The following is a 230,686-nucleotide window of genomic DNA, read 5'->3' as shown; positions in this document are numbered from 1 at the left end:
ATTGCAAGTGCTGGTTCCATCACTTCCAGAAATTTATCTATCGGTTTGAGGATTGGATTGATAAGCTTTTGATTCATCGTATACATTTTCTTTTTGAATGTATTTGGTTTAATGTCTTGCTGGGTACTTGAAGAGCAATTCGCACTTAGCTGTTCATGCAGGTCATCATTCTTATCAACCCTCAGGATATCCATATCGACCAATGATTTGAAGAAATATCCAATCTGCTCTGCATTCCATTTATGAAAATGAAATTTCCATTTGTTTTTGAATGTGTTAAGGGCGGACTCTTCTGCAAAGCTGTCCTGATAATGTAAACGGAATTCCTTTTCTTCTGTTAGCCAGTTTTGCAAACTAGTATTGCAATCCTGGGCGTAGGGATAGAAGGGTTCGATGCTGATTTTGGATAGCTGTGCGATTTTCTTGGAGAGTTTGGCAATCATATAAACTTGTTCTTCTCTTGTATCGAAACTGCCGAGGTATTCTTTGAAGAGCTGTATACAGTAGCCATTGAAGCTGAGCATATTAAAATCCATCTGGATTAATAGCTCTGCTAGCGGCAACTCTGGGATTTTATGCTCTTTGCTTTCAGAGAAGTCCAATTTTCTTAAATACTGTAGATATCGCTTTATCCAACTAAAGTGATACCAGCTTAGCTCATCTGCACTTTCATAAAATTCATTAAGTGGTGCCTCTGCCATGTAGTATGCTTTTTCTGAAAGCTTATGGGATTTCCAGCTATCGCGGATTTGGGCGAATTCGATTTTGTAATGCTTTCCATAAATTTTACGGAGTGCTACCGGAAACCTGGTATCGGCATCGACAAGGGTTTTATAGGTTTGGCGCAGGTTAGTTAAGATTTCTAGGAGCAGCAGCACGTTTTTATTTTCACTATCTTCTTCGAAATAGTTGAATAACGAGTCACACATGATGGTTAGCTCTTGCATACTAAAATCAAAGAATGCTTTTATCTGCGTGCTATTAGTGATGGAGAGCACGTGAAAACTGATTTTCTTTTGAATGGCTATCGCTTCAATCTGAAAATCTTTATCAAAATTTGAATACTCATCTTTAGATGATCGTATCCTGTTGTTACACAACTCTTGGAGCTGGTTAAATACTGTGTTCATTTGAGAGAATGGGTTTTAAATTAGAAATTTATCGAAAGAGTCCATAGGCGGATTTTCAGTTATCTGCCAGCTTACCTTTAAAAATTTAGAGACACTAATTTGGGTAGCGCATTCAAAAAATGAAACAGATTTTAGATTTTATTTTCTATCTGAGGTTTAAGTCTTCACTGGAGGTATTAAAACAGTAATCTTCATTAGCCTGAATGTTACCACTATCCTCTTCGCTATATAAAGATGGGTGAATGATAGGCCGGATATGTTCGCAGTACCCAATCAAATACTGGTTCTCGAATTTTTCATAAAAGCTATTCAGCGCTGCCTCAGTCCCCATCTTTTGAATAAGAATACTATCTGCTGTACATTCAATGATAACTCCACCCTGCTGAAGAATTTCTTGAATAAGTTCTCCTTTTATAATCTCTGGATGGAAAGCATAATATCCTAAACGGATAAAGTCTCCAAAGCTGATGCTTATCTCTGCTACACCGATTATCTTTCGGATACGCTTAGTATATAACTCGGCCTTTTCAGCAGGTATCTCAACCTCTATCGACAAGATTGACATATCGTTTATATCTGTCTGAGACTGGATAAGTGTTGCTATCTCGTATCCCGATTTTTCGAACAATGCTATCGCTCTCTGGCTTATCCTGTAGCTGTTATAGTAAAGGATGGTAAATGTCTTTGTTGTGAGTTTTTGTTTTTTCATATTGTTTGGAAATAAAAAAAGCCTTCTGGAATCCAGAAGGCTTATACACTTAACTAAATAAATAAATATTATCAGCTATCATAATCCCTCCGACGAAGAGTGATAATGACAATGACAAATACAACAATAGCAGATACTGGCAAAAGTACCTTGCAATTGATTAATCTCGATTGATTTGTATTGGTCATGACACTAACTTGGGACTTAATCTCTTGAAATGAAAAAAATAACTTATTTTTTTTCATTTTTCTATTCTCCCTACCAATTTAGGCTAAGGGATTAGAGCCCCCTGAAAATTAAATATTGTTTTTAGGGTAAGTATGCAAATGTATGCTTACCCTTTATCATAAGTAAGCAAAGATTGGGGCAAATTATGATCAAAGCTTTATCTTCCACAATAATATCCTCTAGTTTATTTATAGTTAAAATTATATTACAAAACCTCAAACCAAAATAATGGAACTGAATACAGAAGAAGTGCAAAAAATAAGGGCTGAAACTACCGGATGCTCAAAAATTATTCATTTTAATAATGCTGGTGCTTCCCTTCCGGCAGATGTGGTAAACCGCACTGTTATAGATTATCTTTTGGAAGAAGCTAGTTTTGGTGGCTATGAAACCGAAGCTAAACATGCAGCCTGCTTAAGTGCCGTGTATACCTCGGTTGCGAAGCTATTAAATGCATCTCAAGAAGAGATTGCTTTATTTGAAAATGCAAGCGCGGCATGGGCAACGGCCTTTAATGGAATTGAATTCAGCCCCGGCGATGAAGTACTGATCTCTGAAATGGAATATGTAACCAATTTAATTGGCTTTTCGAGTCTCAAGGAAAAAGGCGTGCTATTAAAAGTTATTCCAAATGATAAAGATGGCAATTTCTCGGTATCAGAGCTGAAAGCTGCGATCAACGAAAAAACCAAACTAATAGCAGTTACCCATATCTCATCTTCTGGTGGGGCTGTAGTGCCAATTGAGGCTATTGGGAATATCGCTGAAGAACATAACATCATGTATCTCGTGGACGCCTGCCAGAGTGCAGGGCAAATGCCGCTGGACGTAAAGAAAATCAAGTGTAATATTTTATCTGCTACGGGTAGAAAATATCTTAGGGCTCCAAGGGGAACAGGTTTTCTATTCGTTAAGAAAGATTCGCTGAATAAAATCAAGCCTTACTTGCTGGATTTCTTAGCTGCAGGGAACGTAAGCATGTCTGGATTTACGCTTAGAGAAGATGCGAGACGGTTTGAGCTATACGAAAAAAGCAGGGCATTGACTCTAGGTCTTGGCAAGGCAGTGGATTATGCGCTGGAAATTGGGCTTGAAAATATCTGGGCTCGGATAAGCACACTCTCAAAGTATTTGAGGGTAGAGTTGATTAAAATTCCTGGTTTAATACTTCACGATAAAGGAGAGGATTTAAGTGGAATTGTGACTTTTTTTATTGCTGGGGAGGATAGTCTTCAGATTAAGTCCTTATTGCTGGAAAAGAACATGAATGTTTCCACCGGTGGCCAGCAGGCTACTCCTTTGTACATGAATAACCAGAACTTAAAAGTGATACTTAGGGCATCTGTTCATTACTATAACACAAAAAAGGAGATTGAAGAATTTTGTATGGCTTTGTCGAGGATTGTGAAGGACATTTGATCAAGGTGTTATAAGAATAAATCTATCGGAGTCTTAACAGACGAATAAGCCCGGCTCGCGTTTTGCAAGCTGGGCTTATTTTATCTTTTTTGCCTTATTGTTATTTGTTGTTGCTGTATTCTAAAGCTAACTTAACTGCAGCATCTGCATTTACGATTCCACCCGTAACGCAAAGGCTGCTAAAATCGATACTTTCCTTTTTATCTCCATGGGCTGGAGACACTTTATGATCGACCTTCGTTGCAGATTTGAGTAGAATATCTTTTACTTCTACCGCTGTAAGCTTTGGAAAATATGAGCGGATTAAAGCTGCTACACCTGCAACTACTGGAGCCGCCATACTTGTGCCATTGAACTTTTCATATTTTGAGCCTGGGGTTGAAGAATAAATCTGTACACCAGGTGCGAAAATATCAACGCTCGTTTTTCCGAAGTTGGAAAAGTTTGCGGTTAAGCTTTCGTCGTCACTTGGTCCGGATGCGCCAACAACAATCCAATTTTGGGCGATATTTCCGTCTTCAAATTTTCTGGTTGGAAAGTTTGGAACCTCGTCAATATTCTCGCCGCTATTCCCTGCAGCTTGGATGAGTAATACATCTTTGGATGCTGCATATTCTACTGCTTCATCGACCGCTGTTTTGTCCCAGCTGTAAGCTTTTCCAAAACTCATATTAATAACTTTGGCGCCGTTGTCAACTGCATAACGAATTCCGTTTGCGATATCTTTATCTCTTTCATCTCCATCAGGCACTGCTCGTATTGCCATTATTTTTACGTTGTCGGCTATACCTTCCAGGCCAAGGTTATTGCCTCTCTTAGCGGCTACGATTCCTGCAACATATGTTCCATGCCCTGCATGCTCGCCTGTTACATTGGCATTTCCGTAACCTTTTTCTCTGCTATTACTGTAATCATCTCCGACGATATTTCTAGGATCGAAGTTTAAGTTGTAATTAAAATCAAGCTGTTCTTTAAAATAATTTAGCGGACCGTTTACTCTTCCTTCTGTGAAGTCTTTGATATTAGTGTTGACTAGGCTTTGGGAAAGGACATCCTTGACCCTTTTCTGTAATGGGCTTTTGGCTTCGAAGCTATTGATGTCGGCTACGTTGATATCTGACTTTCCAATTGCTTTGATAACGGTATCTAAAGTATTTTTGAATGCTAAGGTGCCATTATAATTAGCTTCCAATCTGCCTTTTTCTTTATCAAACTTTACTTGAAGCTCTAGGTTGGTTTTTCCATCTCCCCTTCTGATAAGGCGGGTGATTTCGAGGTTGTCTTTATTGACGTTCCCTGACTTGCCCCCTATGAAACCCCAGCCATGAATATCGTCTATGTAGCCATTTTTATCATCATCTTTTCCGTTACCTTTTTTCTCTTTCTTATTCACCCAAAGCACCTCTTTAAGGTCTTCATGATCTGTATCTACACCGGAATCAAGGATGGCAACTGTTACCGGTTTTGATTTTTTTCCTTTTAACTGCTGATAAGCACCATCAAGGCTGATTCCGAAAATACCATCTTTTTTTAAATCCTTTAACTGCCAGTTTATCTCCTGGGATTTGAGGCTTGACGATGCGGTAAATAAAAGTGTGATGGCTAATATCTTAGCCAGGTAATTTTGATTTTTCATTCTTGTATTTAGTATTCGATAAATTATAATTCAATTTCTATTTCGATAAATAAAGATGATACCCAAAGAGCGGACGCTATTTCTGCTATTCTATCCGTTTTTTGCTTGTAAAAGTTTAAGGAGCATAAAAATTAAAAGGGAAAAACGCATCCACGTCTTTCCCCCTAATGCTTATTATCTCTTAAAGTCACATACTATTTGTAAAAATGCTAAGGAGCTAATAGGAAGACTAAGCTTTAGGAAATAATAGTTAAAATAACTGAAAGGGGCTTCGTGAGAGAAATAATATTTTGTGGCCAACTTACTTCATCTACTAGCGGTTTGTACCTAGAACCATTTACACCTGAATTGTGACTGCCTAATTACCAAATTTTATTTTTCTCTTATCGCCTATTGGAGCTTAATTAACTGAAATCCGCTGAAGCTTCTAAGCTGCATTCTTTTTTTAAGATTTTTGGATCTGATGAACTTTCCATGTTCAAAAATTTCTAGTCATGCTTTAGCACAGCCTATGGATATGGGCTGCTGCTTAAAGCAAAAAGATTAATCCATGATAACGAACACAACCGGCATATCGGTACATAAATTTTCTTCTCTTAGTGAAAAACTCAAAGTCAGGGGTTTTTACTGTGATGTAATGCTTTTGATTGTTGAACGCGGTACCGCGGTGGTGACTTTAGAAGATAGCCTTTTCAAATGTAATTCCTCAATTATTCTGATAGATGCTTTTCAGACTTTTAGCGTTATGGGGGATATTAAAGGCTGGTGTATCCGCTTTCCATTGAAGCTTTTAGAGGATTTTAAATTGCTTCACCCGGAACTATCTGCTTCCGGTATACTTCAATTTAAGGATTTGCCGTTTTGTGAAATCTCGAGCTGTCTTTTATCCAAAATAAGACAGTTGAAGTTTTATGTGATGGATGATAAAAATATGGTCGAAGAATTCGCGATTAGCAACACCATTACTTTTTTACTGTTGCACGGCTGTAGTGATGCAGGTTTTTCGAAAGACGAAAGTTATAGCAAGAAAGCCAAGGCCACTACTAAACAATTTAAAATTGTTGTGGCAAGGGATGGTAAATATCCGAGATCCCTTAATTCTTATTGCGCTGAACTTAAAATAAAGCTTAAGTATTTGAATTATGCCTGTAGGCTGGTTGCTAATAAAAATGCCAGGCACTTTATGCAGGATATTCAAATGGAACATATTGACTCTTTGATTTTGAATCCTAAACTAAGTATTTATGAGGTTATGAGGGAATGTGGTTTTTCCCAGACTCAGGCCTTTAGCACTCATTTTAAAAGATTAAAAGGTTGCACGCCCGCAGCTTTTCGCAAGTCCGTTGGACTGGAGCCATTTCGGGGCCGCAGGAGGTTTATTTAATTTTTTCTTTAAAGGGAAAAAACGCAGGGTAGAACGCTACCCTGCTGGTTTTTTGAGCGCAGATTAAATCTGAATTTCTTTCATGCTTTCTGTAAATAACTCGATTATCTTTCCGATATGCTCGAGCTCGTATAATAAATGATTATGCTCATTTCGTGTTTTATGTATCCCGATGATTTTTAAGCTTGCCTCCTTTTGTTCTGTAAGCAGCGAGATGATTTTGTCTATCTGGTCGCCATTTGACAGTGGTTTTAATGGGCCGTTCACATTGCAGGTATTTGCCCAGGCGCCTGTTCCTCCTGCTGTCCAGAGTTCTCTCGAGCAGAATAGGAACATAAAATTATCGAATGCATTGATGAGGGCTACCTCTCTAATGAAGTAGGTATGGTGGGCAGATTGCCTTCTAGTTGGTTCAGTTTTCCAGAATCGATCGAATACCATCCTTAATGAACGCGCTTTATATGCACGTTCAAGTAATTCAGCATGTATATTTTCACTTGTCTTCATATCTCTCCCTGAAAATTTAGAGTTATGACGAAGTTGGGGAAATTGAGAAAAATATGAAGCTTTATTATGCAGTTCCTATCATTTGCTATACAAAGTGGCAACTTTTGGGGAAATAGTTTTGAAAAAAGTACATCATCCGGCTTGTTCGTTATGCAAGCCGGATGCAGTTTGTAAAGCTGAGCGGGGAATGCTTATCCTTGTGTGGAATACTTCACCATCTGAATTAAATGTGCATTCAGCCTGATTTTCATAGGCGAAATTCAAGCGTTCTCTGACATTTTTTAATCCTGCCCTAGATGAATCTTTTCTTGGGTTACTATTTAGTGCATTTAAAGTTTCGATGATAAGCTTATCTGATTCTAACCCAACAAATACCTGTATGCCGATATCAGCATTTGCTATATTGCCATGTTTGAAAATATTTTCAACAAGCGTCATGAGCACCAGTGGTACAAAACGTAAATCTGCGGCCTCTGGGTCAAAATCTAAAATGATATTCAACGTTTCATTTTTTCTAAGCTGGTATAAATGGATGAGTTTCTCGACTTGTTCCATCTCTTCTCTTAAGACAATGAATTCTTCCTGTTCACTGGAGTCGACTGCATATCGCATCATATCTGAGAGTGTCATGACGGCATCTGCGGCTTCTGGTGAATGCTCGCTAATGTTATGGTAGACAAAGTCTAGGGTATTGAATAGGAAGTGTGGGTTTATCTGTGCTTTGAGGAAGTCGTTATGGGCTTTGGATAAGGCGCGTTTGGTCCGCTCTTCTTCGACCATCATCTGAAGTTTTTGCTTTTCGAGCTCCAGGCTTATGTTTTTCTGTTTGATGAAGTTCTTAACGAAGTAATAGGCCATTGCTATGCCCAACAGGTTTATAAAGCGGAAAGATATTCTGTATACGTAATTCTCGTTTAAGGCCACCTCCGTTTTCCTCCCAAGTAAATCAAAGTATACCAGAAGGTAGTCCACTCCAAAATTCAATAGGGTAAAAACTGTAAATAACAAAGCTAAGGCTACAGGGAATTTCCAAATGGAGGAGACCAGATTTGAAAATGCCCATTTGAGGATGGTATTACCTGCAAAGTAGAACCAAAGGATTATAATAACATAGTGGGAGAAATAATTGCTAAAACTACTAAGGGTGCCTTGCAAGACGAATACAAGCAACATTTCATAGCCAATGAAGATAGACCAGCATATGATATGCACCCAATAAGCCTTAAACCATGCTGAAATACTTTTATTCATAAAAATCAAATCTTCTATATAGAAAACATAAAGCACTGTATAACAAACTTTTAAGCGGCAATAGGCACGGCTAATTTTCATAAAAAAACAATTATGAAACAGCCATTATTATCACTAAAAAAGAAAACAGTATTTATCTACAAATCAATTAAAAATACTGAAAACCGTCTTACTACCGATCCAACTGATCCAGTTACTACACTAGCTACAATGACTGTAAGCAGTACCGTATGTATTGGAGTCGGAAGACATTAATTAATCATTAAAGCCGGGCATGCTTATTTGCGCCTGGCTTTAATTAATTTTGAATCTACGAAATCATTGAAATACTTCTTATAGTAATCGCCGACGGTAATTCTTGTTCCATTCTGCATCTTGATAGCATTTCCTTCTATATACTCGATATATTCTGGTGCGATGATAAAACTTCTTTGAAACTGCATGAACCAATCAAACTGAGCGAGTTTCTTTGACATCTCAGATAATGACATATATGTGGTTACGCTTTTATCCAGGGTATGTACCTGGACGTAATTCAGCCTGCTCTCCACTGCTACAATATCTTTGTATCTTATCTTGATGAGGCGCAGGTTATCTTCTTTGCTTTTAATGAACATATAGTCATCGCTATCCACGCTCTCTGAGAGTTCCTGTTTCTGTGGAAATAGCTTATGAACAGTTTTAAGAAATTTCGCCAATGAATAGGGTTTCAAAAGAAAATCGTCTGCGTCTATCTGAAATGCCTCATAGGCGTACTTGCTATGGGCTGTGGTAAAAACCAGCTTGCCTGCCTTGGAGCGCAGGGACTCGCCTAACTCTATTCCTGTAATACCGGGCATATCCACATCTAGTAAAACTAAATCCACGCCTTCCCCTGTTGAAATTTCCATCATGGCTTTGACCGGGTCTGTATAGCTGCTTATAATCTCTATCGCTGGTATAGATGCAATATATCGTTTTAAGCCTTCAATGGCATGAGGCTCATCATCAACAATTATGCAACTTATCTTCTTTTCCTTTTTCATCACCGTTAAATATAGTAGCTTTCTTTTTCAGTCAATAGTTTTTAAGCATGATTTCCCGAAAATGCTGTTTTTCAAATAGAAAAAATATAGGCTCATCCCGAAATCCTTAGTATCTGTTAACTAATTTCGTCAAGAACAGGCTAATTTGAAAAATATTTTTTTTTAGCGTCTTCTAGCTTATTTCTTTTTTAGGTTCATTTTGTTTCAAATTTTTGCTTGTGTACTTAAATTAGATATCTAATATTTCCATGATGAAAAAATTACTTTTAGGGTTACTTGCCTTTTTGAGCCTTTCGGGCTTTGCACAAAACAAGACTGTGGTATTAACTTTTGATGATTCGCCTTCGAGCCATTATAGCTTTGTAGCTCCACTTCTGAAACAGTATGGCTTCGGTGCAACTTTTTATGTTTGCGAATTTCCGGGTATCTACCCTGATACCTCACTATCTTTAAGCTGGGGGCAGGTGAAGGCTATTTCTAAAATGGGTTTTGAAATTGGAAACCATACCTGGCACCACACGGGTGTTAAGGGTATAACTGAAGCGAAGCTGAATGCTGAACTTGCTTACGTGGAAGCTAAATGTGATTCTCTGGGCATTCCGAAGATGACTAGTTTCTGTTATCCGGGATATACTACTGATAGCCTGGCAACTATTGTTCTAAAAAAACGGGGTTACCTGAATGGCAGGACTGGAGGGGAACGCGCTTATGTCAAAGGAAAAGATGATCCTTTTTATATCCCGAGCTACACCATTTCTGATGGCAATAAAAATACATTTTATGATGCTTTGAAGCAGCCTAAAGATTCTGAAATTGTTGTGTTTTGTTTTCATGGCGTTCCTGATAGGCCTCATCCTTGGGTGAGCGTAAATGAAACCGATTTTAAGGCTTATATGGACTATCTGAAAGCTAACAATTACAGGGTAATTGCGATGAAGGACTTAAAGATTAAGTAAGTCTTGAAAATAAAATTGGCTTCAGCTAATAAATTGTTAATACAGAATACCTATTTTTAAGTATTGTCCGATGTAATTAGCTTACATACATTCGTTTAAACTTTAAGATGCTATATCCCTAAATTTTTAAAACAGAAATTTTCACTCTAAATATTCCTGCATTATTCATTATCAAATTACGCTCAAAATGAATGAATATCTTAAAATCTTTGATGATTTTCCAGGCTGGTTTTATCTACATGATGATATACCGGATTATGAGAAAATCTTTGACTCCCTGATCTCTTTTGAATATAGAAACAGATTAGCCCAGCATCCGGAGAAGCTCTTACCCATTGTTTATGTTTTCGATTTAAAGAAATTGGACTTTGTATTCCGGGACATCTCGCGTTTAAGCTTAATTCAATGGGAGGCTTTGAGAAAACTTGAATCGAGCTCAATTTCTATGCGTATGGCTAGCACCAGGCATATGGATAGCTGTTTTTCTCAAGTTGTATTCTTTTATAAAACGATTCTGGAGAACCCAGATGGCCTTCCTCATATGTTTTTGCATAAAGCAGGGCTCTGGGGTGAAAAAGGCAAACATCCTAGGCTCTGTTTTGGGATTCTTTTCCAGAAAGGCCAGACCCTTCCGATGGAATCTTCGATATCGCTTATCAAAACCAGTTTTTTTGATAAAGTGTTTCATCCGGAAAAGCCCTGTCTGTTTTCGCCCAGAGAGGCTGAAATATTATATTATATGTCAGAAGGCTTCAGCAGTAAGCAGATTGCGAGCATATTAAACTTAAGTGAATTCACGATTGTCAATCACCGGAAGAATATGCTCGAGAAATCTGGCAAGCCTAATGCGACCTCATTGGTGTCTCATGCGATTAGGGAAAAAATAATTTAATGTTTTTTGCTTTCATGTCAAACCTTTACATAAATACCAATTGCTCCTGAGATAAAATCACGCCTTTAGTCGTTTTAAGGATTAACATTACTACCGCATCTGCTGGCAAGTTTGCCGGCATCTGGTAACTAAATGTTATTTTAGTTGGGGTGACCATCATATCCACCGGCTGGTCGCCAATGGTTAAGATTAAATTCTCTTTGGCAAAATTTTCTCCGGTGATGGTCATTGATGTTGGTGCATTTGCATTCCTCAAAACAACCAATGGATTCACCCCAGTAACTTTTGGGTCACCGACTAGCTTATCTGACCTATCCTCCTTAGGTCTCAGTAGTACCTCGAATACCTCTTTAAGTTTTAAGGTCGTTCTATCTGCGAAAAGCCCGGATAGAATTGAAATTATCATCACGCCCACAATATTGATGTTGTTTGCGCTATTATTGATACTGAGAAAACCTCCGCATAAGGCGAAGTATACTGCAAGGGCTAAACCTGAAGCTACAAATGGTTTTGCGATGTACCAGAACCACCAGCTGCGTTTAAATTGGCCCGAGCCGATGTAGTTGGTTAAAGAGCTCGTAATATGAATTAGGTTTCCCAGGAATCCACCAAGAACAACGAGGGTTAAAAACAATAGGTTCAAGCTGCTTAAACGCTCAAACTCTTTCGGGTCAATAAGACCTGGTATAAACACCTTTTCATCTGCTTGAATAGTTGTAGCTCCGGCAGCTGTGGACTGATTGCAGCAGCAACAGTCTTTTTTAGCTGTGTTTGTACCTTGGGCTTTCATAGCAGCTTCAGCTTTAGCAACTGTTTCTGCTAACTCTTTAACTATTTGCTCTTTTGTTTTTTTGGATGCTGCACTGTCTTTCTGATTTTCTTTCTTTACGCTATCAGATTTCTTTTGAGCCTGGGTTTGTTTAACTTTAGCTGTATCTACCTGTTTGAGGTAAAGGGAAGATTGATTAACCTTATCGATGGCTGCATTTGGGATGGAGATAACCCGGACTTTGAATAACTCTATCTTGCAATAGCTCTGGTAATTTTCATTTGATGGCGGGATCCTATCGGGCCATAGGGCAATGATTAAAGTTATACATGCGCATATGAGTGGGATTAAAATCAATCCTGCGATTATCTTATGGCGGGACCGGATCTGGTTTCCATCCAAATCGGTATATTGCTCTTCTTTCTCTATCATAAACTGTATTTTTTATTGAGGTATACCGCCAAGCCATCTAGTCCCGGGAAAAGGGTGTAATAATTTATACCTGCCTGTTCCAGAAAACGATGCGCCATTGGGATGGCCTCTTTCGGTATATTTATTTTTTTTAGGAGTTTATCACTGGCCAACTGTTCTAAAGGCCTTGTGTCGTTTCCATGTATAGTGAAATACCCACCCTGGTTGCTTAATCTATCTCCTCTTCGCTGTGGATAAAGCGCTACCGGTAAGTCCCACTCAAAAGGATCAACATTTGAGATCTGTAGTAGAATTTCTGAATAGCTGCTCTGATTTTTAAGATTATAGCAGTCCAAATTCTCCGGACTCCACAGGTCTTCGCCATGGTCAAATTCTTCGTTGAGCTTATACGGATTGGTCATCCAGATACAAGGTTCATATTTTGCTCCCGGGCATTTGATGGTGTAGGTATCCAAGGCAAAAAAGAGTGCAACTCCAAATATTTCCGTCCAATCCAGCAGACGGGTTTTTACGCCATGATGCTGCATGTAAAATAGCACGTCCCAATCATTAAGCTTTTGCACATGGAGGTCACGGGCTCTTGATTGGAATTCATAGAACATATCCTGTTCCGCTTCCCAGGTTTTCTGGGATAACTCTGCGTTTTTTTCGTTACGCAATAAGCCTGGGGATAATTTATAATCACAATTGCTATGTCCACGGTAAAAGATTTCGGTCTGCCCATCATAACCGAGTGCAGTTTTAGCATCTTCGATTTCCTGCATGAAATCTATCCATGCCTCCAGTTCTAAAGACCTTACCATTACCTTGCTGTACCTAAGCCAAACACTACAGTAAGTGCTGCGATGAGATTGCCATCTTTGGTGACCGTCCCATCATAGTTTCTTCCGAATGTAAAAATGAGTTTCTGATTGGCAGCTATTTCATAATCTGCGTTTATAGCTAACCTCCAGGATGGTTTTACGGTTGAAGAGGATAATATACTTCTATAAATGGCTTCGGCTCCTGCGCCAAATTTACCTTTTAACAGTACATACTTTAAACCTGCATCAAAGGTTGAGATATCGCCCATAGTATTTGGCACGCCATTCAAAGCAAAGATTTCATCTGGATTGTAAAGATATCTTGCCAGTCCCAGTATTGAACTTCCATCTTTCCAGTTGTAGCCGAATGTCGCCCATACTCCAGAGTTGAATATTTTCGAGTTGTCGAAACGCTTTTGCCTGAACTCAGAACTTAGACCTCCGGCTATATCAACTGATAGTCCTTGTCTATTACCATCGAAGGACTTAGCCAAGTCTTCCAAATCTGCATAGAATTTGGGTTTATTATTCTCTATTTCCTTTTTCAACTCCTCTGGAAATTTATTTAACATGTCTTGCCTAGCTTTTATTGTTTGATAAAGCTCTGATTTCTTGTCGGCTTGCATAACCGATATGATTCCAACTTTATCTAATTCCGACAGGCTTTCGATCTTACGTATCGAGTCGAGAATTGTTTTCTCTCTTGCTTCTAACTTTTTGTAACGATCAGATTCTTCTACTCGCTTCTTAACTTCTTCACTATAAATACCTATAAGCATCTCTTGCTTGTCTCTTATTTTCTGAAGCTTCTTTTTAGAGTCTTCTGAATACTTAGGCCTTACAATTGAAAACTTAACACCTAATGCTCCATAAGTGCTTGTTGACTTGAAATTGTTGAAGCTAGAATCTGGGTTACGAAGACCTAATGAGACTACAAAACTTTGTCTAAAAACATCCCATGGATCTTCAGACTGCAAACCCTTTTTTCCTGTGGTGCTAAAGTCCGCTCCTTTTTTTCTGAATAGATAAAAGGGGGCTAAATCAACTGCATAATTAGATGGAAGTTTTGTATAAGATGAGCTTGCTGACTGAAGGGAGACCATAAAATCACTGACATCCGTTGGCTTTTCAATATCGGAAACCGCAAAACCCAACAAACTTGAGGCTGGTGAGCTCTGGGCTCTTAGCACATTTAGTTTTTCCTGTTTTAATTCACTATTATTCTCTTCTTTAGATTTTTCTTCCTTCTTCTCCTGGGCTTGGATGGAAAATACAGATATTGATAGTGCGAGGGTTAAATATAGATATTTCATGAGCAGTTAGAATTGATAAAAACTTATTATCACTGTATAGATTACAGTCTCTCCATCACGTTCTGTAGTTTTTTCCAGTTTGTAACCATTGGTTACAAAGCCTCCCTCCAACAACACCATCAAATCCGTATCATTGTGATTTGGAGAGGTATCTGTAACTGCTGTTATTACACGTAATTTTTTTCCGCCCAGGTTATTATTTTGTCCAATAACCTCGTGCATTAAATTTCCAGGATATGCTTTATATATGGATACATCATCAAGGGTTATCAGGCTTAAACCTGTCTGTTCAATTCCCCCGATGATTAGACTCAATTTCACATCTTCAGCGCTCCTGTTTAAAACATATGTCCTAACTAAGGATGTGCCTTCTTCTATTTCTTCTGGCATGATTAATTCACATTTATTTTTAACTGTCCATCAGCTAAAATTTAATGCAATTTATGCCGCCATATTTCATCTATAAATAGCTATTTCTAGTCATTTTAAGGACATGACAAAATTGGCTTACAATTATTTCGTTAGAAAAAATGTTGAACTTCTTAATCAGAAAAGGACTGTACTTATAGAATAGCAATTGCCCCTCTCCCGTTTTGAGCTTTTGTCTGAATTTAAGCGGAAGGATTTAGCAATTTTTGGGCATAAAAAAAGGAGATATTCCTATCTCCCTTTACCCCAAATCAGATTATTGATTATTTTGTGCTATTCTTTTTTTCTGTTACTTCTGCACGAACTTCTTGTGCTAAAGTTTTTAACTCTTGCATTGCCTTACGAACTCTGGTTCCAGCTGCACTATTGTTAGCATTATAAAACTTCTCGATATCTGCTTCGATAGCAGATACGGTTTCTTTGATTTTTGCAAATTTTTCCATTCTATTTTTTGTTTTAGTAAAGCGGGCAGAAATGCCCGTCTAAACAAAACTATAAATTTCTTTTAGATTCTCTTTACCAATTATTTATTCATTATCTGGGATTCCATTTTGAAAGGGATTTCAAGAATGAATAGGCTATCCGCCACAGTGCCAGTAAAAGGAACCTTCAGGTTATCCCATATTTTGTGGATTGCTAAATGCAAGATCACTCCATTCGTTATGAATTCCTTGATCTCAAGCACAGATGCTACTTCTTTGGGACTGATACTTATATTCCCGCCAAGTTCCTCGTATAGTAATATATTGAAACAGTACTCTCCTTTAGCGTCTTTGGTAAGTTCCACACCGCAGCTATAGTTTTTATGGTATTCTTCGAGGCTGTAGGCTAGCGTATGAATTTGTGCTATTGCTTTTTTGGCATAATCCAAAATCAATAGGTTTTTCCAAATTCATTATCAAGGGATAGGGATAATTTTGTAGGCTGGTAAAGACAGCTTTGGATTTGTAATCTTTTCATAGCCTGGGCATTGGGGTTGATGCCCTGCCCTGGCACGTAAGGCAATCGAAAGTATTATCGGGGAATGATTTAGGTAGGCTTGGGAATTGTTCTTATAAACCGTCAAAGGCTCAGGTGAAGAAAGTTATGAGGCATCCGGTGGCGTAGATGATTTTGAGTAATGAGTTGCTGGATTCTCATTCGAAGATGCTGGAGTATCATCATCTGGCGAAGGGTTGGATTGAAGAAGATAAGGTAGAGGATGCGTTGGCGCTGGTGTTTGTGGGGTGATATTGGGATAAAATTGGTTTAGGCTGAACTTATCTTAGGATTATCGCTAGTTATAAAAACTATGTAAATAATAAAGGGCGGTTATTATCTTTTTAATATTTGCATTCGTTATGAATAATCATATTTACAGTATCCGTAAGGTTGTCTGGATAAATGAGTCCTGCCTTATGATTAAATAAATAATTGAACTGTATGTCTCAAGATCGCACATGTGTATAGTGATTCGCTGTTATTGCATATTTTCAAAATACATTAACACAGATACTCTACCAGATCTGGCCTTGCTGCTTTTTGCAAACGACTAATGGCTTGCCTATTGAGCTGTCTTGCCCAGGTTGGGGTCTTCCCATATTTGGGTCCGATTTGCTCGAAATCCAGTGGGTATTCTTCTCCCAGTCCATATGTGGCTTTTACCACTTCGCGTTCTTTTCGGGGCAAGGTGGAAAGTAACCTGTTGATTTCAAGCTTTAGGTTTTCGATATTGATATCCTGTTCTGGGTCTTTGGCATTTTCATCCTTTGTGATGCTCCAAAGAGCTGCCTGGTATTCTTCGTTTATACAGGCATCTATGGAACTTACGGGCTTATCATAGCGGTTGCTTAATATGAGGGTTTCTAGCTTTATGTTTGCAAGTTCTGCGATTTCTTCTAATGTTGGCTCGCGGTGGAGGTTTTGCATGAGGATGTCTTCTTTTGATTTGAGCTCGGCTATGGCTTTGATCTGGTTCATGGGAATCCTTATCATTCTAAGCTGTTCTCCAAAGGCTGTAAATATTGCGGCTCTTATGTACCATACAGCATAGGATATAAACTTAAATCCTTTGGTCTCATCATATGAACGGGCGGCTTTGATGAGGCCTATATTTCCTTCATTGATCAGGTCGTTGAGTGGGAGTCCGATATGGGCGTATTTTTTGGCTACTGATACTACGAATTTTAGGTTTGCTCGTATGAGCCTATCTAATGCGCGTTCATCGCCTTCGCGGATTTGCTTTGCGAGCAGTACTTCTTCCTCTGGTTTTAGGGGTGGAGAAGTTGATAACTCATTTAAATACCGATATAGGGAGTCCTCTTTGCGCTGGGTGTGGCGCATTTCTATTTTTAAATCCCGCATGTCTTTTTTTATTTAAGATTGGCGGATATGGAATAATGGATTGGTGTGAGGGCTGTAGCTACGGCTAGCGCTTCTGATCGTGTGATTCTCATAATCTGGTTCAATTTTCTTATGTGGTTTACAAAGGCTAATTTCCAGGATTTGAGGGCTATGAGGGAATAATTGGATAAATTCAGTTAAAATAACTGTTTTTATAACGTTTAACTTGATTTATATTCTGTTAAGGTATTTTTAAGTGTGGGCTTTTGGTGTTTTATTGGGATGGATGTTGTGTGCTGTTCTGGATTTTTGGTATTGTGGTTTGGAGGATTGGTGATTTAAAAAAGCCAGGCTCCTTCGCGGAACCTGACTGATAAACCAAATACGAGAAAGTTTATCTACCCTTCTCTAAGAAATAATTTGAATCCAGACTATCTCTATGCCTAAGTTGGGTAAGGCGCGAGGGATATGAAAATTATTTTTGATTTTTTTTATTTAGGATGCTGGTGGTGCTTCTGGGCTGGATGGCTTTGCTTTGTTTTTTCATGTGCTCTCTATGGAAGCTTTTCATGGCTTTAAGGGATTCCATATCTATCTGCCAGACGCGGGCGGTGGTGAGGCCGACTTTGCTGGCGATATCTTCTATGCTCATTGGGAATTTGCGGCCTAGGCCGCGTAGCTCGATTATCACCTGGCGGTATTTTGGTTTGAGCTGGCTGAGGTAATACTGGAGTTCTTGTGTTTGCTCTTTTTGGGTGATTTGCTCTTCGATGTTTTGTTCTTCTGTTTCTAAGATATCAATGAATGTATCTGCCTCTCCTATGGATTGCGGCGCATCAAGATGGACTATTGGGGTCTGGGATTCTTTGTAGAGCTGGAGTATGGTTGCTGAGAATTCTCCTGTTTCGAGTATTTCCTGGTCTGTGGGTGTTCGCTCGAGTTTATGTTCGAGGTGTTGTATTGTTTTGCGGATGGCTGGTGCCTGGCGGTATTGCTGTCCTGAACGTCTGACTGTTTTTATGTTTTCGGATAGGTAGTCTAGCATGGCATTTCTTATCCAGAATACTGCATAGGAGATAAAGCGGAATCCTTTGCTCGGGTCGTGTCTTTTGGCTGCTGTGATAAGGCCTATGTTTCCTTCGTTGATGAGGTCTGATAGTGCTGCGCCGAGGTGGCTGTAGTGTTTGGCGCAGGTGATGACGAATTTTAGGTTGCATTGGACGAGCTTGTTTAGGGCTTGCTGGTCTCCTATCTGGATTCGTTTGCTAAGGAAGGCTTCTTCTTCCTTTTCTAGGGGTTTGTATCTATTGAGTTCTTTGAGGTATATACCCAGGCTATCTATATCTCTATGTGTTATAGATTTATCGAAATGGATTCCTTTCATCATGGCAGCTCCGAAGTTGGGAATTTTTGGGCTATTGGTTTGGATAGTGGTTGGGCTTCAGTTAAAATAACTGTTTGGGGCGCTTTTGGCGGATGAATATTTTATGGTGCTGGGGTGAATGTCGAACTGGCAGGTTAAGATTCCTAATTCTAATGCTGTAGATTTAAATTGCTTTTGAATCTATAATTTCCGGTTGTTAATTTTCGCGTACTGGTTTCTCCTGGAATCAGTACCTCTGCCTCTACCCCTTTTGGAATTTCGATATCTAAAATAATCTGCTTGGCTTTTAATCGCCAAGAAGAAACTATTTTACCGTTTGGAGTCAGATAATGTCCTTTCGCCCAGGTTAAGCCACCACCGATTTTGGGTTTATTGATATCTTTTTATAGCCTTGAAACGATTAGTTAATGGCTTATTTCTTTTGGTTTCTGAATTTACCTTCTTTTATCCAGTTGATGCAATCGTCTATCCATTGTTTTTCTGCGCCCTGGTTATGCACGCCATAACCATGCTCTCCTTTCTGGTAAAGAAAGAGTTCAGCAGGTACTCCTTTCTGGCGCAGGGCGGCAGCGAAGTGGAGGCTGTTTTCAACTTTAACTAGACTATCGTCGAGGCCTGAGGTGATGTAGGCTGGTGGGGTGTTCTCGCTAACTTGTTTCTCTAGGGAAAAGCGCTCGATTTTTGCTTTATCTAGCTCCGGTCCAATTAGGTTTTCGCGGGATCCTTCATGGGTAAGGCCGTCCTGAAAGCTGATGACTGGGTAAACGAGTACCATGAAATCCGGGCGAAGGGGTGTGTTCTTAGGATTGGATAATAGGGTGTTACTGAAGGCTGTTCCTGCTGTTGCGGCGAGGTGGCCGCCTGCGGAAAAGCCCATGATGCCAATTTGATTGGGGTCTATATTGTATTTTGATGCATTTTCTCTGGCGAATTGGATGGCGCGCTGGGCGTCCATTAATGGCACTTCCCATTTCTGCTCCATAAACTCTGCTTTTGGCACTCTGTAGTCTAATAGAAATGCTGTAATGCCGGCTTCATTTAATTTTTTGACTGCAGGGTCTCCTTCCCAGCCATTTGCCCTGCCGCCATAGGCACCGCCGGAGCAAACGATGACTGCAGCCCTGCTGGCCTGCTTTGTCGGCCTGTGCATGGTTATCGCTGGCTGCTCTCCTTTATTGTTTTTAGCTAGCGGTATGGGGCTTTCGCTGTACAGCGGTAGGCGCTGCGCAGATGCGTAATTTATTGTGGTTGCAATTAGGGCTAATGTGAATAGGTATTTTAGGGGACTAGCTTTCATGTAATGTTGTTTTTCTATGGCACAAGTTGTGCATATTGAAAAAATCTCTGGCTATAATGGTTTCTAATCCGTTAAAATAACGGATATAGAGGTGTTTAACCAATCTTAATTTTGTGTTTCTTTATTGTTTGGGTTTCCTTCTGATTGGTTGTTGTTTGTTGATGCCGATGTTTGGGATTGATTTTGGTTGCTGTTTTTGGATGTTAAACCGGAACCGCTGTTTCGTTCTTTGCCTGGGCAATCACTACAGAACTATTTACTGCACCCACATTTTGAAGCGTTCCGAGCTTGTGCCATAGGAAATGGTTATAGGTTTGCATATTATGGGTTACGATTTTTAAAAGGAAGTCGTAACCGCCTGTGGTATGGCTGCATTCCATCACTTCTTCGAAATCGCATACGCCCTGCTGGAATTCACTTAATGAATTTACCGAATGGTCTTTGAGCTGTACCTGTATGAAGGCCATCAGGCAGTCGCGCATTTTGCTATAATCTATGATTGCAACATAGGAGCGGATATAGCCGAGTTTCTCTAGTCTTTTAACACGGTCCTGTATTGGGCTTTGTGATCTATTGAGCTTATGGGCGAGTTCCTTAAAGGTCATTCTCGCGTCCTGCTGAAGATATTTTAAGATACCGTAATCGGTACTGTCGAGGATATATGTTTCCATTACAACTTTATTAGTTATTTAAAAAATACTCAGAACCGTTATAATGAAGACCAAATATAAATTACCTTTTTTAATTTCCAAAATCTGAAATGTTAAATTTTTCTTAAAAAAACAGATTATTGTATGGGTATTGGTTTTTTGGATTTGGTTTTCAAAATATTATTCTGTTCCGATGTTTGCTTTTAGGTTATTTATCTATAATTCTGGATGCCTGCTCTTCTTGTTAGAAAAGGTTTGATATTCGCATCACCAAACCTTAAACCCCTTTTCTTTTGTTAAATGGATATTTGCAATGTTTAGGAAACCTCCAATGGAGTAGAAGCTATTGGAATTAGGTTGTTTGATAAGTTAATTATTTAAAAGCCGGCTCGCCGGCTTTTTTTTTTTGGCGGTAGTTCATGGTTCTCTTGTTGCTATCCTTTCTATTTATTATGGTTTTTTATTATTGATTGAGCTCTAGCCTTGTTCTTCTGATTTTAACTGCTGATAATAAAGCAAGGCTAGTAAAAATAGCCATGGCGATATAGTCTGCTATCTCTGTGTATGGATTATACATATTCGACGAAGTCTGGGTTGGCTATTGATCTCATTTTTTTTATGGCTTCAAAGGATATCTGGCGTACCCTGTCGCGGCTGATGCTTAGGCGGCTGGAGAGTACTTCGGGGCTTTCTTCATGGGGGCTGTTTAGGCCGTATAAAGATTTGACGATTTGCTGCTCTCGGGGTGAAAGCTTGGCCAGAAGCCGCGAGAGGATGAAGGCCCGGTCTTCTGCTTTTAAGGCTTCGTCGGGTTTTTCGGTTTGCTTATCTTCGCAGGTTGCCCAGAGGCAGTCGTTTTCATCTTTCCCGACGAGTTTATCGAGCTGTGCTAGCGGTGGGTCGAGTGAGAGCTGTTCGCGCACGACTTTGACTGTTAGCTTGGTGTCTTTTGCGATTTCTTCGAGGGTTGGCGCTCGCTCCAGGGATTGCTCTAGCCTTGCGATTGATTTGCGCATTTCCCGGATATTACCTATCTGGTTCATAGGCAAGCGGATGGGCCTCATATGCTCGCCCAGGGCGGTTAGGATAGATTGCCATATCCACCATACGGCGAAGGAGATGAATTTAAAGCCTTTGGTCTCATCGAATGTTTTAGCGGCTTTGATTAGGCCTATGTTTCCCTCGGCGATGATATCGGAAAATGGGAGGCCCATGTTCTGGTATTTTTTGGCGACGGAGGCTACAAAACGCAGGTTGGAGCGCACGAGCTTATCCAGGGCTGCTTTATCGCCTTTTTTTATGGCGCGGGCGAGGCGGACTTCTTCTTCTGCGCTCAGGACTTCCTCCCGTCCGAGTTCACATAGGTATTTATTCAGGGAGTCTGCATCCCTATTGGTATAGGATGCTTCTATTTTTAGGGCACGAAGTCTCATTTGATTACGTCTTTGTATTGCTCTGATTTGAACTGCTCACTAAACACCTTTTCTGGAAATGCGGGCAGGAATTTAAACCATTCGCTGTTTATCTCTCGTCCTGCGCTAGCTGCTGCCATTATCTGGTATCTATCTGGGGCGGAAAAGCTAAAGGCGATATCCTGTTCGTTTTTGGCTAAATCAGAGAGCAGGGCTATCCATTGGTTATCGAAATATGTTGTGGCTTTCTCTGTTCTGCAATTTAGTTTGCTTAAGATTTGCTGCTGGTCGGGTATGCTGGTGGGATGGTTCTGCCAGTCTTTAGAGACCAGCTCGAACCATAGGCCGTCCATGCTAAACCCGATGTGCCCTTCTTTTATGGGGCGGTATGGGCCGCTCATCTGTCCGAAGCTGTATTGCTGGGATAGGCTTTCGAGTAGCTCGTCTCTTTGCTCTTCTGGACTGAAGCTTAGGCGGATGTGGCAACTCTGCATCTCGAGATCATAATAAGGTACGCACATGGCGGGTAGAAATCCTTTCTGGTTGTATGCTGTGGTGTCGATTTCTGAAAGGATGTAGGCGTAACCTATCCGGGAGAATGCCTGGCTTAGGTCTGCGATTTGGTTTTCGTCCTGTATTCTCCAGAGCCGCTGGCGGCCCTGGTAGTTATCAAAGCTTTGGATGTCTTCTTTTGTTAGTTTGATGCTCCCTAGCTGTGAGATGATTTCTGTGCTTGGGTAAAAGGCGCAAAGTGCTGGGCTGCTGCCGTTATGGCTTTGCTTTTGGTTGGGATTGCTAGATGGTGCATGAATGGCTTTCAGGAGGCTTTTGTTTTCCATGTCCTCTAGGTTTAGCACGCCGATAATAGCGGTTTGTGAGCTATCGGGCGCGCCGTATTCATAAACCCAGATGGTAGCTTTGTTTTCTGGGTTTTCTGCCTGGGTATTGATGCCGGGTATAAAGGGGTAGATATTAGCCATTCTGGATGCTTTCTATTTGCTTATTTGTTGCTTCTTTTTTTGCTGGAATGCACTCATGCAGTGGATGAGCTCCATTACAGATGATAAGGGCAGGGCATTGTATAGGGATACCCGGAACCCGCCCTGAGTTGGGAAGCATTTTATGCCGACCATGCCTTTATTTTCTGCATAGTCCAGGAATTCTTTTTCGAGTTCTTCGGTTTCCATTTTGAAGGTAACGTTCATATTGGAGCGGTGGGCGATATTGGCTGTTCCCTGGAATAGTGGATTTCTATCTATCTCTTCGTAGAGCATTTTAGCTTTCCTGGTATTTCTTTTTTCCATCTCTTCTACCCCGCCCTGTCCTTTTATCCAGGTAAGGTTTAACATGGTGGCGTATATGGAGAATACTGCTGGGGTATTGTATAGGCTTTTATGGTCTCTGTATATGCGGTAGTCCCACATGGCGGGTATATTCTGGCTTTGGTTATTTAGTAAGGCTTCGCTGATGATAACGATGGTAAGGCCTGCTGGGCCTAAGTTTTTCTGTGCGCCGGCGTATATTAAATCAAAATCCCTGATGTTTATTTTTCTTGAGCCTATATCTGATGACATGTCGCAGCATATGGGTATGGGGCTTTTGGGAAATTCTTTCATCTGTGTGCCTTCAATGGTGTTATTGGAGGTGCAGTGGAAGTAGGCGGCATCTTCTGGGATGCTGTAATGGTCTGGTATATACCGGTAGGATTTATCTTCGGATGTGGCGATGATCTCGACTTCTCCGAAATGCCTGGCTTCTTTGATGGCTTTCTGGGCGAAGAATCCGCTGTTTAGGTATATGGCGGGTTTATTCCATGCTAGGAAGTTTAGGGGTATCATGGAGAACTGTGTACTGGCTCCGCCTTGCATGAATAAGATATGGTAGTCTTTTGGTACCTGGAGTAGTTCTTTGATTAGGGTGCGGGTTTTATCCATGACCTTTTCAAATTCTTTGCTGCGATGTGAGACTTCTAGAATGGACAGGCCTGAGCCGTTCCAATTGATGACTGCTTCTGCAGCCTGGCGGGTGACCTCAACTGGCAGGATGCATGGGCCAGCTCCGAAGTTATGTTTTTTCTCCATTAGGTAAATAGGATTTAATCTGTAAAATTCTGTATTGTGTGATGGAGATTTAGCCTAGTGCTCTGCTTTTAGTTAATTTAACTAAAAGGGCTGTTTTGGGCAGTTATTTTAGCTGATGGTTTTGGTTTCTTTGGGCTGCTTCAGAATTATGTTGGCTGCCGGTTTATCTGGGCTCTGTTGCCTGTTCTGTTTCTGGAATTATATTTTTCAGAATGCGTTTTTTCTGCCCAATTTCGTGGGGACGATGTTCTGGGGCTGGTACATGCATCTCTGGGTTGATGGATTAAATAATTGCAGTTATTGGAATTTTCTTTTACTTAAAAGGGTCTGACCTTAAAATCAATGCCTTTTTAAAGTCAAAATATAGCATGTATTGAGCTTAGGTATATTTCAGCTAGATGATCTGCCTGCTTTTTATGGTTTTATCTGTATGTTTAATGATGATGCAAGATTGCTTTGCTTAACATATCATAAAACTTAAAGTAATTTCTGAGTTGATGCTTTGCTGCATGAGCTAATGGAAAATAATCTGGGCTGAAATCCTCAAATAAAATTTGATATTATTTTATGGTGAATTTTGTCTTTTCAAGATTACATCTTCATCGATTTTTATTATTTTAGACACGTAAAAAGCTCTTATCTAAAAACTTATGATGCGCTCTCGTCTTCTATCGCTTTTCATGGCATTTTGTTTCTTGCTGGGTCAAGCATTTGCACAAAGTCCGTCTAAAGAAATTTCGTCTCGGGAATTTAATGAGGCTACTAATCTGGCGAAAAAGGCTAAATCTGAATTTGATTCTGGAAATTTTAGCGGTGCGGATTTGCTGATAAATGAATCTATTAAAACTTATCCAACTCCTGAGGTGCTGCTATATGCCAGGGCTGTCGGGGAGCATGATGATATTAGCGGTGCAAATAGAATTATGGATTTGCTAATAGATGCGGTGAGGGTATCGCCTGGTTATAAAAAAGATATTATGGGTACGACTGTATTTTATGGCAAGCCGGGGAATCTAAAATTTAAAACCATCGATTATAGCCGGGAAAGATGTTTGTTTAACTTCATGTATGAGGCTTATAAGATTAATAATGTTTTAGGTGAGGTGAAGTGGATTCGCAGAAGTATGCAGCGTATGGCGGAGCCTAAGTTAGTCTCTTATAATGGTGAAAACGGTTATCTGGATGGGGAGCTGGAAAATCAGCTTGCGATGGCTATACAGCTGGAGATGTTCAATAATAATTTTGATAAAGCCCTTGCCATGGCTCAAGCCAAGCAGGTTAATAATACTTTTACGCAGGTCTTTAAAGATAAGCTTATCGGTAATATTGAACTCAGTAGATGTTATTATGAAAATACGCAGGAGAGCTATGCTAGGGCGATGGAGCTGTTGGCTAATCGGGAACCTAGGGATTTTGCCATTTTTGCGCTTCAGGCAATGACTGGTAAAAACGAAGAGGCCCGAAGGACTTTCAGCAGGATTCCGGTGGCTATATCTGCAAAGGCACCCTCTGAATTTTACTTTGCTCTAATAGATATAAATGAGGGAAGGCATAAAGATGCTATTGCTAAACTAAACAGTTTTAGAGAAAAAATAAAAAGTATTGATTCTAGGGAGGACTTTCTTGTCATTTCAAGAAATCTAATTTATAAGGCTTTAGGGGATGCTTATCTTGGTTTAAAGGATATGGAACGTGCGAGAGATTATTATAATTTATCTCTGTTATATTTCCCGGATTATAAACCAACAATTGAAGCACTTGGTAATCTTGAGCGTTTATCAAATAAGGCCTTTCTGACCGATAAGCAAGGACCACAGATTGTTATTAATGAGCCAACGAATATAAAAGCGGATGAAATTAAAACGAGCCTTGCTAGTATACAATTAAAGGGTGTAGCTCGGGATGTTTCCGGATTAAAGGAGATGCGGATTAATGGGCAGTTAGTCTATTCGCAAAAAGGCGGTGATTTCTGAGCGGAAATTCCATTGAAGCCCGGACTGAATAAGTTAACGCTTATAGCTGAAGATTTCGCTGGTAATAAAGGGAATCGGGTAATCAATATTACACGCAGTGTTTCGGCTGAATCTGATGGTGAAATTCTTGCGGTTGGTGAAAATAAGGGTAAGAACTATTGCCTGTTGATAGCTGCTCAGAACTATCAGGATCCGAAAATCAGTAGTCTTGATGGACCGATATCCGACGCGATAAAGCTTAAGCTGATACTCAAAAACGATTATAGTTTTTCGCAGGAAAACATTATATCCTTGTTCAACCCGGAGCTGGATGATTTTAAAAAAACATTGCTTGAAATTAGGAACAGTTTAAATCCAGAAGACAATCTGGTTATTTTTTATGCCGGCCATGGTATCTGGTCTGAAAAGGATAAGACTGGGTACTGGTTCATGACCGATTCGAGGTATACTGATAAAACAACCTGGCTCAACAATAAGGAGGTCTTGGAAATGATTGCTAAAATCCCGGCGAGGCACACGTTGCTTATCAGCGATGCCTGCTTTTCCGGATCTGTATTTAAAAGCCGTGCGGTAAGCTCCAAGGCACTTAACTATAAAAACTTTGAGAACAAGATGACTAGAGTAGCCATCACTTCAGGAAACGACTCGGAGGTTCCGGATAAGAGCGTGTTCATGAAGTATCTGGTTAAGGCATTGAAAGAAAACTCGGATAGTTCCATTACTGCGCAGAAAATATTTGTTAATAAAATAATGGAACTGGTGATGAGCGAAAGCAACACCGAGCCGCGTTATGGAACCCTTGAACTAGCTGGGCACATTGGGGGAGATTTTATATTCAGCAAAAAATAAATTTATAATTCCTCGAAATATGATTTACAAAATATTTGGTAAGGTTACTTTCTTTTTTTTCCTGTTTGTGTTCTGTTTTCTAGGAACCCGGTTAAATGCGCAGGTTACCATTTATCCAAACACGGTTGATGAAAATAGTAGAATTGGTATTGAACATCTTAAAAACAATGAATTAGATAAGGCGATAAATTACTTTTCGGCTGGATTGAAGATTAACGATAGAGTCTCTATGCTATGGAATAATCTCGGCTATGCCTATTATAGGAAGGGGGATAAACCTGAGGCCTTGAAGTGTTATGATAAAGCTGCAAGCCTTGATAGCCAAAACTTAAACGCATATGTGAATAGAGGGGATTTAAATTTTGATATTAAAAATTTTGATGCTGCTGTAAATGATTATTCTCAAGGCATTAGCATCACTCCAAAATCCCCTGATTTATATTACTACCGTGCCAATGCTCATGTTCAAAACAAAAATATGAAAGCTGCTTTGAGTGACTTTGATAAAGCGATAGGTCTAGATTATGCCCATGTCAATGCCCTCGTATCGAGGGCGGGGATTAAAGCCTTTCAAAAGGATTATGCCGGTGCACTGAAAGATTTAGACAGAGTTCTGGGGCTGCAGCCTGGCAATACCTATGGTTTGTATTTTAAAGGTGAGGTGCTAGCCTCGAAAAAAGATTTTTACAATGCCTTGAAATGTTTGAATGAGGCGATCGTGTTGAATGATAAAAATGCAGACTTCTATTTTACCAGGGCTAATATTTACCTATTCCGTCGCCAATATCAACTGGCTGAACAGGACTTTTTAACCTCGCTAAAATTAAATCCGGAAACTCCTGGTGCAGTAAATAATCTAGGCTTTATAGCTCTGCAAAAAGGCAACTATGAGAGGGCTATTGAATACTTTGAAAAAGCTATCGATCAGGACGGTTATATCGCTATATATTATATTAATCTTATCAATACATTAGGCCGGAACCGCGAATTTAAGGCCGCTGCCGTTGTGTATAATCGGTACAAAAGCAAAAACCTAAGTTTCCAAATCGAAGAAAAGGATATTCCCTCTTATAAGAATTTTTTAGAGGCCATAACCAGGAACATCCCTGAGGAGAACTACAAGAAAGCATTAGAAAACATAAATATTGCGATTAAGGGTTATGAGCAAATTTTCCCGACCGATGAATGGCGTCATGTCATGGAGATGAAAGGTTTTAAGGCTTATGTCTTGGAGCAGCTTGGACAAAATGATCTTGCCTTGAAACTTTATGAGGATGTGCTACTTACGCAGCCTGACCAGCCTGAAATTCAGGCAGGTATCGCTCGCCTTTATAAAAGGGCTAACGGAAACGGTGGTAGCAATGTTAGTCTTGATACAAAACAATCTTCGGATGAGATTATACCTGCGGATCTAAGCTTAACAAAATACCATGCTATTATTATAGCTGAGGAAAATTATGAGGATAAGACTATACCGTCGCTACCTGGGCCGACGAGAGATGCTGTGAAACTCCAGGATCTGCTAATCGGGTCTTATAATTTTTTACCTGAAAACGTGGCGTATCTGAAGGATAAGAGCAGGGAGATAATATTGGAGCAGATTCGCAGTAAATGTAAGGCCATAGGCCCCAATGATAATCTTCTTATATTTTTTGCGGGACATGGTGTTAAGGAAACAGATGAGCAGGGTGTAAATTATGTTTATCTGATTCCTTCATCTGCTAAAAAAGATGTTATTTCCAGCTATATCTCTTACAATGAAATATTTCCATCCTTACGCATGAGTAGATCGAAACATATACTCTTAATTGCTGACGCCTGTTCAAGCGGTGCGCAGAATAGAAGTTTAGGAAATGATGCCGGGGAGTTACTTAAAAATTTAGATGAGCGGCCAAGCAGGACCTTGATGACTAGTGGCGAAGAAGCTGTTCCGGATAACAGTATCTTTTTTAGTATTTTATTAAATCGCCTTCAAATTAACAAGGAAAAATATCTGAGGGCAAGAACTTTGTTTGACAGTCTGGAAGACACTGTATACCGGGAGACGAGGACAAAACCAAACTATGAGCAGATTATAGGTGTAGGTGATAAAGGGGGGGATTTCATTTTTACCAAAGCTAAGCAATGATGAGCAATGCGAAAAAGTGGTTTATAAGTTTGCTGCATAGCTTTCTGCTGCTGATTTTGACTGCTCTATGGATGAACTCTCCAAACATTTATGATAATGAGGCGAGTATTATCAAGTGGTCTTCCTTTGTAAAAAATCTTTTTTTCAAAACAGGCAAGAAGATTTCTCCAGATGAATTTATTTTTTTGGACTTAAGCCATGAAAAGACGGTCATTCCTGATGAGCATGGTACCTCTGTTATCACTGACCGCAAAAAACTTGCTGAATTATTCCAAATCATAAAGCCGCAGCAACATCAGGTTAAATACATTCTTTGCGATGTTGAATTAAGGGATAAATCTCCGGATGATGAGCTTTTGCAAAAGTCGGTATATGGCATTGACAATTTGATTTTTGCCAAAAGTTATAATGAGGATGAGCAGGTTGAAGAGCCTGGTTTCAAGGTAAACCAGGGCATAACCGATTATAAAATGTCTGATGGGCAATTCATTAAACTTAATCTTTTCCAGAAAGATAGCATTTCAACGCTACCCGTGCTTATGTATAGCTATTTAACTAAGAATTCGATTAGGACGGTAAAGCCTTTTCACATTCAGGATGGAACGCTGTGTTTTAACTATCTTATTACTGATTATAAAATCAGGCCTTATGAGCTTTTTAAGACTAAAACTTATCCGCTAATGCGCCTCTCAGATTTACTCTCTCTTAGGAATAATGGGATTATCAACAGCATTTTAAAAGGCAGGATTATAGTTATGGGTGATTTTGAAAATGATGTTCATGAAACGGTATTCGGCAGTGCGCCGGGTTCCCTGATTTTGTTAAATGTGTATCTCTCTATGCTAGATGGGAAGCATCTAGTGGATTACTGGTGGGTAGCTTATCTTATTCTAGTGTATACAATTTTTTCTAGGATTATGCTTTTTCATGTGAGTAATTATAAGAAAAAACGCATCAGCTGGATAGGCCCGCTCATCAAAAGTGCCGTTTTTTTAAGCCTATGCTCTATCCTCTCCTATCTGCTTTTTTCCCATCACCTTCAGGTTGCCTTTTTAACCATTTACATTAGCGGGATAACCTTTTTAATACAGCTTTATAAACGGCCTAAACACTGGAAGTATTATTTTAAAATGAAATTTAAAGAAATTAAAGAATCTATTTAGTTATGAAGATTTTAAATATTGTGATGGTGTTCTTATCGCTGGCTTTCAGCCGGGCGGAGGATGAATTTTATGTAACTTTTATCAATAAGCCGGGTGCGGTAACTTATGCTGCTAATGGTAAGGCTGTGAAAGTACGGGATTTGCTTTCTCCTCAAACTAGGCTTCACTTCGAGCCTTTTGCTAAAATGACTTGCCTAAGTCCAAAGAAAGGTACTTTTCAGTATTCTGCATCAGGCATTCCGAAATTGGAGAAACAAGGTATTATTGCCAGCCTTAAAGATATACTTGACCCGGGTCCTACTTTGGGGAGTTTTAAAACCAGGGCTTTGGATTTCCAAGGTTATGAGCCTAGTAATTATTTTAAATCTGCATCGGACATGGGCTATATCTTAATCATAAAAGATCAGCAGATTCCTATTGATATGGGTAATAAAGCTAAAGATGGAGATTTCTTTTTCTTGCAGTTTAAGGATAAAGATCAAACCGTTACCAGGAAAATTTCTTATAATGGTAAAGAGATGGATCTGCCGCAAGCTTTATTTTTGACCGCTGATGGAAAATTATCTCAAGAACCCTATTTACTCTGCATTCAAAGAAAATTACAGACGCGTAGTATTTCCGAAAAGTTAGCTGAATTCCGTCCTAAGTTTGCCGAACGCGTGGATATTAAAGCACAAATTGAAGTCTTTGAGCAATATGGGCCTCAAAAAGACAAGGAGGCTTTTAATAATCTTTTGCTGACGCATTTTTATAGTAATTATGGCAAAATCGGAATAGAGTTGCTGGAGCGATTGAAATAAGATATTCAGCTCTTTATGAATAAGGAAAGGTGCTGGTTTTAAAGATAATACTCTGGCTGGTTTTGCCTGTAATGATACATAAGTATTAGAAACAAAATGCCTAATTGTCCGAGGCATTTTGTTTGCACATATTTCTGATATTGTTCTTTTATTTTAGTGTCCCTTATGGTCTGCATATTCGAAGAACTCAGATAGCTCGGGGTTATTTGCCAGTTCCGTTAGGTTTTTGGTCAGGAATGGTTTTATGATGTAGGCTTTGACTTGTTTGTATTCTTTGGCTTTCTCTAGGTCTTTTTTTGATATGCTGGCGGAAACGATGACGATATTTATCCGGTTTTTAGCTGAATGGTTTTTGAGCCGTTCGAGCATGTCCCAACCTGATGTGCCTGGCATATAAATATCCAGGAATATCAAGAAGTGTAGCTCTTTACAGTTTTTTAGCTCGAGGTATCGAAGTGCTTCCTGGGCGCCGGGGAAGTAATCAGCATCCCAAGCCCTTTGCATATCTTCAATCATTATTCTAAACAGAAATAGCATGAGTTCATCATCATCTATTACTAGGGTTTTGGTGCGTTTCATTTCTTTTCTTATCGGTATGTTCTGCTCATAGGTAGATGAGCGTCAATTTATTTCTGAGGGCATGTTAATTATCCGTGGGTGTAAACCATATCGGGGAAATGGTATCCACTATCTCCCCGATAAAACTAACAATTTAAATTTCTTCAAAACGCCTCTTACGTTCGATTTAACACAAAGATGAAGGTTTTCTGACGCGGGATGAAGTCTCTGCGAGATTTCAGGTAAAATAACTTTAGGCTGGGGTGCCGGGAAGAATTATATTTTGTGAGGGGAAATTTGGTAGGTGAAAAAGCAGGTGTTTGCGGCTGCTCTACTGTTGGTTGTTGAGCTGGGTTGTGGTTTTGATTTGAGCTTTTTTGCTAGTATTCAAGGAAAATACCTGTTGATTGGAGGCGGTGGTTGGTGGCCTGTCTATTTTAGAATTTAATTTGCTGAAATATTGGTTTTTCAGTGAATTTAACTGCTTTTCTGAGTTTGCTTTTATTTTAGAATTTACTGGCTTAAATTTGGTTAACACACAAATGAGCCCTGTCATGCTTATATGTATTTGTTTTAGCAATCTTGATAAACGCTGGCCTTGGCCAGCTTTTATTGTTTTATGGGATCGAGGCTTTGCTTAGCTTTGGTTTCTAAGGCTTGGGGCTTTGTTAGCTTGAGCTGCTTTTTTATTTGGAGCTCGAAACTCATTTCAAGGCTTTTGTTTAGAGGACTGAACAAAGTGTTCTTTTCTACAACAAAGCCTAGCTTGTGGTAGTGCTTTAAATGTTCTTCTGTTGCTTTACTGAGGCAAACGACGATGCGTTTCTTTCCGATGTATCTGGCATAGCGCAGTGCTTTTTCAAATAAATCTTTTTTGATGGATAATAAATCATAATCAGGCTGGATGTATATCTCGCTTATTCTAGATACATCTGCTTTTGAGGCGATGACCGGATCTCCGGGCTTTGGGCTTGGAAAAAGGGTGATTATTCCAATGATTTCTGATTTAATGATGGCGATGTAGCTGATGCCGTGATCCAGCGCATCAATAGCTTTATTGATTAGGTAATTATCTTTAACGTTAATGTATGGTAATGATCCATCGATTTGATAAACACGGTTAAAGAAAGCGATTAAATCCTTTCTATTGTACTTTTTTGATTCGTATGGCTCTACCCTGTACTTCTCGGTTTTTGATTTTGCTGGCATGGCTGTTGGTTTAGTTGTCTGGTTTTTGTTGTATTTTCTGTAGATGTTATCCAATGATATTGATGTAATTGCTCTGATACTGGATTTGCTGTCTCTTGATGGGGCTATCGAGCAAGGTATGGTTGTAAATTTCTTTGTAGCTATCCAGCAGGATAAAGGACATGACGTAATCCTGTAATTTATCGTAATCTGGGGCGTTTGTTCTCTGGCGGTTGTAATCCATATCTCGGCTGTAAAGGCGGCTGAGGTCGATATCCCGGATGAAGCTATTTTGGCTCATTGGGAGTATAAGCAGGCTCCTACCGTCGGTTATGGTGTATTTATTGGACTGGCCGCTCAAGCCTCCGACCCTAAAATGTTCTTCGTGGGATAGCCAGGAATAAAAAATGGCGTCTATGAGTACCATTTTATGATCTATTTTTTTGATTTGGAGGGGCTGGGATAATAGCATGAGCCCTATCTGTGGTTCTGTCTCTGGCAGGAGGCTTTTATCGCGGTAGAAGTTTTCGTTGTTTTTTAGGGTGCCGTGTATCTCGCGGCTGATGTAACTTATTTTTAGGTATTTGTAGACAAAGAAATTGAAGTTGAGCTCAAAGAGTATTTCTGATGCACTTTCGATGCTCATGCCTGGTATCATGCTATATATGCTTTTACTAATTAGGTTTTTTTCCAGGTGATTTAGTATCCGGAAGTTTTTGAGCGCGAAATTTGTCATAAGCGGATAGGCTTTTCTTAAATTTACCTAATGTGCTCTTCTGTGTTGGGAGACTGCCATAACTTCAATTAAATTAACTGTATTTCAGGATTTTCGCTCTTCTGATTTGGAGGATTTGTTTTGATTTCAGAATATAATTCGGAAAGCTAGTATTAGGGAACAGATAAAGCCTGTTTAGCATAGAAGAATTAATAAAAATTCAACTGTTCGGGAATTCCGGACAGTTCAAACGGAGCGCATTATCGCTATTTGAGAAAGGATTGTTGCGGCTCATAAAAAGAAAAAGGGATATGCTATCGCATAATCCCTTTCTTCATAGTTATTGGTTGGTTTGGTTTGGTTTTTATTTTACAGCAAGCTGAACCACTGATTTAGCTGGCAGGCTAACCAGGAGTTTATCTCCCTGGAATTTTGCACCCTTGAATGCTGCTGGCAATACTGCCGGCTTCTTTCCAAAATCATTAAAGGCATCAAATTTTGGAGCGGTAAGTACCTGTCCTTCTATGCTTTTGCCTTTGATGTCTATGGTTATGGTGATTTCCTTATTTGGGTCAACATTTACGAGTGAAATATTGGTTGTGCCGCTAGCGTCTTTTGAAGCTGATGCGTTTACAGCTTTCATGCTTGTGCCCTGGAATTTATAATCCGGGGAGTTGATTTCCAGCGGGATTAGCTTTGCATCCTGGTGTACTTTATAAAAATCAAATACATGGTATGTTGGCGTGAGTACCATTTCATCTCCTTTGGTAAGCACTACCGAGTGGATAACGTTTACGGTTTGGGCGAGGTTGGCAACCTTTACCCTATCTGCATGGTTATTGAATACGTTCAAAGTGGATGCCGCAATAAGCGCATCTCTTAGACTGTTTTGCTGGAATAACCAGTCTTTGGGCTGCCCTGGTTCCTGGGCTGTCCATATCCCCCACTCATCCACTAGCAACGCTACGCGTTTCTCTTTATCGTATTTATCCATGATGGCGCTGTGCTTTGCTACGACTTCCTCCATTTTTAGGGCGTTGCGCATTGCCGATGCATACTCGTTTTCCTGGAAGCTGGTTGCTGAGCCTGATGGCGGCCAGTTGCCGGTGACCAGGGTATAGTAATGAAGGGATAATCCCCACATCTGCGAGAAGTGGATGTTTTTCATGCAGACTTCTGTCCAGTTGTAGTCTTCTGAGTTGGCTCCGGATACGATTTTTTTAATTTTTGGTGCGCCTGGATAGCTCTCGCAGAAGTTTGCATATTGTTTATACAGGTTGGCGTAGTAATCCGGGGTCATATCGCCTCCGCAGCCCCAGCTTTCATTTCCTACACCCCAGAAGCTTACGTTGTATGGTTTCGGGTGGCCATTTTTACGGCGTTCATTGGCGAGGTCTGATTTTGAATCTGAATTCAGGTATTCTATCCAGTTTGCCATCTCTTGCGGGGTTCCGGTGCCGACGTTGCCTGCAATGTATGGTTCGCAGCCTATGCGCTCGCAAAGGTCAAGGAATTCGTGGGTACCAAAGCTATTGTTTTCTTCGACCATGCCCCATGTTGTATTGATTCTTACGGGCCTTGAAGCTTTGGCACCGATGCCGTCTCTCCAATGGTATTCATCTGCGAAGCATCCGCCTGGCCAGCGAAGGTTTGGTACTTTGATTTTTTTAAGGGCCTCGACGATATCTGTTCTTATTTTCCCGTTTCTGTAAAAGCCGTCATATACTGAGCGGCCTAGGTGTTCTGCGAACTGGCCGTAGATATGGCGGGAGATTACCGGGGCATCGCTTTTGCTGATGAGCTTGATGCTTGCCTCCTGTGCATTGGAATAGCAGGCGGCAAGCAGCAAAAGCGATGATGCGATTGCTTTTATCTTCATTTTCTTTTTATTGTTTTACGGAAATGAATTACTGTTTATTGTAAATACCCTTGATGGTATATTTCATGCCATTTGATTGTGCAACATCGCGGAACAGGATTAAGGTCTTACCACCATCTTCCAAGCTGAATGTTTCCTTCACGCTATTGCTTACCTGTCCTTCGCCATCAAATGCTTTTTTATCTACATTGAATGTTTTTTTATCTGCTGCCCATTTTAAAGCTGATGTTGCTTTTACGCCATCTGGCAAAGTTCTGTTTAAAATAGAACCATCAAATTTAAGCTCTTCCGTACCTAGGATTTTAGCGTCCTTGTCTTGTCTTACTATTGTTGTTTGTGCTTTCTCTTGTTTCACATTGATTGTAGCTGGTAATACGCCATGTGGCGCATCACCGAATACGGTTTTGTTTAAGTCGATAGCGTAATTTCCTGAAAAGTTTACAGTCTGTGCCGATGCTACAGCTGATACTAAGATAAATAATACTGCTAATAAATTTTTCATTGTCTTTTGATTTTGTGTGTGATTAAATATTTGGTTAATTTTCTTTTGTAAGTTTCTTTATCAGTCTGGTTTCTTGTTGTTCGTAGGGGCTTCCATCTTTCCTGAGGATATCATGAAACCAGAGCTTGGGCTCTGAGCCGTCTTTGAGCGGTTCGTCCCAAGCATATTTGGTTTGGGTTTTGCCGTCTACGAGTCCCCAATTGATGGCTCCGATGTTTTCTTTCTTTAGCATTGGGAGTATGGACTGGAAGGTGCTTTTGCGCTTTCTGGCCATATATTCTGTGCAGAGCAGCGGGCGATTGCCGCTGGCTGATTTTAAGGAATCTATTCTTCTTTTATGAACGGTTAAGGAATCGTAGCTATGGTATGTGATAATATCCGAGTTTGCTATCTGGAATGCGGTTATTTTTTTTTCATTATCATCATGTACGCCTGAGGATAGCGGCTGGCTTGGGTTGATTTCTCTCGCCCATATGAAAACCTTTTCTAAAAGAGGCAAGCTTTTATCGTGCTGGGAGAACTGCCCGGGTTCGTTGTATAAATCCCACAGGATAATGCGTTTATCGTCTTTGTAGGTTTTTAGGATGTCTTTTACGTATTGCTCGAGGGTATCCAGCAACGGTCCGCCGTTTTGGATTTTGTTTCCTGGGTCTTTTAGCCATCCGGAGTTATGGATGCCGGGCTTTGGGCTGGGTTGTTTACCTGTATTGTAGGTATCTGTCCAGCAGTCGTCGAAGAAAACGAACATTATTTTGATGCGGTGGTTGTTTGCTGTTTGGAGGAAGGTATTGATTCTAGCTTTAAAGCCATCTTTGTCCTGTTTCCACAAGGCGTGGTGCAGGTAAACGCGCATGCAGTTCATGCCGATTTTATTTGCCCATTTAAGCTCTTTGTTTATTTCTTTGATGTTGAAGGTATCTTCCTGCCAGAATTCGAGTTGGTTTATGGCATATGCTGGGGTATAATTGGCGCCGATAAGCCAGCCTTGAGTGTTTTGCCAGGTATTTGCTTTATCGATGGTCCATTGCTGGGCATTTGCGCTGATGGCAAAGCCTAACAGGGCTGTGATGATTGCTATAGTCTTACATTTCATATTCCGGATATCTGGCTACCAGGATGCCCTGCCTCCGAAAAAAAAATGAGATTTCTTCGGGGCAGCTCTATCCTGTAATATTGCAGCTATCAAATTAAAGGGGAATATATGCTGGGATCAAGTGATTGAGTTCTTTCAGTTATTTTATCGGATTATGGATGGCTGGACAGAAGATTATTCGCTTGCCGGGGCTATTGATTGCTATTTGCTATGATCGATGGAGGATCTGTTTCAAGATATCATAAAGATTTACTTTTTCTTATGATGAACAGAAGTACTTTAATTTCAATCAATATAGCAAAACCGCAAGCGTTATAAGTTGTCAGTCTCTCCGAAGATTTAAACCGGATTCATTTTACCCCGGATATTGAGTATGGTTTTCTATTGTCCTGGGATAATAATGCCTATAGATTTAAGATAATACTTGCATTCGTCACTTACTCCCGGACAGTTTGCAAGATAAACCTTTTTTAATTTCTTGAAATCTTTCAGAAAATAGAGGTATTCCCCGCGTAGGTTTTTGCAACTATCGAAATTAAGAACTGCCAGCGTGTCTTTGAAAACCAGGTACTTTTCTAATGATCTGCCTGTAAATTGATTCCCTGAAAGAATTAGATTTTTAATGTATGGAAAAACTGAAACAATTACGAGATTTTCATCATCAATGCCGCAATCTGCTAATCTGAGGTCTTGAAGCGTTGAAGCGCTACTTCGAAGGTATTGCTCATATACAACTGCTGCATCTGCTGACTTAATTCCAAAATCCACCCACTTCACATCTGATCTGAAATATCTCAAATAATCAAGTGACCTAGTTTCCGTCAAATTACCGTTTGCAACAAATCTATTCATTCTGCGCGCTGATTCCTTGAGATATTCCATAACTCTTGAATCGATTTGATTGTAAGGAAAGCCGAAATAGCTGATATTTTTGAAATGTTTAAAGAACCTAAAACTCTCTGTGGTCAATTTATTATTTGGCACTACTAGACAGTTTAGCTCCGTTGAATACTGGAAGTACTGTAAGCAGTCTCCTCTTAAATCGCAACTGGCTACGTGTAGAACAGTGATATTTCTTGCGCCAGTAAAATAGTATAAGGATTCTCCACTATCTAAATCACCATCAACAATTTCAATAGCACTCACAAAGTTTTTAAAAAAGCCGAAGGCAATAGCCATCTCTTGATCTGCCACACCATTTACGAGAAAATTCTCATTTATTACCCCAAGGTTTTCCAAAGCGACGAATGTGCCTCTATAGTCCTTGTCAACATTTTCAAGCTCTGCACATAGGTCGGTTAGGAGCAATATCTTCACCGCTCTAAATGGACTTATTCTTTCTATATATTGCTGCCACTTACGCATTACTGCTCTGCTGGGATTATTGACGTGCACAGGAAATTCTGCTCTTGGATTAATTCGGTGAGCGTCCGGCCTCAAATCTGGTCGACTTTTCAAATCATACCAGCCCCAGTTGATGAGCATTTCTAATGTGAATTCCATGTTTGGTTTGCTGAGCCTTTTCTCGATAGCATCGAATGTTGTTTGAACAGATATCGATTCAGGCTGCCTAGCAAATCTGGCAAAAAAATATTCCAAGAAAGTTGAATGGACGAAGCTAACATTTTGTTCTCTGCCAATACGCTCAATTTTCAGCAGAGAGCGATTAGAGAAATGGCTTATAAAGCCCGAATTTAGGGTTTTGTTTATTTGCTTAAAAAAAATCTTTTCAAGCTGGTAAAAACGTTCACTACTGATAGAGAATCCGTCGGATGAGCAGCAGATTTTAAATGCAATCTCAGCCATAAAGGATAAACTCTGGGTGAGCTCGTCTGATTTGACATGCTTTTCATCCCTTTCCCGGGCAAGCCACTTATTAACGATTACGGAGTAGACGTCATAGCGATCGATAAAAGATTTATTGCGTGAGGAGGCCTCTTTTAGTAAATCTTGTTCGCTTAGGCGGTCAATGTAATTTAAGATTAAAGGTATGCTTAGTAGCGGTAAGCCCTCAATTTTTAGTGCAGAATTGCGATTTAGAAGCTTTGCCGTATTTAAAACTTTGGAGAGCTGCTGGGTATGGGCAAAACGTTTTCTGATATAGCTATCAATCTGGGAAGAGGTAAACGGTTTTAGGTATATGTAATGAGGCGGGTTGCCATCAATTGCAACACCTTTCAATCCTTCGGAAGAGAGATTTGCCTGTTGGAAAAACTGCTCACGAACTGATATTATTACCTTTCCAAAAACCGCTAGCTCTCCCCTCCTTGCGGACCACTCTTTGTCAAATGCTTCCCAGAACTGTGTTTCTGTAAGTACATCGTCATTTGAATATTCATCGAGTCCATCCAAAAGCATGATTGCTGTTTTGTTTCCTTTTATCTTAAGCTTGAAGATGTCCAAATACTCGTCACTCCGTTTAGGCTCCATCGATTTTATTTCTGCTTTGGTGCTACTTTTATGAATGTGCCCGAAGAGCAAAGGCGGTAAAAACCGAAACCTACTTTTTTTATAATAGCGCAGGTAGAAATTGCTAAGAAAAGTTGTCTTGCCTATACCCGTTGGAGCAATCAGAATATAATATTTCTTGCTACTATGTAATATGTGATGGATAAGGGCATCAAGTTCATCCTTTCCTTCCGGGCGGTCTATTGGGATTAGCTGTCCATTCTGATCCCTTATCTCTATTCCATTCGGAACAAAATACTTTGAGCCTTCTTCTATGGTTTGCTTAACGTGATCTTCTAATTTCGCTGATGACCTAATCCAGGTCAAAATAGTAAATAAAGCCAGTCCTAGGAAGGCAATAAAAATAACTGACAAGGCATCGTCAATAACAGAGTCTCCAGTTTGAAAGGCGAAGGCAATTGTGAATTCAAAAAGCATGAAAGAGAGCGTATTAAGTTCTCAGGAAAGATAATTTATTATTCACAAAATCTCAAAATTGTTTCATTTTTTTAGCTCATTTTTTTTAAAAATATTGGTTTTCGATGAAATAATTTTGTTGCTATTTAAATGGCAACCTCGACATGCAGATATCAACTTTTCGGCCACTGGCGAGATTCTTTTGCTCGATATGGTAGTTAAAGGCGGCTGCCCATTCATCTGCCCGTTCTACTTTTGGCCCAAGGGTGATTTTATGGAGGACAGGGACTGCACTTATCAGCTCGATGTATACCCTTGGGAATTCGGTGTCTGAGATAATATTTTTGCTAAAACCAATGCCTTGTACGACCAGTCGGACTTCATTTTCGTACTGGTATTCGGAGCTTTTGAATAGATAAGCTATGTCGTTTAGGATTTTGGTTATGGCTTGCATTTGGGGCGGTGTCAGCGCTTTTATCTGCTGCAATAGCGTCTTCATGTACTGGTTAAGCCTTGCATTCTTCTGGCTTGAATAGCCCGGTACTGCAAATGCATTTTGGGTGCGGTAAGCGACACGGAAGAAGGTGAAATTCTTCTCTTTATCAATGCGGCCGAGGGAATCATCTCCGCTGGTAACCATAGTCTCAAGGGCTTTGACAAAATCTTCGCGGTGTATGGTTATGGCGCATCCCTTGGCCTCGGCCTGGGCTTCTTTGCCATACATACGCCAAAGCGTAAGGTCATCGTGTTTGGTATCTGAAACAAAACTGCCGATAAAAGGCCTGACGGTGAAGGTTTCTGCAAATGTACCGTTTTTTCCAACGTTCATAGGCGTGAAAGAAAGGTAATTGAAGAGTTCTTTTCCCTCGGAGGTATCATTTAGGAAATTGCCTTCGGAAAGCCGGAAGGGGCTGTTTTCCAATATCATTTTTTTTGTGCTGGATAAACTGGTGAAGTGTGTGATGCATTTATCCTTGAACTGAAGTAAGCTCTGTATTTTATCGACGAGTATATCGATTTCGTTATACCAGAGGTTATCAATTTTTTGCTGCAGTTCTTTTATTCTTCCCAAAGATAGCTGTGAGCGGTACTCTTCGGGATTACCGCTAAGGTTGATGTATTGCTGGTAGTCTGCTTTGGCTGCTTCATAGTCTTCTAGCTTTTCAAGGGCAGCTGCCCTTTCGTAATATGCAAGCTGGTATTTAGGATTGATATCTAGTGATCTATTGTAGGATTCAACCGCTAAGTCATATTTGCCCTTCATGAAAAGTGCGAGCCCTTTGTTGAAATGGGCGTTTTCTTTCTCGAAGGTGCTGTATTGAATGGCTAGCTCAAACTCTTTGAGGGCTTTATCGTACGCTTTTTTTTGATAAAAGATAACACCGCGCATATTGTAAGAAATGCCGATATCGGGGTCTTTGAATGCAATCGCCTGATCGAAGTCTGCCATCGCGTCATCCAAAAGCTCGAGATACCAATGTGCATATCCTCTTCTTCTATGGTAAGTTGGGCTCTGGGGTTTGATGGTCAAGGCTTGATTATAACAAGCGATGGCTTCCTGATACCTTTTCAAATTGGTTAATGCTTTTCCTTTCCCTTCGTATGCACCAGCATAATTTGGGTCGATGGATAAAACAAAATCATATTGTTCGATGGCTTTCTCGTAGTCTCCAGTATTGCACATCAGGTCTGCCTTGAGGGCATAACCGTAGGTATCGCTTGGATTTATCGCTTGCGCCAAATCTAAGTATTGGCTGACCAGGCTGAACTGTCCCTGGCTCATCAGCGCTGCTGCTTTGAAGTTGTAGAGGATGGCACTACTGTACTGGGCGAGCAGGCTGTCGGAAAGCATTTCCATTACCTGATTAAACTGTAGGTTTTGGATCATTTCCAGAACCAGCTTTTCCAGGTCTTCTTTAGTCATATCATCTGCCATGGTCTTTGAGTTCATATAAGGTTTTCGTTTATTTAGGATTTCTGAATGCCGAAAGCACTAACTAGGGCGTTGCTAACCTCTGCGACTGATATTTCTGAATGCCCGAAAATGAATTCATCAGATTCGAGGTTGTAAACTTTTCCTGGCTTAAAGCTGTATGGCTTGTTTGCAGCATTAAGTTTTAGCTGTTCGACTTCTGGGGTAACCTGTGCGCCATTGCCGCCGAGCCCACCATATGGATCGTTTTTACCTCCTATACCACTGGCGATTTGGCGAGCGAGCCTTGAAGCCACAGCATAGGCAATTCCTACTGCCTTATCTTTTCTACTATGGGTAATAATGAAAGCGCCTTTGACAAGCTGTTTAGCTACCACAGGGCGGAAAAGCCCATCTAAGCTTCTTTTATATTCTTTGGCAAAAGCATAATGGGAGAATGCGGCTTGGAGCAGGGATAGCGAATCTACTTTTATCTGGTTTGCTATCTCTTCACCTAATATTGCGGAACTCACCAGGCGCGCGCCAAAGCTATGGCCAACCAGGTGAATTTTAAGGGTTGGGTAAGCTTTAATAAGTTTTGCGAGCACTGGATTGAGGCCTTTTCGTCCGACCAGACCTGAACGGTCTTTCATCATGTAATAGGTTGTAAGGTTGAGCAGGTTCTGCATGCTATCTTTGATACCTGAGAAAAGTGACATGGAATAGCCGTAGCCTGGTGGAGGAAGGCTGACACTGCCGCCTGTGTCTGCAGGTGGAAGACCGTCGTCCCAATAACCACTATCGGTTAGCATGGCCTGGATTTCAGGCACCGTGAAATCTGGAAACTTTTCTTCATTCTCTTTTGGTTTAGTATCTCCGTTCTTAAAGGTTTCAAAGAGGTCGGTAAAAGCTTCTGCGAGGCGCGGGGCTTTTGCGTTGGCGGAGATAAGCTTTGCTATTTCTGTAAGCTGTTTAGCTGTGGCAGGTGTCTGGGCTATATCGGATAGGCTGTTTGCCTGTTTTGCAAGTTCGGTATTTCCAGATGTGCTGGTTGTGGATGCTGCGCCGCCGGCTGTGTTTGAGTTACTTGTATCTGGGTCTCCGAATTTTTTGGATGGCCAGATGACGCCTAGGGCAAGAAACTTTTTTCCTGAGGCTGGCCTTGAGGCGATTTCTTTTTCGCTTAGGCGGAGCAGGCGATTGTACAAAGATTTGGCTTCATTATCATTGTTGTTCCATCCGTGGGACAGGACGAGAAGGTCAGTGAAGTTGCCTGTGTTAAGGGATGTTTTTAGCGCTATTAACTGGTCCGGATGGACAAGCTTTGCGTCTTTATCAAATTCGAGTAGTAATAAGTCTATTGTTTCCATTTTTATATAGATTGGATGGCACGCATTAAGTCAATTAAGCCGTTTCCCTGGAAGTAGCGGTCTCGTTTGAGGTCTGTGGCGGTGTTGTTGAAAATCTCTTTGACCTGTTCTGGCTGTCCGATATATTCCCTTCGGATGGATAGAAAGGCTGCGATGGCGCCTGATACATGTGGGGCTGCCATACTGGTTCCGCTATCCTGCATGTACTGAAAATCGCCTAGGTGCCCTTCGGCGATAAGTGCCTGGCGCTTGGGTGCAGAGGTGCAGGAAATGATTTTTTCTCCTGGGGCAACCATATCGGGCTTGAGCCTGCCATCTCCAGTAGGTCCTTTGGATGAGAAATAGGATATTCCAAAAGTATGTGGCATGTCGCGATGTGTGGAGCCGACAGTAATTGCGAGTTCTGCGTTACCTGGGTCGTTGATGCTTAAAGGAATACCCATTGCCATCCGGTTGTTGAATGCTGTGGATACGAATCCGTATCCGGTATTGCCTGCTGCTGCGACAACGACAACGCCTGATTTGACCAGGCGGTTGACTTCTACGCAGAGCGGGGATTGTCCGCAGGCAAACCACTCGGGTTCAAACACATAACCTAGGCTTAAGTTCAAGCCATGTATCTTGATGTCGCGCCCGTAGTTGTTTATTTTTTGGATATGGCCGATAGCAGCAATAAGTGCACTGGCATCTCCTTTTCCCTCGCTATTGAGGACTTTTATGCTGACCAACTTGCATTTTGGTGCGATGCCGGATATTTTATCAAGCTGCTGTGATTCATAGACGGTTCTATCGTTGCTGTTTTTCATGCTGATGAGCGCCTGGATATCCGGTTTGTAGGTTATGGATGTCTTTCCATTTTTTTCTTTTTTGCTTGTTTTAACTGGGGCGACCTCTCCTGCTATGATGCCTGCAACATGGGTACCATGTCCGAATTCATCCAAAAATGGATCTAGATCATCCACCATATCTTTATGGTAATGTTCGTGTGGGTCTTTATTCTCATGCATTTTGAAATGGATATGTTCGAAATCAATCCCCGAGTCTGCTACTGCCCAGCTTATGTATTCCCCGAAGGCGGAAAAAGAAGATCTCGCTGCATCTGCCTTTATTGTTGAAATGGATTTAACCGTTTGGGCTGTGACCTCGAAATCGGGCCATATTTTATAAATAGCTGCTGGGGCGTCTTCGGCATCTGCAGATATTAGAACCGTTATGAGCGCAGCAGGTAGTAAGGCAAAGACATACTGAGCACTGTACTCTGTTTTATTTCGAAAGACGCGTATCTGCCCAAGGCTCGCGTTTTTTTTATCATCGGAAAGGGTGTCAATTAGCTTTATGATCTTTTCTTTTGCATTATCTCTTCCCAGGGGATAGTTGAAATTTAAATCAATTATCACCTTTATCGATGAGCCGGGTTGTTTGGTCATCTGCTCTTGGAGTGGTTTTGCAATTATAACCTTATCTAGGCTATCGGCATCGAAGTGCAGGGTCTGCCTTTCGCTGTGTCTTGTGGCGCCAGCGGGCAGGTAGTCAACCATTTGATTATTTAGGAGTAGTGCAGGCTCTGGTTTTTGTGATTCGGTTCCGTCTAGGTTTGCTGCCAATCCGCCATCTTTAACTGGTTTAAAAGCCAGGTATTTACCTTCTTCATAGATTAATTGAATGGCTTTGAAGCCAAATACCAGTTCGGTAGATCCTTCAAAGCTTATTGCCGACGTGCCGGATGATGAGGCGTTCACGCCTACCTTTGGCCCCAAGATTTCCTTTACTGCAGTAGCGTCGATGTTAAGTTTTGCGCCTTTGCTATCTTGGGCTTCGGTTGAAAATTTACGGCTTTTTATAACCGAGCTGATGATGTAAATTTCTCCATCATTGAGCAGTTTAAGGATGTGTTTGGAGAAAGGATCGGGCCCGGCATCGGTTAAAAATTTATCGAGCTGGATGATTGGTACCGAATCGGTAAGTACGTCTTCGAACTGAAATACGATTTTGGAGGCCTTATTATATTGCGCCTCAAGGCCAATTTTACCGCCACCCATTGCGCCGATTAGATTTGAGAGGATGCTAAGCCCTACCCCCGCATCTAAGTTGCCTGTACGCTGGCCGGAGATATTTGCTGTAGGTTCATTAACTTTTACGGATGGAAGGGAGATATTTCCGCCGCTGATAAGTAAATCGGCTAATTCGCCAATAGGTTCAAGGATTTTTCCTTTTTTCATGAACAGTTGCAGGGGCTGGATATCGGCCCTTGGTAGGCGGACTACATTGTAGCCAAATTCTTTTAGATACTTTAGGGATTGATCTGAGCAGGTCATATTTAGTATGTTTATTTTTTAGATAATGAGTTTTTAGCTTAGCTGCGCTTAAGGCGTAAAGGGTTATGTAGTTTTATAGGATATTTCTTCATTGGCGTTCTATTAAAATTCGTGGAGAATCCGAGCTTACAGATTGCAGATTAGACTGCGATATTAAAATAGGGCTAAAGTTGTTGCACAAGTGGACACAGCAGTTGATTTTACTCGTGCCAATAGTTTTCCAGAGGCTTATTTTTTGTGTTCCTGCAGCGAACATCGACTTTAATGTCAGATGAATATGAAAGTCAAAATAGGGCATATCTATGGATGATTAATAAAGAGGATTAATCGTCTGCACAGCCCTTGGCTACTGTAAATTCCAAAGGGCATTCCAACTTGCCAAACCTGGTACCAGGAAAACTATGGATCGGAAATTTGAGAATGAGATTGCGTTATTTTTATGTTTGGCTTATGCAAGTTAAAGCTAAGTATTCCGATTAAAAATACTTAAAATTAAGTATTTTTAATTAGCCTTTGAGTTCGTCTTTTAATCGAAAAAAGTTATTCAAGCGAGGTCAGTGTGATAAGAAAGATTAGTTATAAGAAGCAATAAAGACTAATGATAAAACGTGGTCAATAATAGAATTTCCAGTTTGAAAGGCGGCGGCAATTGTGAATTATAAAAGGATGATAGGCAGGTCATTAAGTTTTCAGAAAAGATAATTTATTATTCACAAAATCTGAAAATTGTTCCGATTTTGAACCTATTTTTTTATAAAAATTTTGCTGTAAAGTAAAAGACGGAGGGCTTACACCTTCCATCTCATTTATTTTTGCTCTAATTGTTTACAAAATAGCTTAGACTGATTTTGCTTCACTTCGGAATGATTGCAATCGATGCCTTCGCTAAAATATAGATTTTAATGAAATGAGTAGGGATATTAAGCCTAGGCAAACTGCTCCAATAGATAGTGTGACTAAAAGATTTATTCTGTTACCCATTAAATCTATTTTACGCTCCAAGCTATTTGATAAGTTATCCAATTTTGAACTCATTTGTTTCTCCAAATTTTCAGTTGCCTCCAAGAAATCTTTTTGCAAGTTTGACAGGGTTGATTGTGTCTTAATTAGGTGATCATTGAGTGAAAGCAACGTACCATTCATGCTGTTTAGGGAAGAAAAGATATCTGAAAGCTTTTTATCGTGCTTAAAGAAGTGCTCTTCAAGATCTATAGACTTTAACTTAGTGATTTCGGTTCTGAAGTTATCTCCGAGTTTCTCAAACTCTTTATAAAGGCTTTGTAGATTTTTGAATCTTGTATCGAAAAGCTTATTGAGGCTATCTGAGAAGGCGTCATTTGCGTCTTTAAAAGCTGATTTCAAGTCTAGATTATCTAATTTTTCAATTTTACTATCAAGCTTATTTATCTTATCTGCAAACTCTGTGTAAAGGTTTTTAAGATCTGTAAATCTATCGTCGAATTGGCTGTCGAGGGAGCTCATAAATGATTCATTCGCGATTTCGAATACAGTCTTGAGATCAAGGTTATTCAACTCGGCAATCTTTGTGTCCAAGTTATCTAATTTATCTTCAAATGACAGGATTTCTCCTTTAAGTAAACTCGCGTTAGCCTCTAAAAAGGAGGAGGATTTCTCCACGATTTCAGTACCAAGCCCTGAAAATTTTTCTTGAATTACTTTACCACTTTTAAGCACCTCAGCAACATCAGCGCGCATTTTATCTATTCTCTCTAGCTGGGCCTTAAGGGCCAAAACATTTTCTAATGAAGAGTCTAGGATTTCTTTCGTATTATATTTGCTCATAATTAGGCTTCTTGGTGGTAAAATTTATTTAATAAATCCTCAACTGCTTTGAGTTGCAGGCTTTGTAAGATTTTGTTTTTTATAAGGTCGATATCCATCATCACCTGATTATCATGATCTAGGTTTTCTACTAGGCTTTCAAAATAACTGGTGAAAATATTTTGGATATGATTATAATTCCCCGAGTGGTAATAATCATCCTCAAAAAGCTTGTGAAAGCCAATCTCAACAATCTTATTTGCATCGCTGCGATAGGATATATTATTTGATGAATATAATGCGAATGCATTTAGCAGCCTTAATACCCAATCTTTCTGAAGGTCTGCCTCTGTAAGTGAGAAAAGAATTTTTTTACAAGAGCCGATTAAATGCTTGTAATTATTTTGCTCTGTGCCTCTTTTAAGCAGCTCTTTATCCAAAAATTTAAAAAGTAAATCTTCAGGGTTTTTTGTCCCACTCTGATACCTCTTGTAATCGTCGAGTAACGAGCATTCCATATCGTTTTCGAAATATGCGGGGCGGGCATACTTTGCGTTAAAATAGTAGTAAATTTCTTCTTTAAGATAAATGTTTTTTTCAAATTCGGTTAGGCCTTTCTCATCTGCAAGAATGCTTTCAAGAATTCCTTTGATTTCCGTAGTTGCCCTTTTTCTTTTTGTTGCGATCTCCAGATAAGAAAACTCTGCAATATACCAGAGTAAATGGATGATATCATCTACTAGCCTACTGGGCTGATGGTGTAACCTAGATTCGATTTCCGAAAGGCTGCTCTTAACCGTTTGCTCTGACTGGTATCTCCGAAGAAATTTTTCTAAGGCTAGCAGGTATTCGTTGATGGAATTATACTTATTGAAGACGCATGTATATATTTTTTTATTGTAATCCTTGGTGTAGGACTTCAGAAAACCAACGGAATGGAGCCGGTAAATCATTCTCCCTGTCTCAATATCTCCTCTGTTTCTCAAAAAAGCCTTTTCAAGCTGCTTTTTTATCTTTTCATCTAAAGTAGAATAGACCACATAGCGATCGCCATCCATCTTAAACCAGAACTCATCAAGATTTGTAGCGTATTTGAAGACATTATCAATGCCGATAAGAATATCCTGCGAACTTTTTTTCAGCTGATTTGCCAGAAGATTTAAGTTCAAATATTGCCTCACGATATCGAGATGCTGATTTCCATAGTTATTGGAGAATTTTAAGTGATATGTGAATTCGGTAGCCTTCGCGTTCTCAAATTCCTCTTTGAGGCTAAGCTGTTCATAATCATTTTTCTCAAACTCGGCCTTGTAGAAAAGATTAAAAGCATGGGAATGTTCAAAGTCCATTCCCTTGTAATTCATATTGTAGAAAAAGTCATGAATGTCTCGGTCTTCGGATTTGAATTGTAGAATTGTATCAATATTTTCAACAAGGAGTTTATGCATCTGGACAACTTTATCTGGGCTCAGCGTGAACTGTTTTCCATTCTTTGCGGTAAAGCTATACTCAATGCTAAGTGCGAATTTCAAGGCCTCTTCGCTACTCTTAAACTCGCGGGCAACATATCTATCGCTTTCGTTTTTATACTGTACCAGGCTATATGTGATGATAACAATTTCAAAGGGTGTGAAAATATTATTTTTCGCACGGTCGATATCCTTTATTCGGATGATATCGAAAACGCAATAGGTGCGGTTACTGGCCAATATCGTTGCCACTGCAACTTTTTTATCACGCCCTCCTCTTCCACACTCTTGGACGAGGCTTTCAAGTGAGCTAGAGTAATTGACGTGGAATGTTGCACGAATATCTTCTTTATCGATACCCATTCCAAAAGCCTTCGTGCAGACCATATGATCTATTTTCCCTGTTGTAAATCCGATAAAACTCTCCTGGATGGCTACTTTTTCCTTCTCCAGATCGGAACCGAAATAGTAGCCTGCAGATTTTCGATGGGTAGTTAAGGCATTATGAATGTATTTAACTCCTTTATTATTGTAATAGCCCCCCTGCTCGTTCTGCATTTCTCCTTTTATGGCGCAAAATATGACCGACGAAAAGTTTGGTTTGAGTTTCTCCTGAAGCATCCCGGGGTTATATTCAAAGATAAGGCGCTGATCCTTTTTGATGATTTTTCCGCCCTCATCTTTCTTACAAAAATCTCTTTCATCAAAATTAGTAAAATGATGTCTCTGGGATTGCTCGAGCAATTCGGCACTATTATAATAACTGTAGGTCTGCTCAAAATTATTTAGCTCTGCGAGAAGCGGATTTGAACGGTCAGCGATATTTGTTACGTCTACAACCCGAAAAAAAAGCTCCGGACGAACCGTATTTTCAATCATAATAATAGCTTCAGAAACTTCGTCACTATCTATCTTCAATTCCCTTTCGATATCGGCAAGTACATCGAAAGAGGCTGTGGCTGTAAGTCCAATTAAACTCACTCTGCCGTCTTTGCTTTTCGCAAAGGTCTGGGCGTTCTCGCCGAGCATCAGGTAATCATACCTAAAGTCATGACCCCACTCTGATACGCAATGTACCTCGTCTATCACGCAATAGCCAATACTTTGTCCCAGGCCGTAATAATCGATTTTACTAATTTTATTTCTGAACTCTTCGATTACAAATCTCTCAGGGGAAACAAACAGAAACTGGCTGCCGGCCAGTAGGAAGTCAACAATATTTCGGTTCTTCTGTGCATTTGTCAGGGAGGAATTTGCATATTTTGCACTATCAATCCAATTTTCCCTTAGTACCCTGACTTGATCTTCCATTAGTGATTTTATCGGGTCTACAACGATCGTTAAGCTCGGCTGTAGGAATGCTGGGATTTGAAAGGTAAGCGATTTTCCTCCACCAGTTGGTAGTAGTCCAATAACTGGTAGTTTTTGTAATGCTCTTGAAATAATTGGTAGCTGACCTTCTCTAAACTCTTTTTTCCTGAAAATTTGCTGCAAAAAGTATGTGATAGGCCCAGTGAGTTCCTCTATATTTGAATAGGATGTATCGTCATTTCTGCTAACTAACGGCCGATATTTCAAAGACTGTGAACAGTAGACTATTCTAGATGCTGCTATTGTTGTATCAATATAATGACTGCTTGTTATTGTAAAATAATTTTCTAGATCATGATATTGATTCTTTACGATTCCTTCTCGTAGCAAAATAGAATGGTCTATTACGAAATCATATTCATGGGGATGGAAATCGGCAAAAGCTATAGTCTCATAACCCAAATTAACCCGCTCGTCTAATATCCACTGTTCCTGCTGAATCAGTACAAGCCTCATCTCAGGTAAATTAAACCGGTCATCGGGATCGACTAGCGCATTCAAATTGCTGAACATATTTTCCAAATCTGCCAGCGCGATAGCTGCGCCTGGCAAATCACGCTCTACGGCTGCTATACGAATAACAGAAAGATCATTTAAAGACTTTCTGCGTATAAAAATCTCAAGTAGTGCTTTCTGTATACGGGCAATAACAAAAGGTAATAGAACCAGGTAATATTTCTTTAAATCTTGCTGAATATCTCTGCTGAAATTAGCGGAGAAAACATTAAAAATCTCTCTATCAAATTCATCCGCAATATTTTTGATATTCCTATCAATTTCAAAACTCGAGAACCGAATGATATCCGCATTGACTTCTTTGACCAATTCATCTCTAATGGTATCGTAAAGTACATATTCTTTCAGCAAATGATGACTGCCGTCAACCTCGTAGACTATGGTCTTTTGCTCATAACGATCATTTTTCTCAGAGTAAAAGAAGTAAGGAATCGTGTAGGTGAAATCAAAACGACGATTTCCTTTTACGCTTTCATTCAGCGTATGGAATTCTCTTTGACTTTGTAAAATTTGTTTAAAAACCGGATGTTTTTCAATAAAACGCCATTCTAGGTTAGAATCTATTTGCCCACCATACTCTGATCTCGGTATATCATATCCAGGCTTGATGAGATGTAAAAGTTCATAGATCTCTTGGTATTCAACTATGTTCTCAGCCAGATGATAGCGGTATTCGGACTTTTTGCCTTTACTTATATTTAAACCTAGCTCTACAAATAATTCCTCGAGCATTAACGGAGCCCTTGTTGGCAGTCCTCTTGTCAGAATATTGTTTATGGTTGCCAGAACTGGATGTATATCGCTGTAGTTTATATCGAAATCCCTAGCGACATCTATATTGAAACAGGATATTGACTTCAATAAACCTTTAATTCTGTTGATTTTGGGATCAGAAGATGTATCATTGAAAAAACTCTCCTCTTTGAAGCGCTCATCGATGATTTCTGATATACCGTCGAGAATAAAACCAGCTTGAAATCTCATGTTCTAATATCTTATTTTCTCCTTTGGCAATTTATTTTGTTTTGAAAATGCCTATTTACAAATAGCATGATTCAGTTTTTTTTTGTCGGCAAAAGCTAGTGTTTTTAACTCGAAGTTCCTAGCTGTTTTGTTTCTGCACTTTTTTCACTTAAGTAAATAAGCGTCTAATTATTAAAGTCATCTTCGGATATGCTGTTCGAGTTAAAACTGTTATCAGCTCTCCCAGACTGTACGTCCAAGCTTAAACGATAATTCTGTATTTGATAGCCATCGACAGTAAATTGTTTATTAAAATCGAGTATCTCTTCGCCTTTCTGATAAAGTGCACCTGATGTAAACTTACCCAGGCATTGCCTTCCTGAGGTCTTAGATACCCAATTTTTTCCATAAGCGATTTTAAGGTAATATTCACCTTCTGGTATATTTCTAATGGAATAAACTGCTCCACTATTGATATACACATACCTTACGCATTGATTGCTGAAGGTAGACATCACTTTTATCACCACATCAGTTCCGCCTCCTACGCTAACTTGTAGCTCATTTTCTATGCTTCCGTAGCTCGGTGAGTAATTATAGCAGTCAGGCATAACGCCATTCGAAAAATTTTGCCCAACCCATCCTTCCTCTCTTAGAATCTCTTCCTGTGTTTTCTCTCTCTCAGGTACATACGCTGATGCGACTGGTGCTGGCGCGGGGCTTTGTGGTACAAATTCACTCTGCATCTCGCCTTGATCTGGTTTGGGCTTGGAATCTCCGAATTTACAACCTGCAGCCATTAGTAAACAAAATCCCAAAGTTGTGTATAATGATATCTTCATTTTGTTAATTAAATTTTATTTTTATTAATGCCCTCTTTTTCTGTTTCTTTTTGGGTTTCTTTAAGAGTCATTAGATTTAATCTTCATTGTCAATAATTGCATTTTCAACTAAACTTTCAGCTAAGCTATGTTTCGTCTTAAGTCCTAAGTTTTTGAGTTTGGTCGCCTGTGCAACCAAATTATCTGGCCCGATTGTCAACTGGTTAAAAGCCACACCATATTTTCCATGGGCTTTGTTTAAATGGTTTCCGACGTCTTCAAGATTTTTTACAAAATGGTAAAACTTATCGTACAATTTTGCTCCTCTCGCCGCAATAAGTGCGGCATTCTGATTTTGATAATCTCTTTTCCATAAATCCACTATCAATTTCAATGAAGTAATCAAATTTGTGGGGCTTAACAAGAGGATCCTTTTGTCATAAGCAAAATTCCACAGATCAGGGTCATGCTGCATCGCTGCAATATAGGCCGGTTCGCTGGGTACAAATAGCATTACAAAATCAAGCGATTTATTATAATCATCATATCCTTTTAGACTTAAAGTGCTGATATGGCTTTTTATAGCTGCGACGTGTGAGATGAGTTCTGCCTTCTGAACCTCCACATCACTTGCTCCAATCATACGCGTAAAGGCGTTTAATGATACTTTCGAGTCTATGATTACATTACGATTATCTGGATATTTTATAACTGCATCAGGGCGCATCTTCTTGCCCTCTGAATCTGATTTTAAAGGTCGCCCATCATTATCCATCAATTCATGCTCCATGAAATACTCACGATTCTTCACCAGACCAGAACGCTCAAGTATACTCTCAAGAATCATCTCCCCCCAACGGCCTTGGGTCTTGCTTTCACCTTTTAGAGCTTTAGTTAAGTTATTCGCCTCCTCACTAATCACTTTATTCAGTTCAGATAATTCCTTTACCCGCTCGCCAAGTGAAAATCTTTCTTTTGATTCAGCTTTGTACACTTCATCAACCTGCTTCTTAAAATCAGTAATATTCTGTCCAAGTGGCTCAAGGATATTTTTAAGATTATCGCTGTTAAGTTTGGTGAATTTTTCTGTCTTATTGTCTAAAATTTTATTTGCAATATTTTCAAATTCAAGCGTGAATTTTTTTCCAAGTGCTTCAATTTCGGTCTTCTGTACTTCCAGATTCTCTCTCAATGATTTATTTTCCGCTGTGGAATTTGCTAGTTTTTCGCTTACATTGAGAAATGTTGACTGCCCTTCTTTCAATTCTGCATTCAGAGATTCAAGATCGGTTATTCTTTTAAGATTCGATTTGCTATCAGCCTCTGATACTGCCAATTTGCTCTCGGTCTCGGATAGCTGATTTTGAGTGAATTTGAGTGATGTTTTAAAATCATTAAGCTCTTTTAAGATATTTGATAGCGAATCATTTTCCGCTCTTGCTGTAGCCAAAAGCTTCTGATTTTCATGGAATGACTTATCAACATTCTCTTTAGCCAAGACTAATGCCTCATAGCTTTCCTTTTTTTCTTCAATCGTTCTGCTCGCTGAAGTAAGATTTGCATTAGCAATCGAGATTTGATCCCGAAACCCCTGAAGGATTGCCTCTTTACTAACATCGGAGTCCTTAAGTGCTGCAATCTCTGCATCCCTCTCTTTTAAACTATTTTCCAAAGTAATCGTTCGAAGCTCTGCTGTTGATTTATAGCTAACAAATTCCATCTCGAGCGTAGTGAATCTATCTCTGCCCTGGTCCTTTTCAAACTGGACAGATTTTTGATGCCTCAACTTCGAAATCAAAAGTCCAAGAAATATCCCTAGTAAACACCCTAAGGCAGCGTAAATAATTAATTCCATATTTGCGTTAATTAAAATTTTATACTAAAATTGAGATCACTTGTAATATTTCCCATAATGCCTTCTACAGCAATGGGACTGTGGATTTTCAGCATTTCACAGGTTATTTCCGTTACAATCCATTCAAAATTCCTAAACTTCGATAAACAACTTTTGTTATTCAAGATGTCTAACTACATCCTAAGAATTTGTTAATTTATAGTCTCTGGTGTAAGTTGAACGTATTTTTGAGATTCGAAATCGCTTGGGTAGTTTGGATTTCTTTCGTACATCGAACTGATTTCTGAGGAGAAAAAAGGCAGTGCAATACCCCGAGGGATATATAATTGATATTAGACATAGAGCGTATTTTATGATTATTGCAATATGCTAAAAAAAAATCATTCTTAAAACTCACGATATCTGTATAACCGAATAGCGTGACCTAGGTCATAATATTGTTTGCACGAAATCCAGATCTGCAGTTAATTTAACTGTTTTTATTCCTGTATTTCTGATTCACCTCAACTAATAATCATCTTAGTATCCGCTGAACACTTAGCGTGAAACATTTCATAGGATCATAGGGCTGGCGGATGCTAGTCCTATGTATTTTAAGCAGAATTTTGTTCTGCTGGTTATGCTTTTATAAGGTAATTTAACCAAAGTGTGGACAGTCTTCGACGGAGCGGATGTTTTCTTGGATATTTGAGCTCATAAACAGAAATAGTTAAGTTTAGTAAGGGTGTAGTTAACCCGTTAGTAATGATTAGTTAAAAGGAAAAGCCGGTGGATGCCGGCTTTTGTCTTTATCTGATTTCTTGCATTTGGTCTTTAGGCTATGTTAAGCTCTGGTGAGGGAATATTGACTTCAACTTTTTCTTTGTAATCGAGCACTCTGGCACCCTGGCTTATTTTAACTTTTATGCATTGGGGTTTGAACCCATAGATTTTCTCATACTCTGCCCTTACCTTTTCGATTGTGGCATCGCTGGTTATGGATTTCTTAATTAGGTTTATGGTGCAGCCTCCAAAGCCTCCTCCCATTATGCGGGCGCCTAAGATGGATTTGTATTTGATGGCAATGCTTTGAAGTGAGTCTAATTCTGGGCAGCTTACTTTGTATTGCTTTGAAAGTCCCTCGTGGCTGCTATTCAGGAGCTGCCCGAGTTGGCTGTAGTCTTTACTTTCAAGGCATTGGACTGCTGTAATTACCCGCTGGTTTTCTTCTATTACGAATTTTGCTCTTGTATAGGCTGTGGTGTCTGTTAGCAAAACTGAGTAGAGGTGTTCGATAGTGGCCTGTTGTAAATTTTCGATTTCTTTGAAATTTTCTTTAAGTAGTTTCAATGCCCGCTGGCATTCTTCTCTACGGGTATTGTATTCTGTGGATGCGAGCTGGTGTTTAACTCCCGTATCTAGGAGGATTAGCTCGTGGCCTTTCAGCTTGGACAGGATTGGTTGAATATTTAGTGTATTGAAATCTATTTTAAGGAAGGTATCTGCGCTGCCATAAATGCTGGCGATCTGGTCCATGAGACCGCACTGAACACCTGCGAATTTATGTTCGGAACCCTGCGCAATTATGGCGAGTTCCTTCTTTGGGATATTAAGCTCAAAACATTCTGATATGGCGAGGGCAGCTCCGCAGCATAAAGCGGCAGATGAGGATAGTCCGGCGCCTGATGGTATATTTCCGCAAACGTACATGTTAAATCCTTTGATCCTGTATCGTTTGCTTATCATATGGACTACACCCTGGATATAGGTATGCCATTTGCCATACTGTGGTTGGTTGTTGAAAAGGTCGGTTACATAAGCCTCAAATGCATTGGAATGCAGGTGGATTTCGTTGTCTTTTTGTTTTGATATGGCGATGTTGAAATTTTTGTCTATGGCTGCTGGTAGGGATAAACCAAGGTTATAATCTGTATGTTCTCCGATTAGGTTAATTCGGCCCGGTGCTGATATGATAATGGGTTCTTCTGCGAAAGTTTTTTCGAATAATGTGAATAGTTTCATAGAGGGAAATGAGATAAGGATCCCGGCCTACAATTTGAGAGAAAAGCTTTATGGGATCCTTATTTGTTATTAAATGAAAGGGTTAATTCTCTGCGAATTTGGGGATTCTTGGGATTTGGTGACGAGGGTTGGCCTGATTTCAGTTTTTTTAGCTCATTTTTGCTATTGTTCCGAAATAAAAATGGGCGCATGATAACAATTTGCCAATTCAATTATGGAGAACTAGTATAAGAACAGTAGCATTGAGTAAAGGTTATCATATAAATGACTAATCGGATGATTGTTCCGAATCATTATAATCGGCCAAAAACGCAAAAAAACCTCTCTCTTTTAATTTATCGATTGTAGCCTGCTCGTTATGGTTCTCCTTAATGTTTTTATTAAGATTGGCAATCCTTATCATTTTATCCTCTGGTATCAACTTTTCTCGCACCATTAGATCCGATAAGTAATTAATGCAATCCTGGTAAGCATCGTAGGCTTCGTATGCCTGGTCACCGAGGATATAACTCATTCCATTGTGAACAATTTGATTTCGCAACTTATAAAGTGTGTTAAACCACTTCGATATGATTGGATTGGTATCAAAACCTAAATTTTCTTTGAGTCCTTTTGAAATCAGGTGTTCTATAGTATTGCGTAAAGGCATATTAAGCTTGATCTCGATTTCATTCTCAGCAATTCCCTGACTATCGAGAATAATGTGCTGACATAGCCGAATATAGGATTCGAATGATGTCTGAAGTTCAACAATAGCAAAAACGAATTCTTCAGTATAAAAATGATGAATAGCCTTACTATGAAAGCGATCGATGATTTCCAGAGGCCTATGCATTCTCCATGTGACAAACTTCTCAACTGCAGCTGTGGCCATATCCATTGAACCTTCAGTAGATCCAATTGTTGAGAATTGAGGTAACATGTATGCATATTCCTCTTTTTCTGTACTAATTGTTATTACTGGGGGAAGGTCTAATAGGTTAAAATTTTTGATATATGGAACATTATTAGCCAAACGATATGCATCAATATAGTTGTTCATGAAAATCAAGCAGTTCATAAATGCTCCGCTTGCAATCTCACTTCTTTCGCTCAACAGTTCTCTTTGATAAATATATTCCATCATTATTGTGGTAGTAGTCACCTCTGGATTTAATTCATCGCCAGTCTGTTTTATTTCGTGCACAAACCTATACTTGAATGTGGCAAAATCTGGCATAATGTGCACCGAAGTTTTTTCGCCAGAAATAGGGAGATGGAAACTGAGTTCAAAATTGAGTTTTACAATTTGATTCTCTTCTGTTTTCGAATTTATTCCATTTTCCATAGCTTATCTGGTTAAATTAAAAGTTGGTAACTTCACAGCAAATGCACCTAGTCAATTCTAGCGAACTAAATGCTGAAGGATTTTGTTTATCTTCCATTAGCAATTGAAGCATATTTACTTTCAGGCGGTTTTCACTAAATCGTAAAAAATAGCTGGCATAAAAAAGCCCCGCAAGTTGCGCATGAGACAGAGGCGTGCAGGGCATTGTTACTCGAAAGGTACCGATTATTAACCTAAACATCAATATCGTTAGTAAATAATTCATTAACTTTATTGATAGATAACTAGTTCAGTTCTTTAGATGTTCCATCTTTGTCAAACACTATGCATTTATTGTCCTTGATAAACATCCCTGATAATACGCCTCTATGATGATTGACATCAAGGCCAACGACTTTTTTATTATAATAAAATCCTATGTTACTTTCCAATATAGTATGTCCGACAAGGATTTGTTTAGCATTGAATGTTTTTAATATATCATCAATTGCTGTTTCTTCGGTTTGAGGTTGCATAAAATATCCTCTGTACCAGAACGGACCCATAGAGCCGATAAGGAAGTTTTCCTCTTCGCTAAGCGATTCTCTAGACTTTCCATATGCTTTTCTGCATGTGCTGTTGATTTCATCTAGGCTTTTGCCTTTTTTAGCAAGTGCTGGAGATATCCCTGCATGCAGAAATAGTCGGTCACCGATTTTTTCGATTGCATTTTTGGAGCGTAACCAGGCGCCGAGTTCTGTCTTTTCACTAAGCTGGCTAAGGTAATCTGTGCCGATTAACTTTGCCGAGGCTATATATTTTGGGCTTAGGTAACGTAGGTCTCCGGACATATTCATGATGTCGTGGTTTCCTAAAATAACGTGTAGATAGCCTCCTTGTTTTTTGGCTTCTTCTTCTAATTTATAAAGTAACCAGATTGACGGCAGTACATCTTCCCCCCTATCAAATAAATCTCCGCAGATTACCATGTGACCATTTCCGAATGTCCAGTTGTAGTCTTTATCAATTATCTTATTGTTGATTAGTAGGTTTCTGAAATCCTCAAATTCTCCTTCGATATCAGAAAGGGCGAAAATTTTATCGGGCACTTTGAATTCTGTAGGTTGGACTTGGATTGGATGTAGCTTGAATTTGAAGTTTAGCTCAGGTTTATGGTAAAAGCTGACTTCAATTGGATCGCTTTCTTTGAGCGTCTTTATTATCGCTTGGTTGTTGGTGACCTGAACGACTTCTATATTTTGTTCTTTTCGCTGGATGTAAGGGCCATCCTGATTTACCTGGGCAAATAATGATGATAATCCAAGGCAGCAGTTTAGGTATGTTACCGAAAAGAAGAATTTTGAGGATAGTGACATATGGTTTCTGTTTGAGTATGAATCACCTTAATGGTTAAATGGTTAGGAAATATTTAGTTTCTTTTTCAATGCTTTTGGAAGGGCGTCTTTATGTACCATGATGCAGGTAGTCATCATCGATACATATGGAAATGAGGCGTAGAAATACTCGCCTGCGGCTATTCCTGTTCCCCAGGAATTTTTCACTTTGAAGAATTCTTTTCCTGAGTTATCTTTCGCAAGGCCAACGATGAGCATGGCATGATCATCCTGGGTTTCGTAGTTGTCAAAACTCTGCTGGCGCATTTCAGGACTCACTTCCAATTCCTTTCCATCTTTGATTTGCAGCTGTTGCAATGGTAAATGTGCATTAAATGTTCCTGTCACGTCTGCTCCCCATGCAACCGGAAAACCTTTTTCTACTGCTGATTTTGCAATCTCGGTGATTTCCGCTAATGGTACATTATAGACCTGCTCCCAATTCCAGTTGTCAGGAACTTCCAATACATGCTTTTGATAATATGGATGGTGGGTAAAAGAGCTTATCATCACATAATCATTTGCTTTTAGGCCTGTGGCTTCAGCAAAGCTTTTTGGGCTGTATGTTTTGCCTTCATAGCTGAAGGTTTCCGGGGTATCGCCCAAGCTTTGGCTTAAGGTTTTATTGAACTCTGTTTTCCATTTTGTGTCTAGCGTTCCATTTGATTTAGCTGCAGTGGTGACAATAGAATCCAGTTTTTTGACCATTTTCTCATGGTTATAATTTAGACCTTGTAAGCCGCTATAAGCTGACTGTGGAACCAGACCAAACTGCCTTAGGCAAAGCAGGTCATCTGTAAACTCGCCGCCTTCTCCGAAATTAGCTTTGCCATGCATGCGCACGTAGTTCTCCCCTTTTAATGGGTAGATATTACGGACTACGAACATTTCGCTCAAATTTAAGTCTTTGAATTTCCCCATTCGGTTAAGCTCTGCCTGGAAGAAGGCCATGCCTGAAAAGGACCAGCAAGTGCCTGTCATCTGCTGATTTTCGCAAACACCCGATTCCAGGAATTTGGTATCCTTTGGAATTTCGATTTTTGACTGTGAAAATGCGCTGGATGATAGCACTGCAGCGAGTGCTAGGGTTGATAAAAGTTTTGACTGTAGTTTCATTTCTGTGTTTTATGTTGTGTGTTGTTCTTCTGCTTTTATTATCGCTTCGAGATAATGATTCTGTTGAGTCCTGTTTTGAGCGGCCGTGTTCCTTCGTTTATAAAGCTGGCTGTTGTGTTTTCTGGGATATTGATGTCTACGATAATTTTATTATCTGCCCTTTTCCAATGGACTTTTATTGTGCCCTGTTTTACTTTGTGTTCAACTGTTATCTCTTTTAAATCTTCCGGAAAAACAGGTTGGATATTGAACTGACTGAATCCAGGTTTATGGTCTGCGATTTTAATGCCGCCTAGGTATTCAAAGAACCATGCGGCATAATCGCCTGAATAAACATGGTTTCGGGAGGTGGTCCCTGGCCATTCTTCCCATAATGTTGTAGAACCACCTGCTATCCATTCAGCCCAGCCGGATTTTGAATTGGTAAGGAGTTTGTATGCGGTGTTTACATAACCGTTATCGCTTAGGGCGCGAAGGACATATTTGGTTCCGAAAATGCCGAAGTCTATCTTGTATTGTTTCTTTTTTATGAGCTCATATAAATCTGAGGCAATGGTTTTCTCTGCGCCTTTTGGGTAGAGTTTATAGTAGAGCGCTGCGCTGAGTGCCGTTACTGTCTTTATTTTATAGCCGCTTTCTGCGTTGCTAAAGAAAGTATTATTGAAAGCATTTTTTGTTTTTTTGGCGAGTTGGTTAAATCTAGTGGCATCGGTTTGCGCGCCGACAAGATTGGCTATTTTCTCGGCAATTAGCAGATTTTGATAGTACATGGCTGTGGAGGTAAAGGTTTTTGGTGTTTGCTCGATTGCCTGCCAGTCTGCTATACCAGTAGTGTAAAGGCTACCTGTTTTCTCTGCTCTTTGAATTAGGTATTCAAGGTAGGATTTTATAGCTGGGTAGTTTTCTTTTAGTAATTTGATATCTCCTTCTCTTCTGTATGCTGACCAGGTAATCAGTGGTAATGCTGAGCCCCAGTTAGGGCCAAAGTCCCGGTCTTCGGGGTCTATCCATGAAAAACCAATGCCGCTAGTCGGGGCAATTCCTGGCAGCTTGCCTTCACTGTTCTGAACGTCGCGGATGTCTCTGAGGTATGCGCGGTAGCCGCTGTAGCTATCAAAGTTCCATAGGCCTAGCTCAGCGCCAAAATGTGCGTCGGCAAGCCAGCCCATTTTTTCTCTCTGTGGGCAGTCTGTTGGGATTCCTATGAAATTACTCCTGTAAGACTGTATGGCGGCTGCGTAAAGTTTGTTAAGCATTTCATCGCTGCTTTTAAAGCTTCCGACTGGTCTGAAGTCTGTGCTGTAGAAAAGGCCTTGCAAGCTGTTCTTTGTTATTTTTATGCCTTTGGAAACAGCAAGCTCTACGTATTGAAAGCCATGGTAGCTGAACCTTGGTGTAAATGTTTCTTCCCCCTTGCCTTTAAGTATGTAAATATCGGTTTGGAATCCAGGGTCGCTGGGCTCTCCTATCATCTGTCCGCTGTTTTGCACGGTGTTTAATGTTCCATCTGAATTTAGCAATTCGTCGCTCGTTATTTTAACGGTGTCCCCGGCCTTTCCCCTAACTTTGATTCTGGGTACTCCGGAAAAATTTTCGCCCATATCAAAAATGTATTGTTGGGATGATAGCGCTTTGAGCGATTTTGGTTTTATTGTTTTGATTACCGCTACGTTGGGCTGGCTATTTTCTTCGAGTTTTCCTCCGGGATTGATAGCCAGCTTTGCATTTTGCCAGCTGTTATCATCGTATGCTGGTTTATTCCATCCTGGCAATTCTTTTCTTGCATCGTAGATTTCTCCAACGTGCATGGAGTTGAAGCGTGATGGGCCTGTGTTTGTTTTCCAGCTTTCATCGGTGCTTATGTTATGCTTTTCACCGTTGCTGTATTCGATTTCTAGGCTTAATAGTAATCGTGGGGACTTGCGCCAGCTGATTTTATCGAAATTCCAGATGGTAAGGCTTTGCATGTTGTACCATCCATTTCCGAGTTCTACGGCGATGGCATTGTGTCCTTTTTGAATAGCTTTTGTAACATCATAGGTTTGGAAGAGGATACGGCTATCGTATTTGGTTATACCTTGTTCTATAGTAGTTTGGTTTAGCGTCTTTCCATTTAAGCTTAAATCATAGAAACCAAGTCCGCTGATTTTAAGTATTGCTGTTTTTACGGATTTACTGCTGCTGAAGCTTTTCCTAAAAAACGGAGCTTGTGTATCAGCCTTGTCTTCGTTTCTGCATATCCATTTTGCGGATGAGGGGAAATCCTGTGCCTGTAAGGCCGCTGATGTAATTAGTAACAGGCTTAGGATGAAAATTATCCTTAAATATTTTATGTTCATTGATTTCATTGTTGTTCTCACTAATTTAGGTAGGATTGAAAGAAATTGAAAAAATGGGTTTTGCTTCATCCGTCACGCTGCCCATTTTCATCAAATTAACTTAAATCATAATGGATAAATAGCAGGTCCCAGAACCAGTGGGACCTGCAAAAAATAACCACCTAGGGAACTTCCCTTTGAAAATGAAATGTACCAGCACGAGCTTTACTACATTCTAAAACTAAGTTGTATGATTATTGGAGAAAATGAAAAATATTTTATGAATTTATTTTTTGACTCAAGATTTTAACATTAATAATACACTGATTTAAAAGGCTTTATTACTAAAAATATCTGCAATCTAATTTTGATTAGCGTATATTGAGTTTATAATTAGCTGATACCCATTCGTTATGAGAACTTTCCTATTACTTGCCTTTGGCTGTTTTATCAGCTCGGGTGCTCTGCTTGCCAGCACCACTATGAAAAATCCTTTCATTGGTTTCGCTATCGCCGGATTTATCTGGTTATTGATTTTAAAGAAGCTTAACTCGAGGGGTTGATGATATATCTACTCATTGAATCGTAACTATAAAAAAACAACCGATTTTAAGGTTTGGGATTTCTTAAAACCGGTTGTTATTATTTTCAATTTTTGATTGATCTTATTTGAATACTGCTGTTGGTTTTTTCCCTTTGATAAACCTAAACGGTGCCTCAAGGCTAAATACACGTTTGCCAAGTTCCATGGCAGCGAGAATGGCGCTGGATTTTGCCAATCCCATACCTAAGAATTTTGCGAGTTCTTTATGCGATAGCTTGCTTATTTTGCGCAGGTCTTTCTGGTTTGCATCGAGGATTTTCTGGGCAAGATCTACGGCTGTAACTTCAGGTGTCCCTGAACCGATGAGCATGGCGATTAACTCTGCATCGCTTAAAATACCTGGTCCATATTTCAGAAATTTTTCCCTTGGTCGCATTTCCGGTTGCATGGCTTTAATACCTTTGGCATCTTTATCCGCTTTGCGTTCTTCAAAAAGATTAAGTACTGATTTCTCACCTTCTTTTGCATAGGCTGCGACATGGAAGAGTGATGAGAAAGCAGATATCATAAATTCAAAATCTTCCTGAAATATGATAATAGATTTTCTTCGATAACTTCCATCCGCCTGTTCGTCGCTACGGGCGATTGAAATGTAGTCTGTTTTGTTCTTTGCAATTTTGAAATCTAAAAAGAAGTTTCTTTTTCCTGACGAAAAGCTTTCGGCTGCTATTGTTCTGTTTTGCATGATATTGTGATTTTGTTAAACCAAAATTCGATTGCAGGCTTAATATGATTCGGAAAATAAACGGTTTTAAACGATTAAAATCGGATAATCTTTGTTCTTGTGATATTTTGGCCTTTTCACAATTATCAAAAAATTCTTAAATTAGTATATAACCATAAAGTTATGTATGAAGAAAAATTGACTGCATCAAAAAGTTGTCTCCAGTGTGGCATTGCGTTACTTGGAAGAATTGATAAGCGGTTCTGTGATGATTACTGCAGAACGACTTTCAATAATAGAAAACGACATGAGGCTTCTGTAGATGAGCCTTATTTTCTAAAAGAAATACCGCGTGTTCTATTATCTAATTATAAAATTTTAAAGAAGCTTAATCACTCGCAGTCTACAACTGTTCCCCGTCAGGTGTTAGAGAGATTAAAGTTTAACTTTCATTTCATAACAAGTTATTACAAAACCAGGGATGGCGAAATTTATTCTTTCTGTTTTGATCAAGGGTATTTGCCTATTAAAGGAGGAGACCGGGTATTACTTGTTACTCAGGCTTCACAGGTATTGATTTAATTGGTGTACTCCGTTTGCGATATGCTTCCAATTATTTAATTGATATTTTAATTTTATAAGACGGCTCTTTATCTCATTATTTGAATGTGATAATTGCACCAAATTAAAACAGTAAGCAAAATAGACTTTTGTATTAAGAATCTTGGTTATAAAAATTGAATGTAGCTAAAGCTTATTTGCGCTTATCGAAACCAATCGCTGTGGTGAAGCATTCTGATATTTGAAATTATTTATGGCGCTAAGCGCTTATTTGAATTGGAGAGCAATTAAACTGAAGATGGTGTATAGTTTCCCCTTCGCTATCTTGAAAGAATAAGTCCAATGGGTGATTGAAATCCACTAGTGCACCAAGTTTTGGCATCAGACTGCTCAGAAAGATACTTTTATCAATGTCTATTGATACTTCCAGGAATACGAGATTGCTGTTTATTATCCTTGAGGAATCGATTGCTTCAGGCCATTCGAGGTTTATTTTTCCAATGAGTTCTTTAGTGTAATGTTGGGCGATGATAGCGGTCATGATGATATTAATTTAGCAATCGCAAAATTAGATGGTGGTCTATATCAATACCCTATCCATATGTATCATTTATCCTGCTGTTGACAACTTAGCGTTGATAATTATCAACAAAAAGACTTACCTTCCTGATAAAAACAAATAAAGCAACTGATAATCAATATATTATATTTTTTAGTGAGTAACTATTGCTTTTGAAGTAAAAATTTGTTTGATTTGCTACAGAGAGCGTTAAATTAGAATTGGGGAGAATAGCTTAGGCTGTTCTTCCCTTTCGTTTTTCTAGGGTACTTTTTTGAAAATCCGGCTTAGGCTTTTATTTATCATCAATTTCTTTGATAGATTACATGGCAGCCAATAATTAGTCTCTTTATAAAGATTTACTTTTAGGTTTATGTGTCGGAAATGGCAAATCACCGTTTCGAAGTTTGACTACATCTATTGGATAAAATTCTGGCTGTAGAAAGCATTCGTTGCGCTGGAATGGCAACGTAAATATAGCCTGAGTTTCTCGGTCGTTTTTTTGCCATTTACTCCGAAAGCAAGTGATTTAAAGTTTAGGGAGGCTGTCTGATATGAAGGAATATTTAAATCATATGGGTATCTATCCCCCACTTAGGCGGATATCCATATTCTATCTCTTGTTTAGATTTTCTATAGATCTGTTTTATTCTTTTTCTCTCGGAAAGGCCAGTAATATCTGGATGCGCAATCCTGGCATATTTATCCGTTTCGCAGAAAAGATTTTGGCAATCAATTAGCTGCAGGGATCTCCCCCACAAAGATTCAAATTCAATTCCTAGCCGTTCAAACTCTGCGTGTTGTTTATCTGTAACGTATCGGATAATATCTTCCTCTGAATAGTCACCTGTATCGATGAAGCATTTTTTTATACCATCCCTGGCACCAGGACCGGCTTTGACAAAATCCATTTCGCTAAAATCTATGAGCTCACTATAATTCAAATCGATTGCATACTGGTAGGCCAGAAATGTACCAATTGTAGGAAATCCTAATAAAAGCTCATAAACAGACTTTAGGGAGTTTGCTGATTGAATTTTATCTGTTAGTCCTGATGATAACATTTGCTCAATAACCTTTAAATGATTTTCATGCTTTTTATCAAATCCAAAAGTACTTTTACCGGAGGCCATAATATAAGCACCGGAATAAATAGATTCTTTAGCTCTTAAAGCTTCATGCAGCACCCTATTGTAGTTCTTAAATGAATAGTCTCTCCAGCTTACTTCTCCAAACTCATGCTTAAAGAGCTCCCATGTTTCAATCTTGTTGAATATTTTAAAGAGCAGTATCCTAAATAAAATTTCACTAGGCTCAGTATCTCCTTTGTAGATGATGTTATTGATAAGGTATTGACTTACTCTATCTGAGGCTCGGTAAACATTGGTAAATTTATGTTTAAGTAGAATAGGATCAAGTGTCAAAACATCTTTATTCTTTATTCTATTATAGAAGATCTGTTGTCTTTCAGCTGCAAATTTCCAATAAGTATCTAGTACAATACTAGCTTTTGGTGGTGTTTTCTTTGTTAAAATCAATGGGTTGAATAAAATATAAAAGTAAACAATTAAGATTTACCAAGATAAGTTAACCTTCGATTTTTGATACTGACCATTACTCTGCCCCCATTGTTTAATTTCAATTCGTCATAAACTTTATATGAATTGATAATTGCGGTCTCCCATTGTTTTTGAGTGCAGTTTTTAACTTCAATGCCGCTGACTAGCTTCTGAACTGTTTTGAGTACTTCGGTATCTACACTATTGCTGTATTTGAATAGCTGATGGTCCATGCCATAACTATATATGTAGAGACTTATTAGCTCTTCAGTGATAGCTGCCCTTGCTCCATCCTCTATTTCATCGGTTACGCTATCGCTTTTACGCTTTATTCCCATAAGCTTCCTGACCACTGGAGACCAACCAAGGAAAGCTACATATCCAAAATGAAAGATATCATGAAATCGATATCCATCATCTTTATGTGAATTATCAGTAATCTCATTTCCAATCTGCATATTGCTGGAATTGTTCATCACTCTAACTTTCTCCTTGCCGCCCTCGTTCACCACATCAAACTGTATCTCGAATTCCCTTGGAAACTGTTCATCTTCTGGGTAATCAGCATCATAGATAATAAAGCTTTCGGATTGCTCAAGGTCAAACCTATCTTTGATTTTGTGGAGATTCAACGCTGCAATATCCTCAAGTTCAATTTTATTCTCGGTAGCAATTGTCGCAATATACCATAGCAAATCACCCAATTCCTCTTTAAGCTTGTTATTGTAATTTGTGTAAGCCTTACCATCGCGAAGATTTTTTTTTAGCTCCGTGATAACCGAACCTGCTTCTCCAATGAGCCCTAAAAATGGCACGAGTTTATTCGCTTCTTTTCCTTGGATATATTCCTGAATCGTTTTTTTGGCTTCTAATTGATATACTGAGAACTCCATATTTATAATTTAAAGCTTAATTATTTTGCATTTATATTGATTTCAGACCTTTCATCATCAGATAGACGATTTCGTGAATATTTTTTGATCCAAAAAGCACTTCATTTTCTTCAATCGATAGCTTATTGAGTTTTGAGAGTTTTTTAACGTTGTATTTTTTCAACTTTTTTCGAAGCTTATCAAAATCGCTGTATTCATATTTTTCTTCCGATACCTCTTTAAATTTCTTCAAGAAGGTATTATTGTACTGGAAGTCATTTGATAATTCTTCTACTTCCTCTCCCTTAATTAGCCTAATGAGTTTTTGAGTAGCTCCACCAAAACCACCAATCAGAAATATCGGCTTATCATTTTCCAAACAATATAATGCCTCCTCAATAACCCCTGGTATATAGCCAAGGAAATTCGTAAACTTCCCTCCTACTAAAACCCTTGCATCACAATCTTTTGCCATTTTAAGCCTCATTACTCTGAAACACTCGCTAAGAAATAACCTATCTTGCACATCATCGGCTGGCTGATACTTTTTATTGTTATCTGGGACGAGACCGTTTGGCAATCGAACCTCATTGATCTCAATCTGTTTGGACTTAAAGTCAATCCTGACATCCTTTGTCAGCAATTTTGTTGTCGGAAAAACGAAATAATTCGTAAACCTGAAAGATTTATCATCTTCTTTTTTATACTGATTTGATAACTCAGAAAAATAGTAGGTAAACCCTCCAACTCTCAAATCACCACCATACATCGCTACCCCTTCATTAGCAATAATATATCGGGCGATTTCAATTGATATATCATTAAGATGCTGTTCAGAGAGGCCCAATGCTAGCAAATCTTCATTTAAGGATACTGATATAGCTACTTTCTTTCCAAACAGTTTACCTTTCCTTGATGGTTTTAATTCATCTGCAACTAAGTCTGTCTCAGTCCCAGTAATATTTATTTTTTCAATAGGTTTTGCCATATTAATTTAAATTGATTGGCGTTGTAAATTCTACATCTTCATCAAGTTGGTTTAAAATATCAATTTCCTCTATTCCAAGTGGTGGGTCAGGATATAGCATAATTAGTTTTTTATCTAGTCCTTTCTGATAGGTTTTTATTGCGAGAAAATTTAGGAGTTCAGGTGGTGAGGTAATTATTTTGATCTCATTGATATCAGGGCTATGAATTGCTTTGTAACCCTCTAATAGTCCATTTTGATATAGGTTATTGAGCACCTGATACAATGTTCGATTGACTATTCTATAAAATGCCTGTGTTTCATTTCTGCTAATCACTATCGTTGGCATATTTCCCAGGTAAGGGAATGCCCTTCTCTCACCTTTCTTTATATCATGGACTACTACTATAGGTGATTTATGCTTCTTGGCAATCAACACTTCTCTCCTACACCACTCACGATTTGAATATTCATCTGTATGAAATACTACTAAAGCCGAATGTTTGATCTCATCGTTAAACTGTTCTGCGAAGTCATATCCATTAGCTATATCAACCGTATCGAAAAAGACATCAAGCTTTAAATTATCTTCTATAAATTTTTTAAATCTGATCGCTATGCTCTCTCCATCTCTCTTGGCATGGCTTAGGAAGAGTTTTACCGGTGATCCGATTCTATGCTTTTGCTTATCATCCTGAACTGGATGAAACCTCAGCAGCAGCCTTGAACAATCATGCAATATTTCAGTTTGGATCTTTCTGATTGCTTTTTTTAAATGTTTAGCTTTTTCTAAATTCAGTTTTTCTCCGAAGAATTTTGTCGCATCAGTAAATTGGAGTTTACTAAGTCCCCTGCCAATTGAATATGCATCCTTGAACAGTGCGATTGGAAATAGCCTATTATTATCGTCTATTTTAGCTACAAGCTGCTCTGTGTAAGCTCCATAATTACTATCCAGGTAGTAATCTTCGTCTATGAGTAATATAACTGCATTTTTCTCTGCTTCATTAAAATCAATATCCAAGGGCATTGCATCCTCCAAAGGAACACTTCGAAAATATACCGGAATACCTATCCCTCTAGACAAGGGATTTTTGTAATCTCTACAGAATCTAGAATAGATGCCTTCAGCAATAGTTTGGCTTACTGTGGAATCTGGATGCCATACGACATAGATATTTAAAGGATATTTGATTCTATTCATTTGTATTTTTTGTCATCTGTAATCTTGAGTTATCTATATTATCAGCATTTGTGCTACGCTTCTTCTGGGCAAGCTCGATGTATTCCTGCATCTTTATTCTATCATCCGTCCAGTTCCTGAGAATGGCATAGCCGCTTTTAAGGTTGTCAGCTAATCTTCCTGGAAGTAAACTTGAAGTATAGTGATCGGTTGAATAGTTTGGGTGATTAGGCAATAAGAGTCCTAAAATGCCTGCATATTTATCTCCAACCTTATGATTAAGTGCACCTGAGATTTCCCAATCTATGTGTTTTCGATGGCGGGTATTGGGACCAATCAGAACAATCAGTACCGTCGTATCTGAAAGGTAGCCCTTCTGGATCAGCTGCTTTACATAGTCATCACTATTCTCCTCGTTGATATCTCCATCCTCCACTGATTTATTGATGACCAAATCCCCGAATAAGTTTTCAAAAAACTTCTTATACACTTGGTCATCTGAATGATAATAGCTCTTAAAAATTTTTCTCTTCGTCAGATTTTTTGGTATCAGGTGCCAACTAAAAAGAAAATTATTGTAAGTGAAATTGCCAATTAGATTCCAATTGCCATGAATGTTTTTTTTGATGCTGCAAAAGGTTTTACCCTGCTCAACCTGCCTTACCATCCAGGCTCTCGTCCCTTCGATTTCGTGACCTAAGGATTCTCCAAAATCCTGGTAATAAATTATGCTCTCAATGAAGCCTCTATCATCCAGCGTAAGTTTACTTACACAGTAATCTGCCCATTTCATTGCGTATCATTCAATATTAATTTATCCATAACATCGCTAAGTGGATTTTGATCACTGGCAAAGTCGTTTATCAAGTTTGCTTTTATCAAAATATCAGCATTCGCCCCTACCATTCTTCCTGTAAGCAAATTGAGATCATAAATATCTCTTATTATTGTTGCTGACTTAACATACTCAGGAAGGGTTCCAGGCTCGATACCTTTAAGACACAACACGTATAATGCAGTTTTATCGTAGCCATAACCAACCTCAAAAGGTACCCATGTTGAACTCATTGTATTTGGCGAAATCAGAACAAGCATATGTGAACTGTTATTGATTCCAACTCTAATAGAATTTGTTACCGCAGCTGCATTTTTTGACTGATGATGAATTTTAAGGTCATTATCATACTCATCAAAATATACATTTATACCAGCACGGATTAGATAATCAGCAATTTTCTGGGCGGCTATCTTATCTCTTTGCTGATGTGAGATGAAGAGGCAGGTCACGCCAAGGGCCATAAAATTTTCCCTTGAATTATATTTGGTAGTGTTATAGCGATTGAAGGCCATTATAGAAGTTGCAATTGTTCATGTTCTTTCCAATTAATCGGCTGCCCTTTTAATCCCGGTTTGAAACGTTGGTACATATTTTCAATAAATTGCGCAGCCAAGGCTTCATTTCGGATCGTTATATAATCCCTATGCCTTGCTGTTGGGCATATATCTTTAAATTTGTCTGGAACAAGCAAAGCATTATCACCCAGATAGAGAAAATTGTTAGAAACTAGCACATACTGGCCACTTAAATCTTGCCGTAAATTTTTCTCATTTAATTCTCCTTCAAGCAGACTATGATGTGAATCCGATTGACACCAATTATCTCCATTTTTATGATAGATATTATCACCATACATCTGTTTCAAGCTGCCATTCAAAACTGGTTTTTTATAAGAAAAACGCTTATCGTCCCAATATTCCTGGAAGGTAATTTTCTCTGTAACCTGCATAAGGAAGATTAGATTATAAAGTAGATTATTTTCAATAGCTCCAGTACCGATTATCCAATCCCCAGGTTCCGCTTTCCTCCTTACATGTGGCTTGCAGCAGGCTAGGCTGCAATATTCTCCAAAAGGATTTGGCGCGAAGCCATAGTCCCTGGTAATTTTATATCCGTAAAAACTCATATTATTGACAGATCACTCGCTTAACATTATTAACTGGACTTCGTTGCTCACCACCCGATGTACACCAGCCAACATCCTCTCCTTCCAATCCTGCGATGATCTTTCCTGAATTCCAACCAACTAAGCCATCTCCAAATTTTTCCAGGTTTTCAGGAATATCAGCATCTTTTCCTCCTTTCATGAACACTCCCAAGATTCTTTTTCCCTGTTCAGCAGCCTGCTTAATTTCCCAATTCACCCATTTTCTTGAATGTGTTTGATCACCAATTAATACCACTACCGTTCCTGCCCATCGCATCTTCATGCTTAATAGGCGCTCAAGTGTTGCTCTTGGTATCTGCTTATTGTCTAATCTGGCCTGATTTTCTGGTTTGACTCTTATAGAGCTGTTTCTTATGTTATAATCTTTTCCAGAAAGCAAACTGATAAAGTCAGATACTGACTTATCATCTTTATGGTGATGGCTTATAAATATGTTTTTGGTATTCGACATAACTCACTATTAAATTATTTGAACAGAAGCTTCTGTCAGTTAACCTTATTTTTTAAGATTATTTGCTAGGAAAAATGTGGATCGCTACCTTCCAGTAATAGCAGTCCAATTGATTTTTCCTACATCGACAGATTCACCTGTATTGGTTTGGTTGTCTTTGCGAAATGATATTAAAACTCGGTAGTTTGAGATATCAGCGCATAGTTTATCTGAAATATAAAACCGTCAATTCTATTATAATAATTTTCTATATAGTTAGGTTTAATTTCAGGTTAGAAGGTCAGATTTTCAGGAAAGAGTAATGAATACAATTCGAGCAGAACACACTCGACTCGTAATCGAAAACATACACATTAACTACATTTTTGCTTTAAAGTAGAACCTGATTAGCTCCGAATCATAGTATTAAGAGAAATGAGGTAAATCGCGAGGCGGTCTATTTATGTTTGTGTGGAAGTCGCTACAAAATCTCCACGTTTTTGTTTATCAAGATTATGGCCTAATTTGCTCTTCTAATTAAAGCGCTCTATGGATAATGAATTAAGGATTAAACTTATTGACTTAGCAAGGGAAAGACGGCTAATTGGCTACGGGAATATCATGTTTAGTTACGATTTGAAGTCAGATGATCGTAAGGATGTCGATCTTTTTGCAGAATGGATAGGTGAAATCTCGGAATGGGAACATGAGCATGGACGACCGATGTTAAGTTCTCTAGTTATGCATTCGGATCTTCAGTCTATTGGAGCTGGGTTTTATGGGCTGGCTGAAAAGCTGTCTTTCGGCGAAATGGAGGACCTAAGAAAAGCTCATTTTGAAAAGGTGATGCATAGGCTTTGCTATGAGTGCTGGTCGGATGATGAATTGTATTTTAAAGAAACTGGGAAAAAACCGAAGAAAATCGTTCAGCCATATCCGCTCTACCCAGACGACACTTATCCAGAAGGTATAACTGAGGTGAGCGAAGATATGCCAGACTTCTCTGGCTCAGAGGTTGATTGGTTTGAGAAATATCAGCAAAATATCTTTATTGGAAGCTTGGGTGAGGAGCTAGTGATAGAATATGAGCAGCGAGTTCTTATCGACAATGGCTTTGATAAACTGGCTTCTAAAGTTAGAAAGGTATTAGATGGAGAAGGTTTTGATGTACTCTCTTTTGATATGGATGGGACTGAAAAATATATCGAGGTAAAAACCACGTGTGGCGCGAAGGGTTCGCCATTTCATATTTCCAGAAATGAGGTGTTTTTTTCTCAATATCACAAAGAGAAATTCTATCTATACCGTCTTTTTAATCTTGATGTTGAAGCTCGAAAGGCCAGTTTTAATTGCTATTCAGGCGATCTTCGAGATCATTTTCATTTAGATCCTGGCATTTTTATAGCATACAATAAGAAAAAAGATTTTAGTTAGTAATGCTTCATAGGTCTTAATGGTAGGGAGTTTAACGAACCCCATCTCTTTTTAAATACTTTTTTTTCCACAAAATCGATTTCAGGAAAATAATTCTATCAAAATTTTTATTTTTGATATAACTGATTATCGATCAAAGATATAAGTGTTTATATCCTTCGATTGGTGACATCTGAATTAATTGTATGTTTCGCGCGCTCCTCTTGAATATTTCTTTTCTGAAAAAGGAATTGATCCGCATGGCAAAGTGTTTTGGTTATGCGATCATAACCCTTATTGCGATGTGGTTCTGGATGAATTCTAGCTATTCACTCTCAGCAGAATCAGTCTTTATCAGGCTGCTGTCGATTGCGAGGGTATCATTTTTTAAAGAGGCTAAACACGAAAATGAATATCTAAAAAGTAAAACGCTGTTTGTTAACGCTGAAAGTGAGGGCGTTCAGGTAAAAAATCTTCTGGGCAATGAGCGGATTGTAGATAGAACTAAAATTGACACTTTAATACAGTTATTAAATCTTTATCCCAGCAGACACCGTACACTTCTATGTGATCTAATATTCGACATCCCCCAACCTGTGGATTCGGCTTTTGCTAAAACGCTTTCAAAGACTCCAAATTTTTATTGGCCTACGCCTGCTGAAGGCACTTCTGAGCTGCTTAAAAAAGCAGTTCCTGAGCGGAACTCTGGTTATGCCTCTTATTCCAGCTCCAATGAATGGCTAATGCTTAGCGATGGCTTCAATAAGTTTCCGCTGATAAACGGTGATAAAAAAAGTCTTGTTCTACGTATGTATGAGGCAAGCGTTGGTGATACAAGTGTTTTTAAATATGGTGGTATGATTGCTCTCCATGGAAAGCGTTACTCGAACATGGTTATTGTCGATGAAAGCCTGAGGAGTTATGATATTCAAAATGATGAAATTTCTATGGTCTATCCTATCCAGCAAGCAATCGATCTCCTGAAGGGAGACGATGAATTCTCTAGGTCGCTTCTCAAAAAGGAATATGTTGTCATCGGAGATTTCGAAAATGATATCCATAAGACGAGTATGGGTGATGTGGCAGGTCCGTTGATTAATATGAATCTCTATTTTTCACTGCTTAAGGAGGAAGGCCGCATTAGCTTAAGCTGGATTGTTTTTGTGTTGATTAGCCTGACAGCGATTATACATTATTCACTATATGCGCCGACACCAGTATGGATGAATAAACTGCAAACCTTTGTTGCGAACTTTACAGGTGGTCCAATTGAAAATTTAATTGGGATTAGTATACTAATGCTGAGCGTTTCAATTATTTCATTTTTGAGCTTTAGTATTAAGTTTGAAACAGTGCCTTGTGCCATGGTCATCAATTTGATTTTTACCATCAGAAGACTTTGGGCTAATATCAAAAATCTGCCAAAGGGTTTAAAAGGATGGCCACAGCGAGTTAACTTTATTTTATTCAATCACCCATATAAATCCAGTTTATAGATATGAGAGTTTTCTTTGTTTTTTTTCTGTTGGTTTTTTCTCATGAACTCTACGCTCAACCTGCAAAGGTCATTTATAATAGTGCAGGACTTGTTAACCTGAAGAGTGGTAAACGTATTTCAAAAGGCATGGTTATGGACTATCAGGATCCTATACGCTTCAATAAGGGGAATGATACGCTAGTACTAATGGTTCTCGACAAGGGGCTTGCCTTGCGAAAGGCTGAATTAGCTAGAAACGGAAAAACGTCTGAACTTTTAGCCACCGTTCGCAGCATTATCTGGTTGAAGAATAGTGATAAAAATCTATATGGCCGCCCAGGTCCAATAAACAGTTTTGAAGACCTTGGCAATTATTTCCGATTGATTTATGGAAAACAATCTGTACTTATATTAGATTCTTTGGAGATCAAGCTTAATCGAAATTTCACGAAAAAACTCCCAAAGGGCTTTTTTTATTTACAATATCGGGATGGAAAAGATACAATCAACAAACCTCTCCGCATCGATTCACCAGGCAATGGGACTTTCTCTTTTTTGAAGTTAGATTCTAGTCTATTATACATCGATGGTATCCCTGCAAGAAAAAGCCTTATCTCTCCAGTGGAGTTACTTTATTTTGAGGAGGAGCAGGAAATCAGTAGCCCCATCAGTCAGTTTAATATTTCTTATCTAAACGGTAATGAGCTCAAACCAGTAATTTGTATGATTGATCTACCGGCAGCACAATGGCCTCAAGCTGCAATTGATTATCTGGAATTTATTTATGGTAAGGCTGATCCTATGCAACTAAAAGCCAATCTTCTCAAGTTAAAGTGTAAAAATCAATAAATCTCTCAAAAAATGAAAAAAACTCTACTTTTCTTAAGTGCTCTACTGTGTACCTGGGTAACTAATGCGCAGTTAAAACCAAAGACTATAATTCCCACTGGTAATTACATTGGGGTAAAGTATTTAGATATAAGTCCGGATGAGAAATACATGATCACCTTATGTGGCAGTGAGGTGAATCTTTGGGAAATTGCTTCTGGAACACCAATTACAACCTTTCAAAGCAAAGAAAGCAATATGGATGTGACTAGATTCTCTCCAGATGGGAAGCATGTCATAACTGGCGCTATCTCACCTTCTGGCATTGGAACTGTTTTGGAATTATGGGATCTAGAGACGCAGAAACTTGTACGAGATTTCCGTGCGGAGGATGGCTACGGAAGTTCATTTTGCTTTTCTCCGGATAGTAAATTAATTGCCTGTTCAGGTGCGAACGGTAAAGTCTTTATTTACGACCTTCAAACTGGAACTCTAAAAAGCTCCTTTAAAGGTAAAGGATCAGCGAAAACGATACAGTTCTTCCCCGATGGAAATCATATGCTGATGTCGGGCATTGGCGGTGGATATGTTTTTGACATCAAGTCTGGTAATATGGTAACTGAATTAGATGTTGAGCAAACGAGCTCTGGGGAAGATATAGCGATCTCTTCTGACGGGAAGTGGATTTTATTAGCTGCAGGAGAAGACATCGTGCTCTTTGATGCAAAGACATTTGATCAAAGCCGGGTATTTAAAGGTCATCTAGAGAATGTAAGGTCCGTAAATTTCTCTCCAGATCTTCAAAGCTTTGTATCAACTAGCTATGACGGTACTGTCAAAGTCTGGGATTTAAGGTCAGGAGAACAAAAAGTCTCGATGTCTAGCGGAATAAAGGTTGGAGAAGTGCGTGCTGAAATAAATAAATTTTATGACGGTGTTAGTGGGATTACTGAATATGCAAAATACTCACCTGATGGAAAACGAATCTATGTAGGTGTGGGTGATGGCTCTATTCAGGTTTTTAATAGTCTAACTGGTGCTCGCGAACGTACCTTTAAAAGTCCAGTAGTTAGTTTTGACCACTTGTTTTATGACGACAAGGCCAAGAATCTCTATACCAGATTGCGTAAAAGTAATCAGGCAAAATCTTTTAATATCCTTAGTGGCAAAATTGAGTCTGTTGGTGTAAGGGATGACCTACGCTGGGATAAGCTAAAGGTCACCACCGGAACAACTGATATGATGGTTAGTTATTACAAGAACTCGGTGTATTTCTACGAAAACCAAAAGTTTGCAGGCAAGCTATTCTTCATAGGAGAAAAAGACTGGGTATTTTTTAGAGATGAATTTTATGATGGCAGCCCTGTTGGAATTTCGACTTGCTTTAAACTAAACGGACTAACTACAACTAAATTAAATAGCAAATCTGACCCACAGTATAAGCCTGGTCTACTTAAGCAAATCTTCAAACTATAATTTCATGTTTAGGCATATTATATCCATCTTCATTCTTGCTTTTCTCTCTTTCTATGCTCTAGCTCAGAGACCAGACATGATCATTCCAACAGGTCATTCTGGGGCTATCGAGGCCATGGCATTTGACGGCACAGAATCTCGCCTTTTTACCATAGGTCGGGACGGTCAACTAAAATGCTGGGATGTATCAAGCCATAAAGAGCTTCGATCACTCCAGGTATTTAATGGTGAAAATAAAAGTATTGAGCATTATTCAATCGCTATATCACCAGATAATGCATTTGCATTGGTGAGCAAAAGCATTTTAGGAGGGGTCTGGTTGGTGGATTTAAGAACTTTCAAAACTGTTAGAAAACTCGAGGGCTCTTATATTGGCATTTCTGGACTTTGCTTTTCTAAAGATGGTAAAAGTGCATTTATTGGATGTGACAACGGCGTTTTCCAGTTAAATTTAGAGGGAAAGGAATTAAAAAGTTATTTTAAATTTTCTACAGATCAGATTTTACAGGGTAAAAATTATGTGCAGCTTGTGAAGTTTTCATCTGATCGTTCTTTAATTGCTATTGGCCTTGGTAATACTTTAAAAAGAACCTCTCCGCCTGAAGTTGTTATTTTAGATGCCGTCACAGGTGGGGTTAGAAAAAAATTTGAAACCGAAGACCATCTTATAAGCGATATTGATTTTTCTGCTGATAAGAGTCAGTTATTACTACTTGATGATGGAGCAATCAGTTTACTCGATATGAGGTCAGGGGAGCGCAAAAAATTATTCGACCCTTACTCCAGAGGAAATGTGCTTTTTGGTCCCGACGGGCGAACAATAATTCACATCTCTCCGAAAGGAGATTTGAATGTAGTTGATATTAAAACTCTAAAGTCGTCAATCCGAAAAGGTAGTTCATTCGTTTCCAATGAAGAAAGCGAATGTGTTTTATTGCATAGAAGATCCGCAACAATTTTTCAAGGTATGGGCAAGCATTCCTCTGAACAAACTGAATCTGGTTTTGCGAGAATTCTTGACCCGCAGACCTTGGAGATCCTTGGAGAATTCAGATCTGAAAGTAGCGCTGTTTACGACGCTGCATTCCATCCAGATAAACAACTTCTTATTACCACCTCTGGGGATGGGCTGGCTAGGATTTGGAATCTTGCCATCGGTGGAATCACTAAGGTATTTGGAAAAGGAACAGGAACCCTAGGATTTGAAGGGATTGATTATTATCGTAATGCCGCATTCTCTCCAGATGGCCACTCGCTTATGCTAAATTCTGCACGAGGGGTTCTCATTTACGACCGAAATTTTGCTGATTCTTTGAAAATTCAATATTACATGGCTAATGCTGTGGCTTTCGCAAATAATGGTGACTTGATTTCCTCGGGAAGCTATGAAAAGGTCTCTCGTATGGCCATCAGTAATGATCCAGTATTAAAAGCGACTGAGCTAAATTCTGCAACATCGGAGGAAAAGAGTTTTGCTGTCTTAGGGCTGGATGAAGGAAAAATCCTAATGGCTCAAGAACATCAAATTAGCATCAGTGGGGCTGGGAAGCTGGAAAATGTATTTAAACTTCCAACTCAAGACTTTTTAAAATCTGCTGCCCTACTCCCGCAACAAGACCTAATGGTCTATTGCGGAGGCTTTACTACAGGTGTTGTAAGTATTTTAAATTACAAAACTGGTGAAAATCTGTTTAGCTCCTCGCTTCATAAACTCAAGATACTTGACATCGCTGTATCAAGTTCATCAGGTAAGATGGCAACTGCTAGTGCAGATAAAACACTTCGAATTTGGGACATAAGGAATCCAAATAATCCTGCCGTAGATTTTGTATTACGCGGGCACAAGGATGCGGTTCTCTCTTGTAATTTTACCGCTGATGGAAAAATGCTTGTTAGTACCAGCGCTGACAAGACTACAAAAATTTGGGATGTACACACTGGAATGGAGATTGCTACCCTTGTATCCATAGGCGATGAATGGATAATAGTCACACCTGAAGGTTACTATTTTGCCTCCGCAAAGGGTGCAAGACTATTGCATTTTCTAAAAGATGGAAAACTGCGCTATTTCGACCAGTATGATCTAATATACAATCGTCCTGATTTAGTTCTAGAGAAAATTGGTCAGGCCACAAAAGAGACTATCGAAACTTATTTTAAAGCTTACCAGACTAGGATTTCTAAGACTAAACTCTCGCCGAACCAACTTGGGAATGACTTTGGAGATGTACCTACGTTATCTGTGGAAAATGCTGCACAAATCCCACCGAGTACGAAATCTTCTCAAATAATCTTATCTCTACATGCTAGCGAGCCCACCTCGAAGCTGGAAAGACTTCATGTGAAAATCAACGGAGTACCCATTTACGGCAAAGCAGGCAGAAAACTATCCTCTTCTTCAAGTGTACTAGATGAGAAGCTTCAGCTTGAACTCACCCAGGGTAACAATCAAATAGACATTAGTGTGTTAAGCAGTAAGGGTATTTTAAGTCAGGATGCCAGCGTAAATATCTACCTAACGAATCAAAACTTTAAGCCTGATCTTTATGTAATGAGCGTAGGATTGTCAGACTATAAGAATAAAGATTTCAACTTAAACTATGCTGCTAAAGACGCTCGAGATGTTGCCAAATATTTTGGTTCCAATAAGGACAATTTCGGAAAAGTCATCATTGATACCATACTTAATTCAAGTGCGTCCAAATCGGCAATATTAGCCCTGAAAAAACGATTGCAGCAAACAAGGCCTGGTGACCAGGTGATTCTTTTTTTTGCTGGTCATGGCCAAATTTTCAATAGCGATTACTATCTGAGCGCTTTTGACCAGGATTTTTCTGACCCGAAGCGCGAAGGTTTATTATATGATGATTTTGAAAATTTACTTGATGGCATTCCGGCTAGACAAAAGATTCTTTTCATTGATGCCTGCCACTCTGGTGAATTTGATAAGACTACTTCTATCCAGACCAGCGCCAATGCACCGAGAAAGGGTAATGTAAAAAAGAGGGGTTCTACAAGTGGGGGAACTACTGCCGCAACCAATAGTTCTTTTGAATTAATGAAAGTTTTGTTTTCTGACTTAAGAGAATCAAATGGCGCATCTATTATTTCTTCTGCATCTTCGACGGAGTTTGCATGGGAAGATGATCGCTGGAGTAATGGGGTATTTACCTACTCAATGCTGGCGGGACTTAAAGATAAGTCAGCTGATCTGAACCGGGATGGAAAGATTATGCTATCCGAGCTGCTTCGATTCGTTCAGCACAAGGTATCAATCTTAACCGATGAGATACAGATGCCAACCTCAAGGAGGGAGAATATAATCTCGGATTTTAGACTTTATTGATTTTTTGGGATTTTAAAGATCGGTAAAAGGATGATTTAGCCCACCTTTTATTGTTGAACTTGGGAATTAGACAAAATGTTCTTTTTTTAATATTATTTCATTATTTCCATAGAATTTTAATATTTTTAAGTATCTGAATTACTATTAAAGCACTACAAATCAATATGTTTATAAAACCGCTCTTATCCTTTTTATTTACATTGGCCACGCTTGGAACCCTCGCTCAGGATTCTACTGGTTTATCGCTGATAAAGGTATTTCCCAATGGCATTAAATCTAAAGTATTCGGTAAAGTTACCAATGAAGATGGTTTAGCATTGCCAGCGGTGTCCATCAAAATTAAAAATAAAGCAGTTGGAACCATTACTGATAGTAATGGCAATTATAGCTTAGAAATTGATGCTAATGATAAACTAACATTTTCATTTATAGGTTTCAATCAGACTGAAATATCTGCCTTGGATTCCGCTTATAGCTCAGATCTATTCAAAGTGACACAGGAGTTTACAAATAGGTCAGTAGCAAATCTGTCTGCAAATTATCTACCTGTTTTTCCTGATAAAGTACCTCCAGCTTCAGCAGCAATGAATATCCCGGTTAAAAATTTTAAAAATGCCAGAACAATTAAGGATATCAATGAAAAGCTGATCACTGCCCTGGATGGATGTGGCTATGTATCTCGGAGATACTATGCTTACGATAATGGCTTTGCACTTGTAACCCAAATGGAGCAAACCGATAACAGGGGCTATTCTCTTACTCTTCCCGATAGATGGACAAGTAGAATTCAAAGCGATCTTAACAGCCCTTGGTCATATTTGAAGGCATTAATAAATGCTCCAGTAGGTTACTTTCGCGTCATCGTCTTTTTAGTTGCTGATGCAAACCCAAATCTAACCGGCCCTACCTCTGATCTTGCAAAAGCGCAGCAATGGCTATCTTCTGGTGCCTTAAGTGTCCCTTCCTACATACTTTCCAGGTCCTTAACTTCTGACTCGAAGGTGAGCTTGCTTATTTATCAATATAAGAAAACTCCTGGAGAGACAGCGGTTTTTATGAATCCTAGTGAAATCACACCAAAGGACCATTATAATAATTCTAAAATTGCAGCAAAAATAAGATAATAATGATCAAAGTAGATAAATACAAAGCCCAAAAGCAAATTGCTTTAACCTGGATGATAGGTAGTTGTATTTTTATAATCGCATTTCTAGTGATAACTATGACACGCCCTGATGCAGAAATGGGAGAATGGAAATGGCTGATTGGAAGTTTAAGTCCAGGATTGACGCTGATAACTACATCCTTTATATATGCCTCCCTAAAACCTGAAATAATTAAATCGCAAAAGATCGATCGCTACTTTATGCGTCTTGTTAACGGCTCTTCACTATTTTATTTGTTTGTTTTATTGATAATTATTATAACTATCCCAATCTCCGAATCAGATGATAAAACCATGATAACGCATATTAACAAATATTCGATATTGATAGGTTTTATACAGGCTATTGTATTAGGATTATTAGGTATATTTTTTAGTAAAAATGATGGGTAATCTTTATGACATCCACTTGCACGTATAATTTGAGTTTGTATATGAACGAGCACATTATTCGATATAACTAGTAACTTTAGGGCTGAACAGATTATATCTGAAATCTATTGAGGTGCTTTTGGTTTGATAGATTATGCTAATTTAAACAGGCTTCTCTCCTCTCCAATGCATTCGTTCTCCAAAGAATAAAGCCTAACCTTGCGCATCGCTCTGCCACAAAATATTCGATGTCAGATGGAACATCGTTAACGATTCTAAATCTAATCTTATACTTTGAATTATAGCTTAGGTATATAATCAAATCTTCTTCGGAAAAACCATGTCCATAAAGAGATTTTAGATGGACATCCTGCAATTCTTTGGCAATCCGTAAAAGGCGTTCATTCATTATTTTAGCTAATGATTTAGCAGGTTTGAATTCAGTCTCTAAGATTGCTAAAACGGTCACGGTCATTCTGCAAAAATATTCCTATAAACTATATATGCAAATCAAATCTCTTAACTGTTTAAAAATGAGTTAATTTAATTTTAGCCTGACAGTCTTCCAAAATAGAAATCCTTGACAACACTCTGAAATTGTGAAAAATACATTTCCTTCTTGAATAAATTCAATTCAAAGAAGTTATATGAAAGAAAAAAATAAGCGTGAAGATAATCCTATAGAGATTGTTGATGCTGAAAATAATACTCTGGGATTGCCTTTGTTACCTAAGCCTATGAAGGTTTTGCTTGTTGTTGAAAATCTTGACAGCTCTTTTGGAAAAAAACGGAAGTATATCTCGAAATCTCCTAAGGAAATTAGTAATGAAGAAAAAATCTTGCTAACTTCAGTAGCACATATAATTGTTGAAATACTTTTAAAGGAAGATTTATGAACGCAATAGGTTACATGAGATTGAGTACGAAAGACCAATCTAAATCACTTGAATATCAGGAATCCGCAATAAAGGAATACTGCAGAAGAAATAATCTTAATATCATCGGATTATTTAAGGATAATGGCGAATCAAGCTATACTTTTGATAGGCCCGATTACAGGGCTCTGGAACTTTATCTGAAGAATTATAAAGGTCAATGTAAATATTTGATTGTACTGGACCATGATAGATTCAGTAGGAACCTGCCGGAGGCTTTAATGAAAATTAATGAACTTGAAACCAAGTATGGCGTTAAGGTACTCTCTACTAGTGAGCGGATAGATTTAGATACTTCTGACCCTGATGTTTTCATGAAACGTGCTTTCGACTACATGATGGCGAATAAGGAACTATTCAATATTCGCAAGAGAACTACACAGGGGATACGGAATGCTAAAGAAAGTGGTCGTTACCTAGGTAGGGCACCTTACGGCTATAGGAATATTATTGATGGCACCAGAAAAAACCTGATTGAAATTCATCCTATGGAAGCCTTGATTGTTGAACGGATTTTTAAGGAATATATACAGGGTATTCCTCAATATGTAATATATAAGAATGCTAAAGCAACTGGTTTTAAACGTACAAGTAAGTGCTGCATTCAGGAAATACTTTCCAACTGTGTTTATGCGGGGCTAATTAGGGTGCCTGCATTTCAGGAGCTGCCTGAGAAATATGCTAAGTCTATCCACAAACCCATCATCTCACAGGCGGAGTTCTGGTTAGTTCAAAGTATGCTTAATAGCTTGAAAAGAAAGACAAGGGTTCAACCTGCTGAAGATTTCCCTCTAAGAGGCTTACTTAAATGCTGGTGTGGCAAGAGTATGACTGCCGGATATACCAAAGGCAGGAAAAACTACTATATGTACTACAGGTGCACAGAACACACAAATTATAACCTACCTGGACCTAAACTACATGAGGCCTTTGAGGATATATTAAAAGGCTTGAGTTTTTCTACGCACCAGGTAAAGTTTATAAAGGAAACTTCGAAAGCACTTTTAATTGAGCCGCTGAAATTAAAAAAGGAGCAACATCAACAGAAGGTTAAAAATCTACATGAGATAAATGAAAAGATATTTAAGCTGGAAGAGCGTCTGATGAATAATGAAATTGAAAGCTCAACTTATAAAAACTGGTTTCAAAAATTTAAAGAAGATAAGGCAAAAATTGAATATGATCTGAAGGGTAATCAGCCATCAAAGATTAGAACTGAAGATGACTTAGTTGAGCGACTTTTACCAAATTTATCTAACATCCTTGAGTTATACCAAAAATGCAACATAACTCAGAAGCATACCTTAATTAGGGGGGTGTTCAAAGATAATCTGGTATGGGGGGAGGGTATATTTAGAACCGCTTATATCGACCCTATCTTTTACGATAACTTGCTGAAAATCAACAAAAAAGGATTGCTTTTTAACGAGCAATCCTTTCAAAATTCGGGTGTGACCCCGGTTAGTACCCAGCGCCGGAGTCGAACCGGCACGGTTTCCCACAGGTGTTTGAGACCAGCGCGTCTACCAATTCCGCCAGCTGGGCATGTGTTGGACGGGGTTGCAAATGTATGTAACGCTTGGCTAAATCACAAAATTATTTTAAAATAGATTTCAACCAATTGTTATTCAACTACAAAGCCCTTTCGTCTTTTAATTTTCTATCCACAATGAATGGTGCAAAGGGTAAAAGAGAGGCCAGGAAAATCAAAACCGCTTTACCAAACTTCCACTTTTGCTCTTGCCAGGCTAAAACCAAGGTTGCTGCATAAAGCACAAATAACAGTCCGTGCGCCCAACCTGTGTATTTAACATACATAGGCAAGTTAGCCCAGTATTTTAAAGGCATGGCAATAAATAATAAAAGCAAATATGAAATACCCTCTAAAACGGCTACTTTTCTAAAAATGGAAAGAGAACTCATGTATCTGATTGTTTGCTTCGAAAGTAAGGCAAACTAATTCATCCGCAAAAAGTAAATTATGATTTTACAATCGGGTGTTATTAAAACTTAAATCTGGCTTAGTCAATTATCGCTAAACAAGCTTGCATCCCCAAGGCAGGATAAAGGCATGTAATAGGCATAATATATGCATGCATAATACAGCGATTAAGGCTTAGGTAATTTCTCCCGGATTCTGGCAATGTATTTCTGACGGTAAAAGACATCCTTAATATCTTTCAACAAACTTTCAGATTCAGCCGAGGCCTCATCAAATTGATTGGTAAGTTTTGACAACTCCGCATCCAGTTCATTTTCAATCAAATTAACATCATCATTTACCTGTTGCAACTTTTCAGCATCAGGCTCAAATTCCAAATCCATCAATGCTTCGTTTACATCCATCATCTCCATAAGGAAAGATTGAGGCAACTGATAAGCTTCTTCAGCAACGACTACGCCTTTCAGTTCTAAAACATATTGTAAAGTTCTTTTGCTATTACTTAGAATTTGATAGGCTTTGTTATTTAGCGTAGATAAATCTAAAACCTCCTGCTGCTTTGCTTCACTTTCGTTCGCATAAAAATCTGGATGAAACTTTTTGCTCAACGCGTAAAACTTAGCTTTAACCACGTTCAAATCAGGCTTAAAGGAAACGGGTGATTCGTAAAACTCGAAATAATCAGGTTGTTTTTTTTGTTCGCTCATGTGTTATAAACTAAAAAGCCGCAGCAGTTAAAACTTAATGCTAACGGCTACGGCAATATTATAAAATTGATTTTACTTACCGAATATTTTTAAAATATCATTACCAAAAGCAAACACCATTAAACTAATCAGAATTACAAAACCTGCAATCTGTGCTTTTTCAAGCACCTTCTCGCTAACCGGCTTGCGTTGTATCATTTCGATTAAAAGAAACACGACGTGACCGCCATCTAAACCCGGAATTGGCAATAAATTCATGAAAGCTAAAGCCATAGAGATTAAACCGGTTAAAGTCCAGAATTTAACCCAGTCGAAAGTACTACCATAAACTTTTGCAATACCAATCGGACTGCTAATGTTACGGGCACTAACTTTACCAGTAATCATTTTACCAATGCCTTTCGCATTATCCATAAATGTACTCCAGGCCATATTTGCACCAATAGGTAGAGCAGCCATGAAGCTATAATTAATGGTTTTACGCTTAATCTCATTGAAATTTCCATAAAAGCCAATTGCTCCGGCGGTATCTACTGCTACATTGAGTTGCATTGGTGTACCAGCTCTATCAATATCAACAGCAACAGTTTTACCTTTCTTCTTTAATGTAATTGGCTTTATTTCATCCTGATAAGTAACTGAAATTCCATCAACAGCTGTAATTTTATCGCCAACTTTCATTCCCGCTTTTACAGCACCGTAGCCTGGTAATAAACTATCAGCAATACTTTTTAAGCGAGGCTCAGCAAATAAGCTTTTACCATCAGCAACCTTATTTAGAAAATCATCAGGCACTTTTATTTCGATGGTTTTATCGCCACGGATAACCGTTAAAAGCGTATTACCCATTAAAACTTTAGAGCTTTTCAGCTCTTCAAAACGGATAACTTTGTTGCCATTTATAGCGAGAATTTTATCTCCATTTTTCAAACCGATATCTGAAGCCACTTTACCAACCTGAATACCGTTTACCACGGCACTATTTGGCGTAAAAGTTTCACCGTATTTAAAGGTAAGCATCCAGAAAATGATGATACCCACAATAACGTTGACGATGATACCACCCAACATCACAATTAAACGCTGCCAAGCTGGTTTAGAACGAAATTCCCATGGTTGTGCAGGCTGAGCCATTTGCTCGGTATCCATACTCTCGTCAATCATTCCGGCAATTTTTACATAACCGCCTAATGGCAACCACCCAACTCCATACTCTACATCTCCTTTTTTAAAGCTGAAGAGTTTAAAACCCCATGCATCAAAAAACAGATAAAATTTTTCTACTTTGATTCCAAACGCCCTTGCGGCCAAGAAATGCCCTAATTCGTGTAATATAACCAATATAGACAATCCAAGCAGCAGCTGTCCCGCCATTATCAATCCATTCATATGCTATTATAAAGTTTTTATGTTAGATGTTAGAATTTACTTTTTGTTACTAATTCAGCCGCTAAGATACGGCTATGTTTGTCAGTTCCTAAATAATCGTTCAATTGTGGTTTTTCAATAAAATTGATTTCTTCCATACATCGTTCAATTACATCACTCATTTCAAGGAAACCAATTTTATCATTCAAAAATGCTTCCACAACAATTTCATTTGCAGCATTCAAAATGCAAGGCATGTTCCCCCCTTTTTTCAAAGAAGCAAACGCCAAACCTAAATTCCTGAAAGTTTCCATATCAGCCTGCTGAAAGCTAAAATTTGGATAATCCAGAAAGTTAAAACGCTTAAAATTGTTTTTTAGCCTATCGGGATAATTTATGGCGTATTGAATAGGTAATTTCATATCCGGCACCCCCATTTGTGCTTTCATAGAACCATCTGTAAACTGCACAATAGAATGAATAATGGATTGTGGATGAACGATAACGTCAACTTGTTCAGCATTTAAATTAAAAAGCCATCTTGCCTCAATTACTTCAAGGCCCTTATTCATTAACGAAGCAGAATCGATGGTGATTTTAGCACCCATCACCCAGTTGGGATGTTTTAATGCTTGTTCCTTTTTAACGGATGCCAGGAAGTCCTTATTTTTCCCTAAAAACGGACCGCCGGAAGCTGTAAGGTAAATTTTTTCAATTTCATTTTGCTCCTCACCTACCAAACATTGAAATATTGCAGAGTGCTCAGAATCAACAGGAAGAATTTTAACCTGATGTTTGGCGGCCAATTGTGTTACCAATTCTCCTGCAACTACTAATGTTTCTTTGTTGGCTAGTGCAATATTTTTACCGGCTTCAATAGCTGCAATAGTTGGTTTTAACCCTACTGAGCCCATTAAGGCAGTTAATACGATTTCACCTTTCGGATAAACCGCTGCCTCGGTTAAGGCTGCTTCACCAGCTAAAACTTTTATATTGAAAGAAGATAGTGCATTTTTAACTTCCAGATATTTAGTTTCATCACAAATAACAACAACTTCGGGTTTAAATTCTTTGGCCTGCTGAATCAACAGTTCAGCATTTTTTAGTGCAGATAAAACAGAAACTTTAAAGATTGCAGGATTATCCCGAATAACTTCGAGCGCTTGCGTCCCTATACTTCCTGTAGAGCCTAATATGATTATGTTTTTTACTGATTGCTGTATTGCTGTATTGCTCAATTGTTTATTCATTCTATAGTTTCAAACATTCTTTATTAGCATATAAGAAACTTATGTTTTTAATTTGTCGTTGGTAAATTTTATTAGTTGATGAATTTCTCTAGGCAAAGTTTCTAATGTTGCAAAAATATTCTTGTATTCTTCATCACTTATTAACTTTCTAATTTTTGCCTTTTCATTCCAATCAAAACATTCTTTTACACTTCCATAGCTATAATAATAAAATTTGATCTTGTCCTTTTTGTGATATCTTCCAAAACCCTCGGCAATATTTGCTGAAATAGAGTCTATCGCATTGACAAATTGTTTACCCAAAGTGTGTTTTGCAAACGCATCCCAATTTGAAATAATCTCCCAAACGTGATTACTAAGATGAAAGGCCTTTTTATAGGCTGTTATTTGATTCAATTGCAAGTATTTCTGTTCCATGTTTATTGGCTTAAAATGCATTAGGGAATCATGCAACAATATAGCAATAAAACAATTTAAACAATATACTTCCCTAACTCATCTGCCAACTTCCTATCGTTACTTAACCTCGGCACTTTATTCTGTCCACCCAATTTCCCTTCACTTTTCATATAATTCACAAAAGCATCCTTCTGTAGCGAACGAATCACTAAAGGTTGCAAAATCTTACCTTCAATCAGGTCAAAATAGTAAATATTTTTCTTCTGCAAAGCTTCATCTACTTTCTTACTAAATGCTGTCATATCTTTTGGCGGAGTAGAAAATTCTACAAACCACTCATGATAAGGCAGTTCGCTTGCTTGCGGATTTACCTGCGGTGCAACAGTAAATTCTGTTATTTCAACATTTTCCTCATTTGCAATGCTTAAAAGTGCGTGTTCCACTTCTTCACCAATAACATGTTCGCCAAAGGCAGAAATAAAATGCTTAATGCGTCCAGTTACTACAATTTTGTAAGGATTTTTTGAGACAAATTTCACAGTATCGCCAATACTGTAACCCCATAACCCGGCATTTGTATTTAAAATCAAAGCGTAATTGGTATTCAACTCAACTTCGCCAAGCGATAATCTGGTTGGGTTTTCATTGTAGTATTCATCAGCAGGAGTAAACTCGTAAAAGATGCCGGCATCTGCCAATAACAATAAACCCTTATCTTTTTGTGAATCCTGATAGGCAATAAATCCTTCAGATGCAGGATAGGTTTCAATAGAATCTATTTTCTTGCCAATGCTTTGCTCAATCTTCGCTCTGTAAGGCTCAAAGTTTACGCCGCCATAGATAAATAAGCTAAAATTTTTAAATATATCCTTGATTTTCTTGCCCTTCGCTTTTTCACTTAGCTTATCAAAATACATTTGAACCCAAGGTGGAATACCAGAAATTAAGGTCATATCCTCTTGCAAGGTCTCCTCAACAATAGCCTCAACTTTTTGTTCCCAATCCTCGATACAGTTGGTTTCGTAAGATGGAAGACGGTTCTTTTGGAGATAGGCCGGGACATGGTGCGCAACAATGCCAGAAAGTCGCCCAACATTTACGCCGTGCTTTAGCGTCAATATCGGACTTCCTTGCAAAAAAATCATCTTTCCGTTAACGAAATCGGTTTTACCTGTCTCATTAATGTAAGTTAAGATGGCATTTCGAGCCGCTTTAATATGCTCGGGCATTGATTCTTTAGAAAGCGGAATATATTTTACACCAGAAGTTGTACCAGAAGTTTTTGCAAAATACAGCGGCTTACCGGGCCATAGCACATTTTCTGCACCGGCAACAACCTTATCAACATAAGGTTTTAGTGCTTCGTAATCTCTTACAGGTACTTGCTTCTTAAAATCAGAATGGTTTTTAATAGATGAAAATTGGTGGTCTTTTCCAAAATCTGTTGCTGCAGCATTGGCAATCAGCTTTAAAAGTATTTTGTTCTGAGCTTCAACGGCATTATTTTTCCATTTGCTTATCTGCCAAACTGCAAAGGCTGCAAAAGGTTTACTTAATGCTGCTTTTAATCCCATATTTTAATGATTGACTTTTTGGATGAGTAAATGATAGAATGACTTTAATGCTCTTAAACAAGATTGTGCAAAATATCTGGGTGCTCATCTCCTTTATATTCGCTGGAGATTTTACGATAAGCAACTGTAAGTGCAACACTAGAAAGCGGCACGATAATAAATGAACTCAGTATGTTAACAATGAAAGCAACAATTGGCCACTGTAAATAGTTTAGCAACAGATAAATTAAATATCCACCACCTAAAATAATCAAAAGCAATAATATTTTAGTGAAATTGCCTTTAGTAGTTGCCAAACTCAATTTTATCGATTCAAAAGGCTTAGCATTTTTATCAATGATAAAAAATGGAAAGAAAGAAATTCTTAACCAGGTAATAAAAATTGCAACAATACCTACTGATATGGCTACATTCTTTACAATTTCAATATTGATTCCGGTGTAAATAAACGGAAAAGCGACTAAGATTACCACCAAATAAACGCCTAAAATACAGCCTACAAAATATAGTGTTGCAACTAAAAAACGAATAATTTGTTGCCTTGTGGGAATGGTATCCACAATTTTCACATCATTCAATTCATCATCCATCAAATGAAAAATATATTTAAACAATGAAAGATTGATTGTAAAATATAACATGATGAAAATACAGACCATTAAAAAGCTGAGCACCTTACTTACATCCTTTATAAAAAATGCCATTAAGCTTGATGCACTCGCCGTAATAAACATCAAAAAGCATAATGTAGCAATAGAAAAATAATGCTTCCTGGTGATGTTCCACGCTTTTTGAATTACATCATTAACAGCGAATGTGCTTTCTTTAAGATAATTAATCATTTTAGGTTTTTAGTTGTTTCGTTGGTTTGTTATTTCGTTTTACAGATACTCTTCCCCAAACCCGATACTTTTTAACTTTCCACTTTTTACTTTCCACTAAATATCACTCTCTTAAACAGATCCTGAATAAAGCCTAAACCATAGGCGGTTAGTTGGATAAAGGAAGAGATAATGCTCAAAAATGCAACTTTTAAAGATTTATTTACTGACCATGAATGAAAAAATATCAACATAAAGTAAATCAGAATGAAGAAATTACAAACATATGCCAATGGCAGGTAAATAAAATTACATAAAACACTGAAAATAAAGCCAACAGTAAATACCGCGGGAAAGAAATGAACTAATTTAAGCTCTTTCGGAAAATGTTTATAAATGTTGATTCTTGCCCTTCCGAAAAAGTGTAATTGCTTATAAAACTGACTAAAACTGGTTCTACGCTTGTGGTAAACTTTTGCTTCGGGAATTAAACCAATTTTAAAACCGTTCTCGTGTATGCGGATGCTGTATTCGATATCTTCACCTAATCTGGTTAAAATAAAACCACCAACTTTCTCCCAAACATCCCTGGAAACGCCCATGTTAAAGCTACGTGGATGAAACTGGCCAACATGCTTTTTGTTGCCACGAATGCCTCCAGTGGTGAAAGGTGATGTCATGGCATAACTAATCGCCTTTTGAACCGGGGTAAAACTGTCGTGTGCTGCGTCTGGTCCGCCAAAAGCATCTAAATTATGTTCGTATAGATAATTTTTAACAATCTCCAGGTAATTTGAAGGGATTAAACAATCCGAATCGAAGATGATAAAATAATCGCCTTTAGCTTTTTCAAAACCGAAGTTACGAGCAAAACCTTGCCCGGCATTTTCTTTGTAATAATAACTGATGTCCAGTTTATTCGAATAACTTTCGACAATTGCCTTTGCATCATCTTTCGAACCATCTTCAATAACCAAAACCTCAAACTGTAAATAAGTTTGTTTGGTTAGGGTATATAAAAGTTCGTTAATTTCTTGGGGACGATTATAAAGTGGAATTATGATGGAGAAAAACATGTCTTTAAGATGAAAGCAGAAAGACTAAAGATCAAAGCACTTTTTGCTTAAAGCTTTAGTCTTTCTGCTTATTTTAATTCTTTTTCAATTAAATATTGATTTCGTTCCGGCGCATTTCTGGTAACCAATTCTGCAACGAAACCCGTTAAAAACATTTGAGAACCGACCACAATGGCGATTAATGCTATATAAAACAAGGGTTGATCGGTGATTTCCCTTTTGTATGGAATATGAGCAGCAATGTGATAAAGCTTTTCGCCAATCATCCAAAGTGCCATAAAAGTTCCGATAACAAAACTTAAAACACCTAATGAACCGAAAAAGTGCATTGGGCGTTTGCCAAATTTGCCTACGAAGAAAATCGAAAGTAAATCTAAGAAACCATTAATAAACCTGCTGAAACCAAATTTGGTAGTCCCATATTTACGGGCACGATGTTCTACAACCTGTTCTTTAATTTTACTAAAACCCGCCCATTTAGCGATTACAGGAATGTAACGATGCATTTCGCCATAAACTTCGATGGTTTTAACAACATCGCTCCTGTAAACTTTTAAACCACAGTTAAAATCGTTTAATTCGATGCCGCTCATTTTACGTGTTGCAGCATTAAATAACTTTGTTGGAATGGTTTTAGTAATCGGATCGTAACGTTTCTTTTTCCAGCCCGAAATTAAATCAAGCTTTTCTTCTTTTATTCTTCGGTAAAGTTCTGGAATTTCATCTGGGCTATCTTGTAAATCAGCATCCATGGTAATAATTACATCACCTTGTGTAGCTTCAAAACCAACATTTAGTGCTGCAGATTTACCGTAATTTCTTCTGAATTTAATGCCTTTAATTGCATCATTTTGTAGCTTTAAAGATTCTATAACCTCCCACGATTTATCGGTGCTGCCATCGTCAATCAAAATAATTTCGTAACTGAAATTATTTTCAGCCATTACTTTAGCAATCCACGCCGTTAATTCGGGTAAAGATTCGTCTTCATTATATAAGGGTACTACAACTGATATATCCATTTAAGTAGAAAGTAAAAAGTAGAAAGTAAAAAGACAAGTCTTTAAACTAATTACTCTTAAAATAAAACGTGCAAATTTCATCAAATTAAATGATAAAACTTGCACGTTAGAATTTTTTTATAACGAATGAAATTATTATGATCGGTCTCTTTTAATTACTGCGGCTGTTATCAAACTTACAAACAAACCAAAAACAGTATAGCTTATTGCAGCAGTAAAAGTCGCAAAAATCCACATATATGGTTTCATCATTTCGACTCGTTTTATTTGCTGTTCATTATCTCCTGCCTTTTCTATAGCGACATCAGCAATTTTCTCTAACGCGGATGGATCTAAAACTTTAAAATACAAAGCGTATAAAATCCCTATAAAAAGGCCTGCATATGCCGCAACTTTAAAGCCTGTGGAAAATGCTCTCCCATATGTTATATAGTTTCCAAGTTCTTTTTTGTGCGTGGTTTGAGTATAATAGATCGTCATTATAAAAATGCCATAGGACAAGAGAAAAGTTATTGCTTTATTAATTAAAGGAATGTCAGCACTAGTAGTATCTATCCCAATAAGTTTAAAAACGTAAATCATTGCCAATGTGTATATGGCAAATATTACAGCAACTTGAAATGCCAATTTATTAGGCTTCTTTTCTTCTTGAATAATTTGTTGTTCCATAATGAGATTGAATTTAGTTGTTAATGGTTGTAATTAATATATATGTAGCAGAATCGAACGATTTGTTACTACTAAATTTATTTATTTCCTGCACAGTTGTTGCACTTCCCTCTGTATCAAGGAAAAAGACCATAAAAGAAACAAATAATTCTTTCATTTCTTCGCTGATATTTAACTTGCCCGAAGCTTTGCAAATTGCTTCAACACTGCTTTCTGCAAGTTGCTGGTTGCTGATAAGTTCTTCATAAATTTCAAATTCATCCTGAAACTCATCATCCTCTACTAATAGAAATTCTTTTAGAAAATCGCCAAGTTCAGGTTCTAAATCTTCATCCTTACATTCTTTAATGTATAGCAAAAGGTTTAAAAGCTCTGTTCCTCTATCAATCGTTTCTTCTTCGATGTTTGCCCATTCTTCGCTTTCCAGGTAATCTTCTTCAAGCTTTTGCACATCGCTACTAAAGAAATTTACCATCAACAAATCGAAAAAAACTTCTCTTAACTCCTCAAAGTCGGGGTTTGAATCGAAAACGGCATCAAAAGCCGTTACTTTATCTAAAAAATTAACTTCTAATTCAAAAGCAGCCACCAATTCTGTTTCGAAATTACCAACATTAGCTGCAGCTACTTCAGCGTATTTATTTAATGAGGCTGTAAGTGCCTGTTTTACTCTGTTATCCATGTTTTTAATATTAAGTATCGAGTATTTAGTATCAAGTATCAAGACTTGCCCCCGAATTGTGCATCCATTTTTAAGCTTTAGTCTTTCCGCCTTTAGCTTGTATAATATTGATTGTTATTATAAACCAGCTTAACTTTTCCTGTCAGCTCTGTTCCAATTAATGGACTATTTGCTGATTTTGAATAATTTGAAGCTGAATTATACAGCCATTTTTCATCAACAGCGAAAACTGTAAAGTTTGCTGCTGCGCCTTCTTCAATTACCGGAATATTTAAATTTAGCAATTTCCTTGGGTTGATGCTTAACTTCTCTGCAATTTGATTTGCATCGAAACCTGCCTTTAGCAATAATGGCAAAACTGTTTGCAAAGCAATAATACCGTAATGCGCAATTTCGAACTCTACATTCTTAAATTCGATTTCTTCTGGGCGATGCTGAGAAGTAATGGCATCAATGATACCATCTTTCAGTCCGGCAATTAATGCCTTAACATCAGCTTTGCTACGCAATGGTGGTTTAACTTTGTAATTGCTATCAAAATCAGCAAGTAATTCTTCGGTAAATACCAAGTGGTGTGCCGTAACATCGCAGGTAATTTTTACACCATCTTTTTTAGCTTTTCGGATTAATGCAACCGAACCAGCTGTAGAAATATTGCTAATGTGAATTTTAGTTTCGTTATAAGTTGCCAGGAAAATATCTCTGGCAATGTGCATTTCTTCAGCCAATGGGGGTAAACCTTTCATTCCTAAAAGAACAGAATTTTTACTTTCGTTAATCTGAGATTTCCCTGCGATTGACTTATTCTCTGGATAAACCATCAGCAAGGCATCAAAACCTTTGGCATATTGTAGAGCACGACTCATAAAACCATCGTCTTGGATAGCCTTATCACCATCAGAAAAGGCAACTGCACCAGCTTGCTGCATATCAAAAAGTTCAGAAAGTTCTTTAGCTTCTCGGTTCTGACTAATTGAGCCAACAGGCAAAACATCAACCAAATTACCTTTTGATTTATTTACAATATATTCTACCTGAGATTTTGACTGCACAACCGGACTGGTTTGCGGCAATAATGCTAATCCAGTAAAGCCTCCGGCCTCCGCAGTTGCTGTTAAGGTTTGTATATCTTCTTTAGTTTCAAATCCCGGGTCGCCGGCTGCACAATTTAAATCGAAAAAACCTGGCGTTAAATAAGCACCATTAGCTTCAAAAACCGTTTCGTCTTTTTCGGCAGATAGCTTACCAATACGTTCAATTTTACCATCAGTAATCCTAACATCGCATAGTTGGTTATTAAATTTACTTTGTGGGTCGGCAATGGTAACCTGCTTTACAAGGAGATTCATATTGTTTTTTTAGGGTTGTTAAAAAATCGGATGAGCAGAATTTCTGCTGCAATAAAAATCAGCGACAAAATTAGACAAAGTTTCCATAATGTTTGCCCGATTTGGTTATCGCCAGAAATTAATTTTACTGCATCTTTATCCGTATCGTATATTTTTAAGTTGCTTCTATTTGCAAGATTGGCCAGGTCTGTTTTGCTCAAATAATGCATATCAGATTCTGAACGGCTGCTATTAAAACTGTAAACGGCAATTAAAGAATCGGCTAGAGATAAATTGTAAAATCCTGGATTCTTAATCTGGTCTGCAGTATAAATTAATGTTTTTCCGTTAGCAAACCTTACTTCTGGAATAGTCTCAAATTGTTTTGCAGATAATTTCAAAGTCTGGTTTTTGCCTATGGTTATATTCTTAATGTTCAGCACATTTTCATTACCAATGGTTGAATATAATGCATCTTCGCTTCCACCACTTAAACTCAACCGATACATTAAAGGCACGAAAATCGGATGTCGGGCGAAATTGCCGTCCGTTTGATTTAAACCAGATGCCGATAAATAGATATTTCCTCTACCGATTGCATATTTAGCAAAGAATAATTTGCCTCCCGGAAGCTGCAAAATATTTTCCTTAGTGGCGTTATTTTTTTCAATAAAAGAGAAATACCGGTTGACTGTTGGCAAATTCAGATTTTTAGGCACTTCTTCAAATACACTCTTGAAAACAGGATTCTGCAAATCAATTTTATCAACCTTAGTTACCGAAGTATTTAAAGCTTGAACAGCAGGAAGTGACAGTGCGTTTAGAAATGAATTATAGGTTTGCAAATCAGCATCTAAATCTGGAAATAGAACAATTGTTCCACCGCCATTAGCGTAAGTTTTTAACTGCTGAGCCAACCCGGTTGAAGGTGTTTTAATTCCATTCAATACAATTAAGCCGTACTTAGAAAAATCGCTATAGTTAATATTTGTTTCGGAATTATTCGTTAGCTTATAATATTTATCGGCTGCAAAAAGTGCCTGAATATAATTCTGAGCCAAATTCCCATTAATGCTTAAAACCTGAAAATTTTGATCAACATTAAAGCTAAACGCCAGACTATCATCAAAAGTTAAAGGAAAATCTTTTATGGTAATGATGCCCTTTTGCCAGCCAGAATTTAATCCTGAAAAATTTAAGGTATCCTTTGCCGTTTTACCTGCCGGAATATTAATAGAACCAATTGCTTTTTGCTGATTATTTATACTGAGTTTTAAAGGAATATTCTTAGCATCCTCATCAGAATAATTTTTTAGCTGAACCACTAATCTTTCATTTGCTAAAGGCTGATGATTTGGAGACAAAGTCCAAACGCTATCAACTGCGATGTTAGGCAAAGTAGTTGCGTTTAATTTTAAGAAAGAATATTGAATATCGTTTTTTGTATCAAGCTTTGCTAGATTAGATATGTTTTTTTGAAAATCGGAAATGATAATACTGCATTTATTAGCCGAGCCAGTTAAGATGTTACCTTGTCGGTTTAAAATTTGTTGTAAAGTTTTGTTAGCGGATGAAATTTTAACATCATCCAAAGCTTTAAAAAATTCTTCTTTGTTTATTAAACGTTGATGCTTGCCTTCAAAATCATTCGTTAATAACTGAAATTTATCATTTAGGCCAAAGCCTTTAACGATCTGCTGCGCATTCCTTTTGGCTTCATCCAGCAGACTACCGTTTTTATTTACGGCATCCATACTGTAAGAATTATCAATATAGATGCTTACAGAATTATTTAAAATGGTTGCTTTTTGTTTATTAAGCGGAATATAAGGTTGTGCAAAAGCCAATACCAGGAAGATAATTGCCAGTATTCTAGACAATAAAATAAGTAGATTCTTTAGCTTTTCTCTCGATGAATTTTGCTGTTCTACCTCTTTTAAAAGCTGAACGTTAGAGAAATAAACCTTTTTAAACTTTCGGAAATTGAATAAATGAATGATAACCGGAATTGCAACCGATACTAGTGCGAAAAGAAAGCCCGGATAAAGGAAATTCATTAAAAACCAAAGATAGAAAAATTATGCAGAGTGGCGAATTACAATTGTAATAAACAAATGCTAATAGGCAAACCCAGGAAACTCTATATTAACAATCTTCCAGCTCCCACTTTGCAAAGCGAAATATAATTTAAACGGTCCGCTAACAATTTTAGATTGCTTTTTAACCACAGCCCTATAGCCTGCCACCCCCTCTACAAAGCCCATGCCCTTACCTTCATCCAGCAGTTGGAAATGCACATCGATGATATCAAATCTACCGCCAACATATTCATCAGCCTGGCCAAAAATCCCTTTTAACCTGGCAATAATAACATCATTGCCAATTACTTTATTTCCTGGCAGAATAAAAAAATCACTTAATTCGGCTGTTATAGACTTTGATTGCTTAAACCATGCATTAATGAATCGGATTGCAGTATTAACAATATCAGCCTGGTAATTAAAATTAGGATTTTCTTGCATTCGGCAAATCTACAGCTTCTATCTAAACTTTTTCATAGCTGCCCAAAGTTTATCGTCCATGTCGTAAACATCTGGTCTGTATTGTATTTTACCATTTTGAGGCCATGCAGTGAAATATGTGATCAAAAGTGGAACTGCTTTTTTAGGCCCGAACCAAGCTGGTTTTAATTGAAAAGCTTTTGTAGTATCTGCTTTTGCGGCCATTCGTTTTTTATACCATTTGTTGTGTGTACTATCAACTGGTGGTAAATCAACTTCCGCTCGTAATTTATCGTAAGTATAAGTATCGCCCACCAATTTTTCTGCAAACTCTAGAGGTTTTTCGATTCGAACGCAACCGTGGCTTATTGCTCGATTACTTAGATTGAATCCGTTTTTATTATTGGTATCGTGCAGGTAAATACTCGAACTGTTATCAAAAATAAACTTGAATTTTCCCAATGCATTTCCGCCACCAGAACCTTGTTTAAATTTGAAAGGTAATTTATCTCTCGAATATCTGTTCCAGTTAATGGTGTCAGGCTCACCAATTAATTTATCTTTATAGTATACTTTAATATTGCTGTTAGATAAATAGTAGCGATCTTTTCTAGCCATCCAGTATATCTCACTTTGTGCAATACTTACCGGAATATTCCAAACTGGATTTGCTTGTATAGAATTGATTTTACTAAATAAGAGTGGGGTTTCGTGGTTCTTTGGTTTATCATCCAAATTGCCAGATTTTGCAAATGCTTTAAGCTTTTCTTCATAGCCATTTTCGCGTTTGCCACCAACACAAACTTTCATGGTAATAACGGTATCCTGATTATCAAACCATGTCAATTTAAAATCTGCAATATTTACTTCTACATAGTTAGTTCCGGTTTCAGGCATCTGCCAACGGAAACGTTCCATGTTTAAAAGTAGAATGCGTTTTTCATTATCGCCTTTGGCACTTAAATATGCACTTTGCAAACCTTTATATTGAGCAGACTTTGGTTGTATATTTTTCAGTGTATCAACTAAACTTTCAGAACCCAAAAGCTTCGTCATGTTCAGGCTATCTGGACGTTTAACTTTAATATAATATCTTGAGAATATATTACGAGGATTTACTATACCAAATTTTAAATAGTTATTATAGTTTAGATAAGCATTTGCGGTAAGTAATTCAATTTTTGCGATAACGGGATAACTTTCATCTACGCTTTTGAATTTATTAGATGTAAGTTCGGCAAGCAGAGATTTAATTTCATCCGTTTTAAAGATTTTTGGATTAAAACCATGAATATTACTATTCTGAAGGTAATTTACAAGTGTATCCAATTCCCCATTTATGTAGAATTTAGTAACCATTGTAGGTTCGTTCGCATTTGACGTATAGAAAGCTTTAATGGTTTTGGGATTTATGAAAGACTGGGATAAATCATCCATAGTTTTAACGAAAACACTATCGTAGGCTACAGTATCAAAATCTTTATAAATTTTATTTTTGAAATGCTCAGATAGTATTTTACCAATTTCGGGAGGCTGTTTGAACCATCCACAGGCTGAGATACTTAATACAATAGGAATAATTAGAAAGCGAAAATTCTTCAACACAATAAAATTTAATGCAAAAATAAGGTAATCACAAATTAAAACACCATTATGGCAAATTAAGTGCCATTATTTTTTGATTTACGGTTTCAAACACTATATTTGCCATCGCTAATCAGCTAAAGCATTGATATTGGCAGAAATAAAGATATGAAATTAACTTTGAACCATCACTTACATTTACATCATCGCCGATAGGCGATATGATATGTTTGTTTTGTACTTCAAAACTTTTTTCCGTATAATAATTTCTTGTTCACTCTATATTCAATACTTTGAAAACACTTAAAATTGCTATCCAAAAGTCGGGTAGGTTAAACGAAAAATCTGTAGAAATATTAAAAAATTGTGGTCTTTCTTTCGAAAACTACAAGAGTTCTTTAATTGCAACTGTTGCAAATTTTCCATTAGAAATTCTTTTTCTTCGTGATGATGATATTCCAGAATATGTGCAAGATGGCATTGCAGATTTGGGTATTGTTGGCGAAAATGTAATTACAGAAACCAAGGCCGATGTTGAATATTTACAACGTTTAGGATTTGGAAAATGCACCTTAAAAATCGCGGTTCAATCGGGTAGTGAAATCCAAAAATTAGAAGACCTAAATGGTAAAGCAATTGCTACTTCTTACCCTGTAATTCTCGAAAAATTCTTAACAGAAAAAGGAATAAAATCAGACATCAGAACTATCTCAGGTTCGGTAGAAATTGGACCAGGTTTAGGTTTAAGTGATGCAATTTTCGACATCGTTTCAACAGGCGGAACTTTAAAAAGCAACGGACTAAAACCGTTTGCAGATGTGATGAATTCTGAGGCCGTTTTAATCGGAAATAAATCGATAATTGACAACCCAGAAGTTGCAGAATTGTTGCAGAGAATTCGCTCGGTACTAAGTGCAAAATCAAATAAATATGTGGTGCTTAACGTATCAAAAGATAACCTACAAAAAGTTGTTGATTTATTGCCAGGTGTTAAAAGTCCGACCGTAGTTCCGTTGTTCGAACCTAACTGGGTTGCGGTACATTCTGTAATTGCCGAGGAAGATTTTTGGGATAAAATTAACAGCTTAAAAGCCGCGGGCGCAGAAGGTATTTTAGTGATGCCAATTGAGAAAATAATCACTTAAAACAGGGTAAAAACATTAAAAATATCATTAACTATTGGTTAATTTAAAATCATAAAACATTGAAAGTCTACAATTATACAGATTTATCTAAATCAAAAATTGAGGAATTATGTTCCAGACAAATTGAAGACGATAAATTGGTTGAAGAACGCGTTACCGACATCATCAAAACAGTAAAAAATGATGGCGATAAAGCACTGTTTAATTTCGCTAAAACATTCGATAAAGTTGAACTGGAAAAACTTTTTTTAGATGCTGAGGAATTAAAAAGCATTGCAGCAACTATTCCTGCTGACGAAAAAAATGCGATTGAAACTGCTTATGCGAACATCAAAACTTTTCACGAATCTCAAATAAAAAAGGAAGAGAAAGTAGAAACCATGCCTGGTGTGGTTTGCTGGCGAGAATCAAGAGCAATTGAAAAAGTTGGCCTTTATATTCCAGGCGGCACAGCCGTTTTGCCAAGCACATTTTTGATGCTTGCTACACCGGCAATTATTGCGGGCTGCAAAGAAATTGTAGTCTGTTCGCCACCACAAAGTGATGGTAAAACCAACTGCTACCTTGCCTACTGTGCTATACTTTTAGGTATCGAAAAAATTTACCTGATTGGTGGTGCACAAGCTGTAGCGGCCATGGCTTTCGGAACTGAAATCGTACCTCAGGTTTACAAGATATTTGGTCCAGGTAATCGTTATGTAACCACGGCCAAAACAATGATTCAAAATAAGGTTGCTATAGATATGCCTGCTGGTCCATCGGAGGTTTTAGTGATTGCTGATGAGACTGCCAATCCGTCATTTGTAGCTGCAGATTTACTTGCACAAGCAGAGCATGGAACTGATAGTCAGGCAATTTTAGTCACTACTTCAAATAAAATATTAAGCAAAACGATTAAGGAAATTGAAAATCAGTTAAATAATCTTCCAAGAAAAGATATTGCAGCAAAAGCTATAGGCAATTCTTATGCTATTTTAGTTGACGATTTAGATGCTGCAATGGATTTCTCGAATGAATATGCTCCAGAGCATTTGATTTTAGCAACTGATAATTTTGAGAATCTTATCCCGCTGATTATCAATGCCGGTTCAGTGTTCTTAGGAAATTTAACTCCAGAAAGCGCAGGCGATTACGCATCAGGAACCAACCATACTTTACCTACAAGTGGTTTTGCAAAGGCATATTCAGGCGTTTCTACTGATGCTTTTTTAAAGAAAATCACTTTTCAGCATCTTTCTGTTACAGGTTTGACTAATATTGGCTCAACAGTAGAAGTACTTGCATCAGCAGAAGGACTAGAAGCACATAAGAATGCAGTAACAATTAGACTGGAGGAACAAAGATTAAAGAACAAAGATTAATGAGCAAAGATTACTGAGCAAAGAGTAGCAAATAAGGTGATACAAGTCTTTCATCTTTGTTCCTTGTTCTTTCATCACAAAAAAAATAAAATGGACATTAACGAATTAGTACGAGAAAATATAAAGAATCTAAAACCTTATTCTACGGCAAGAGATGAGTTTAAAGGGCAGGCATCGATATTTTTAGATGCAAACGAAAATAGCTACGGCTCTCCCCTACCTGCAAATTACAACCGCTATCCTGATCCTTTACAATTGGATTTAAAGGATGCCATTAGCAAAATTAAGGGTGTTCCGATTGAAAATACCTTCTTAGGAAATGGTAGCGATGAAGCAATTGATTTATTATTTCGGGCCTTTTGCAATCCTGGAAAAGATAACGTAATTATACTACCGCCAACATATGGAATGTATGAAGTTTCGGCGAACATAAATGATGTAGAAATTCGCAAAGTAAACCTGCTTCCGAACTTCCAATTAGACCTTGAAAAAATTGCAGAAACAATTGATAAAAATACGAAAATAATTTTCATTTGTTCGCCAAATAATCCGACAGGAAATTCAATAAATCGAACAGATATTGAAACCATTTTAGCCAACTTTAAAGGCATCGTTGTGATTGATGAAGCGTATATAAATTATGCAAAACAAAAGACCTTTATTCAGGAGTTAACCGAGTACGCAAACCTTGTAATTTTGCAAACTTTTTCGAAGGCATGGGGGCTTGCTGCTTTGCGTTTGGGAATGGCATTTTCATCAACAAAAGTGATTGATGTTTTAAACAAAATTAAACCACCATATAACATCAATCAGGCAACGCAAGATTTAGCTTTTGAAGCACTAAAAAACATCGCCCAAGTAAACGATTGGATTAGAGCATCTGTTACCGAAAGACAAAGACTTTCTATCGAATTAAACAACTTAAATATTGTTACAAAAGTTTACCCTTCTGATGCGAATTTTATTTTAGTTGAAGTTACTGATGCGACTAAAGTTTACGACGATTTAGTGGAAGATGGAATCATTGTTCGCGACCGTTCGAAAGTGATTTTATGTGAAGGTTGTTTAAGAATTACCGTAGGCACAAAAGAGGAAAATGATAAACTATTAACCATTCTTAAAAATTTTTAGAAAATGAAGAAAGTATTATTTATCGACCGCGACGGAACTTTAAATATTGAACCCGATGATGAGCAAGTAGACAGTTTTGCAAAGCTGAAATTCTATCCTCGTTCGCTTTATTACCTTTCGAAAATTGCCAGCGAAATGGACTACGAATTGGTAATGGTTACGAATCAGGATGGACTGGGAACACCATCAAATTCTGAAGAAAATTTCTGGCCGATTCATAATTTCATGCTGGATACTTTTGCTGGTGAAGGTGTAAATTTTAGTGAAATTGTTATCGACAGAACTTTTGCAAAAGATAATGCGCCTACCCGTAAGCCTGGGACAGCGTTATTGACTAAATATTTTGGTGGCGACTACGATTTGAAAAACTCATATGTTATTGGAGATAGGTTAAATGATGTAGTCTTGGCGAAAAATTTGGGTGCAAAGGCAATTTTTCTTCGTCAGAATGATGCGTTGGGCTCTGCAGAGGCACTAGATAAGCATGAAACATTATTAGATATTATTATTTTAGAAACGAAGAAATGGGAAGACATCTACAACTTACTTAAAGCTGGAAGTAGAAAAATTAACCATGTGCGCAAAACTAATGAAACCGATATCACCATTAATTTAGATTTAGATGGAACTGGAAAAGCAAAAATTGAAACAGGTTTAAACTTTTTCGACCATATGCTAGACCAAATTGCAAGACATGGAAGTGTAGATTTGGAAATTATTACCAAAGGCGATTTACATATTGATGAACACCACACCATTGAGGACACCGGAATTGCACTTGGAGAAGCTTTTGCGAAAGGTTTAGGAAACAAGCTAGGCATAGAACGTTATGGTTTTTGCTTACCGATGGATGATTGCTTAGCACAAGTTGCGATTGATTTTGGTGGCAGAAACTGGATTGTATGGGATGCTGAATTTAAACGTGAAAAAGTTGGCGATATGCCTACAGAAATGTTTTATCATTTCTTTAAATCGTTTAGCGATGCTGCAAAATGCAATCTAAATGTTAAAGCTGAAGGCGATAACGAACATCATAAAATTGAAGCTGTATTTAAAGCTTTTGCGAAAGCAATTAAAATGGCGATAAAACGTGATGCGGAGAAAATGGTTTTACCGAGTACCAAGGGACTTTTATAAACAAACAAAGACAAATGAGCAAAGATTAAAGACTAATTATCTTTATTCCTTGCTCTTTAAGCTTTAATCCTAAAAAAAAATGATTGGAATAGTAAATTACGGCGCTGGCAATATTTTCTCTTTAACTGCAGCGTTGGAGCGTCTAAGCCTGGAATATGGTATGGTTAACACCGAAAACGACTTGGAGAAATACACACACATCATCATTCCTGGGGTTGGCCATGCAGGCACTGCTATGGAAAAATTGAAAAACACAGGTTTAATTGAGGCACTAAAAAAGCTTACTAGACCAGTTTTAGGGATTTGTGTAGGCATGCAATTGATTACCGAGCATTCGGAAGAGGGCAATGCTTCACTTTTGAACATCGTACCTGTTAAGACTAAAAAATTTGACAAGTCGTTGAATATCAAAATACCACACATGGGTTGGAATGCAATTAACCCGAAAAACAATTCGCTATTTGATGGTGTTGAAGATAATACACAATTTTACTTTGTGCATTCTTACTTTATTGAATATAACCCTACTTTTGACATCGCTTCGGCTGATTACGGATTGAAGTTTTCGGCAGCGGTGCAGAAAGATAATTTTTACGGTGTTCAGTTCCATCCTGAAAAATCGGGCAAAGCTGGCGAACAGATATTAAAGAATTTTTCGAACTTGAAGCGTAACTAAGAACCATATAAACTTTTTAATTCAACTTTAAATTTTAACTAAGAAATGTACATAATTCCTGCTATTGATATTTTGGATGGAAAAGTTGTTCGTCTGCGTGAAGGCGATTACAACCAAAAAACTGAGTACGATGTTTCTATTGCTGAAATGATAGAAAAATACCGTTCAAACGGAACAGATTTCATTCATATTATTGATTTAAATGGTGCAAAAGGCGATTTTAGCAATCAAAAATCGCTTTTCGAAATTATTAAAAAAACCGAGATGAAAGTGCAATATGGTGGTGGAATCCGCACCATTGAGCAGGTAACTAACTTGCTCGATGCAGGTATTCACCGTGTTATTGTAGGCACGCAGGCCATTACAAATCCAGATTTTTTACAACAATTAAGCGAGGCATTTGCTAAAAAAGATAATTATGCAAATCGAATCGTTATTGCCATTGATGTTTTGGACGAAGTGATTAAATATTCGGGTTGGATGGAAAGTTCTCCAATTAAATTAATGGATTACGTTGATAAATGTTTGGCTTTAGGTTTCTTCCGCTTTTTGTGTACGGATATCAGCAAAGATGGGAAATTAGGTGGTGCAGCTATTGATTTGTACAAAAAACTGTTAGAACATTCGCCAATGATTAAACTAATCGCATCTGGCGGTGTAAGCTCGATGGATGATATTTATGAATTAGCAAAATACCCAATTAGAAGCGTAGTTGTCGGAAAAGCAATTTATGAAGATAGAATTTCTGTTGAACAAGTGAAGGATTGGAATTTGAAGATGTTGAGTTCGATATAAGGAGAAAATTTTTAACACACTCGTCATTGCGAGGCACGAAGCAATCTTACTACGATAGCTTGACGCTTTAAGATTGCTTCGTGCCTTGCATGACGAAAACCCAAACAAATGCTGAGCAAAAGAATAATCCCCTGCCTGGATGTTAAAGATGGTCGCACCGTAAAAGGTGTAAACTTTGTTGATTTACGCGATGCGGGCGACCCAGTTGAATTAGCAGCTCAATATGCACAACAGGGTGCCGATGAGTTGGTTTTTTTAGATATTACCGCCACTCACGAACGCAGAAAAACGATGATTGAAATGGTGAAATCTGTTGCTCGGCAATTGAATATTCCTTTTACCATTGGTGGCGGAATCACTGAACTTGCTGATGCAGAAGCTTTGTTAAATGCTGGCGCAGATAAAATCAGCATCAATTCGGCGGCTGTGCGTAATCCTAAACTGATTGAAGAATTAGCGAAAGCCTTTGGCGTTCAGTTTGTGGTTTTGGCTGTTGATACAAAATATGTTGATGGCAAAAACATGGTGCATTTAAACGGTGGTCGATTAATTACCGAATTGGAAACCGAAAATTGGATCAAACAAGCTGAAGATTTAGGTGCAGGAGAAATCCTGCTTACCTCAATGGACCACGATGGTACAAAAGCAGGTTTCGATTGTGGTTTATTAAGCAAAGTGAATCACATGATAAACATTCCGATTATTGCGTCGGGTGGCGCAGGTAGCACGCAACATTTTACAGAGGTTTTCCAAAAAGCCAATGTTGATGCCGCTTTAGCTGCATCCGTTTTTCATTACGGCGAAATTTTGATACCTGATTTAAAACAGGAGTTGAAAAAAAATAATATTCCAGTAAGGATATAGAACAATAATACACTCGTCGTTGCGAAGCACGAAGCAATCTAATTTACAAAGAGATTGCTTCGTGCCTCGCAATGACGGCAACACTATAAAAATGAATATTGATATACAATCTCTTGATTGGGAAAAAACTGGAGGTTTACTTCCAGTAGTTATTCAGGACGAACAAACTTTAGAAGTTTTAATGCTAGGTTATATGAATGCTGAAGCATTTGAAAAAACAAAAACTGAAAATAAAGTAACCTTCTTTTCTCGCACCAAAAACCGTTTATGGACCAAAGGTGAAGAAAGTGGAAATTTCCTTCTGGTTAAATCTATGCATATTGATTGCGATAATGATACCATCTTGATTAAAGCTAATCCTGTTGGCCCTACTTGCCATACAGGTAGCCGCAGCTGTTTTAAAACCGAATTCAATCAAAATTTTATTTTTGAGCTAGAAAATATCATTACCGATAGATATGAAAATCCTGTTGAGGGTTCTTACATCAACAAAATGCGCAAAAAAGGTTTAAACAAAATTGCTCAAAAAGTTGGTGAAGAAGGTGTAGAAACGGTAATTGCAGCACTTGCTGAAACTGAAGAAGAGTTAATTGGAGAAGCTTCAGATTTACTTTTTCACTTAATGTTTTTATTGAAAGAGAAAGGTTTATCTATTCAGGATATTGCAAAAAATTTAGAAAAGAGACATAAGTAAGGTGAAAGACTAAAGCTGAAAGCAAAAAGTCTTAAAAACATTAAACACAACTAAAATGCTTAAATACCTTAGTTACCTCAACCTATTTTTAGGTATAATATTCATCGCAATCTTGAAAAGCAGTAATAATTATCTCGACTTAGCGCTCATCATACCATCTATTTTTTTCAACTGGGTTACATTATTTCATTTTATAAAAAACAGCCAAAAGTTTGAAAAGTGGCATTTGTACCTAGGGTTTTTGAGCGTGTTTTTCTCAGCTATTTCTATTTTGCTTACACTTCAAATATTTTTTGAAACCAGTTTATCGAAAGAAATAATCTATTTTGGTGTAATTAAGCTAATTTTTGATATTCTTATTATTCTGCAATTTCTTACTGCTTTTAGAGCGAACCGAGCAAGCCAACTGATATAGGAATATAATTACTCATTCGTTAAATTATCTGCTTAACGCTTTAACTGTAAACCGATAACAGAAAACTCATAACTGATATGCTGAAACACCATAAAACCCTTTCTGGTCACCAAAATCCTGTTTATGCTTTAGCTAATTCAGATGAGAATAATACCTTTTTTAGTGCAGGAAACGACAAAGGTGTTGTAGAATGGTCGCTTGAAAAGATGGCTTTTGTTAAGGTTAAAATGCCGGTACAAAGTTCCGTTTACTATCTTCATCATTACAATAATCAATTATTTATTGGCGAAAGAAGTGGGGCTTTTAGTGTTTACGATTTTGGCGAGGAAAAAGTAGTTGGAAGAATTAATGCGCACACTAAACCAATTTTTAATATCCAAATCATTAAAACTAAAAATGAGCTTTTAACTACTGGCGAAGATGGAACAGTTGCGGTTTGGTCATTAAATGATTTTGCAGAAATTTATCGCTTTCAAGCCGCTTACGATACGGTTCGGGCAATTGCTATTGCTCCTGATGAAACAGAAGTTGCTTTCGGTTGCAAAGACCACCTGATTAAAATTTACAACTTATCTGATTATAGCTTAAAACAGAATTTAGACAGTCATACCTTACCCGTTACATCGTTAGCTTATCATCCCGAAGAAAAATATTTAATTTCTGGAAGTAGAGATGCGCAATTAAAAATCTGGAATTTGCCCAATTATGAACTGCTGCAAACTATCCCTGCGCACATGTTTACCGTTTACGATATTGCTTTCCATCCAACCCTGCCCTATTTTGCAACAAGCAGTCAGGATAAAAGCATTAAAATTTGGGATGCGGAGAACTTCAAACTCTACAAAATTTTAAGTTTAGAGAAAGCTGGAATTGGCCACACACATTCCGTAAATAAAATTTTATGGAGTAATGATGGCAAATACCTAATTTCTACTGGCGATGATAGGCAAATTATGGTTTGGGAGATGGAAGATTAATTATTCCACAAAACGTTTAATAATTCTAAGTTTATGGCTATAAACGCCTAACTCTCTATTAAAAATTCCTTGGTCGTCGATTGGGTCTATTTTAACTTTTGCTGATGCATGAATAATTTCATTCGGACTAAGCATAATCCCAACGTGCGTAATTTTACCTTCGGCGTTATCAAAAAAAGCAACATCGCCAGGTTTACATTCTGCTAAAAAACCGACCAATTCGCCTTGTTCTGCTTGTTGAGAAGCATCTCTGTTCAATTTAATATTTAGCATTTTGAATACCGTTTGCACAAAACCAGAGCAATCTAAGCCGAACAAATGCCTTCCTCCCCACAAATATGGAATGTTTTGAAAAAACTTCGCTGTTGATTCAATTTCTGTTTTAAAATTAGATTTTAAACTATTGTGTTCATCAAAGGCTAACTTAAATTTTTCTGTACCTGCATAACAATAACCATCAGCCAAATACGGCAAATTACTCCCCGGACTCAAATGATACAGACTACCATCAGCAGCGGTTAAAACATTGTTAAAATTTAATGGTGCAAGTGATTTACAATCGTGGATTTCTACAAACTGTTCCTGAGAAATTGCTGCCAATTGCCTAAAATCTATCCAACCTTGGTAACCATCGTAACCATTTTGAATAAGCCACCAACGTTCCTCTTTCTGAATAATTTCTACATGCTCGCCAAATAATAATTGCGAAACAATTTCTGCCTTATCAGATGGTTCTGCCCTTAACGGAGCAACTGCAATTCTACAAATACCGTATTGATTTTCCATTTAACTATCGTATTGAAAGATAGAGTAAAACTAATAAATAACATTGAGCCACTAACATTTTGCCATCAAATTTGTTATTTTTATGATGATAACATTTAAATCTGCTCACCATGAACTTTAAGAAAATATTAATAGCCGTAGATAATAGCACCTGTTCAGAGAAAGCTGCAAAGGCAGGTTACGAAATTGCTGAGAAATTTGGAGCCAATGTTGCGCTCGTAAATATTATAGAACCAATTCCGGCAAATGTAAATCCTGATTTAACTTTGGCCCCGGTGTTTTTAGAAACTTACGATAACAGTGAAGAAAATAGCCACATTTTATTGAAAGAAATTGAAGCAAAATATGGTAACGGAATTAAAACAGACTATTTAAGTGTGGTAGATACTGCAGCACATGGTATTATCCAGCAATCTGATGAGTGGGGTTCTGATTTAATCGTAATCGGTACGTATGGCAGAACGGGTTTGTATCATTTTTTAATGGGAAGTGTTGCCGAGCATGTTGCCAGAAAGTCTGCTTGTCCGGTTTTAATTATTCCAAATAAAGCGGAGATTGAATAGTTGGTTAGTAAAATTCGCTATAACTTTAATTGTTTTGATAGCTATAAAACGAATAGATTTTAAACAAAAAAAAGCGCTTAATAATTAAGCGCTTTTTTGTAAATCAAAAATCTTAAATCTATAAATCTTAATTCTCTTGGTGTAACCAAGCTTTTTTAGCTAATAATTCTTCTTCAGTTTCGCGGATATCTTCATCATCAACACAACAATCTACCGGGCAAACTGCCGCACATTGTGGCTCATCGTGGAAACCCTTACATTCTGTACACTTATCAGAAACGATATAATAAACCTCATCAGAAACTGCTTCCTGAGTTTCGCCAGCATCAATTTGCTGATTACCAAAATCAATAATACCGTCTAAACTTGTTCCGTCAGAAAAACGCCATGCAGTACCGGCATCGTAAATTGCATTATTTGGACATTCTGGTTCGCAAGCCCCACAGTTTATGCACTCATCTGTTATTTTAATTGCCATGTCTTCGTCTAATTCTTTTGCTTAGTTTACCTTTGCGCTTGCAAATATAACACATAATCAATTAATAATAATTCTAAATATGTCAGCATTAACTCAGGAAAAGGTAATAATCGCATTTAAAAAATTGGGGGAAATGCTTAATAATCCAATTGACATTCTAGAAAGTTCGATTTATGCTGCCGAGGCGAGTAACCCGTGGTTTACTTTAGAAAATGTAAAGAAATCTATTTTATCATTTTCTGAAATGTTAAACGAACAAGATATTGACAAATGGTTTGAAACGGCAAACTTTGCGGCTAATCCGAAGAAAGTAGGTTTAATACTTGCCGGAAACATCCCAATGGTTGGTTTTCATGATGTTTTAGCGGTTTTGGCTACCGGAAATATTGCCCTGATTAAGCTTTCATCATCCGATGATAAATTAATTAAAGCGGTAATAAAATTGCTTATTGATGTAGAACCAGCTTTTCAGAACAAAATCGAATATGTTGAAAGATTAAAAGATTTTGATGCTGTTATTGCAACCGGAAGTAATAATTCTTCTCGTTATTTTGATTATTATTTTAGCAAGGTTCCAAACATCATCAGAAAAAACAGAAATAGTGTTGCCGTTCTAACTGGAAAAGAAACTAAAGAACAAATCGCCAATCTTGGTTATGATATTTTTGATTATTTCGGCTTAGGCTGTAGAAATGTTTCTAAATTATATTTCCCAAAGGGATATGATATTGCCAATTTTTATCAAGGAATTGAACATTTCTTACCGGTAATTAATCACTTCAAATACCAGAATAATTACGATTACAACAAATCTATCTATTTAGTTAATGCAGCAAAGCACTTCGATAACGGCTTTTTGTTATTGAAAGAAGACGAAAACCTTACATCGCCTTTGGCTGTATTATTTTATGAAGAATATGATAGTTTACAAGATGTAGAAACTAAACTTACGGCACAAGAGGAAAACATTCAATGCGTGATTACTGAAGCCAATTTGCAGTTAAAACATTTCAATTTTGGCGAAAGTCAACATCCAAAACTTTGGGATTATGCGGATAATGTAAATACAATTGAATTCCTAAATGCTATATAAACTTTACCTAGTAAACAGTATCCAATCGAAATTTTATTAGGATATTGCGGTAAATTGCGCTGAATTAATGCTGAAATCTCTCAAATCATTCCTGTTTTTTTTCTTTCTAGTAATTTCTTCAACGGTTTATGCTCAAGAAGTTTGTAGAGGAACACTTGGCGACCCCGTAATCAACATAACTTTTGGTACCGGTCCTAATTTCGGTCCGCCTGTTCCTTCAAGTAAATATGACTATGTAGCGGGCATACCGTACGATGGCCAATACACTGTGGCTAGTACTACAAAAGGACTCATAGATACCTGGTTTTTAATTGATGACCATACTCCAGGAGATACCGACGGATACATGATGGTTATAAATGCTGATAATAAACGTGGCGTTTTTTACGAAACAATCATTACAGAGTTGTGCCCAAATACTACTTACGAATTTGCCGCCTGGATTGTAAATCTTTTGACGTATACATCAAATGACACAAAGGCAAATGTAACTTTCACTATTGAAAATCGCGCAGGAGTAATCTTAAAAAGATATGATACTGGAATTATCCCTGAAACCAGAACACCGGAATGGAAACAATTTTCAACTTTATTTACAACTGGTACAGAAAGTGAAATTATTTTAAAAATTACAAATAGTGGGAACGAAGGAAATGGAAATGACATTGCATTGGATGATATCACATTTAGACCCTGCGGCCCGGTTATTACATCAAATATTGATGGTGCCGAAAATAAAATTTCTATTTGCGAGGGTAGTACAGGAATTTATAAACTAGGCGCAACCGTTTCTGATGGCTACACAAATCCGGCGTTTAGATGGCAAAGGCTTGATGGGACGACCTGGTCAGATATCCCAGGAGAAAATGCTAAAGAGATGAGTTTAAGTTTAGCCAATGCAGCTATTGGAGTTTATCAGTATCGTTTACTAGTTGCAGAACAACAAAATATTAACGCTATAAACTGCCGCATCGCCTCGCAACCACTAACAATAACAGTTACCCCAAAACTTACTACAGTTGCCACTAACAGTGGCAAAGTTTGTGTAGGAGGAACTGTTCAACTTTTTGCTACTGATGGAGAAACATTTGCGTGGACTGGCCCGAATGGTTTCACATCGACAGAAAAAAATCCGATTTTAACGAATATTCAATCCTCTTCGGCAGGTATTTACTCGGTTACCGCCACAGGAAATGGCTGTACTGCCATTTCTACAACAGAAGTTACATTGGAAGCAGCAATTATTCCGGAAAATGTAAATTCGGTTACGAAATGTGAGGATGAATCTGTTCAATTGTTTGTGGGAGGCGGAACTAGTTATAAGTGGTCGCCAGCTGAAGGGTTATCGAGTACTGAAATTCCAGACCCAGTAACCACAACGAAAAAAAACACCACATACACAATTATCATTTCTAATGGTATTTGCTCAACCACAACCAGCATAACCGTTAACGTACTAAAAAATGCAGTTGCAGATGCTGGTAAAGACTTAAAAACCGTAAGCGGACAAGGTGTAGCCTTAAATGGAAAAGTTAGCGGCGATAACGTTCGATATTATTGGTCGCCAACTGATTACCTTGATAATCCAAACCAGCTAAATACAATTGCAAGACCACCGACAGATATTACTTATACACTTTATGCAGAATCTGATGCTGGCTGTTTAGGCAGTTCGGACGAAGTTTTCATCAAAGTTCTTCCCAAGGTTGTTATTCCAAATTCATTTTCACCAAATGGCGATGGAATAAATGATGTTTGGGAAATTCCTGCCGCCGATGCTTTTCCAGATGCCAAAATTAAAGTGACCAATAGATACGGCACTTTAGTTTACGAAAATAATGGAACTTACACCTCTTGGGATGGAAAATCACAAGGAAAAGATTTACCATCGGCAACCTATTACTATACAATTTACCTGGATAAAGATTTACCGATATTCTCCGGATGGGTTTTCATTGTTAGATAAAAACAAGCTGCTTCCTTTCGCTTATCATTTTGAAATGCTACTTTTGAACATAATGTATATCCTAAAAGTAAAAGGCATCGCCAAAATTCCAGATTATGTACAGCTTAGAGATGATAAATTTACTTTGCTGGCATATTTTAGAGTGGATAGACCTGATAAATCGTTAGATAAATTAGGTTTGGGCGATAAACTAGAGTACATAATGGAAATGGTAAAAGATTTACCTTTTGGGCAGATGGCTAAATTAGAAATATAAAATGGCAGGTAACGCAGTAATTCATTTAAATAATGTTGATGTTTTTCAACAGAAACACTTAGTATTATCAAACGTAAATTTACATATAGAAAAAGATGAGTTTGTTTTCTTAATTGGGCAAACGGGTTCTGGAAAAAGTAGTTTATTAAAAATTTTATATGGCGATTTGCACATCGGTAATGGCAATGGAAACATTGCAGGTTTCGACCTTAAAAATTTAACCGAAAACCAGGTACCATTTTTACGCCGTAAATTGGGTGTTGTTTTTCAGGATTTCCAATTGCTTACCGATAGAACGATAGAAAAAAATCTGGAATTTGTTTTAAAAGCCACAGGCTGGAAAGATGAAAACCTAATTAACGAACGCATTAAAGATGTTTTAGATAAAGTAGGTCTTCGATCTAAAATTAAAAAAATGCCGCACGAAATTTCTGGTGGCGAGCAACAACGTATTGTAATTGCAAGAGCTTTACTTAACGACCCGGAAATTATTTTAGCCGACGAGCCAACCGGAAACTTAGACCCAGAAACATCAGAAGAAATTGTAACCCTTTTAAAGCAAATTAGCCAAAATGGTACTGCAGTTTTAATGGCAACCCACGATTATCACATCATCAGAACTTTTCCATCAAGAATTATTAAATGCGAAAATGGCGTTGTTTTAGAAGATGCTCAAATAGCCTAAATTGAATTTAGATTTTAGATTGACGAATTACGATTTATACAAATACCAATCTAAAATCGTAAATCTAAATTCTAAAATCCCTTGTCAGTCAATCAGCCAAACTGTTCAGATAATTTTCAATAAATCTGTCAGCTTGGCTGATTTGTGTTAATGGCAAAATAGTTGTGTATAACCAAAAAAAATTCAGCCTCAAATTATGTTTAATAAGAAGAAAAATAACGATACAGCAGAAAATATAATGAATACTGAAAATACATCAGAAAATACTACACCGGAAAACGTAGAAAACACTGATGCCCAAGAAAGCACAGAAGAAGTGGTGGAGCAAACAGCAGAAGAGAAACTTCAAGCTGAAGTTCAGCAACTTAACGATAAATATTTACGCTTATATGCTGAGTTCGACAATTACAAACGTCGTACTCAAAAAGAACGCGTAGAATTATTGCAAACAGCAGGTAAAGATGTAATTGTTTCACTTTTACCAGTATTAGATGATTTCGACCGTGCTTTAAAGGCTATGGAAACCGCATCGGAAGTTGCACCAGTTAAAGAAGGCATTTTATTGGTAAGCAATAAGTTAAAAAATACATTATCGCAAAAGGGACTTAAAGATGTAGAAAGCATCAATACAGATTTTAACACCGATTTTCACGAGGCAATTACCAATATTCCTGCACCTACTGAGGCTTTAAAAGGAAAGGTAATTGATGAAGTTGAAAAAGGTTATACTTTAAACGATTCGGTTATCCGTTTTGCAAAGGTTGTTGTTGGAGCGTAATTAATTTTGAATGATAGAATTTCGAATGATAGAATCTTAACCCATTCAGTCATTCAGTCATTTAATCATTCAATCATTAAAAAATAAAATGAGCAAAAGAGACTATTATGATGTACTTGGCGTATCCAAAAGCGCCTCAGCTGATGAGATAAAGAAAGCTTATCGTAAAATGGCTATTAAATATCACCCGGATAAAAATCCTGGAGATAAAGCTGCCGAAGATATGTTTAAAGAAGCTGCTGAAGCTTATGAAGTATTAAGCAACGCGGATAAAAAACAACGTTACGACCAATTTGGCCATGCGGGTGTAGGCAGTAGCGCATCTGGCGGCTACGGTGGTGGCAATATGAATATGGACGACATATTCAGTAACTTCGGCGATATTTTTGGCGGTCACAACCCTTTCGAAAGTTTTTTTGGAGGTGGTGGCGGAGGCCAACAACGTGGAGGACGCAGAGTAGCAAAAGGTTCAAATCTTCGTATTAAAGTAAAACTTACTTTAGAAGAAATTGCACACGGCGCTGAGAAAAAGATTAAAGTTAACAAACTGATTTCTTGTAAAACCTGCGATGGTACTGGCGCAAAAGATAAATCATCAGTAAGCACTTGCGGTACTTGCGGTGGTAGCGGACAAGTTCGTAGAGTAACCAATACCATTTTAGGGCAAATGCAAACAGCATCTACCTGCCCTACTTGTAATGGTAGCGGACAACAAATTACAGCGAAATGTAACGTTTGTCATGGAGATGGCGTTACACGCGGCGAAGAAACCATAACAATTAACATTCCGGCTGGTGTTAGCGAAGGTATGCAACTGAGCATGAGTGGAAAAGGTAATGCTGCGCCAAATGGCGGTATCCCTGGCGACTTAATCATTTTAATTGAAGAAACCCCGCACGAAACTTTAAAACGCGAAGGCAACAATATTGTTTACGATTTGCATTTAAGTTTTGTTGATGCGGCTTTAGGCATGAGCATTGAAGTACCTACAATTGATGGTAAAGCTAAAATTAAAATCGAGCCGGGTACGCAAAGCGGAAAATTATTGCGCCTTAAAGGTAAAGGCTTACCAGAAGTAAATTCTTATCACAGGGGTGATGAAATTATCCATATAAACGTTTGGACACCAAAAGCGCTAAGTAGTGAAGAACGTAGCATGTTAGAAAAACTAAGAGATTCGGCCAATTTCAAACCTCAACCGGGTAAAAATGAAAAAAGCTTTTTCGATAGAATGAAAGAATACTTCGAGTAATCTTAATCATAAAAAAATAAAGCCGATACTTTTGCAAGTATCGGCTTTTTCATTTCTCATATTGGCAATTAGCCATTTAATTTAGTTAGGTTGTTTTCGTTATCAAATTCTGCAAAAATTGTTTTTGCATTATGTGTTGCGGTTAAGTTATTTCCAATCTCCGTAACCTCGTAGCCTTTTTCCATTAAATAAAATTTAAGTGCAAATCTTTGGCTTACATCAAAATCATTAATTAGTTGATTAAATACAGTTTCTATTTTTTCGCAACCAATTTCTTCTTTTGTTAGTATTTCATCATTTTGAATTGTAAAAACCATTGCGCCAGTACCGTAATCAGCAATATAGTAACCAGTGGTTTTAAGAAAACCCGAAGCTGTTAATCCTATTAAATGTAAATCGATATTTGATGCTTCAAAACTATCAAGTTTTAAGAAATCAACATCATTTTCTTCTCCATACGCTTTTAATTTATTTGCATGAAGTAAGGATTCATCACTTTCCTCTACTGCTGTATTTGCCCATGCCCACAACCAAGTGCCAGTTGTACGAGAAAAAGAACCCAAAATTTTAAAAGAAAATTCAACAGCATCGCCAAAGTTTATTTTCTCATTAATCATATCCAAACTCCAGCTATTTGCTCCAATAGCATCTGCAATAGCTATTTGTTTATCAAACGCAATGCCACCAAACCTTTCAATTAATTCTTGCTCAGATTTATTAAATTTCGAATATTTCATCGAAACTATTTTAGCCGGCTGTTGGGTTTCATATGTTCGGGAGAAAAACATCTTTAATAAATTAATTCTACTTGGAATTAAATAACTAAGTAAACTACTACTTGTGCGCAGCGTAATTGAATTACCATAACTATTTTGCGCCGTGTTAGTTTCGTTAATATTTTTAAGCCGTTGTAACATACTCTTTAATAACTGTGATGAATTTTCAACATTTAGACATTATGATTGATTCAAAATACCATAATGAAAGTAATTCATATTCAACACTTTAAAAAGTTTATGTATTAAAAACATGACAAAACTCAACAACAATAAAACCTAAATAACTAAAAATCAATTAATTAACAATTATTAAGAATCATTTTATTACACAAACAGCTATTTATTGCGATACATTTATACAACCTTAAGTTTTAGAAATAAACTCATTTTCGCGAAAAATATTGTAATTATTGAGTTAAATCACACGGCATGTGTAACTTTTGAACGGTTTTAGCGACTAAATCATAACTAAAACATAATCGTAATGCTAGACGTAAAAAATATCGTTAAAAAATATTCGAATCACGTAGCGCTTGATGATGTGAGCCTAAAAGTTGAGCAGGGAAAGATTTTTGGCTTGCTCGGACCAAATGGTGCCGGAAAAACATCATTAATTAGAATTATCACCCAGATTACTGCACCAGATAGCGGAGAAGTAATTTTCAATGGACAAAAATTAAGTTCAAACCACATTAACCAAATAGGTTATTTACCCGAAGAACGTGGCTTGTACAAAAAGATGGAAATTGGCGAGCAAGTGCTTTATTTATCTAAACTTAAGGGTTTATCAACTGCTGAAGCTACAAAGCGCATCAAATTTTGGTTCGAAAAATTAGATATGGGCAGTTGGTGGAACAAAAAAGTTGAAGATTTAAGTAAAGGAATGCAGCAAAAAGTTCAATTTGTAGCAACCGTTTTGCATAATCCTGAACTTATAATTTTAGATGAACCTTTTTCTGGTTTCGACCCTGTTAATGCAGATTTAATCAAAAATGAAATTTTAGAACTAAACGCTAAAGGCACAACATTTATCTTTTCTACCCATCGAATGGAAAGCGTAGAAGAATTGTGTGATAACATCGCTTTGATTCATAAATCGAAAAAAATATTAGATGGTAGCGTTGATGAAATCAAATCATCATACAGAAATAATACTTATAATATCGAATTTAATGGTAGTGAAAACTTCGATAACACCGAACTATTTGAAGTTCAGGAAAAAATTGCAACAAATACCGGAATGCGTTTAAAGTTTAAATTAAAAGAGAATTATTCTGCAAACGATGTTTTAAAATTACTCCTTCCAAAAGTGGAAATTACACATTTAGAAGAAGTTGTACCGAGTATGAATGATATTTTTATTGAACGTGTAAAAACTAAATGATGAACAAAACATTACTGATAATAAAGCGCGAATATTTATCGAGGGTAAAAAAGAAGTCATTTATTATCATGACTTTTTTAACACCATTGATAATTGCCGGATTTTATGGCTTAATTATTTATTTTTCTATCAAAGGAATTAACGATAAATCGGATAAAATAGCTGTTATTAATCAAAACAAAATCTTAACAGAAAAGCTGGTTTCGAATAAAAATGTAACCTATGAATATGTTAACCAGCCATTTGAAAAACTTAAGCAGAACATAAATAAAAGCGGTTATGATTATATTTTGCTCCTACCCGATTTTGATATTGATGCGCCAAAAGGGATAGAACTTGTTGGTAAAAAACAAGCCGGACTAACTCTACACGGACGGATTTCTGACTCAATCGAAGATTTAATCCGCGATTATAAGCTTAAACGTTCTGGAATTTCGCAAAAGGATTTAGATAATCTGAAAAGCAACATCAACATTAGCACAAAAAAAATCGGCGATAAAGGCGAAGAAGAAAGTAGCAGTGCAGGCGCAAGCACCGTTATCGCATTTGTGGCCGGCGTACTCATGTTCATGTTTATTATGCTTTACGGCGTGCAGGTGATGCGTGGCGTTATCGAAGAGAAAACAAGCCGAATTATCGAAGTTATGATTTCTTCTGTTAAACCATTCCAACTAATGTTAGGAAAAATTATAGGTATTGCATTGGTTGGCTTAACTCAGTTTTTGCTATGGATAGTCCTTACATTTTCTATATCCGCTTTGGCAGTTGGTGTTTTTATAAATAAAGATGATGCAAAGAAAATTGTTGCAAGTGGCCAGGCCAGTGCTGTAAATCCTTCCGCACAGCAATTGCAAAAAGCAGCTTTAAGTGATGGCCCAATGGGAAATATTCAGGAGAGTATTCAAAATTTAGAATTAGGCAAAATTGTAACTGTATTCATATTTTATTTTTTGGGTGGATATCTTTTTTACAGCGCTCTCTATGCGGCTATAGGTTCAGCTGTTGATAGTGAAACGGAAACCCAACAATTTATGATGCCTGTAATGATGCCGCTTCTTGTTGGTTATGCCTTATCTTTAAGCGTAGTAACCAACGACCCATATGGAAGCATTGCTTTTTGGCTATCTATGATACCGTTTACCTCTCCCATTGCGATGGCAGTACGCTTACCTTATGGTGTTCCTGCCTGGGAATTAGGATTATCGATGTTTATTTTAGTTGTTGGGTTTATAGGTACCGTTTGGTTCGCAGCCCGAATTTACAGAGTAGGAATTTTAATGTATGGTAAAAAACCAAGCTTAAAAGAAATATTTAAATGGTTCTGGTACAAAAATTAATGTAATCTAAAACTGTCAATACATCTATTTAAATATACAGGAAAACACCAATTTCGTTTCTAACTTTGTCCTAACTAAAAACGATATTTTTGTGAAGAAGGTTATTATAATCGGTGCTACATCGGGTATTGGCGAACAATTGGCCAAGCAGATGGCAGCGCTAGATTATCAAGTTGGAATTACAGGTAAAAGGCAGTTCTTGTTAAACGACATTGAAAAAAGTAATCCCGATAGGATTTGTACTTCATGTTTTGATGTTAATGATGATGAAAACCTAATTGATAACCTGAATGAGTTAGTTGAAAGATTAGGTGGTTTGGATATATTTATTTACAGCGCAGGAATTGGCGATGTAAACGAAGAACTTAATAACGTTATTGAGCAAAATACGATAAGAACTAACGTAATGTCGTTTACAAACGTTATGAATTGGGCATTTGAATATATCTCTTCTCAAAAACACGGACAGATTGCAGCAATAACTTCGGTTGCAGGTTTAAGAGGCAATGATGTAGCTCCAGCTTATAATGCATCAAAAGCCTATCAAATCAATTACATAGAAGCACTGTACAGAAAAGCTTACCAAATGAAATTGCCTATCCAAATTTTAGATGTAAGACCTGGCTACGTTGATACCGCAATGGCTAAGGGCGACAAATTATTTTGGGTTACTCCGGTTTCAAAAGCCGCCAAGCAAATTATTGAAGGCGTAGAAAGCAAAGCTAATGTTATCTATGTGAGTAAAAGATGGCGCTTATTTGCATGGTTATTCAAGGCAATTCCACGATATTTATACAAAAAAATATAACATGCGTTTCGCCGTAATTGATTTAGGTACCAATACATTCCATTTGATAATTGCAGAAACTATCGATGAAAAATTCGAGGTGCTTTATAAAACTAATGTTCCGGTTAAGCTTGGCGAAGGCAGAATTAATGAAAACATTATTATTCCGGTTGCATTTAAAAGAGGAATTGATACCTTAAAAGATTTTCGCAAAACGATAGATAAATTTCAAGTTAATAAAATTAGAGCAACTGCAACTTCAGCCGTAAGAAGTGCCAGTAATGGACAAGATTTTGTATCGACTGCAAAAGATGAAGCCTTAATTGATATTGAAACCATTTCAGGTACAGAAGAAGCAGCGCTGATTTACGAAGGTGTTAAACTCAGCGGTGCCGTTACAGATTTATCGCTGATAATGGATATTGGAGGCGGAAGCGTAGAATTTATTTTATGCAATAAGGAATCCTTAATCTGGAAGAAAAGTTACAATATTGGCGCAGCCCGATTGATGCAACAATTTTTTAAATCAGACCCAATAGCTGATGAAGAAAAGCAAGCGATTCTATACCATGTCCAAAATCAACTGCAAGATTTATTTGATATTTGCGAAAAATATCAACCTAAAATATTAATTGGCTCTGCCGGTGCATTTGAAACCTTTGCAGAGTTGGTATTTAGAAAAAATAATCAAAATATAGTAATTGATGCACTTAAAACTTACGATTTTGATTATGATGATTACATCTCGACCACACTAAAGATTATTAATAGTACGCACTTGCAACGGGCTGAAATGCCTGGCATCATTCCACTACGAGTAGATATGATTGTAATTGCAGCGCTAATAACCAATTACGTTTTAGGTCGCCTACAAATCAATCAGCTAAAATTATCTACTTACGATTTGAAGATGGGTGTTTTAGCAACGATGGCTGGATTCTAAATAAACTTCAACAACTCTTTATACAATTTCTCTGTTGGTAAGCCCATTACATTCGTGTAAGAACCGTTTATACTTTCTACAACAACTAAACCCCACCAATCTTGAACACCGTAGCTACCGGCTTTATCATAAGGCTGATAATTATCAATGTAAAAATCTATTTCAGCCTCGCTAACCGCTCTACACTCAACCTCAGTTCTATCATAAAATGATAAAATCTTACTGCCCTTTGCAATAGTAACACCAGTATAAACCTCATGTTTATTTCCGGATAACTTAGCTAACATTTCTTGTGCGTGTGCTCTATCACGAGGCTTGCCTAAAATCTCGCCGTTCAACGCAACAATAGTATCAGCAGTTATTACCACTTCATCCTCAAATTTAAATGCTTTCGCCTTTTGCTCAGAAATATAAACGGCAATTTCTTCAGGCTTTAAACCATCGGGATAACTTTCATCAACTTCTTTTAATTCGACTTTAAAATTTAAGCCCATAAGCTTTAAAAGTTCTTGTCGGCGTGGCGATTTTGAGGCGAGTATAATTGATAAATCTTGAAGCATCTATATTTTTATATAAGAACCGCTAAAATAAGAAAAGCGGCTTAAAGCCGCTTTCTTATTCACATATTTTATTCGATTTATTATTGTCCACCACCTTGCTGACGGGCTTCCATTGCTTTTTTACGTTCATCAAGCCAAGCTTTAAACGCAGGTTTTTGTTCTGTTGTTAAAACCGCATCGATTTTAGTGTTGGTTTCCTCGTTCATCTTCATCATTTTCTCTCTCATACCCGACATATCGCCAGCAGCTGCTTCTCTTGCTTTGGTCATTTCGGCACCTTGAGCCGTGTAAATTGCCAAAACTTTAGTTTTTTGCTCGTCACTAAGTTTTAATTTTTCGGCAAGCATGTCCGTGCTTCTTTTTGCACGTTCTTCTGGTGTTCCACCCATACGACCGCCGCCTTGTTGAGCATTTGCATAAGTTATTACTGAAAATAACAAAGCACAAATCATCATTAATTTTTTCATCTTTTTTGTTTTTAGTTGAATTTTAGACTTGTTGGAGTAGTCCAGAAATCAAAAGTTTAACCAAATGATGTAACTTAATTGTTGCGATTAAAAAATATATTTCAGTTTGTGGAAACACAAACCCAAGGGAGTTTGAAATTCAAATCGGTAAAGGGGCAGAAATAATTATTTACCAGAATCGGCGGCAAGTGGATTTTCATCGTACCACTTACCTTGTACTTTCATTACTTTTTCAATAATATCGCGTACAGCTGTTTTACCTCCGTTGTAAGGGGAAATGAAGGTAGAAATTGCCTTTATTTCTTCAACTGCATCAGCAGGGCAAGTTGGCAAACCTACCAGTTTCATCACATGTAAATCGGGAATATCATCGCCCATGTATAAAACTTCTGATGCTGTAATATGATTATCGATAAGATATTTTTTAAAGATTTCAACCTTATCGCCAGCAGCTAAGAAAACATCTTTAATACCAAGGTTAAAAAAACGTTTACCCATTGCAATGCCATCGCCACCGGAAATTATGCAAAGGTTATAGCCCTTTTTTACAGCTAACTGCATCGCATAACCATCTTTAATATTGAAGGTTCTAAGCGATTGTCCGTTATCGGTTACCTGTACCGAACCATCAGTTAAAACCCCATCAACATCAAAAATAAATGTGGTAATTTCTTTTAGTTTTTGAAGAAACATCTGGCTATAGGTTGGAAAGTTAGGCGTTAAATATTGAAAATTAAGGCTCCATATTTAGGTTGCCTAAACTTGTAACAGGCACACGAAACCCATAACAAAAACTAATCTTGATTATCTCTCCACTCGTAAACCCAAGCAGATTGAATTTGCTCTAAATGACCTTCATTACTTTCTTCGCGGGTTCCTTTAAAGTTAGGCAATGATAAAACCCACTCTAATAAATCGGTAAAACGAATGCGGTAAATTTTAGTTTCGCCAAATTCATCGCCAAACTTTTCATATAAAGACATTGCAATATCTTCATAATCGTTCCAGTAAAATGGCAATGCAAATTTATCGTTATTCATGTTTTGTTGTTGTTAACTGTTGAAATGGTTAATTGTTTGAATTGTTAAATGGTTAATTGATTATCAATTGCCAGCCCATCTTGTTTACTAAATCTACGGACTCAAGACTAACGACTAATTAGTGCCCCATGAAACCAGATTGGTCAGGAATAGTAACTTCAATATCGCCATTAATTACAATACATTGGCAACCCAAACGAGAGGTAATTTTCGGACGAACAGCTCTATCGATGAAATCTTCTTCTTTATCAGAAATTTCTTCAATATTATCCATTCCTTTAGTTACATAAACATGGCAGGTACTACAGCCGCAAACACCACCGCAGTTGTGTTGAAGATCTATACCGTTATCAAGGCAAACATCTAAAACAGATTCTCCGGCTGCAATGGGCAGTTCTACCGGTTCATGATCTGCTTCTTCAAAATTTATTTTTAGTTTAAAAATGCTCATAATTATTTGCAAAAGTAATAAGCAAAAGCCGCAATTGTGCTATTTATGTGTTATTTTAATGCTGTTGCTTAAAGTTTGATAAATGTCCTGCAATTGAGGCAGGTTGTTAAGCATCTTTAAATGCTCGTTTATAGTATTTTGATCGTTACGAACTGCCGGTCCGGTTTGAACATCAATTGGCAAATTCGTCATTACCTTATCAGCTGTTTCAAAAATTAATGGCCTTAAAATATCAAATTCAAGGTTATTATCTTCCAAAATTTTTGCAGATAAAGCATATAAATGATTTGGAAAATTACAGGCAAACACGGCAGTTAAATGCAAAACTTTTCGCTTTTCGCCATCTAATTTATAAACCCGATTACTAATTTTATTTGCCAGATTTTCTAGTAGGTTTAAATCTGTCTCTTTTTCTGCCTCAATACAAAGCGGAATATTATCAAAAGAAACAGCTTTGTTTTTCGAAAAAGTTTGCAGGGGATAAAAAACCCCACTATTTAAACCATGTTTTGATAAAACCTTCACATCAGTAGTACCTGATGTATGCACAACCAAACCTTCAACATTTTTCAGTTGTGATGCAACTTCATCAATTGCATCATCTTTAACAGAAATAATGTATAAATCTGCATTATGCAGTAAATCAGCAAAGTTTGAAACTGCCCCTGCTCCTATTTCAGAAGCCAGTTGTTGAGCATTATTTAAATTCTGGCTGTACACTTGCACTATCTTTTCGCCTTTGGCAACTAATGCCTTAGCTAAATGAGTGGCTACATTTCCTGAACCTAATAATACAACATCCATATTTATGCGATTTTAGCTTCTTTTCTTCTTCTGAAAATCGATAACAAGAAACCAATAACCATCACAATTGTTCCGGCCCAATAAAGGTTAATATATGGGAATTCGATGGCTTTAAACACGATCCAATCTTTAGCTTGCTGAGGTTTCTCAAAAATCTGAAGCTCAACTTTTTTCTCATCAGGCAAAACCCTGGTAAAACGGAATTTCAAATCCAGTTCATCAACTTTGCGAGCAAAATCGAAAGTATTGTTTCCTTTGATTAAGAAAATCGGTTCTGTATTATAAATTTTTCCGCTTGAATTAATTTCCAAAGGCAAACCAACAGCAAAATCGCCCTTCGCCAAGGCCAAATCTTTAGCAGCTGGTTTATTATTTAAGCCTTTAACGGTAACAATTCCACTTGATGTGTGGATAGTATCGCCTTCTGAAACCTTAATAATTCTTGGCGCTTTATAATTCTCATCATCAGAATGACCTTCATGATCATCATGTGATTCTTTTTTAATCGCTGCACTTGTAATGTGCGTATACACATCATAAGTTAAATAATGTTTTGTATCAGGAGAAGCAATTAAACCCATCTTTTCATTATCCTGAACATGAGGATGCAAGTTGAAATCTTCCTTAACCTTGCCCTCTTTATCTATAACTTTAAAATTTAAAGTATAAGTTGTATTTGGTGCTACAACCGTGTCGCTAACATAAGTTATCGTGTACTTGCCCATTTGTTTAGGCTCGTTTTTGTATAACATGATGTTTTCACCAGGTTTTTCGGTTTTTTCAAAATCCTTAACCGGAATAAAGTTATTTGCATTAATTGATAAAGGCTTACTAGTAGCTGCCGAGATTAACGCCCCTAAAATTAAAAATGCAAAACCGATATGCGCAACTGCTGCTCCGGCCAATTTGGCTTTACCTGCAAAAGCCTGATATAAAATACTGGCATTTGAAAGAATTGCAAATGTACAGCTGAAGGTTATCAGTATGTACATAGTATTAGTGTATATGCTGGTAATGTAAACCATTGCAGCCGTTATAACCACTGAGAATAAAATTGCAGAAACTAAGCTGCTGTAAAACTTGCGTGGGTCTGTTCGTTTGTATTTCAAATACTGAGAAAAACCAGAAATCAATGTGATTAATACCGCAAATGGTGCTTGCCACTGATTATAATATTTTACGGCATCAATCGGTGGAGAGAAATTTGTTCCGAATGCTTTATTGAATACAGGTACAGATGTTGAAAATATAACCTGAATACAAGCAATTGTTACTACTAATGCACCAATGAACATCCAAAATTCGCGAGAATAGGTTTCTTCATCTTTAGTTGTAATCGGAAGTTCTTTCCAACGCTTAACAATTAAAAACACGGCTAAAGCTGCAAATACGACATTATACAAAATCAGGTGACCAAACATACCCATATCTGTAAATGAGTGTACAGATGTATCCCCTAAAATTCCGCTTCTGGTTAGGAAAGACGCATATAATACCAATAAGAAACTCAAAAACACCAATGCAATAGCCGTAAAATATGCGTGACCAGTATTTTTAAATGCAATCATTACGTGTACTGCACCAATTAAAGTTAACCACGGAATTAACGAAGCATTTTCTACCGGGTCCCATGCCCAAAAGCCGCCAAAGTTTAATGCTTCATAAGCCCAGAATGACCCCATAATAATGCCTGTTCCTAAAATCATCACAGCAAAAAGTGTCCATGGCATCGCTGGCTTAATCCATTCTTTATATCGTTTTTGCCATAAAGCCGCAATTGCATAAGCAAATGGAACAACCATACTGGCAAAACCTAAGAATAAGGTTGGGGGGTGAATAACCATCCAGTAATTTTGTAAAAGCGGATTTAGGCCCTTGCCATCTGTTATAAATTTAAGATAGTTGGCATAATTTTCAGGGTTTGCAAACAGAACTGGCGCAAATGGTTTTAAATCAACAGATTCTCTCAATAGAATAAATGGCGAACTTCCAATTCGTTCACCAAGTATTTCCACACCTAACATCATAGAGGTTAAAAACACTTGAGAGAATGCCACAACTGTCATAACCGGGCGCTCCCAGGTTTTAGCTTTCCAAATTAAAAGTGCTCCCAGCAAAGACTGCCAGAATGCCCACAGCCAAAAACTACCTTCTTGTCCTTCCCAAAAGGCAGAGACAATATAATAAATCGGAAGCTGTTTTGAAGAGTGGTCGTAAACGTAATTATACTCGTAATAATGACCAAGAATCAGGTAAAATAACACAACGCCAATACCTATAATACTGGCCCAATTAATAAAGAATCCAATTCTTCCAAGATTTCTCCAGGATTTATCTTCTAAATTTTTCTCGCGACTGGCATAAAAATATGCGATTGTTGAAAGTAACGATGCACTAAAAGCCAACACAATAAAAAACTGTCCGATTTTACCCGGCAACAGGTTTTCGCCTACAAATTGAATATCCATTAAATTAATTATATTTTTTCTCGCCGTATTTCCCTACAGTATCCACCTTGCCATCTTTATTAATTTCAACCAGGTTATCGTTGTATTTAGATGGGCATTTCATTAAAATTTTCGACGCGTAGAACTTATCGTTTTTCATTTCGCCGATAAGTACTAATTTTTCAGATTTTTCAAAATCCTGTGGCTTCGTTCCGTTATAAATTACTTCACGAATTTCTCCCTTTTCGTCTTTCATATGAAAACCGAAATGATTTGGATCTTTTAAAGCATCATAATAAGTGCCCTTAGATTTTTCCCAATAACCCATCACATGTTCTTCTTTACCAGAAGTTGATGCTTCTTTAAAATTTGAGTAGGTATCGGTATTTGCATTTAAGCTAAATAAGATTCCCACAGAAATTGCAATGGTAATCAATCCAATTATTGCACTTTTTTTCATTTTGTATGCTATTATAAAAGTTGGCAACAAAGATAGAAAAATAGCCTTAGCGAAGATTCTTTTACAGTTTTCTTGTCTTTATATTGACAATTAACTGATGATTTGTAGGATTAAAAATCAATTACTCTAATTATTTATAACAGTTCTAAAGAAATGTGGGGGTTTTAATTGAATTGCTCAAAAATCTACAGATAAATTTTTAAGTTTGATGGTCAAAAAATCACCCCAAATTAAAGTATATCCCACTAAGCAAATTTTATTTTATTATTGATGATTTAAATGAGGATCGCAATAATACAATATTTAAAAACTGGATTTTAACAAAAGATTTTTCAATATTTCAATACAAAACACAAACAATAACCTGCAAATGCTACACGATAACCTCATTCTCATTTTAGTTTTACTACTTGGCGTAACCCTATTGGTAATGATTGGTCAGAAAATAAAAATTTCTTACCCGATATTTCTGGTTTTAGCCGGGTTACTTATTGGCTTTATTCCTGGTATGCCACACTTAAAAATAGATCCAAATATTGTGTTTTTGCTGTTTCTACCGCCATTGTTATACGAGGCAGCCTGGTTCACTTCATGGAAAGATTTTTGGGAATACAAGGGCGCAATTTTTTTGATGGCCGTTGGATTAGTATTTATTACATCTGTTGCCGTTGCTTATGCATCAGTAGCTTTTATACCAGGTTTTACATTAGCATTGGGTTTTTTATTAGGCGGAATAATTTCTCCACCAGATGCCGTTGCCGCAGCAGCAGTATTGAAGGGTTTAAAAATCCCCAAACAAATAACTGCACTATTAGAAGGTGAAAGTTTAGTAAATGATGCGTCCAGTTTAATTGTTTTCAAATTTGCACTTGCAACCGTTGTTACCGGAAGTTTCGTTGTGCAAGATGCTGCTGTAAGTTTTATTTCTGTTGCAGGTTTAGGCATTATAATCGGCTTGGCTATTGGAGGTATTTTCTACGTTATTCATCGTTGGTTGCCAACAACAGAAAATATCGATACCGTTTTAACTTTACTAACCCCCTATTTCATGTATATTGTTGCAGAGCATTTTCATGCATCGGGAGTTATGGCGGTGGTATCTGGCGGCCTATTGCTTTCGAGCCAATCGCATGTTATCTTAACTTCAAATTCCAGAATAAAAACAGTTTCGGTTTGGTCTGCCTTGGTGTTTATGCTTAACGGTGTGGTTTTTATTTTAATCGGTTTGGCATTACCAGATATTGTGAGTGGCTTAGGCCCAGATTACCCGATTTTAAAAGCCATCGGCTATGGTATTGGAATAAGTATTTTAGCTTTAGTAGTTCGGTTAATCTGGTTGGTATCTACCGCAAGAATTACTCAATTGTTTAATAAAAAATCGAGAGAACGCTATAAGGACATGACCTGGCATTCGTTTGTGGTAATTATTTATGCAGGTATGAGGGGTGTAGTTTCCTTAGCAGCGGCACTTTCTATTCCGGTAATGATATCTGAACAAATTCCGTTCCCGCTAAGAAATTTGATTTTGTTTATCACATTCGTAGTAATTTTTATAACACTTGTAATCCAAGGCTTAACATTGCCTTTGGTGATTAAGCTTTTGAAAATCCCTGAAGCTAAAAGCAAGCTTTCTGAGCAAGAACAAACAAACCAAATTAAATTAAAACTAATCGACCTTTCCTTAGATAAACTAAACGCAGATTACCAACACCAATGTACCCATAATGAGTTGATGGTTAATTTAAAAGCTGAGCTTCAGCATTCTTTAATTGAGAAAAGAGATACTTTAAATGCGTTTAAAAAGGGTGAGATTGATACAAGAGATTTAAAGGCTTACCATGAAATTATGATTGATTTAATTTCTGTTCAAAGAGACGAGCTTCATCGCTTAAAGAGTAATAAAAACTATGATGATGAAATCATCAGGAAGGAAGAATGGAGATTGGATTTGGAAGAATTAGGCATCACTTCTTCAGAATAAATACACGTTTGGACGGTCAACCGACGGCATACCGACGGTATACGGACGGTGAAACAACGGCAAAACACTCATTTTTTAACGACAAACATGCCATTTTACGACAAATGCGACAAAATACCACTACCTAATTTGAATATCACTTCGTTATTAAACCCGATCGAAGTGTAAATACTTTTAAGATTGCAGCAACCTTGAATAAGCTGTTATGCTGAGGCACGAAGCATCTCCAACCGATGAAACACATACTTAGTGCCTCAGCACGGCAGAAGTATTAAAAGATTGTAACGGAAAACGGGACTGACGTTAAAATGAAACACAGTTTTTGCTTTTCAAATCATTTATAAATGACCAAATTTTCTATTTGATTATCGGTCGGGAAAAGCCTTTTAAAATTTGTACTTTTGCAGCCGAAATGATTTCAATAAACAATTTAACATTCCTTATTGGCTCCAGAGCCTTATACGATGATGCGAACTGGCACATTAAACCAGGTGATAGAGCCGGCTTAATTGGGGCTAACGGGACGGGAAAATCGACACTTTTAAAAATTATAGTGGGCGAGTATGCGCCTAGTGCGGGTACAGTTTCGATGTCGAAAGACTTAAAAATCGGTTATTTAAACCAGGATTTACTTTCTTACGATTCACACCATAGCATTTTGCATGTTGCAATGGAAGCTTTTGAGCGCCAAAATCAGCTGCATGATGAAATTGAAGAACTGTTAAAGAAAATTGAGACCGATTACAGTGAAGAGGTTTTAAATAAACTGAGCGACAAACAACAAGAGTTTGAAGCTTTAGATGGTTACAATATTGAGTACAGGGCAAATGAAATTTTAGCTGGTTTGGGTTTTAGTACGGCAGACCAACATCGTCCGCTAAATACCTTTTCCGGAGGATGGCGGATGCGGGTTATGCTTGCGAAGATTTTATTGCAAGACCCGGATATTTTATTGCTGGATGAGCCGACCAACCACATGGATTTACCCTCTATTAAGTGGCTGGAAAATTACTTGCAAGGCTTTGAAGGCGCAATTGTAATTGTTTCTCACGATAGGTATTTCCTAGATAAAATTGTAAACCGTACGGTAGAATCTCGTAAGGGAAAATTAACGGTTTATGCCGGAAATTATAGCTTCTATGTGGAAGAAAAAGCTTTGCGTGGTGAAATTCAAAAGGGAGAATTTAAAAATCAGCAGGCTAAAATTAAGCAAGAAGAGCGTTTAATTGAACGTTTTAAGGCAAAAGCATCTAAAGCGAAAATGGCGCAATCGCGTATGAAAGCTTTGGATAAAATGGAACGCATTGATGATGTGGATGATGATAACCCAACGGTTAATTTCAGTTTTAAATTCACCAAACCATCTGGTCGACATGTAGTTAGAATTGAGCATGCAACTAAACATTATCCGAACGTACACATTTTAGAAGATGCTGAAGCGGTAATTGAAAAAGGCGATAAAATTGCTTTGATTGGTGCGAACGGTAAGGGTAAATCTACTTTGTTAAGGATGATTGCCGGAACTGAAAAGTTTGAAGGTTTCTGCGAAACAGGACATAATGTAACCACCACCTTCTTTGCACAGCACCAGTTAGAATCTTTGCATCTTGATAACGCCATTCTTGAAGAATTACAGGCTTTTGCACCTAAACATTCTGATACAGAATTGCGTAGTATTTTAGGTTGTTTCTTATTTACTGGCGATGATGTTTTCAAGAAAATTAAAGTTCTATCTGGAGGAGAAAAATCGCGTGTGGCTTTAGCAAAATCACTTACAACCGATTCAAATTTCTTAATTCTGGATGAGCCCACCAACCACTTGGATATCCAGTCGGTTAATATTTTAATTCAGGCTTTACAGCAATTTGAAGGTACTTTTATTGCGGTCTCTCACGATAGATATTTTCTGGATAATGTTGCAAATAAAATTTGGTTTATCGAAGGGGAGCAAATTAAACAATACCCAGGAACATACGCAGAATACGAGGAATGGAATAGTAAACGAGAGATTCCGGTTTCTAAACCTATTCCGGTGAAAATGCCTGAGAGAGCTAAAGCAGAGCCTAAACAAGTTACTCCAAATACGGCTAGTCAGTTAAAAAAACTGAACGACGAATTAAAAAAAGTAGAAACTTTAATTTCCGAACAGGAAATTTTGGTTAAAAACATAGAAGCTGAATTGGCTGATGAAAATGTATATGGCAAGGCCGATAAACTGGCAGAAACCAATAAACGCTACATCGCCACTAAACAGGATTTAGATAATAGCCAGACTAAATGGGAAAGTTTAGCTGCTGAAATTATGGAATTGGAAGGTTAGTTTTAGCCGCAGATTCACAGAGTAAATTTAGCCACAGTATTTAGCTGTGGCTTTTTTTTTGCCACGGAAACACTGAATACACGGAAAATTTATGAGCTAAGTTTAGTCTGCTTCGTAAAAGAAAAAAAATTCCGTGGTTTCCGTGCTTCCGTGGCAATCTCTTGATTTCAATAGCCTTCAATGTCAACCTTTTAAAATTGTTTAATACTCCGTACTTTTAACTATGCAAAAACTAATCGCAGCACTTTTACTTTTCGTTTCTAACCTATCATTTGCACAAACTGAAAATTCGTTTACGAACGAGAATAAAATTTACCTTCCAAATATTAAAACGGTTTTATGCTACAACAGCAATAAGGAGCAAAGTATTCCAATTATCCTATTAAATTCAACAGAAACCATTTCCTTTTCTTTTGATGATTTACTGGGCGGGACGAAAAATTATTGGTGCACAATTGAGCATTGCACATCCGACTGGCAAACCTCAAAAATCTCTACGCTTGATTATTTAGATGGTTTCACAGAAGACAGGATATTCAACTACAAATATTCATCTAACACTACCAGAAAATACACGCATTACGAACTCAGTTTCCCAAATAGCCAGGTAAAACCTAAAATTAGTGGTAACTATATTTTAAAGGTTTACGAAGATAATGACAAAAAAAAACCTGTAATATCTCAACGGTTTTACGTTTTAGAGAATGTAATCGCAGTTGCCGCAGAAATAACAAATTCGCTTCAGGTTGCAGAACGAAACACCAAACAAAAGATAAATTTTGTTCTTAACCACAACATATCAATAGCAAATCCTTATCAGGATATTAAGGCCATTGTGATGCAGAATTTCAACTACAATACTATTCAAATAAATAAAAGCCCATCCTTTGTAAAGCCTAACCAACTTGTTTTTAATGATATTAATACCAATGATTTTTGGGCAGATAACGAATTCAGAAAATTTGATACCAGAAGCTTACGTTACAAAGCGGGTAATGTAAAAGATATTTATCGTGATAATGAATCTGTAAGTGTTATGATCTTTCAGGATTCGCCAAGAAATAAAGAGGCTTTTGCAAATCAGCTTGATGAAAATGGAAACTTCTTTATTAGAAATACAGATGGCCGTGATGATAAAACAGAAGCCGAATACATGAGTGTACTTTTCACGCTCAATGCTCCGGCACCGAGTACAAATGGTGACGCTTATGTTGTTGGCCGCTTTAACAATTATACCTTATCAAAAGAAAATAAATTACTTTACGATGAAGGCAGAAAACAATTTTACGCCAACATATTGTTAAAACAAGGTCTTTACGATTATGAATATGCGTGGTTAGATAAAGCATCAAATACCATTGATACCAAACCCTTTGAAGGCTCCTTTTTTCAGACTGAAAATACCTATCAGATATTTGTGTATTACAGGAAACCTGGTGCCAGATGGGATACATTACTAGGTTTTACAAATTTATCAAATCGGGTAACTGATAGAAGATAAATTGAAAACCTACCCTATTTGTTACAAGTTTTTTCTTCCTTTTAAAACATACTTGTTAAATTAGTAATACGATTTAGCGGTACGCAAATCACTACTAACCAACAATCATGTCTAGAAAAATAATTGCCCTTGCCTTTTTATGCTTGCCGCTAAGTTATATCCAAGCTCAAACCAAACCTTATACTCAAAATATCGAAGGAACAGCTTTACAGTTTGATATGGTTTCCATTCCTGCCGGAACTTTTGATATGGGCAATAACGCAGGGTCAGTCGATGAAAAACCCATGCACAAGGTAAAAATTGATGCATTTTGGATGGGCAAATATGAAGTTACCTGGAATATTTTCGAGCCATTTTTATATCGAGATTATGAGCTGAAAGCCAGTAACGGCAAAATCCCTGCAAATGTTGATGCGGTAACTCGCCCAACCAAACCATATCTAGATATGACATTTGGAATGGGCAAAGAAAACCAGCCTGCAATTGCAATGACCCAATATAATGCCATACAGTTTTGCAAATGGCTTTATGCCCGAACCGGAGTTTTTTATCGTTTACCAAGCGAAGCGGAATGGGAATATGCTTGCAGGGCTGGAAGTAAAACCAAATATGCTTTTGGCGATGATGAATCGAAGTTAAAAGAATATGCCTGGTATAAAGACAACAGCGAGAATAAAACACATCCCGTAGGTCAAAAAAAACCTAACGCTTGGGGACTTTACGATATGCATGGAAACGTAGCCGAATGGACTTACGACCAATATCTTGAAAACTTCTATGCTGTTTCTAAGGATAAAATTGTACAAAACCCGATTGCGAAACCAGAGAAACTTTATCCAAATAGCGTTCGTGGTGGTTCTTACGATGAAACACCCGATAAATTAACTTCTTCTGTAAGATTGGCATCAAGTCCAACATGGAAACAACTCGACCCTCAAATACCAAAAAGTAACTGGTGGTTTCCTGAAGCGCCATTTGTTGGATTGAGATTGGTGCGACCTGCTACACCACCATCAAAAGAGGAAATTGACGCTTATTACAACAAAAAACCGATTGCAGATTATTAACCTAAACCAAATAAAACCTCATGAAAAAATCTATTTCCTTACAAGAACGCCGAGAATTTTTAAAGGCATCGGCTTTACTTGCCGGAAGTGCAATGCTTAGTTCGTTTCCGCTTGCGGGTGCTTATGCGGCTGGTTCTGACACCATTAAAATTGCCTTAATTGGTTGTGGCGACCGTGGAACAGGAGCTGCTTTCCAAGCATTAAGCACAAAATACAACATTAAATTAGTGGCTATGGCTGATGCTTTTCAGGATAGAATTGACAAAAGCTATGAAGCCCTTGCTAGTAAGTTTGCAGCAAAAATGGATGTTCCGAAAGAACGCCAGTTTGTAGGATTTGACGCTTACAAACAAGCCATCCCGTTAGCTGATGTAGTATTATTGGTAACGCCTCCGGGCTTCAGACCAATTCATTTTGAGGAAGCTGTAAAACAAAACAAACAGATTTTTATGGAAAAACCAGTTGCGGTTGATGCACCTGGAATAAGAAAAGTTCTGGCAGCTGCCGAAGAAGCGAAAAAGAAAAAACTCAATGTTGTAGTTGGTTTACAAAGAAGATATCAAACTAATTATCGCGAAGCGATGAAACGCATTAATGATGGTGCAATTGGCGATATTATGTCTGGACAGGTGTATTGGAATAGTGGTGGCGTTTGGGTTAATCCGCGTAAAGCCGGACAAACCGAAATGGAATATCAGATGAGAAACTGGTACTATTTTAACTGGTTATGTGGCGATCATATTGTGGAGCAACATGTTCATAATATCGATATCGCAAACTGGATAAAAAATGCGCATCCCGTTTCGGTGCAGGGAACAGGTAGCAGAGCCTGGAGAACCGGAAAAGATTATGGAGAAATTTATGATAATCACTCTATCGAGTTGACATATGCTGATGGTGCTGTGATTCATAGCCAGTGCCGCCATTTCGAAGGCATCAGTAATCGTGTTGATGAATCGTTTATGGGCACAAAAGGTAAAATTTACTTATCAGGAAGTAACCAAGCCATAATGAAGGATTACAGCGGTAAAGAATTGTACAACCACAATACGAAAGGGAATGCAAATCCTTACCAAACAGAACACGATGAACTATTTGAAGCAATTTCCAAGGGCGAATATAAATTTAACAATGTTGAATATGCGGCAACTAGCACATTTACATCAATTATCGGGCGATATGCTACTTACTCTGGCGAAACCATAAAATGGGATGAAGCCTTGGCTGCAAACAATAGCTTAATGCCTGAAAAATTCGCCTGGGATGCGATGCCTAAAATATTGCCTGATGCTAATGGAATTTATCCATACGCAATGCCAGGAAAAACTAAAGTTGTATAAATGCGATTGCTCCTTTTATTCCTGTCGTTTATAATTTTAATATCGTTTTCTAAACCTAATGAAATTAGAAAATATGATTTATATGGTACAGCACAAGGAACAGAATATGCAATAACTTATTATGCAACTGATAGCTTAGTTAAGAAAAGCGACATTGATAGTTTATTAGCGATAATCGACTTATCAATGTCGCTTTACAAAAGCAATTCGCTTATTTCTCAATTTAATATGGGCAAAAGCCCTATTAAGGCTGATAAGTTTATATCAGCTGTGCTGAAAAGAAGTTTTGAAATAAATGCAGATACGAAAGGTGCATTTGATGTTACAGTTGCGCCATTGGTTCAGGCTTGGGGTTTTGGCCCTAAAGAAGAAAAACAACAGCCAAGTGAAGATGAAATCAAAAATATTTTAGCTTGTGTTGGAATGAAAAACATCAAGTTACAAAATGGAATATTAAGCAAAACAAAAGATTGTATTAAAATTGATTTAAACGGAATAGCACAGGGTTACAGTGTAGATTTAATCGCCACTTTAATCGAAAGCAAAGGTGTAAAAAAATATATTGCAGAGCTAGGTGGAGAAATTAGAGTTTCTGGTCCAAAACCTGATGGAGATAGTATTAAAATAGGTATTGAAGGACCTGACGAAAACGGCATTCCAATAATCAGACATATTGCAGCCATAAATTCGGGGGCGATTACAACATCAGGTAATTACCGAAAATTTCACCAATCAGGCTCAAAAACGATATCACATCTGATAAATCCGAAAACAGGTTATCCTTTAAATAATGAAATGATTAGCGTTACAGTTTATGCAAATGATGCCATTACAGCGGATGGTTACGATAATAGTTTAATGGCGATGCACATTAACGACGCTTTAAATTTTGTAGAGCAGCGGCAGAATTTAGAAGCTTACTTTGTTTATAGAAATAAAGAAGGCAAAATTACTGATATGCTGACCAGCGGATTTAAAAAACTTATTTCTACCGAAAATCAATCTAAAAACCAAACAGATGAAAAGAAGTGAATTTATTAAAAGCACTTTGCTAACCGCAGGTGCAATAACTACGGCAGGAGCAATTACAAACACATTTGCTTCAGGTACACAAAACAATCCATTAGCCGATAAAACCTTCAATCTAGATTACGCCCCGCATCAAGGTATGTTTCAGAGCCATGCGGGCAAAAGTTTTCTTGATCAGATTCAGTTTATGTATGATAAGGGTTTCCGTTCTATTGAAGATAATGGATATTTAGCTCGCTCGGTTGATGAACAGGAGAAAATTGGCAATTTATTAGCCAAACTTAATATGCGCATGGGCGTTTTTGTAGTTGATGGTGGCGATAACTGGAAAACATCCTTAACAACCGGAAAAAAAGAATTTAAAGATAAGTTCGTCGAAACCTGTAAAAAATCGGTTGAAGCAGCAAAACGTTGCAATGCTAAATGGTTAACCGTTGTACCTGGTTTTTACGAAAGAAATTTACCTTATGGAAATCAATTTGCTAATGTAATTGATGCCATGCGTGCAGGTGCCGAAATTTTTGAACCGCATGGTTTAATTATGGTTTTAGAAACTCTGAGCGATACACCAGAACTCTTCCTTCAAAAAACAAACGAAACCTACGCCGTTTGCAAAGCGGTTAAAAGTCCATCGTGCAAAATTTTGTATGATATTTACCATATGCAACGCACCGAGGGCGATTTAATAAAAACAATGGACAGATGTTGGGATGAAATTGCCTACATCCAAATTGGTGATAACCCGGGCAGAAAAGAACCCACAACTGGCGAAATAAACTATAAAAATCTATTTAAGCATTTACATACTAAAGGCTATAAAGGTGTTATGGGTATGGAACACGGAAATTCAAAACCTGATAAAGCTGGTGAGTTGGATGTGATTAAAGCCTATCGCGAAGTAGATAATTTTTTGAGTTAATAGTTTATTCAATAGATTTTCTGCGATGCTAAGACATATGAGGATACATAAGCTTACATTTCCTCATATGTCTTATATGGTAATTAATAAAAAACAAATCTACTCTGCTTTCAAAACCCAAACAGAAACACTACCGGCATTACAATGAAACTCTGCCCTACCGGTTTCGTTAATCATAACCTCACCTTCCCTATTTCCCAAGGCATCAACAAAAGTTTTTCCGGCAAACTTTTCACCGATTTCCATTTCTTTGAAACCTTCTTCGCCTGTACTCATTAAAACTGCCAAACCACTATTTTCATGTTCTTTATCACCCTCACGTGTAAAACCAACGCAACTAAAATGGTCGAAATAATCTCTTTGTAAACCATAAGCATGACTTGTACGCAGTTTACTCATCGTAGTAACCGAAGGAATTATTGCTAAATCAACGTGTACATCTTCACCAGCTCCGTTTTTATCATCATAAATTCCGCCGTAAATATCTGTAAAGAATAAACATGGAATTCCCTGTTCACGTAATAGAATAATAGCATAGGCTAATGGTCTGAACCAAAACTCTACATAAGATTCTAGCGCTTGTAAGGGTTGTGAATCATGGTTATCAACGAAAGTTACTGCTAATGCCGGGTTAACCTGAACCAATGTTTTATCGAAAATTGTGCTCATATCGAACTCATTTTCTTCGTGACTTGCCAAATAAAAATTATGATGCAACAACGAATCAAAAATCTGTGTTCTGCCAGCTGTTGTTTCAATATATTCTAGTTGACCTTCAATATCTACCACATTCCAATCTTCGGCAACCACAAAAAACTTTCGGTTGTACTTAGTGTTCAAATGATCTAACCATTGGATGATAAAATCCGGATTGATGTGTTTTACGGCATCTAGTCTAAAACCATCAACTTTAGTCGTTTCAACAAGCCATTCGCCCCAGTAATTTAATTCATCAATTACGGCCTGATTTCTATAATCAATATCGTTAAACATTAAGTAATCGTAGTTACCCAATTCAGTTGACGGTACTTTTTCAAATCCTTCGCCTAAATAATTCTGGATGGAATAAATGGCTGTTTCTTGCAAATCTTCAGCCCAATCTACTCCGCTGAAGCACATATGATCCCAAATAAATTCAGAATATTTGCCTTTTCTGCCAGGGAATGTGAATTTAGTCCAGGCTTCAATTTCAAAAACATCGCTGGTAAATTCTTCTCTGTTTTCTGGATTTACCGTCCTAACTTTAACCTTTTCCAATTCATCGCCACCTGCTTTGTGGTTAAATACAATATCTGCAAGTGCGCTAATCCCATTATCATGCAATGCATTTATCGCATTAATATATTCGTCTTTGTGACCATACTTTGTATTTATTGCACCTTTCTGGTCAAACTCTCCCAAATCGAATAAATCGTAAACGGCATATCCGACGTCATAAGCCGCATTATTCGATTTATAGGCTGGCGGTAGCCAAACCATTGTAACACCGATTTCTTTTAAATGAGCAGCTTCAGTTGCTACTTTTGTCCATAAATTTTGTTCTTCGTTATAATACCAATGGAAAAATTGGATAAGGGTTTGATTCTGCATTAATTTGAATTTTTATGCTAGGATAACATGATTTTATTCCAATTGTTTGTAAGAAATTGTCTGTAAAATTTAATTTTTAAACGATAAGCGAAATGGACATTCACAAATTTAATTCAGAATACAATTTTCCATTTGCTAAGCTTAATAGGAAATTAATTATTTTTTGAGCATGACGGATTAATTGGTGTTCGTCATTCCCGCGAAGGCGGGAATCGTAAAGCGTAGCAACTTACGATATAATTTGCATTAGGATGCCCAGTCAAGCTGAGCATGACGACTTTTCGAAATTTTATTTTGATAATAAATCATTAATTCTAAACCCGATTTAACGGAAATACTTTTAAGTTGCAATTCCATGGATTATTTAACTGCCAACAACTTAAAAGATTGGAGTGAGAGCGGGAGTAACATTAAATGTGGCGATTAACCTTGCTTTTCAAATAATGTTTAAAGCCATTTTAACTCAATTTTATTACTTTTGCGCTCGATATGAGTTTAAAAAAGAAATTTGCGAGAGAAAGCTTTACCATAATGAACGAATTGGTGTTGCCGAACGATACCAACACGCTGAATAATTTAATGGGCGGTCGTTTATTGCATTGGATGGACATAGCTGCAGCAATTTCGGCTCAAAAACATTGTAACCGAATCGTGGTTACGGCTTCTGTGGATAACGTTTCTTTCAAACATCCAATTAAACTTGGCGATGTGATTACGATTGAAGCCAAAGTTACACGGGCTTTTAACACATCTGTTGAGGTTCGTTTGGACGTGTGGGCGGAAAATATTCCGAGCGGCGCACGCCAAAAAAGTAACGAAGCTTACTATACTTTTGTAGCGGTTGACCAAAGCGCCCGTACTATTCCTGTACCAGAATTGATACCTGAAACGCCAGGAGAAATTGAACTTTTTGACGGAGCACTGCGCCGCAGACAGTTACGTTTAGTTTTAGGCGGAAAAATGAGTCCCGATGAAGCTAGCGAGCTTAAAGCTTTGTTTTTTAAACCGTAACTTTTACATAAAACTTCTTGGAGCTTAAGATGTTTGTTTTATTTTAGCGAATACCAAACGCTGTAAATATGACAACATATACCATCCTTATTATTTTAAGCGGATTAGTAATTTTTTCTTATCTGTTTGATTTAGTGGCCAGTAAAACCAAAATACCATCGGTTTTACTTTTGCTTTTATTAGGAATTGGTCTTCGTTTTTTAGTCGATTACCTTCAAATTCATACGTTTAATTTTTTATCTATTTTACCAACTTTGGGTACGGTCGGTTTAATTTTAATTGTTTTTGAAGGTTCGTTAGAATTGAAGTACGACAGGGAGAAAAATAAGATTATCAAAAGTGCTTTCCTCTCGGCATTAACGATTTTACTTGGTACAACAACCATTATAACGCTTATAATTTACCAGATTTCGCATCGCGATTTATATTCTTGCATATCAAATGCCATTCCTTTTAGTGTTATCAGCTCAGCAATCGCCATTCCATCGGCAGCGGCATTAAGCAAACAGGATAGGGAATTTGTGATTTATGAATCTTCCTTTTCTGATATCCTGGGGATTATAATCTTCAACTTTGCGATTACCAATCACTCTATTACCACTTCTGCATTTATTGGATTGGGTTTAAGCACATTTCTTATCATCTTACTTTCTGCTATTGCCTGTGTAGTTTTATTGTACATTATGGGAAAACTTGTACACCACATCAAATTTTTCCTGATTATTTCGATTCTGATATTAGTTTATGCAATCGGGCAATCGTACCACTTATCTTCTTTGGTGTTGATTTTAAGTACAGGTTTGTTTCTGAATAATGCGGATACCATCCAGAACGCATGGTTTAGAAGTGTTTTTTTGTATAAGAATTTAACGGCAGATTTATCTCAACTTTACCAGTTATCGGCAGAAAGTGCTTTTATTTTAAGAACGTTTTTCTTTGTAATATTTGGCTTTACGATGAATGTTAATGAGCTGAATAACTTGCCGGTTTTACTAAACGGATTATTTATTTTGATAGCGATTTACGTTATCAGAGTAGCATTTTTGAAGGTATTTAAAAACGGTAACGCAACACCGATTTTATACATTGCACCTCGTGGATTGATTAGCATATTACTGTACTTCAATCTTCCTGCATCTCTGAAAATGCCAGAGGTCGGCACTTCATTTTTATTTCTAGTGGTTTTAGGAACCAGTATTTTTATGACTTTAGGACTAATGCTGAGCAAAAGAAAAGCAGCAGAAACTGCTGCTTAAATTTTAGCTTCCCATTTCTAAGATTTTATCAAATTCTTCGGCTTTTAGCGGCATTACCGATAAACGCCCCTGACGAACCAGAGAAATATCTTTAAGGCTTTCTTCTGCTTTTATTTGCTCTAAGGAAACCGGATTTTTTAAAGATTCTACCGGAGATAAATCAACTACAACCCAATTTTTATCATCCGTTGTAGGGTCTTGATAAGATTCTTTAACAACTTTTGCTACTCCAACAACATTTTTCCCTTCGTTACTGTGGTAGAAAAGCACTAAGTCTCCTTCTTTCATATCTCTCAAATTATTTCTTGCCTGGTAATTGCGAACGCCATCCCAAAAGGTACGACCATCTTCATTAAATTTTTCCCAGCTATATTTGAATGGCTCTGATTTTACTAACCAATGTTGTGTTTTAGACATTTTTAAATATTTATGATACGTGGCAATGATTTACAAATTCAAATGTAATTCATCACCTAAAAAGGTTTTTTAAACTGCTTGTGCAAAAATAACAATCTAAAACAAACCATATCTTTTTTTTATATAGTATAAAATAAATTACCGCTGTGAACGAAAACAATATTTAACTTTTAGCGTTAACTAATTGTAAAGTCATTTAGTATTAAGGCTTTTCAAATTCCAAATCTAAATTTAACGTAATCTCCATAAATTCGTCAGTTAAAACTGGTATTAGAATGGGATTAAAATTGTAATTTTATGTATGAATAAGTCCCTGAAAGTTTTATTTGTGTGTATGCTAGCGGCATCAACACAATCTTTTTCGCAATCTGTACAGCCTGACTCTGTTAAGAAAATTGCCGCTGCCGATGCTGAAAAATTCAAAATTAGTGACGAAAACCTAAAGCGATTTAGAAACGAGCGAAGTAAGCATACATCAGATATTTTTAAGCCAACAGCAAATACAACAACTAATGTTTCGTTGCTTAACGATTCTGTTTATGTGAAAGCGTACAGACAGGCCGCACATCAAAACACAAAGGATAATACTAAGGTCGTAAAAAAACGTTCTACAATTGCAACAGTTGGTTATGTAGCCGGCGGACTTGCAATCGTTGCGTTGGCATTTGTTGGATTAAACGAAATGTAATATATAAAAAAAGGAGTTTCAAAATTGAAACTCCTTTTTTTATGCCTTCTGGAATATTATTTTTTGCTATCTAAAGCATTTTCTATTCTATCAGATAAATCTTGCAAATGATATTTGCTTAAACCAGTAGCAGCATTAGCACCAGTTTTAATTGTTGCATCAAGTTCTCTTAACTGTCCTTTTACAACTGAAGCTACATCACTTTGTGAAGCTGATAAACCACCTTGTGTAGTACCACCTCTACCAACTAAAATCGCATTTGTTGCCGTTGTAGCAGGCGTTGCAGGTTTAATAATCGAAATTAATTTATCTACATAAAGTTTTTGCAAGTTTCTTCTATAAACATCAATTGCTTGATTTGATTTTAATTCTGTAAAGATTGAAGCATTTAAATCTGTAAACAAATCGGTGATTTTATATGCAGATGCACCATCCAAAGCTTCAGCAGAAATAAGCTTAGTTAAAGTGCTTGTGCCTAACAATCTGTTGATAGTTGTATTTTGCAATCTGCCAACAACTTCTAATCCATCTTGAGAAATGTTATCTAAAATACCTTTGTTTAATAACCAGGTTGGCGTTTTAAACAGTTGAACATCTAAAAACGTCATTGCTTCTTTTTGCGTTGCAGCTGGCGTACGCTCATAAACTGAACCTTCTTGCTCTACAGTTTTCGGGTTTTCGTAAATACCACCAATGTTTTTAGCAACGTGTCCCATGTAACGACCGAATTGGGTTGTTAACTGACCATACATATTTGAAAGGTTATCATAACCATCAGCAGGCTCTTTTGTCCATTCAGGGAGGTTAGTTAAAATTACTTTTAGATTTTTGATACCGTAAGTACTTGCTTTCATTGCGTTATCCGATAAATCTTCATTTTGCGAATGCGGATCATCAGGATTTGTTTCTGTACCAAACCATAATCTGCGGTTTTTAGCCGATTCGATTACCATTTTATTTAAAATTGGTACTTCTTGTTGCGCATTTTTAGTTTCCGGGAAATATTTATAACCCCATTCAATTGCCCATTTATCGTAATCGCCAATGCGTGGATATAATCCTTTTGATGAAATTTTATCTTCTGGTTGTGCAACATAATTAAAACGGGCATAATCCATAATCGATGGTGTGTGACCATTAGCTTCAACCCATTTTTTATCTCTTAACAATTCAGTTGGAACAGTAGAACTTGAACCATAATTGTGGCGTAAACCTAACGTGTGACCAACTTCGTGAGAAGAAACGAAACGGATTAAATCGCCCATTAATTCATCGCTGAAAGTCATTTTACGAGCTCTAGAATCTACCGCAGCAGTTTGAATCATATACCAATCGTGAACCAATTTTTGAACGTTATGGAACCAGTTAATGTGGCTTTCCATAATTTCGCCACTACGTGGATCAGAAATACTTGGTCCGCTGGCATTAGCAATTTCTGATGGTTTGTAAACAATTGCAGAGTGACGTGCATCATCGATACTCCATGTAGAATCTTGTTTAAAACTTGGTGCCTCTTTAGCCATAACCGCATTTTTAAAACCAGCTTTTTCAAAAGCTTTCGCCCAATCGTTAACACCTGCGATTAAATATGGTACCCATTTTTTCGGCGTTGCCGGGTCGATATAGAAAACAATTGGTTTAATTGGTTCAACCAATTCTCCGCGTTTATATTTAGCAACATCTTGCGGTTTTGGTTCTAATCTCCATCTTTTAATCAGTTCAATTTCTTTTACGCCTTGCGGATTTAAGTCGAAATCGGTGTAACCAACTGCAAAATAACCAACACGAGGATCGAAATAACGAGCCTTCATTGGTACTTTAGGCAAAATCACTAAGGAAGTATTTAATTCTACTGTTGATGAACCTGCTGAAGCACCACCGCCCATTGCAGGCGCAGCTGCACCACCAAATGGATTTGGAGCTGCAGTTAAGCTGTATGTTTTAACCGTACTAATTTCAACATTAGTTGGGAAACTTCTTAAGCTTTGGATATAACTTCTATCTGCTTGTTGCGCACCTAATCTAAATCTCGTTTTCGATATCGGAGAACTGAAATAGAAAATATCATTATCGCTATTCAGATAATCAGTAATATCAATCACGCTACCGTTTTTCTCAGGCGTGTAAGCCGAAATATTAAAAGAAGCCGCAATTGCCTGAATGTTTGAATTTTTTAAAGATTGATACATTGAAGTTGTACTATCCGGTCCGTAAGTACGGAAACTTACTTTACGCATGAAAATGCGGTTATTCGGACCTTTTTCGAAACGAATTACAGCACTACCAATCTGGTCGCCTGCATAACCTTGAACCGCTCTAACTTCAGCACCTGATTTTGATATTCTGCTAACTACTAAAATATCTCTGCCTAAAGTTGTATCGGCAATTTCAAAATAGAATTTATCTTCAATTTTGTGGGTGGTAATCATCCCTTTTCTGGTAGATGCTTTGGCCGTAATTACTTGGTCGTATGGTTTTGGCTGAGCCCTCACACCCGAACCAAGAGCAGCTCCAGGCGCTCTTCTTGTTGTATCACCAGGTGCAGCACCAGCACCTTGCCTTACTTGCGCCGATGCGAAAGTAACAGCAGAAACAGCAAATAAAATGCTGAGTAAATTTTTCTTCATAACAAATTAGTTGATTTGACCGTAAATATAGGTCAGAACCGAGATTTCATATGATTTCGGCAATAACTTTTAAGTTACAATGCTCTTATTGTTAATTTTCAGAAAGAAAATGGTTTTTTAATTGAGGAGCTGGTGAATTGAGTAATTGTTTAATTGTTGGAATTGCAGAATTGCCCAGCAACTAAACAATTTTTACAGTTTATACAATTAACCTCGATATTAACAGTTAACGGTTAATGTACAATTTTAAACACTAATTCTTTCAGAAGTTCACCATCGCTTATATTACCAGAACTATCCAAGCCTTTACTTTTTAAATCGTATTCCCTAAGCAAACCAATAACCTGAAAAACTTTACCTGTGTTATAATTTCTTGCTGCAACCTCGTAATCTTTTACAAAAAATGGCGGAACGCCCAAAGCAGATGCGGCATCGGCTTTGTTTGGTATGTAATGATATTTCAAAAGTTTAGTAAAATAACCACCAAGGTTAGCCAAAACCATAACCGTTGGATTTGCTTTTGGATTGCTTGCAAAATAATTTATAATTTTATTACACTTCAATACATCGCGAATAGCCAAAGCTTTCTGTAATTCAAAAACATTATACTCTTTACTAATACCGATGTTTTTTTGCACCAAATCAGTGTTGATGGTAACATCCTTTGGAACATTGAGCATTAGTTTTTCAATCTCATTGGAAATTTTAGAAAGGTCAGTCCCTAAATATTCGGCCATTAATGCTGATGCTTGCTGGTCTATTTTATAACCTTTTTCTTTAATAAAATCCTCAATCCATGGAACTAATTTATAATCGCGAACCAAATCTGACTGAAAAATTAAACCGCTTTTGCTAATGGCTTTATAAACTTTTTTGCGCTTATCAAAGTTTGCGTATTTATAAGCGAGCACTAAGATTGTGCTTGGCAAAGGCTTTTCGAAGTAATTTAACACAAATTCGGCTTCTTTACTTCCCGCTTCTTCTTTACCCCATTTTAAATCTTGTGCTTCCTTAACAATAACTACCTGGTATTCAGACATCATCGGATAACGTTTTGCCGCACCTAAAACAGTTGCCATATCGGTATCCTTACCATATAAAACAGTTTGGTTGAAACCTTTTTCTGCCTCACTTAATAATTTATCCTCAATAAAATCCGTAAGCTGGTCGATATAGTAAGATTCTTCGCCATGTAAAAGGTACACAGGTTTAAATTTTCTTGCCTTAATATCTTTAATAATCTCAGAAGCAGTCATTGGTTGTAAAATTACAATTTAGCTTTTAGGATTTAGGTAAATGTTTATAAACAATTAACTTTGGCTCTTATTGATTAATTGTTCAATTGGTTAGTTGTTCAATTGATAATTGTGAATTCTGTAATTGCGTATCGAAACCTAAAATGTTTAATCCTACTCCGCTAAATCTTCCGCCCTATCCTTTCAAAATCACCAAAAAGGATAATGTGATTTTTATTTTTGATGAATTGAGAAAAAAGCATTTAGTTTTAACGCCAGAAGAATGGGTTCGTCAGCATTTTATTCAGGATTTAATTATATCAAAGAAGTTTCCAAAGACGCTCATTCAAATCGAGGGTGGTTTAGTGTTAAATCAGTTGCAAAAGCGCAGTGATATTTTAGTTTATAATACTACCGGAGAAAAATTAATGCTTATTGAGTGTAAAGCACCAAATGTGAAAATCACGGAAGCTGTGTTTGAACAAGCATCTCGATACAATTCAATTCATCAAGCTAAATGGATTGTACTTACTAATGGATTACAGCACGTTTTTGCTAAAATGGACTTGGCAAAAGCAAGTTTTGTTTTTACACCTGAAATGCCTGAATATGGCGATTTGTAATCGAAGTATTTGTCAGTCTGAATGAAAAGTTGTGAAATAAAAACTGACTTCAAAGATTTCTCTGTTCAGCTATGCTCCAATCGAAATGACGAGTACCATAGAAACTTAAAAAACCGTCATTTCGAGCGTAGCCGAGAAATCTTTGAACTTTATAACTAGGTGAAAAGGCAATACCAACAATGAAATACTTGAATAGACTAAATCTGTAATTAAAAATCAAAGACAAAGATTTCTCTATTCCGCTACGCTCCAATCGAAATGACGAGCGGGCGACTTAGCGAAAAGACTACACATTATACTCAGTTTTCCATACCTGTCTACTGCCCGAATAAATGGCTTCATTACAAAGTGCTACACAAATTGCAGCTTGCGTACCAGTTTTTACGTTCGATGCCGGAAATTTTCCTGAAATAACCGATTCGTAAAATTCATTCAATGCATAAGTAGTTCCATCTTTTGTCGGCGCATCTAAAATAGGGATTCCACCATCTTGGTTTACAACAATTTTCGTTGCTCCGGTTACACCATCTACAATACCTAACTCCTTTTTGGTTTGTTGCTCTGGATAGAAAATTCCTGTATCTGGCAATAAATTTACTGAACCTTTTGTGCCTTTTATTTTAAACAGATAGCCATCATGTGCATTTCCACAAGTTGCGCCAAAATTACCTATCATACCAGCTTTTTCGTACCTGAACATGGCTTGGATATTATCGTAGGTTTCCCTTCCGTCTTTAAAAACATCGATTCCACCTGTCCCAGTAACTACATTGGGTTGCGTTTCAAAGGCCCAGTTTATAAAATCGATTTGGTGAGAAAGTAATTCAGCGGCTAATCCGCCAGAATATTCTTTATACATGCGCCAATTAATCTGGCGTTCTAATTTTGGGTCGGTAACTTTTCTGCGCCAGTTTCCATTTCTATCCCAGCGGCAATCTACCGATGAAACATCGCCCAAGTACCCGCTTTTAATCATATCCTTTACTTTAAAATAAAGAGGAGAATAGCGGTATTGGTAACCGACCTGATAAACCTGTTTCGGATATCTTAAAACTAAACTCCTTAATTCCAAAGCCTGAGCAATGTTATAAGTCATGGTTTTTTCTACATAGACGTGTTTGCCTGCCAAAACAGCATCTTTGGCTATTTGAAAATGTTCGCTTAAAGGCGTTGCTATAAAAACGGCCTCGATATTTTTATTATCTAAAATTTGCTTGTAATTTTTAACTGCCTTTGCCGATTCTGGAACATATTTCTTGGTTTCATCAAGGCGAAAATCCAATACATCGCAATAAGCAAGAATATTGAATTTTGCAGGCATAGATTTAATGACAGACAAAACACCTTTGCCCCTATCGCCGCAGCCTATCATCGCGATATTGATTATTTTTTCACGATTTAAACTAAGGTTGGCAACGGCAGCATCAGCAACTAATAAACCCGAACTAAACAATGCTGATTTTTTTATAAACGAACGACGGTGCATGATAGAAATTTTAATCTGTTTTTGTTTTTAAGCTTATGGTAAAAATACGTTTTTGTGGCATAATGATTTGTAATTCTTGATTTTTTAGTCTTCCGTCATTGCGAGGTACGAAGCAATCTAACATTTATTGTCAGAGATTGCTTCGTACCTCGCAATGACGAAGTGTAGAGCAGGGCTTTAGCAAGAACTTTCATTATAAACTCGATAGCAGCCGAAATATTTTTTTAATTGCAGTATCCTCTATAAACTATCATGCTGAGATACGAAGCATGATAGCCATTTAAAAAAGATTGCCTGCCTGCGGTAGGCAGGCAGTGAATAGCGTGACTGATGCCTGCCATAAAAAGCAGGCGTTCATTTTCAAGAAAATAATCTTAAAATTGCCTCATTTATCCAATCAGATTTTAATAAGTCTTCGGTAAACTCAGACTGACAAGTTGCTAAAGTTATACTACTTTAATGTTTTGATTTTAATAGTTCTGAAATCTACTTTATTACCATGATCTTGAATTAAAATATGGCCTTTCGCTGCCTGACCAAAGTTTTCCCAGTTTTTGTATTTGCTAATGGCAACCAATTTTTTAAACTCTTCAGAACCGCGAACATATTCTAAAACCTTAACGCCATTTAAATAATGCTCAACTCTATTATCTGGATAAACGATTAAACGAGCATTGTTCCAGCTGCCGATTGGGCGAAGGTAACGTGGTTCTTTCTTAGCCGTCATTAAATCGTATAACGATGCCAAAGTACGGTTTCCATCTCTGCCAAGTTTCGCATCAGGATGTAAAACATCATCTAAAACCTGGTATTCTAAACCTATTGCAGAGCCTGCACTTTTCTCATTTAAGGTTACGAAATATTTTACACCACTGTTTGCACCAGGCGTAAGTTTAAATTCAAACGACATATCGAAAGCAGAAAACTCCTCTTTTGAAACGATATCGCCTCCATTTGTAGATTCTGCACCGCCTGATGGCTCAACACTGATTATACCATCGGCAATTTTCCAACCCTTTTCTGGGAATGTTGTTTTATGTGCGCCAACCCAACCGTTACTGGTTTTTCCATCGAAAAGCAATTTATAACCTTCAGATTTTTCGTAAGCCGATAAGGTATTTGGCGTTAAGTTAACCGTGTAAATACCTTTTGGAAATGCTTTTGGCTTTAAATTTTCAGTTTGAATATTGATGTTTTTGAAATAAACTTTTTTGCCATCATTTTCTAAGATATTACCAATTCCATGCACTTGCAAGCCGATAAAACCAGATTTATCTAATGTATCGATAACGTAAGCAACTGGTTTTCCATTAACCCATGTTTTAAGTTCGTTGCCGATGTTTTCGATGCGGTAATGATTATATTCGTTCTTTTTGTATAACGATTTTGCAGTTGGATTTAACTCTAATGGATAAAGCCACAATCTACGGGCTTCATCGTAAATACCACCTGTCCATGCTCTCGGTGCAGGGTCAATTTCCATTTGACGGCCGAAAACTAAACCTCTACCATTGTTTCCTTCAGGTTTTAAATGGCTACGTGTTTGAATACCAGAGTTGGTGCTTTCACCTTCTAATTTTACATCTAACTCGAGGATAAAATCGCCGTATTCCTTTTCGGTTATCAAGAAAGAATTTGGCGTTCCTTTAGTCATGGTACCAACAATTGCACCATCCTCAACTTTGTATGGTGCAGCACCAGCAACAGCTTTCCAACCGTTTAGGGTTTTACCATCGAAAAGTGGCTTTGATTTTTGCGCAAAGGCGGATAAACTTATTAATGAAAGGGTTAGAATACTGTATTTTTTTATGTTTAACATGTTCTTGATTTTGCCGTCATTGCGAGGTTCGAAGCAATCTTAATGCTTAGGATTTTACTGCAATCGTTGGAGGATTGCTTCGTTCATCGCAATGATGAATTGCTGTATATTAATATTTAAAAATTTTACCGTTAGCCATTACTTCTTGTTTAGCTTCATCGAAAACTGATTTTGCACCAGTACGAACCGCAGCATTAGTCATGATATTTGCAATTGAGTGCGAGTAACCTGCCTCTACGGGAGCATTTGGCGTTTTGCGGCTGCGAACACATTCCATCCAGTTTCTCATGTGACCAGAAGTTAAGGGGTCGCCGCCCATGTTTGCGCCAGTTGCAGCTTTAATTGCTGTTTTACTTAAATCAAGCTCTGGCAAAAGATTTGCTTTTAATCCCATCGCCGCAGCTTCTCTTTCTCTTAAACCACCTTTTGGCGATATTTTATTCGTAATTAAATTTAGCTCGCCACCGTTAGAATAGTAAACTTCTCCCGTATCGCCAACACTGTTTTGCATTCTTGAAGTAAAAGTTACCTGGAATCCATCTGTTGAATTTGGCTGACCGTAATCAAAAACTGCAACCATCGAATCCCAGTTTCTGCGACCATCTTTCCAGGTGTAAATTCCACCATTGGCAACCACACTTCTAGGATGTTTTAAATTGGTAAACCAGTGTACAGTATCAATTTGATGCGACATCCATTGTCCGGGCATGCCTGAAGAATATGGCCAGAACAATCTGTATTCTAAATATTTTCTAGGGTCGAAAGCTTCGTTCGGGCGATTTAACAAGAATCTCTTCCAATCTATATCTTCTTCTTTAAGTTTAGCAACCAAATCTGGTCTGCGCCAGCGGCCTGGTTGGTTTACATTCCAAACTAAATCTACAGCTGTAATCGGCCCAAATTTTCCTTCCTGAATAAATTTAGCTGCATTAGCATAATTTTCTCCGCTTCTGCGTTGCGAACCGATTTGCACAATTCTATCGGTAGCTTTTACTGCCTTTAGCGCAGCTTTTGCATCGTCCATTGTTTCGGCAAAAGGTTTTTCTACGTAAGCATCACAATTGGCTTTAACCGCTTCTATTGTATGCAAAGCGTGTTGAAAATCGGCTGTGCTGATAATTACGGCATCTAAATCTTTGGTTGCATAAAGTTCATCGTTATTTCTGCAAGCTTTAATATCATGTCCGAATTTCTCTTTTAGATGAGCAATTCCTAAATCTCTACGGTAATTCCACAAATCAGATAAGCCAACGACATCAAAATTTAGTTCTTTGTTATGATTTAAGAAACAAGGTAAGAGCGTGTCTTTAAAACGATCTGAAAAACCAACAACACCAACTCGAACTCGATCGTTTGCACCAATGATTCTGCCATAACTTTTGGCACTCATACCCATCGTGCCTGCGTAAGTTGCCGCAGCAAAAACGGCCGATTGTTTAATAAATTTTCTTCTGGAATTTTCCATTTTAGGATTTAGGTTAGAATTTAAAATGCAAAGCGATTTGGTAAACCGTTTTAACAAGAACTAAAATATGATTTTTGCATCACTAGATTAAAAACGGTAAGTAATTTTTTTGAAACCGTTAGAGCAGAAAAATCTCATAAAAACACCCAAAAACACCGTAAGAGCATTTAAAAGCACTTTTTCGAAAAAGAAAACAATATGAAAAGAATTACGGAAAACGTTTGAAATTTATTATTGCATTAGAAACATAGGTGGAAATTGATTTTCTAATTAAATATTTAATTTTAATAAATTTCCAGAATAGATAAAGTTTCAACCTACTTTTTTGTAAATCCTACCCTCAACTCTTGAAAAACCAAAGTATCTCGACTTTGAATCTCAGACGGAAAAGCTAGATTCCATATACCATACATAACACCGTTGTAATATCCCCTTCTATTATAAAGATTTAATTTATAAGTAATTACAGGCATTACTAATTGATTGTTTCTAAACCAGGTGAAATAACTTAATTCACATTTGTATATCGCTTTAATGTAATTATCAACTTGAGGAATCGCTCTCAAATTGCGATTAAATCTATTAAGTTTGTATGGTATAAGTGTACTTTCGAGTGCCGTTGAACTATATATATTTTTTAGCAATTGTACATCAGAACGCATAATGAAACGACCGCTATCGAGATTTTCAATTTTATAAATATCGGGCGCCAAATCTATCCTTGCTGAATCTTTAGATAAAAATTCGACCTGATACCGAGGTTGTGGTTTAAATTGTGCTAAACCTCCATGTCTTTTTAAAAAATCCGCGATGATTCCTTGGTCTCTGACGATGCCATGATCTGTATACATCCGAACAGCCTGTGAAGAAATGATTTCAGTCGCTTCCATAGTATAGGGATAAGAGATTCTTTCATCATCGCTTATCTCCTTTTTACATGAAGCTAGAAAAATGATTAGAATCAAGAGGTTAATTTTGCGAGACATAATTTAGAGATTTATTGCAATATAGAAAAAGCCTTTCAGAAATTATCCTGAAAGGCTTTAGAAAACGATAATGTCTGTCAGACCTTATCGTTAAGAACATTTTTGATTAGCCTAACATTGCTAAACTCTCTTTAATTATTTTGATTTTCGCTTCAGCATCTGCTTTTTTATTACGCTCATTGGAAATAATTTCTGGCTTTGCATTTTGAACAAAACGTTCGTTACCAAGTTTTGCATCAACTGATTTTAAGAAACCTTGCAGATAAACTAAATCAGCATTTAAACGAGTACGTTCTGCATCAACATCAATATTTTCGGTTAAAGGAATAAAGAATTCATCTTTACCAGCCATAAAAGCAGTTGCACCAGGAATTTTATCGTTAACAATCTCAGCTTCTGAAACATTAGCTAGTTTGAAAACAATATTTAACCATTTTTCGTAATCAATACCAGAATTTACTTTCAAACTTAAAGGCAAAGCTTCTTTCGGCGAAATTTGTTTCTGGTTACGAACATTTCTAATTTCTGCAACAACAGTTTTAATTACCTCCGCGTCTTTTAATAATTGCTCATCAATTGCGCCACCTTTCGGGTATTCGGCAACAATACAACAATCCAATTCACCACGCTCTGCAAACAAATCATCATGCCATAATTCCTCTGTTAGGAAAGGCATATTTGGATGCAACAATTTGATAATTTGCTCGAAAAAGCCAACCGTAGCTTTATAACTTTCAGCATCAATTGGTTGCTGATAAGCTGGTTTTACCATTTCTAAGTACCAGGCACAGAAATCATCCCAAACCAATTTGTAAGTGGTCATTAAAGCTTCTGATAAACGATATTGCTTAAAGTTAGCTTCAATTTCTACCAAAGCTTCGTTAAATCGGTTTTCAAACCAGGAAATCGCTTGCGTATTTGGATTTTCTAAATTTTTATCAACTTCCCAACCTTTAACCAAACGGAAAGCATTCCAGATTTTTGATGCAAAATTACGGCCTTGTTCGCAGTAACTTTCATCAAACATTAAATCATTTCCAGCTGGAGATGACATCAACATACCTACACGAACCGCATCAGCGCCGTATTTTTCAATTAGGCCAATCGGGTCGGGCGAGTTGCCTAATGATTTAGACATTTTACGTCCCAACTTATCACGAACAATACCAGTTAAATACACATTTGTGAACGGTTTTTTGCCCATAAACTCATGCCCGGCCATAATCATACGTGCCACCCAGAAAAACATAATTTCTGGTGCGGTCACCAAATCATTGGTTGGATAGTAATAATTCATGTCTTTGTTATCCGGATTTTTGAAACCATCGAAAACCGAAATCGGCCATAGCCACGATGAAAACCAGGTGTCCATCACATCTTCATCTTGCTTAACGAAAGGCTCTAATTGATGTTTAAATCCAGCTTTTTCACTTTCAGAACAACTTTCATCTAAATGCTTTTTCTTCCAGAATTCTTCTAAAGCTTCATCCTTAGTCTTGGCTACAACCCAATTTCCTTTATCATCGTACCAAGCCGGAATTTGTTGTCCCCACCAAAGCTGACGAGAAATGTTCCAATCGCGAACGTTTTCCATCCAATGGCGGTAAGTGTTTTCAAATTTATTCGGAATCAGGTTTACCTCACCATTCAAAACATCATCCAACGCAGGTTGCGCCAATTCTTTCATCTTTACAAACCATTGCATCGAAAGTTTAGGTTCAATCGCAGCATCTGTACGTTCAGAAAAACCCACTTGCGATTTATAATCTTCAACCTTTTCTAAATGACCGGCCTCATCTAATAATTTAGCGATTTTCTTACGGGCAACAAATCTGTCTTCGCCCACTAAAATTACGGCCAACTCGTTTAAAGTTCCATCATCATTTAAAATATCGGTAACGGGTAAATTGTGTTTAACACCCAACTCATAATCATTCAAATCATGCGCTGGCGTAACCTTTAAACAACCTGTACCAAATTCTATATCAACATATTCATCCTCAATTACCGGAATTTCATGATTAACCAACGGCACAAAAACCTTTTTACCTTTTAAATGTGTAAAACGTTCATCGTTCGGGTTAATACAGATTGCAGCATCAGCCATAATCGTTTCCGGACGCGTAGTCGCCACAGTCAAATATTCAGGCTCGTCTTGATTCTTGTTACTTGATACCTGATACTTAATATAATACAGTTTTTGATTTACCTCCTTACGGATAACTTCTTCATCAGAAACAGCAGTTTTACCAGCCGGGTCCCAATTTACCATTCGGATGCCACGATAAATCCATCCTTTTTTATACAAATGAATAAAAGAATCGATTACCGCTTCCGATAAATCATCTTCCATCGTAAAACGCGTACGATCCCAATCGCAACTTGCACCTAATTTCTTAAGCTGCTCTAAAATAATACCGCCATATTTTTCCTTCCATTCCCAGGCATATTTCAAAAATTCTTTACGAGAAAGGTCTTTTTTATTGATGCCTTGTTCCTTTAACATCGCCACAACCTTCGCTTCAGTAGCGATAGAGGCATGGTCAGTTCCAGGAACCCAGCAAGCATTTTTACCTTGCATACGGGCTTTACGAATCAAAACATCCTGAATCGTATTGTTTAACATATGCCCCATGTGCAGCACTCCGGTAACATTTGGTGGCGGAATTACGATTGTGTAAGGCTCACGCTCATCAGGCTCTGAGTGAAAAAATTTTTTCGATAGCCAATAGCTATACCATTTATCTTCTGTTTCTGCAGGGTTGTACTTGGTGGAAATGCTCATGTATTATATTAAAAGCCCAAAAATAGCTAATTAAGCTCAAAGCTGAAAGACCAAAGTGGAAAGCTGAAACACTAAGCAGAAGCAAGGTGCCTTTATATTTCCGAAAAGCAATTTCAGCATTTCATTTTAAGGTTAGTCCTGCCATCCGCTTTACTCTCCCGAGAAAAATCAGGATTCGTGCTCGCTCCTGTCAGGTTTAGTTTACTCAAAACAGTAAAATAAACTCAGTTTGCAACTTGCATGCACCCCATTCTTTTACATAAAATTATGTAGAGGCAATGTTAATCAATTTACAATTTAACAATTAACCTAATTACCATTTAAACAATTAACCCAATTTACTACCTTTGAAACCATGAATGCTTACCTGATAAAAGCCGCCACAATTGTAAACGAAGGCCAAAAAATTGTTGCCGATGTATTAATTAAAGATGGATTTATTGCCAAAATCGGTCAAAACCTTTCAGCACCTGGCGTGCAAGAAATTAATGCCGAAGGACAATATCTTTTACCAGGTATGATTGATGATCAGGTTCATTTTCGTGAACCGGGTTTAACGCATAAAGCAGATATTTTTACCGAAAGTATGGCTGCCGTAGCAGGTGGAATCACGTCGTTTATGGAAATGCCAAACACAGTTCCAAATACGTTAACGCAAGAATTACTAGCCGATAAATATGCAATCGCTGCAGAAACCTCATTAGCGAATTATTCATTTTACATGGGCGCAAGCAATGATAATATTGAAGAAGTTTTAAAAACTAATCCTAAAAACGTTTGCGGTATTAAAGTTTTCATGGGTTCATCAACAGGCAATATGTTGGTAGATAACGAAAAAACTTTAGAAAACATTTTCAGTAAAGCACCAATTTTAGTCGCAACTCACTGCGAAGATGAAGCAATTATTCGCCACAACCTTGCAGCCTTTAAAGAAAAATATGGTGATGATTTAAATATAGACATGCATCCCTTAATAAGAAGTGCAGAGGCTTGTTATAAATCATCATCTTTAGCGGTTGAATTAGCGAAACAATACCAAACCCGACTACATATTTTGCATATTTCTACTGCAAAAGAAATTGCACTTTTCGATAATTCAATTCCATTAAAAGATAAAAAAATTACAGCCGAAGCTTGTGTTCATCACCTTTGGTTTAATGATAAAGATTACGCAACAAAAGGTAATTTCATAAAATGGAATCCTGCTGTAAAAACTGAAGAAGACCAAAATGGAATTTTAGCAGGTGTTTTAAATGATAATATTGATGTTATCGCAACCGACCATGCACCACATACTTTAGAAGAAAAAAATCAGCCTTATGCCCAAGCTCCATCTGGCGGACCATTAGTACAACACGCTTTACCGGCTTTGTTAGAAATGCATTTGCAAGGCAAAATATCGCTAGAAAAAATAGTTGAAAAAACGGCGCATAACCTTGCCATATGTTTTGATATTGAAAAGCGTGGGTTTGTACGTGAAGGTTATTGGGCAGATTTAGTTTTGGTAGATTTAAAAGATTCGTGGAAAGTAACCAAGCTTAATAATTTTTATAAATGTGGCTGGAGTCCTTTTGATGGCGATACTTTTCAGGCAAGTGTTACTCATACATTTGTTTCCGGTAATTTAGCCTATCAAAAGGGCAGGTTCACAACAGACCAGATTGGCAAGCGATTAACTTTTGAAAGATAGATTTGTTATATTTGTTTATTAAGTATTATTAAAATGGAAACATTAATCGTACATCCAAAAAGCGAAGAACAAGCTACAGCCTTAAAAGCAGTAATGAAAGTTTTGAAAATTGATTTTGAAACTGAGGAAAATTCGTACAATCCTGAATTTGTTAAAGAGGTTTTCGATGGCGTAAGTGCCCGTAAATCGGGTAAACAAGGTAAAAAAATCGACATTGAAGATATCTGGAAATAAGATAGAGATCCTTACCCTATTTATTGCATCCCATTTAATCTGCTTTAGGTATGCAAATAGAATTACACGAAAAAGCAATTGTTGATTTTGAATATTGGAAAAAATCTGGCAATAGGGCAATTCAGAGAAGAATAGAACAATTGATATTCGCTATTAAAGAAAATCCTTACATCGGTATTGGGAAACCAGAAAAGTTAAAATATGATTTGTCTGGTCAATGGTCTAGAAGAATAAACGAAGAACACAGGATAATTTATGATATTGTTAACGATACACTACATATTTATTCATTAAAAGGGCATTACTAATTTGTTTAAGCATTCGATTTATAAAATATTTACCATTCTAATCAGCCTATCTTTACTGATTTTTCTTTTTGGCTTATTTCCTTCGGCTGTTCAAAAATATTATTCTATAGGAATCTACCCATATATTTCTTCAGCTTTAAGGTATATTTCTTCAATTTTTCCAATTGCCATTGGCGATATTATTTATGCGATATTAATCATCTTTTCCGTTTACAGAATCTACAAGTTCATTAAAAACAGAAAGAAACTTCTAAGGCAACATAGAATCACGGTTCCATTACAGATTTTAAATTTCTTTCTGGTTTTATACATAGTTTTCAAAATTGTTTGGGGTTTAAATTATAGTCGCCCAAGTATTAGCGAAGAGTTAGGAATTGGTAACGAAAAATACTCGGTGAAAGAGTTGGTTTTATTAGGTGACTACTTCGTAAGAAAGACAAATGATTTAAAGCTAAAACAGAAAGAAAATCCAAAATATAGTATTAAAGAATTAGAGGTTAATTCGGCAAAGGCTTATCAAATAATGGAAAGTAAAAATCAATTATTCAGATATTCAAACCCTTGTTTAAAAGCTGTATTAAATCCCTATTTGGTTAGCAAAGCTGGTATCGAAGGTTATTATGCGCCATTATCTGGCGAAGCCAACATAAATACAAATCTTCCTGAATTTATAAAACCTTACGTTTCTTGCCATGAAATTGCTCATCAATTAGGTATTGCTTACGAAGATGAGGCTAATTTATTGGGCTACTTAACCGCAAGTAATAGTCCGAATTTACCTTACCAATATTCTGGAAATTATGAAATGCTCAGGTATATTTTATTTGAAATCAAAATAAAATCTCCCGAAGATTATAAAATATTACATGATAAATTATCTATTGGAGTTTTGGCCGACTTTAAAACTGAAAAAGAATTTTGGCGTAAGTATAATGGCGAAATGTTTGGTTATATGGATGCCGCCTTTGATAGTTTCTTAAAACTTAACAATCAGAAAAAAGGCATTAATAGTTATCAGGATATTGTGATTTGGCTGTGGAATATTCATAAGCCAGAGGTCGGGAGACATAAGTCAGAAGATAAAAAATAGCATTTAAAGGCAAAAACTTCTGCCCTCGGACGTCCAACTTCAGACTACCCATGAATCGCCTCTTTTGTGCCGAAACTTTGGATTAAATTACCTTCAAAATCTAACCATTCTTTCCAGCGTTTATCAACATCAACATCTGTGCTGTATTTTCTCGCAAAATTTAAGAATGTGGTGTAATGTGTTGCTTCAGAAATCATTAATTCGTGATAAAACTTGGCTAATTCTTCATCCTTAATATTTTGAGAAAGCACGCGAAAACGCTCGCAGCTTCTGGCTTCAATCATGGCTGCAAACAATAACCTATCAATAAAAGCCTGGTTTCTACTCCCGTCTTTTTTGCTGAATTTAACCAAACGGCCAACGTAATCATCTTTCCGCTCGCGAGTTAAGGTGTAACCACGTTGTTTTATAATTTCAATTACCATTTTAAAATGCTGCATTTCTTCAATTGCAATCGCGGTTAATTCATCAACCAAATCCTGATGTTCTGAATTTTGAGTGATTAGTGTAATAGCATTTGAAGCCGCTTTTTGTTCGCACCAGGCATGGTCAGATAGGATTTCTTCTAAATTTGATTCAGCAATATTTGCCCAACGTGGGTCTGTTAATAATTTTAATCCTAACATGTGGTTATTCGTAATTGAGTTGCAAAAATAAGATTTTCCCGCAGATCGAAGCAGATTTAAAACCGCAGATTTAAATGGATTTTTAAATATTATTAACAATCTGCGATCATCTGCGACCCTAATCCTTCTTAAATCTGCGGGAAATTAATTCAACCCTAATAAAAAACCTTTATTTTGCAGAAATATTGAACCATGAAGGGAAAGAAATTATTGATAATTGGATTTGTTTGGCCGGAGCCTACTTCATCTGCAGCTGGTACTCGAATGATTCAATTAGTTGATTTATTTCTAGATAACGGCTACGATGTTACTTTCGCCTCGGCTGCATCAAAAAGCGATTTTAGTTATGATTTTAGCGATAAAAAAGTTGTTGAGCAAGAAATAAAGCTAAATGATAATAGCTTCAATTCATTTCTAAAAAATTTAATGCCAGATATTATTTTATTCGACCGGTTTATGGTTGAAGAACAATATGGATGGCGAGTGCAACAAGAATGTCCAAACGCACTTAGAATTTTAGATACTGAAGATTTACACTTTTTAAGAAACGCCAGACAGCAAAGCAATAAAAAAAGTAAAGGTTTAGATTTATTTAACGATGTTGCCAAAAGAGAAATTGCTTCGATTTTACGATGTGATATTTCTTTAATTATTTCAGAAACTGAGATAAATCTTCTCCAGGAGAAATTCAAAATTGATTCTGCTTTACTCTATTACCTGCCATTTCTAGAGCGAAAAATTACACCAAAAATTATCCAAAATTGGATTCCATTTGAAGAAAGAGCAGATTTCATATTCATTGGAAATTTTCTTCACGAGCCTAATTGGAATACGGTTCAGGTCTTGAAAACAAAAATTTGGCCTGTACTAAGAAAAAAACTTCCGCATGCGAGCATGAATATTTATGGTGCTTATGTTTCGCAAAAAGTTTTACAACTCGAAAATAAAAAGGAGAATTTTTTCATCCTCGGTAGAGCAAAAGATGCCAGGGAAGAAATATTAAAAAGTAGAATTTTGCTTGCTCCGATTCAGTTTGGTGCTGGCGTAAAAGGTAAATTTATTGATGCCATGCAAGTTGGAACGCCATCTGTAACCACAACAATTGGTGCAGAAGCGATGAAGGGTCCGTTTGACTGGAGTGGCATTATTGAGGATGATTTGGAGGTTTTTATTGAAAAGGCTGCTGAATTGTATAACGACAAAGAAGCTTGGATTTCAGCGCAGCAAAATGCTGTCCATATTATTAATGAACGATATGCTAATGCAGAAATTTCAGAGAACTTTATCTCAATATTAGACAGCTTAAACTTAGCTCAACACCGCCAAAATAACTTCATCGGCCAAATTTTAAATCACCATACCAATCAATCTACAAAGTATATGTCTCTATGGATTGAGGAAAAAAATAAGAAAATTTGATTTAAACAAATGCCGAAAAGCCTGTAATAGCCCTACCAACAATTAGCGTATTAATTTCTTTAGTGCCTTCGTAAGAGTAAATTGCCTCGGCATCGGCTACGAAACGAGCCACATTATACTCCAATAAAATTCCGTTTCCGCCCATAACTTCGCGAGCTTTACTTACAACATCTCGTGTACGCAAAGAGCAAAAAACCTTCGCTAATGATGCGTGTTCATCCTTTAACAGACCTTGATCTTGCAATTGAGATAACCTGAAACACAAAGTTTGCATTGCGGTTAAATTCGATAACATTTCGACCAAATGGTTTTGAATTAATTGAAATGACGCAATTGGTTTTCCAAACTGTTTTCTGGTTCGAGTATAATCCAAAGCATTTTCGTAAGCACCACGGGCACAACCCACAGCTTGCCAGGCAACGCCTGCTCTGGTCATTTGCAAAACTTTGGCAGTATCTTTAAAAGAATTGGCATTCTGAAGTCGGTCGCTTTCTTCAACTTCGCAGTTTGTTAGGGTTATAATTCCATTCTGTACAATTCGCAAAGCCATTTTATCTTGCATTTTTTCTACTGCAAAACCCGGATTATCTTTCTTAACAATAAAACCCTTTACATCGCTACTATCTTCATCTCTGGCCCAAATAATTAAAATATCGGCAAAAGTTGCGTTACCAATCCACTTTTTCTGCCCATTTAAAATCCACTTTCCGTTGATTTGCTTGCAAGTTGTAGTTAAACCGCCTGCTGCTGCAGAGCCAACTTCAGGCTCAGTTAAACCGAAAGCACCAATAATTTTAAACTTTTGCATTAACGGCAACCATTGTAGCTTTTGTTCTTCTGAGCCGCATAAATATATTGAACCCATTGCCAAACCACTTTGTACGCCGAAAAAAGTTGAAAGCGAAGTATCAATTCTAGCCATTTCCATCGCTAAAATCCCTTCCATCAAATTTGATTTTCCCGGACAGCCATAACCTTTATAGGTTAAACCGCAAATATTAAGTTCGGCTAGTTTTGGAATAATTTCATGAGGGAACTCGGCCTTATTCCAATAATGGTTTACGATTGGCTTCACTTCTTTCTCAAGAAAAGCCCTAACTTTTAGCTGTAATGCACGGTCCTCATCTTTCAATGCTTCATCACCTAATTGGTAAAAATCGCCATCTATTGGTGGGAGTTCTTTCTTTTTACCCGAGCCGCCCATCATTTTCATCATACCCGAGATTTGTTTATCATCGAGGCTTGAAATTGTTTCGACCATTTTAGGTAAATCTACTTTTTTAGAAAGCGCATCTAATTTGGCAAAATCTACATGCTTAAAAAGATTGTACGCGTTTTTGATTGAAGAGAATATGTTCGCCATTATTATTCGTTTTGAGAGTAACAAATAAAGGACGATTTTGTTGGAAATGATTGTTTACCACCTAAGAAATCTTCGAAAACCTTAGGTGGTAAAAAGTTTATTTTAAATCGAATAAATTATCTACACCTAACAATTTTCTGGAAGTGAAGCCTTCGCCGAAAGTTGCGCCAATACTTTTACCAAACTCTCTTGAACGGCCTACTACCGTTTCAAAAAATTCAGGAGATGAAATATAAGTTTGCAAACCATCAACATCAGGATTGTAAAATTGAGTTTTGAATGCTTTTATAGATTCGATTTTCTTATCCATATGTTCGGAAATATCTACAATGATATCTGGCTTCAAATATCTATCCTGAATGTATTGTAACAATAGTCTTGGGCGATGTGCAATTTGTTTCTGGCCATCAACTTCGGTTTCAATTTTTGGTAAACCAGATAAAAATACTGAATCGTAAACTAAATCTCCTGCTCTGCCGTGGTCAGGATGACGGTCTTCAAGTGCATTGCTTAAAATAATTTCCGGTTGATATTTTCTAATCGCTTTAATCACTTCCAGGCGATTAAATTCATCATTCTGAAAAAAACCATCACGCAATCTTAAATTCTCACGGGCATGTAAACCTAATATTTTTGCAGAATCTGCAGCTTCTTCATCGCGGGTTTCCGCTGTACCTCTTGTACCAAGTTCTCCTCTGGTTAAATCTACAATTCCAACTTTCTTACCTAAGGCAATGTGTTTTAATATCGTTCCCGAACAGCAAAGTTCTGCGTCGTCAGGATGAACAGCTATAACTAAAATATCTAATTTCATTATGATTTTGCATCCAGCAGGCGCTGGATTTTTTTCTTAATTTTTGAGCTTAAAGGTTTAGTAAATGGAAAAAAATAATCTTCCACTTCTCCTTTTTTATTGATAAGGTATTTATGAAAATTCCACCTTGGGGTTGAGGTTAGCTTAGTATTTTGCTTTTTATCACTTAAAAACTGATAAAGCGGGTGTGCGTGTGCACCACGAACCATTATTTTATCGTAAACCGGAAATTTAACGCCATGATTTATTTCGCAAAAATTGCTGATGTCATCACCATTCAATGGTTCTTGTTTGCCAAAATCATTTGTTGGAAAACCTAAAATTTCAAAATCTGGATTTCCAATCTCATCTCTAAGCTTTTGCAATTCGCCAAGTTGTGGTGTAAAACCACATTCTGAAGCAGTATTAACAATTAACAAAACTTTATTTCGGAAAGCTGAAAGCGGCTGCTCGTCGCCCGTTATCTTCTTCACCTTGAATGAATAGATATTAGGAGTATTTTCTTTCATTACGTATTATTGGTAGAATCCAGAAGCTCTGATTATTGATTCAATATCTCGCTCCTCATTAATGTTGTACTCGCTCTTTAAGTTATGGCCAACAACCCTGGCAATAACCTGATAGGAGAACGCTGCAAAGCCACCTTTTGTTTGCTTTACAATGTCATATGTTGTACGTCCCACCTCCCTATCAATAAGCTTCGTTAAAATTTGACCTTGAGTAATTGTTAAATCTTTTATCTCGCGGTTAAACATATCTTTAATTTCTTTATCGCATTGCTTAACCAACTCTTTCTGGCGTTTTTTCTCTGTAGTCGTCACCAAATCACGTTCTAACTGCTCGTATCTGCGTTTAGCAAATAAGGCATAAGGCATTACTTTTAAAACATTGTAACGCAACCTATTATAAGCAGCTTGTTCTGCCGGAGATTTAAAAATATGCGGCGCTGTAATTGTTACATCGTAAAGCTGCATCCAGGGAATCATAACACCGTTATCATTTGTAGAGGTAACTCTAATGGTATCTAATTTTCCCAATTTTGGAAAAACAGGCTCAACATTTTCCTGTGCTTGCAATGTTGCACTAAAAATGATGACAAAAAATAGAATGATAAGCCCTTTAAAATTCATAAATTTATACCTCAACAAAGTTAGGGGTTATTTCATATATTAGGAGTTTTATAAAACTAATATAAGTTTTATTGAATAATAAGACGCAATATTTTACGCAAAAAATACAAATGAAAACAGAGTTAGTGATTGATTTAGAGGCAGAGAAGAAAGAAATATTAAAAAGATATAGGGCATTACTCCGTGCAAGCAAATCCACATTGCAAAAAGGAGATAAAAAAGAAATCAGAAAAGCATTTGATATGGCACTTGAAAGCCATAAAGATATGCGGAGAAAATCTGGAGAACCATATATTTATCACCCAATTGCTGTAGCGCAAATTGCTGCCGAGGAAATTGGTTTGGGTACAACATCGATTGTTTGTGCTTTGCTACATGATGTTGTTGAAGATACAGATATTACGTTAGATGATATTGAACGTGAATTTGGTAAAAAAACCGCCAAAATTATTGATGGATTAACCAAAATATCTGGTGTTTTTGATACCAATAGCTCGCTGCAAGCAGAGAATTTCCGTAAAATGTTGTTAACCTTAGCTGATGATGTTAGGGTTATCTTAATAAAATTAGCAGACAGGTTGCACAACATGCGTACGATGGATTTTATGCCTCGTCATAAACAATTGAAAATCGCCTCGGAAACCATCTATTTATATGCGCCTTTGGCCCATCGTTTAGGTTTATATGCAATAAAATCAGAGCTTGAAGACCTTTCGATGAAATATCTTGAGCCTGAAACTTATAAATTTATCGCCAAAAAATTAAATGAGAAAAAAGCAGAGCGAAATCTATTCATCAAGAAGTTTGTTGAACCAATTGATGAAATTGTACATGAGCAAGGTTTAGTTGCCGCGGTTTACGGTCGCCCAAAATCTATTCATTCCATTTGGAATAAAATGAAGAAGAAAAATATTCCTTTTGAAGAGGTTTATGACCTTTTTGCCATCCGGATTATTTTAGATAGCCCATACGAAAACGAGAAAGCAGATTGTTGGAAGGCTTATTCGATTGTAACTGATTTATATCGTCCAAACCCTGATCGTTTAAGAGATTGGGTTTCATCCCCGAAGGGAAACGGTTATGAATCATTGCACACAACTGTAATGGGGCCTCGCGGACAATGGGTTGAAGTACAGATACGTACACAACGCATGAATGAAATTGCGGAGAAAGGTTTTGCAGCGCACTGGAAATATAAAGAATCGAGCAATGATAACGGCTTGGATCAGTGGATTCAGAAAGTTCGCGAAATGCTGAACAACCCTGAAGCTAATGCTTTGGATTTTCTGGATGATTTTAAAATGAATTTATTCTCTGATGAGATTTTCATTTTTACGCCAAAAGGTGCTTTAATTCAATTACCATTAGGCGCAACAGCTTTAGATTTTGCTTTTGAAATCCACACCGATGTTGGCGCAACTTGTATTGGCGCAAAGGTAAACCACAAACTTGTTCCGATTTCTTATAAGCTTCAAAACGGCGACCAGGTTGAAATCATTACTTCGAGCAAACAAGCGCCGAAAGAAGATTGGTTAAATGTTGTGGTTACGGCCAAGGCAAAATCTAAGATAAAATCATCCCTGAAGGAAGAAAAAAGAAAAATTGCCGAAACTGGAAAAGAGATTTTAGAACGTAAGTTAAAGTCGCTTAAAATCACTTATAACACTGATAATTTAAACAAAATCAGCTATTTCTTTAAGCTTTCTTCAACACAAGAGTTATTTATTCAGGTTGCGTTAGGTAAAATAGAACTTAAAGATATTAAGGAATATCTGGTAAGTGAGAAAGAAATTGAAACCCGCGGACCTGAGCGACCTGAAAATTTAAGTGTTGATGCTATAAAAGGTAAAATTAAAGGGCCAGAATCTGATATCTTACTTATTGGTGAAGACATGCAAAAGATAGATTATACGCTTGCTGCATGTTGCAATCCAATTCCTGGAGATGATGTTTTTGGTTTTATTACCGTGAGTGAAGGCATTAAAATTCACCGTACAAACTGCCCGAACGCAGCACAATTAATGTCGAATTATGGCTATCGGATTGTTAAGGCAAAATGGAACAAGCAAAAAGAACTAACTTTTTTAACTGGCTTGCGCATTATGGGTATCGATGATGTTGGTTTAATTAATAACATCACTAAAGTAATTTCTAACGATTTTAAGGTGAATATGCGTTCCATTACGGTTGATACAAATGAAGGTATTTTTGATGGTTCGATAATGATTTTTGTAAACGACACCGAGCATCTGGAAAAATTAATTAAGAATTTAATGGAAGTACGTGGCGTAACTGGTGTTACCAGATTTGATGCTTAAATAGTCGGAAGTCAGAAGTCTGAGGTCAAAAGTTTTTAAGTATTATTTCAGAAATTCTGACTTTGAGGATCATTTTCTTCGGACTGTGGTCTTTAAACCTCCTACTTATTACAACATTTCAACAATCAAAAGCTACAACAATCCAACAATTTAACTACCTTTGAACGGAGTTTAAAAACTATGTCAGAACAGAAAACAAATGAACTTGTTCGCAAGATTTTTGAAGCTTATTTAGAGAACAAAAATCTTCGTAAAACACCTGAGCGTTTCGCAATATTGGAAGAAATCTATTCAAGAAACGATCACTTTGATGTGGAAACACTCTACATCCACATGAAAAACCAAAAATATCGTGTAAGCCGCGCTACAGTATATAATACTTTAGAGCTTTTGGTTTCTTGTGATTTGGTTACCAAGCATCAGTTTGGTAAAAACATGGCACAATTCGAAAAATCTTATGGTTACCGCCAACACGACCATGTAATTTGTATCGAATGCGGTAAGGTTGTAGAATTTTGCGATCCTCGAATTCACCAAATCCAAACCATGGTTGGCGATCTTTTAAAATTCGATGTTAAACACCATTCGTTAAACCTTTATGGCTTTTGCTCAGATTGCAGCATGGCAAATAAAGTAAACGAACATGCAGCAGCAACTGCAAAAATTGAAGCAAATTAAATCAATCCAAAAAAATAAAACCAGCTTAATTTTTTAATAATGACGCAAGTAGATGTACTTCTCGGCCTGCAATGGGGCGATGAAGGAAAGGGAAAAATCGTTGACGTTCTAAGTCCGAAATATGATCTTATTGCCCGCTTTCAGGGTGGCCCAAACGCCGGACATACTTTGGAGTTCGATGGTAAAAAGTTTGTCTTAAATACTATCCCATCGGGTATTTTTAACGATAAAACCATGAATCTCATCGGTAACGGAGTAGTTATCGATCCAATTATTTTAAAAAGAGAGCTAGATAATTTGAAAAAAGCTGGCCATGATCCAGTTGCCGAAGGCAAATTAGTTATCGCCCGCAAAGCACACTTAATTTTACCAAGCCACCAATTATTAGATGCAGCTAACGAAGCTCGCATGGGCAAAAATAAAATCGGTTCTACCTTAAAAGGAATTGGTCCGACCTATATGGATAAAACTGGTCGTAATGGTTTACGCGTTGGCGACACAACACTTCCAGATTTCAAAGAGCGTTATCAAAAACTGGTAGAAAAACACACAGAAATTCTTTCTCATTACGAATTTGAATATGAATTGGCTGAAAAAGAAGCAGCGTTTTTTGAAGCAATCGAGTTTTTAAAATCAATTCCTCACGTAGATAGCGAACACTTTGTAAATGGTTATTTAAAAGAAGGAAAAGCAGTTTTAGCAGAAGGTGCTCAAGGAACTTTGTTAGATGTTGATTTTGGTTCATACCCTTTCGTAACCTCTAGCAACACAACTACTGCAGGTGCTTGTACCGGTTTAGGTATTGCGCCAAACAAAGTTGGTGCAGTTTACGGCATTTTCAAAGCCTATTGTACACGCGTTGGCGGCGGTCCTTTCCCTACTGAATTAGATAATGAAGTTGGCGAAAACTTACGTGCTTTAGGTCACGAATTTGGCGCTACAACTGGTCGTGCACGCCGTTGTGGATGGATTGACCTTCCAGCTTTGAAATACGCCATCATGTTAAACGGTGTTACCGAATTAATTATGATGAAAGCCGATGTTTTAGACACTTTCGACACAATTTACGCTTGTACGCACTACGAATATAATGGCGAAACAATTGATTATATGCCTTACGACATTATCTCGATTGAACCAAAACCAGTGTTAAAAGCGATTGATGGTTGGGCAACTGACGTTACTAAAATTACTTCTATTGATGAAATTCCAGCTAAATTGAACGATTACATTGCGTTCTTGGAGAAAGAATTAGAAGTACCAATTAAATTCTTATCGGTTGGTCCGGATAGAGCACAAACTTTGGAGTTACGTTAACACAATCATCATGCTGAATTTATTTCAGCATCTTAGTAACTTAAAAGCTTAATAACATACAAAGCAATCCTTATTTTAGGATTGCTTTTTTTATTTGGAAAGCAATATTAGTAAATCTATTTACGTTCAGTCCCGCCAATGTTTCAAGTTACGGTTTACGTTATAAGGAAATTAAAGATTCTGCAACCGTAAGCTTTCCACTTATGTCGGGTTTAGTTACCTTTGCCGCTGCTTGAAAACCACACAAAACATATCAGATTTTAAACAAAAAGCATTGCATTGGGCAAACCAATTTGATGTTTGCTGCTTTTTAGATTCTAATCAATATACAGATACATATTCTGCTTACGAATTTCTTATTGCTGCAGACGTTCAGGCTGAACTAAAAACAAATTCTGGGTATGCCCTTGAAAAGCTAAAATCATTTTATGAAAGCCATAAAACCTGGCTTTTCGGTTTCTTGAGTTACGATTTAAAAAATGAAACCGAAGATTTGCTTTCTGCAAATGCGGATAAGCTACAATTCCCTGATTTATATTTCTTTGCACCAAAACATTTAATCGGTTTTAAAGATGGGAAAGCCGAAGTTTTATTAGGAAATGATTCCATTTTAAACGAGATAAACAGTTTTAAAGTTTTAGAAGCAACATCATCGCCAAACCTAAAAATCAATCAAAAACTCTCTAAAAGTCAATATATAAATCAAGTTAGTGGTTTAAAGGAACATATTGTTCGCGGAGACATTTATGAAGTAAACTTTTGTCAGGAGTTTTTTGCAGAAAATGCAGCAATAAATCCTGTAGAAACTTTTGAATCGTTAAATAAAATCTCCCCTACTCCATTTGCAGGCTACTTTAAAATTCATCAACATTATATATTATCGGCTACGCCAGAACGTTTTTTGTGTAAGCGGAATTCAAAATTAATCTCTCAACCAATAAAAGGTACGGCAAAAAGAAGTACAGATTTAGCCGAAGATGAACAAATCAAAATCAACCTTAAAAATGATGTAAAAGAGCAGGCGGAAAATGTAATGATTGTTGATTTGGTTCGTCACGACTTAACTAAATCAGCAGTAAAAGGCTCTGTGAAAGTTGATGAATTGTTCGGTATTTATACGTTCCCGCAAGTTCATCAAATGATTTCTACAATTAGTTGTGAACTAAATCCAGAAACCCATTTTATTGATGCAATTAAAAATGCATTCCCAATGGGCTCAATGACCGGTGCTCCAAAGGTAAAAGCTATGCAATTAATAGAAGAATTTGAATTTTCTAAACGAGGCGTTTATTCAGGTTCCTTTGGTTGCATCAGTCCTAATGGAGATTTTGATTTCAATGTAATTATCCGCAGCATACTTTATAATCAGAATAATAAATATTTATCCTTTCAAGTTGGTGGAGCAATAACTTATCAAGCAGATGCCGAAAAAGAATATGATGAATGTTTACTGAAAGCAAGTGCAATTTTGAAGGTATTGGGGAAATAGTCATTAGTCGTTAGTCAAAACAATCACTTACAGAGGCTGTTTCAATAATTCATAAACACAAAGGGCATAAAAAAAGGTTGAAAGCATTAAACTTTCAACCTTCAACTTTTTACTTTTAACTTTACACTATTTCTTGTAATACTGTTGTGCTTCTGGCAAATATTTCTGAATTTGAGCAATTCGAGTCGCATCACTTGGGTGCGTACTTAAAAATTCTGCTGGTTTTTGTGCACCTGCAGAAGCTGCCGACATTCTATTCCAAAAAGCCGTGGCATTTTGAGGATTGTAACCAGCCATCGCCATAAAAATTAAACCCAATCTATCGGCTTCTAATTCTTGGTTTCTGCTAAATTTCAACATGGCAACTGGCGTTCCGACACCATAAAGTGTGTTAAAAATTGATTGCGTTTTAGGGTTTTTAGATAATGCAACACCCGCCGCAGCACCAACACCTTGCGCAACCATTTCATTTGACATTCTTTCGGCCGAGTGACCAGCAATTGCATGGGCAATTTCATGCCCCATTACAGTTGCTAATCCCGCATCATCTTGCGTTACTGGCAAAATCCCAGTGTAAACCACAATTTTGCCACCTGGCATACACCATGCATTTTTTTCATTGTTTTGAACAACATTAACTTCCCACTGGTAATCTGCAATTAAATTACCGTAGTTGTTGCTATTCATATAAGATTTTACAGCAGTAATAAGTTTAGCACCAATTGTTTTAACCTTTAAAGCTTGCGCATTTGACGCGGGTAAAACTGTAGTTTTATTTTCAGTTAAGAATGTATTATAAGCCTGAAAAGCCATTGGTAAAACCTGATCATTACTCACTAAGTCAAATCGGCTACGCCCGGTTAATGGAACTGTAGAACATGAGTTAAATAATAAAGCTCCAGCTACACCAGCTGTTAAAAATAACTTTTTCATATTGCGATTTTTAATAAGATTGGTAAAATATTGTAAGTGAAACAGAGCGCTTACAAATAAGTTTTGATGAATGTGTTTTTGTTAATTAATTAGTTTTTTTCTTAAACAAATACACTTTTGATTCTTTGCCTTTCAGCAACCTTTCGAGATTTTTTTGGTGTGTTACCAGTATTAAAACGCAAACCGCCATACCATAAAGCACTTCAGATTTAATGGAAACCTGAAACAGAAAAACAACACTTAATGGAAACGTAAATCCTGCACAGATAGAACTTAGCGATACATATTTTGTTAGCAATAACACAACCACGAAAACCAGAACACAAAGCATAGATGCGTGGAAGTTAACTGCCAAAATCATTCCAAAAAGTGTGGCCACACCTTTGCCACCCCTAAAACCTGCAAATATTGGAAACAAATGCCCCATTACAGCAGTAACGCCTAATGCAAGTTGGTAATTTACAAATACAACAGAATGTTGCGGACCTGTAACAGACATGCCTATCAGATAGGCAAGATTTGTTGCAGTGTAGCCTTTGGCAATGTCGATAATCATTACAGCAATACCGGCTTTTTTACCTAAAACGCGAAAAGTATTGGTTGCGCCTGCATTTCCACTTCCGTATTCTCTAACATCAACTCCATAAAAAGCCTGACCTAACCATACCGCCGTTGGAATAGACCCAAAAAGGTATGCAAATAACAGTGCAGAGAGAGAATAAACCGTGACCATAGCCTACAATGATACAAAAAATAAGCTTTTCTTTATATATGAAATTACAGATTAATATGCTTTTAAGCTCATATCTAAGCTTTTAACTGAATGCGTTAAAGCGCCCATAGAAATAAAATCGACTTCACAAGCCGCGTATTCTTCTACATTTTCTTCTGTTATGCCTCCTGAAGCTTCGGTTATAAATCTACCATCAATTAAATCTACAGCCTTTGTTAAGTTTTCGAAGCTAAAATTATCAAGCATAATTCTATCTGCACCACCAGCTTCAATAACCTGATTTAATTCCTCAATATTCCTCACCTCAATTTCAATTTGTAGATTTTTATGCTGCTCTTGAAGGTAGTTTCTTGCAGAATTTATAGCATTGGCAATTCCACCAGCATAATCAACATGATTATCTTTTATTAAAATCATATCGTATAAACCAATTCTGTGATTAACTCCACCACCAATTCTTACTGCCCATTTCTCTAAATAACGTAAACCTGGTGTTGTTTTTCTTGTATCAAGTAACTTAGTTTTTAATTTACTTAGCTTGGAAACAATTCTATTGGTTTTAGTTGCAATACCACTCATTCGTTGCATACAGTTTAAAACCAGACGTTCTGCAACAAGAATAGAATGCGTACTTCCAGAAACGGTTAATGCAATATCACCAACTTTAACAGGAGTTCCATCAGTTAATAATGTATCAACTTTTAGTTCAGCATCAACTTCCTCAAAAATTAAAGAGGCAAGTTCAATTCCGGCTAAGATGCCATCTTCCTTTATAATCAATTTGGCTTTGCCTTGTGTATTTACAGGAATTGTTGATAATGAGGTGTGATCGCCATCGCCAACATCTTCGGCAAGCGCATTTTTTATAAATTGTGATAGAAGTTCTTTATCCAAAATGATGGTTTTTAGACTTCAAAAATAACAATTATTTACGATTAGGCAATTTAAGCTGGAATTTGGAGCTTTAAAAAGACTTGATTAATCTTTTGAAGGTTCTATCCGGAGTTCAGTAATTAGAAAAACATTATTAAACTTTTTCATTGTTACAGAAACCCTGAAACTTTCTTTTGAGGTGCTAAGCATGATTACACCAAACCTATAATTCTGACTGTTATTTATCCGATGAAAAATACTGGTTTTGGTAGGTTGATGTTTGCTAAAAAAATCCTTCAAAATTTGTTCACCCTGTGCTTTTGAGTATACATCTTCTTCATCAATGATAATTAATTCAATTGTTGGTGCGAAATTTTTAGCAATTTCTTTTGAATTTCCTGATCTGAAATGTGATGATAAATCATCGATAATATCTGCCTGAAGGCCAATAGAACGATAAATCGGCGATATAGCAACTAAAAATAAAAATAAGCTTCGGATCATTTCTGTATTTTATACTGATCATGTAGCTAAAATTATGCCATTAGCTTATCAAAAAAAGGATTTCTTAATTTGTATAAGCTTCAATAAACTTATATTTGCTTTGTAAAGAATCATTAAAACATCATTTAAATTAGAATGTTTTAAAAATTGTATATATAATATTGCCGCTATAGCCAATATATCCTCAAAATTAATGAATGGATGCTAAAAGGCTTAAAACTTAAAACGAATGAAAAATAAAAAACTTGCTCTTATTATTCTTGATGGATGGGGTTACGGAAAACACGATAATTCTGATGCTGCATTTGCTGCCAATACTCCATTTTTCGACTCACTACTTCAGAAATATCCAAATTCAAAATTAGAAGCATCTGGTGAAGCTGTTGGTTTACCAGCCGGGCAGATGGGTAATTCGGAAGTTGGCCATATGAATTTAGGCGCCGGAAGAGTCGTTTATCAAGAACTTGGAAGAATTAATAAGGCAATTGCAGATAGAGAATTGCATAGCAATCCTATTTTGGTTAATGCTTTTGAATATGCAAAGGCAAATAATAAGGCGGTTCATTTTATTGGCTTGGTTTCAAACGGTGGTGTTCATGCGCATATAGAACATTTAAAGGCGCTTTGCGATGCCGCAAATGAAGCTCAAGTGCAAAATAGTTATGTACATGCTTTTTTAGATGGTAGAGATACCGACCCGAATTCTGGTTTAGGCTTTATTACCGATTTAGAAAATCACATTAAAAATTCATCAACAAAACTTGCATCTCTTATTGGCCGTTATTACGCAATGGATAGAGATAACCGTTGGGAGCGTGTTAAACAAGCTTACGATGTAATGGTTAATGGAGTTGGCGAGAAATCTCAAGATGCATTAGCAAGTATTAAAAAATCTTATGATGAAGGTGTAACGGACGAATTTATTAAACCAGTTGTTTTTACTTCTGCAAATGGTGAACCAATTGCAACCATTAAAAATGACGATGTTGTAATCTGCTTCAACTTTAGAACAGATAGAGGAAGGGAAATTACAACCGCATTAACCCAAAAAGATTTTCCAGAGCAACAAATGCATAAACTGCCATTGTATTATGTTACTATGACAACCTATGATGAAAGTTTTGAAAAAGTTAATGTAGTTTTTACCAAAGATGATTTAACAAAAACCATAGGCGAGGTTTTGGCTGAGCAGGGTAAAAATCAAATCCGTATTGCCGAAACTGAAAAATACCCACATGTAACATTTTTCTTTTCTGGCGGAAGAGAAACTGAATTTGAAAACGAGAAACGAATTTTAATTCCTTCACCAAAAGTTGCAACTTATGATTTGCAGCCAGAAATGAGCGCATCAGGAATTACCGATGCCATAACAAAAGAAATTGAAACAGGATGGGCAGATTTTATTTGCTTAAATTTTGCCAATCCGGATATGGTTGGGCATACAGGTGTTTTTGAGGCCGTAATTAAAGCGGTAGAAACCGCTGATAAATGCGCCGAAACTGTAGTTAGCAAAGGTTTGGAAAATGGATATTCATTTATATTACTTGCCGACCACGGTAATTCTGAATTTATGGTAAATGGAGATGGTTCTCCAAATACGGCTCACACCACCAATTTAGTTCCTTGTATTTTAATTGATAATGATTACAAGCAAATTGCCGATGGTAAATTGGGCGATATTGCACCAACGGTTTTAAAAATATTAGGTGTAAACATTCCTGAAGAAATGACAGGTAACGTTTTAGTATAATGATTAAAAAAATAATAGTATCTGTATTTGCCTTAGTTTTAATTTCCTGCAATCAGGAAAAAGAACTGAAAGCGAATGCAGATTTATTGTATTTTGATATTAAAGGGTATTTCAAAAATGAAAGTTTGAGGTTAAATCAATCAAACCCTAAAATATTAAAGGAAGTAAATATTGATGGTTCAACAGAAACTAAAAACTTAAACCTTAAAGATTGGGATAAAGAATTTTCAATTTTCACAAATGCAGACATAAACAAAGCATCTTGGAAAGGAAGTTTTAAAATCCAAAAAAGTAAGGATAAGATAGTCTATACATCATCAAACAGAAAGATTCCGGTTAAGAAGGTACAAATTGATTATCAAGCGGAAAAAGTAAGAAAGATTGAAATACTTATTGCGAACAAAAACATACTTTATACTTCATTAGATACACTTTTGTATTATCCCGATAGTTTATACTTAATAAATAAGCATCAAAAAATAAAACTCCTCAAAGAGAAAAAATATCAGGTAAAAGAAGTATTCTAAAACAAAAAAAGGGCGAACTGTTTAAACAATTCGCCCTTTCTTCTTACCAGTTAATTATTTTAAACTCGCAATTTGAGCTTTATCATAAGTTATCCAATCGATAATATCTTTTCTTAAAGGTTGCAAGGTTAAAACTTTCTGAAAATCAGCTATCGAATTGTTAAACAATGCAACACAAGCTTGTTTTTCTACATTTTTCTTTGCTTTAAACGATTTAAAAATTGCATAATCTTTGTACGCCAAGCCTCTGTTTTGAAGCATTTGAGTATCTTCCTCGCCACTTAATTCGCTTGCTTTAGTAAAATCTTTAATCGCCGCAAGATAGAAATTCTCCCTCATGGTATTTAAGGATTGTTTAGGATCATTGGCCACATTTAAGCGGGCTTTTCCTCTATAATAATATGCGGAAACTTCTGTTGGTTTTAAAACAATTAAGTTACTGTAAGTGGTTATCGAATTTTCATAGTCGCCGCTTTGATAATAAGAATAACCCAGCATTTTTAATACGTTAACATTATTTGGATCTTTTGTGCTTGCTTTTTCTAACTGCGCTACAGCTGCTTTGTAGTCGCCTTTTAGCATCGCATCCATAATCTTTTTATCAATACTACTTTGTGCGTAACTGCTTGTTGATGAGATAATAATTAACCCTAAAATGGCTTGTTTAATAAAGTTCATGTACTAATAATAAGTTGATAAATCTAAAATTTCGACAGAAAAAATAGAGTAATATTCACGCAATATAATTCAATTCTTAGAAAATAATGTGGTTTAATTTTTTTACATTGACTAAAAGCGTAAACAATACCTTTAACGTTAAAAATTAAATAATATGATACATGGTGAATAATTTATATTCTCTGCCGTTTTATCATAACATTATACCAATTTTAAGCTAACATTAATTTAAAACAACTTTGGCACAAGAGTTGAAATTAATATACCCAGAATAAATACACACAAATTACCAACGACTAAACTGCCAGTTTGTCGTTATAAAATATAAGAATGAGCAAACACGATATATTTGATTTTAATACAGCAATGCCGATTATTAATGAGGATACCGAATTTTTCCCGCTTATGTCTCAGCAGGATGAAGATGATATGAATAATGAAGAAACGCCAGAGGTTTTAGCAATTTTACCATTACGTAATACTGTTTTATTTCCAGGTGTTGTTATTCCTATCACGGTTGGGAGAGATAAATCAATAAAACTGATTAAAGAAGCTTACAAAGGCAACAAAATAATTGGCGTTGTTTCTCAGAAAGATGTTTCGATAGAAGACCCAACTTTTGAACAACTTAATACTGTTGGTACAGTTGCCAATATTATTAAATTACTTCAAATGCCTGATGGAAATACAACAGTTATTATCCAAGGTAAACAGCGTTTTAGCTTAATCGAAGAGGTTCAGAATGAGCCATATATTACCGCAACAATTAAGAAATTTGAAGAGCAGAAACATAAGGCAGACAAAGAATTTAAAACTTTAATTGCCTCGATAAGGGAAATGTCTGCTCAAATTATCCAGCTTTCGCCAAATATTCCTACAGAAGCCAGCATTGCGCTTAAAAACATAGAGAGCAATTCATTTTTGATAAATTTTATCTCATCAAATATGAATGCCGAAATGGCGGATAAGCAAAAAATCCTGGAAATGGATAATTTGCTTGGTAGGGCACAAAAAGTTATGGAGCTTTTAATGGTCGAATTGCAAATGCTTGAATTGAGAAATCAAATTCAATCTAAAGTTCGCACCGATTTAGATAAGCAACAAAGGGATTACTTTTTAAATCAGCAGTTAAAAACCATTCAGGAAGAGTTGGGCGGAAGCTCGGCAGATATTGAATTTGATGCTTTACAAGAAAGGGCAAAAAAGAAAAAATGGTCGAAACAGGTTGATGCGCACTTTGATAAAGAGTTAGATAAACTTGGCAGAATGAATCCTGCTGCGCCTGATTATTCTGTTCAGTTAAATTACCTAGAATTATTACTTGATTTGCCTTGGAGCGAATTAACAAAGGATAATTTCGACTTAAAAAGAGCGCAACGCATTTTAGATAAAGACCATTTCGGACTTGAAAAAGTTAAGCAACGCATAATTGAATATCTTGCAGTTTTAAAACTGAAAAGGGATATGAAAGCGCCAATACTTTGTTTGGTTGGCCCTCCGGGAGTTGGTAAAACCTCTTTAGGAAAATCAATCGCTAAGGCTTTAGGCCGTAATTATGTACGTATGGCGCTTGGTGGAATTAGAGATGAAGCAGAAGTTCGTGGTCACAGAAAAACATACATCGGTGCGATGCCGGGTAGAATAATTTCTTCAATTAAAAAAGCTGGTGCCGATAATCCTGTTTTTGTTTTAGATGAAATTGATAAAGTGGGTACCGACCACAGAGGCGACCCTTCATCAGCTTTGCTTGAAGTTTTAGACCCTGAGCAAAACAATGCTTTTTATGATCACTATGTGGAAGTTGATTACGACTTATCTAACATTTTATTCATAGCAACCGCAAATTCTTTAAGCACAATCCAGCCAGCTTTGCTTGATCGTATGGAGATTATCGAAGTAAATGGTTATACGATTGAAGAAAAAATCGAAATTGCGAAGAAATTCTTATTGCCGAAACAAAAAGAAAATCATGGTTTAAAGCTTAAAGATATTGTTCTTAAACCTAATTTAATTGAAAAGGTGATTGAAGATTATACCAGAGAAAGCGGTGTTCGTGGTTTAGAGAAAAAAATTGGTTCTTTGGTACGTGGCGTAGCTACAAAACTGGCAATGGAAGAAGAATACAATGTTACTTTAACCAATGAAGATGTAGAGCGTATTTTAGGTGCGCCAATTTACGATAAGGATTTGTATGAAGGTAATGAAGTTGCTGGTGTGGTTACAGGTTTAGCCTGGACAAGCGTTGGTGGCGATATTTTATTCATCGAATCGAGTTTAAGTCCGGGTAAGGGTAAACTTACTTTAACCGGTAATTTAGGCGATGTAATGAAAGAATCAGCTGTTATTGCTTTGGCTTATTTAAGAGCACATGCAGCAGAGTTTGGCATCGATTATACCTTATTTGATAATTGGGATGTTCACGTTCACGTTCCGGCTGGTGCAACTCCAAAAGATGGTCCTTCTGCAGGTGTTACCATGCTTACCGCATTAACATCGGCATTTACTCAACGTAAAGTAAAACAACATTTAGCTATGACGGGCGAAATCACTTTACGTGGAAAAGTTTTGCCAGTTGGTGGTATAAAGGAAAAGATTCTTGCGGCAAAAAGAGCCAACATTAAGGAAATTATCCTTTGCAAAAGCAACAGAAAGGACATTTTGGAGATTAAAGAAAGCTACATTAAAGATCTAAAATTTCATTATGTTACTGAAATGAGCGAGGTTATTGAACTTGCTTTACTGAAAAACAAAGTAAAGAAACCGATTGATTTAACTATTAAAACAGCTACAATCGTTAATTAAATATCAATAATTCATTTTTATTAAGATGAACAGATAATTAATTCAATTACATTAAATACTTTTATAGTCCCGATAATTCATCGGGACTTTTTTATGAAATCATTTTTACTTTCTTTAGTTGCAGTATTTTTTTTCTGCACAGCAAATGCACAAAGCTTTAAAAACGAGTTTGGTTTTAAAACTGAAAACGATGCTTATTTGGCAACCTTAAACGATAGATACTACACAAATGGTTTATTCATCTATTTCAGACGAGCCTTAAATCCGAGTAAATTATCTGAAAGTGTAGAAAAGAAAACTTATGAAATTTCTGTGGGTCAGAAAATATTTACACCGTATTGGGGGCAAGTTGCGAAAAAAGAAGATCAAGACAGACCATTTGCTGGTTATCTTTACGCAGGAGCAGCATATTCAATTTTCTATAAAAAAGAAAGCCTACTTAAAACCAGCGTAGAAATCGGAACAGTTGGTCCAAATTCATTAGCTCAAGATGCACAAGAATTTCTCCATAAAACAGTTGGCTTTTACACACCTGCGGGATGGGATTACCAAATTAAAAATGAAATTGCTGTTAATTTATCTGCTAATTACAGTAAGTTAATTATCCGCTCAAATGATAATATAGTAGATTTAAGTGGAAGCGGTTACGCAAATTTAGGTACTACTTTTAGCGGTGTTGGAGCTTCGGCAGTTTTTAGAGCCGGCAGACTAAATCAATTGTTTAACTCAGCTTATCATAATGCTGTAATTGGAGAAGCTAAAACCAAGAAACTAAATAATTCAGAATTTTTCGTCTATTTAAAACCACAATTAAATGTTGTTGCTTATGATGCAACCATTCAGGGAAGCCTTTTTAACAATAATAGCCCTCTAACTTTTGGAATTAAACCAATCGTTTTCGAGCAGCAATTTGGAGTAAACTATAGTTCGCAGAGATTTACAATTGATTTTAATGTGATTTTCAAAACCAAGGAAGTTAAAAGCGCCGCCAAAGCGCAAAACTATGGAGGATTAAGTTTATACTATAGATTTGGTAAAAGTTAATCTGCACTTGGTTTCCTTCTCGAATCTTTTTTAGACGCATTAATCGCTTTGTTTTTTAATCTATTTTCAATAACTGATTTTGGAATTTTAACGGCTTTACGCTTCTTTTGCACTAAAAGTGATTTCTTTATCAAGTCGATTAATTTAACGATTGTTTTTTCCTTATTTAGGAGTTGACTTCTATCCTCCTGACTAACAATGTGTAGCAAACCCTCACTATCTAATCGATTTGCTAATTTTTCTTGTATCAATATTTTTTCTTCTTCGGATAAAAAATCTGCATCACCAATATTAAAAATAAGCTCAACTTTGCTCGAAACCTTGTTAACGTTTTGTCCACCTTTGCCACCACTTCTAGAGGTTTTAAAAGCAACATTTTTAAGGATTTGTTCTTTATCAGGAATCATTGAATTGATATTTGTATACGAGCAAAGGTATGCGAAAAAATGCAAGCATTGTTTGTTAATTTAATCATTCAAAACATCAGTATTTTGTTTATTCGATGATAAATTTTAACTTCAAAAAATCATTCCAAACAAATTCGAGCTCTAAAACATGAAACTCAAAACTTTTATCGAGAAATTAGGCTATTTCTTGAGAACATTGTTATTCGTTATTATTTGCACTGTATTCGCATTTTTATTATTGTGGACTTTTTGCTATTCACTTCACGTTTTCTATTTATTTCTTGTAACTCTGATTTTCGCTCTGGTATCTTTCTTCAGAAAAAAGAGTAGAAAATTTATAACTATAACTTTATTATCCGGTATTGCACTATTTGTTATTTCTACACCTTATAACCTTCGCCAATATAACAACCACGCAGCAGCTTTTCAAGACCAGATAAATCGTGGTTATCATTTAAATTTTAAAGAAAAAAGTGCCATTTATGGAACATTATTAATGGTAACTGTTGGAGACATTATTCCATTTCCGGAAGCGAGTATCCAAAATTTTTACATGCTATTTCGTAAAGAAAACAAAACCAGAATTTTTTATAGCAATGACTATTTACAAGCGCCTGATATTCAAAAAATGATGCACTTAAAAGGTAAAAACAGTGTTGCATGGAATAAATGGGGTGAACGTTTTAATGGGAATTTCAGATTTGCAGCTGCATTTGATCCTTGCACATTAGAAATTACTGATGAAGGCGACCATAAAAAAGCTGTTCTAGTAACATATTTTAGTTATAGAAAAGATTACACAACTCACAACGCCAACCACGTTTTAAATGGATTGTTTGCATTTAGAATTGATGAAGGTCTATTTTGGTATTTACAACACGAAGAGTGGATACATCCTTACAATTCTGTTTGGATTGCAAAATTCAAAAAATAGATTGATGCGAACCTAAAGGTTCGCATTTTTTTTTGTGCTTAAGAATTAATATTCTGCTCCTATTTTATTTACCTTTGCCGCACAATGAAAAAGAATATTGTTGTTGCCATCGATGGCTATTCATCTTGTGGAAAAAGCACGCTTGCCAAAGCGCTTGCAAAAAAATTGGGATTTATTTACATTGACAGCGGTGCCATGTATCGTGCTGTTACTTTATATTTTTTAAGAAATAAGATTAACGTAAACGATGATGCGCAAGTTATAGACGCACTACAACACATCGAATTAAATTTTCACTCCCGTGATTATGAATCACATATCACTTTAAATGGTGAAGAAGTTTCAGATGAAATCCGCTTGATGCCAGTTTCTGAAAACGTAAGTGAAGTTTCTGCACATAAAATTGTTCGCCATGAAATGGTTAAGCAGCAACAAAGAATGGGCAAATCGAAAAACATTGTTATGGATGGTCGCGATATTGGTACAACGGTTTTCCCTAATGCTCCAGTAAAGTTTTTTATGACCGCCGACCCAAAAATCAGGGCTGAAAGACGTTTTAGAGAATTGGAAAGCAAAGGAAATAATACAACATCACTAGAAGACGTTTTCGAAAACCTAGCGCACAGAGATTATGCAGATACCACCAGAAAAGAAAGTCCGTTGGTTAGAGCTGATGATGCAATTATTTTGGACAATACTGATTTAACGCAAGATGAACAATTAGTTTTTGCTTTAGAAAAAGTTAATCCATTTTTAGCTGAAACCACATAAATTAATTTCTTAACGTATTGAATTAATTTAATTTCATATTTTTAGCAAAACCCTAAAATGCTACCTATGAAATTGAAACTTCTTTCAGCAATCATTCTATTATCCGGCTTTCTCTCGTCAAAATCTCAAGCCCAAAAAGGTTGGATTAATCTTTTTAATGGTAAAGACCTTAAAGATTGGACGATTAAAATTGCGAAACACGAATTAAATGAAAACTACGGCAATACCTTTCGTGTTGAAGATGGATTAATGAAAGTTCGTTACGATGGCTACACCGAATTCAATCAACAGTATGGTCACATCTATTATAAAAAACCATTTTCATCATATCTGTTAAGAATTACCTATCGCTTTGTTGGCGAGCAGGCAAATGGTGGCGAAGGCTGGGCTTTAAGAAATAGTGGTGTGATGTTGCATTGCCAGGCGCCGGAAACGATTTTAAAAGACCAGGACTTTCCAATTTCTATTGAGGGGCAAATTCTTGGTGGCGATGGAGAGCATGATAGACACACCAGCAATGTTTGTACTCCTGGTACGCAAATCACCTTTCAGGATAAATTATTTACTCAACATTGCCTTGATTCTAAATCAAAAACATATGCAGGCGACCAATGGGTAACTGCCGATTTTTTGGTTTTGGGCGATTCTGTTATCAAACATATCATTAACAAAGAAGTAGTTTTAGAATATACAAAACCACATATTGGCGGTGGCAGCGTTTTAAATTTCGACCCGAAGGTTAAAGTTGATGGCACACCACTTACCTCTGGTTATATTTCTTTACAAAGCGAAAGCCATCCTATCGAGTTTAAAACGGTAAAATTATTCGATTTACAATCTTACAGAAACAATAAAGAAAAACTGGATAAAGTTTTAGATAAAATTTTAAACGAATAGTAGATTGTTATTCGGCAAATAAACATCCAAAAAACTAGGTTATCAGCGTAACAAGAATTCTTTAGATGAGAAAATTACTATTTCTAATTCTACTTGCAGCGAGTTTTAATTGCTTTTCACAGAAAAAATATACGATTGATGAAATTCCCGATCCTAAAAGATTAGGACAAGATTATTTCGTTAGCGATCCGGATGGTATTTTATCTGATGTTGATTCTATTAATAGATTGATAACAAAACTTGAACTAAGAACTAAAACAGAAATCGCGGTTGTTATCGTAAAAGATTTTGATGAAAATCTCGATGAGTTCGATTTTGGGATTAAATTGTTTAGAAAGTGGGGCATTGGTAAAAAAGGGGTAGACAATGGTTTGCTTTTGTTTGCATCAATAGATAGAAGAAAATATCGTTTTATAACTGGTTATGGCTTGGAAGGCTTACTTCCCGATGTTAAATTAAAACACATCGCAGAGCGAAATTTGGTTCCAGCGTTTAAAACACAGAGTTATGATGAGGGTATAATAAACTCGCTAAACAATATCGCTGATTTTCTTACAAACCCAAATAATGAAGCAGAAATTCAATCGCTAATTGCCGAGAGCAGTAAAAGTAAAAACGAATGGAAAGACCCGACAATTTATTCAATTGCTGTACTTATTCTGTTTGCATTAGGTTTTATTTATCTCAAGAAAAAAGCATCGGTTGTACCAATTAAAAAGAATAATAAAAACTATAATACTTATGATAAAGCCTTATCGGGAGGATGTATAGGAATTGCATTGTTTGTTTTTATCTCGTTTTTTGTGTGGGCTTTCATATTCAGCTTTCAAATGCCTGATTTATCTTTAAGCAGCATTCCAATTATTCTTTATGTAATTCTTTCGCTCGTTATTTTCTCCAGATATATTTCAGGATTATCAACATTAAGAAAAAACCATACAGACGATGAAAATTTCTTCGAAGCAGCAAAAGAATTAAACAAAAAAATATTGCCTTTAACTTTGCTTTCCCCCCTACTTTTATTGGCTATCTGGAGAAATGTAAGCACCAGAAATAATTTAAAATCAAGATTTAGCCCGGTTTTGGATAGCAAAAACAAAGAAATGCATCGCATTGATAGAGATGTTAATGTTGAAGGTAAACCTTACTTAAACGCTGGACAAAGGAAAGAGGAAACCCTATTCGTTTACGATTACGACATTTGGGAAAGCACAGATAAAAAAGAACATCAAATTAAAATGTGGCCTGCAGAGAAATTTGATAGCTACAACGAATGCCCGGAATGTAATTTCAAAACACTTGCACAACCTAAAGTAATCACTGTAAAACGTGCTACATATAGCAGAACTGGAGAAGGTAAAGAGATTAAAAGGTGTGGTAATTGTAACCACGAAATTTTCATCAAATCTGTAGTGCTTGCAATGCTTGTAGAATCTTCATCATCTTCTAGCAGTTCTGGCTCAAGTAGTTCGTCATCTTCATCAAGCAGCGGTAGCTGGGGTGGCGGTAGTAGCGGCGGGGGCGGTTCTGGTGGTAGTTGGTAAGATAAATGAGTTTATTAATATTATTCGGAAGTTTTAAGGCCATGTTTGCTACCTTTGGCATATTTAATGTGCATAGTGCATTTATTAGCGAGCAAATTCTAAAGTGCCTTGCTTAAACTAAACAAATAATATAATGACTAAATTTCTTTTTACTTTTTTCGCTTTTGTTCTTTTTAACGTACAGCTTCAGGCACAAGATATGTATCGTGTGAAAGCAGATAATTTGAATGTAAGGTCAACTTCGGAAGCGAAAAGTAAGGTAATTGGCTCTTTAAATAGTGGAGAAAATGTTGCTGTTTTAGACGCTTCAAATGCTAAATATTTAAAAATTAAATTTAAAAATACAGAAGGTTGGGTAAGCAAAGATTTTTTAGAAAAAATTGCCCCGCCAACCACAACGCCTCAAAACAATGATAAACCAGAAGCTACAGCAGCACAAAACACACCACAAGCGGCTTCATCAACCGAAGATATTTACCGTGTAACCACAGATAATCTTCGCGTAAGAGAAAAGGCTGATCCTAAAAGCAAAGTAATTGGATATTTACCTGAAAATGAAAATGTTGCCGTTATCGATTCTACAGATACGAGTTATTTTAAAATTAAAGTAACGAATGGTGAGGGCTATGTTAGTAAAGAGTTTTTAGTTAGGATTTCGCCTGTTAAAAAAGCCGAATCAGCTGTTGTGGCTGCTTCAGTGCCACAAACGACACAAGATTATTCAAAAATTATTTTCCTTGCTGTTGTTGCGGTTTTATTAATTACTATTCTCTTCTTTATTTTTAAATATGTTAAAGGGAATAAAATTTTTATTTCTGTAGTTACATTAATTGTTTTGGTAATTGGCTATTTCTGCTACGTTACATTTTTGAAAGAGAAGACAATTTCTGGTCAATTTGCTACAACAGAGGATGTGCAGTACCAATCATTTGATTTTAAAAGTAAGGATTTGGTAACCGTTACGGATATTTATACAGGTGCTTCTTTCAGCTCGAAATATATTATTGAGGGCGATATGATTAAATTGTACGACCAACAAAATACAATCCTTCTGTTAATTAGAGATGATAATACTTTAATTGGCGAGGGATTTACCAGAGGTATTTTTACGAAGAAGTAGGTTTTTAATGTAAAAGCCAATCATAATAAACCCGGTAGAAGCGGCAGCCCGAGCTTTTTCTGCGAGGCTACAGCGGATAACGGGGCTGCCAAACCAAAAGGATTACAGAAAGTTCGTTTTCAAACGATAATTAAATGTGTAATAATTATCTATTGTTAATAATTATCTATTGTTAATAATTTGAATTGAGTTTTTCGATTAAAAATTTAGAAACCTCATTAAAATAACGTTTGCGGCCATAACCCATAACCCATTGTATGCCTTGGGTAGCATTGGTGATGAAAACTTCTTCTGCTTCGTTTAAAATTTCGGGGCTAATTTGCGCTTCTACCAAAATCATATCATTCATTTTTGCAATTTCCATGATAGCGGTTCGCATTACGCCACTTACGCAACCTTCAGTAAGTGCAGGCGTGTAAATTTGATTATCGTAAACTACAAAAACATTAGCACTGATACTTTCGCACAAAAAACCGTTTTGATTCAAAATTATGGCCTCATCAAGTCGGTTTTGACTTTTAAAAATGCCTGCCATAACATAAAGTAAAGCATTTGATGTTTTGAAATTTGCCAAACGGTTAATCGGCTTTGTCATTTCATCAAAAACATCGATAATTAAACCCTTTGCATTTAACTCGTAGTGATTACTTTTTAACGGAATCCCCTCTAAAATATATCCGGCCTTATTTATTTCAGGGGTGTACACACCAGCACCTTCACGATAAACGGACAACCTGAAACGTACGTTTCCGTTCCATTTATTACGCTTACAAAGCTCAGCCGTTTTCTGTCTGATAAAATAATCATCCATTAAAGCATGTCCGTCTATCTTTAGCGCTTTCATACCGGCAACCAACCTATCAGCATGTAATTCGGCAAATAAAAGTTTGTTGTTAATCATCCGCATGCTTTCAAATAAACCATCGCCAAATTTGAAACCTCTATTAGATGCGGTTAAAACTGGTACATCTGCTGCATGAAATTCATCATTAAATAGTACGTATTGTTGAGCCATATTTTAAGATGCCGCAATATAATTTTCCCACTTATTTAATGCTGCTTTAAAATCTGCTGGCAATGGCGATTCAAAGAGCATATATTCTTTTGTTGTTGGATGAATGAAGCCTAAACTTTGCGCATGTAAAGCTTGACGAGGCAGCAATTCGAAACAATTATCTACAAATTGCTTGTATTTATTGAACGTTGTGCCTTTCAAAATCTTATCGCCTCCATACATTGCATCGCTAAATAATGGATGCCCAATATGTTGCATATGTGCCCTAATTTGGTGCGTACGCCCAGTTTCTAATTCACAACTGATCAATGTAACATATCCCATCCGTTTTAAAACCGTGTAATGTGTTACCGACCATTTGCCTTTTTCTTCATCATCGTAAATATCCATCACTCTCCTATCCTTCACACTTCTGCCAATGTAACCAGTAACCGTGCCATTATTTTCTAAATCGCCCCAAACCAAAGCAATATATTTTCTGGTGATGCTGTGATCAAAAAACTGACGGGCTAAATGCGTTATCGATTTCTCGTTCTTACTAATTAACAATAAACCGCTGGTATCTTTATCAATTCTGTGCACTAAACCTGGTCGACCATCGTTGCCTGGCAATTGCGGAAGTTGTTCAAAATGAAAGGCTAAAGCATTGACTAAAGTGCCTGTATAGTTATTAAAACCTGGGTGAACCACCATTCCGGCAACTTTATTAACCACTAAAAGGTCGCTATCTTCATAAATAATATCTAATGGGATATCTTCGGGATAAACTTCAGTATCGCGTGGCGGATGAGGCAAAACAATAGAAATCTCATCAAAAGGCTTAACCTTGTAACTCGATTTTATTTGCTTTTTATTAACCAACACATTGCCCGCATCGATTGCATTTTGAATGCGATTGCGTGAAGCATTTTCTACACGAACCATTAAAAATTTATCAATTCGTAGCAGAGATTGCCCTTTATCAACAATAATTTTTAAATGCTCATATAATTCCTGCTCTTCTGATTCCTGCAATTCGGCAATATTTTCCATATCGCAAAAATATGCTTTTAACAGCAAAATTTTTTGGAATGATTTTAGTTGACGAAAAATGATATTCCGATTAGCTTTTTTTCATCATCCTTAAAAACCAAATAATGAAGAACATCTACTTTAGTAAACTGATTTTCAGCCTTATAATTTTGATAATTTCGGTGCAAGCAAATGCTCAGCAAGATGTTGGCGATTTGTTTAAATCTGGTCCGGCTGATGCGACAAAATTAATTAATGCTTATTTCGAACCACTTTATAAAGGTTTGGGTGTTGGTTTATCAGATGGATGGACGAATACAGCAAAATCTAAAGGCTTTCTTAAATTCGATGTTCGCGTTTCAGGTTCATTAGCTTTGGTACCACAATCAGATCGCAGTTATGATGTAAATACATTGGGATTAAGTAACATCAGACCAGCCGCTGGAGCATCGTCTTTAGGTCCAACTGCGTTTGGTAGCAGCCAACCCGGCGGTAGAATGCAGATTTATAGTAGCAACGGAATTCCAACTACAACATTTTTTAATCTGCCTCAAGGGTTGGGGTTTCATGGCGTTCCATCAGCACAAATACAAGCTACTTTAGGCTTGCCAAAGAACATCGATATTTCGGTTAGAGCAATGCCAAAGGTTAAACTAAGTTCTGATTTAGGAAGCTTATCCATGATTGGGGTTGGTGCAAAGGTTGAATTATTGCCACTATTTATGGGTAAATCGCAAAAATTAGTTCCAATTGATATTGCGATTGCAGGTGGTTTTACTCAATTTAGATATGAGCTACCATTAAATATAAATAATTCTACAAATTCTAATCAAAGAATTGATGCGAGATTTAACGGTGTAAATATTGATGCAATTGTTTCGAAGAAAATTTTGTTCTTTACCCCATTTGCGAGCGTTGGTTACCAGACTTCTACAACAAATTTAAAAGCTTTAGGCACTTATTCTTTTGATACTGGTAATGGCACATCTGTAAACTATACCGACCCGGTTAATGTTAAGCAAAGAGATATTGATGGCGCTAGAGCAAGTTTAGGCTTTCAATTGAAATTTGGATTTTTTAAATTTTATAGTTCTTATACTGCTGCGAAATACAATATGGTTAATGCTGGTATTGGCCTGGGAATAGGACAATAACCTAATGTTAAGACATTTATTCCACCTTTAGTTTATCCCTAAAAGGAATGCTTTTTTAATCATTTTATTATTCAAAGCCCTTACTAAATTTTTAGTTTCAATAAATCACGACTATATTTGTATAATTAATTAAACTCTCAATGAAAAAAACGCTCCAAATCTCGTCTATTAGGACAAATCGCACCATTCGACCAATCCTCCAAAAAACAAAATGCTAATTATTAGTGCAATCAATTAACTGCACAGATATAAGCTTGGTGCATAAAGCATTCAAACAGCATTAAATTTATATTAACAAATCAAAAACAATTTGCCACAATTAAATGTTTGGCTTATTATTTGCTCTTAAACAACTAGTAAAACAGAATCCTATGAAAAATTTTACCCAAAATGTAAAGATTGTTCTAAATTTCTTCCCTTACCTTGTAAGGAAGATATATTTTAAATAATAATCTGCCTTAAAGAACAAAAGAAACACTTGCAATTCGCAGGTGTTTTTTATTTTTACACGTGTTTGAAAAAATATACAGTCCAGTACAGAAATTAAAAATCGAACCGTTTAATAATCTTTTTGTTAAACGTGATGATTTAATTGATCCCTTTATTTCGGGGAATAAATGGCGCAAATTAAAGTACATCCTTCAAAAAGCTAAATTAGAATACAAGAATCATTTAGTTACTTTTGGTGGTGCCTATTCTAACCATCTTTTGGCAACGGCTACCGCAGCAGCAAAGGCCGGGTTATCTTCTACTGCATTTGTTCGCGGCGAGCAAGTTCAAAATGAAATGCTTTTGCTTTGCAGTTTATTTGGCATGAATTTAATCTTCGTTGATCGGGAATCCTATAGAAGTAAAAAGCTTTTATTAGAAAAACACTTCGGAAATGAAGAAAATGCCTATTTTATTGATGAAGGTGGTGCATCTTTTGAAGCGACTCTAGGTTGCGCAGAAATTATTGATGAATTATTAGATACTTACACACACATATTCTGTGCAGCAGGAACCGGAACAACCGCAGCAGGTTTATTAAAAGGAATTCAAAACCTTAAGCTTAAAACAAAACTTAATGTAATTCCAGTTTTAAAAGGTGGCGATTTTATTTTCGATGAAATAGCAAACTATGTTTCCAAAACCGATAATTTAGTATTGCATACCGACTATCATTTCGGTGGATATGCCAAAACAACCCCAGAACTTATAAATTTTATTAAGGAATTTACGGCGCATACTGGTCTCTTAATAGACCCGGTTTACACGGCCAAAATGTTTTACGCAATTATTGATTTGCAAAAGAAAAAATATCTGAAAGATGATGATAAAATCCTTGCCATACACACCGGAGGATTGATGGGAATATTCGGGATGAAAGACAAGTTTTAGTTTAATGGTTGTAGCGATAATGCGCTACAACCATTAACACCATAGCTAAATATAGCGATTGATTAAATTTTCTAGATATTCTTGCTTGCCACTAATAACCTTGGGTTCTCCATTTTCAACAGCATAATTTCTCAAATCTTGCAAATTTAAGTTGCCCTTTTCAAACTCGGCTCCTTTACCATTATCAAAAGACGCGTATCTGTTTTTACGAATTTCTTTGTAATCTGATTTTTGTAAAATGGCATCAGCTGTTACTAAAGCCCTCGCGAAAATATCCATACCACCAATATGCGCATAAAACAAATCTTGCGGGTCAGTTGAATTTCTACGGATTTTGGCATCGAAGTTTACACCCCCACCTTTAAAACCACCACCTTCTAAAATAATAAGCATGGTTTCGGTCAATTCATTAATATCATTTGGAAATTGGTCGGTATCCCAACCATTTTGGTAATCGCCTCGGTTTGCATCAATTGAACCTAATAATCCACTATCAACAGCAACCTGAAGTTCATGCTGAAAGGTATGTCCGGCTAATGTTGCGTGGTTTACTTCGAGGTTTAGTTTAAAATCATCCAACAAATTATATTCTTGCAAAAAGCCTTTAACTGTTGCGGCATCATAATCATATTGATGTTTTGATGGCTCGCATGGTTTCGGTTCGATAAAAAATGTTCCTTTAAAACCTTGTTGGCGAGCATAATCTTTTGCCATATGCAAGAATTTCGCCAAATGCTCTTGCTCCCTTTTCATGTTTGTGTTTAGCAAGCTCATGTAGCCTTCTCTTCCACCCCAAAAAACATAATTTTCTCCACCAAGTGCAATTGTAGCATCTAAGGCAGCTTTAACTTGGGCAGCGCCATGAGCCAATACGTGAAAATCGGGATTAGTTGCCGCACCATTCATATAGCGTTTATGACTAAATAAATTCGCAGTTCCCCACAAAAGTTTAACACCGCTTTCGTTCTGTTTTTGCTTGGCGTACTCAACTAAAGTTGCTAAACGGTGCTCGTTTTCAGCAATGTCATTACCATAATCCACAACATCCACATCGTGGAAACAATAATATGGAATTTGCATTTTGGTTATGAATTCAAAAGCAGCATCCATTTTATCTTTAGCTCTTTCTATAACATCTTTTTTTTCATCCCAAGGGAAAACATGAGTTGGACCGCCAAAAGGATCGCTACCGTTGCCGTTGAAAGAATGCCAGTAGGCACAAGCAAATTTAAAATGCTCGTTCATGGTTTTGCCTGCTATAATTTTATTTGCATCATACCATCTAAATGCTAACGGATTATCGCTTTGCAAGCCTTCAAACTGGATTTGTTTAATACCTTTAAAAAATTCGGTTTTACCTGTTAATACTTTTGTCATCGTATTTATTTAATTCTTTTGCTAATAAATTATTCCATTCGTTGTAAACTACTTCATATTCGCTACTATCTTTTGGCTCAAGCAACGCTATTCTTTGTTGGTTAATAAATGCTTCTTGATGTGTTTTATAAATTCCCGCTCCTATTCCGGCACCCAAAGCAGCCCCTACACTTCCGTCGTTATCAAAGAGTTCGACAGGCACGCCAGTAACATCAACAAAAACTTGGGCAAATAAATCACTCAAAAATAAATTGGCTTTTCCTGCTCTGATAACAGTTGGTTTAACTCCAATTTCTCGCATAATATCTAAACCATAGCGGAAAGAAAAGGCTATTCCTTCCTGTATCGCTCTGAAAATATCTGGTTGGTTATGTTTATTTAAATCAATACCTGCAAACTGTGCGCCTGTAAAGCGATTGTTTAGCATTCTTTCGGCACCATTTCCAAAGGGTAAAACTTTTAAATTATTACTTCCGATTGGTGAGGCTTGAGATAGCTTATTGATTTCGGCGTAAGAAAGTGATGGCGCAAAATTATGCTTAGCCCATCGGTACATGCTACCTGTACCATTTATACACAACAAAACACCAGTATTCTTACTATCGGCTGCATAATTAACATGTGCAAAACTATTAACCCTCGATTGAGGATCAAAAGTTGCAGACGCACTCACACCATAAATTACGCCTGAAGTACCTGCTGTTGCGGCAACTTCGCCAGGTTGCAAAACATTAAGCGATAGCGCGTTATTTGGCTGGTCGCCAGATTTGTAAGAAACCGGAATCTGGGCTGTTAAACCCAAACTTTGGGCAACATCCGATTTTAGATAACCATGTTCTGAAAATAAAGGCTTTATTTCAGGAATTAATCCTTTATCGATTTCATAATAATTAAATACATCATTAGATAATTCGTTGTTTTTAAAATCCCAAAAAACACCTTCCGAAAGCGCCGGGATGCTTGTTGTAATTTTTCCGGTAAGTTTCATGGCAACAAAATCGCCCGGGAGCATAACCTTATCAATTTGCTCGTAAATGTGTGGTTCGTTTTGTTTAACCCAAGCCAGTTTTGAAGCTGTAAAATTACCTGGAGAATTAAGCAACCGCTGTAAAGATTCTTGATGACCAATTGCATCAAAAGCTTTAGCCCCAATTTCTACAGCTCTGCTATCACACCAAATAATACTATCTCTTAAAACCTTCTGGTTTTTATCAACCACAACTAAACCATGCATTTGATAAGAAATGCCAATGGCCTTAACATCTTTTGGATTGAATAAATTTTTGGCATTGAGTTTTAAAATACCTTGCTGAACATTGTGCCACCAATCTTCCGGGCATTGCTCTGCCCATCCGGTTTTTAAAGATTTAATTTCGGTTTCAGATTCGGGATATTGAACTGAAGCTATACATTTCTGTGATTCTACATCTACAGCAGCAATTTTTATGGATGATGTTCCAACATCTATACCTAGGAGCAACATAAAAATGATTTAAATATATCTGGCTATTTAGCGGTAGCTCAAAATAGCGTTTTTATTAGTAAATAACAATTTTATAAGAATGTTCAGGAGGTAAAATATTTAATATAAATCATTATTAATAAAAAAAGCCCATTGACACAATGGGCTTATATTTCGTGAGGATGAAGTAAATTTCTAAATTTTGTAAAGAAAAAAGCAGTCATCTTCACCATTATATTCAATAAACACAACCAAAGGCTATGGCTAAATAAAATCGACATTTATAAAAATGAAGTTTTACTTAAGACACTTCGGTTAGCATTTAATGGAGCAGCAGGCCTAAGCCAGCTGTTTAAAAAATTCTATTTCAAATGTATTGTAAATGGTAAATATTTGCAAATGATTTAGTTAATAAATCCATATAAATATTGTTTAATGTATTTTTTCTGGAGAGATCTTATTTTCAAAAAATGGTGCCAAAGCTTCGTTTGCTTTTAAAAGATTAAAATCATTGGTTTTAAAAGGTTTAGCCAAATGTGCCTTAACTTGCTTATATCTTGATGATTTAATTTTATCTTCTGCACTGTTAAATGCCGTAACCAATACCACAAACATTTGATTGTAGAAAGGATTTTTTTCCAATTCGTCAAGCATTTCCCAACCATTTAAACCAGGCATACTGATATCTAAGAAGATTATAAAATTAATTTCTTCCGATGACTGAGCATTAAGATAATCCAATGCCGATTGAGCATCTGGAAAATAATCAGTATCCCAAACCGGGCGACAATCTTCAATCATTATTTTATGGATAAACAAAACCAGTTTATCATCATCAACAACTATTGCCCTCGTGCGCTTCATAAAATATTAAAATAAATTGTGTTTGGTTTGATTTGGTACTAACTGGCTGCTAAGATAAAATCAATTTGTCAAATATCTACAGTCATTCTGTTCATTTTATTGAGAAAGAATTTCAAAACTTCCAAAATATCGGTAATATTGCCTTTACAACTTTTGGGAATATTTCTAAGAGCCGGAAATTCTAACTAACTATTTATTCATTCAAACTACAAAGCATGAAACTAAATGCGAAACAGAACGCTATGCATAAAACATGGCACCCCCCAAAACTATTACCTGCACTAAAATTAACAGTTATGTTATCATGCATAACACTAACTCAATTAAGCGCAAAGGCAACTAATGCAATTACAGGGAATAATAATTTTGATTACCTCGTTGAAAAACCTGTAATTGGAATTAAAAAATCAAATTTTGCAACTATTTTGAGGGGCGTTGTAAAGGATGAAACGGGTGCAACATTACCAGGCGTGAGTATGTCCTTAACTGGTGATGATTTCAAACAAACTGCATCGACAAATGATAAGGGTGAATATTCTTTTACGGTGCCTAAAGCAGGAAATTACACCCTGACAGCTAATTTTGTAGGCTACAATAAACTAAGCCAAAGCATAACAATTGGTAGTACTGCTGTAACTAAAAACTTTTCGCTTATACCTTCAAATCAAGAATTAGAAGAAGTTATGGTTGTTGCCTATGGTAAACAAACAAAGGCATCATTTACAGGTTCTGCAAAAGAATTAAAAGGCGCAGTTATCAGCGGCAGTTCGAGAGCAAGTGTGCAGGAAAGTTTACAGGGAAATGTTGCGGGTTTGGTATCTAGTAATGGTTCTGGTCAACCAGGAGCGGTTCCAAACATCCGTATTCGTGGTATTGGTTCGGTCAATGCTGGCAGCGGACCATTATATGTTGTGGATGGAATTCCATTAGATGCCAATCAAATTTCTGGATTAAACAGCTACGATGTTGAAAATGTAACGGTACTTAAAGATGCATCAGCGGCATCAATTTATGGTTCCAGAGCGGCAAATGGTGTAATTTTAATTACCACAAAGAGTGGCAAGGCAGGCAAAACTGTTATTTCTGCTTCAATTCAGGGCGGCGTAAATAACATCATTAATATAAAAGGAACAGAGGCATTAAATACCAATGAAATGCTTGAGTTGTTAAAAGAAGGTTGGGTAAATCGAGGTAACGACCCAACTCTATTTGCTCAGGAAATAACGCTGAATAATGTTAACCCAAATGTAAATACCGATTGGTTTGATTTATTAACCAGAACCGGAAATCACACACAAGCAGATTTATCGGTAAGTGGCGGAACAGAAAAAACTAAGTTTTACATATCGGGCAGCCACTACATTGCTAAAGCGCCAGTTTTAGGAAGTGATTTTACAAGAAGCACAGTTAACCTTAGAATAAGCAATCAAATTTCTGATAAATTATCAGTTTCTGGAGGTTTACAGATTAATGCAAGAGATAACCACACCCAAGCAGATGGCAGTACCTTTGGAAATCCTGTACGTATGTATTCGCAGTATCAACCTTGGTTAAGAGCTTACAATGATGATGGTACTTACGATTTTAGTTACTTTAACAGATACAACCCTGTAGCTCAGGTTACTGAAAGTTTTACAACTCGTAAAGCCTACGGTTTATTGGGAAATTTCTTAGCTAAATATCAAATCACTAATGATTTATCTATTGAAAACCAATCAAATATTAACTTTTTATATGGTGAAGATTTAGAGTATAACAAATCTGGTGTGGGTACTTCTCGTACTGATGGTGGAAGAGCTACATCAAGTACAGATAGAACAGTTAACTGGACAAATACATCAATTATCCGCTATAATAAAAATTTGGGTGATTTTGGATTGAAAACCTATTTAGGTTACGAAGCTCAAAAAGTTACAGAGGTTGGAAACTTCGTGCAAAAACGAAATTTCCTGCCAAATACATTCACTCTAGATAATGCTTCTATTTTAATGGATGGAGGTTCTGATGCAACTTCGAATACCTTAAATTCAGTATTTTTTAATGCTTCTACAGATTATAAATCGAAATATTATTTAAGTGCATCTTTCCGAAGAGACGGTTCTTCAAGATTCGGTTCTGAAAAACGTTATGGTAATTTCTGGTCTTTAGGTGCAAGCTGGCACATTTTCAAAGAAGAATTTTTGAAAGACCAAAACATTTTATCTGATTTACGTTTACGTACAAGTTATGGTGTTAACGGAAATCAGGATATTGGAAATTTTGCATCAAGAGCATTATATACCAGTACAAATTATGATAATGCACCAGCCTTAATTTTCTCAAATTATGGAAATAATTTACTAACCTGGGAGAAAAACAAACCATTTAATGTTGGTTTGGATTTTGGTTTCATTAAAAACCGCATAACTGGTACGTTCGAATATTACACAAGAGCAACTTCTGATTTATTACTTAACAGACCAATTTCTGCCACCAATGGATTAACATCCTTTACAGATAACATTGGTGCAATGAAGAATAGTGGTTTTGAATTAGAATTAAATAGTGTAAACCTTCAGGCAAAAGGAAATGGTTTAGGGTGGACAACTAGCTTTAATATTTCTACTATCAAAAACGAAATCACATCATTATCAAGTCCGATTATTTCTGGAGGATACAACCGTTTTGTTGGTGGAGATTTTTATCAGCTTTATTTATCTGGTTATGCTGGTGTAAATCCTGCGAATGGAGAAGCACTTTGGTTTACCGATGAAACCGAAACACAAACCACAAACAGTTTTGGTTCGGCAAAGCAATATAATCAGGGCAGTACTTTACCTGACGTTTTTGGCGGCTTAACAAATACAATTACGTACAAAGGTTTCTCATTAAGTTTTCAATTCTATTTTAACCTAGGAAATAAAATTTACGACAATTATGGTACAAATGTAAACTCTGATGGTTCGCTAGGTTTTGGTCCAACAAACAGAATGAGTAGATACTCTTATGATACAAGATGGCGCCAACCTGGAGATGTTACTTTAACGCCTAAAATGATGTACCTAGGCACTCAATCTGGCACATCAGGTCAAAACAGTTCTACCCGTTTTGTTTACAACGGTAATTACATCCGCTTACGTGATGTAACTTTTGGATACGATTTACCTTCAAAATGGATTAAAAACTTAAAATTATCAAGTGCAAAAATCTATTTCAGAGCAAACAATCTATTTACTTACATCAAAGATGATCGCATAACCTTCGACCCCGAAGTAGGTATCGATGGTTTTGCTGATAAAAACATACCAACATACAAAACTGCTCTTTTAGGTCTTGAAGTTAAATTTTAAGCTCAATTATTATGAAAAAATTATATAATCTATTATATGTATCAATGATAGCACTCTCTATCACATCATGTAAAAAAGAATTTTTAGAAATTAACCCTGAGCAGCAAACTGCTGTAAATGCTGTGGTTGTAGATTTGCCAACAACAAGAGCTGCCGTAATGGGAACTTATTCAATTTTACAAAGCGCAGCTTATTATGGTCGGAGTGCAGTCATTTTGCCTGATTTAATGGCCGACAATATGTACATCAGTCGTAGAAATTCAAGTAGATATACAAGTTACGACCAGTATATTACGATTCCTAATGATGGAACAGCTTCTGGTTCATGGAATGCAATGTACCGTACAATTGTAAACTCAAATATTATTATTTCAAAAGGCGAACAACTATCTGTTCCTTCAAGTGAGCAAGCAGAAGTTAGTCACTTGGTTGGAGAGGCTTACACCATGAGGGCATTGGCACATTTTGATTTATTAAGATTTTATGCTGCGCCATATAATTCTACAGTAAATGCCGCACACATCGGTATTCCGATTATTAGTAAAAGCGGCACAAGTAAGGAAGATGTTCTTAATCCAAAAAGAAATACAGTAAAAGAAGGTTACGATTTAATTGTATCTGATTTGAAGAAAGCAATAACATTAATGCCAGCAACGCCAGTTGGTTTTGCCGCAGCAAACAAAGGCCACATTAGCCAATTTGCTGCAAAAGCTTTACTTGCAAGAGTATATTTATATATGGAAGATTGGGTAAATGCCGAAGCAATTGCAACAGAAGTAATTGCAAGTAATAAGTTTACATTGTTATCAAATGCAAATTATCAAGGTGGGTCTACAAATTTTAGAACCCAAAATAATACGGAGGCTATTTTTGAAGTTGTTTACAATTCTACAAGTAATTTAGGTACCGACCGCTTAGCTGCTTTCTTATTTCAAAGTTCTAGTTATGGCGATGGTTTAGCAACTGATGATTTATTCAATCTTTATACTTCAACTGATGTTCGCAAAGCTTTTATGAGCCGAGCAAGCAGAACAAGTGCTGAAAATCCTGCAAATGTAATTACCAAATATAATAATACAACAACTTTTGAAGAAGGTGTTAAGGTGATTCGTTTATCAGAAGTATATTTAATTCGTGCCGAAGCAAGGGCTAAGCAAACTGGTAAAGATGCATTAGCTGCAGCAGATTTAGATGTTGTTGCGAAACGTGCTGATGCATCAGCAGCAACGACAACAGCAACTGGATTAGCCTTACAAAATCTAATTCTATTAGAAAACCGTAAGGAGTTTGCTTTTGAAGGTCACCGTTTATTTGATTTAACTCGTAATAAATTAGCCTTTACAAAATATCGTACAGGTGGACTCACTATCCCAATCGCAAATACTTCTTTAAAAACTGTTTTACCTATTCCTTTAGCAGAAATGAATGTGAATACGAACATGGAACAAAACGAAGGTTACAAGTAACCACATTCTAAATAATTCATAATACTTAAAGGCTTTTTTCAATTCAATGAAAAGAGCCTTTTATTTTATATACTTTTCTAATAGATAAATTTAAAAGTGCTATCCTGAACTTTTAGAACTTCCACACCATTCTCATTCTTTATAAATTCAGCAGATATTATTGCAGTTTTACGCTTTCCAGTTTTTTCATTCGATTCATGCGTGTGAAATACATAATTCAATTTTCCTGCTTTATCTACAAAAAAATCGCCATGCCCAGAACCATTCATTTTGGTGTTTTTCTGACTTAATATTGGACTTTCTTTATATTTAGACCATGGACCTACAGGATTTTTACTTGTTGCATACCCTACCGCATAATCCGGGTTACGGAAATCATTCGCAGAATAAAACAAATAGTACAATCCATTTCTTTTTAAAACCGTCGGACCTTCGGTAACTTTCCAATTTACCTTTTGCGTGTCTTCCCACGGTTCAGTTGCAGAAATGCACTCTTTAGCGGTTTCTTCTTTTATTGAGGATAAATCCGCATTCATTTCGGCAATAAATATTCTATTTCCATCATTTAGCCTTACATGATATAGGTAAATTTTGCCACTATCGAAATACACAAAAGGATCTATCATTCTTACTGGCGCATCGATTGATTTCTTAATTTTCTGCACAAACGGTCCAAGTGGGCTATTGCTTTCTGCAATTGCAATATTTTCATTGGCTACATAAGCCATATAAAACTTCCTTTTATATTCAAAAACTTGAGGCGCCCAGAATCCCTTAGTTCCAAATGCATCACCTTTTTTTAACACAATGCCTTTATCAACCCAATTTTTCTTATCTGTAGAAGTATAAACCTTAAAACCGCCATCCCAAGAGTTTTCTACCGTACCGTATAAATAATAGGTGTTTTTATGATAAAAAATTGTTGGGTCGGCTAATTTTAACGGCTGCCTGTTTTGAGCATTTAGTTTAAAACAGGTTGAAATTGTTAGAAGAAATATTAAGCTCAGTCTTAATTTGTGAGTATCCATCATAATAATTTAGAAAAGTATTTTATTGATTTTTAATTTTTGGCCAATTATCATCTGTCCAATCTAATTGAATGTTGGATAGATACCAGGATTTCCCATCTGCAGTATTATTTCCCTGATAGAATAGCCAATACTTGCTTCTATTGTCCTTAAAAATATCAGGGTGACCAGACTCCGCTGAATTCCAACTCCCTTTTTCGCCATTTGCTAAAAAGGGAGAATTACTTTTTCTTTCCCAGTTTATTCCATCAGTACTTCTGGCCACGCCAATTTGTTGCGGTTCATTATTGTAACCACCCGCATAAAACATATAGAGATATTTCCCTTTTTTGATACAGGATGCACCTTCAACACAAGCTTTCTCCCAAGGCAACTGAGGCGATAAAATTGAAGAGTCGGTTAATTGCTTCCAACTTTCTTTATTAAATGATGATGATAAAGTAGTTGCTGCTACACCTTGTTTTTGGATTTTGTAAGATTTATCGCGAGTTGCGAAGTACATAAAATATTTGCCATTAAATTCAATAACTTCTGCATCGATTGCTCTTCCGCAAGTCCAGTCGCCTGTTGGTTTAAATATTGGATTTGTAGCATTTCTCTTGAAATTTATGCCATCGGTAGACCATGCATGGCATATTGCATCATTTGCCGCATTACCGTAAGTTTGGTAGAAAAGATGAAGTGTATCATTTCTTAATAATACACCAGGTGCGCATAGGCCATTTTTTTCATAAACTGCTGCAGGCATTATTTCACCAGTTTTTTTCCAATCTTTAACATTAGAACTGTTCGCAATACCTATTTTCCAACCCTCACCATTTTTACCTGGAATGGAATAATACATCCAATATTTTCCTTTAAAAAAAGTTATTGTTGGGTCTTTTGCTACCGGATTTCCAGATGATGTATCAGTAAAATACATGCTCGGTTTTTCCTGTGATTTTATAGATTGCAAAAGACACATGCAAATCAAGACTGTTAATATCCTGCGCATAAATTTTAAATGGTTAGAAATGCTTTCAACAAAGAAAAGTATTTGAAAACACCTTAACCCACTAAAATTGTTCAACCTTTGGCTCATTTGTCTCAATTTTGTTCATTATGCTTAAAAGTTTATCGAACTAATTAACTTAGCTAAAACCTATGCTAACCAAATGACTTTGCTTTAATCAGCAGGTCTTGTAATCTACCTATGAAAAAACTTATCCTATTTTTAACCTTTTTTGGTGCTTTCAATGCAATGGCCCAAAAGTCAATTATCGATTTATCAGCCTTAAAAAAAAATGGAGCAGTAGCTACCGTTAATCAAAAAATACTTACTGTAAGCTGGCCTGCTGGCGAAAAAGGAACTGCAAGAATGCAGATAGATTTAGACGAAAAAAAACCCCTATTCAAAACTATTCAACTTGGAAAAGGAAATAATTTCAAAGAAATTATTTCAGGATTAGACCCTGCATTTGTTTTAACAATCGGTAAACGTACGCTTAGCCCATCAAGCGGCGGTTGGGATGTATTTTTCGATCGAGTGCCACGCAAACCTTATAAATCTTATGCAGTTAATATCAATAAAAAGAATGCAAAAGTCTCGACAAACGGGCAGCGTACAATCGTTACTATTTCTGGTGCAAACGCAGATAGATTTAAGGGCAACATCGAAATTACCTTATATAATGGCAGTCCCTTATTTAATGTTGCTGCTGTTCTATCTACAGAAATAGACTCTACAGCAATCCTTTATGATGCTGGTTTAGTGAATAAAGAATCTTTATGGAAATCAATGGCTTGGGCAGATGTATCTGATAAAATGCAATCGAGCAAACCAACCGTTAACGACACAAGCCGTAACCTCGAAGTAAAATACAGAACGATTATTGGAGAAAGTACGAACGGAAGTTTGGCATTATTTCCGGCACCACACCAATATTTTTATCCTTTGGATGAAGCCTTCAACTTAAAATTTACCTGGTATGGAAGCAATTTCCATAAACTTATACCAGATTTTGGAATGGGCATCAGACAAGACCCATTGGGCGATAAAAGATATGTGCCTTGGTTTAATGCACCACCAAAAACCGAACAGCGACTTAATTTTTTCTGTTTAATTGATACAGAAAGTGCAGCAAAAACGCTCGATGAGGTAAAACTATTTACACACGGTGATAAATTTAAACCAGTTAAAGGCTATAAAACTTTGGCAACACATTTTCATAACGAATTTATTAGCGATGTCGCCTTATCGGGTAAAGAAATTCCTGAAAAACCGGAATTTGTCGATGTACTTAAAAAACATGGTTTAGATATTGTTAAATTGGCTGAATTTCACGGCCCTGGCCATCCAAAAGGCCCTGAAAAGGAAAGATTAAAAGAATTAAAATCACTATTTGAACAAACCAAACGACTTTCTGATTCTACATTTCTTTTGTTGCCAGGCGAAGAAGCCAATAATTTTTACGGCGGACACTGGCTTGCATTTTTCCCAAAACCAATCTATTGGATCATGTCGCGTAAACCCGAAGAACCTTTCATAACAGATGTACCCTCAGTTGGAAAAGTTTATCGCATTGCGAATAAAGAAGAAATGCTGAAATTATTGGAATTGGAAAACGGCTTAGCGTGGACTGCTCATGCCAGAACAAAAGCTTCAACGGGTTATCCTGACAACTATAAGGAAGAAGCATTTTTCAAATCGGATACATATTTTGGGGCGGCTTGGAAAGCCATTCCTGCTGATTTATCAATTAAAACTTTAAGTCAGCGGGTACTCAAACTTTATGATGACATGGCAAACTGGGGTTTGAAAAAACATGTCTTATCAGAAGCTGATATTTTTACTATTACTCACCAAAATGAAATGTATGCTCATTTAAATGTGAATTATCTGGAACTGGATAAACTTCCAAATTATGAGCAAGGATGGCAACCCATTTTAGACGCCTTGCGAAAAGGCAAATTCTTTGTTTCGACTGGCGAAGTTGTGATTCCCAGTTTTAGCATTAATGATAAAAAATCTGGCGAAACACTAAAACTTGATAATACCGGAGCAGCTACCATAAAATTTAAATTAGACTGGACTTTCCCGATGAATTTTGCTGAAATTGTTTCTGGAGATGGAAAAAATGTTTTTAGAGAGCGCATGAACCTTAATGATACAAGAGCTTTTGGCCAGAAAGATTTTAACTGGAAGATAAACCTGAAAGGCAAAAAATGGGTAAGATTAGAAGCTTGGGATGTTGCAGCAAATGGAGCATTTACGCAGATGATTTGGCTAGAGTAGACAAATTTCAAGTCAAATTCATTAAAAAAGTTTTCCACATCTGTGAAGTCCGAAAGCTGAATTTGTCTATAATCATACTTTAAACAGTTTAAACCTATTTTTTAGCTAATGAGTACAAAAAGTGCCTAAATTTTGATTTTAGGCACATTTCACTAAATTTGGATTATACCAAAACCAAATTTATGTATCAATTAACAATACCTGCTGATAAAGTAAATGAAACATTAAGCAAGCATATTTTAGCCGATGGTTTCGATTTAACTTACGACATGGAAAAAAGCCACGGGGCTTATATTTACGATTCTAAATACAATAGAACATTACTTGATTTTTTCACATGTTTTGCATCCGTTCCACTGGGCTACAACCACCCAAAAATGATTAATGATGAAAACTTCAAGAAAAACTTATTGAACGCTGCAATTGCCAATCCATCAAATTCTGATGTTTACACCCAACAATATGCACAGTTTGTAGATACATTTTCAAAAGTTGGTATCCCACATTATTTGCCGCACGCATTTTTTATAGCCGGAGGTTCTTTAGCTGTAGAAAACGCTATTAAAGTTGCTATGGATTGGAAAGTGCAGAAGAATTTTGAAAAAGGTTGTACATCAGAAAAAGGCTTTAAAGTGCTGCATTTCGAGAAAGCATTTCATGGCAGAAGTGGCTATACATTAAGTTTAACCAATACATTACCTGATAAAACCAAATGGTTTGCAAAATTTGACTGGCCAAGAGTAAGCACGCCACAAGTTAAATTTCCTTTGCAAGGCGATAATTTGAACCAAGCTATACAAACAGAAGAAACATCCATTCAGCAAATTAAAAAGGCCTTTTCTGATTATAAGGATGAAATTTGTGCCATAATTATCGAACCAATCCAAAGCGAAGGTGGCGATAACCATTTACGGGAAGAATTTCTTATACAGTTAAAACAGCTCGCTGATGAAAATGAAGCCTTTTTAATTTATGATGAAGTACAAACCGGTGTTGGTTTAACTGGTAAATTCTGGTGCCACCAACATTTTAGTGAAGCTGCCCGACCAGATATCGTTGCTTTTGGCAAAAAAATGCAGGTTTGTGGCATTTTGGTTGGCGATAAAGTAAATCAGATAGAAAAAAATGTTTTTAAAGTGCCAAGCCGCATAAACTCTACATGGGGCGGAAATTTGGTTGATATGGTTCGTTCTACACAAATTTTGCAGATTGTAGAAGAAGATAAACTTTGCGAAAACGCTAGTAAACAAGGTTCATATTTAAAAAATGAATTGGCAAATCTGTCGCAGAAGTTTGATAAAATGAGCAATGTTCGGGGCAGAGGTTTATTGTGTTCTTTCGATTTTCCTGATAAGGATATGCGTAATGCTTTTATTGCCAAAGGCCTGGAAAACAATGTGATGTTTTTAGGTTGTGGCGATAAAACAATTCGTTTCCGCCCGGCGCTTTGTATAGAGCAAAAACATATTGACGAAGGCTTGACGGTTATGGAAAAAATATTGCCTTTATTGTAGGCATGAACAAAAAAACCTTATCCTACGTATTAACCATTGGCGTTTTAATTTTAGTAGGCTTTATTATAAAAGGAACTTTTAACCAGCCTGGCATAGAAGATATGAAGGCTGGTTTTAAGGAAATTGTTAAATACAGAAATGCAAATAATACTGGTCCGGTTCAGCGGATTTATGTTGTAACGGTTAAAGATTCTGTTTGGAAAGAAATGGAAGATTACGGCAATTTTATGCCACACACCAAATATGGCAATACAAAGGTTTATTTTTTTATGGATGGAACAAAAACGCCTACAACTTTGCAGCCGGGCGATGTAAATTTTGATTCTGAATTTAACAGTTCTTGCATTGCTTTATACGAAAAAAGCGCAATGAGTCAAGCTGCTTTTAATAAGCATCCGTTTAAATAGTCCAAGAATAAAAAGTTCTTATTTGCAGGCTTGCACGGTTTACAAGCTATTGTTCTTAAACCCGGTAGCAGCGGCAGCCCCCGATTTTTCTTCGGGGCTATAGCGGATAACGGGACTGCTGCAAACCAAGAATTACTGAACGCTCGTTTTCGAAAAATATTTACTGAGATAAATCATTCGCTTCGGTTAATGTTCTACAATATTGTAACTGTAAAACGCCCATTTATAAATCCAATCTTTACTCCCGTATCCTTACTTAGTAAACCCCCAATCTTGATACTTGATACTAAATACTAGATACTCTCTTTATAATAACCTAAAAATCAGCAACATTTATTAAAAAAATCTTTTCTATTAATTAAAAAAGTTTTACCTTTGCAGTCCCTAAATAGGGAAAAAAGGAGATAATTAATTAATGGCTAAAAAACAAGTAGCAGAAAAAGAATTAGCAGCTAAAACAGCTGAGCTTCAGGGAGAAGGCGGACGCCTGACTGAAAAAGAAACTATTGAGTCAGAAGCTGATTCAGTTTCGATCGAATCGATCAAATCATCATTAGCAACACCAACAGAAGATTTTGATTGGGATGCAGATGAAAAAGTTTTCGGTAATTACAATGATGCAGACCGTAAAAAGTTTGAAGATATGTATGCTGGAACATTCAATCAAATCACTAAAGGTGAAATCATTAGCGGTATTGTTGTTTCAATTAACAACAAAGATGTAGTATTAAACGTTGGTTTTAAATCTGACGGTTTAGTTTCTACTTCAGAATTCCGTGATACACCAGATTTAAAAATCGGCGATTCAGTTGACGTATTCGTTGAAGCACCAGAAGATGCTAACGGTCAATTGATCCTTTCTCGCAAAAGAGCAAAAACTCAAAGATCTTGGGAAGCTATTAACGAGGCGCTTGAAAATGATAGAATCATCAATGGTTTCGTTAAGAGCCGTACTAAAGGTGGTTTAATTGTTGATATTATGGGCGTTGAGGCTTTCTTACCAGGTTCTCAAATTGATATTAAACCTATCCGCGATTACGATGTATACGTGGGTAAAACAATGGAATTCAAAGTTGTTAAAATTAACCACGAGTTTAAAAACGTAGTTGTTTCTCATAAAGTGTTAATTGAAGACGATTTAGAATCACAAAAAGTAGAAATCGTTTCTAAATTAGAAAAAGGACAAGTATTAGAAGGTACTGTTAAAAACATTACTGATTTCGGTGTGTTCATCGATTTAGGTGGTGTTGATGGTTTACTTCACATTACTGATATTTCTTGGGGCCGCATAGAGCATCCGAAAGAAGTATTATCATTAGATGAAAAAATCAACGTGGTTGTTTTAGATTTCGATGATGAGAAAAAACGTATCGCTTTAGGCTTGAAACAATTAACTGCTCACCCTTGGGAAAACTTAAACGCTGACATTCAAGTTGGTTCTAAAGTAAAAGGAAAAATCGTAACTGTTGCAGATTACGGTGCTTTCTTAGAAATCATCCCAGGTGTAGAAGGTTTAATCCACGTTTCAGAAATGAGCTGGTCACAAAACTTAAGAAACCCACAAGAGTTCTTAAAAGTTGGTGACGAAATCGAAGCTGAAGTTTTAACTTTAGACAGAGATGAGCGCAAAATGAGCTTAGGTATTAAACAATTATCTAACGACCCATGGCAAGAAGTTGCTGCTAAATTCCCAGTTGGAAGCAAGCACAAAGCAACTGTTAAAAACATGACTAACTTCGGCGTTTTCGTTGAAATTGAAGAAGGAATTGATGGTTTAATCCACATTTCTGACTTATCATGGTCTAAAAAAATCAACCACCCTAACGAATTCACTAAAGTTGGTGATGTATTAGACGTTGTTGTTTTAGAATTAGATGTTGATAACCGTAAGTTAAGCTTAGGTCACAAACAATTAGAAGAAAACCCTTGGGATACTTTTGAAACTATCTTTACTTTAGATTCAGTACACCAAGGAACAGTAGTAAAAGTAACTGATAAAGGTGCTGTTATTGCTTTACCATACGGTGTAGAAGGCTTCGTACCAACTAAACACATGGTTAAAGAAGATGGTACTTCAGTTAAAGCTGAAGAAACTAACGACTTCAAAATCATCGAGTTTAACAAAGAAGCTAAACGCATCGTTGTTTCTCACGCTCGTATTTGGGAAGAAGTTAAAGCTGAAGCTGTAGCAGAAGAAAGAAATGCTAAGAAAAAAGAAGCTAAAGCTGCTGTAACTGCTGTTAAAAAAGTTAAAGATTCTGTAGAGAAATCTACTTTAGGAGATTTAGACGTATTAGCACAATTGAAATCGCAATTAGAAGGCGAAGAAAGCAAAGCTAAAAAAGGCTAGTTCTTTTTAACTGAATATATTAATCCCGATAGCGAAAGTTATCGGGATTTTTTTTTTATCTTTTTATGCCACGGAAATACAGAAAACACGGAATTTCATCAACAAATCGTCATTGCGAGGAGGCTTTTTAAACCAACGAAGCAATCTCCTTTTATTCATCATCTAAGAATTTAAGAACATTTAAGATTCTATACCCGAGCTTATATTTCCTTAAATGGCGTATATGCTTAAAAATAATTTGAAAAAGAAAGTAAGCAATAATCGCTCACTCCTGCCCCGCTGTTCGTTCAATCTTTTTGGCGATTGTCATGCTGAGCCTGTCGAAGCACAACCAAAAAGGATTTCACTCCCATCGGGTTTATGTAACATCAGCATTTCGTTCTTCCAAACCTTTTCCATTCATCCGCCTATTATTGCTATTTTTGAAATGAAATCGACTAACTATGAAAAACCTGTTAACTCTAATTGTATTAATAACATTCGGCTTAAAACTTTCAGCTCAGGAAGTAAATATTATTCCGCAACCTGCTTATCTACAAGTTGAAGCAAATAAAAAACCCTTCACCATTGATGCTAAAACACAAATCGTAGTTGTTGATTCGGCATTAATTAATTCTGCAAATTTTCTGAATGATTATCTTCAAAAATACTATAAAGTAAAATTGAATATTACCAACGTTACACCTACAAAAAATTTCATCAATTTAATTTTAAACACAAGAATTAGCGAATTTGATAATGCGTATATCTTAAATACTTTAGATAATGGAATCTCAATAGCAGGCTCTTCACAGGCAGGAATATTCTATGGTGTTCAGTCTTTAATCCAATTAATACCAACTAACAATTCAAACCCCTTAATTATCCCATCGGTTAACATTATCGACCATCCCCGTTTCGATTACCGCGGAATGCATCTTGATGTAAGTCGCCATTTTTTTGATGTAGAATTTATAAAACAATACATTGATTATTTAGCCTTGCATAAAATGAATTATTTTCATTGGCATTTAACAGATGACCATGGCTGGAGAATCGAAATCAAAAAATACCCAAAACTAACTGAAATTGGCGCTTGGCGAAATGGAAGTATTGTTGGTTTATGGCCAGGAAAAGGAAATGAAAATATAAAATATCAGGTTTTACCTACAGAAGTAAAAATAACGCCAAAAGATGCAGTCATCAAAACCGACGGAATTAAACATGGTGGATATTACACACAGGAACAGATTAAAGATGTAATCGATTATGCTGCAAAGCGTTACATCACCATCATTCCAGAAATTGAAATGCCTGCACACAGTATGGCATTACTCGCTGCCTACCCCGAATTAGGAACAGAACCAAATAAAAAATACGAAGTTGCTGAAACCTGGGGCATGATGAACAAATACAATAATGTGCTGCAAGCATCTGATACAACATTTAAATTCTTAGAAAATGTTTTAACTGAAGTAATGGATTTATTTCCATCGCAATACATTCACATTGGTGGCGATGAAGCTTCAAAAGTTTGGTGGAAACAATCTGCCGTTTCGCAGCAAATAATGAAAGCCAACGGACTTAAAAACGAAAGTGAATTGCAAAGTTATTTCATCCAAAGGATAGAAAAATTTGTAAACAGTAAAGGTAAAACCATTATCGGTTGGAACGAAATTCTACAAGGCGGTTTGGCCCCGAATGCTGTTGTAATGAGCTGGCAAGGCGAAAAAGGCGGTATTGAAGCAGCAAAGCAAAATCACAAAGCCATAATGACCCCTGAAAACAAGATGTATTTTAACCACGCTCAGTTTGCAAAAGAAGACAGCTTAACCGCAAAAAATCTCTCGCCATTAATTGATGTTTACAATTATGAACCAATTCCGGCAGAATTAACGGAAGCACAGGCTGCAAACATTTGGGGCGGACAAGGTTGTTTATGGAGCGAATACATTACAAACCCGGCAAAAGTTCAGTATTTGCTGTTTCCAAGATTGGATGCTTTGAGTGAAATTTTATGGAGCCCGAAAGATAAACGCAACTATCCTGATTTCCAAAAAAGGCTGAAAACGCAATTCAAACGGTATGATATGATGAATATCACCTATTCAAAAAATTATTTAGAAAATTAATTTGCATTGCTCGTAATATTTAAACGCTAGCACATACTAACTGTTTAAATTAATAACAAAAGCAATGGATAACAGAAACTCAAAATTTGGCATAATAGGTTTTTTATTAATAATGGCAAACCTTCAAACAACACCATCTCACTTTAAATATTTTTTTATAATCATGGCAATTGTATTTTCTATTAGAGAAATTGCCAAGTATCATAAAGAATTTAAAACCAATCGTTTTCAAAAATAATTAGAATGGTTGAAAATTCTTTTCTGCAAAAAGTAGAGGAACACAAAGGAATTATTTATAAAATGATAAACCTCTATGCGGATGATGATGAAGACCGCAAAGATTTATACCAGGAAATTATATACCAAAGTTGGAGCGCTTTTGCCCGCTTTAAGGGCGAGGCTAAATTCTCGACCTGGCTATATAAAATCAGCTTAAATGTATCCTTATCTTTTTTAAGCAAGCAGAAAAAACGAAATCATATTAATGAAGATGGCACACAGCATCTTTACTTCGAACCGCCAGAATTATCAGAAAGAGCAGATTGGCTTTACCGCTGTATAAGGAAGCTTACTGATGTAGACAGAAGTATAATTATGCTTCATTTAGATGGTTTTGACAATACAGAAATCAGCGAAATGACAGGTTTGTCTCGGAACAATACAAACGTTAAACTTCACCGAATTAAACAACAACTGGCTTCACTATTAACGGGGAAATAAAATGAATTTAGAACAAGAATGGCAAAATCTAAGTGTTGAGCTAAACACTAAAGCAGAAAAAATAGATATTACCAAAATTACCATCGACAAAGAAGCGCATTCCTTACTTCAGGATTTACTATTCAAACTAAAATGGAAACTGCGCTGGATTAGAATTATTGATATTCCCATTTTGGTTGCTGCATTTTTTGTTAAGGGTGATTTGAAATATCTATTAATAATTCTATTTATGAGTTATGAAATTTTTAGAACGTTGGGGGTAATCAAATTCAGGAAAATTAAAACCGGAATTGATTATAATTCGAATACCAAAAAAGTGCTTACAGAGAATTTCGCTGCTATTAAAAGTATTTTGAGAGGCGAAACAATTTATTGTTACATCTTTTTACCACTTGCTGGCCCAATTGGCTTACTTGCCTATAAATTATTCAAACATCAATCTTTTGCAGCGGTGATTGCTTTACCAAACTTTTTACCACAAACTTTAATGGTCGCCCTGATTGGTATTCCTTTTATATTTATTGCAAAAAAGATGAACGACAGTATTTTCAAAAAACCGTTAAACAATTTGAAAAATAAAATCGCAGAACTGTCTTAATCGTAAAATTTACTTTTGAGTTCGGGAGTAGGCACCCAGCAACTTTCTTGCTTGCCCCACCATTTATAGCGGTTTTTGGCGATAATATCATAAACCCAATCGCGAATAAACTTTGGGACAATAATAAAAACATAAAGCAATGGCAAAAAACCATTTAATTTTTTAGCAACCCTTAAAGCTGCTGAAGATTTGGTGTAAAGCTTACCATTTTCAACCAATAAAATTGAGTTTAAATGGCTTGGATTTATATTAAATTTTGGTAGAATTTCTTTTGCAAAATTACCCTGCAAAGCACTGTATTTAAAGTAATTTTCTTTATCGTGTTCAATTACAAATTGAACCGATGCATTACACAAATTACAAACACCATCGAAAAAAATTACCTGCGCCATTTCCATTCCTGTAAAGATATATATTCTCGCTGCGATCTAAAATAGTTAAAGATTCGCTTTCTATTGAAGTTTAAATCGTTTAATTTTAAGCAATATCAAAGCTTTTAAACATGTACATTTCCATAAATAACGAATTACTATCAGAAAGTGATGCAAACATCTCCGTTTCCGATTTATCTGTTCAACGAGGCTTCGGGATTTTTGATTTTTTGAAAACAATAAATAACCAACCCGTTTTTTTACATGATTACCTAAATCGCTTTTTTAATTCGGTTAAGGAAATGAATATGCAACCTTGTTTTACCAAAAACGAACTTAGTGATGCAATTTTTGCCTTGATTGATAAAAACAATATTCCTGACTCGGGCATCAAAATCATATTAACCGGCGGATTTTCGGAAGATGGTTATACCATGGCAAAACCTAACCTAATTATTATTCAAACACCGTTAAATATTATTGACAACCTAAAAAAGCCTATAAAATTGGTGAGTTATAATCATCAAAGACAGCTTCCACAAGTAAAAACCATTGATTACTTGCAGGCAATAAGGCTTCAAGGTTTTGTAAAGGAAAGTAAGGCTGATGATTTATTATACCACAGCAATGGATTGGTTCGGGAATGCCCGCGGGCAAATGTTTTCATGGTAACGGATACAGAAATTATTACCGCCAAGACAGAAATACTAGGCGGAATTACCAGAAGTAAAGTTTTAAAAATGAATATTGATGGTTATAAGATAATGGAAAGAGATTTTCAACTAACCGATATTTACAATGCAAAGGAGGTTTTTATAACCAGTTCTACCAAGAATGTATGGCCAGTTTCTGAAATTGATGGAAAGGAAATTGGTAGTGCAACGCATAAAATAGCAAAACAGATTAACGATAAATTATTACAACTAATTCAAGCAGATCAAAAAACGGCGGTGGAATATTAAGCGATTTCCAAACCGAAAATAAAACTGCAAAGTTGCCATCTAAACCGGATGGAAACGGCAGCCCCGAGTTTTAAGGGCCAAAAGCAAGGGCAAAACGAGGGCTACAGTGTACAGTCGGACAGAACGATAAACAGAGCCACAAATGTTGCTTTACAAAAAAACAGAATATAACTTTTTAATCATCAATGGATTGAATCGCCTTTATCAACTTTAAAACATTTCAACTTTCCAACCTTAAAACATTTTTATATATTTGCCCAATCCTTCTTCAATGCAAAAGAAAACACTTCTTGACGGACAAAAAATTCAGATTACAATTAAGAGGCTTTGCCATCAATTAATTGAAAACCACGACGATTTCTCGAATACCGTTTTAATTGGCATTCAGCCTAGAGGTCCATTTTTGGCTGACCGTATTCAGGATGAACTGCAAACCATTTTAAAAAACAAGAAAATTTTAAAAGGAAACCTTGATATTACATTCTTCAGGGATGATTTTAGAAGAAAAGATGGAATTGTTACAGCCAATAGTAATTCAATAGATTTTATAATTGAAGGCAAGAAAGTAATTTTAATTGATGATGTACTTTGGACAGGCAGGACAATTAGAGCTGCGCTTGATGCGTTATTGGCTTATGGTCGCCCGGAAAAAGTAGAATTACTTGTTTTAATTGACAGAAGATTTAGCAGGCACTTACCAATTGAACCCGATTATATTGGTTTACAAGTGGATAGCGCAAGCGCTCAACACGTTAAAGTTACTTGGGCAAGCGAAGGCGGAGAAGACAAAGTTTTATTATTATCAGATAAGCAATAGCAAAAAATGGCAGCAGACAAACTATCAACCCGACATCTTTTAGGTATTAAAGATATTAACCGGAATGATATCGAATTAATTTTCGAAACTGCAGATAATTTTAAAGAAGTGATTAACAGACCGATAAAAAAGGTTCCGTCGCTTCGCGATATTACTATTGCCAATATTTTCTTCGAAAATTCTACCCGAACAAAATTATCTTTCGAGCTTGCAGAGAAGAGACTTTCTGCAGATGTTGTAAATTTTGCAGCATCATCTTCATCGGTAAGTAAAGGCGAAACCTTAATCGATACGGTGAACAACATCTTATCGATGAAAGTTGATATGGTGGTGATGCGCCACCCGTATGCTGGAGCTGGTCAGTTTTTAAGTAAACACGTTAAAGCACAAATTGTAAATGCAGGCGATGGCGCACATGAGCACCCAACGCAGGCTTTATTAGATGCTTTCTCCATTCGTCAGAAACTTGGCGATGTTACCGGAAAAAAAGTGGTTATTGTTGGCGATATATTACATTCAAGAGTTGCCATATCTAATATATTATGTTTGCAGCGCTTGGGTGCAGAAGTTATGGTTTGCGGTCCGACAACGTTGATTCCGAAACATATCCATCAACTTGGCGTAAAGGTTGAGCATAATCTAATTAAAGCGCTAAATTGGTGTGATGTGGCAAACATGCTAAGAATCCAGCTCGAACGCCAGGATATTAAATACTTTCCTTCGCTTAGAGAATACGCCATGATGTATGGCTTAAACAAGCAGATTCTAGATAATTTAGATAAGGAAATTATCGTAATGCATCCAGGTCCGATAAACCGTGGCGTTGAAATTACGAGTGATGTTGCAGATAGCAAACAATCTATAATTCTGGATCAGGTAGAAAACGGAGTTGCCGTTAGAATGGCTGTGTTGTACTTGTTGGCTAGTCAAGGTTAATTTTATAAGTTCATTTGTCTATAGTTCATTAGGACTACAATAGAACAATTAATCAATTTAGCGGTTCAAAAATCAACCAATTCAAGCTTCAATCAGAATCTTTTTCCACATTCGTATTCACACCAATACCAAACAAAAATTCCTGTCGTTAATTTGTGTTATTAACAGATGTTAATTACTTCTGTTGATAAGCATGGATAGTATTTATAATTTAGTACCAACCATATTTGAAACCGATGCAACCATCGTAACCTTTGCTATAGTCAGATTAGTAAGATTATGATAGTTCATCCCCTTTGAAAAAAGATACACTAATGAAAAAAAAATACCTACTGGTTCCGCTTTTATTAGCAGGAAGTTTTAGCACATACGCACAAGTTAGCGCAGTGCAAAACCTCAATAAGAATTATCAAACAGGTTTAGAATTACTATACAACGAAAAATATACAGCAGCTTCTCAGCAATTTAAGCTTGTTGAACAGGTTCGTGTTAAGCCTTCATCACAATCTGAAAGTAATGCAGAACTAACCTTACTTAAGGAAAATGCTAAATTCTATGCCGCTGTTTGTGCTTTAGAATTAACCAATAGCGATGCAGAGAGTTTATTTCAATCTTTTATTCGCGATTATCCTTTAAATCCAAATACCAAGCTTGCCTATTTTTACGTTGGAAAAACTTATTTCAACCAGAAAAATTACGAGAAAGCATTAGAGTGGTTTGAAAAAACAGATCCTTCTACCCTTTCTGGCAAGCAAAGAAACGAGTACCAGTTTAAACAGGGTTATGCTTATTTCATGCTTAAAGACTATGAAAAAGCAGAACCACTTTTCGAAAAAGTAAAAAAAGAAGATGGTCAGTTTCAGGAAAGTGCAACTTATTATTTTGCCTATATAAACTACCTCAATAAAGAATACAAAACGGCTTTAGCAAATTTTGAAAAACTTAAAGGCTCGCCAACTTACGAAGCGAGTTATCCGTACTATATTACTTCTATGTATTATTTGGATGAGCGTTACGATGATGTAATCAGCTATGCTATTCCGGCAATGCAAAAAACTAAGCAACAGTTCGAACCTGAAATGTTGAGCTTGGTTGCCGCATCTTATTTCGCCAAAACAGATTTTAAAAACGCTGAAAAATACTTTGCTGATTTTTATTCGAAAGATAAAAACGATACCAAAAACAACCTTTTCATCTATCAATATGGCTACTCTTTATTTCAAAACAAGAAGTACAAAGAATCAGTTGCAGTATTAGAGAAATTGAATACGGATGATGTTTACTTGCAAAATGGTATGCACACTTTGGGTAAAGCTTTTATCCAATTAAATAATAAAGAAAAAGCGCAAAGTGCATTTTTCCGTGCATCTCGTTTAGATTTTGACAAAATTATTCAGGAAGAATCTTGGTTAAACTATGCTAAACTTAGTTATGAGCTAAACTTCCACCAACAAGCTTTAGAGGCTACGCAAGGCTTTTTAAAACAATTTCCAAAATCAAGAAAAATTAATGAAGCCAAAACTTTGCTGGGCGAGGTTTTATTAACAACCAAAAATTATCAGGCTGCAGTTGATATTTTAGAACCTATTCCGGATAAAAACCTCGAAGCTAAAGAAGCATATCAAAAGGTTACCTATTTCCGTGGCTTAGAGTTTTACAATGAAAGGGCTTTCCCTAATGCATTATCGATGTTCTTGCGTTCAGAGAAATTCCCTGAGGATAACGAGATTAATGCCCTAAATACGTATTGGAAAGCGGAATCGATGTACGAATTACGTAAATACGGTGAAGCAGTTTCTACTTTCGAGAAGTTTTTAAGAATGCCAGATGCCAATAAAACCGGCGTTTACAATTTCGCAAATTATGCGCTTGCCTATGCAGCTTTTGAAGATGAGAAATACAGCAAATCTGCAACATATTTCGAGCGTTTCTTGGCCGGTAATGATAAGGACCAAAAAACAATTGATGATGCAACCATCCGTTTAGCCGATTCATATTTTGTGAATAAAAGTTATGGCGATGCGATGAATAATTACAATAAAATTATCAGTCGCAAAACAAGTGCTGAAGATTATGCCCTTTTCCAAAAAGGTATGATTCAAGGTTTGGAAAATCAATACGACACCAAAATTGCGACGATGCAAGCTTTGTTAAAGCAGTTTCCTAATTCAAATTATGCTGATGATGCAGGTTTTGAAACCGCTTATACTTATTTCAACAAAGGTGATTTTGATAAATCTAAATCAGATTTGGTGGAATTGGTTGCAAAATATCCTCGCAGTAGTTATGTACCAAAAGCATTGGTCACAATTGGTTTGGTTCAGTACAATCAGGATCAGGATGATGCGGCTTTAGAATCTTTCAAAAAAGTAATTCGCGATTATCCAAGTGCTGATGAGGCTAAACAGGCTATGGAATCAATCAAAAACATCTATGTAGATAAAGGCGATGCAAATGGTTTCATGAGTTATGCAGGCACAACACCGCTAGGAAACTACTCTAACAGCGAGCAAGATAATATCGTTTTCTCGGCAGCTAACAATTTATACCTTAAAGGCGATGCAAATGGTGCTTTTCAGGCAATAAATGCGTATTTCGATAAGTTTCCAAAACCAATACATGATAAAGAAGGAAAGTTCATCAGAGCGGAATCTTTAGTAAAAATGGGTAGACCCGATGATGCAATTAAAGATTACGAATACATTTTAAATGATTGGACGAGTGACTACACAGAACGTTCATTATTGAGTATTTCTAAATTATTCCTTGATCAGAAAAAATACAACGAAGCTATCGTCTATTTAAAAAGGTTAGAAACCACAACAGATTACAAAGCGCATTATTCTTATGCAATTAACAATTTGTTAAAGGCTTATACCGCCTTAAATGCGCCAGATGATATGATTAAATATGCGCAGTTAACTAAGGAATCTGAAAAAGCATCTGAAGAAGAAAAAAATAGTTCGGGCTTATTTGCTGGCAAAGCATATTTATTAAAAGGCGATACAACTACCGCTGTAAAAGAATTCAAAAATGTGGTCGCCACAACTAAAACAATCGCGGCAGCAGAGGCAAAATATAACCTTGCATTTTTAGAATATAAAAAAGGAGATTATAAAACATCGAGCAAAACTTGTTTCGATTTGATAAACAATATGGCCTCTTACGATTATTGGGTAGCTAAATCATTTATTCTTTTATCAGATAACTATGTAGCGTTAAAAGATAATTTACAGGCAAAAAGTACGCTCTTGAGTATCATCGATAATTACGACAATAAAAACGATGATATTATACCAACAGCAAAGCAAAAATTAGAAAAAATAACCCCGAAGAAATAAAATTATGAAGTCGATTAAATATATATACAGCTCACTATTTTTTCTTTCTGCGGGATTAATGACAGTACAGGCGCAAGAGAAAAAACAAGAGGAAAAGGCAACCGTAAGCGAGGAAATTGAAGTTGTTCGTCCATATAAACCAATTCTGGCCGAAGCAGTTAAATTAAGAAGAAGCCCGAATTTGGACGATGTAAAAACCTATAAAGCCAGACTTAATTACAGCGTTACCGATAGAAAATTAGAAATCAACAGTGATATTCAAAAATTAAAAGCCCAAGCTTTAGTTGATGAAAAACAAACCGAACTAATTAACAATTATGTTAAAGGCGGTTTCGGTTCGCTTTCTACTTTACTAGGTGAAGTTTACATTAATAATGGCAGAGATGAAGGCTTGCAACTTGGCGGATATTTCAAACATTTCAGTCAGGAAGGAAAATTAAATAAACAAAATAGCAGCACTCAACAGCTAAGCTTATTTGGAAGAAGCATTTTACAAGATAATACGGTTAGCGGAAGATTAAATTTCGAACGCAATGGTGTTCACTTTTATGGCATCGATAACCTCCGCCCTACGTTAAATCCAAATCCGGAAAAACAAGCTTTCACTTTTATTGAGGCTGAAGGCGAACTGGTAAAAAACTACAAAGAGTCTGAAACGGATTTCAGCTATGCTTTAAAAGCAAATGCTTATTTATTAAATGATAGATTTGATGCGCAGGAAAGTTACCTTACTTTAAACGGATACCTGAACAAAAGAATCAGCTCTTTAAATTTAGGCTTGGCTGCTGCAACAGAGTTTGGTACAACTAAAGATGCTTTAACAAGTATTGGAAATAACTTATTACGCTTAAATCCTTACATCCGTTTACAGGTTAAGGGTGCCAAAGTTACTGCGGGAATCAACTTCGTACAGGAATTTGGAACAAATAGTCGCTCAAGAATTTTCCCTGCTGTAACTGCAGATTTTACGCTTATACCTGATTACTTACAGGTTTTTGGAGAAGTTAAAGGTGATGTTAACCGTAATTCGTTAAAAGGCTTTTCTGATGAAAACCCTTGGTTAAATACAAATGTTAACATCAAAAATACTGTAGAAAAATTAAGCATCAGTGCTGGTGTTAAAGGTACGGGCGGACCGGGTTTTGGCTACAAAGCACGTTTCTATATTAAACAACTAGAAGACATGCCATTGTTTATCAACAACTTTGGCGAGTTTAATAAATTTGATGTGATTTACGATTTCGGTACAGCTAAAATTACTGGTTTGGAAGGTGAAATTTCTGTACAAGTAAGCGATGCCTTAAAATGGACTGGTAAATTAAATATTGATGATTATAAACCTGCGCAAGAAACTTACAGCTGGTTTAAACCGGGCTTAAAAGTGAGTTCAAACTTGGTTTACAGTTACAATAAAAAATTAAGCTTCAACGCTGGTGTTGTAATGCAAGATGATGTAAAAGCAAAAGTTAACGTTCAACAACCTGTTCCACCAGCTTCTTATTTAATTCCTAACCCCTCAATCGAATCGATTGTAACGGTTAAAGGTTATGTAGATTTAGGTGTTGGTGCAGATTATCGCATAAATAACAAATTTGCTGTATTTGCAAAGGCAAACAACTTGCTTAACACCAACTACAGCAGATATTTATATTATCAGGTAAACGGTTTTAATATTTTTGGTGGCTTAACCTATTCTTTCTAACCCAATAATTATATTGTGTTGATTTAGAATAAAACGCTAATTTTACCCGAATGGACATCTTAATATACCTTTCAGAACTCCTCAGGCAACAAGACTCAGTTGGTATTACTGACTTGGGTACATTTTACAAGAAGAAATTTGCCGGAAGATACGACAAGGAGAAACAATCTTTTTTCCCGCCGGGATATACTTTGGAATTTACTGCGGTATTAAAAGAACAAGATTTGCTTTCGGATTACATCGCGGAGAAAAGAAATATTTCAAAAGATAGTGCAGTCTATTACATTTCTAAATTTGTTGAAGAAACCAATACAAAATTAGAACTCGAAAATGAAGCGGAACTCGAAAATATTGGTCGTTTATTTTTTACCGAACATGAAGGCTTAAGTTTTGAGCCATCGCAAAATATAACCTTGGGATCTAAATATTTTGGTCTGCCAAATGTTAAGGAAACTCAATCAACGGAAGATATTACGCCATCTGCGGATGCAAAGATTTCTGATGAAATTGTAAAACCTGAACATGAAGAAACTAATGATGATGAACAGGTTTATGATGAAATTGCTGAAGCGCCAACCCATCATCAAGAAGAAATAAAAGCTGAACAGCCTTTACCGGAAATTGAAAATATTGAATTAGATGAGGTTAAAGATGATTTAAAAAATACTTTAGCCAACTCACCTGATGTAGAAATTGTTGATGCTCCGGAATTTATTAAAGAGCAACACGAAGAGCATCCAAACCGTTTTGGGCATCAGCCGGAATCTGAAGAACCTAAAACATTTATAAATTTAGAAGAAGAACATACGCCGATAGAACATCACGTAATTGAAACGCCTGAGTTTATAAAGGAACAACATGCGGAGCGTCCTAATCGTTTTGGTCACGACCCAATGATTGAAGATGCGATTGTTGAAGACGAAAAATCAATTTGGTCTAAAATTTGGATATGCATAATTGTATTAATTGTAATTGCGGCAATTGCCTACTTTGTAAAACCGGAATGGTTTGGAAAGCAAAAGGCGGTAACTGCCGATTCTACATTGGTTAAAAAAGATACAACGGCATCTGTTGTTGCTGTGGATAGTACCAAGTTAAAGCAAGATTCAACTGCTAAAACGGATAGCATCTTAAAGGCAAATCAGGTAGGAAAATCGATTGATTCTGCAAAAAAAACACAGGCGGTTGGTATTAAGCCACCATCAGCTGTTAAAGCGGAAACTGCAACCGTTATTAATGCTGCGAATTCAACATTCGACGTAATTGCAGCTTCTTTTCAATCGGAAAGTAAAGCCAAGGTATTTATTAAGCAAATGGAGAAATATGGCTTAAAGGCTAAAATTGCAAATTTACCAGGCAGACTCAAGAAAGTAAGCATTGCATCTTTTAAAACAGAAGCTGAAGCACGTACACAAAGACCAGAATTGGCAAAAAAGATAAAAATTAAAGAACTAGATATAATTCAAGTAAACAACACACCATAAAATGATAACTTTATTAATTCAGGATACCACACAAGCATTACAAGATACAGCAAATGCGGTTAACCAGGCTTTAACGCAACCAGCTGAAGAGCTACACTTTATTGATTTATTATTTAAAGGCGGATGGGTAATGATTCCATTGGCATTTTTAGCTTTTTTAGCATTGGTAATTTTCGTTGAACGTTATTTAACCATCAAAAAAGCTACAAAAGATGAATCAAACTTAATGGTTCAGATTAGACAGTACATCCAATCGGGTAATTTAGATGGCGCTATGGCTTTGTTAAGAAACAACAATTCTCCGCTTTCTCGTATGTTGCAAAAAGGTTTGAGAAGAATCGGTCGCCCAATTAAAGATATTGAAGGTGCAATCGAAAACGTTGGTAAGCTTGAAGTTTCTAAACTTGAAAAAAACATCAGCATTTTAGGTATTGTTGCTGGTATTGCGCCAATGCTAGGTTTCGTAGGTACAATTGTTGGGGTAATTACCATTTTCCACCAGGTATCAATTAAAGGCGCTATCGAAATCGGCACAATTTCTGGCGGTTTATACACTAAAATGATTACATCTGCTACCGGATTAATTATCGGTATTATTGCTTACGTATTATACCACATCTTAAATATTATGGTTGAAAAAATTATCCTTAAAATGGAAACTGATGCCATCGATTTTATTGATTTATTAGAAGAACCAAGTAAATAATGAATTTAAGAAAGAGAACAAGAGGCTCAGTAGAAGTACATACATCGGCATTAAACGATATTATGTTCTTTTTGATGCTGTTTTTTCTGCTGGCTTCAGCGGTAGTGAATCCGCAGGTTGTAAAATTATTGCTTCCACAATCTTCTAGCGGACAACAATCTACAGCAAAAAAAGCAGTTACGGTAAGTATAGACGAAAAGTTTAATTATTTCGTTGATAAAAAACCAGTATCTGCTGATGGTTTACAAGCATCTATTGAAGCTTATCAAAAAGTTGCGCCAGATATGACCATCATTTTATATGTTGCAAAAAATGTTCCGGCAGAGAATATAATGGTTGCTTATGATGTAGCTAATAAATTAAGATTAAAGCTTGTTTTAGCAGTTGAGCCTAAAAAATAATGAATACCACAGAAGAAAATAATTATCCGAAAGCCATTGCCATATCTACCGGGATTATGGGAGTTTTGCTTGCAATTAGTTTTCTAATTGTGATAAACTCTTTTGAACCGCCTGAAGAATTTGGAATGGGTGGCATGGTTGTAAATTACGGAACTTCTGCAGAAGGTATGGGAGATGATTATACCAGCATTGAAGAACCATCTGCCGACCCAAATGCAAATAATAAAGCACCGGATAAAGTTGTACCCGAAGAAAAAGTTACAGATAATACAACTGTAGAAACTGGCGACAAGGAAATTCAGACGCAAAACACCGAGGATGCCATTAGTGTAAATACGAAACCAACTAAAACAGCTACAAAAACACCAACCACTGCAACAGAAGAAAAACCAAGTCAGCCGACAATTAACCAAAATGCTCTGTACAAAGGCAAAAAAAGTACCGGGCAAGGTGGTGGCGATGGTACAGGAAATACAGCGGGTAATCAGGGTTCAATAAATGGAGATCCCTTAGCAAATAATTACGGTGAAGGTGGTTCTGGTTTTGGCAACACGCCTATTCCTTTAAGACGTTTTTCTAACCTGGTTACACCACAAGATGATGGACAGAAAAGAGGGAAAATTGTTATCCGAATTTATTTTAATAAAGCCGGAAACATCACCAGTGCCAGACAAGAATTAAAAGGTTCTACAATTACCGATACAGAATTGGTTAACAAATGTATTCAGGCAATTATGAACTCAAGTTTAAGTAAATCTGATGTTGGTAACGATAACCAAACAGGCGTAGTCGTCTTCAACTTTAAAGTGAATTAATTCATTAACCTTTAAATTTATTAAATGGTCTGTGTTTCTACAGACCATTTTTCATTTATAATCTTCTCATTTCTTTTCATAATAAAAATAAGTCGGCATATATTTGACTACAATTATGAACTACCAGCAAACGCTTGATTTTTTATACAGTAAACTTCCAATGTTTACCAGAGTTGGTGCATCTGCATTTAAGAAAGATTTAACTAACACAATTGTTTTGTGTAAAGCGATTGGTAATCCTCAACATCAATTCAAAAGCTTGCACATTGCTGGCACAAACGGAAAAGGTTCAACATCGCATATGTTGGCTTCCATCTTACAAGCACAAGGCTACAAAACCGGACTTTACACCTCCCCTCATTTAAAAGATTTCCGCGAACGCATCCGTATTAATGGAAAAATGATGAGCAAAGCTGATGTAAAAAGTTTTGTTTCAAACAATAAAAAGTTAATTGAGCAAATAGAACCTTCTTTTTTCGAAGTTACAGTTGCAATGGCTTTCGAGCATTTTGCTAAACACGAAGTGGATGTTGCAGTTATTGAAGTAGGTTTAGGCGGTCGCCTAGATTCTACAAACATCATCACACCAGAAATTTCAGTTATCACAAATATCAGCTTGGATCATACCAATATGTTGGGCAACACGCTAGGCGAAATAGCAGGTGAAAAAGCGGGCATCATTAAAAAAAATATTCCGGCTGTTATCGGCGAAACGCAAAGCGAATCGAAATCGGTTTTCATCCGCAAAGCGGAAGAAGTTAATGCACCAATATACTTTGCTGATGAAATACTGAAAGCAAATGATATCAGTATTAAAAACAATAAGCTCTCGCTCACAATCACTACTGGTGATAAAATAAAATACCAGAATTTGCAGTGCGATTTAACTGGTCTTTATCAACCTAAAAATATATTGACGGTAGTAAAAGCTATTGAGATTTTAAATGAGCAATCTAAATTTTCGATAGCTGATGATGCACTTTACCAAGGATTGAGAAACGTAAAAAAATTCACTCAACTTCAAGGCAGGTGGCAAACCTTAAGCAAAAACCCATTGATAATTTGCGATACCGGACATAATGAAGCTGGTATTTCGGAGGTGGTGAAAAATATACAATCAACGCCCCATAAAAACCTCCACATCGTTTTCGGAATGGTCAAAGATAAAGACATCACTAAAGTTTTATCGCTCATGCCATCAAATGCAACTTACTATTTTTGCAAGCCAGATTTAGAAAGAGGCTTAGCCGCTGATGAACTGAAACAGCAAGCAAGCGCTTTTAATTTAATTGGTAATAATTTCAATTCTGTTGATGAAGCAAGAAAAGCGGCCATTTCTGCTGCCGAAAAAGATGACTTAATATTTATTGGCGGCAGCACTTTCGTTGTTGCCGAAGCGATATAAAAACTTTACAGAAAGTTCAAAAGTTCTTCATTTTAAAATCCTTAATTTAGGCCTTTAAACTAAAATATAATGAAGAAAATTTCGTACTTGTTTCTTTCCCTATCCCTACTCTCACACACTTTTACATCAGCCCAAACAAAAAAAGCACCTGCTTCAGCGGCTAAAGCATATCCTGCTGAAGTTGCCAGACCAAAATTGGTTGTTGGTTTAGTTGTAGACCAAATGCGTTGGGATTATTTGTACCGTTTTTACAATCGTTACTCAAACGGAGGTTTCAAAAGATTAATTAACGAAGGTTTTTCAGTTGAAAATACTTTAATTCCTTACACACCAACTTACACGGCGGTTGGGCATACAACAATTTACACAGGTTCTGTTCCTGCGGTTCATGGAATAATTGGAAACGATTGGTATGATTCTGAAACCAAGAAAAATGTGTATTGCACTGAAGATTCTACGGTTGTAACGGTTGGAAGTTCGCCATCATCAGAAGGTAACATGTCGCCAAAAAACATGCTTACCACAACCATTACTGATGAGTTAAGGTTAGCAACGAACTTTAAAGGTAAAGTAATAGGCATTTCACTAAAAGACAGGGGTTCTATCCTACCCGCTGGTCATGCAGCAAATGCAGCTTACTGGTATCAGGGCAGCACAGGCAACTGGATTACAAGCTCTTATTATATGAAAGAAGTTCCAATGTGGATTGCTGACTATAATAAAATGAAACTTGCCAATAAATTCTACGCCAAAAACTGGGAAACCTTATATCCAATTAATACCTATACGAGCAGCACAGCTGATGAAAAAGATTATGAAGGAAAAAATAGCACTTTCCCACATTTGCTAACTCAAAACATCGACAAGAATTTTGATGCAATCAGAAGCACACCTTACGGTAATACCATTACTTTAGATTTAGCTAAACTTGCAATTTTATCGGAAGATTTAGGTCAGGATAACATTACAGATTTTCTTGCGGTGAGTTGCTCATCAACGGATTATGTTGGTCACGCTTACGGACCAAATTCTGTAGAACTTGAAGATACTTATTTACGTTTAGACAAAGATTTTGAAGATTTCTTTAATTATTTAGATAAAAAGGTTGGTAAAGGAAACTACACTGTTTTCTTAAGTGCCGACCATGCTGTAGCACACGTACCGGGCTTTATGAAGGAAAACAAACTTCCGGCAGGTATTGTAAGCGATAGAGATATCGTTTTTAAATTGAATGCTTTCTTAAACGAAAAATTCAAAGTGAATAATGTGGTTTTAAAATCAATGAACAACCAGATTCATTTCGACCACGATAAAACTGATAATTTAAACGTAAGTTTTGATGTAATTAAAGCCGCTTCAATTGAATTTTTGAAAAGATTGGATGGTTTTGCAAACGTAGTGGATGTATCAAGAGTTTCATTAGCTACTTTGCCAGAAGTGCAGAAAAGAATGATTACCAATGGATATAATGCCCGCAGAAGTGGCGATTTGTATTACATCTTAAATCCAAATTGGTTTAACGGAAGTAGCACGGGCACTACGCATGGCAACTGGAATCCTTACGATGCACACATTCCATTAGTGTTTATGGGTTGGGGAATTAAACCTGGTGCAACCAATAAAACACATTACATGACAGATATTGCGCCAACACTTGCAGCACTGTTGCATATTCAAATGCCTAACGGTACAGTTGGAGAACCAATTACAGAAATCACTAACAAATAACAATAAAAAGCCAGTTTATAAACTGGCTTTTTTTATTTATAATGAGTATCAATTCTATTAATAAAATAACCACGTAATAAGTAATTCTTACATTTGCATACACCAGATATAATCAGAAAGAAAAGCAATCTTCTTTCTAAAAACACTGCAATATGCAACAAGTAGAAATATATAAACCCATTAATAAAATCCGTTTCGTTACCGCTGCTTCCCTTTTCGATGGCCATGATGCAACCATTAACATCATGCGCAGAATATTACAATCATCAGGGGCAGAAGTTATCCATTTAGGCCATAATCGTTCGGTTGAAGAGGTTGTTAACTGTGCCATTCAGGAAGATGTTCAAGGCATTGCAATGACTTCCTATCAGGGCGGACATATCGAATATTTCAAATATATGTTTGATTTACTTCAGGAAAGGGGTTCAGGCCACATTAAAATTTTTGCAGGTGGTGGTGGCGTAATTCTCCCTTCAGAAATTGAAGAACTAGAAGCGTATGGCATCTCCAAAATTTATTCTCCTGATGATGGTAGAAGAATGGGTTTACAAGGCATGATTAACGATATGTTGCAAAAAACTGATTTTATAACAAAATCTGAAATCACTACAGAACTAAAAACCATCCCTGAAAAAGATATTAAAGCAATTGCAGGCGCAATTACCGTTGCAGAAAATGATCCGGAAGGTGCTCAAACTTTTGTTGATGAATTAAAAAAACTTTCAAGCAATAATAGCGCACCAATCTTGGGCATTACAGGTACAGGTGGTGCAGGAAAATCATCATTGGTTGATGAATTGGTTAGACGCTTTTTAATCGAAGTAAAGGATAAAACCCTTGCCATTATTTCTGTTGATCCATCTAAAAGAAAAACTGGTGGCGCATTGTTGGGCGATAGAATCCGCATGAATGCGATTAATAACCCAAGAGTTTACATGAGATCGTTGGCCACCCGACAGGCTAATTTGGCGCTTTCTAAAAACGTTCAGGAAAGTATAGATATTTGTAAGGCTGCTGGTTACGATTTAATCATTGTCGAAACTTCTGGTATTGGTCAATCCGATACAGAGATAACAGAACATTGCGATGTTTCTCTTTATGTAATGACACCCGAATTTGGTGCGGCCACGCAATTAGAAAAAATTGACATGCTCGATTTTGCTGATTTAGTCGCTATAAATAAATTTGATAAACGTGGTGCCCTTGATGCACTACGTGATGTTCGCAAGCAATACAAACGCAATCATAATATCTTTGATGCAAAAGATGAGGAAATACCGGTTTTTGGAACAATGGCATCTCAATTTAATGATCCGGGAATGAATAATTTATTTGCTGCTTTAATGGAGCAAATTAAAAGTAAGACAGGAACGGATTTTCAAGCTAAAATGGAGCTTACAGCCGAGCAATCTGAAAAAATCTACATTATCCCACCTGATAGAATTCGTTATTTGGCAGAAATTGCAGAATCTAGTCAAACCTATAATGAATGGGTTGATAAACAAAGTAAGATTGCCAGAAAAATGTACCAGTTAAAAGGTGTAATTGATTTGGCCAATGAAAATAAAGACCTCGCAATTGGTTCAGGTTTAGCAGAAGCTTATACCTTTTTCGAAGAACAATTAGATGGAGAATGCAAAAGATTGCTTCGCCAATGGCCAGAAACTAAAAGAAGTTATAAGGAAGAATTTTTTATTTACAAGGTACGTGATAAAGAAATTAAGCAGCCACTTTACTACGAATCACTATCAAAACTAAATATTCCAAAAGTTTCTTTGCCAAGGTATGAAGACTGGGGAGATATTTTAAGATGGCTACTTACCGAAAATCTACCAGGAGAATTTCCTTATGCAGCAGGTGTTTTTCCACTTAAAAGAGATGGAGAAGACCCGACAAGAATGTTTGCCGGAGAAGGTGGTCCTGAGCGTACGAACAAAAGATTTCACTATGTATCTTTAGGTCAGCCCGCTCATCGCTTATCTACCGCATTCGATTCTGTAACCTTATATGGTGAAGACCCACACATTCGTCCAGATATTTATGGTAAAATCGGAAATTCTGGAGTGAGCATCGCAACGCTTGACGACGCTAAAAAACTGTATTCAGGCTTCGATTTATGCGCACCATCAACATCTGTTTCAATGACAATAAATGGGCCAGCGCCAATGCTGTTAGGTTTTTTTATGAATGCGGCTATTGACCAACAGTGCGAAAAGTATATTAAAGAAAATGGCTTGGAAGATGAGGTAAATAGTAAAATCGATTCTATATATAAATCTAAAAACTTAAGCCGACCAACCTATAACGGCAAACTGCCGGAAGGAAATAATGGATTAGGGTTAATGCTTTTAGGCACAACCGGAGATCAGGTTTTACCAGCTGACGTTTACTCGAAAATTAAGGCATTTGCCATCAGTTCTGTTCGTGGAACAGTACAGGCAGATATTTTGAAGGAAGACCAAGCGCAAAACACCTGTATTTTCTCTACTGAATTTGCTTTGAGAATGATGGGCGATATCCAGAAGTATTTTATTGATGAAAAAGTGAGAAACTTTTATTCGGTATCCATATCAGGCTACCACATTGCAGAAGCAGGCGCCAATCCAATTTCGCAGTTGGCTTTCACCCTAAGTAATGGATTTACATTTGTCGAATATTATTTAAGCAGAGGAATGAATATCGATGATTTCGCACCAAATCTTTCCTTCTTCTTCTCAAACGGAATCGATCCGGAGTATGCAGTTATTGGCCGCGTAGCACGAAGAATTTGGGCAAAAGCCATTAAGAATAAATACAAAGGAAACGACCGCTCTCAAAAACTAAAATATCACATTCAAACTTCTGGTCGTTCTTTACATGCACAAGAAATAGATTTCAACGATATTCGAACCACGCTCCAGGCGTTATACGCTATCTACGATAACTGTAACTCGCTCCATACCAATGCTTACGACGAAGCGATTACTACGCCCACAGAAGAATCTGTGCGTAGAGCAATGGCAATTCAACTTATAATCAACAGAGAATTAGGTTTAGCAAAAAATGAGAACCCACTTCAAGGTGCATTCATTATCGAAGAACTCACAGATTTAGTTGAAGAAGCAGTTTTGGCAGAATTTAAACGAATAAACGACCGAGGTGGTGTTTTAGGCGCAATGGAAACCATGTATCAACGGGGTAAAATCCAGGAAGAAAGTTTATATTATGAAACCTTAAAACATACCGGAGAATTCCCAATCGTAGGCGTAAATACATTCTTAAATAAAAACGGCTCACCGACAATTGTTCCCGGAGAAGTAATTCGTGCTACCGAAGAAGAAAAACAATATCAAATTGAAACCTTAAAGTCATTTCAAAAACGAAATGACGATAAATCAGAAATCACTTTAAAACATCTTCAGAAAGCTGCAATAGCCGGAGAAAACATTTTTGAGCACTTAATGGAAGTCTGCAAAGTTTGCTCATTAGGTCAAATCAGCAATGCACTCTACGAAGTTGGCGGACAGTACAGAAGAAATATGTAATACAAAAAAGGCCACGATTAAATCGTGGCCTTCAACAAATATTTTAGAGATTAGCCGGCAATCCAGCTAAATTTATAATCAATAGTTGGGTTTTTCATACGCTCTGCAACACGTAAAAGTCTTGCTGGTAAATTCATGATATAATCACGGGCCTTTTCACCAGCCTCATCCAAATCACGCATTCCATCAATCTTCCAATCAACAATTAATTGTTGCATAATATCAACATAATCAACAGCTGTGTAGACACCAAGTCTTTGTGCAGCATCAGTAAAATGACCGAACGTTTGTCCGATTTTTAAACCAACTTCACGAAGAAAATGTGCTGGCATCACAATTTTCTTACGCATCATATCTTCAAAAGCTACCATCGCTTCGTTTGGATCAACCTCAAAAATACGGTTCATAAAATCTTTGTACGCTTTTGCATGGCGGGCCTCATCTGATGCAATTGTACCGCACATTTTTGATAATAAAGTATCACCATCCTTTTTAGCTAAAGAAGCAACACGTCTGTGCGAAATATTAGTTGCCATCTCCTGGAAAGAAGTATAGATAAAGTTACGATATGGATCATGCCCTGTACCAATATCAAAACCATCAGCAATTAAATATTGAGTAGAAATTTCCATTTGGCGCATATCAACACGACCAGAAAGATATAAATACTTATTCAGTAAGTCACCATGACGGTTTTCTTCTGCAGTCCAATGTCTGTTCCACTTCATCCAACCACCATCTTCCTTCATACTCGGTCCTTCCACCATCGCCAACCACGATTCATAAGTAGGCAAAGCCTCTTCAGTAATCGTATCACCAATTAAAACCGCTACCAAATCGTAAGAAAGATCTTTAGCTTTCTCTCTTAAGTTTCTAATATCTTGATAAAATGTGTCACTTGTAGAATCAGGTAAGAAATCCGATGGCTGCCAGTTCGTATCAATTGGTTTTAGATAGGTATCCATAGATTCAAGCATATATTTTTCAATATGCGTCATTACTTCTCTCCTCTTATCTGCAAAAAAACTCATTCTTATTCTATATATTGTTGTTAACAAAGATAACCAAATATTACGGCAAACCTTACAATATTAACACAATTGACCATAATCAGTTTTAAATGTTACCATTATTACATTTATAGTTAGGAAATAATAGAGAAAAATACCTTAAAATTCAGTTATCTAGAATTCT

195 protein-coding genes, 1 tRNA gene and 1 pseudogene (1 of these 197 cut by a window edge) are annotated in these 230,686 nt (G+C 36.8%); 92 read left to right on the top strand and 105 right to left on the bottom strand.

Features of this window, described 5'->3' with window-relative positions; translation table 11 throughout:
- Positions 1-1,130, bottom strand: the 5' portion of a protein-coding gene (locus R2Q16_RS16075; protein WP_316738432.1) for a hypothetical protein. It extends 52 nt beyond the left edge of the window; 1,130 of the gene's 1,182 nt are visible here — the first part of the coding sequence; its start codon is at positions 1,128-1,130; its stop codon lies off the left edge, out of view.
- Between the two features lie 145 nt (positions 1,131-1,275).
- Complete coding sequence (locus tag R2Q16_RS16070; protein ID WP_316738431.1) at positions 1,276-1,839, bottom strand: hypothetical protein; 564 nt, start codon at positions 1,837-1,839, stop codon at positions 1,276-1,278.
- A 456-nt stretch (positions 1,840-2,295) separates the two neighbouring features.
- Between R2Q16_RS16070 and R2Q16_RS16065 the strand changes: the two genes are divergently transcribed.
- Positions 2,296-3,486: an aminotransferase class V-fold PLP-dependent enzyme gene (locus tag R2Q16_RS16065; protein WP_316738430.1), complete on the top strand. Its 1,191-nt coding sequence runs from the start codon at positions 2,296-2,298 to the stop codon at positions 3,484-3,486.
- A 100-nt stretch (positions 3,487-3,586) separates the two neighbouring features.
- Here R2Q16_RS16065 and R2Q16_RS16060 read toward each other — a convergent pair whose 3' ends face one another.
- Positions 3,587-5,122 carry a S8 family serine peptidase gene (locus R2Q16_RS16060; protein WP_316738429.1) on the bottom strand — a complete coding sequence of 512 codons (1,536 nt, stop codon included), beginning with the start codon at positions 5,120-5,122 and terminating at the stop codon, positions 3,587-3,589.
- A gap of 550 nt (positions 5,123-5,672) precedes the next feature.
- On the opposite strand from R2Q16_RS16060, the gene R2Q16_RS16055 reads away from it, so the two are divergent.
- Complete coding sequence (locus R2Q16_RS16055; protein WP_316738428.1) at positions 5,673-6,506, top strand: helix-turn-helix domain-containing protein; 834 nt, start codon at positions 5,673-5,675, stop codon at positions 6,504-6,506.
- A 63-nt stretch (positions 6,507-6,569) separates the two neighbouring features.
- Here R2Q16_RS16055 and R2Q16_RS16050 read toward each other — a convergent pair whose 3' ends face one another.
- The 3 genes from R2Q16_RS16050 to R2Q16_RS16040 all read right to left on the bottom strand — a co-directional run bounded on the left by R2Q16_RS16050 (position 6,570) and on the right by R2Q16_RS16040 (position 9,289).
- On the bottom strand, positions 6,570-7,013 hold the full coding sequence (locus R2Q16_RS16050) for a hypothetical protein (RefSeq protein WP_316738426.1): 444 nt from the start codon (positions 7,011-7,013) through the stop codon (positions 6,570-6,572).
- A 132-nt stretch (positions 7,014-7,145) separates the two neighbouring features.
- On the bottom strand, positions 7,146-8,345 hold the full coding sequence (locus R2Q16_RS16045; protein WP_316738423.1) for a sensor histidine kinase: 1,200 nt from the start codon (positions 8,343-8,345) through the stop codon (positions 7,146-7,148).
- A 197-nt stretch (positions 8,346-8,542) separates the two neighbouring features.
- The gene (locus R2Q16_RS16040; RefSeq protein WP_316738421.1) at positions 8,543-9,289 is read right to left on the bottom strand and encodes a LytTR family DNA-binding domain-containing protein; all 747 of its coding nucleotides are present in this window, start codon (positions 9,287-9,289) and stop codon (positions 8,543-8,545) included.
- Positions 9,290-9,537: 248 nt separating this feature from the next.
- Between R2Q16_RS16040 and R2Q16_RS16035 the strand changes: the two genes are divergently transcribed.
- Together R2Q16_RS16035 and R2Q16_RS16030 are read left to right on the top strand one after the other, a co-directional pair.
- On the top strand, positions 9,538-10,245 hold the full coding sequence (locus tag R2Q16_RS16035; RefSeq protein WP_316738415.1) for a polysaccharide deacetylase family protein: 708 nt from the start codon (positions 9,538-9,540) through the stop codon (positions 10,243-10,245).
- A 187-nt stretch (positions 10,246-10,432) separates the two neighbouring features.
- Entirely contained in the window at positions 10,433-11,137 is a 705-nt protein-coding gene (locus R2Q16_RS16030) for a helix-turn-helix domain-containing protein (protein WP_316738414.1), read from the top strand.
- A gap of 25 nt (positions 11,138-11,162) precedes the next feature.
- Here R2Q16_RS16030 and R2Q16_RS16025 read toward each other — a convergent pair whose 3' ends face one another.
- From R2Q16_RS16025 to serC, 14 genes are all read right to left on the bottom strand, one after another.
- The gene (locus R2Q16_RS16025) at positions 11,163-12,338 is read right to left on the bottom strand and encodes a hypothetical protein (protein WP_316738413.1); all 1,176 of its coding nucleotides are present in this window, start codon (positions 12,336-12,338) and stop codon (positions 11,163-11,165) included.
- Positions 12,335-13,102: an FRG domain-containing protein gene (locus R2Q16_RS16020; RefSeq protein ID WP_316738412.1), complete on the bottom strand. Its 768-nt coding sequence runs from the start codon at positions 13,100-13,102 to the stop codon at positions 12,335-12,337. Before R2Q16_RS16020 ends, R2Q16_RS16025 begins: the two co-directional genes overlap by 4 nt.
- Positions 13,103-13,140: 38 nt before the next feature.
- On the bottom strand, positions 13,141-14,454 hold the full coding sequence (locus R2Q16_RS16015) for a hypothetical protein (protein ID WP_316738411.1): 1,314 nt from the start codon (positions 14,452-14,454) through the stop codon (positions 13,141-13,143).
- Positions 14,455-14,460: 6 nt separating this feature from the next.
- Positions 14,461-14,844, bottom strand: coding sequence for a hypothetical protein (locus R2Q16_RS16010; protein WP_316738410.1), 384 nt, complete (start codon positions 14,842-14,844; stop codon positions 14,461-14,463).
- 302 nt (positions 14,845-15,146) lie between these two features.
- Positions 15,147-15,326: a histone H1 gene (locus tag R2Q16_RS16005; RefSeq protein ID WP_316738409.1), complete on the bottom strand. Its 180-nt coding sequence runs from the start codon at positions 15,324-15,326 to the stop codon at positions 15,147-15,149.
- A gap of 80 nt (positions 15,327-15,406) precedes the next feature.
- Positions 15,407-15,754, bottom strand: coding sequence for a hypothetical protein (locus R2Q16_RS16000; RefSeq protein WP_316738407.1), 348 nt, complete (start codon positions 15,752-15,754; stop codon positions 15,407-15,409).
- A 611-nt stretch (positions 15,755-16,365) separates the two neighbouring features.
- Positions 16,366-17,226: an RNA polymerase sigma factor RpoD/SigA gene (locus R2Q16_RS15995; RefSeq protein WP_316738406.1), complete on the bottom strand. Its 861-nt coding sequence runs from the start codon at positions 17,224-17,226 to the stop codon at positions 16,366-16,368.
- A gap of 454 nt (positions 17,227-17,680) precedes the next feature.
- The gene (locus R2Q16_RS15990) at positions 17,681-18,592 is read right to left on the bottom strand and encodes an RNA polymerase sigma factor RpoD/SigA (RefSeq protein WP_316738405.1); all 912 of its coding nucleotides are present in this window, start codon (positions 18,590-18,592) and stop codon (positions 17,681-17,683) included.
- A 146-nt stretch (positions 18,593-18,738) separates the two neighbouring features.
- The gene (locus R2Q16_RS20380; RefSeq protein ID WP_410478166.1) at positions 18,739-18,951 is read right to left on the bottom strand and encodes an alpha-L-rhamnosidase C-terminal domain-containing protein; all 213 of its coding nucleotides are present in this window, start codon (positions 18,949-18,951) and stop codon (positions 18,739-18,741) included.
- A gap of 50 nt (positions 18,952-19,001) precedes the next feature.
- On the bottom strand, positions 19,002-19,886 hold the full coding sequence (locus R2Q16_RS15985; RefSeq protein WP_316738404.1) for an alpha/beta hydrolase: 885 nt from the start codon (positions 19,884-19,886) through the stop codon (positions 19,002-19,004).
- A gap of 203 nt (positions 19,887-20,089) precedes the next feature.
- Complete coding sequence (locus R2Q16_RS15980; RefSeq protein ID WP_316738403.1) at positions 20,090-20,557, bottom strand: Lrp/AsnC family transcriptional regulator; 468 nt, start codon at positions 20,555-20,557, stop codon at positions 20,090-20,092.
- A 548-nt stretch (positions 20,558-21,105) separates the two neighbouring features.
- Positions 21,106-21,969 (bottom strand): RNA polymerase sigma factor RpoD/SigA, encoded by an 864-nt coding sequence (locus R2Q16_RS15975; protein ID WP_316738402.1) that lies wholly within the window; start codon positions 21,967-21,969, stop codon positions 21,106-21,108.
- Positions 21,966-22,928 (bottom strand): hypothetical protein, encoded by a 963-nt coding sequence (locus R2Q16_RS15970; RefSeq protein WP_316738401.1) that lies wholly within the window; start codon positions 22,926-22,928, stop codon positions 21,966-21,968. Before R2Q16_RS15970 ends, R2Q16_RS15975 begins: the two co-directional genes overlap by 4 nt.
- Before the next feature lie 12 nt (positions 22,929-22,940).
- Positions 22,941-24,029: a 3-phosphoserine/phosphohydroxythreonine transaminase gene (gene serC / locus R2Q16_RS15965; RefSeq protein ID WP_316738400.1), complete on the bottom strand. Its 1,089-nt coding sequence runs from the start codon at positions 24,027-24,029 to the stop codon at positions 22,941-22,943.
- Between the two features lie 650 nt (positions 24,030-24,679).
- On the opposite strand from serC, the gene R2Q16_RS15960 reads away from it, so the two are divergent.
- From R2Q16_RS15960 to R2Q16_RS15940, 5 genes are read left to right on the top strand one after another with little or no spacing between them, the layout of a single operon-like run.
- Positions 24,680-26,002 (top strand): hypothetical protein, encoded by a 1,323-nt coding sequence (locus R2Q16_RS15960; RefSeq protein ID WP_316738399.1) that lies wholly within the window; start codon positions 24,680-24,682, stop codon positions 26,000-26,002.
- A gap of 12 nt (positions 26,003-26,014) precedes the next feature.
- Positions 26,015-26,851, top strand: a complete 837-nt coding sequence (locus R2Q16_RS15955; RefSeq protein ID WP_316738396.1) for a caspase domain-containing protein — start codon at positions 26,015-26,017, stop codon at positions 26,849-26,851.
- A gap of 19 nt (positions 26,852-26,870) precedes the next feature.
- Positions 26,871-28,979: a tetratricopeptide repeat protein gene (locus R2Q16_RS15950; protein ID WP_316738394.1), complete on the top strand. Its 2,109-nt coding sequence runs from the start codon at positions 26,871-26,873 to the stop codon at positions 28,977-28,979.
- Positions 28,976-30,142 (top strand): CHASE2 domain-containing protein, encoded by a 1,167-nt coding sequence (locus R2Q16_RS15945; protein ID WP_316738391.1) that lies wholly within the window; start codon positions 28,976-28,978, stop codon positions 30,140-30,142. The genes R2Q16_RS15950 and R2Q16_RS15945 overlap by 4 nt, the downstream gene beginning before the upstream one ends.
- A 2-nt stretch (positions 30,143-30,144) precedes the next feature.
- The gene (locus R2Q16_RS15940; protein WP_316738390.1) at positions 30,145-30,942 is read left to right on the top strand and encodes a hypothetical protein; all 798 of its coding nucleotides are present in this window, start codon (positions 30,145-30,147) and stop codon (positions 30,940-30,942) included.
- A gap of 153 nt (positions 30,943-31,095) precedes the next feature.
- Here the strand turns inward: R2Q16_RS15940 and R2Q16_RS15935 are convergent, their stop codons facing one another.
- From R2Q16_RS15935 to R2Q16_RS15840, 20 genes are all read right to left on the bottom strand, one after another.
- Positions 31,096-31,521 (bottom strand): response regulator, encoded by a 426-nt coding sequence (locus R2Q16_RS15935; RefSeq protein WP_316738387.1) that lies wholly within the window; start codon positions 31,519-31,521, stop codon positions 31,096-31,098.
- 588 nt (positions 31,522-32,109) lie between these two features.
- Positions 32,110-32,709: a GNAT family N-acetyltransferase gene (locus tag R2Q16_RS15930; RefSeq protein ID WP_316738385.1), complete on the bottom strand. Its 600-nt coding sequence runs from the start codon at positions 32,707-32,709 to the stop codon at positions 32,110-32,112.
- 46 nt (positions 32,710-32,755) lie between these two features.
- The gene (locus R2Q16_RS15925; protein WP_316738383.1) at positions 32,756-33,334 is read right to left on the bottom strand and encodes a hypothetical protein; all 579 of its coding nucleotides are present in this window, start codon (positions 33,332-33,334) and stop codon (positions 32,756-32,758) included.
- 433 nt (positions 33,335-33,767) lie between these two features.
- Entirely contained in the window at positions 33,768-35,282 is a 1,515-nt protein-coding gene (locus tag R2Q16_RS15920; RefSeq protein WP_316738381.1) for an alpha-N-arabinofuranosidase, read from the bottom strand.
- Between the two features lie 28 nt (positions 35,283-35,310).
- Positions 35,311-35,784: a hypothetical protein gene (locus R2Q16_RS15915; protein WP_316738380.1), complete on the bottom strand. Its 474-nt coding sequence runs from the start codon at positions 35,782-35,784 to the stop codon at positions 35,311-35,313.
- A gap of 34 nt (positions 35,785-35,818) precedes the next feature.
- Positions 35,819-36,877, bottom strand: coding sequence for a 1,4-beta-xylanase (locus R2Q16_RS15910; RefSeq protein WP_316738379.1), 1,059 nt, complete (start codon positions 36,875-36,877; stop codon positions 35,819-35,821).
- A gap of 381 nt (positions 36,878-37,258) precedes the next feature.
- Positions 37,259-39,763, bottom strand: coding sequence for a hypothetical protein (locus R2Q16_RS15905; RefSeq protein WP_316738376.1), 2,505 nt, complete (start codon positions 39,761-39,763; stop codon positions 37,259-37,261).
- A gap of 121 nt (positions 39,764-39,884) precedes the next feature.
- The gene (locus R2Q16_RS15900) at positions 39,885-41,666 is read right to left on the bottom strand and encodes a tetratricopeptide repeat protein (protein WP_316738372.1); all 1,782 of its coding nucleotides are present in this window, start codon (positions 41,664-41,666) and stop codon (positions 39,885-39,887) included.
- A 44-nt stretch (positions 41,667-41,710) separates the two neighbouring features.
- Positions 41,711-43,024 carry a hypothetical protein gene (locus R2Q16_RS15895; RefSeq protein ID WP_316738370.1) on the bottom strand — a complete coding sequence of 438 codons (1,314 nt, stop codon included), beginning with the start codon at positions 43,022-43,024 and terminating at the stop codon, positions 41,711-41,713.
- Between the two features lie 2 nt (positions 43,025-43,026).
- The gene (locus R2Q16_RS15890) at positions 43,027-45,339 is read right to left on the bottom strand and encodes a S8 family peptidase (protein WP_316738369.1); all 2,313 of its coding nucleotides are present in this window, start codon (positions 45,337-45,339) and stop codon (positions 43,027-43,029) included.
- An 885-nt stretch (positions 45,340-46,224) separates the two neighbouring features.
- Positions 46,225-47,142 carry a hypothetical protein gene (locus tag R2Q16_RS15885; RefSeq protein ID WP_316738368.1) on the bottom strand — a complete coding sequence of 306 codons (918 nt, stop codon included), beginning with the start codon at positions 47,140-47,142 and terminating at the stop codon, positions 46,225-46,227.
- Positions 47,143-47,144: 2 nt separating this feature from the next.
- Entirely contained in the window at positions 47,145-51,461 is a 4,317-nt protein-coding gene (locus R2Q16_RS15880; protein WP_316738367.1) for a DEAD/DEAH box helicase, read from the bottom strand.
- Positions 51,462-51,625: 164 nt separating this feature from the next.
- Complete coding sequence (locus R2Q16_RS15875) at positions 51,626-52,186, bottom strand: hypothetical protein (protein ID WP_316738364.1); 561 nt, start codon at positions 52,184-52,186, stop codon at positions 51,626-51,628.
- Between the two features lie 172 nt (positions 52,187-52,358).
- Positions 52,359-54,116, bottom strand: a complete 1,758-nt coding sequence (gene rmuC / locus R2Q16_RS15870; protein WP_316738363.1) for a DNA recombination protein RmuC — start codon at positions 54,114-54,116, stop codon at positions 52,359-52,361.
- A gap of 813 nt (positions 54,117-54,929) precedes the next feature.
- Positions 54,930-56,117, bottom strand: coding sequence for a galactokinase (gene galK / locus R2Q16_RS15865; RefSeq protein ID WP_316738361.1), 1,188 nt, complete (start codon positions 56,115-56,117; stop codon positions 54,930-54,932).
- Positions 56,118-56,385: 268 nt separating this feature from the next.
- A complete protein-coding gene (locus R2Q16_RS15860; protein ID WP_316738360.1) occupies positions 56,386-57,444 on the bottom strand; it encodes a HEPN domain-containing protein in 1,059 nt (352 codons plus the stop codon).
- Between the two features lie 284 nt (positions 57,445-57,728).
- The gene (locus tag R2Q16_RS15855) at positions 57,729-58,799 is read right to left on the bottom strand and encodes a metallophosphoesterase (RefSeq protein WP_316738359.1); all 1,071 of its coding nucleotides are present in this window, start codon (positions 58,797-58,799) and stop codon (positions 57,729-57,731) included.
- Positions 58,800-58,841: 42 nt separating this feature from the next.
- Positions 58,842-59,933: a C1 family peptidase gene (locus tag R2Q16_RS15850; protein WP_316738356.1), complete on the bottom strand. Its 1,092-nt coding sequence runs from the start codon at positions 59,931-59,933 to the stop codon at positions 58,842-58,844.
- A 38-nt stretch (positions 59,934-59,971) separates the two neighbouring features.
- Positions 59,972-62,272, bottom strand: a complete 2,301-nt coding sequence (locus R2Q16_RS15845; RefSeq protein ID WP_316738355.1) for a family 78 glycoside hydrolase catalytic domain — start codon at positions 62,270-62,272, stop codon at positions 59,972-59,974.
- 644 nt (positions 62,273-62,916) lie between these two features.
- A complete protein-coding gene (locus R2Q16_RS15840) occupies positions 62,917-63,540 on the bottom strand; it encodes a UPF0758 domain-containing protein (RefSeq protein WP_316738353.1) in 624 nt (207 codons plus the stop codon).
- Positions 63,541-63,702: 162 nt separating this feature from the next.
- On the opposite strand from R2Q16_RS15840, the gene R2Q16_RS15835 reads away from it, so the two are divergent.
- Positions 63,703-64,101: a hypothetical protein gene (locus R2Q16_RS15835; RefSeq protein ID WP_316738351.1), complete on the top strand. Its 399-nt coding sequence runs from the start codon at positions 63,703-63,705 to the stop codon at positions 64,099-64,101.
- Positions 64,102-65,205: 1,104 nt separating this feature from the next.
- On the opposite strand, the gene R2Q16_RS15830 is transcribed toward R2Q16_RS15835, so the two are convergent.
- Genes R2Q16_RS15830 through R2Q16_RS15795 form a run of 8 tightly spaced genes read right to left on the bottom strand, consistent with a single transcriptional unit; the run spans position 65,206 to position 71,677 of the window.
- Positions 65,206-66,177 (bottom strand): nucleotide kinase domain-containing protein, encoded by a 972-nt coding sequence (locus R2Q16_RS15830; RefSeq protein WP_316738349.1) that lies wholly within the window; start codon positions 66,175-66,177, stop codon positions 65,206-65,208.
- A gap of 29 nt (positions 66,178-66,206) precedes the next feature.
- The gene (locus tag R2Q16_RS15825) at positions 66,207-67,091 is read right to left on the bottom strand and encodes a nucleoside triphosphate pyrophosphohydrolase family protein (protein WP_316738347.1); all 885 of its coding nucleotides are present in this window, start codon (positions 67,089-67,091) and stop codon (positions 66,207-66,209) included.
- A gap of 31 nt (positions 67,092-67,122) precedes the next feature.
- Complete coding sequence (locus R2Q16_RS15820; RefSeq protein ID WP_316738344.1) at positions 67,123-68,058, bottom strand: hypothetical protein; 936 nt, start codon at positions 68,056-68,058, stop codon at positions 67,123-67,125.
- A 1-nt stretch (position 68,059) separates the two neighbouring features.
- Positions 68,060-69,241: a toll/interleukin-1 receptor domain-containing protein gene (locus R2Q16_RS15815; protein WP_316738323.1), complete on the bottom strand. Its 1,182-nt coding sequence runs from the start codon at positions 69,239-69,241 to the stop codon at positions 68,060-68,062.
- On the bottom strand, positions 69,234-70,013 hold the full coding sequence (locus R2Q16_RS15810) for a TIR domain-containing protein (protein WP_316738312.1): 780 nt from the start codon (positions 70,011-70,013) through the stop codon (positions 69,234-69,236). The genes R2Q16_RS15815 and R2Q16_RS15810 overlap by 8 nt, the downstream gene beginning before the upstream one ends.
- The gene (locus R2Q16_RS15805; protein WP_316738309.1) at positions 70,010-70,570 is read right to left on the bottom strand and encodes a toll/interleukin-1 receptor domain-containing protein; all 561 of its coding nucleotides are present in this window, start codon (positions 70,568-70,570) and stop codon (positions 70,010-70,012) included. The genes R2Q16_RS15810 and R2Q16_RS15805 overlap by 4 nt, the downstream gene beginning before the upstream one ends.
- Positions 70,570-71,184 (bottom strand): hypothetical protein, encoded by a 615-nt coding sequence (locus R2Q16_RS15800; RefSeq protein WP_316738307.1) that lies wholly within the window; start codon positions 71,182-71,184, stop codon positions 70,570-70,572. Before R2Q16_RS15800 ends, R2Q16_RS15805 begins: the two co-directional genes overlap by 1 nt.
- Position 71,185: 1 nt before the next feature.
- Entirely contained in the window at positions 71,186-71,677 is a 492-nt protein-coding gene (locus tag R2Q16_RS15795) for a TIR domain-containing protein (RefSeq protein ID WP_316738305.1), read from the bottom strand.
- Positions 71,678-72,205: 528 nt separating this feature from the next.
- On the opposite strand from R2Q16_RS15795, the gene R2Q16_RS15790 reads away from it, so the two are divergent.
- The 7 genes from R2Q16_RS15790 (at position 72,206) to R2Q16_RS15760 (ending at position 81,754) form a co-directional block, all read left to right on the top strand.
- Entirely contained in the window at positions 72,206-73,090 is an 885-nt protein-coding gene (locus R2Q16_RS15790; protein ID WP_316738303.1) for a DUF3883 domain-containing protein, read from the top strand.
- 239 nt (positions 73,091-73,329) lie between these two features.
- On the top strand, positions 73,330-74,565 hold the full coding sequence (locus tag R2Q16_RS15785) for a CHASE2 domain-containing protein (RefSeq protein ID WP_316738301.1): 1,236 nt from the start codon (positions 73,330-73,332) through the stop codon (positions 74,563-74,565).
- A gap of 2 nt (positions 74,566-74,567) precedes the next feature.
- Positions 74,568-75,395: a hypothetical protein gene (locus tag R2Q16_RS15780; RefSeq protein ID WP_316738300.1), complete on the top strand. Its 828-nt coding sequence runs from the start codon at positions 74,568-74,570 to the stop codon at positions 75,393-75,395.
- Between the two features lie 12 nt (positions 75,396-75,407).
- Positions 75,408-76,850 carry a WD40 repeat domain-containing protein gene (locus R2Q16_RS15775; RefSeq protein WP_316738299.1) on the top strand — a complete coding sequence of 481 codons (1,443 nt, stop codon included), beginning with the start codon at positions 75,408-75,410 and terminating at the stop codon, positions 76,848-76,850.
- A gap of 76 nt (positions 76,851-76,926) precedes the next feature.
- Positions 76,927-80,196, top strand: coding sequence for a caspase family protein (locus R2Q16_RS15770; RefSeq protein ID WP_316738298.1), 3,270 nt, complete (start codon positions 76,927-76,929; stop codon positions 80,194-80,196).
- A 164-nt stretch (positions 80,197-80,360) separates the two neighbouring features.
- Positions 80,361-81,320: a carboxypeptidase-like regulatory domain-containing protein gene (locus R2Q16_RS15765; RefSeq protein ID WP_316738297.1), complete on the top strand. Its 960-nt coding sequence runs from the start codon at positions 80,361-80,363 to the stop codon at positions 81,318-81,320.
- 2 nt (positions 81,321-81,322) lie between these two features.
- Positions 81,323-81,754: a hypothetical protein gene (locus R2Q16_RS15760; protein WP_316738296.1), complete on the top strand. Its 432-nt coding sequence runs from the start codon at positions 81,323-81,325 to the stop codon at positions 81,752-81,754.
- Positions 81,755-81,890: 136 nt separating this feature from the next.
- Here the strand turns inward: R2Q16_RS15760 and R2Q16_RS15755 are convergent, their stop codons facing one another.
- The gene (locus R2Q16_RS15755; RefSeq protein ID WP_316738295.1) at positions 81,891-82,142 is read right to left on the bottom strand and encodes a hypothetical protein; all 252 of its coding nucleotides are present in this window, start codon (positions 82,140-82,142) and stop codon (positions 81,891-81,893) included.
- A gap of 238 nt (positions 82,143-82,380) precedes the next feature.
- On the opposite strand from R2Q16_RS15755, the gene R2Q16_RS15750 reads away from it, so the two are divergent.
- Together R2Q16_RS15750 and R2Q16_RS20375 are read left to right on the top strand one after the other, a co-directional pair.
- Entirely contained in the window at positions 82,381-82,629 is a 249-nt protein-coding gene (locus R2Q16_RS15750) for a hypothetical protein (RefSeq protein WP_316738293.1), read from the top strand.
- Positions 82,626-83,558 (top strand): annotated as a pseudogene (locus R2Q16_RS20375) (recombinase family protein); the annotation flags it as partial. The gene R2Q16_RS15750 and the pseudogene R2Q16_RS20375, both read left to right, overlap by 4 nt.
- A gap of 575 nt (positions 83,559-84,133) precedes the next feature.
- On the opposite strand, the gene R2Q16_RS15745 reads toward R2Q16_RS20375, so the two are convergent.
- The 16 genes from R2Q16_RS15745 to R2Q16_RS15670 all read right to left on the bottom strand — a co-directional run bounded on the left by R2Q16_RS15745 (position 84,134) and on the right by R2Q16_RS15670 (position 99,612).
- Positions 84,134-84,213: transfer RNA gene (locus tag R2Q16_RS15745), tRNA-Leu, on the bottom strand.
- Between the two features lie 87 nt (positions 84,214-84,300).
- Positions 84,301-84,591 carry a DUF3817 domain-containing protein gene (locus tag R2Q16_RS15740; protein ID WP_316738292.1) on the bottom strand — a complete coding sequence of 97 codons (291 nt, stop codon included), beginning with the start codon at positions 84,589-84,591 and terminating at the stop codon, positions 84,301-84,303.
- A 186-nt stretch (positions 84,592-84,777) separates the two neighbouring features.
- Positions 84,778-85,317: an iron-sulfur cluster co-chaperone HscB C-terminal domain-containing protein gene (locus R2Q16_RS15735; RefSeq protein ID WP_316738291.1), complete on the bottom strand. Its 540-nt coding sequence runs from the start codon at positions 85,315-85,317 to the stop codon at positions 84,778-84,780.
- A 72-nt stretch (positions 85,318-85,389) separates the two neighbouring features.
- On the bottom strand, positions 85,390-86,706 hold the full coding sequence (gene rseP, locus R2Q16_RS15730; protein WP_316738290.1) for an RIP metalloprotease RseP: 1,317 nt from the start codon (positions 86,704-86,706) through the stop codon (positions 85,390-85,392).
- A 29-nt stretch (positions 86,707-86,735) separates the two neighbouring features.
- On the bottom strand, positions 86,736-87,935 hold the full coding sequence (locus tag R2Q16_RS15725) for a 1-deoxy-D-xylulose-5-phosphate reductoisomerase (protein WP_316738289.1): 1,200 nt from the start codon (positions 87,933-87,935) through the stop codon (positions 86,736-86,738).
- A 39-nt stretch (positions 87,936-87,974) separates the two neighbouring features.
- A complete protein-coding gene (locus R2Q16_RS15720) occupies positions 87,975-88,352 on the bottom strand; it encodes a four helix bundle protein (RefSeq protein WP_316738288.1) in 378 nt (125 codons plus the stop codon).
- Positions 88,353-88,408: 56 nt separating this feature from the next.
- On the bottom strand, positions 88,409-89,908 hold the full coding sequence (locus R2Q16_RS15715) for a GH3 auxin-responsive promoter family protein (RefSeq protein ID WP_316738287.1): 1,500 nt from the start codon (positions 89,906-89,908) through the stop codon (positions 88,409-88,411).
- Positions 89,909-89,961: 53 nt separating this feature from the next.
- Positions 89,962-90,750 carry a hypothetical protein gene (locus tag R2Q16_RS15710; RefSeq protein ID WP_316738286.1) on the bottom strand — a complete coding sequence of 263 codons (789 nt, stop codon included), beginning with the start codon at positions 90,748-90,750 and terminating at the stop codon, positions 89,962-89,964.
- An 86-nt stretch (positions 90,751-90,836) separates the two neighbouring features.
- Positions 90,837-91,805: a glycosyltransferase gene (locus R2Q16_RS15705; RefSeq protein WP_316738285.1), complete on the bottom strand. Its 969-nt coding sequence runs from the start codon at positions 91,803-91,805 to the stop codon at positions 90,837-90,839.
- A 68-nt stretch (positions 91,806-91,873) separates the two neighbouring features.
- The gene (locus R2Q16_RS15700) at positions 91,874-92,827 is read right to left on the bottom strand and encodes a glycosyltransferase family 2 protein (RefSeq protein ID WP_316738284.1); all 954 of its coding nucleotides are present in this window, start codon (positions 92,825-92,827) and stop codon (positions 91,874-91,876) included.
- Positions 92,828-92,962: 135 nt separating this feature from the next.
- Positions 92,963-93,496, bottom strand: a complete 534-nt coding sequence (locus R2Q16_RS15695) for a DUF4199 domain-containing protein (RefSeq protein ID WP_316738283.1) — start codon at positions 93,494-93,496, stop codon at positions 92,963-92,965.
- Between the two features lie 13 nt (positions 93,497-93,509).
- A complete protein-coding gene (locus R2Q16_RS15690; RefSeq protein ID WP_316738282.1) occupies positions 93,510-94,178 on the bottom strand; it encodes a hypothetical protein in 669 nt (222 codons plus the stop codon).
- Between the two features lie 92 nt (positions 94,179-94,270).
- The gene (locus R2Q16_RS15685) at positions 94,271-95,527 is read right to left on the bottom strand and encodes a dihydroorotase (protein ID WP_316738281.1); all 1,257 of its coding nucleotides are present in this window, start codon (positions 95,525-95,527) and stop codon (positions 94,271-94,273) included.
- Positions 95,524-97,563, bottom strand: coding sequence for a BatA domain-containing protein (locus R2Q16_RS15680; protein WP_316738280.1), 2,040 nt, complete (start codon positions 97,561-97,563; stop codon positions 95,524-95,526). Before R2Q16_RS15680 ends, R2Q16_RS15685 begins: the two co-directional genes overlap by 4 nt.
- Positions 97,564-97,623: 60 nt before the next feature.
- Entirely contained in the window at positions 97,624-98,028 is a 405-nt protein-coding gene (locus R2Q16_RS15675) for a hypothetical protein (RefSeq protein WP_316738278.1), read from the bottom strand.
- Between the two features lie 18 nt (positions 98,029-98,046).
- Positions 98,047-99,612, bottom strand: a complete 1,566-nt coding sequence (locus R2Q16_RS15670; protein WP_316738276.1) for a L,D-transpeptidase family protein — start codon at positions 99,610-99,612, stop codon at positions 98,047-98,049.
- A 272-nt stretch (positions 99,613-99,884) separates the two neighbouring features.
- On the opposite strand from R2Q16_RS15670, the gene hisG reads away from it, so the two are divergent.
- From hisG to R2Q16_RS15625, 9 genes are all read left to right on the top strand, one after another.
- Positions 99,885-100,736: an ATP phosphoribosyltransferase gene (hisG, locus tag R2Q16_RS15665; RefSeq protein WP_316738275.1), complete on the top strand. Its 852-nt coding sequence runs from the start codon at positions 99,885-99,887 to the stop codon at positions 100,734-100,736.
- A gap of 59 nt (positions 100,737-100,795) precedes the next feature.
- On the top strand, positions 100,796-102,097 hold the full coding sequence (gene hisD / locus R2Q16_RS15660) for a histidinol dehydrogenase (RefSeq protein WP_316738273.1): 1,302 nt from the start codon (positions 100,796-100,798) through the stop codon (positions 102,095-102,097).
- A 90-nt stretch (positions 102,098-102,187) separates the two neighbouring features.
- A complete protein-coding gene (hisC, locus tag R2Q16_RS15655; protein WP_316738271.1) occupies positions 102,188-103,228 on the top strand; it encodes a histidinol-phosphate transaminase in 1,041 nt (346 codons plus the stop codon).
- A 3-nt stretch (positions 103,229-103,231) separates the two neighbouring features.
- Complete coding sequence (gene hisB / locus R2Q16_RS15650) at positions 103,232-104,365, top strand: bifunctional histidinol-phosphatase/imidazoleglycerol-phosphate dehydratase HisB (RefSeq protein ID WP_316738269.1); 1,134 nt, start codon at positions 103,232-103,234, stop codon at positions 104,363-104,365.
- Positions 104,366-104,444: 79 nt separating this feature from the next.
- Positions 104,445-105,041 (top strand): imidazole glycerol phosphate synthase subunit HisH, encoded by a 597-nt coding sequence (gene hisH / locus R2Q16_RS15645; RefSeq protein ID WP_316738267.1) that lies wholly within the window; start codon positions 104,445-104,447, stop codon positions 105,039-105,041.
- Between the two features lie 45 nt (positions 105,042-105,086).
- The gene (gene hisA / locus R2Q16_RS15640; RefSeq protein WP_316738265.1) at positions 105,087-105,836 is read left to right on the top strand and encodes a 1-(5-phosphoribosyl)-5-[(5-phosphoribosylamino)methylideneamino]imidazole-4-carboxamide isomerase; all 750 of its coding nucleotides are present in this window, start codon (positions 105,087-105,089) and stop codon (positions 105,834-105,836) included.
- A 108-nt stretch (positions 105,837-105,944) separates the two neighbouring features.
- Positions 105,945-106,700, top strand: a complete 756-nt coding sequence (gene hisF / locus R2Q16_RS15635) for an imidazole glycerol phosphate synthase subunit HisF (RefSeq protein WP_316738263.1) — start codon at positions 105,945-105,947, stop codon at positions 106,698-106,700.
- Between the two features lie 91 nt (positions 106,701-106,791).
- Positions 106,792-107,394: a bifunctional phosphoribosyl-AMP cyclohydrolase/phosphoribosyl-ATP diphosphatase HisIE gene (hisIE, locus tag R2Q16_RS15630; protein ID WP_316738261.1), complete on the top strand. Its 603-nt coding sequence runs from the start codon at positions 106,792-106,794 to the stop codon at positions 107,392-107,394.
- A 492-nt stretch (positions 107,395-107,886) separates the two neighbouring features.
- Positions 107,887-108,786 (top strand): WD40 repeat domain-containing protein, encoded by a 900-nt coding sequence (locus R2Q16_RS15625; protein WP_316738258.1) that lies wholly within the window; start codon positions 107,887-107,889, stop codon positions 108,784-108,786.
- Here R2Q16_RS15625 and R2Q16_RS15620 read toward each other — a convergent pair whose 3' ends face one another.
- Positions 108,787-109,572 (bottom strand): C40 family peptidase, encoded by a 786-nt coding sequence (locus R2Q16_RS15620; protein WP_316738256.1) that lies wholly within the window; start codon positions 109,570-109,572, stop codon positions 108,787-108,789.
- A 110-nt stretch (positions 109,573-109,682) separates the two neighbouring features.
- Between R2Q16_RS15620 and R2Q16_RS15615 the strand changes: the two genes are divergently transcribed.
- Positions 109,683-110,135: a universal stress protein gene (locus tag R2Q16_RS15615; RefSeq protein WP_316738254.1), complete on the top strand. Its 453-nt coding sequence runs from the start codon at positions 109,683-109,685 to the stop codon at positions 110,133-110,135.
- A gap of 127 nt (positions 110,136-110,262) precedes the next feature.
- Here the strand turns inward: R2Q16_RS15615 and R2Q16_RS15610 are convergent, their stop codons facing one another.
- A complete protein-coding gene (locus tag R2Q16_RS15610; RefSeq protein WP_316738252.1) occupies positions 110,263-110,613 on the bottom strand; it encodes a 4Fe-4S dicluster domain-containing protein in 351 nt (116 codons plus the stop codon).
- A 79-nt stretch (positions 110,614-110,692) separates the two neighbouring features.
- Between R2Q16_RS15610 and R2Q16_RS15605 the strand changes: the two genes are divergently transcribed.
- The 6 genes from R2Q16_RS15605 to dnaJ all read left to right on the top strand — a co-directional run bounded on the left by R2Q16_RS15605 (position 110,693) and on the right by dnaJ (position 116,643).
- Positions 110,693-111,706 (top strand): acyl-CoA reductase, encoded by a 1,014-nt coding sequence (locus R2Q16_RS15605; protein WP_316738250.1) that lies wholly within the window; start codon positions 110,693-110,695, stop codon positions 111,704-111,706.
- A 67-nt stretch (positions 111,707-111,773) separates the two neighbouring features.
- Positions 111,774-113,672, top strand: a complete 1,899-nt coding sequence (locus R2Q16_RS15600; RefSeq protein ID WP_316738248.1) for a gliding motility-associated C-terminal domain-containing protein — start codon at positions 111,774-111,776, stop codon at positions 113,670-113,672.
- A gap of 52 nt (positions 113,673-113,724) precedes the next feature.
- The gene (locus R2Q16_RS15595; protein ID WP_316738246.1) at positions 113,725-113,928 is read left to right on the top strand and encodes a fructose-6-phosphate aldolase; all 204 of its coding nucleotides are present in this window, start codon (positions 113,725-113,727) and stop codon (positions 113,926-113,928) included.
- A 1-nt stretch (position 113,929) separates the two neighbouring features.
- Positions 113,930-114,613: a cell division ATP-binding protein FtsE gene (locus tag R2Q16_RS15590; RefSeq protein ID WP_316738244.1), complete on the top strand. Its 684-nt coding sequence runs from the start codon at positions 113,930-113,932 to the stop codon at positions 114,611-114,613.
- A gap of 196 nt (positions 114,614-114,809) precedes the next feature.
- Positions 114,810-115,391 (top strand): nucleotide exchange factor GrpE, encoded by a 582-nt coding sequence (locus R2Q16_RS15585; RefSeq protein ID WP_316738242.1) that lies wholly within the window; start codon positions 114,810-114,812, stop codon positions 115,389-115,391.
- Positions 115,392-115,479: 88 nt separating this feature from the next.
- Positions 115,480-116,643, top strand: a complete 1,164-nt coding sequence (dnaJ, locus tag R2Q16_RS15580; RefSeq protein WP_316738240.1) for a molecular chaperone DnaJ — start codon at positions 115,480-115,482, stop codon at positions 116,641-116,643.
- Between the two features lie 68 nt (positions 116,644-116,711).
- Here the strand turns inward: dnaJ and R2Q16_RS15575 are convergent, their stop codons facing one another.
- Positions 116,712-117,380 carry a DUF6882 domain-containing protein gene (locus tag R2Q16_RS15575; protein ID WP_316738239.1) on the bottom strand — a complete coding sequence of 223 codons (669 nt, stop codon included), beginning with the start codon at positions 117,378-117,380 and terminating at the stop codon, positions 116,712-116,714.
- Positions 117,381-117,906: 526 nt separating this feature from the next.
- Here R2Q16_RS15575 and R2Q16_RS15570 point away from each other — a divergent pair.
- From R2Q16_RS15570 to R2Q16_RS15555, 4 genes are all read left to right on the top strand, one after another.
- Positions 117,907-118,806 (top strand): ATP-binding cassette domain-containing protein, encoded by a 900-nt coding sequence (locus R2Q16_RS15570; protein WP_316738236.1) that lies wholly within the window; start codon positions 117,907-117,909, stop codon positions 118,804-118,806.
- Positions 118,806-120,143 carry an ABC transporter permease gene (locus tag R2Q16_RS15565; protein WP_410478165.1) on the top strand — a complete coding sequence of 446 codons (1,338 nt, stop codon included), beginning with the start codon at positions 118,806-118,808 and terminating at the stop codon, positions 120,141-120,143. Before R2Q16_RS15570 ends, R2Q16_RS15565 begins: the two co-directional genes overlap by 1 nt.
- Positions 120,144-120,234: 91 nt before the next feature.
- Positions 120,235-120,951 carry an SDR family NAD(P)-dependent oxidoreductase gene (locus R2Q16_RS15560; protein WP_316738233.1) on the top strand — a complete coding sequence of 239 codons (717 nt, stop codon included), beginning with the start codon at positions 120,235-120,237 and terminating at the stop codon, positions 120,949-120,951.
- Between the two features lies 1 nt (position 120,952).
- Positions 120,953-121,873 carry an exopolyphosphatase gene (locus tag R2Q16_RS15555; RefSeq protein WP_316738231.1) on the top strand — a complete coding sequence of 307 codons (921 nt, stop codon included), beginning with the start codon at positions 120,953-120,955 and terminating at the stop codon, positions 121,871-121,873.
- On the opposite strand, the gene R2Q16_RS15550 is transcribed toward R2Q16_RS15555, so the two are convergent.
- From R2Q16_RS15550 to R2Q16_RS15515, 8 genes are all read right to left on the bottom strand, one after another.
- Positions 121,870-122,433 (bottom strand): Maf family protein, encoded by a 564-nt coding sequence (locus R2Q16_RS15550; protein ID WP_316738229.1) that lies wholly within the window; start codon positions 122,431-122,433, stop codon positions 121,870-121,872. The genes R2Q16_RS15555 and R2Q16_RS15550 overlap by 4 nt on opposite strands.
- A gap of 80 nt (positions 122,434-122,513) precedes the next feature.
- A complete protein-coding gene (locus tag R2Q16_RS15545; protein WP_316738228.1) occupies positions 122,514-122,900 on the bottom strand; it encodes a hypothetical protein in 387 nt (128 codons plus the stop codon).
- A 165-nt stretch (positions 122,901-123,065) separates the two neighbouring features.
- Positions 123,066-123,593, bottom strand: coding sequence for a KdsC family phosphatase (locus tag R2Q16_RS15540; RefSeq protein WP_316738227.1), 528 nt, complete (start codon positions 123,591-123,593; stop codon positions 123,066-123,068).
- Positions 123,594-123,694: 101 nt separating this feature from the next.
- Positions 123,695-123,940: a Fe-S cluster assembly protein IscX gene (iscX, locus tag R2Q16_RS15535; protein ID WP_316738226.1), complete on the bottom strand. Its 246-nt coding sequence runs from the start codon at positions 123,938-123,940 to the stop codon at positions 123,695-123,697.
- 118 nt (positions 123,941-124,058) lie between these two features.
- Complete coding sequence (locus R2Q16_RS15530) at positions 124,059-124,391, bottom strand: 2Fe-2S iron-sulfur cluster-binding protein (protein WP_316738225.1); 333 nt, start codon at positions 124,389-124,391, stop codon at positions 124,059-124,061.
- A gap of 39 nt (positions 124,392-124,430) precedes the next feature.
- On the bottom strand, positions 124,431-125,195 hold the full coding sequence (locus R2Q16_RS15525) for a F420-dependent NADP oxidoreductase (RefSeq protein WP_316738224.1): 765 nt from the start codon (positions 125,193-125,195) through the stop codon (positions 124,431-124,433).
- A 2-nt stretch (positions 125,196-125,197) separates the two neighbouring features.
- Positions 125,198-127,663, bottom strand: a complete 2,466-nt coding sequence (locus tag R2Q16_RS15520; protein WP_316738223.1) for a heme lyase CcmF/NrfE family subunit — start codon at positions 127,661-127,663, stop codon at positions 125,198-125,200.
- Between the two features lie 4 nt (positions 127,664-127,667).
- On the bottom strand, positions 127,668-128,102 hold the full coding sequence (locus tag R2Q16_RS15515; protein WP_316738222.1) for a cytochrome c maturation protein CcmE: 435 nt from the start codon (positions 128,100-128,102) through the stop codon (positions 127,668-127,670).
- Positions 128,103-128,472: 370 nt separating this feature from the next.
- Between R2Q16_RS15515 and R2Q16_RS15510 the strand changes: the two genes are divergently transcribed.
- The 7 genes from R2Q16_RS15510 (at position 128,473) to R2Q16_RS15480 (ending at position 138,259) form a co-directional block, all read left to right on the top strand.
- On the top strand, positions 128,473-130,083 hold the full coding sequence (locus R2Q16_RS15510) for a Na+/H+ antiporter (RefSeq protein WP_316738221.1): 1,611 nt from the start codon (positions 128,473-128,475) through the stop codon (positions 130,081-130,083).
- 412 nt (positions 130,084-130,495) lie between these two features.
- Positions 130,496-132,403 (top strand): ABC-F family ATP-binding cassette domain-containing protein, encoded by a 1,908-nt coding sequence (locus R2Q16_RS15505; RefSeq protein WP_316738219.1) that lies wholly within the window; start codon positions 130,496-130,498, stop codon positions 132,401-132,403.
- 223 nt (positions 132,404-132,626) lie between these two features.
- Positions 132,627-133,904: a DUF5103 domain-containing protein gene (locus R2Q16_RS15500; RefSeq protein WP_316738218.1), complete on the top strand. Its 1,278-nt coding sequence runs from the start codon at positions 132,627-132,629 to the stop codon at positions 133,902-133,904.
- 107 nt (positions 133,905-134,011) lie between these two features.
- The gene (locus tag R2Q16_RS15495; protein ID WP_316738217.1) at positions 134,012-134,971 is read left to right on the top strand and encodes a formylglycine-generating enzyme family protein; all 960 of its coding nucleotides are present in this window, start codon (positions 134,012-134,014) and stop codon (positions 134,969-134,971) included.
- 20 nt (positions 134,972-134,991) lie between these two features.
- Entirely contained in the window at positions 134,992-136,311 is a 1,320-nt protein-coding gene (locus R2Q16_RS15490; RefSeq protein WP_316738216.1) for a Gfo/Idh/MocA family oxidoreductase, read from the top strand.
- Positions 136,312-137,343, top strand: coding sequence for an FAD:protein FMN transferase (locus R2Q16_RS15485; RefSeq protein WP_316738215.1), 1,032 nt, complete (start codon positions 136,312-136,314; stop codon positions 137,341-137,343).
- Positions 137,330-138,259, top strand: a complete 930-nt coding sequence (locus R2Q16_RS15480) for a hydroxypyruvate isomerase family protein (protein WP_316738214.1) — start codon at positions 137,330-137,332, stop codon at positions 138,257-138,259. Before R2Q16_RS15485 ends, R2Q16_RS15480 begins: the two co-directional genes overlap by 14 nt.
- Positions 138,260-138,358: 99 nt before the next feature.
- On the opposite strand, the gene R2Q16_RS15475 is transcribed toward R2Q16_RS15480, so the two are convergent.
- A complete protein-coding gene (locus tag R2Q16_RS15475; RefSeq protein ID WP_316738212.1) occupies positions 138,359-139,849 on the bottom strand; it encodes an alpha-amylase in 1,491 nt (496 codons plus the stop codon).
- Positions 139,850-140,338: 489 nt separating this feature from the next.
- Here R2Q16_RS15475 and R2Q16_RS15470 point away from each other — a divergent pair, with 489 nt between their 5' ends.
- Positions 140,339-140,860: an acyl-CoA thioesterase gene (locus R2Q16_RS15470; RefSeq protein WP_316738211.1), complete on the top strand. Its 522-nt coding sequence runs from the start codon at positions 140,339-140,341 to the stop codon at positions 140,858-140,860.
- Positions 140,861-140,928: 68 nt separating this feature from the next.
- The gene (locus R2Q16_RS15465; protein ID WP_316738209.1) at positions 140,929-142,116 is read left to right on the top strand and encodes a cation:proton antiporter; all 1,188 of its coding nucleotides are present in this window, start codon (positions 140,929-140,931) and stop codon (positions 142,114-142,116) included.
- A gap of 3 nt (positions 142,117-142,119) precedes the next feature.
- Here R2Q16_RS15465 and R2Q16_RS15460 read toward each other — a convergent pair whose 3' ends face one another.
- On the bottom strand, positions 142,120-142,533 hold the full coding sequence (locus tag R2Q16_RS15460) for an EVE domain-containing protein (protein ID WP_316738207.1): 414 nt from the start codon (positions 142,531-142,533) through the stop codon (positions 142,120-142,122).
- A 301-nt stretch (positions 142,534-142,834) separates the two neighbouring features.
- Here R2Q16_RS15460 and R2Q16_RS15455 point away from each other — a divergent pair, with 301 nt between their 5' ends.
- Positions 142,835-143,221 (top strand): hypothetical protein, encoded by a 387-nt coding sequence (locus R2Q16_RS15455; RefSeq protein WP_316738206.1) that lies wholly within the window; start codon positions 142,835-142,837, stop codon positions 143,219-143,221.
- Between the two features lie 56 nt (positions 143,222-143,277).
- Here the strand turns inward: R2Q16_RS15455 and R2Q16_RS15450 are convergent, their stop codons facing one another.
- A complete protein-coding gene (locus R2Q16_RS15450; protein WP_316738205.1) occupies positions 143,278-145,848 on the bottom strand; it encodes a zinc-dependent metalloprotease in 2,571 nt (856 codons plus the stop codon).
- 233 nt (positions 145,849-146,081) lie between these two features.
- Positions 146,082-147,104: a DNA polymerase III subunit delta gene (gene holA / locus R2Q16_RS15445; RefSeq protein ID WP_316738203.1), complete on the bottom strand. Its 1,023-nt coding sequence runs from the start codon at positions 147,102-147,104 to the stop codon at positions 146,082-146,084.
- Positions 147,105-147,247: 143 nt separating this feature from the next.
- Here holA and R2Q16_RS15440 point away from each other — a divergent pair, with 143 nt between their 5' ends.
- Positions 147,248-147,706, top strand: a complete 459-nt coding sequence (locus tag R2Q16_RS15440) for a type I restriction enzyme HsdR N-terminal domain-containing protein (RefSeq protein WP_316738202.1) — start codon at positions 147,248-147,250, stop codon at positions 147,704-147,706.
- Between the two features lie 286 nt (positions 147,707-147,992).
- Here the strand turns inward: R2Q16_RS15440 and R2Q16_RS15435 are convergent, their stop codons facing one another.
- The 5 genes from R2Q16_RS15435 to R2Q16_RS15415 all read right to left on the bottom strand — a co-directional run bounded on the left by R2Q16_RS15435 (position 147,993) and on the right by R2Q16_RS15415 (position 156,247).
- A complete protein-coding gene (locus R2Q16_RS15435) occupies positions 147,993-149,192 on the bottom strand; it encodes a Gfo/Idh/MocA family oxidoreductase (protein WP_316738200.1) in 1,200 nt (399 codons plus the stop codon).
- A gap of 451 nt (positions 149,193-149,643) precedes the next feature.
- Positions 149,644-151,011, bottom strand: coding sequence for a DUF1080 domain-containing protein (locus tag R2Q16_RS15430; protein ID WP_316738199.1), 1,368 nt, complete (start codon positions 151,009-151,011; stop codon positions 149,644-149,646).
- Between the two features lie 109 nt (positions 151,012-151,120).
- Positions 151,121-152,476, bottom strand: coding sequence for a Gfo/Idh/MocA family protein (locus tag R2Q16_RS15425; protein WP_316738197.1), 1,356 nt, complete (start codon positions 152,474-152,476; stop codon positions 151,121-151,123).
- A gap of 317 nt (positions 152,477-152,793) precedes the next feature.
- Positions 152,794-153,462 carry a hypothetical protein gene (locus R2Q16_RS15420; RefSeq protein WP_316738194.1) on the bottom strand — a complete coding sequence of 223 codons (669 nt, stop codon included), beginning with the start codon at positions 153,460-153,462 and terminating at the stop codon, positions 152,794-152,796.
- A 106-nt stretch (positions 153,463-153,568) separates the two neighbouring features.
- On the bottom strand, positions 153,569-156,247 hold the full coding sequence (locus tag R2Q16_RS15415) for a valine--tRNA ligase (protein ID WP_316738193.1): 2,679 nt from the start codon (positions 156,245-156,247) through the stop codon (positions 153,569-153,571).
- Between the two features lie 355 nt (positions 156,248-156,602).
- On the opposite strand from R2Q16_RS15415, the gene R2Q16_RS15410 reads away from it, so the two are divergent.
- From R2Q16_RS15410 to R2Q16_RS15395, 4 genes are read left to right on the top strand one after another with little or no spacing between them, the layout of a single operon-like run.
- Complete coding sequence (locus R2Q16_RS15410) at positions 156,603-157,937, top strand: dihydroorotase (protein WP_316738192.1); 1,335 nt, start codon at positions 156,603-156,605, stop codon at positions 157,935-157,937.
- 33 nt (positions 157,938-157,970) lie between these two features.
- On the top strand, positions 157,971-158,171 hold the full coding sequence (locus tag R2Q16_RS15405) for a DUF2683 family protein (RefSeq protein ID WP_316738191.1): 201 nt from the start codon (positions 157,971-157,973) through the stop codon (positions 158,169-158,171).
- 50 nt (positions 158,172-158,221) lie between these two features.
- Entirely contained in the window at positions 158,222-158,479 is a 258-nt protein-coding gene (locus tag R2Q16_RS15400) for a Txe/YoeB family addiction module toxin (RefSeq protein ID WP_316738189.1), read from the top strand.
- 1 nt (position 158,480) lies between these two features.
- Positions 158,481-159,569: a DUF3810 domain-containing protein gene (locus tag R2Q16_RS15395; protein ID WP_316738187.1), complete on the top strand. Its 1,089-nt coding sequence runs from the start codon at positions 158,481-158,483 to the stop codon at positions 159,567-159,569.
- A 44-nt stretch (positions 159,570-159,613) separates the two neighbouring features.
- On the opposite strand, the gene R2Q16_RS15390 is transcribed toward R2Q16_RS15395, so the two are convergent.
- Positions 159,614-160,195, bottom strand: coding sequence for a tRNA-(ms[2]io[6]A)-hydroxylase (locus R2Q16_RS15390; RefSeq protein WP_316738185.1), 582 nt, complete (start codon positions 160,193-160,195; stop codon positions 159,614-159,616).
- Between the two features lie 192 nt (positions 160,196-160,387).
- On the opposite strand from R2Q16_RS15390, the gene R2Q16_RS15385 reads away from it, so the two are divergent.
- Positions 160,388-161,614: a glycosyltransferase gene (locus R2Q16_RS15385; protein WP_316738184.1), complete on the top strand. Its 1,227-nt coding sequence runs from the start codon at positions 160,388-160,390 to the stop codon at positions 161,612-161,614.
- A 1-nt stretch (position 161,615) separates the two neighbouring features.
- Here R2Q16_RS15385 and R2Q16_RS15380 read toward each other — a convergent pair whose 3' ends face one another.
- From R2Q16_RS15380 to R2Q16_RS15365, 4 genes are all read right to left on the bottom strand, one after another.
- Positions 161,616-162,977, bottom strand: coding sequence for an acyl-CoA dehydrogenase family protein (locus R2Q16_RS15380; RefSeq protein WP_316738181.1), 1,362 nt, complete (start codon positions 162,975-162,977; stop codon positions 161,616-161,618).
- A gap of 97 nt (positions 162,978-163,074) precedes the next feature.
- The gene (bshB1, locus tag R2Q16_RS15375; RefSeq protein ID WP_316738179.1) at positions 163,075-163,791 is read right to left on the bottom strand and encodes a bacillithiol biosynthesis deacetylase BshB1; all 717 of its coding nucleotides are present in this window, start codon (positions 163,789-163,791) and stop codon (positions 163,075-163,077) included.
- Positions 163,791-164,300: a glutathione peroxidase gene (locus R2Q16_RS15370; RefSeq protein WP_316738177.1), complete on the bottom strand. Its 510-nt coding sequence runs from the start codon at positions 164,298-164,300 to the stop codon at positions 163,791-163,793. Before R2Q16_RS15370 ends, bshB1 begins: the two co-directional genes overlap by 1 nt.
- A 6-nt stretch (positions 164,301-164,306) precedes the next feature.
- Positions 164,307-164,921, bottom strand: a complete 615-nt coding sequence (locus R2Q16_RS15365) for a DUF4294 domain-containing protein (protein ID WP_316738175.1) — start codon at positions 164,919-164,921, stop codon at positions 164,307-164,309.
- A 110-nt stretch (positions 164,922-165,031) separates the two neighbouring features.
- Here R2Q16_RS15365 and R2Q16_RS15360 point away from each other — a divergent pair, with 110 nt between their 5' ends.
- The 4 genes from R2Q16_RS15360 (at position 165,032) to R2Q16_RS15345 (ending at position 170,723) form a co-directional block, all read left to right on the top strand.
- Complete coding sequence (locus tag R2Q16_RS15360) at positions 165,032-167,239, top strand: bifunctional (p)ppGpp synthetase/guanosine-3',5'-bis(diphosphate) 3'-pyrophosphohydrolase (RefSeq protein WP_316738174.1); 2,208 nt, start codon at positions 165,032-165,034, stop codon at positions 167,237-167,239.
- A gap of 180 nt (positions 167,240-167,419) precedes the next feature.
- On the top strand, positions 167,420-167,917 hold the full coding sequence (locus R2Q16_RS15355) for a transcriptional repressor (protein WP_316738173.1): 498 nt from the start codon (positions 167,420-167,422) through the stop codon (positions 167,915-167,917).
- A 39-nt stretch (positions 167,918-167,956) separates the two neighbouring features.
- A complete protein-coding gene (locus tag R2Q16_RS15350) occupies positions 167,957-169,234 on the top strand; it encodes an adenylosuccinate synthase (protein ID WP_316738171.1) in 1,278 nt (425 codons plus the stop codon).
- Between the two features lie 232 nt (positions 169,235-169,466).
- On the top strand, positions 169,467-170,723 hold the full coding sequence (locus R2Q16_RS15345; protein ID WP_316738169.1) for an anthranilate synthase component I family protein: 1,257 nt from the start codon (positions 169,467-169,469) through the stop codon (positions 170,721-170,723).
- Between the two features lie 126 nt (positions 170,724-170,849).
- Here R2Q16_RS15345 and R2Q16_RS15340 read toward each other — a convergent pair whose 3' ends face one another.
- The 4 genes from R2Q16_RS15340 to R2Q16_RS15325 form a co-directional block, all read right to left on the bottom strand.
- Positions 170,850-171,656 (bottom strand): M48 family metallopeptidase, encoded by an 807-nt coding sequence (locus tag R2Q16_RS15340; protein WP_316738168.1) that lies wholly within the window; start codon positions 171,654-171,656, stop codon positions 170,850-170,852.
- 85 nt (positions 171,657-171,741) lie between these two features.
- Complete coding sequence (gene plsY / locus R2Q16_RS15335) at positions 171,742-172,389, bottom strand: glycerol-3-phosphate 1-O-acyltransferase PlsY (RefSeq protein WP_316738167.1); 648 nt, start codon at positions 172,387-172,389, stop codon at positions 171,742-171,744.
- 51 nt (positions 172,390-172,440) lie between these two features.
- Entirely contained in the window at positions 172,441-173,283 is an 843-nt protein-coding gene (gene nadC, locus R2Q16_RS15330; RefSeq protein ID WP_316738164.1) for a carboxylating nicotinate-nucleotide diphosphorylase, read from the bottom strand.
- Positions 173,284-173,367: 84 nt separating this feature from the next.
- The gene (locus R2Q16_RS15325; RefSeq protein WP_316738163.1) at positions 173,368-173,766 is read right to left on the bottom strand and encodes a DUF4783 domain-containing protein; all 399 of its coding nucleotides are present in this window, start codon (positions 173,764-173,766) and stop codon (positions 173,368-173,370) included.
- 229 nt (positions 173,767-173,995) lie between these two features.
- On the opposite strand from R2Q16_RS15325, the gene gpmI reads away from it, so the two are divergent.
- Positions 173,996-175,516: a 2,3-bisphosphoglycerate-independent phosphoglycerate mutase gene (gene gpmI / locus R2Q16_RS15320; protein WP_316738161.1), complete on the top strand. Its 1,521-nt coding sequence runs from the start codon at positions 173,996-173,998 to the stop codon at positions 175,514-175,516.
- Positions 175,516-176,043: a hypothetical protein gene (locus R2Q16_RS15315; protein WP_316738159.1), complete on the top strand. Its 528-nt coding sequence runs from the start codon at positions 175,516-175,518 to the stop codon at positions 176,041-176,043. Before gpmI ends, R2Q16_RS15315 begins: the two co-directional genes overlap by 1 nt.
- Positions 176,044-176,097: 54 nt before the next feature.
- Here R2Q16_RS15315 and R2Q16_RS15310 read toward each other — a convergent pair whose 3' ends face one another.
- The gene (locus R2Q16_RS15310) at positions 176,098-176,721 is read right to left on the bottom strand and encodes a tetratricopeptide repeat protein (protein ID WP_316738157.1); all 624 of its coding nucleotides are present in this window, start codon (positions 176,719-176,721) and stop codon (positions 176,098-176,100) included.
- A 330-nt stretch (positions 176,722-177,051) separates the two neighbouring features.
- On the opposite strand from R2Q16_RS15310, the gene lon reads away from it, so the two are divergent.
- Positions 177,052-179,523, top strand: a complete 2,472-nt coding sequence (gene lon / locus R2Q16_RS15305) for an endopeptidase La (RefSeq protein WP_316738155.1) — start codon at positions 177,052-177,054, stop codon at positions 179,521-179,523.
- Positions 179,524-179,616: 93 nt separating this feature from the next.
- A complete protein-coding gene (locus R2Q16_RS15300; protein ID WP_316738152.1) occupies positions 179,617-180,567 on the top strand; it encodes a lipid A deacylase LpxR family protein in 951 nt (316 codons plus the stop codon).
- Here the strand turns inward: R2Q16_RS15300 and arfB are convergent.
- The gene (gene arfB / locus R2Q16_RS15295) at positions 180,564-180,974 is read right to left on the bottom strand and encodes an alternative ribosome rescue aminoacyl-tRNA hydrolase ArfB (protein ID WP_316738150.1); all 411 of its coding nucleotides are present in this window, start codon (positions 180,972-180,974) and stop codon (positions 180,564-180,566) included. The genes R2Q16_RS15300 and arfB overlap by 4 nt on opposite strands.
- 148 nt (positions 180,975-181,122) lie before the next feature.
- On the opposite strand from arfB, the gene R2Q16_RS15290 reads away from it, so the two are divergent.
- From R2Q16_RS15290 to R2Q16_RS15270, 5 genes are all read left to right on the top strand, one after another.
- Positions 181,123-181,908 (top strand): hypothetical protein, encoded by a 786-nt coding sequence (locus tag R2Q16_RS15290; protein ID WP_316738148.1) that lies wholly within the window; start codon positions 181,123-181,125, stop codon positions 181,906-181,908.
- A gap of 84 nt (positions 181,909-181,992) precedes the next feature.
- Positions 181,993-182,679 carry a (d)CMP kinase gene (gene cmk / locus R2Q16_RS15285; RefSeq protein ID WP_316738146.1) on the top strand — a complete coding sequence of 229 codons (687 nt, stop codon included), beginning with the start codon at positions 181,993-181,995 and terminating at the stop codon, positions 182,677-182,679.
- A gap of 66 nt (positions 182,680-182,745) precedes the next feature.
- Entirely contained in the window at positions 182,746-183,576 is an 831-nt protein-coding gene (locus R2Q16_RS15280) for a DUF1080 domain-containing protein (RefSeq protein ID WP_316738145.1), read from the top strand.
- Positions 183,577-183,641: 65 nt separating this feature from the next.
- Complete coding sequence (locus tag R2Q16_RS15275) at positions 183,642-185,120, top strand: TPM domain-containing protein (protein ID WP_316738143.1); 1,479 nt, start codon at positions 183,642-183,644, stop codon at positions 185,118-185,120.
- A gap of 133 nt (positions 185,121-185,253) precedes the next feature.
- Positions 185,254-186,240 (top strand): SH3 domain-containing protein, encoded by a 987-nt coding sequence (locus R2Q16_RS15270; RefSeq protein ID WP_316738142.1) that lies wholly within the window; start codon positions 185,254-185,256, stop codon positions 186,238-186,240.
- A gap of 172 nt (positions 186,241-186,412) precedes the next feature.
- On the opposite strand, the gene R2Q16_RS15265 is transcribed toward R2Q16_RS15270, so the two are convergent.
- Together R2Q16_RS15265 and R2Q16_RS15260 are read right to left on the bottom strand one after the other, a co-directional pair.
- The gene (locus R2Q16_RS15265; protein ID WP_316738140.1) at positions 186,413-187,255 is read right to left on the bottom strand and encodes an aminotransferase class IV; all 843 of its coding nucleotides are present in this window, start codon (positions 187,253-187,255) and stop codon (positions 186,413-186,415) included.
- Between the two features lie 3 nt (positions 187,256-187,258).
- Positions 187,259-188,287 (bottom strand): RluA family pseudouridine synthase, encoded by a 1,029-nt coding sequence (locus R2Q16_RS15260; protein WP_316738138.1) that lies wholly within the window; start codon positions 188,285-188,287, stop codon positions 187,259-187,261.
- Positions 188,288-188,391: 104 nt separating this feature from the next.
- On the opposite strand from R2Q16_RS15260, the gene R2Q16_RS15255 reads away from it, so the two are divergent.
- Together R2Q16_RS15255 and R2Q16_RS15250 are read left to right on the top strand one after the other, a co-directional pair.
- Positions 188,392-189,420 carry a DUF6588 family protein gene (locus R2Q16_RS15255; protein ID WP_316738135.1) on the top strand — a complete coding sequence of 343 codons (1,029 nt, stop codon included), beginning with the start codon at positions 188,392-188,394 and terminating at the stop codon, positions 189,418-189,420.
- Between the two features lie 510 nt (positions 189,421-189,930).
- Complete coding sequence (locus R2Q16_RS15250; RefSeq protein WP_316738133.1) at positions 189,931-190,800, top strand: 1-aminocyclopropane-1-carboxylate deaminase/D-cysteine desulfhydrase; 870 nt, start codon at positions 189,931-189,933, stop codon at positions 190,798-190,800.
- A gap of 45 nt (positions 190,801-190,845) precedes the next feature.
- On the opposite strand, the gene xylA is transcribed toward R2Q16_RS15250, so the two are convergent.
- The 3 genes from xylA to R2Q16_RS15235 all read right to left on the bottom strand — a co-directional run bounded on the left by xylA (position 190,846) and on the right by R2Q16_RS15235 (position 194,503).
- On the bottom strand, positions 190,846-192,177 hold the full coding sequence (xylA, locus tag R2Q16_RS15245; protein ID WP_316738132.1) for a xylose isomerase: 1,332 nt from the start codon (positions 192,175-192,177) through the stop codon (positions 190,846-190,848).
- Positions 192,155-193,660 carry a xylulokinase gene (locus R2Q16_RS15240; RefSeq protein ID WP_316738129.1) on the bottom strand — a complete coding sequence of 502 codons (1,506 nt, stop codon included), beginning with the start codon at positions 193,658-193,660 and terminating at the stop codon, positions 192,155-192,157. Before R2Q16_RS15240 ends, xylA begins: the two co-directional genes overlap by 23 nt.
- 411 nt (positions 193,661-194,071) lie before the next feature.
- Positions 194,072-194,503, bottom strand: a complete 432-nt coding sequence (locus tag R2Q16_RS15235) for a response regulator (RefSeq protein ID WP_316738127.1) — start codon at positions 194,501-194,503, stop codon at positions 194,072-194,074.
- A 296-nt stretch (positions 194,504-194,799) separates the two neighbouring features.
- Here R2Q16_RS15235 and R2Q16_RS15230 point away from each other — a divergent pair, with 296 nt between their 5' ends.
- Both R2Q16_RS15230 and R2Q16_RS15225 read left to right on the top strand, forming a co-directional pair.
- Complete coding sequence (locus tag R2Q16_RS15230; protein ID WP_316738125.1) at positions 194,800-197,832, top strand: SusC/RagA family TonB-linked outer membrane protein; 3,033 nt, start codon at positions 194,800-194,802, stop codon at positions 197,830-197,832.
- An 11-nt stretch (positions 197,833-197,843) separates the two neighbouring features.
- Complete coding sequence (locus R2Q16_RS15225; protein WP_316738122.1) at positions 197,844-199,298, top strand: RagB/SusD family nutrient uptake outer membrane protein; 1,455 nt, start codon at positions 197,844-197,846, stop codon at positions 199,296-199,298.
- A gap of 77 nt (positions 199,299-199,375) precedes the next feature.
- On the opposite strand, the gene R2Q16_RS15220 is transcribed toward R2Q16_RS15225, so the two are convergent.
- Complete coding sequence (locus tag R2Q16_RS15220) at positions 199,376-200,329, bottom strand: glycoside hydrolase family 43 protein (protein WP_316738120.1); 954 nt, start codon at positions 200,327-200,329, stop codon at positions 199,376-199,378.
- Between the two features lie 19 nt (positions 200,330-200,348).
- Positions 200,349-201,248, bottom strand: a complete 900-nt coding sequence (locus tag R2Q16_RS15215) for a family 43 glycosylhydrolase (protein ID WP_316738119.1) — start codon at positions 201,246-201,248, stop codon at positions 200,349-200,351.
- A 270-nt stretch (positions 201,249-201,518) separates the two neighbouring features.
- On the opposite strand from R2Q16_RS15215, the gene R2Q16_RS15210 reads away from it, so the two are divergent.
- The 8 genes from R2Q16_RS15210 (at position 201,519) to R2Q16_RS15175 (ending at position 211,300) form a co-directional block, all read left to right on the top strand.
- Positions 201,519-203,600 carry a hypothetical protein gene (locus R2Q16_RS15210; RefSeq protein WP_316738117.1) on the top strand — a complete coding sequence of 694 codons (2,082 nt, stop codon included), beginning with the start codon at positions 201,519-201,521 and terminating at the stop codon, positions 203,598-203,600.
- Between the two features lie 182 nt (positions 203,601-203,782).
- A complete protein-coding gene (gene lat, locus R2Q16_RS15205) occupies positions 203,783-205,114 on the top strand; it encodes an L-lysine 6-transaminase (RefSeq protein WP_316738115.1) in 1,332 nt (443 codons plus the stop codon).
- 2 nt (positions 205,115-205,116) lie between these two features.
- Complete coding sequence (locus R2Q16_RS15200; protein WP_316738114.1) at positions 205,117-205,521, top strand: hypothetical protein; 405 nt, start codon at positions 205,117-205,119, stop codon at positions 205,519-205,521.
- Between the two features lie 415 nt (positions 205,522-205,936).
- A complete protein-coding gene (gene rpsA / locus R2Q16_RS15195) occupies positions 205,937-207,871 on the top strand; it encodes a 30S ribosomal protein S1 (RefSeq protein WP_231464899.1) in 1,935 nt (644 codons plus the stop codon).
- A gap of 443 nt (positions 207,872-208,314) precedes the next feature.
- Complete coding sequence (locus R2Q16_RS15190; RefSeq protein ID WP_316738113.1) at positions 208,315-209,982, top strand: beta-N-acetylhexosaminidase; 1,668 nt, start codon at positions 208,315-208,317, stop codon at positions 209,980-209,982.
- A gap of 64 nt (positions 209,983-210,046) precedes the next feature.
- On the top strand, positions 210,047-210,220 hold the full coding sequence (locus tag R2Q16_RS15185) for a hypothetical protein (RefSeq protein ID WP_316738111.1): 174 nt from the start codon (positions 210,047-210,049) through the stop codon (positions 210,218-210,220).
- A 5-nt stretch (positions 210,221-210,225) separates the two neighbouring features.
- Positions 210,226-210,702: a sigma-70 family RNA polymerase sigma factor gene (locus R2Q16_RS15180; protein ID WP_316738110.1), complete on the top strand. Its 477-nt coding sequence runs from the start codon at positions 210,226-210,228 to the stop codon at positions 210,700-210,702.
- A 1-nt stretch (position 210,703) separates the two neighbouring features.
- Positions 210,704-211,300: a hypothetical protein gene (locus R2Q16_RS15175; RefSeq protein ID WP_316738109.1), complete on the top strand. Its 597-nt coding sequence runs from the start codon at positions 210,704-210,706 to the stop codon at positions 211,298-211,300.
- Here the strand turns inward: R2Q16_RS15175 and R2Q16_RS15170 are convergent.
- Positions 211,297-211,692 carry a thiol-disulfide oxidoreductase DCC family protein gene (locus R2Q16_RS15170; RefSeq protein ID WP_316738108.1) on the bottom strand — a complete coding sequence of 132 codons (396 nt, stop codon included), beginning with the start codon at positions 211,690-211,692 and terminating at the stop codon, positions 211,297-211,299. The genes R2Q16_RS15175 and R2Q16_RS15170 overlap by 4 nt on opposite strands.
- A gap of 110 nt (positions 211,693-211,802) precedes the next feature.
- Between R2Q16_RS15170 and R2Q16_RS15165 the strand changes: the two genes are divergently transcribed.
- The 12 genes from R2Q16_RS15165 (at position 211,803) to R2Q16_RS15110 (ending at position 229,492) form a co-directional block, all read left to right on the top strand.
- A complete protein-coding gene (locus R2Q16_RS15165; protein WP_316738107.1) occupies positions 211,803-212,633 on the top strand; it encodes an aminotransferase class IV in 831 nt (276 codons plus the stop codon).
- A gap of 271 nt (positions 212,634-212,904) precedes the next feature.
- Positions 212,905-213,450 carry a bifunctional pyr operon transcriptional regulator/uracil phosphoribosyltransferase PyrR gene (pyrR, locus tag R2Q16_RS15160; protein ID WP_316738106.1) on the top strand — a complete coding sequence of 182 codons (546 nt, stop codon included), beginning with the start codon at positions 212,905-212,907 and terminating at the stop codon, positions 213,448-213,450.
- Positions 213,451-213,456: 6 nt separating this feature from the next.
- Positions 213,457-214,386: an aspartate carbamoyltransferase catalytic subunit gene (locus tag R2Q16_RS15155; protein WP_316738105.1), complete on the top strand. Its 930-nt coding sequence runs from the start codon at positions 213,457-213,459 to the stop codon at positions 214,384-214,386.
- Positions 214,387-214,700: 314 nt separating this feature from the next.
- Positions 214,701-217,727 (top strand): tetratricopeptide repeat protein, encoded by a 3,027-nt coding sequence (locus R2Q16_RS15150; protein WP_316738104.1) that lies wholly within the window; start codon positions 214,701-214,703, stop codon positions 217,725-217,727.
- A 4-nt stretch (positions 217,728-217,731) separates the two neighbouring features.
- Positions 217,732-219,429 carry a TonB-dependent receptor gene (locus R2Q16_RS15145; protein ID WP_316738103.1) on the top strand — a complete coding sequence of 566 codons (1,698 nt, stop codon included), beginning with the start codon at positions 217,732-217,734 and terminating at the stop codon, positions 219,427-219,429.
- A gap of 50 nt (positions 219,430-219,479) precedes the next feature.
- A complete protein-coding gene (locus tag R2Q16_RS15140) occupies positions 219,480-220,913 on the top strand; it encodes a hypothetical protein (protein WP_316738102.1) in 1,434 nt (477 codons plus the stop codon).
- Position 220,914: 1 nt separating this feature from the next.
- Positions 220,915-221,619: a MotA/TolQ/ExbB proton channel family protein gene (locus R2Q16_RS15135; protein WP_316738101.1), complete on the top strand. Its 705-nt coding sequence runs from the start codon at positions 220,915-220,917 to the stop codon at positions 221,617-221,619.
- The gene (locus R2Q16_RS15130) at positions 221,619-222,020 is read left to right on the top strand and encodes an ExbD/TolR family protein (RefSeq protein ID WP_290241328.1); all 402 of its coding nucleotides are present in this window, start codon (positions 221,619-221,621) and stop codon (positions 222,018-222,020) included. The genes R2Q16_RS15135 and R2Q16_RS15130 overlap by 1 nt, the downstream gene beginning before the upstream one ends.
- The gene (locus R2Q16_RS15125; protein ID WP_316738099.1) at positions 222,020-222,835 is read left to right on the top strand and encodes an energy transducer TonB; all 816 of its coding nucleotides are present in this window, start codon (positions 222,020-222,022) and stop codon (positions 222,833-222,835) included. The genes R2Q16_RS15130 and R2Q16_RS15125 overlap by 1 nt, the downstream gene beginning before the upstream one ends.
- Positions 222,836-222,950: 115 nt before the next feature.
- The gene (locus R2Q16_RS15120; protein WP_316738098.1) at positions 222,951-224,240 is read left to right on the top strand and encodes a folylpolyglutamate synthase/dihydrofolate synthase family protein; all 1,290 of its coding nucleotides are present in this window, start codon (positions 222,951-222,953) and stop codon (positions 224,238-224,240) included.
- A 69-nt stretch (positions 224,241-224,309) separates the two neighbouring features.
- Entirely contained in the window at positions 224,310-225,968 is a 1,659-nt protein-coding gene (gene pafA / locus R2Q16_RS15115) for an alkaline phosphatase PafA (protein WP_316738097.1), read from the top strand.
- 152 nt (positions 225,969-226,120) lie between these two features.
- A complete protein-coding gene (locus tag R2Q16_RS15110) occupies positions 226,121-229,492 on the top strand; it encodes a methylmalonyl-CoA mutase family protein (protein WP_316738096.1) in 3,372 nt (1,123 codons plus the stop codon).
- Between the two features lie 50 nt (positions 229,493-229,542).
- Here the strand turns inward: R2Q16_RS15110 and R2Q16_RS15105 are convergent, their stop codons facing one another.
- A complete protein-coding gene (locus tag R2Q16_RS15105) occupies positions 229,543-230,523 on the bottom strand; it encodes an acyl-ACP desaturase (protein WP_316738095.1) in 981 nt (326 codons plus the stop codon).
- Positions 230,524-230,686: the final 163 nt, after the last annotated feature.

The organism is Pedobacter aquatilis, from assembly GCF_032678425.1.
Classification (GTDB): Bacteria; Bacteroidota; Bacteroidia; order Sphingobacteriales; family Sphingobacteriaceae; genus Pedobacter; species Pedobacter aquatilis_B.
This window is presented reverse-complemented; position numbering and strand designations above follow the sequence as displayed.

Bases quoted from the DNA above. Each gene is read 5' to 3' on its own strand.
- R2Q16_RS16070 (WP_316738431.1), bottom strand. From the start codon at position 1,839: ATGAAAAAACAAAAACTCACAACAAAGACATTTACCATCCTTTACTAT.
- R2Q16_RS16065 (WP_316738430.1), top strand. From the start codon at position 2,296: ATGGAACTGAATACAGAAGAAGTGCAAAAAATAAGGGCTGAAACTACC.
- R2Q16_RS16060 (WP_316738429.1), bottom strand. From the start codon at position 5,122: ATGAAAAATCAAAATTACCTGGCTAAGATATTAGCCATCACACTTTTA.
- R2Q16_RS16055 (WP_316738428.1), top strand. From the start codon at position 5,673: ATGATAACGAACACAACCGGCATATCGGTACATAAATTTTCTTCTCTT.
- R2Q16_RS16050 (WP_316738426.1), bottom strand. From the start codon at position 7,013: ATGAAGACAAGTGAAAATATACATGCTGAATTACTTGAACGTGCATAT.
- R2Q16_RS16045 (WP_316738423.1), bottom strand. From the start codon at position 8,345: ATGAAAATTAGCCGTGCCTATTGCCGCTTAAAAGTTTGTTATACAGTG.
- R2Q16_RS16040 (WP_316738421.1), bottom strand. From the start codon at position 9,289: ATGAAAAAGGAAAAGAAGATAAGTTGCATAATTGTTGATGATGAGCCT.
- R2Q16_RS16035 (WP_316738415.1), top strand. From the start codon at position 9,538: ATGATGAAAAAATTACTTTTAGGGTTACTTGCCTTTTTGAGCCTTTCG.
- R2Q16_RS16030 (WP_316738414.1), top strand. From the start codon at position 10,433: ATGAATGAATATCTTAAAATCTTTGATGATTTTCCAGGCTGGTTTTAT.
- R2Q16_RS16025 (WP_316738413.1), bottom strand. From the start codon at position 12,338: ATGATAGAGAAAGAAGAGCAATATACCGATTTGGATGGAAACCAGATC.
- R2Q16_RS16020 (WP_316738412.1), bottom strand. From the start codon at position 13,102: ATGCAGGAAATCGAAGATGCTAAAACTGCACTCGGTTATGATGGGCAG.
- R2Q16_RS16015 (WP_316738411.1), bottom strand. From the start codon at position 14,454: ATGAAATATCTATATTTAACCCTCGCACTATCAATATCTGTATTTTCC.
- R2Q16_RS16010 (WP_316738410.1), bottom strand. From the start codon at position 14,844: ATGCCAGAAGAAATAGAAGAAGGCACATCCTTAGTTAGGACATATGTT.
- R2Q16_RS16005 (WP_316738409.1), bottom strand. From the start codon at position 15,326: ATGGAAAAATTTGCAAAAATCAAAGAAACCGTATCTGCTATCGAAGCA.
- R2Q16_RS15995 (WP_316738406.1), bottom strand. From the start codon at position 17,226: ATGCGGGATTTAAAAATAGAAATGCGCCACACCCAGCGCAAAGAGGAC.
- R2Q16_RS15990 (WP_316738405.1), bottom strand. From the start codon at position 18,592: ATGATGAAAGGAATCCATTTCGATAAATCTATAACACATAGAGATATA.
- R2Q16_RS15985 (WP_316738404.1), bottom strand. From the start codon at position 19,886: ATGAAAGCTAGTCCCCTAAAATACCTATTCACATTAGCCCTAATTGCA.
- R2Q16_RS15980 (WP_316738403.1), bottom strand. From the start codon at position 20,557: ATGGAAACATATATCCTCGACAGTACCGATTACGGTATCTTAAAATAT.
- R2Q16_RS15975 (WP_316738402.1), bottom strand. From the start codon at position 21,969: ATGAGACTTCGTGCCCTAAAAATAGAAGCATCCTATACCAATAGGGAT.
- R2Q16_RS15970 (WP_316738401.1), bottom strand. From the start codon at position 22,928: ATGGCTAATATCTACCCCTTTATACCCGGCATCAATACCCAGGCAGAA.
- serC (WP_316738400.1), bottom strand. From the start codon at position 24,029: ATGGAGAAAAAACATAACTTCGGAGCTGGCCCATGCATCCTGCCAGTT.
- R2Q16_RS15960 (WP_316738399.1), top strand. From the start codon at position 24,680: ATGATGCGCTCTCGTCTTCTATCGCTTTTCATGGCATTTTGTTTCTTG.
- R2Q16_RS15950 (WP_316738394.1), top strand. From the start codon at position 26,871: ATGATTTACAAAATATTTGGTAAGGTTACTTTCTTTTTTTTCCTGTTT.
- R2Q16_RS15945 (WP_316738391.1), top strand. From the start codon at position 28,976: ATGATGAGCAATGCGAAAAAGTGGTTTATAAGTTTGCTGCATAGCTTT.
- R2Q16_RS15940 (WP_316738390.1), top strand. From the start codon at position 30,145: ATGAAGATTTTAAATATTGTGATGGTGTTCTTATCGCTGGCTTTCAGC.
- R2Q16_RS15935 (WP_316738387.1), bottom strand. From the start codon at position 31,521: ATGAAACGCACCAAAACCCTAGTAATAGATGATGATGAACTCATGCTA.
- R2Q16_RS15930 (WP_316738385.1), bottom strand. From the start codon at position 32,709: ATGCCAGCAAAATCAAAAACCGAGAAGTACAGGGTAGAGCCATACGAA.
- R2Q16_RS15925 (WP_316738383.1), bottom strand. From the start codon at position 33,334: ATGAGCATCGAAAGTGCATCAGAAATACTCTTTGAGCTCAACTTCAAT.
- R2Q16_RS15920 (WP_316738381.1), bottom strand. From the start codon at position 35,282: ATGAAGATAAAAGCAATCGCATCATCGCTTTTGCTGCTTGCCGCCTGC.
- R2Q16_RS15915 (WP_316738380.1), bottom strand. From the start codon at position 35,784: ATGAAAAATTTATTAGCAGTATTATTTATCTTAGTATCAGCTGTAGCA.
- R2Q16_RS15910 (WP_316738379.1), bottom strand. From the start codon at position 36,877: ATGAAATGTAAGACTATAGCAATCATCACAGCCCTGTTAGGCTTTGCC.
- R2Q16_RS15905 (WP_316738376.1), bottom strand. From the start codon at position 39,763: ATGCTTTTTGAATTCACAATTGCCTTCGCCTTTCAAACTGGAGACTCT.
- R2Q16_RS15900 (WP_316738372.1), bottom strand. From the start codon at position 41,666: ATGACTAAAGAAGACCTGGAAAAGCTGGTTCTGGAAATGATCCAAAAC.
- R2Q16_RS15895 (WP_316738370.1), bottom strand. From the start codon at position 43,024: ATGGAAACAATAGACTTATTACTACTCGAATTTGATAAAGACGCAAAG.
- R2Q16_RS15890 (WP_316738369.1), bottom strand. From the start codon at position 45,339: ATGACCTGCTCAGATCAATCCCTAAAGTATCTAAAAGAATTTGGCTAC.
- R2Q16_RS15885 (WP_316738368.1), bottom strand. From the start codon at position 47,142: ATGAGCAAATATAATACGAAAGAAATCCTAGACTCTTCATTAGAAAAT.
- R2Q16_RS15880 (WP_316738367.1), bottom strand. From the start codon at position 51,461: ATGAGATTTCAAGCTGGTTTTATTCTCGACGGTATATCAGAAATCATC.
- R2Q16_RS15875 (WP_316738364.1), bottom strand. From the start codon at position 52,186: ATGCAGAGTGAATTTGTACCACAAAGCCCCGCGCCAGCACCAGTCGCA.
- rmuC (WP_316738363.1), bottom strand. From the start codon at position 54,116: ATGGAATTAATTATTTACGCTGCCTTAGGGTGTTTACTAGGGATATTT.
- galK (WP_316738361.1), bottom strand. From the start codon at position 56,117: ATGAAACTATTCACATTATTCGAAAAAACTTTCGCAGAAGAACCCATT.
- R2Q16_RS15860 (WP_316738360.1), bottom strand. From the start codon at position 57,444: ATGGAAAATGGAATAAATTCGAAAACAGAAGAGAATCAAATTGTAAAA.
- R2Q16_RS15855 (WP_316738359.1), bottom strand. From the start codon at position 58,799: ATGTCACTATCCTCAAAATTCTTCTTTTCGGTAACATACCTAAACTGC.
- R2Q16_RS15850 (WP_316738356.1), bottom strand. From the start codon at position 59,933: ATGAAACTACAGTCAAAACTTTTATCAACCCTAGCACTCGCTGCAGTG.
- R2Q16_RS15845 (WP_316738355.1), bottom strand. From the start codon at position 62,272: ATGAACATAAAATATTTAAGGATAATTTTCATCCTAAGCCTGTTACTA.
- R2Q16_RS15840 (WP_316738353.1), bottom strand. From the start codon at position 63,540: ATGCAAAACAGAACAATAGCAGCCGAAAGCTTTTCGTCAGGAAAAAGA.
- R2Q16_RS15835 (WP_316738351.1), top strand. From the start codon at position 63,703: ATGTATGAAGAAAAATTGACTGCATCAAAAAGTTGTCTCCAGTGTGGC.
- R2Q16_RS15825 (WP_316738347.1), bottom strand. From the start codon at position 67,091: ATGGAGTTCTCAGTATATCAATTAGAAGCCAAAAAAACGATTCAGGAA.
- R2Q16_RS15820 (WP_316738344.1), bottom strand. From the start codon at position 68,058: ATGGCAAAACCTATTGAAAAAATAAATATTACTGGGACTGAGACAGAC.
- R2Q16_RS15815 (WP_316738323.1), bottom strand. From the start codon at position 69,241: ATGAATAGAATCAAATATCCTTTAAATATCTATGTCGTATGGCATCCA.
- R2Q16_RS15810 (WP_316738312.1), bottom strand. From the start codon at position 70,013: ATGAAATGGGCAGATTACTGTGTAAGTAAACTTACGCTGGATGATAGA.
- R2Q16_RS15805 (WP_316738309.1), bottom strand. From the start codon at position 70,570: ATGGCCTTCAATCGCTATAACACTACCAAATATAATTCAAGGGAAAAT.
- R2Q16_RS15800 (WP_316738307.1), bottom strand. From the start codon at position 71,184: ATGAGTTTTTACGGATATAAAATTACCAGGGACTATGGCTTCGCGCCA.
- R2Q16_RS15795 (WP_316738305.1), bottom strand. From the start codon at position 71,677: ATGTCGAATACCAAAAACATATTTATAAGCCATCACCATAAAGATGAT.
- R2Q16_RS15790 (WP_316738303.1), top strand. From the start codon at position 72,206: ATGGATAATGAATTAAGGATTAAACTTATTGACTTAGCAAGGGAAAGA.
- R2Q16_RS15785 (WP_316738301.1), top strand. From the start codon at position 73,330: ATGGCAAAGTGTTTTGGTTATGCGATCATAACCCTTATTGCGATGTGG.
- R2Q16_RS15780 (WP_316738300.1), top strand. From the start codon at position 74,568: ATGAGAGTTTTCTTTGTTTTTTTTCTGTTGGTTTTTTCTCATGAACTC.
- R2Q16_RS15775 (WP_316738299.1), top strand. From the start codon at position 75,408: ATGAAAAAAACTCTACTTTTCTTAAGTGCTCTACTGTGTACCTGGGTA.
- R2Q16_RS15770 (WP_316738298.1), top strand. From the start codon at position 76,927: ATGATCATTCCAACAGGTCATTCTGGGGCTATCGAGGCCATGGCATTT.
- R2Q16_RS15765 (WP_316738297.1), top strand. From the start codon at position 80,361: ATGTTTATAAAACCGCTCTTATCCTTTTTATTTACATTGGCCACGCTT.
- R2Q16_RS15760 (WP_316738296.1), top strand. From the start codon at position 81,323: ATGATCAAAGTAGATAAATACAAAGCCCAAAAGCAAATTGCTTTAACC.
- R2Q16_RS15755 (WP_316738295.1), bottom strand. From the start codon at position 82,142: ATGAATGAACGCCTTTTACGGATTGCCAAAGAATTGCAGGATGTCCAT.
- R2Q16_RS15750 (WP_316738293.1), top strand. From the start codon at position 82,381: ATGAAAGAAAAAAATAAGCGTGAAGATAATCCTATAGAGATTGTTGAT.
- R2Q16_RS15740 (WP_316738292.1), bottom strand. From the start codon at position 84,591: ATGAGTTCTCTTTCCATTTTTAGAAAAGTAGCCGTTTTAGAGGGTATT.
- R2Q16_RS15735 (WP_316738291.1), bottom strand. From the start codon at position 85,317: ATGAGCGAACAAAAAAAACAACCTGATTATTTCGAGTTTTACGAATCA.
- rseP (WP_316738290.1), bottom strand. From the start codon at position 86,706: ATGAATGGATTGATAATGGCGGGACAGCTGCTGCTTGGATTGTCTATA.
- R2Q16_RS15725 (WP_316738289.1), bottom strand. From the start codon at position 87,935: ATGAATAAACAATTGAGCAATACAGCAATACAGCAATCAGTAAAAAAC.
- R2Q16_RS15720 (WP_316738288.1), bottom strand. From the start codon at position 88,352: ATGGAACAGAAATACTTGCAATTGAATCAAATAACAGCCTATAAAAAG.
- R2Q16_RS15715 (WP_316738287.1), bottom strand. From the start codon at position 89,908: ATGGGATTAAAAGCAGCATTAAGTAAACCTTTTGCAGCCTTTGCAGTT.
- R2Q16_RS15710 (WP_316738286.1), bottom strand. From the start codon at position 90,750: ATGATTAATTATCTTAAAGAAAGCACATTCGCTGTTAATGATGTAATT.
- R2Q16_RS15705 (WP_316738285.1), bottom strand. From the start codon at position 91,805: ATGTTTTTCTCCATCATAATTCCACTTTATAATCGTCCCCAAGAAATT.
- R2Q16_RS15700 (WP_316738284.1), bottom strand. From the start codon at position 92,827: ATGGATATATCAGTTGTAGTACCCTTATATAATGAAGACGAATCTTTA.
- R2Q16_RS15695 (WP_316738283.1), bottom strand. From the start codon at position 93,496: ATGGAACAACAAATTATTCAAGAAGAAAAGAAGCCTAATAAATTGGCA.
- R2Q16_RS15690 (WP_316738282.1), bottom strand. From the start codon at position 94,178: ATGGATAACAGAGTAAAACAGGCACTTACAGCCTCATTAAATAAATAC.
- R2Q16_RS15685 (WP_316738281.1), bottom strand. From the start codon at position 95,527: ATGAATCTCCTTGTAAAGCAGGTTACCATTGCCGACCCACAAAGTAAA.
- R2Q16_RS15680 (WP_316738280.1), bottom strand. From the start codon at position 97,563: ATGAATTTCCTTTATCCGGGCTTTCTTTTCGCACTAGTATCGGTTGCA.
- R2Q16_RS15675 (WP_316738278.1), bottom strand. From the start codon at position 98,028: ATGCAAGAAAATCCTAATTTTAATTACCAGGCTGATATTGTTAATACT.
- hisC (WP_316738271.1), top strand. From the start codon at position 102,188: ATGGACATTAACGAATTAGTACGAGAAAATATAAAGAATCTAAAACCT.
- hisB (WP_316738269.1), top strand. From the start codon at position 103,232: ATGAAGAAAGTATTATTTATCGACCGCGACGGAACTTTAAATATTGAA.
- hisH (WP_316738267.1), top strand. From the start codon at position 104,445: ATGATTGGAATAGTAAATTACGGCGCTGGCAATATTTTCTCTTTAACT.
- hisA (WP_316738265.1), top strand. From the start codon at position 105,087: ATGTACATAATTCCTGCTATTGATATTTTGGATGGAAAAGTTGTTCGT.
- hisF (WP_316738263.1), top strand. From the start codon at position 105,945: ATGCTGAGCAAAAGAATAATCCCCTGCCTGGATGTTAAAGATGGTCGC.
- hisIE (WP_316738261.1), top strand. From the start codon at position 106,792: ATGAATATTGATATACAATCTCTTGATTGGGAAAAAACTGGAGGTTTA.
- R2Q16_RS15625 (WP_316738258.1), top strand. From the start codon at position 107,887: ATGCTGAAACACCATAAAACCCTTTCTGGTCACCAAAATCCTGTTTAT.
- R2Q16_RS15620 (WP_316738256.1), bottom strand. From the start codon at position 109,572: ATGGAAAATCAATACGGTATTTGTAGAATTGCAGTTGCTCCGTTAAGG.
- R2Q16_RS15615 (WP_316738254.1), top strand. From the start codon at position 109,683: ATGAACTTTAAGAAAATATTAATAGCCGTAGATAATAGCACCTGTTCA.
- R2Q16_RS15610 (WP_316738252.1), bottom strand. From the start codon at position 110,613: ATGGCAATTAAAATAACAGATGAGTGCATAAACTGTGGGGCTTGCGAA.
- R2Q16_RS15605 (WP_316738250.1), top strand. From the start codon at position 110,693: ATGTCAGCATTAACTCAGGAAAAGGTAATAATCGCATTTAAAAAATTG.
- R2Q16_RS15600 (WP_316738248.1), top strand. From the start codon at position 111,774: ATGCTGAAATCTCTCAAATCATTCCTGTTTTTTTTCTTTCTAGTAATT.
- R2Q16_RS15595 (WP_316738246.1), top strand. From the start codon at position 113,725: ATGTATATCCTAAAAGTAAAAGGCATCGCCAAAATTCCAGATTATGTA.
- R2Q16_RS15590 (WP_316738244.1), top strand. From the start codon at position 113,930: ATGGCAGGTAACGCAGTAATTCATTTAAATAATGTTGATGTTTTTCAA.
- R2Q16_RS15585 (WP_316738242.1), top strand. From the start codon at position 114,810: ATGTTTAATAAGAAGAAAAATAACGATACAGCAGAAAATATAATGAAT.
- dnaJ (WP_316738240.1), top strand. From the start codon at position 115,480: ATGAGCAAAAGAGACTATTATGATGTACTTGGCGTATCCAAAAGCGCC.
- R2Q16_RS15575 (WP_316738239.1), bottom strand. From the start codon at position 117,380: ATGAAATATTCGAAATTTAATAAATCTGAGCAAGAATTAATTGAAAGG.
- R2Q16_RS15570 (WP_316738236.1), top strand. From the start codon at position 117,907: ATGCTAGACGTAAAAAATATCGTTAAAAAATATTCGAATCACGTAGCG.
- R2Q16_RS15565 (WP_410478165.1), top strand. From the start codon at position 118,806: ATGAACAAAACATTACTGATAATAAAGCGCGAATATTTATCGAGGGTA.
- R2Q16_RS15555 (WP_316738231.1), top strand. From the start codon at position 120,953: ATGCGTTTCGCCGTAATTGATTTAGGTACCAATACATTCCATTTGATA.
- R2Q16_RS15550 (WP_316738229.1), bottom strand. From the start codon at position 122,433: ATGCTTCAAGATTTATCAATTATACTCGCCTCAAAATCGCCACGCCGA.
- R2Q16_RS15545 (WP_316738228.1), bottom strand. From the start codon at position 122,900: ATGAAAAAATTAATGATGATTTGTGCTTTGTTATTTTCAGTAATAACT.
- R2Q16_RS15540 (WP_316738227.1), bottom strand. From the start codon at position 123,593: ATGTTTCTTCAAAAACTAAAAGAAATTACCACATTTATTTTTGATGTT.
- iscX (WP_316738226.1), bottom strand. From the start codon at position 123,940: ATGAATAACGATAAATTTGCATTGCCATTTTACTGGAACGATTATGAA.
- R2Q16_RS15530 (WP_316738225.1), bottom strand. From the start codon at position 124,391: ATGAGCATTTTTAAACTAAAAATAAATTTTGAAGAAGCAGATCATGAA.
- R2Q16_RS15525 (WP_316738224.1), bottom strand. From the start codon at position 125,195: ATGGATGTTGTATTATTAGGTTCAGGAAATGTAGCCACTCATTTAGCT.
- R2Q16_RS15520 (WP_316738223.1), bottom strand. From the start codon at position 127,663: ATGGATATTCAATTTGTAGGCGAAAACCTGTTGCCGGGTAAAATCGGA.
- R2Q16_RS15515 (WP_316738222.1), bottom strand. From the start codon at position 128,102: ATGAAAAAAAGTGCAATAATTGGATTGATTACCATTGCAATTTCTGTG.
- R2Q16_RS15510 (WP_316738221.1), top strand. From the start codon at position 128,473: ATGCTACACGATAACCTCATTCTCATTTTAGTTTTACTACTTGGCGTA.
- R2Q16_RS15505 (WP_316738219.1), top strand. From the start codon at position 130,496: ATGATTTCAATAAACAATTTAACATTCCTTATTGGCTCCAGAGCCTTA.
- R2Q16_RS15500 (WP_316738218.1), top strand. From the start codon at position 132,627: ATGCAAAAACTAATCGCAGCACTTTTACTTTTCGTTTCTAACCTATCA.
- R2Q16_RS15495 (WP_316738217.1), top strand. From the start codon at position 134,012: ATGTCTAGAAAAATAATTGCCCTTGCCTTTTTATGCTTGCCGCTAAGT.
- R2Q16_RS15490 (WP_316738216.1), top strand. From the start codon at position 134,992: ATGAAAAAATCTATTTCCTTACAAGAACGCCGAGAATTTTTAAAGGCA.
- R2Q16_RS15485 (WP_316738215.1), top strand. From the start codon at position 136,312: ATGCGATTGCTCCTTTTATTCCTGTCGTTTATAATTTTAATATCGTTT.
- R2Q16_RS15480 (WP_316738214.1), top strand. From the start codon at position 137,330: ATGAAAAGAAGTGAATTTATTAAAAGCACTTTGCTAACCGCAGGTGCA.
- R2Q16_RS15475 (WP_316738212.1), bottom strand. From the start codon at position 139,849: ATGCAGAATCAAACCCTTATCCAATTTTTCCATTGGTATTATAACGAA.
- R2Q16_RS15470 (WP_316738211.1), top strand. From the start codon at position 140,339: ATGAGTTTAAAAAAGAAATTTGCGAGAGAAAGCTTTACCATAATGAAC.
- R2Q16_RS15465 (WP_316738209.1), top strand. From the start codon at position 140,929: ATGACAACATATACCATCCTTATTATTTTAAGCGGATTAGTAATTTTT.
- R2Q16_RS15460 (WP_316738207.1), bottom strand. From the start codon at position 142,533: ATGTCTAAAACACAACATTGGTTAGTAAAATCAGAGCCATTCAAATAT.
- R2Q16_RS15455 (WP_316738206.1), top strand. From the start codon at position 142,835: ATGAATAAGTCCCTGAAAGTTTTATTTGTGTGTATGCTAGCGGCATCA.
- R2Q16_RS15450 (WP_316738205.1), bottom strand. From the start codon at position 145,848: ATGAAGAAAAATTTACTCAGCATTTTATTTGCTGTTTCTGCTGTTACT.
- holA (WP_316738203.1), bottom strand. From the start codon at position 147,104: ATGACTGCTTCTGAGATTATTAAAGATATTAAGGCAAGAAAATTTAAA.
- R2Q16_RS15440 (WP_316738202.1), top strand. From the start codon at position 147,248: ATGTTTAATCCTACTCCGCTAAATCTTCCGCCCTATCCTTTCAAAATC.
- R2Q16_RS15435 (WP_316738200.1), bottom strand. From the start codon at position 149,192: ATGCACCGTCGTTCGTTTATAAAAAAATCAGCATTGTTTAGTTCGGGT.
- R2Q16_RS15430 (WP_316738199.1), bottom strand. From the start codon at position 151,011: ATGTTAAACATAAAAAAATACAGTATTCTAACCCTTTCATTAATAAGT.
- R2Q16_RS15425 (WP_316738197.1), bottom strand. From the start codon at position 152,476: ATGGAAAATTCCAGAAGAAAATTTATTAAACAATCGGCCGTTTTTGCT.
- R2Q16_RS15420 (WP_316738194.1), bottom strand. From the start codon at position 153,462: ATGTCTCGCAAAATTAACCTCTTGATTCTAATCATTTTTCTAGCTTCA.
- R2Q16_RS15415 (WP_316738193.1), bottom strand. From the start codon at position 156,247: ATGAGCATTTCCACCAAGTACAACCCTGCAGAAACAGAAGATAAATGG.
- R2Q16_RS15410 (WP_316738192.1), top strand. From the start codon at position 156,603: ATGAATGCTTACCTGATAAAAGCCGCCACAATTGTAAACGAAGGCCAA.
- R2Q16_RS15405 (WP_316738191.1), top strand. From the start codon at position 157,971: ATGGAAACATTAATCGTACATCCAAAAAGCGAAGAACAAGCTACAGCC.
- R2Q16_RS15400 (WP_316738189.1), top strand. From the start codon at position 158,222: ATGCAAATAGAATTACACGAAAAAGCAATTGTTGATTTTGAATATTGG.
- R2Q16_RS15390 (WP_316738185.1), bottom strand. From the start codon at position 160,195: ATGTTAGGATTAAAATTATTAACAGACCCACGTTGGGCAAATATTGCT.
- R2Q16_RS15385 (WP_316738184.1), top strand. From the start codon at position 160,388: ATGAAGGGAAAGAAATTATTGATAATTGGATTTGTTTGGCCGGAGCCT.
- R2Q16_RS15380 (WP_316738181.1), bottom strand. From the start codon at position 162,977: ATGGCGAACATATTCTCTTCAATCAAAAACGCGTACAATCTTTTTAAG.
- bshB1 (WP_316738179.1), bottom strand. From the start codon at position 163,791: ATGAAATTAGATATTTTAGTTATAGCTGTTCATCCTGACGACGCAGAA.
- R2Q16_RS15370 (WP_316738177.1), bottom strand. From the start codon at position 164,300: ATGAAAGAAAATACTCCTAATATCTATTCATTCAAGGTGAAGAAGATA.
- R2Q16_RS15365 (WP_316738175.1), bottom strand. From the start codon at position 164,921: ATGAATTTTAAAGGGCTTATCATTCTATTTTTTGTCATCATTTTTAGT.
- R2Q16_RS15360 (WP_316738174.1), top strand. From the start codon at position 165,032: ATGAAAACAGAGTTAGTGATTGATTTAGAGGCAGAGAAGAAAGAAATA.
- R2Q16_RS15355 (WP_316738173.1), top strand. From the start codon at position 167,420: ATGTCAGAACAGAAAACAAATGAACTTGTTCGCAAGATTTTTGAAGCT.
- R2Q16_RS15350 (WP_316738171.1), top strand. From the start codon at position 167,957: ATGACGCAAGTAGATGTACTTCTCGGCCTGCAATGGGGCGATGAAGGA.
- R2Q16_RS15340 (WP_316738168.1), bottom strand. From the start codon at position 171,656: ATGAAAAAGTTATTTTTAACAGCTGGTGTAGCTGGAGCTTTATTATTT.
- plsY (WP_316738167.1), bottom strand. From the start codon at position 172,389: ATGGTCACGGTTTATTCTCTCTCTGCACTGTTATTTGCATACCTTTTT.
- R2Q16_RS15325 (WP_316738163.1), bottom strand. From the start codon at position 173,766: ATGATCCGAAGCTTATTTTTATTTTTAGTTGCTATATCGCCGATTTAT.
- gpmI (WP_316738161.1), top strand. From the start codon at position 173,996: ATGAAAAATAAAAAACTTGCTCTTATTATTCTTGATGGATGGGGTTAC.
- R2Q16_RS15315 (WP_316738159.1), top strand. From the start codon at position 175,516: ATGATTAAAAAAATAATAGTATCTGTATTTGCCTTAGTTTTAATTTCC.
- R2Q16_RS15310 (WP_316738157.1), bottom strand. From the start codon at position 176,721: ATGAACTTTATTAAACAAGCCATTTTAGGGTTAATTATTATCTCATCA.
- lon (WP_316738155.1), top strand. From the start codon at position 177,052: ATGAGCAAACACGATATATTTGATTTTAATACAGCAATGCCGATTATT.
- R2Q16_RS15300 (WP_316738152.1), top strand. From the start codon at position 179,617: ATGAAATCATTTTTACTTTCTTTAGTTGCAGTATTTTTTTTCTGCACA.
- arfB (WP_316738150.1), bottom strand. From the start codon at position 180,974: ATGATTCCTGATAAAGAACAAATCCTTAAAAATGTTGCTTTTAAAACC.
- R2Q16_RS15290 (WP_316738148.1), top strand. From the start codon at position 181,123: ATGAAACTCAAAACTTTTATCGAGAAATTAGGCTATTTCTTGAGAACA.
- cmk (WP_316738146.1), top strand. From the start codon at position 181,993: ATGAAAAAGAATATTGTTGTTGCCATCGATGGCTATTCATCTTGTGGA.
- R2Q16_RS15280 (WP_316738145.1), top strand. From the start codon at position 182,746: ATGAAATTGAAACTTCTTTCAGCAATCATTCTATTATCCGGCTTTCTC.
- R2Q16_RS15275 (WP_316738143.1), top strand. From the start codon at position 183,642: ATGAGAAAATTACTATTTCTAATTCTACTTGCAGCGAGTTTTAATTGC.
- R2Q16_RS15270 (WP_316738142.1), top strand. From the start codon at position 185,254: ATGACTAAATTTCTTTTTACTTTTTTCGCTTTTGTTCTTTTTAACGTA.
- R2Q16_RS15265 (WP_316738140.1), bottom strand. From the start codon at position 187,255: ATGGCTCAACAATACGTACTATTTAATGATGAATTTCATGCAGCAGAT.
- R2Q16_RS15260 (WP_316738138.1), bottom strand. From the start codon at position 188,287: ATGGAAAATATTGCCGAATTGCAGGAATCAGAAGAGCAGGAATTATAT.
- R2Q16_RS15255 (WP_316738135.1), top strand. From the start codon at position 188,392: ATGAAGAACATCTACTTTAGTAAACTGATTTTCAGCCTTATAATTTTG.
- xylA (WP_316738132.1), bottom strand. From the start codon at position 192,177: ATGACAAAAGTATTAACAGGTAAAACCGAATTTTTTAAAGGTATTAAA.
- R2Q16_RS15240 (WP_316738129.1), bottom strand. From the start codon at position 193,660: ATGTTGCTCCTAGGTATAGATGTTGGAACATCATCCATAAAAATTGCT.
- R2Q16_RS15235 (WP_316738127.1), bottom strand. From the start codon at position 194,503: ATGAAGCGCACGAGGGCAATAGTTGTTGATGATGATAAACTGGTTTTG.
- R2Q16_RS15230 (WP_316738125.1), top strand. From the start codon at position 194,800: ATGTTATCATGCATAACACTAACTCAATTAAGCGCAAAGGCAACTAAT.
- R2Q16_RS15225 (WP_316738122.1), top strand. From the start codon at position 197,844: ATGAAAAAATTATATAATCTATTATATGTATCAATGATAGCACTCTCT.
- R2Q16_RS15220 (WP_316738120.1), bottom strand. From the start codon at position 200,329: ATGATGGATACTCACAAATTAAGACTGAGCTTAATATTTCTTCTAACA.
- R2Q16_RS15215 (WP_316738119.1), bottom strand. From the start codon at position 201,248: ATGTATTTTACTGATACATCATCTGGAAATCCGGTAGCAAAAGACCCA.
- R2Q16_RS15210 (WP_316738117.1), top strand. From the start codon at position 201,519: ATGAAAAAACTTATCCTATTTTTAACCTTTTTTGGTGCTTTCAATGCA.
- lat (WP_316738115.1), top strand. From the start codon at position 203,783: ATGTATCAATTAACAATACCTGCTGATAAAGTAAATGAAACATTAAGC.
- R2Q16_RS15200 (WP_316738114.1), top strand. From the start codon at position 205,117: ATGAACAAAAAAACCTTATCCTACGTATTAACCATTGGCGTTTTAATT.
- rpsA (WP_231464899.1), top strand. From the start codon at position 205,937: ATGGCTAAAAAACAAGTAGCAGAAAAAGAATTAGCAGCTAAAACAGCT.
- R2Q16_RS15190 (WP_316738113.1), top strand. From the start codon at position 208,315: ATGAAAAACCTGTTAACTCTAATTGTATTAATAACATTCGGCTTAAAA.
- R2Q16_RS15185 (WP_316738111.1), top strand. From the start codon at position 210,047: ATGGATAACAGAAACTCAAAATTTGGCATAATAGGTTTTTTATTAATA.
- R2Q16_RS15180 (WP_316738110.1), top strand. From the start codon at position 210,226: ATGGTTGAAAATTCTTTTCTGCAAAAAGTAGAGGAACACAAAGGAATT.
- R2Q16_RS15175 (WP_316738109.1), top strand. From the start codon at position 210,704: ATGAATTTAGAACAAGAATGGCAAAATCTAAGTGTTGAGCTAAACACT.
- R2Q16_RS15170 (WP_316738108.1), bottom strand. From the start codon at position 211,692: ATGGCGCAGGTAATTTTTTTCGATGGTGTTTGTAATTTGTGTAATGCA.
- R2Q16_RS15165 (WP_316738107.1), top strand. From the start codon at position 211,803: ATGTACATTTCCATAAATAACGAATTACTATCAGAAAGTGATGCAAAC.
- pyrR (WP_316738106.1), top strand. From the start codon at position 212,905: ATGCAAAAGAAAACACTTCTTGACGGACAAAAAATTCAGATTACAATT.
- R2Q16_RS15155 (WP_316738105.1), top strand. From the start codon at position 213,457: ATGGCAGCAGACAAACTATCAACCCGACATCTTTTAGGTATTAAAGAT.
- R2Q16_RS15150 (WP_316738104.1), top strand. From the start codon at position 214,701: ATGAAAAAAAAATACCTACTGGTTCCGCTTTTATTAGCAGGAAGTTTT.
- R2Q16_RS15145 (WP_316738103.1), top strand. From the start codon at position 217,732: ATGAAGTCGATTAAATATATATACAGCTCACTATTTTTTCTTTCTGCG.
- R2Q16_RS15140 (WP_316738102.1), top strand. From the start codon at position 219,480: ATGGACATCTTAATATACCTTTCAGAACTCCTCAGGCAACAAGACTCA.
- R2Q16_RS15135 (WP_316738101.1), top strand. From the start codon at position 220,915: ATGATAACTTTATTAATTCAGGATACCACACAAGCATTACAAGATACA.
- R2Q16_RS15130 (WP_290241328.1), top strand. From the start codon at position 221,619: ATGAATTTAAGAAAGAGAACAAGAGGCTCAGTAGAAGTACATACATCG.
- R2Q16_RS15125 (WP_316738099.1), top strand. From the start codon at position 222,020: ATGAATACCACAGAAGAAAATAATTATCCGAAAGCCATTGCCATATCT.
- R2Q16_RS15120 (WP_316738098.1), top strand. From the start codon at position 222,951: ATGAACTACCAGCAAACGCTTGATTTTTTATACAGTAAACTTCCAATG.
- pafA (WP_316738097.1), top strand. From the start codon at position 224,310: ATGAAGAAAATTTCGTACTTGTTTCTTTCCCTATCCCTACTCTCACAC.
- R2Q16_RS15110 (WP_316738096.1), top strand. From the start codon at position 226,121: ATGCAACAAGTAGAAATATATAAACCCATTAATAAAATCCGTTTCGTT.
- R2Q16_RS15105 (WP_316738095.1), bottom strand. From the start codon at position 230,523: ATGAGTTTTTTTGCAGATAAGAGGAGAGAAGTAATGACGCATATTGAA.